Source organism: Rheinheimera sp. (assembly GCF_037442525.1).
GTDB lineage: Bacteria > Pseudomonadota > Gammaproteobacteria > Enterobacterales > Alteromonadaceae > Pararheinheimera.
In genome coordinates this window covers 1-230,686 of sequence record NZ_JBBIQD010000002.1, presented here as the reverse complement: position 1 = coordinate 230,686, position 230,686 = coordinate 1, and the positions used below count along the sequence as shown (strand labels likewise).

Below are 230,686 nucleotides of genomic sequence, written 5' to 3'. Positions count from 1 at the left end.
CCTACAGAGCAGGCATCAGAACAAGTTCAAAAATACAGTGACAAAGCCACATTTGGGCGGATGGGGTTGTATAAAAGCGCAGGGAAAGCACCAGAGTCCGACCCTCGAATACATATTAGTTATATGTATAAACTGATGAAACTGATTGCAGGGTGTGAGGGGCGACCGTCGGCAGCAAGAATCACTACACTACCAGATGAGTATCCCTCCTGTTTAATTTTTGGTATTGGCCTTGGTTACCACTTACCTATTCTTTTGAACCGATGCCGTTTTGATTATGTATTTGTTTGTGAGCCGGACTTTGAACTGTTTTATGCCAGCCTGTTTTGTATTGATTGGTCGTCTTTGCTTGAAAATATTGACTCACAAAATGCAGCGTTCATTCTTCATGTTGGTATTCCGTATAAAAAATTTTTTAACGAAATTCAGTCGTCTGCTTCGCAAATCGGCGCATTCTCTATTATTAACAGTTTCTGTTATCAGCATTACCCCTCCAAAGAAATTAACCAGCAAATAAAAACCTTTTTTGAACAGTTTTACCGTTTTCAAAACGGGTTTGGCTTTTTTGATGACGCACTGAACGGATTTGCGCATATGGCGTTAAATCTGGAAAGTAAGGCCCAATTTCTGCGAGCCAACGTAAAAAATAGTATTCAGTCAATGCCAGTTTTTATTGTTGCCAACGGGCCATCGCTTGATGAGTCGTTAGACTTTATCAAAGAAAACCAGCATAAAGCGGTAATTATCGCTGCAGGTACAGGCTTGCAAACCCTGTTAAAAGTCGGGGTAGTGCCGGATTTTCATGTCTTAGTAGAACGACCTCGTTCTGTGTATGAAATTCTGCGTCAAACTACCACGGCGGAACAACTGAGCCAGTTAAATCTATTGTCTGTAGAAGTCGTTTATCCAGATACCGTTGATTGCTATAAATGGGTCGGGTTGGGGCTAAAAGGACCTGAGGCATCAACCTATTTTCTGAAAATTCTGGCTCTGCGCCACGGCATCAATCTACAAGTGCTTCGAAATGCAGGGCCATTAGTAACGAATACCGCACTGGCATTTGCCACCACATTTGGTTTTAAAGAAATTTACCTGTTTGGCGTCGATAATGGCACTCCAGAGTCTCTAAGTTCGACACATTCGAAGCTCAGTATCTACAACGATAGTCGTTATGCCGGCAAGTATAAGCCTAATGTCGGTTCCAATATGTCATTGCCTGGCAACCTTGGCGGAAATGTAAAGACGTCGTCCTTGCTGGCTATCTCTAAACTTGGCGCAGATGACTTAGTGTCCAACTATCAAAAGCATGGGCAAGTCTACAATGTGGGTCATGGTGCTAAAATTGACAATGCGATCCCTGTGCGGGAGGAGGATCTGCTCGTTGTGAGCTCTCCCGGTGCGGACAAACAGAAGATTATCGAAGCCATAAAAGCTAAATTTTTTACTTCGCTCGATTTTAAAATTGATGAGCAGATGATTGCTGTCAACGAGTTTGAGAGTTTAGTTGATTACCTTATTGAGATTAATGATCGTCCTATTGAGAGTCGCCGCGATGCCTCTGAAATCCTGAAAAGTCAGTCCAGAGTGGTGTTTGCTTATCAACAGACAGCAAATATTCACCTCTTTCATATGCTGAAAGGGGCTTTATTATATTTTCATTGCCCGTTGATCACCTTACTGTACACCTATGAAGACGAGCTCTTTACATTGGACGTCTTTAAGCAAGCTTTGGGGGTATGGAAAGAATATCTAACCGAGATGAAGTCGATGTACAAGCATGATTGGAAAACTAAATGTGCATTGATGCCTAACTCGTAGGAATTGTCCTTAACATCGCTAGGTAATCACCTCGGAAATTAACTGACGCTAAAAGTAGAATTTTCTCGTACCATAAACGCAGGAGATTCTGCATGAAAACATCAAAATTTAGTGACAGCCAAATCCTGGCAATTTTAAAACAAGCGGAAGCTGGAGCTCCGGTTCCCGAACTCTGCCGTGAGCACGGTATGAGTTCGGCCACCTTTTACAAATGGCGCGCCAAATTTGGCGGCATGGATGCATCCATGATGGCCCGGCTTAAAGAGCTGGAGGCGGAAAATGCCCGGCTGAAAAAGATGTACGCCGAAGAACGGCTCAAAGCCGAAATCCTCAAAGAGGCCATCGAAAAAAAGTGGTAAAGCCGTCGCGCCGACGGGAATTGGCGCAAAAGGCGGTGCGCGAGAAATCCATTTCGGTCACATTGGCCTGTGTGGTGTTTAGCATCAGTGAAACCTGCTACCGCTATCAGGCCCGTCTGAGTGATGAGAACGCGGAAATTGCGGACTGGCTGCTGCGCTTAACCTCCACTTACCGGAGTTGGGGCTTTGGCATGTGTTTCTATTACCTGCGTAATGTGAAACGCTTTGGCTGGAACCATAAACGTGTGCTGCGGATTTACCGCGAGCTGGAGCTGAACTTAAGGATAAAACCCAAGAAACGGCTCACCCGTGAAAAGCCTGAGCCGCTGGCGGTGCCAGAGATGAAGAACCAATGCTGGTCGATGGATTTTATGCATGACCAGCTCGAGGATGGCCGCAGTTTCCGGCTGCTGAATATCATTGATGACTTTAACCGGGAAGGATTGGCGATTGAGGTCGACTTCTCGCTACCGGCAGAACGGGTAGTCAGAGTGCTCAATCAAGTCATTGAGTGGAGAGGCAAACCCAAGGAAATCCGTAGCGACAACGGTCCTGAATACATTGGTTCTGTCCTCAAAAACTGGGCAGAATCAAACTGAGGCTGCAAACTGTCTAATAAACTCTGGTCGATTCAGCGTGCATCAGATTGGCCCTGACGGTACCCACTGCTTGAAAAACGCCGGAACCATTAGATAATGGATCTTATCAGCATAAAAGCCTCAGCCAGCGGTAAGCCTACAGAGTTTCCTCTTAATTTTGCCAGATTTAATACATTTTGAATTGACCTGCTGTGCGGTTCGTCACGCATTTCTGTTTGATAACACAACAATGCCGATTCTTTGACTGACCATAGATCTGAAATATCTACAAAAGCCGTTGGAATAAATGGCAGATAACCCGGTGTTTGCCATTCGGTGCTGGAAAGCACCTCAAAACTATAAATTTGTTTGATGCTGCCGCCAGGCAAGGGCCGGCATGCTGTCACCACGGCCTGATGGGTGATTCTGTGATCAATATTCAGATCGCCGATATGATGGGTGTACACTATCTCGGGCTGGATTTTTATAAGTATATTTTCAATAGCTTGTACTATGCTGAGTAACGGAAGACTGTCGAGTTGATTATCACAAAAACCAAGGTAAAAGGCCTGTATGATACCAAGCTCTTGCCCGGCTTTGTCGGCGGCAGCCTGGCGGCTGGCCAGCTCTGCTGCCGTAGCGCCAGGTCTGGACGTTACCCCATCAGCCAGAAATATGGCATAAACACTGTCACCATTTTGACTGTGTCTGGCGAGAGTGCCACCACAACCTAAGGCTTCATCATCAGTATGGGCGCAGATGACTACTACTGTTTTTGCCGCCATCTTATGATTCCCAATCTGCAGGTTTCAGAATTTCACCTTGCCACCCCAGGCTGGTGATATGTGCCACAATCTCTTTATAAAAGGATGAAGCAATAATTATCGTAGGAGCCTTGCCAGACATTTCTGCCGGGTACGCCCTGATGACATCAGAACCATATTCAATCTGCCATGGATAACCCACCATCATTTTTCCTGTTTTATTACTGTTACCATCTAATATTTTTTCAGGTGTCAGTTCATAAAAAGACAACATCTTAGCGCCATAACTGCCTGCGCCCCAAAGCCAATACTTCTTCCCCTGCAGGCTGTGCATCAGTTTATTTTTTATTTGCGCCAAAGTTTCATTCAGAGAGCTGTTTAATTCGGGGGCTTTAGTTTGAATAGATCTAGAGTTGTCTTTGCTAAAACAGCAGATCAGGTTATTACTGTCGGTTGCAGTGTATGAACGTAAAAACCAGCCATAAGATTTTGCGACATGTGCCAGAGAATTGACTGAAAATACATGTAGATGTTCGATATGAAAGGGGTCAAGACTATGTTTGTAGAGCACGCTGTCTAAACTTGGTGTTTCTAATACCAATACTGTGTGATCATAAGCGGATTGATTAATTGACAACCAAAAATCATGTTGATCATCAATATGCTCAATGACATGTCGGCTAAAGATGATGTCGAATTTATTAGTATTCTGAATTGTTTTGGTCGAGAAGAAGTCTTTAATCGTTGTTATGTTTTTACTGATAGCAAGATCTGCTGAGTTATGGCTGGGTTCATAACCAAGAACGTTCAGCTGTGGCCAGGTTTCACGGCTTGCTATCAGCAGTTCACCACTAGAAGAACCTACTTCAAGCAATTGTTGTGCTTTGTTCATTTCCGGCACATTTGTTTTTACAAATGCCATAAAGTCATCGCGGAACTGTCTTCCTATCCCATCCTGTGCCGGGGTGTAATAGTGATTTGAATAAATGGAATTCAGTAAGTCGGTATTATAGTTGTGTTGATAAGCATGACCACAAGCAGGGCAGAAGTAAAAATCAATATCTATTTTATAGGGCTGAGGGATCACCGCATCTTTTGGCACAGGGTGTTGGTAAATGTTTGTGTGCTTCAGGTTGAGCAATGAAATCGTGTTATCACTGGCACAGATTGAACATTGATTATTCATGACCTTCTCCATTTTCAATCAAATCCCAGGATAAGCGTGTTCCCCTGCTAATGTCAGATGTGGCGTTTTTGCCAAGCACCTGGTCAAAAAACTCCGGCGCCATGCCAAAACCTGGCCTAATGACCCTGATGTTATGCGCAGTGAGTGGCTGGCCCTTTTTGATATCCTGCACAGCGTAAATGGAACGACGGTGATTAGAGCCACTTCTGTTTGGATTATTCAGCACCTCACTGGAGCCGATGGCCTGCCATGCTTCCAGTGACAGTTGCACCAGCTGTTTCATTTCATCGGGTTCCAGTGAAAATGCCGCGTCCGGGCCACCGTCAGCTCTGGAAATCGTAAAGTGTTTTTCAATCATCACAGCGCCCATTGCAACAGAAGCAATCGCAGCTAAAGGGCTCAGGCTGTGGTCAGATAAACCTACAGCACAACCAAGTTGTTTCAGCTGATGAATACATTGCAAATTCATATCTTTAGCTGCGGACGGGTAAGCGCTTAGACAATGCAATAATGTTAAAGATGATAAATCTGGGAACTCGGCCAGAAATGCAGCTAACTGCTGATAGGTGGAGACGCCGGTTGACATGATCACTGGCTTACCTGTGGCAATAATACGCCGTCTCAGATGAACATCGTTGGCTTCAAAAGATGCAATTTTATATGCCGGTGCGCCAAGTTGTTCCAACAAATCCACAGATGCTTCATCAAAGGGCGAACTGAAAATGGTTAACTCTTGTTGACGTGCATGCTCAAAGAGTTCTGCCGTCCATTCAAGCGGCATTGCGATTTCTTTGTACAAATCATAATAGGTTTTACCGGCCCACAATTTATCGGTAATAACAAAATCTTCTTTATTACAGTCGATTGTTAAAGAGTCTGGTGTATAGGTTTGTATTTTAATAGCATCTACACCACATGACTTTGCCGCATCAATAATTTTTTTTGCTTTATTAATATCTTTAAGATGGTTGTTCGACATCTCTGCGATGATATAAGGTGGGGTATTTAAACCTATTTCTCTGTCATTGATAATCATTCATCACCTCCGCCATATTGATGTTGTACAAAGTCGATACCACTATTTTTAGCGAATAAACCATCGGTTTCTGCCAGATCGCCAACCATCACCCAGTTACTGCATGGGTATCTTTCTTTCAGATAGATAAATGCGGCAGGATTCGGTTTAAGCGGCATCTCACCCGCTGTTGTGCATATCACCATTTCTTTAAAATAGCGGTTTAACTGCAACTTGTTAATTTTGGTCTGTTGAATACAGTTGATGCCGTTGGTTACCAGCAATAATGTTTTACCCTGTTGTAATAACTCAGTTAAAAGCTGTTGATATTGCAGATGAAGCTGTAGTTTTTCCGGTTGATGTTGCCTGAATAACTGCACCATCAACATCGCTTCTTCGGTTGCTAAATGAAACTCCCGGCAACAACAGCCAAATAAATCATCTTTGTATGGCGGCGGTGCACTGCGGTGTCTCGCCAAAAAACTGAATAACTGCTGTTGGTCGAGCTGATACTTTGCCGCCATATAGTGTGAAATTTCACAAAATGCCGAATGGTCAAATTTTGTTTGCAAAAATATCGTGTTATCAAGGTCAAACAAAATACCTTGGTAGGGCATTAATTGTTGTTTCAGCTCAGTTATTGCATTCAAAAGCAAACTCCTGCCAATACCGGACCACTTTTATTTTTTTAATATCAGCATCCAGAGGAAGTTGGATAGGGGACTGAACAAACTGCTGAATGGCAAGCACAGGCAAATCAAAACCAGCAAAAACACTAAACATCACACTTCCTGCCAGCCTTGGGTTAATTTCAATAAGATGGGCTTTACCTGTATTATCCAGCATGATTTGAATATTAATAGCGTGGATAAACTTTAGTTTTTTTACACATTGTTGTGCCAGCTCGAGCACGGCAGGCTGTTGATCAATTTCACCAATTCTGGAAACGCCAACAGCCTGTAGCCGTTTTCTGGCAACGCCAAAGAGCCAATTGCCATCATAGTCGACCAGCACATCCACGGTATATTCAGTGCCGCCTTGCATCTGCTGAATGACGCCATTTTTTGGCTGATAATAAGGTAACAATGCAGCGTCAGTAATAAACACAACCCCTTTGCCACCTCTTCCAACCGCAGGTTTAAACACGGCGGGTACAGTGTTTGTTCTTTGAACAATGGCAATGTCGTTTTGTTCGCAATAATCCTGCAGTTTTATTTTGTTGCAGCAAATGGCAATGGTGTTTTTATCACACAACATAATTTTGCTCAGCATGTTGTGTTCTAAATTGGCTGCTGATAAAACCAACAACTCTTCGTCAATAAAGGGAATAAAAATATCGGTTTTTTCCAGCAAAGTGGTAATAAAGCCGAGATAAGTGTCAGAGGTCGCAAGGGGGCTGATATAAAAGTCGTCACAGATACTGTGACCAAATTCCAGTGTATCAGGGTTGGCATCTATACCAATGACAAAATGCCCTGCTTTTTTTAAGTGAAGAATAATGCCGGCTGCTGCGGCTGAACCTGCAGCACTGATTAATATGTTCATTTAAAAGTCTCGTTATTGTTTTTTATCGTCAGCCCAATTTTGTCCAGTATATTTTGTCTCTGCTGTTGCCAGCACTGTTTGTTCAGCGAAAAAGCATGGTAACTTTGGGTTTCGGGTGTTTGTACTATGTCAGCAGCTTCCTGTAAAACGAGCGGTTCAAAACCTAATTTAAGATGAAATCTGATGCTTTTTTCATTATCGGTCAGAACTTTGGCATACACAGTTTCCAGCTGCAAAGTGCCAAATGCCATATCAAGGCCATCTAGTCCCAGTTGTGTGCCTGAACCCCGTGCTGCCTCAGGTGCCAGATAAAAACCCCATAGGGTGCTGCGGTCTTGCCAGTTGATATCAGTAAAATAAACCACACCGTCATAAACACCGGCTTTTTCATGTACAAACCATCTGGCATGGTCGTTTTGTTGCAGTCGTAAAAACCAGGCCTGGTGTTCAGCCTCACTGATAATGTTCTGATGAAACATACTTTGCCTGACCTCTGGTGCATTGCGCCATGGCAAAATCATCATCAGCGTTTTTTCAGTCAGTGGAACTAGTGCCATAACTACTGCCATAACGACGGCTTAGATTTTTAACAGTGTTGACCACCTGGTTGATCCCTGTGCCTGTGACTAATATCTGCGCTGCCTGACTCAGTTGCAGGTATAAGTTGCGGTTGTCGGTCAGACTGCAAATCAGCTGTTGCAGCTTTTCAATAGTGACCTCTTCTTTGGGGCCAGCAAATAAAATGTAACCGTCCTGCGCCAGGCTCAGATTAGGCTGGTACTGATTTGCTGCAAGGCTGATGACAATAGCGGGTAAACCGAGGCACATACGTTCCCATGTTGTGGTCCCTCCGGCGCCAATCATTAAATCAGCACGGGCCATTAAACCGGACAAAGTAGGTAAACTGCGGTAAATATTGGTTGCGCCTCTTTGCGCTGCCATGTCCTCAATAGCCTTCATATCCTGATGATTAACACCACAAACTACATCAACCACCAGGTGCTGCAGTTCGGGTTGCATCAAAGCACGCAGCACTTTTAAGGTTTCATTGCTTGGGTCGCTGCCGCCCATAGACACCAGCACGCGGCGGATATAACCATCTTTAGCGGGTAACAATAAACGCAGCTGGCTGAATTCCGGTTTTAATAATGCAAAAGCAGGCCCCAGCATTTTGACACAATCAGCTGGCACTAAGGGGTCGTAACGACTTTGGGTGGAAGCCGAAAACCAGTTTTGATCCAAAAGCAAATTGCAGTTATGTGGCCTGTCTGCCAGATCGTCTATCACCATCAGTTGCTTGCGATAAGGGGTGAGGGCATTTTCCCACTCAATATCAAGAGCGTAATGATCAACAATTAACCAGTCAGGTTTTATTTGCTGCAAAATGGGTGCACATTGGGCTGCGTCTTCTGCCTGAGAGCAACCCAACCAGGCCTGATGCCTGAGTCCTGTGTTTTGTAACGATGACAGGGGCTCAACAGGAGCTGGCAGCGGATAAACCCGGTAACCACGTTGTTCTGTCTGGCTGATAGTGTGACCGGTTAATTGCCTTGAAATAAATTCGGCCTGAACGCCAGAGTCCCGCAAAGCGTCGGCCAGTGCTAAACAACGCATTAAATGACCTATGCCCATCTGAGCGGAAGAATCGACTCTGAACACCGCCTTCATTTTTGCAAGTCCCTGGCTGTCAGCAGTTGAAACATCAATTCTGCGGTTTTCCAGTCTTCTGCGGTATCAATATCCTGTACCCGGTACCTTGGCAATAAAACGGGTGCTGACTGTGCGCCAAAAATGGCAGAACGATGTTTCCAGGCTGCGGCTGTGCCCCAATAAAACTGGCCGGCATCATGAAAAGCAGCAGCGAGTTCTTGCGAACGTGCAGCGGCAAATTCAGGCGAAAACATGCTTAAGCGGCCACCGTCATCTATTTTGAGTGCCCTTTGTATCGGGTAAGGAAAGCTGGTGACTGACAAGGCATAATGCAAATTACCTTGTTGCATCATGGCTAAACCGGCTTGCAAATCAGTGGTCTGCACCATAGGTGCTGTGGGGTACAAACAGCACACCAGAGTGGGTTCGACACCTTGTTTTTCCAGTTCAGACAACACATGTGCTATCACGTCCTGGGTACTGCTGTAATCGTCAGCTAAAGCGGCTGGGCGAAAAAAAGGCACTTCAGCGCCAGCTTTTTGCGCGACTTCTGCAATTTCAGCATCGTCAGTTGAAACGATGATCCGGTCAAAACAACCGCTGTTTATTGCAGTTTGAATAGACCATGCAATCATGGGTTTACCACAAAATAACTTAATGTTTTTACGCGGAATACGTTTACTGCCGCCACGGGCCGGAATAATGGCAATATTCATTTAAGTACTTCTTTTAAGCGTTCTGCCACATAAAGTTGCTGAGTTTCGCTGAAGTCGGCATACATAGGTAAGCTAATGATATTACTGTAAAAAATCTCAGCTTGCGGGAAATCACCCCATTGAAAACCAAGTTGTTGATAATAAGGCTGGGTGTGAATGGGAATATAATGCACATTGACGCCTATTTCTGCCTTGCGCAGTGCTTCAAACACACGCAACCGTAAATCTTCGTTATCTAACCGGATAATGTACAAATGCCATGCTGATTGACCATCTTCTGCTTCGGCGGGCAAAGTGATGGGTAAATCGGCCAATAAAGTCTGGTAGCGCGCTACAACGGCCAGACGCTTGTTGATAAATTCATCCAGCCGCTGAAACTGACTCAGACCAAGGGCTGCCTGCATATCGGTCATGCGGTAATTCAGCCCTAAAGCAATTTGCTGGTAATACCAGGGACCATGGCTGACTTCGGTCATATCATCCGGCTCGCGGGTAATACCGTGGCTGCGCAATAATCGCAATCTGGCCGCAATCGTCATGTCTTTGGTCAGCGCCAAACCACCTTCCGCCGTGGTGATGATTTTTACCGGATGGAAACTAAAAACAGTGATGTCGCTGTATTGGCAGCTGCCCACTTTTTGCTGTTGATACCGTGCGCCAATGGCATGGGAAGCATCTTCAATAATACGGATGTTATAAGGCAGGCAAAGTTGTGCTATTTCCTGCATGGCACAACTGTGACCGGCCAGATGTACCGGAATAAGCACTTTAGGCAAACGATTTTCGGCAGCCGCCAGTTTTAGTTTGGCCGCAAGCGCCTGCACCGACATTAAACCCGTTGTTGCGTCCACATCAACAAAATCGATGCTGGCGCCACAATAAAGGGCACAGTTGGCTGAAGCGACAAAGCTGATAGGGCTGGTCCAGACGATATCACCTTGCTGCACATCCAGTGCCAGACAAGCCAGATGCAAAGCCGAAGTTGCACTGTTGACCGCCACAGCATAAGGCACCTGACAATACTCGGCCAGGGCTTGTTCGAAGGCCGGTACTGCCGGTCCTTGCGTTAAAAAGTCAGACTGTAGTGTATCTGTCACAGCCTGAATATCTTCAGCGCTTATCGACTGGCGGCCGTAAGGGATCATAACATCGCGTCTCTGTTGAAGTTGATGATGTCTTCTGCCTGTAAAAAATGTGGATTTTTGTCCGAGACATATTCAAACCCAGGTTGCACCAGTTTGCCTCTTTCCTGTAATCCATTGACGGTGAAGTCGTTGCTGCGGCTTGAGAACTGAATCGAAGGAGCAATTACATAATGATCGTCATATTCATAAGTGTTGTACGACATATCGCCCGGGCACATCATTTCATGCAGTTTTTCGCCGGGACGAATGCCCACTTCTTTCTGTGGCAAATCAGGCGCAATAGCACTGGCCAAATCGACGATGCGGATTGAAGGTATTTTAGGGACAAAAATTTCACCACCCAACATGCGCTCAAAGTTTTTTAAAACAAAATCAACACCTTGTTGCAGGCTAATCCAGAATCGGGTCATATCAGGATGGGTGATTGGTATATGGCTGGCTCCAGAATCACGCAATTTCTCAAAAAAGGGCACCACAGAACCGCGGGAACCGACCACATTGCCATAACGAACCACCGAAAATCGAGGGCGGTCTCCGCCGGAGATGTTGTTCGCGGCAATAAACAGCTTGTCGGAAGCCAGTTTGGTGGCGCCATACAGATTGATGGGATTTGCGGCTTTGTCCGTAGACAGCGCAATCACTTTTTCGACCTGATTTTCAATAGCGGCATGAATCACATTCTCTGCGCCATTGATATTGGTTTTAATGCATTCCATCGGATTGTATTCGGCGGCGGGCACTTGTTTCAGTGCGGCGGCGTGGATCACATAATCAACCCCACGCATGGCTCTTACCAGGCGTTCCTGATCGCGCACGTCACCAATCATGTAGCGCATACAAGGCGCATTAAACTCCTGCTGCATTTCGAACTGCTTCAGCTCGTCGCGGGAATAAATGATGATTTTTTTCGGCTTATAGCGTTCGAGCAGGGTCTTGGTGTATTTCCGACCGAAGGAGCCGGTGCCTCCGGTAATAAAAATGCTTTTATTATCAAACATAGACACTCCTTCTGTGTCGGAACTTTGACAGTTACAGAGAAAATAGCATATTTCATTCCAACAGTGAAAAGTGCTTATTTATTAAATGTTTGCACTGAGTCATTTTGCACACTGCTTTCCCCTGCCGAGGTTTTGTCAAAACGACAGCGCTGTTGTAGAGTCGGGCGCCTTTAACTACACTTGGCTCTGGTTACTGTCAGAGGTTGTCCGTATGAAAATTACCCCAAATTCAATCGCCGATCATTCACTTCGTACCAGTAGCAACGAAGGCAATGAGTTACTGAAAAAACTGGTCACAGGCAAGCGTGTGAACAGTGCGGCTGATGATGCGGCCGGGTTGCAGATTATTGACCGCCTGACTTCGCAGATTAATGGCTCTGAACAAGGGATACGCAATTTATACGATGGTATTTCACTGGCACAGACGGCTGAAGGTACTCTGGCCGGTGTGTCTGACAGCCTGCAGCAGCTGCAAACGCTGAATGTGCAGGCCGGGAATGGCATCTATACCCAAAGTGATTTGGCGGCTTTGCAGGACCAGGCTACCCAGCTGGGCAAAGGCATTACCGACCAACTCAGCCGCAGCAGCTTTGCAGGTCAAAAGTTGTTTGATGGGGGCAATACACTCAGTTTTGAATCCGGCAGCGGTCAGTTGCAACTGGAAACCGGCGATTTGAGCAGCGAATTCAGTAATGCGGGGCTGGATAACATTGACCTGACCAGCAGTGCCGGACGCAGCAGCCTGCAGGCGTCACTGGAGTCTTTTACTCAACTGGTGAATTCCAATCGTTCCAGCCTGGGGGCGGGGATCAACAGCTTCAGCTCGGCCATTAACAGTCTGGCAGAGCAGGAAGTCAATACCTCAGCGGCACGTAGCCGGATTGAGGATTTGGATTACGCGCAGGCCAGCTCGCAAAAAGCCGCCAACGATGTACTGCAACAAAGTTCTTTGGCCGTCACGGCCCAAAGCCGGATCTCGGCTGAACGCGCTTTGCAACTGCTCAGTTAAGGTCGAACGACCTCGGAACGCTGGATTTTTGACGCGAGTGTCAAAAATCCAGCGTTTTACCTTGCAAGCTGAACACTCCGCTGTACAATGGAATAAAAAAGCGCATCGCATAAAAGACCTTTTTTAAGCCTATGAGTAATAAGCTTTATATTCTTGATCAACACGAGTCCAGAGCCTTACGTCTCGCTGCAGTGCTGGGCTTTATCGGCGAAGAGCCACAGCTGCTGGAGGAATCTCAGCTGTCAGATTTTCTGCAGGATGATCCTAAAGCCGTGGTGTTGTTGGGCGCTTTGAGCTCACAGCAGCATCAGCTGTTGATTGAACAACACCCGCTGTGCGCTTTTTTACTGGTTGGGGATAACCTGAAGCTGCATCTGGCTCAGCCCAATGCAGTGGGGTTGCTGACAGAACCTTTCGCTTATGCCTCCTTTACCCAGCTATTACGGGATTGTCAGGAATACCATCGTTTACTGCCAGGCCAACGCAGTCAGGCAGAACAGCATCGTTTTATTGGTATGGTGGGGCAGACCCCGGCCATGCAACAGGTCCGTTTTCTGATCCAGCAAGTGGCCAAAACCGATGCCAATGTGCTGATCCTGGGCGACTCAGGTACAGGTAAAGAAGTGGTCGCCCGTAATATTCATGCCTTGTCCAACAGAGCCGGCGGACCTTTTGTGCCACTGAACTGTGGCGCTATCCCGGCCGAACTGCTGGAAAGCGAGCTGTTTGGTCATGAAAAAGGCGCTTTTACCGGCGCTATTTCCACCCGCAAAGGCCGCTTTGAGCTGGCCCAGGGCGGCACGCTGTTTCTTGATGAAATTGGTGATATGCCGCTGCCTATGCAGGTGAAATTGCTGCGGGTGCTGCAGGAGCGGGTGTACGAACGGGTAGGCGGCAGTCAGCCGATTAAAGCCGATGTGCGTATTATCGCTGCAACCCACCGGGCATTGGAGCAAATGATCGAAGAGGGCCGGTTTCGGGAAGATTTATTTTACCGCCTGAACGTGTTTCCTATCGAAACCCCGGCACTGCGTGAGCGTGCTGAGGATTTGCCCGCTCTGGTCCAGGAGCTGGTGCACCGGGCCGAACAGCAGGGCCATGCCAGAGTCAAGTTTACTGAGCGGGCTCTGGACAGTCTGAAGCTGCACAGCTGGCCGGGCAATGTCAGGGAACTGGCGAACCTGGTGGAGCGTATGGCTATTATGTTTCCGAACCAGGTGGTGGATGTCGCCGAATTACCGCAAAAATACCGTCATCTGGATGTGGACACTTATGTGCCGCAGTACCCGGATGCGTTGCAGGAGCGCGACGCCATCAACGAACTTTTTCAGTTCGGTGACGAGGATGAAGAGGAACACTTAGTCAATCCGAACCTGAGTAACAGCGTTGGCGATCCGTCTTTGTTGCCGGAACATGGGCTGGATCTGAAAGAGTTTCTGGCGGAGCTGGAGATTTCGCTGATTTCTCAGGCGCTGGAGCGTCATGAATATGTGGTGGCCCGCGCTGCCGACCTGCTGTGTTTACGCCGCACCACCCTGGTAGAGAAAATGCGTAAATACAATCTGATGCGTGACGAAAGCTAAAGCGTCATACCGCACTGCGGGGGCTGGTTATACTCAGCCCCCATGCTGTCAAAAAAATGTTCTGTTAAGGTTCTGATTTAAAACAATAATATTTGTGGCATGTCTTGTGCATTGCTTTGGCGAATGTCAAAGTTTTTGCGGGGTTGCCATGAGCAGAGCCTATGCCTATGTTTCCATTGATGCAGTGCAGTCAGAAGCTAATCACTGTGCGGATGCTATTCGCACGGCCAAACGGCTTGAGCATCTGATCCACAAACTGCCAACCGGCATTGTGGTACTGGATGAGCGTGGTTTTGTCGCTCAGGCCAATCCGGTTGCGCGCTCTATGCTGGGCGAACCTCTGACCGGTCAGCGTTGGCTGGATATTATCAGCCGGGCCTTCCGGCCGCGCAGTGACGATGGTATGGAAGTGTCTTTGCAGGATGGCCGCCGCGTCAAGCTGGAAATCAGCTCGATGGAACCCGAAACTGGGCAGTTGATCGTGTTGACCGATCTGACGGAAACCCGTCAGTTGCAAAGCCGCATGGCACATTTACAACGTTTATCGACGCTTGGGCGCATGATGGCGTCGTTGGCACACCAAATCCGCACCCCGTTATCTTCCGCCCTGTTGTACGCACAGAATCTGGGTAGCCCAAAATTGAACCCTTTATCCCGTGAGCAGTTCCAGCACAAGCTGGTGGCCCGCCTGCAGGATTTAGAACAGCAGGTCAATGACTTGCTGTTATTCGCCCGTGCTGGGCGTGAACAGCAGGTGGTGCCTTTGTCGATGCAGCAGCTGCTCAGCGAAGTCTTTGCCGGTGTGGAGGTGTTGATTGAGCAGCAACAGGGCCGGATCCAGGTGGAGCTGCCGCAACCTGATGTGCAGATTCTTGGCAATGCCCGCAGCCTGGCCGGAGCTATTCAAAACCTGCTGCAAAACAGCATGCAGATCATAGGCCCCGGCGCCTTATTAAAGCTGGAAGCCCGGCTGGCACCAGACAATCCACAACAGGTGCTGATTGCGGTGGAAGACAATGGCCCAGGCGTGCCGCCCCATCTACAGCAACAGATTTTTGAACCCTTTTTTACCACGCGCAGCCAGGGGACAGGCCTTGGGCTGGCGGTGGTGCAGGCTGTGGTGCACTCGCACAATGGTCTGGTGCAGTACCGCACCAGCCAAAGTGGTGGGGCCCGGTTTGAACTGGTTTTCCCTTTGTATCAGGCGGTGATGCAGCCGCAGGAGTTGGATTATGCACACAACTAACATTCTGGTGGTCGAAGACGATTCAGGTTTGCGTGAAGCCTTGGCGGATACCCTGAACCTGGCTAATTATCAGGTACTTCAGGCTGAAAACGCCGAGCAGGCCCTGAATTTATTAAAGCAGCATAAGGTGGCCTTAGTGGTCAGTGACGTGCAGATGGGGGCTGTCTCAGGCCTTGAACTGCTCAAAAGCATTAAGCTGAATTACCCGGCTTTGCCTGTGCTGATGATGACTGCTTACGCCAATGTCAATGACGCTGTGCTGGCCATCCGTCAGGGCGCCGTGGATTACCTGGCCAAACCTTTTGCGCCAGAAGTGCTGGTGAATATGGTGGCCCGTTATGCTTTGGCTGAAACTGTGGATGCGATTGAACCTGTAGTGGCCTCTGAGCAGGGACAGCAGTTGATCCGCCTGGCGGCCAAAGTGGCGCGTTCGGATGCCAATGTGTTGGTGCTGGGCCCCAGTGGTTGTGGTAAAGAAGTGCTGGCCCGCTATATCCACCAGCAAAGCCCGCGTCAGAGTGGCCCATTTGTCGCCATTAACTGCGCTGCCATTCCGGAGAACATGCTGGAAGCCACCTTGTTTGGCTATGAAAAAGGCGCTTTTACCGGTGCCATTCAGTCTTGCCCCGGTAAGTTTGAACAAGCCCAGCAAGGCACCATTTTGCTGGACGAAATCAGTGAAATGGACCTGAACCTGCAGGCCAAGTTATTACGGGTGTTGCAGGAGCGTGAGGTTGAGCGGTTGGGCAGTCGGAAAACCGTCAAACTGGATGTCCGGGTGGTCGCCACCAGTAACAGAGATCTGAAGCAGGCGGTGGCAGAAGGTCTGTTTCGCGAAGACTTGTTCTACCGGCTGAACGTGTTCCCCCTGACCTGGACGGCTCTGGCTGAGCGGCCTGCGGATATTCTGCCCTTGGCGCAGCACTTGCTGGAGCGGCACAGCCGTCAGACAGGCCTGGCGGCGCCGCAACTGTCGTTGGCTGCGCAACAAAAACTGCTGCAACACAGCTGGCCGGGCAATGTGCGGGAGCTGGACAATATTATGCAGCGGTCCTTGATTATTTCGGATGGTGAAGTGATAGACGCGGACGATATTTTGCTGGAAATAGTGCCCGTCAGCAGCGCAGCGGCAGTGCCAGCAGTGCAGGACCCGGATCTGAGTCTGTTTAAATCTGAGCTCTACGAACAGGAGCACCGCATTATTCTGGAAACCATGAAAGCCTGTGCCAACAGCCGCAAGGATGTGGCAGAACGGCTCGGCATCAGCGCCCGGACTTTAAGGTATAAACTGGCCCGGATGCGGGAATCCGGTATTCAGTTACCGGCCTGAGAGCGCTGAACCGACCCGTTTATCAGCAGCCTGACCCGTCAACAGACATCAGGCTGCTGAGAAGCAGTTTCTGCGAATTTTTCACCTTCTCCTCACTAAAAAGCTCCGCAGGCTCGCTCTGATTTTTTTGTTAAATTCATTTTTAATTCAATAGCTTAGTTTTTATTTTTTGTGTTGCTGCTGAGCTTTGCACTGGCCATTGGCCGACTCTGGCATGACTTGTGCTTTACCTCTGTTATCTGAAGCCGACAACAAAGTTTTGACAGGTGCTTACCATGAAAATCCAGGGCCATAGCTTATATCAGGAAATGCAATCCATGATGCTGGAATCCCGTGCCGTATCAACGGATCTGGCGCTGCCAAAACAGCCAGCCATTAATACCAGCCAGTCGGATTTTTCCGCCATGCTCAAAGGTGCTCTGGACAACGTCAATGCGTTGCAAGGGGAAAGCCGGAATTTGAGTACGGCCGTCGAGATGGGCGACCCTCGTGTATCACTGGCCCAGGCTATGATTGCCGGCCAAAAAGCGTCACTGGCTTTTGACGCAACTGTGCAGGTTCGCACCAAGCTGGTGGAAGCCTATAAAGAAATTATGTCGATGCCTGTGTAGTAAGGAGTAGAAGGTGGCTGAAAGTACATCAACAGAATTGGCACTGGCATCCGACGAATTCAGTAAGATGCCAGAGCAGCAGGAGCAGAAATCTGGCTTTCTGGGCTCCGCCGGTGGGATGGATATGGTGCGTCAGATCAGCCTGATTGTGGCGCTGACCATTTGTATAGCCATAGCCGTCCTGATTATTCTCTGGGCCCGCGAGCCGGAAATGCGGCCTTTAGGTACCTTTGAAACCCAGGAGTTAATCACCACACTGGATTACCTCGACGCGCAGAAAATTGATTACAAACTCGAAGGCAGCACCATTTTGGTCAATGGCGACGAGTACCAGAATATCAAGCTGGATATGGTGCGGGCCGGTGTGCAGCAGCAACAAAGTTCGGGTGATGAAATTCTGATGCAGGACAGTGGCTTTGGTGTCAGTCAGCGTCTGGAAACTGAACGGTTAAAACACAGCCGTGAGCAACAGCTGGCGCGCACTATCGAACAGTTGCAAAACGTCGCCTCGGCCCGGGTGCTGCTGGCTATTCCGAAAGAAAACATTTTTGCCCGCCGTGAAAAACAACCCTCCGCCACAGTGATGATCAGCGTCAAAGGCAATAAAAGCCTGAAAGAAAGCGAAGTTGACGCCATTGTGGACTTGGTGGCGTCTGCGGTTCAGGGGCTGGAGCCCAGCCGTGTCACTGTGACCGACCAGAACGGCCGCTTGCTGAACAGCGGCTCGCAGGACGCCAGTTCAGCCCGGGTGCGTAAAGAATATGAAATGGAGCGGGCCAGGGAAGAAGAGTATCGTCAGAAAATTGACTCTATTCTGATCCCGGTGCTGGGCGTGGATAATTACACAGCTCAAGTCGACCTGTTAATGGATTTTACGGCGGTGGAGCAAACCCAAAAACGCTTTAACCCGGATTTGCCGGCTGTGCGCAGTGAAATGAGTATTGAGCAAAACAGCATTGGCGGCGGTGTGGGGGGGATCCCCGGCGCTTTATCCAACCAGCCACCACTGAACAGTAATATTCCGGAACAGGTTGGCGGGGAAGGCGCCCAACCGGTGATCCCTGGTCGTAACAGCAAAGAAGTGACCAAAAACTATGAGCTGGACACCACCATCAGCCATTCGACCCAACAATCAGGTGTGATCCGCCGCATTAGCGTGTCAGTGGCGGTGGACTATAAACCTGGTGATGCGGCCGCCGAAGGCGAAGCGGCTGCACCGCAGCCACGGACCCAGGCGGAGCTGGCGAATATCCGCCGGCTGCTGCAAGGGGGCATTGGTTTTGACGTGCAGCGCGGCGATACCATTGAAGTGGTGTCTGTGCCATTTGCCCGTGAAGCACTGGTGACTGCAGAAGAGCCGCCAATTTACGAGCAGGAATGGTTTATGCGGATGACGAAACTGCTGGTCGGCACCCTGATTATTATTGTGTTGATCCTGGCCGTCATTCGTCCGATGCTGAAACGTCTGATTTACCCAGAAGACACCACAGAGGTGTATGATGAAGCCTCACTGAGCAGTGGTCTGGATCTGGGTGATGAAACCATGGATATGCTGACCAAAGAATTTGATGCGAAGTCGGTTGGTTTTGCGGCCGATGGCACCCTGATGCTACCGGATCTGCATGGTGACGAAGACTTATTAAAAGCGGTGCGGGCTCTGGTAGCCAACGAACCTGAACTGTCCTCTCTGGTCGTGAAAAACTGGTTAAGCGAAGATGAGTAATGTAGATACGATCAAACCCACCTTTGATGTGGGCAAACTGGATGGCGTGGAGAAAGCCGCCATCCTGTTGCTGAGTCTGTCCGAAGAGGATGCGGCGCAAATCCTGAAGCACCTGGAACCCAAGCAGGTGCAGAAGGTGGGGATGGCGATGGCACAGATTGAAGATCTGAATCAGTCCAAAATTGCCGCCGTGCACAAGCTGTTTATCGAACAGATCCAGAACTTCAGCACCATCGGCTTCCAGAGCGAAGAATTTATCCGCCGAGCCTTAACGGCCGCCTTGGGTGAAGAAAAAGCCTCGAATCTGATTGACCAGATTATTCTGGGCGGTGGCGCCAAAGGTCTGGACTCGCTGAAGTGGATGGATTCGAAGCAGGTGGCCAACATCATCCGCAACGAACACCCGCAGATCCAGACCATTGTGCTGTCTTATCTGGAACCGGAGCAGTCGGCGGAAATTCTGTCGCAGTTCCCGGAAAAGGTGCGGCTGGATTTAACCATGCGTATTGCCAACCTGGAAGAAGTTCAGCCCGCGGCGTTGCAGGAACTGAACGAAATTATGGAAAAACAATTTGCCGGCCAGGCCGGTGCGCAGGCGGCGAAAATGGGCGGCCTGAAAGCAGCCGCCGATATCATGAACTACCTGGACACCAATGTCGAAGGCCAACTGATGGACGCCATCCGCGAGCACGACGAAGAAATGGCGCAACAGATCCAGGATTTAATGTTTGTGTTCGAAAACCTGTTGGATGTCGACGACAGGGCCATTCAGACCATTTTGCGCGAAGTGCAGCAGGATGCGCTGATGAAGGCACTGAAAGGCGCCGACGAAAACTTAAAAGAGAAAATCCTGAAAAATATGTCCAAACGTGCAGCCGAGCTGCTGATGGACGATTTGGAAGCCATGGGCCCGGTACGGGTCAGCGAAGTCGAAGCGGCGCAAAAAGAAATTCTGTCTGTAGCACGGCGTCTGGCCGATGCGGGCGAAATTATGCTTGGCGGCGGTGGCGGCGAAGATTTCCTCTGACGGAGTAGCAAATGACCGATCATTTCCGCGGTAAGCAGCCCTTTGAACCCGACGAGGAGCTGCTGGAGTTACTGAAGCAATGGCCGGCACCAGAGCTTGAGTCAGACCGTAAAAGGGCTCCGAACCGTACCAACGCCTTATATAAAACCAGGCCTGATCCGAAAGTTGTGCCTGCAGCAGACGAGAGCGCAGAGCTGGAGTTAAAGCCGTTAACGGCTGAGGATATTGAACAAATCCGCCAGGCTGCTTACGACGAGGGTTTCAACGAAGGCAAAGCTGCCGGCTTTGAACAAGGCTACCAGGACGGCCAGAATCAGGGCCTGCAGGATGGCTTAAAACAAGGCCAGGAGGAAGGCAAAAAACTGGGGCTGGAAGATGCAGCAGCGGACGTGGATGCCATCAAACAGCAGCTTTCCCAGTTAGTGGACCAACTGCAGCAACCCCTGGCACAAGTGAATGACCAGGTGAAGCAGCAACTGACCGAGCTGGCGTTGCGGATGGCCGAGGCAGTGATTGGCGTGGAAGCCAAAACCAACCCGGCAGTGATTTTACAGACCGTCAGTGACGCTGTGGCGGTACTGCCGCTGCAAACCGAACAGGTGCTGATTAAACTGCACCCGGACGATTTGGCTGTGCTGCAACAGCACTATACAGAAGCTGAACTCACCCAGCGCCACTGGCAATTGCGCGCCGAACCCAGCCTGGAGCAAGGGGGCTGCCTGATAGAAACGCCATTATCCAGCATAGATCGCAGCCTGAAACAACGTATGGCGACAAGTCTGGAGCACTTTTTGCATAGCCAGTCACAGGATCCTTCTTAACCGGGTACATTCATGGCTGCAACCGACCTTCTGGCCCACCTGAAACAACAGGAACAGTATATTCAGCGGTCGCGGCCCACTCTGGCTGGCCGCTTGGTTCGTGTCGTAGGGCTGACACTGGAGGCCACTGGCTGCACTGCTGGCATAGGCCAGACCTGCAGCGTGGAAACCGCGACTGGCGAGCTGCATGCTGAAGTGGTTGGTTTTGCCAGCGACCGTCTGTTTCTAATGCCAAAAGACGATGTATCCGGCGTGGTACCGGGTGCCCGTGTTACACCATTGCACGATTACAAAGGGGTGCCTCTGACCATGGCGCTGCTGGGCCGGGTCATTGACGGCGCTGGTAAACCTTTGGACGGCAAAGGCCCTGTGCTGAGTCAGGAATTTGGCGGCCGCAAAAAACCTCCGATTAATCCGCTGCAACGTCAGCCTATCCATGCACCGCTGGATGTGGGGGTTCGCGCTATCAACAGCATTATTACAGTCGGCAAGGGGCAGCGTATGGGCCTGTTTGCCGGTTCTGGGGTGGGTAAATCTGTGCTGCTGGGCATGATGACCCGTGGTACCTCGGCCGATGTGATCGTGGTGGGGCTGGTCGGTGAACGGGGTCGCGAGGTCAAAGAGTTTATCGATGAAATTCTGGGCGAAGAAGGCCGGGCCCGTTCAGTCGTAGTGGCTGCCCCCGCCGATGTATCGCCGCTGATGCGGTTAAAAGGCTGCGAAACTGCCGTGCAGGTGGCGGAGTATTTTCGCGAGCAAGGCCTGGATGTGTTGCTGCTGCTCGATTCAGTGACCCGGTATGCCCAGGCGCAACGGGAAATTGCGCTGGCCGTAGGGGAGCCACCTGCGACCAAAGGGTATCCGCCTTCGGTGTTTGCCAAATTACCGGCCTTGGTGGAGCGGGCGGGTAACGGTGCGGCCGGTCAGGGCTCCATTACTGCGTTTTACACTGTGTTGTCGGAAGGCGATGATTTGCAGGACCCCATTGCCGATGCCGCCCGTGCCATTCTGGATGGTCACATAGTGCTGTCGCGGCAACTGGCGGACAGTGGTCACTTTCCCGCTATCGACATCGAAAAATCCATCAGTCGGGTGATGCCTGCGGTCACCAGTATGGAGCACCAGAAACTGGCCCGTGGTGTCAAACAGTTGTATGCCTCCTACCAGCAAAGCAAAGATTTAGTCGCCATTGGTGCGTACGTGCGGGGGTCTGATCCGCAGCTTGATCTGGCCATTGGCCTGATGCCAAAGATCCGCAGTTTTTTACAGCAGGAGATGAAAGAAGTGGTGCCTTACGACGACAGTCTTGCGCTGCTGGAACAACTGTTACCCACGGCAAAAGGAAAATAAAGGATGGCACTGGCGCAATTGCAACTGTTGGTGAAATTCCAGCAGGAAAAAGAAGACAAGCTGCGGGCGCTGTATCAGGGCGCTCTGGCGAACTATCAGAACATGCAACAAAAGTTTGACGGTCTGGCCGCGTACCGGACGGATTATCTGCAACAAACTCACCAGCGTGGTCAGCAGGGGCTGGCGAGCCGTCAATTTAATCAGTACCTGAACTTTATCAGTAAACTGGATAAAGCGCTGAGCCAGCAACAGCAAATGGTGCAGCAAGCCAAAGCGGCTGCAGATCAGCGCATGCGGCAGTATCTGGAAATGCAAAAAAAGCGCAAAGCCCTGGAGCATCTGATTGAAAAAGAGCAGTTGGTACAGCAAGCCAAAGCCGCCCGGCAGGAGCAGAAACTGCTGGATGAAATTGCCACTCAGCAGTTTTTCCGTCGCGTGTCGTAAATTCTGGCGCGGGAATTGAATAGATAAACCAATAACACGATTTTTGTCAGATGAAGAATGGGTGGTTGTGGCAGCCATGATGCTGCAACACTCTGAGGCGGAGTAACCTATGACCGACTTGATGATCACAGCACTGATGGGGCGGGATAACGCATTAAACCCGGCCAAAAGCGCCAAGGCTCTGGTTGCTGATGGCTCAGACAGCCGTTTTTCCGACGAGCTGGCACAGCAGGTACAGGCCGCAAACTCTGTGACTGAACAGAAAAGAAAAAGGCAAATTCTTGCCGCCAGTGACCAGGCTAAAGCTAATGCGGAGCAGAGCTCGGCGAAGGCCAAAGCGGGCCTTGTAGGCACTGGAGCTGACGGTACCCATTCGTCACAAGACGCTGAACCTGTTGTTGAGCAAAACAAAGCTTTGTCGTCTGCGCAGCACGCTGCTGGCAATCCTGATGAGGCTGATCCGTTCTTGCAGACCGGTAGTGCGGTACCAGAACTTACAAAACAACCATTGATTCATACTGCAGAGCCGCAGGTGCTGCATGACCAGACGGAGTCCGGAGACAGCGACGGTGAAAAGGTCATGGCTCCACTGACCGAATCAACCGATGAAGAAAGCACTCCTGCCGGGGCCACGGAATTTGAGCTGCTGAAGTACCTTGACCATGCCATTTTACTCGGTAAGAAGCTGCAGCCGGCCGCTCAGCCGTTAGCTGCAGATACGAAAGAAGCTGTGACTGACGCAGAACTATCACTGCAGCAGCTCAGTAAGCAAGACCTGATTGTGGAATCAGACTTGGCAGCGGCACCCGCGACAGAGGCAGAAAATACCAGACTCAATGCAAAAGAGCGTTGGGCACCAGATGCTACGCCAACTCAGGCTGACGAGCGGACAATGCTGAGTAGCGATCTGTCGCCGGAGGAAGCGCAGGAGCAGATGGCCACGCAAACCGGGCAGAAACTCCAGACGAAAAAAACCGAAGCGGGTGCTGATAACCTCACACCTGACAAAGATACCCCTGATACCGAGTTACCTGTCATTGAAACTTTGCAATCCGGCTCCTCAGTTGAGTTGGCTCTGATGGAAGGACAAAGCAGCCATGTCGTTGCACCACTGACCGGGCAGCTGGTTTCAGAAAAAGGCTCACAAGAGAATGCTGTCATCTCGGAACCCTCTGATGACAGGCTGCAAGGCAACACCGCTGAACAAACTGAACAGATGAATGCAGACACTGCGCTGAGTTTGTTTGGGCAACAGACCAAGACTGACGTGACTCCACAAGCTGAAGGGAAATCCAATCAGTCGTTACGGGGGCAGGGCACAGAGCAGAAGGTGTCGGCAGAAGAATTGAACAAACAAAACGCTGCGATGGACTTGGCCGGGGATGAGGCTGACGCATCGTCGCAGGAACAGCCTGGTCAGTCGCCACAGCCGCAGGTGCAAACCTTGGCTGACGGCACGGTACGACCTGAGCGGATCGCCCTGCAACAAGGCTTTCATGAAGAACTGAAAGCAGCCACTGCACAGGAAAAAGTGACACAAAACCGTGAATTCACTCATACGCTGAACCCGCAGGCGCAGCGCCAGGCGGATCTGTTGGGGCAAAAACTGAACCTGATCCAGCCGGAAGCGTCTGCCCAGCTGAAGGAGCAGGTGATGCTGATGGTTCGTGACAAAGTTCAAACCGCAGAAATCCGGCTGGACCCGGCTGAGCTGGGCTCAATGCAGGTGAAAATCAGCATGCAGCAAGACCAGATGTCCGTGCAATTTGTCGTACAAAACGGCCAGACCCGTGACCTGATGGAACAACAGATGCCACGTTTACGTGACTTGTTGCAGCAGCAGGGCATTGAATTAAGCCAGGGCTCAGTCCAGCAGGACAGCTCATCAGGTCGTCAGGCCTCGGATGGATCTGGCCAGGGCCAGAATGGCCGCAGCGCAACTACAGGTCATGGTTTGGGTACTGAAGATGACCTGACTGCTGTTCAGGTGCAGGTGGCTGTGTCTGACCGGGTGGTGGACTATTACGCCTGACATGAACTGACAGGCCAGTAAAGCAGCAGCCGGGCACCAACTTATCATTGCCTTTGCCGGAAGCCGAGGTCAATAATACTGGTCATTCAGCCGGAAGAGGACGAGCAATGGCAGCGGGAAAAGGTAAAGACTTAGAAATAGCCGATGGTTCAGGCAAAAAGAAGAAACTGATTATTATAGGCGCCGCAGTGGGCGTGCTGGCCATAGGGGGCGGAGCCTTCCTGATGATGTCGGGGGGCTCGGAGCCGGCCCCGATGGAAGCTGAGGTAGCCGCCGAGGGCGCCGCTCCTGCTGAAGGTGACGCTACCGCTGGTGCCAATAAAGGCTCAGCACTTTATGTCACTATGCCACGGCCTTTTATTTTTAATGTGCCGGGAGCGACCAAAGACCGGCTGGTGCAAATTAAAGTGCAGCTGCTGGTGCGCGGCAGCAACAACGAAGAAACGGCCAAAGTGCATATTCCATTGGTGGAAAGCACTTTGCTCAGAACCTTCAGCACCAGCAATGCAGAGCAGCTGATTACGGTGGAAGGCAAAGAGGAACTGAAGAAAAAAGCCTTGCGTGAAGTGCAGGATGCGTTGACCGGCGTGGCCGGCTCGGAAGTGGTGGAAGACGTATTGTTTACTGGTTTTGTGATGCAATAAGAGAGCAGCAACTTGACTGATTTATTGTCCCAGGACGAAATTGACGCGCTATTACATGGCGTTGATGATGTCGAAGAAGAAGAGGTTGAAGACAGCGGTGACGGCCGGGGCCGTGGCGCCACTGAGTATGACTTTTCTTCACAAGACCGCATTGTGCGTGGCCGGATGCCGACGCTGGAAATGGTCAATGAGCGTTTTGCCCGCCATATGCGGATCAGTCTGTTTAATATGATGCGCCGTACTGCCGAAGTGTCGATTAACGGCGTGCAGATGATTAAGTTCGGTGAATACGTACACACCCTTTTTGTTCCGACCAGTCTGAATATGGTGCGGTTCCGTCCGCTCAAAGGCACAGGTCTGATCACGATGGAAGCCCGCCTGGTATTTATTCTGGTGGACAACTTCTTTGGGGGGGATGGCCGTTACCATGCCAAAATTGAAGGCCGTGAATTTACCCCCACCGAACGCCGTATCATTCAGATGCTGCTCAAGCTCATCTTTGAAGATTACAAGGAAGCCTGGGCACCGGTGATGGATGTGTCCTTTGAATACCTCGACTCGGAAGTGAACCCGGCGATGGCCAACATCGTCAGCCCGACCGAAGTGGTGGTGATCAGCTCTTTCCATATTGAGCTGGATGGTGGCGGTGGCGACTTCCACGTGGCCTTGCCGTATTCGATGCTGGAACCTATCCGTGAGCTGCTGGACGCAGGGGTGCAGAGCGACAAAGAAGATACCGACCTGCGCTGGAGTAAAGCGCTGCGCGACGAAATTATGGATGTGAAGGTGGATCTCACCACCAAAATGATGGATATCGAGCTGACACTCGAACAGGTGATGAATCTCAAAGCCGGTGACATTATTCCGGTGGAAATTCCGGAACATATTACGGTGCTGATTGAAGATTTACCAACCTACAGGGCCAAAGTGGGTCGTTCGCGCGACAACGTGGCACTGAAAATTACTGAGAAAATTAAACGTCCTGAATCAGTCAAATCTGAAATGAACGTCTTTACCAAAGGCGGCCGTCGTCTGGACAGCGACGCAGATATCAGTGAACTGGAAGCAGATTTGAATTTGTCTGAACGTACTGAGGATAGATGGTAATGGCAAACGAACAAGACACCATGGACGAATGGGCCGCCGCGCTGGCTGAAGCTGAAGGTGGCAGTGGCGCCGAAGCGGTCGAACTGGATGAACTGAAAGAAGAGCGTGCGCCGCTGACCGTGGATGAAAAACGCAAACTGGACACTATTCTGGATATTCCGGTCACCATTTCGATGGAAGTGGGCCGGGCGAAAATCAGTATCCGCAACCTGCTGCAATTAAACCAGGGCTCTGTCGTGGAGCTGGAGCGTCTGGCTGGTGAACCGCTGGATGTGCTGGTGAACGGCACCCTGATTGCGCATGGGGAAGTGGTCGTAGTAAACGACAAGTTTGGGATCCGTCTGACCGACGTGATCAGCCAGATTGAGCGGATTAAGAAGTTACGTTAATGGTTAAACACCTGATGCCACTGCTGTTGTCAGTACCGGCTGTTGCTGAAGAAGCGGTTCAGGCCGCCCCTGTGGGGTCGGGGGCCGATCTCTTGAATGTATTTGGCTCATTAGTCATAGTGCTTGGCCTGTTGTTTGCGCTCGCCTGGTTTTACAAAAAAATGGCGCAGAAACTGCCGGGCTCCGGCCAAATCAAAGTGGTCAGCTCAATGATGTTGGGGCCACGTGAGCGTATCCTCGTAATTGAAATTCAGGGCAAACAGCGGGTGCTTGGCGTGACAGGGCAGCAAATTAATTTTTTATTTGAACTGGAGCAGCCTTTATCTGCGGATCAGCCGCCGCTGGACTGGCGCAGGCAGTGGCAGCAGCTGTTGCAGGGGAAAAAGGAAACCAACTGATGTGGCGATTATTGGCTCTGTTGTTGCTGGTGCTGAGCCCCGAATTGCTGGCTCAGCAGTCAGGTGCCATGTCAGCACTGACAGTGACCACCAACCCGGACGGATCGCAGGATTACAGTGTGACCCTGCAAGTACTGGCGGTGATGACTGCGCTGAGTTTTATTCCGGCCATTGTCATTATGATGACCAGCTTCACCCGCATTATTGTGGTGCTGGCCATTTTACGTCAGGCGATCGGCCTGCAGTCGTCGCCATCCAACCAGATCCTGATAGGCATTACCTTATTCCTGACCTTTTTTATTATGGCGCCGGTCTTTGATGAAATTAATCAAAAAGCGTTGCAGCCTTATCTGAGCGAACAGATGACGTCCATTCAGGCCTTTGACGAAGCCATCAAGCCGATGAAGGCGTTTATGCTGCATCAGACCCGCTTAAAAGATCTGGAAACCTTCGCCGATATTGCTGGTACGCCGAAAGTTGATAACGTGGCAGATTTGCCTATCACAGTGATTATTCCGGCTTTTATTACCAGTGAACTGAAAACGGCCTTTCAGATTGGGTTTATGATCTTTATTCCGTTTTTAATTATCGACCTGGTGGTAGCCAGCATTCTGATGGCGATGGGGATGATGATGTTGTCGCCTATGATCGTGTCCCTGCCATTTAAACTGATGATGTTTGTGCTGGTGGATGGTTGGTTATTGGTGATGGGCACACTCGCAACCAGTTATGGGGTGGGAACATGAGTCCGGAAACCTTTGTTGATATCTTAAGCGACGCGCTGTGGTTGATCATTCTGATTGTGTCTGTGGTCATAGTGCCATCCTTGCTGGTCGGTCTGATTGTCTCCATTTTTCAGGCGGCCACCTCCATTAACGAACAAACTTTAAGCTTTTTGCCACGTTTAATTGTGACCTTGCTGGCGCTGGTGTTTGGTGGGCATTGGCTGACCCAGACGCTGATGGAGTACACCGAAAAACTCTATCTGAGCATTCCGTCGGTACTGGGCTGATGGACTACCCGCTGCAGCAGTTACTTCAGGTTATTGCTGACTTTATGCTGCCCTTTACCCGTGTGGCTGCCATGGTGTTTATTATGGCGGCTTTTGGCGCAAAAAATATCCCAACCCGGGTTAAAACGGCCTATTGCGCCGCCTTTATCCTGATGATTATGCCTGTGGTGCCGCCGGTGCGAGACCTGGACCTGATGTCACTGAATCTGGTGGTACAGGTGATCCAACAGATTATTATCGGTCTGGCCATTGGGTTTATGTCGCAAATTTTTATTCAGGCCTTTGTCACGGCAGGCCAGGTGTTGGCCACTCAAACCGGCTTGGGGTTTGCCGCGCTGGCCGATCCGGTCAATGGGGTGTCGGTGCCCGCCATAGGTCAGTTTTACCTGATCCTCGCGACTTTGTTGTTTCTGGTCTACGACGGGCATCTGGCGATGTTTCAGCTGGTGATGTTCAGTTTTGAATCGCTGCCGATTAACGGTCAGTGGCTGGATGTGAACAAATACTGGCAGATTGCTGAGTTTGGCGGCTGGATTATTGTGACTGCTTTGGCCATCACCATGGCCCCTGTGACCGCTATGCTGGTGGTGAATATTGCCTTTGGTGTGTTGACCCGTACGGCGCCACAACTGAATATTTTTTCCATTGGTATGCCCATCAGCATGATCGCCGGTTTGTTGATCATGTATCTGACGCTGGATACCTTTTTGTATCACTTTAATCTGAACTGGCAGTACAGCATTGACTATACCTGCCGGTTGATTGGCTGCTGACCATGACGGCTGCTAAGTACGGGAGGCGCTAATGGCGGAATCCGGACAGGAAAAGACCGAACAGCCCACCAGTAAAAAACTGGCAGACACCCGTAAAAAAGGTCAGGTGGCAAGGTCCAGGGATCTGGCAACTTTTGCGGTGCTGCTTGGCAGCAGTGCAGGTATTCTGATGTTTGGCTCTCAAATTGCGGCTTCAGTGCTGGAGGTGTGCCGTCGGCTGTTGTCGCTGGACGAAAAAGATATTTTTAACCCTTATTCCATGTTTACCGCCTGGGGCGATTCTATCTGGGAATTGTTACCGCCGCTGCTGAAGTTTTTTTTGCTGATTATGCTGGCCGCTTATGTCGGTAGCATTTTAGTGGGGGGCTACAACTTTACCTGGCAGGCCGTTGGCTTTAAGTGGAGCAAACTGAATCCTGCCAGCGGCCTTAAACGCATGTTTGGTATGCAGGCTATGGTGGAGTTGCTGAAAAGTGTGGGCAAAGTGCTGGTGATAGGGGGCTTGACTTACGCGCTACTCAGCACTTTTTTCGACGACATTATGGCGCTGTCGATGATGAGCACGCCGGACGACATCTATGGCGCTGTGGAAATTCTGGCCTGGGTGTTTTTTGGCATCTGTTGCAGCGTGATCGTCATTGCAATGATTGACGCGCCTTATCAGGCCTGGCAGCACCATAAGAACCTGAAAATGACACTGCAGGAAGTCAAAGACGAATTTAAAAATCAGGAAGGGGACCCCAGAGTCAAGGGACGGATCCGTACCCTGCAGTATCAGGCTGCCAAGCGCCGCATGATGTCTGCCGTACCAACGGCCGATGTGGTGGTGACCAACCCGACGCACTTTGCCGTGGCACTGAAGTACGATCAGGCCAAGTTCCGCGCCCCTGTGGTCATTGCCAAAGGGGCTGACGAAGTGGCACTGATGATCCGTAAAATTGCCGAAGAAAATAAAGTGCCGGTGCTGGAATCTCCCGCACTGGCCCGTTCTGTCTTCTACACCACAGAACTGGACCAGCCCATACCTGAGCAGCTGTTTGCCGCGGTGGCGCAGGTACTGGCTTATGTCTATCAGCTGAATATGTTCCGAAAAGGCAAAGGCAAACGACCCAAAGCCCTTGCCAGAGAATTGCCCATACCGGATGATTTCCGTCACTAATCCAGCAATCACGTTATCGACCTTTCAAACTGGAACAGTTTTTGCCTTAGCCTGCTGAATGTCAGTAATTTGTCAGGTTCGAGCATGCAACAAGCCAAGCAGTTATTCTCCCGCATTGACCCGGAGCTATTGTCTTATGCCAAGGGGATAGGTACACCGTTGCTCATTATGGCGGCGCTGGCAATGGTGGTGTTGCCTTTGCCGCCACTGCTGCTGGATGTTTTGTTTACCTTCAATATTTCTTTAGGGCTGGTGGTGTTGCTGGTGACTGTGTACACCCGCAAACCACTGGACTTCGCCATTTTTCCAACCGTGATCCTGGTCGCCACCATTTTGCGGCTGACCCTGAATATCGCCAGCACCCGTGTCATTCTGTTGGAAGGCCATACAGGTTCGGATGCTGCAGGCAAAGTGGTCGAAGCTTTTGGCGAGGTGGTGATTGGTGGTAACTACGCTGTGGGTCTGGTGGTGTTTGCCATTCTGGTGATTATCAACCTGATGGTGGTGACCTCAGGTGCGGCCCGTATTTCAGAAGTGACAGCCCGCTTTACCCTGGATGCCATGCCAGGTAAACAAATGGCTATTGATGCCGACTTAAACGCTGGTTTTATTGATCAGGACCAGGCCCGCAAACGCCGTCAGGAAATTGGCGACGAGGCCGACTTTTACGGCTCAATGGACGGTGCCAATAAGTTCGTGAAAGGTGATGCCATGGCAGGCCTGGTGATTATTGCCATCAATATCATTGGTGGTTTGATTATCGGCATTTTGCAGCACGATCTGCCTTTTATGGAGGCGGTTGAGATCTACACCATGCTGACCATAGGCGATGGCCTGGTGGCACAAATTCCTGGTCTGCTGCTGTCCATTGGGACCGCCATTATCGTGACCCGCCAGAACAAAGATTCGGATATGGGCGGGCAAATCGCCGAGCAGTTCAGCAATTTCAAAGTATTGGTGGTCGCCAGCGCCATTATGCTGATTATGGGCATAGTACCTGGCATGCCACACCTGGCATTTTTAACTCTGGCGGCTTTATTGGGCGGCGCGGCTTATTACCTGTATCGACAAGCCAATCCGAAAGGTGGCGCCGTGGTGGAACCCCGTAAAACCGATGTGGTGCCGGGCAACGAAGTGGCTCCGGTCAAAGAAATCAGCTGGGACGACGTGCATCCGGTGGACACCATTGGCCTGGAAGTGGGTTACCGCCTAATTCCATTGGTCGATAAGAGTCAAGGCGGTGAATTGCTCAACCGGATCAAAGGGGTGCGTAAGAAACTGTCACAGGAACTGGGTTTTCTGATCCCGGCCGTGCATATTCGCGATAACCTGGATTTAGAACCCAATACCTATCGCGTCACCATGATGGGGGTGACGACGGGCGAGTCGGAATTGCGTCATGACAATGAGCTGGCTATTAACCCGGGCCAGGTCTTTGGTACCGTCAAAGGCATAGCCACTAAAGACCCGGCCTTTGGCCTGGAAGCGGTGTGGATAGCCAAAGGCCAGCGTGAACATGCACAGACATTGGGTTATACAGTGGTGGATGCCGCCACTGTAGTGGCGACCCATTTAAGCCAGATCCTGACCAACAATGCGGCGCAGCTGCTGGGGCATGAAGAGGTGCAGAATCTGCTGGATATGCTGGCGAAAAGTTCACCCAAACTGGTGGATGCACTGGTGCCAGAAACCATGCAACTGACGGTGGTGGTCAAAGTGCTGCAGAACCTGCTGCATGAAGGCGTGCCCATCCGCGATATGCGTACCATAGTGCAGACTCTGGTGGACTATGGTGGCAAGAGTCAGGATGTTGACGTGTTAACGGCAGCCTGTCGGGTGGCGTTAAAACGGCTGATTATTCAAGAAGTCGCCGGCAGTGCCGCCGAAGTTCCGGTGATCACCTTTGCGCCTGAGTTGGAGCAGATGCTGCACCAGTCCATGCAATCCGGCGGCAGCGATGGTTCCGGCATTGAACCTGGTCTGGCGGAACGTATCCAGCAGTCGTTGGCAAGTGCGGCACAGAATCAGGAATTGGCGGGTGAGCCTGCCGTTTTACTGACCTCAGGTATTTTACGATCAGTAATGGCACGATTCGTGAAATACAGTATTCCAGGACTACGGGTATTGTCCTATCAGGAAATCCCGGATAACAAACAAATCCGCATTGTCAGTGTGGTCGGTCAGTCGAATTAGGAGTTGAGCCATGAAAATTAAACGCTTTGTTGCCAAAGATATGCGTACTGCGCTGACGGAAGTGAAAGAGTTTTTAGGGCCTGATGCCATTATCCTGTCGAATAAAAAGGTGGCAGGAGGCGTTGAAATTGTTGCTGCAATTGACCCGGATGCCGCGCCAGCCAAGGCATTGCAGGAAACGCAGCCAGAGCAGGCAACCAAATCCTCAACGGGCTCCCGCCTGAATATTAAAGTGGATGACGAGGAAGAGGTGGCACCAGCCGATTCCTTGCAAGCCTTGTTGGCCCGTCAAATCAGCAAACAACCAGCAGGTACAGCCGCTGCCAATAAACTGACGCAATCTAAGGCGGTGGTGACAAACAATCCATTGTTTTCGGCTAAAAATCAACCAGTTGCATCAGGGGAGCGTCAAAGTTCCGCCATGGCTGGTTTTAACATGTCGGAATTGACCAAATACCAGGAACAACAAGCGCGGCTGATGCAGCAACAAATGGATGCACTACGCAATGAAATGTTGTCGATGAAGCAGCTGCTGACGCATCAGGTTTCAGGTCTGATGTGGCAGGACCTGGCCCGACGTGAACCTATGCGGGCTCTGGTGATTGAGAAGTTGCGTGAAATGGGCCTGTCTGAAGCTGCCGCCGATCAAATTGCCTGTTTTATGCCGGAAGACATCAGTGATGCTGAGGCCTGGGACAGTGCGCTGGAATTGTTAACAGGCCAGTTGATTACCACCAATGATGACATTATGCGTCGTGGCGGTATCGTCGCGTTGGTGGGGCCCACTGGCGTTGGCAAAACCACCACAGTGGCCAAGCTGGCGGCACAGTTTGCCAAACGCCATGGCGCGGATCAGGTGGCGCTGATCACCACAGACAGCTTCCGTATTGGCGCTTTTGAGCAGTTGGCGACTTTTGGCCGTATTATCGGCTGTCCGGTGAAACAGGCCAAAGACAGCGACGAACTGGCCATGCTGCTGTCGCAGTTGCAACAGCGTAAACTGGTGTTAATAGACACCGCAGGAATGAGCCAGCGTGATGTGCGACTGGCTGAAAAACTTGCATCTTTAGTGCATAATTCACGTGCCAAAATAAAGAGTTATCTGGTATTGTCTGCGACATCACAGGCCCGCGTGATGCAGGAGACCGTGGAACACTTCAAACGGATCCCGCTGTCGGGTTGTATTTTCACCAAACTTGATGAATGCTTAAGTTTGGGGGAAATTATTAATGTCGCGATCCAGAATGCCCTGCCAGTCAGCTACCTGACCAATGGTCAGCGGGTACCGGAAGACATCGAAATGGCGGATGCCAAAGCGCTGGTCGCGCAAGCAGAACAATTGCGGATCTCCAACAGTAGTGCGGGTTATCAGTGGTATAACGAGACAACCCGGATGGACGGAACCTATGCCTAATCTTCAGATAAATGACGATCAAGCCAGTGGTCTGAGACGAATGAAACAACAAATAATTAAAGTCATCGCAATAACAGGCGGCAAAGGGGGCGTGGGCAAAACCAACGTTTCGCTGAACCTGGCGATGGCGATGTCGCAATTGGGCAAAAAGGTGCTGGTGCTGGATGCTGACCTGGGCTTGGCCAATTGTGACGTCATGTTGGGGTTGCGGGTCGAAAAAAACCTGTCCCACGTATTGTCCGGCGAAGCGGAGCTGGATGACATTCTGATTGAGGGCCCTTTTGGTATCAAGATTGTGCCTGCTACGTCTGGGACTCAGTCAATGACCGAACTGAAACCCGCCGAACATGCCGGCCTTATCCGTGCCTTCAGTGAAATGCGCACCCGCTTTGATGTGTTGCTGGTCGATACCGCTGCCGGTATTTCTGATATGGTGCTGAGCTTTTCCCGGGCCTCGCAGGATGTGTTGGTGGTGGTCTGTGATGAACCTTCATCTATTACGGACGCTTATGCGCTGATGAAAATTTTAAGTCGCGAACATGGTGTGCAGCGCTTTAAAATTGTCGCCAATATGGTGCGCTCATTAAAAGAAGGGCAGGAGCTGTTTGCCAAATTAAGCAGAGTGACAGACCGCTTTTTGGATGTGACACTGGAACTGGTGGCGACCATACCTTTTGATGAAAATGTACGTAAGGCGGCGCGTAAGCAAAAAGCTTTTGTGGAAGCATTTCCAAAAACCCCGGCCTCTTTGGCCATTCGAACCTTGGCTACCCGTGCAGTGCAATGGCCAATTCCTCCCGTAGCCTCAGGTCATCTCGAGTTTTTCTTAGAACAATTGGTGCAGCAGCCTGAAGCACGAGGTCTGGTTTGAACAGTAAACTCGCGGCCTACGGTGCCGCTGATCAGCTGAATCAACTGGTGGAGCGCCATGCTCCGCTGGTTAAACGAATTGCCTACCATTTACTTGCCCGATTGCCTGCCAGTGTGCTGGTTGATGACTTAGTCCAGGCCGGTATGATTGGGCTGATTGAAGCCGCGAAAAATTTTGATGGCAGCAAAGGTGCCAGCTTTGAAACCTTCGCCGGTATCCGTATCCGCGGTGCCATGCTCGATGAAATCCGTCGTGGCGACTGGACCCCCCGTTCTGTGCACCGAAACTCCCGAATGATTGCCGAAGCCATAGCTGAACTGGAAGGCCAGTTGGGCCGGGACGTCAAAGATATTGAAGTTGCTGAAAAGCTTGATATATCTTTAGAGGAGTATCATCATATGCTCAGTGACGCCAGCAGTGGCCGGATCATCGGAATTGAGGATCTGGGCATCTCGGAAGATGTGCTGGTGACGGCAGATGACACAGATGATGATCATTTGTACGAACAACAGGCAAACGATGCGTTTCAGCAGGCACTGGTCAAAAATATCAGTAGCCTGCCGGAGCGGGAAGCGATAGTGTTGTCACTGTATTATAATGACGAGCTCAATTTGAAAGAGATTGGCGCCGTATTGGATGTCAGCGAGTCACGGGTTAGTCAGATTCATAGTCAGGCCTTGGTGCGGCTTCGCTCCAGGATGCAGGATTGGTTGTAATAGTTTGGGAGCCTTAGATTGGGCGCTCATCGGAGGGGACTTTGGATAAGAATATGAAGATTCTTGTGGTTGATGACTTTTCAACTATGAGACGGATCATCAAAAACCTGTTAAGAGATCTGGGTTTCACCAATGTGCAGGAAGCCGATGACGGCAGTACTGCCTTGCCTATGTTACAAAATGGCGATTTTGATTTTGTGGTGACCGACTGGAACATGCCTGGGATGCAGGGCATTGACCTGCTGCGTGCTATTCGCGCCGATGGGAAACTGAAACATATCCCTGTGCTGATGGTGACTGCCGAAGCGAAAAAAGAACAAATTATTGCGGCCGCTCAGGCCGGGGTTAACGGCTATATTGTCAAACCATTCACTGCGGCGACATTACAGGAAAAGCTGGCCAAAATCTTCGAACGTCTGGGTTAGTCGGTAACTGACAAAGGAGTACACCATGTCTGTACCTACGGCACCTCTGATTTCGCTGGATCAGGCACGTGAGCTGGTCCAGTTGCTGGAGATGGGCGAAACCGATGCTGCAAACCAGATGGTACAGCAACTGGCGGTGCCAGGCTCTTCTGAACTATTTGCCGAGGTCGGTAAGCTGACCCGGCAGTTACACAATTCGCTGACCAGCTTTCAGGTCGACCCCTCTTTAAATTCTCTGCTGGAAGAAGACATTCCAGATGCCAAAATGCGGCTTAATCACGTCATAGATATGACGGAGCAGGCCGCAAACAAAACGATGGATGCGGTTGAAAACTGTCTGCCCATTGCTGATGAATTAAATAACAAACTTCAGGCTATTATTCCTGTCTGGCAACGCTTGATGAGCCGGGATATGAAGGTGGGTGAATTCAAAAGCCTCTGTCATGACCTGGATGGCTTTTTACATCAGGCAACAGGTAACTCCGCTACGTTACACAGCTTGTTGACCGAAGTGCTGATGGCGCAGGATTACCAGGATTTAACCGGGCAGATATTGCGACGAGTGATCGAGCTGGTCCGCGAAGTCGAAACCAGCCTGATTGGGCTGCTGACCGCTTTTGGGCAGACGAATTTACCTGTAGAAGAGCGCCCTGCGGCTGCGAAGAAGCAAAAAGCCGGGCATGAGGCTGAAGGTCCGATCATTGATAAGGAAGGCCGTGATGATGTGGTCTCCGGCCAGGATGATGTGGACGATTTATTATCAAGTTTAGGTTTCTAAGAAGAGGTGCTGTGGCATGGGCTTTGATTTAGATGAGGATATTTTACAGGATTTCCTAGTCGAAGCCGGCGAGATCCTCGAACAGTTGCAGGAGCAGCTGGTTGAGCTGGAAAACAACCCGGATGACGCCAACTTATTGAACGCAATTTTCCGGGGGTTCCACACTGTTAAGGGTGGTGCAGGTTTTCTTTCGCTGACTGAATTGGTTGACGCCTGTCATGGCGCCGAAAACGTCTTCGATATTTTGCGGACCGGCAAGCGCCGGGTGACGGCTGAATTGATGGATGTCATTCTGCAGGCACTGGATGCCGTGAATGCAATGTTTGTTAATGTGCAGAACCGTGAACCCTTGGTCCCTGCAGACCCTGCCATTATTGACGCCTTGCACCGACTGAGCCTGCCAGAAGGCGAAGAAGACTCCCATCACGCCGCCGCACCTGCAGCCGCGCCAGAGTCTGAACCTGAAATCAGTATGGAAGAGTTTGATGCTGTGGTTGGTTTTGCTGATGGGGCAGCAGAAAGCAGTTCAGGTTCCATCGACGATATCAGTGAAGATGAATTTGAATCCCTGTTAAATGAATTGCATGGCAGTGATGGCGCACCAGGCCGAGAGAAAAAGTTACCGCCTCCGGCCACATTTGAACTGGCCAGCGACGACATTACCGACGATGAGTTTGAGGCCATACTCGACCAGTTGCACGGCAAAGGTTCTTTTGTTCCTGGCGAATCTGCTGCTGAGACAGCTGCGGCCAAAGTGCCTGACACAAAAACGCCTGCGACGGCGGCCTCAGGCGATGATATTTCTGAGGATGAGTTTGAAAGCCTGCTCGATCAACTGCACGGCAAAGGCAAAGCCCCAGCAGCTGTGGCTGCCAAAGCTGAAGCTGTAAAAGCCGAGCCGGTAAAAACACCAGTGCCAGCGAAAGCCGAACCAGCCAAAGCTGAAGCGGCTAAAGCGGAACCTGCTGCAGCCAAACCTGTGCTGGGTGCCGTTAAAGAAGGGGATGCCGAGCGCAAAGAAGCGGCTCAGGCGGAAACCACAGTGCGGGTGGATACCAAACGTCTGGATCAGATCATGAATATGGTCGGCGAGCTGGTCTTGGTGCGTAATCGTCTGGTTAGTCTGTCTGCATCGGCGCAAAATGAAGAAATGAGTAAAGCCATTTCCAATCTGGACGTGGTGACTGCGGACCTGCAAGGGGCCGTGATGAAGACCCGGATGCAGCCGATCAAAAAAGTGTTTGGCCGTTTCCCCCGTGTTGTCCGCGATTTAGCCCGTTCCCTGCAAAAAGAAATTAATCTTGAGCTTGAAGGTGAAGAGACAGATTTAGACAAAAACCTGGTGGAAGCTTTGGCTGACCCGCTGGTCCACCTGGTGCGTAATTCAGTTGACCACGGCATTGAAATGCCGGACGTCCGGGTCAAGTCAGGTAAACCTCGTATGGGTCAGGTGAAGCTGGCAGCTGCGCAGGCGGGTGACCATATTCTGTTGACCATTCAGGATGACGGTGCCGGTATGGACCCGGAAAAACTGAAGTCTATTGCGATCAAGCGGGGGGTGCTGGATCCGGACGCTGCCACTCGTATGTCGGATCAGGAAGCCTTTAACCTGATTTTCGCGCCAGGTTTTTCGACCAAAGAGCAGATATCTGATATCTCTGGTCGAGGTGTGGGTATGGATGTGGTGAAGACCAAAATTACCCAGCTGAACGGCACAGTGACTATCCACTCCAAACTGGGGCAGGGCACGCTGCTGGAAATTAAAGTGCCGCTGACGCTGGCAATTTTGCCAACCCTGATGGTCGTGGTCGGTCAACAGACCTTTGCCTTGCCACTGGCAACTGTCAGTGAGATTTTCCACCTCGACTTGTCGAAAACCAACAATGTGGATGGTCAACTGACCATAGTGGTGCGGAATAAAGCCATTCCGTTGTTCTACCTTGAGCACTGGCTGGTGAAGAAATCCAACAAAAAGCTGCGGCGTGACCAGGGCCATGTGGTCATTTTACAACTGGGCACCCAGCAGGTTGGTTTTGTGGTGGACTCACTGATTGGTCAGGAAGAAGTGGTGATCAAGCCGCTGGATAACCTGCTTCAGGGAACCCCTGGCATGGCTGGTGCCACTATTACCTCAGATGGTGGTATTGCACTGATTCTGGATGTACCGAATCTGCTGAAGCATTATGCGAAACGTTCGAAAATTAAGTTTGATCGTTTTGACAAGTTTTCAGCCTAAGAGGGGTCTGTATGGCCATTCGGGTTTTGATTGTTGATGATTCCAGTTTTTTCCGCCGGCGTCTGAGCGAGATTATCGGTCAGGATCCGGAGCTGGAAGTCATTGCGACCGCCAATAATGGTAAAGAAGCCGTGGAAAAGGCCGCTACGCTACGACCTGATGTCATCACCATGGATATTGAAATGCCGGTGATGGATGGCATTCAGGCGGTGAGGGAAATTCTCAAAACCCAGCGCACGCCTATTCTGATGTTTTCCTCATTAACGCATGAAGGGGCCAAAGCCACACTGGATGCACTGGAAGCGGGAGCCATCGATTTCTTGCCGAAGAAGTTTGAGGACATTGCCCGGGATAAAGCTGAAGCCATCGAATTGCTGCGCCAGCGTGTGAAAGCTGTGGCCAGGCGGCGAGCTATCAGCAGACCTTCCAGTACAGCGGCCAACACAACCTCTGTTTTTTCTGCCCGCGCAGCCACTGCGCCTGATAGCAGCCGTCAGGGCATGAGCCAGTCCCTGGCTGCCAGGGCTTTGGCTGAACGTGCTGAGTTGGCGCAAAAAGCCCAGGAAAAAGCCGAAAGTCGTGGCAGTTTCAGTGCCAGTGGCAAGAGTTATAAGCTGGTCGCTATTGGCACTTCTACAGGCGGCCCAGTTGCCTTGCAACAAATTATCACCGCTTTGCCGGCAAACTTTCCTTTGCCTATAGTGCTGGTGCAGCATATGCCTGCTGCGTTTACCGGGGCTTTTGCCAACAGATTAAATGCACTGTCCAAAATCGAAGTGCGGGAAGCACAGGATAATGATCTGTTAAAGCCGGGGGTCGCTTATTTGGCGCCTGGTGGTAAACAAATGCTGGTAGATGGCACCGAAGGTCAGGGGAAGTTGCGGATCCGTGAAGACGATTCGCCACGTATTACCTTTAAACCCAGTGTGGATATTACCTTTGGCAGTGCGGCGAAAGTGTTCAGTGATAAAGTGCTGGCTATTGTGTTGACAGGCATGGGCTCCGACGGACGTGAAGGGTGCCGGTTGCTGAAGCAGCTGGGATCCAGAGTGTGGGCGCAGGACGAAGCCAGCTGCGTGGTCTATGGCATGCCGCAGGCGGTGACGGCTGCAGGACTGACCGATCTGGAAGTGGCCCTGTCGGATGTCGCAGGGCGCATCCTGACTGAAACAGGTCATGGATAAACTTAGCTTTGCTGGCATAGTGCTGGCCTGTGTGGCAATTTTAGGCGGCTTTAGTCTGGAAGGCGGTGAGGTGCTGCAGCTGTGGCATGCTCCCGCTTTTTTTATTGTGGTGGGCGGCACTTTGGGCGCCGTGATGCTGCAAAGTCCGTGGCCGCAGTTCAGGCAAGGGATGCAGCTTCTGCTTTGGGTGGTTCGGCCGCCGAAAATGGATTTTACCGACAGCATTTACCGCATTTCTGAATGGGGTCATGCTGCCAGGCTGCACGGTTTTCTGGCGCTGGAGCAGGTGGCTTTTGATGAAGAACAACCGCTGCTCAAACGTGGCTTAAACTTGTTGGTGGATGGCACTGAAGCCGATTTATTACGGGATATTCTGGATACAGAGCTGCATCTGGAGAATGACAGATTACAAAGGGCGAGCCGCGTCTATGACGCCATGGGGGGGTACAGCCCGACCATAGGCATTGTGGGGGCCGTGCTTGGGTTAATACTGGCGCTGGCGGATATCTCTGATCCGGCTGCTTTGGGTCAGGGCATTTCTACCGCTTTTGTGGCCACTATTTATGGTGTGGGTCTGGCGAATCTGCTGTTTATCCCTGTGGCCAATAAAATTCGCGCTATTCTGGAAGAGCAGCTGTTATACCAGGCCATGCTGATTGAAGGACTCTGTTCCATAGCCCGTGGTGAAAATCCGCGCACAGTGGAGCTGAAGCTGCTGGCATACAAGGCGGACTGAGATGTACAGGCCGCGTCAAAGCACAGTGCAACACAATGATAAAACCGGGGCAGAACGCTGGCTGATTTCCTACGCGGATTACATGACTTTGTTGTTTGCGCTTTTTGTGGTGCTGTTTTCATTGTCCAGTATGAAAAAAGAACAGTTTGATGCGATCAGCCAGACCATTGCCGGACTGTTTGCGGCGCAGCAGCAGGCCAGTGCCCGGCCCCTGGGGGACCAGCTGCTGCCAGCTGAATCTGAAACTACAGTGATGGAGCTGGAATCCACTGGGGTTGAGGCTCAAGCCAAAGGCCCGACATTGTTGACCGAACACACTGAGCTGGTTCCTTTTGATGAAAGCAAATTAGGCAGCCCTCTGGCGGAATTGGACGCAGAATTCAGGCAAAGCCTGACCGATTTAACTGAAAAGGGCTTGGCGAAAATACAGCGGGACGACGAGTGGCTCACTATTGAACTGAGCAGTTCGATGTTGTTCAGCAGTGGCAGTGCAACGCCCAACAACTCAGCAAAAGCGGTCATGCAGGCGTTGACTGAATTGTTGCAGCGTCACCAGAATTACCTGCGAGTGCGAGGTTACACAGATTCTGAACCGATCCACAACGAGCTTTTTCCATCTAATTGGGAATTGTCGGTGGCCCGGGCCACCGCCATACTAAGGTTATTGCAGGATTTTGGTATCACGCCTGGTCGGCTGGCCGCAGAGGGTTATGGTCAGTATTCACCTTTTGCCGAAAACAGCAGTGAAGCAGGCAGGGCAGAAAACCGTAAGGTGGTGATTGCCGTTTCCCGTTTTGCGTATCAGGCTCCGGCACCAGTGGCCGCAGCAGCGGAAAACACCCTAACAGTCCCTGATGCTGGGGCTGTTACGCAGCAGTCTGACGAGGTGCGGATCCGGGTGATCCGACTGCCTCACGGCGGAATTCGAATCAGCACCCGGCCACCGGCGCCGGGCGAGGCAGAAGTGTCTCCAACACAGCAGGAACAGTAAATTGGTAGTCTGGACTATAGCGAATCAAAAAGGTGGGGTAGGTAAAACCACCACCACAGTGACTTTAGGTGCTTTATTGGCGGAACGGGGCTACCGGGTATTGTTGGTCGACACCGATCCGCACGGCTCCCTGACTTATTATTTTGGTATTGATGCCGAAGAGCTTGAGGTTAGCGTCTATGACATTTTCCTGCGTGGTAAGGACATCAGTAAAGAAGAAATTTTGCAGTCACTGTGCCCAAGCAAAGTAAAAAATCTGGATATTCTGCCCACATCCATGGCGCTTGCCACCCTGGACCGCTCCCATGGCCAGCAGGGAGGCATGGGGTTGGTGCTGAAAAAAGCACTGCAAAAAATTGAAGATGAATACGATTACGTGTTGATTGACTGTCCGCCAGTGATAGGGGTGTTGATGGTCAATGCGATGGCTGCCTGTGACCGCATTTTGATACCTGTACAGTGTGAGTTTCTGGCATTAAAAGGCCTGGATCGCATGATTGCGACCATGCAGCTGATGCACAGCTCCAGCCCACATGAGTATGCGTTCAGCATAGTGCCCACTATGTACGACAAACGCACTAAAGCCGCACTGGAGGCCTACAAAGCCTTAAAAGCACAATACGGCGAACGCGTCTGGTCGGCAGTGATCCCCATTGATACCAAATTCCGCGATGCCAGCGTGGCGCAGACGCCACCGCCTGTATTTGCACCCAAGTCACGTGGGGTGTTTGCTTACAACACTTTACTGACCTATTTATTGCAGCTGACACCGGAGGACTGAGATGAGCGATTTGCAAGCCAGCTCCAAGGTGATGAAACACTATCTGAAAGCGTTGTTGACTGAAGACGAGGTAAAAGCGGCTCCGGTATTACAGGAAGAAAAAAAGCAACAGCTGAATGAATTGCTGGCGCCTGTTTCTGCACCTGTGGTAGCCAAAACGGCGCCTGCACCGCAGGTCACAAAAGTGGCCACTGTGGTAGCTGCACCTGTTGTCGCTCCGGCAGCGCCTGTTATTGCCAAACCACAAGTCAAAACTGTGGTGGAAAAGGCCTACCGCAAAGGACGTTTTCAGGCGTTGTTTTTCTCCGTTGCAGGCTTAAAGATTGCGTTGCCATTAAAAGAGCTGGGCGGTATCCACAAAATTGTACCGCTGAAGTCCTTACCTGGTCAGCCGAGCTGGTTGCAAGGGGTGATGTTGTACCGCGAGCAGAAGATCAATGTGGTGGATACAGCACAATGGGTGATGCCGGAAAAATACGACAGCCAGTTGCAGGAACAACTAAACTATCAATACGTTATTATGCTTGGCAATAGCCATTGGGGTTTGGCTTGTGATACCTTGGTCAACACAATAGCGCTGGAGCAGGATGACGTAAAATGGCGCGAAACCGAAGGAAAAAGACCCTGGTTGGCGGGGCTGATTAAACAACATATGTGTGCATTGCTGGATGTCGATGCGATGATCGAATTACTGGCAAAAGGCTTAAACAGTCAGTAGTCTGACAACAATTTTGAATGAATCTTGGGTAGGAGCTCGGCATGAGTAATTTAACGGCAACCGCAAAAGCCAAAGAAGTCTCTGACATTGTGTTGCAGTGGGTCACTTTTAAACTGCAGGAAGAAACCTACGGCATTAATGTGATGCAGGTGCAGGAAGTATTACGTTATACCGATATTGCTCCAGTGCCGGGGTCGCCAGACTATGTATTGGGTATTATTAACCTGCGCGGTAATGTGGTCACAGTCATTGATACCCGTGCCCGTTTTGGCCTGGTCGGTGCAGAAGTGACGGACAACAGCCGTATTGTGATTATTGAAGCTGAACGTCAGGTCATTGGTATTCTGGTCGACAGTGTGGCGGAAGTGGTGTACCTGAAACAATCTGAAATTGATACTGCTCCTAATGTAGGTACGGATGAAAGCGCCAAGTTTATTCAGGGTGTATCAAACCGCGATGGTGAACTGTTAATCCTGGTCGATCTGAACAAACTGCTGTCCGATGACGAGTGGGAAGAGATTAGTTCGATCTGATGTTGGACTCTTTACCTTTATCAGCCTGGTATGGATTGGCGGCTGTGGCCGTCATTCTGCTGTTTGCTGTGGTGCTTGCTTTTGCTGCTGCGCGGCAGAACCGCAAATTACTGGCCATTATCAATGAAAATGCTGCGGCCAGCTGGCAGCAGCAACAGTTGTTGGAGCAACTTCAGGTTCAGCAACAAAAACAACAGCAACAAACTCAGGCTGAAATTGAAGAGCTGCGCACTACGGTGATTGGGGTAGGGCAGCGGGTTCTTTCGCTGGAAAGTCTGCTCCGGCAAAGCCAGCAGCAACTGGAACAAGTTGCTGAGCAGCAACAATCCATCCAGCTGTTTGATCCTGAATCCAAAATTTACAGCCGCGCGATGAAGATGGTTCAGCTGGGAGCCAGCCTGGATGAAATTATGCGTGAATGTGAATTGCCACAAGCCGAAGCCGAGTTGTTGTTTAACTTGCATAAGCAGTCGCAATAAATCCAGCAAACTAACAGATGTTTCCATAAGTGCCGGCATTCTGAGCAAAGTCGCTTCAGTTTCAATTCAGCCTGAGGTTTTTATGCTGCGGCGCAGACAGACTTTCTGCTACCATCAGCAGCAGTTCGACCTGAACTACATCAACTAAACGGATCCTTGCATGATTAAAGTACTGAGTGTATTTGGCACCCGCCCTGAAGCTATTAAAATGGCTCCGCTGGTAAACCTGTTAAAAGACAGTGATGGTATCGAAAGCAAAGTCTGTGTCACAGGGCAGCACCGGGAGATGCTGGATCAGGTTCTGAAGCTGTTTGATATTCAGCCTGATTATGATCTGGCCATTATGAAAGCTGGCCAGGATTTGTATGATGTTACCACCAGTATTTTGCTTAACATTAAACCGGTGTTACGTGAATTTAAACCCGATATTGTGTTAGTACATGGGGATACCAGTACCACTTTTGCTGCGGCACTGGCTTGTTACTACGAAAAAATAGCTGTGGGTCATGTGGAAGCCGGACTACGCACCGGTAATATTTATAGCCCCTGGCCTGAGGAAGCAAACCGTAAGCTGACCGGGGCTCTGACCAAACTGCATTTTGCGCCCACCGAAACTTCAAAACAAAACTTGCTGAATGAACAAATCCATCCAGCCGGTATTGTGGTGACTGGCAACACAGTGATCGATGCCTTGCATCAGGTCGTCGCGAAAATTGATGCAGACGCTGCTTTGGTTCAGAAATATCAGCAGCAGTTTCCTTATGGTCTGAATGGTCGCCGGTTAATTCTGGTGACCGGCCATCGTCGCGAGAGTTTTGGTTCTGGTTTTGAAAATATCTGCGCAGCTCTGAAACAGATTGCAGAACAGTTCCCTGATGCAGACGTGCTCTACCCAGTGCATTTAAACCCGAATGTACGTGAGCCGGTATTCCGTCTGCTCAGTGACACGCCCAATGTGCATCTGATAGAACCTCAGGATTACTTACCTTTTGTCTATCTGATGAGCCGCAGTTATCTGGTACTGACCGACTCAGGCGGTATTCAGGAAGAAGCGCCGTCGTTGGGCAAACCTGTGCTGGTGATGCGGGACACCACGGAGCGGCCTGAAGCTGTTGCTGCGGGCACTGTAAAACTGGTGGGGACAGATACAGAGGTTATTGTGGCTGAAGTCCGTAAACTGATGACTGACCAGAGTTACTACGAGCAGATGAGTTTTGCACATAATCCTTATGGCGATGGCCAGGCTTGTGCCCGTATCGTCGAGGCAATAAAACGGCAGTTTTGACGGGTTGAACTGAGGGGGATTCTTCGGTTTGATCAAAGCGAAATCGCCTCAGGCTCTAGGGCTTCACAAGTTTTTACTCGCTCTGTCACTGTGAACAGGGTAAACTTTGCAGCCTTCTTTTACAGAAAAGTAATATGCGGGTCAGGATATAAAACCCGTGGTAATGCCAAGTATTTATGGAGCAGGTAGTGTTAAAAAAGTTGCTGAAAATCGCCGTCAGTGGTGTGTTGGTCTTGTGTTTTGCAGCACAGGCGGCAGTTACTCCTTCCCCTGCCATGATGGCGCAATTCAAGAATTTACCTAAATCTGAACAACAGCGCCTGATGAGGCAAATGGGGATCAGTGCATCGGATTTAAGCGGACAACGGCAGAACGCTTCAACAACCAGCTCGCAGGATGGCTCTGGATTCGACCCGGCTCAATTAAATGCTCAGCAAGAGGTCGCCCCGTATCAGCCTGCTGTGACAAACAAAGCTGAACGTTTTGGCTTGAGTCTGTTTAAAACAAAAAACTACCTTGAACAAGGCAGTACTAACAATGTACCAGTGCCAGATTCTTACCTGCTTGGCGCTGGAGATGAACTCTTGGTGCAAGTATTCGGTAAGCAGAGTTTCACGGAAGTGCTGGTGGTGGAGCGGGACGGGACTGTCAGTATTCCCGAATTAGGTCAGCTGGTCGTTGCCGGCCTGACATTTCCGAAAGCCCGGCAATTAGTGACTGAGCGCATCAAAAGCCAACTGATAGGGGTCGATGTTGCGGTCAGTATGGGCGAATTACGCACCATCACGGTCTTTGTGGCCGGTGAAGCTGGCAAACCCGGTAGCTATAACATCCCCGCCTTGTCCAGTGTGACGCAGGCGTTGACGGCGGCAGGCGGCGTGTCTGACATAGGTTCATTGAGAAAGATCCTGGTCAAACGAGGCGCCACGACTGTGACAGAGTTTGACTTGTATAACTTGTTGCTCAAAGGGGACGCCTCTGCAGATGTATTGTTGCAACATGGCGATGTGGTGTTTGTGGCACCTGTGCAGGCGATTGCCGAAGTTACAGGTGAAGTTCAACGTCCTGCCTTGTATGAGGTGAAGTCGGGAGAGACCATAGCTCAGTTACTGGCCATGTCTGGCGGGGCTAAAGCCGGTGCTTACACTCAAAGTGCGGTACTTGAGCGGATTAACAGCGAAAATTTACGAACCTTACAGAACCTTGACCTGACCAAAGAGAATACAAAGCAGGAACCTGTCAGATCTGGGGATGTATTACGCATAGGTTCGACGTCACCACGTTTTGAAAATGTCGTGACTGTGGCGGGCGCCGTGGCTCGGCCTGGTCAGTATGCCTGGCGTGATGGCTTGCGGGTGACCGACTTACTGGGTTCATTCTGGTCTGATTTACACCTGACTGCGGACCTTGACTATGCCCTGATTGTGCGTGAAACCAGCCCTTTGGGCGATTTAAAAGTGATTCAGTTTAATCTGGGCAATGCGGTGAATCAGAAAGGTTCTGCTCAGGACCCTGAACTGCAGGCCAGGGACACTCTTTTGGTGTTCCACTATGAAAACAACAGCTATCAACGAGCTGAACTGAATGCTTATTTCAAGGCAAAGGCTGAAAGAGCGAATATTATTCGTGATGATCTGGCGCAACCATCCGCTAAAGAAGCAACCTCTGCAGGCTATGGCAACAGAACTGAAGTGACAGAGCAAGATGCACTGGAAAACGAATCGTTGATGGAGCAAGGGTTTGAGTTACTGAATGAACAAAACAAGCAACGCCTGAACAGCTTACAACAGCCGCCAGCGCAACTGAGCAAAAATCATCAATGGCTGCTGGCTGAGATCAATACGTTTTTTGCGGAAGTGCTGACAGACCCTGAACTGCTGAAAAAAACACCTCACCTGAACCGGACCGAGTTGTTGTATCCGGTATTGCAGAAATTAAAAGCCCGTAACAGCTACAGCAGTGGTTCTCGTATTGTCTCTGTCGCGGGTGAAGTGAAAGTGCCAGGCGAGTATCCGCTGGCAGAGCAGGCAACAGTCAAGGATTTGCTGGCGGCAGCCAGTGGGCTGAAAGAAAGTGCGTATCTGGACAGGGCTGAACTGACTCAGGCCTACACTGACGCATCCACAGGCGACCTGCAGGTAAAACATCAGAATGTGAATTTGCTGCAGGAGCTCCAGGCATCACAGGGGGTCGGGCTGAATCCTAGGGATCGTCTGACAGTTTTTGCCATTCCCAACTGGAACATTGAACGGCAGGTGATGCTGTCTGGCTTTGTCCGTTTTCCGGGTATGTATACCATCCAACAAGGTGAGAAGCTGTCCAGTGTGCTGGCCAGGGCAGGTGGGCTGAAATCAGAAGCCTTTGCTGAAGGGGCCGTCTTTACCCGCAAGCAAAGTCGTGATCGTGAAAGTGAGCAGGTACAGAAACTGGCACAGCAGTTGCGCACCGATATTGCCGCCCGCTCACTGACGCCTGAAGGCACAGGCGTAGCGCCACAAGAAGCGCTGATGATGATCAATGAAATTGAAAAAGTGAAGCCGGTCGGCCGGGTGGTGATCGATTTGAATGGCATCCTGAGTGCTGATGCTGAGTTTGATCTTACGGCGGAGGATGGGGATGAGCTCTATGTGCCGTCCAGGAACAGTTCTGTCGCCGTGGTCGGTGAAGTTCAGCATGCTTCAAGCCACAGATTTAAGCCAGGCCAGTCCATCCAAGATTATCTGTCACTTGCCGGCGGTTTCCGTAAGCGGGCGGATGAAGAACGCGTCTATGTGATTCGTGCCGATGGCTCGGTGTTTATTCCGGATCAGTCTGGCTGGTTTGCAGTACAAAAAACAGAACTGAAAGCTGGTGACACCATAGTGGTACCACTGGATACCGAATACAAAGACACCATGTCACTGTGGACACAAATAACTCAGATTTTCTATCAGAGTGCTGTTGCCCTGGCTGCTGTGAACAGTTTCTGACGGGGGAGTTTCAGATGAATCAAGTGATGACGTCAACGCAAACCCCGGACGAAATCAGCCTGCCTGAGTTATTGGCTGATCTGTGGCGCTTAAAATTCTGGTTTGTGGGCTTGGGTATTGTCTTCTCCGCGCTCGCCGTTTTTTATTCGCTGCAACTGCCCAATCAATACAAATCCGAAACTGTACTTTACCCTGTGCAGCAACAAGGTGGCGCCGGTCTGGCGGCATCCCTGGGGGGGCAGCTGGGTGGGTTGGCCTCTATGGCGGGTCTGAATCTTGGCAGCAAAGAAAATAAAACAGCGCTGGCGTTGCAAATTCTTAACTCCAGGATCTTCTTTGAAAAACTCTGTCGGAAGTATGAAATGTTGATCCCGCTAATGGCTGCAGAAGGCTGGGACAGAGACAGCAATACCTTGTTAATTAACCCCGATCTTTATGACAGCTCAGGCAACAAATGGGTCAGGCAGGTCGCCGCGCCGCTGACCGCAGAACCCTCCATGGAAGAGGCTTTTGTCCGTTTTAAAGAAATTCTGACGGTTGACCAGGATAAAGCCACCTCCATGGTGCGGATTGGCATCGAGTTTGTCTCGCCAGAACTGGCTCAGCAGTGGGTGAAAGCTATTGTAACCGAGTTAAATGCCGACATGCGTCAGCGCGAGTTGTCTGAAGCTGAACGAGCTATCCATTATCTGAATCAGCAGCTTGAAAAAACCTCATTGCAAGAGGTTCGTAGTGTGATGTACGACCTGATTGAAGAGCAGACTAAAACCCTGATGCTGGCCAATGTCCGCGAAGAGTATATGTTTCAGGTGGTTGACCCTGCCCCTTATCCACAATTAAAAAGTGGGCCTAAACGCGCCTTTATTGTGATTTTTGCCGGGCTTGGCAGTGTGGTCATGATTGTATTGTTTTCCATATTTCGTCTTGTGATGCGCAAGAGCTGAGTATTGGTATAGGAAATCCGACGTTGAAGAAAATTTTAGTGACAGGCGGAGCTGGCTTTATCGGCTCTGCATTGTGCCGTTATATTGTCAACCAGACACAAGATACAGTGCTTAATCTGGATAAACTGACTTATGCTGGCAATCTGCAATCGCTGAACAGCATAGCCAGTTCGGACCGTTATCAGTTTGTCCAGGCAGACATTTGCGATGCGCAAGCTGTGACCAAAGCGCTGACTGAATTTCAGCCGGATGTCGTCATGCATTTAGCAGCAGAAAGCCATGTGGATCGCTCTATTGATGGCCCGGCGGCATTTATCCAAACCAATATAGTGGGCACCTATACGCTGCTGGACGCTTGCCGGGCTTATTGGTTGCAACTTGATACCGAAAAAAAACAGGCGTTTCGTTTCCATCATATTTCGACTGACGAAGTCTATGGCGATTTGCATGGTACCGCTGATTTATTCACCGAAACCACGCCTTATGAACCCAGTAGTCCGTATTCAGCCAGTAAAGCCAGCTCTGACCATTTAGTCCGGGCCTGGCACCGTACCTACGGTTTGCCGGTGCTGGTGACGAACTGCTCCAATAATTACGGGCCTTATCATTTCCCTGAAAAATTAATTCCGCTGATGATTCTCAATGCGCTGACAGGCAAGCCGCTGCCTGTCTATGGCAAAGGTGAACAGATCCGCGACTGGCTTTATGTTGAGGATCATGCCCGTGCACTCTATACAGTGGTCACACAGGGCGTAGTCGGCGAGACCTATAACATTGGTGGTCATAACGAAAAGAGAAACATCGATGTGGTTCGCAGCATTTGCGCCTTGCTGGAAGAGCTGGTGCCAGAAAAGCCGGCAGGGGTAAAGCAGTACAGCGACCTTATTACCTATGTGACTGACAGGCCTGGCCATGATTTCCGTTATGCGATTGATGCAAGCAAAATAGAGCGCGAGCTTGGCTGGACGCCGCAAGAAAGTTTTGACACTGGCCTGCGCAAAACCGTGCAGTGGTACCTGCAAAACAAGGATTGGTGGCAAGCCGTATTGAATGGTTCTTATCAGCTGGAACGCTTGGGACAAGGAATGACAAACAAATGAAAGGGATTATTTTAGCCGGAGGTTCCGGTACCAGGCTTTATCCTATCACCAGAGGGGTGTCGAAGCAGCTGTTGCCTGTGTACGACAAACCGATGATTTATTACCCGCTCTCAGTACTGATGCTGGCTGGCATTCGCGATATCCTGATCATTACAACGCCAGAAGATCAGGCTTCATTCCAACGCTTACTGGGCGATGGCAGCGCTTTTGGCATCCAGTTAAGCTATGCAGTTCAGCCTTCACCAGACGGTCTGGCTCAGGCATTTGTAATTGGTGAATCTTTTATTGGCAATGACTCTGTTGCTTTGGTTTTAGGTGACAACATTTTTTATGGTCAGGGTTTCAGTCCGAAGCTGAAGCAGGCTGCGAATCGTACGGGGGCGACTGTTTTTGGTTATCAGGTTCGTGACCCTGAGCGCTTCGGTGTCGTGGAGTTTGACGCCCAGCAAAAAGCGATTTCGATTGAAGAGAAACCTGCGCAACCAAAATCCAACTATGCGGTTACAGGTTTGTATTTTTATGACAATACAGTGATCGAGATTGCCAAAGGCATTCAGCCTTCTGCGCGTGGTGAACTTGAAATTACCTGTGTGAACAGGGAATATCTGAACCAAGGAAAGCTGCATGTTGAGATGTTAGGGCGCGGGTTTGCCTGGTTGGATACAGGGACTTTTGACAGCCTGCTCGAGGCGTCCTCTTTTGTTCAGACCATTGAACACCGTCAGGGGTTTAAAGTTGCTGTGCTGGAAGAAATTGCCTATTTGAATGGCTGGCTAACGGCAGGAGAAATCTTACAGCGTGCAGCCGGAATGGCAAAAAATTCTTACGGCCAGTATTTGAAAGAGCTAATTAAAACAAAATGATCCAACTGAATAAACCTTATTTACCCACCTTTACAAGTTACAGTCGTTATCTTGACAAGGTCTATTCGAAAGGTTGGTTGACCAACAACGGACCTATGGCACAAGAGTTGAAAGTTCGTCTGGAAGACTATCTTGGAGTCAAGAATTTACTGCCCGTAGCTAACGGTACGTTGGCGATGCAGTTGGCTTATAAGGTGTTTGATTTAAAAGGCGAAGCTGTTACAACCCCCTTCACCTTTATAGCCACTAGCAGCAGTCTGGCCTGGGAAGGGATACGGCCGCGATTTGCCGATGTCGACCCCAAAAGTTACAACCTGAATGCAGTGCAATGCGAGCCTTTTATCCATCAAGGTTGCAATGCTGTGGTGCCTGTGCATGTGTATGGTAACCCATGTGATGTTCATGCGTTTGAAACCTTGAGAGAGCGAAACAAGGTCCGGGTGATCTATGATGCTGCTCATGCTTTTGGCATCAAAGTATCAGACAACAGTGTGTTGAACTATGGTGATGCTTCTACCTTGAGTTTCCATGCCACCAAAGTTTTTCATACAGTTGAAGGCGGAGCCGTTATTTTCCGCAGTAGCGACGATTATGAACGAGCTTTGATGATGACAAATTTCGGTATTGATGTAACAACTGGACAAATACCGGAACAAGGAATTAACACCAAGATCAGTGAAGTTCATGCGGCCATGGGGCTGGCTGTGCTGGATGATATTGAAAAAATTATGGGACGTCGGCAGGCGCTTTACCAGCAGTACCGACATCAGCTGCATGGCATAGTGCAGCAGCAAGGCTGGCACCCCGATGCAACGGAAAATGGTGCCTACATGCCAGTGTCTTTTGAAAACGCCACTCTCTCTGAGTTTGTAATGCAGCAGTTGCAGGATAAAGGCATTATGAGCAGACGATATTTTTCCCCTTCGATCAACAAACTGGAGCAATACAGTGAGGTCAATGCCGACCATTGCCCTGTTTCGGAATCGTTGGCGACGCGCACCTTATGTTTACCATTGTATTACGATTTAACGGAGCAGGAGTTGAATCAGGTGACCGCGGCGGTCAAGCAGGCTGTGTATGCCTTTGCTGACTGAAGAGCAACTGCGGGCTGTTGGCTTCAAGTCTATCGGCTCCAACGTAAAAATCTCCGACAAAGCCAGTATCTACAATGCTGGCAATATACGTATTGGAAACAATGTTCGCATTGATGATTTTGTTGTGCTTTCTGCTGGAGCAGAAGGCATCGAGATTGGAAGTTATATTCATATTGCCGTCTATAGTTGTCTAATCGGTGCCAGCCGGATAGAGCTACAGGATTTTGCCAATATTTCATCGCGCGTTTCTATTTACAGCTCCAGCGATGATTATTCAGGTGAGACCATGACCAACCCTATGGTGCCTGCTGAACTAAAGGCTGTTCACCATGCACCTGTGCATATTGGTAAACACGTCATAATAGGCTCAGGTTCCGTAGTGCTTCCTGGTGTGAGTGTACAGGAAGGTGCTGCTGTAGGGGCCCTCAGTCTGATTAATAAAGATTGTGAAGCGTTTTTTATTTATGCCGGGGTGCCTGCAAAAAAAATAAAACCACGCAGCACTCATTTGTTACAGCTTGAAGCTCGGATGCAACAATCGCAGCAGGCGGGGACCGAGAGGTCCGACTGACTATGCAGGTATTGAAGAACATCAGCTGGAATTGGATAAGCCAGTTATATCTGGCTTTTGCCGGCATACTTGTGATCCCTGTTTATATGCATTATCTCGGTGCAGAAGCTTATGGCTTGGTAGCGTTTATGTTGACCCTCCAGGCATTAATGTCGTTACTGGACATTGGGTTATCGTCGTCATTGTCACGTGAGGCAAGTCGTTTTCACGCTGGAGTCTCTGAAAGCCGCTTTTTTTATTCTTTTGTGATGATAATCCGGCAGCTCTTTATATTAAGTGGCCTGTTGCTCGCGTTCAGCATGATACTGGCTGCTGACCACCTTAGTGTACACTGGCTGAAACTTGAATATTTAGATCCGGCTTATGTCAGCTACTTGCTCAAAGTAGTGGGATTGGTGGTATTTTTAAAGTGGCTGTCTGTTTACCTGCGTGCCATTCTGTTTGGCTTAGATGACATTGTCTGGGTAGCCAAATTAACCCTGGTTGTTGCGACTTTGCGCTACTTGGCGGTCATTCCTTTTTTTGTGTTGTGCAATGCCACTGTGGAATTTTACATCTGGTTTCAGTTAGGGGTTCAGCTTGTTGAGACCGCTAGTTTAGCTTACCGAAAACAACACAAGCTGCCATCTATAGCGCTGACTGAACGCTATAAACTGACCGATCCTGTGTTTCACACGCCAATCAAATTTGCCTTATCTGCTGGTATCGCGACCATTTTGTGGGTCATGGTGTCACAGGCAGATCGGTTCATTGGTTCTACCCTGCTGAGTTTATCGGACTATGGCTTGTTTCATGTGGCAGTGATGGCAGCTGGTGTGGTGACCATTGTCACTGGGCCAATAGTGCAAACTTTACAGCCCAAGGTCACGAGTTTGGTCGCCTCTGGTCAACATGCACAAGCCTACAGACTGGTGACGATGCTGTTCGATTTTATGGTCTGTATGGCGCTGGCGACTGTAGTTTGTGTCTATTTTTTTGGCTTCGAAATACTTAAAGCCTGGCAGGGGCAAGCTGAATTTGCGAACTCAATCAGTGATACCTTTATTATCTATTGTGCGGCGAACGCTATTCTGGCGGTTAACTCCTGCTCGTACATCCTGGACTATGCAACAGGCAGGATTCGGTTACGTATTGTCTCGACCATAGTTATGCTTCTTTTTTTGTTATTTTTGTTGCCGCTTGGTTTCCTGTCGATGGGAATGAAGGGCGCCGCCTGGGTTTGGTTTGGCGTCAATCTGGCCTATCTGTTTGTTTGTCAGCCGCTGCTGTTGCGTCAGTATGATACAAAGATGTATCGGAAGTTATTGCTGGGCACTCTTTGCCCTGTTCTGATCATAGCGCTGCTGATAGCGCTGACAGCCGAGTTTCTTCAGTTAAAAGCGTTCGCTGCAACCCTTATCAATCCGGCTCTGCTGGTGATGGTTGGTGCAGCATTTTGGGTTGTCAGCTTGATGATCTTTTGTATCAGCAAAGAATCATTGAGGGTTGTGATCCTCTCCAAATTAAGCGGGTTTTATGAGCGTACCTAAAATAAGTATTTGTGTCGTCACTTACAATCAAGTGAACTACATTCGGAAATGTCTGGAAAGTCTGTTAAACCAGAACGTGGATTGTGACTTCGAATTAATTGTCGGTGATGACTGTTCATCGGACGGAACCCGTGACGTATTGTTGGCGATGGAAAAAGAGTATCCAGGTAAGCTGAAACTGGTAATGCATACCACCAATCAAGGCCCTATCGGCAATTACTTCTCAGTGCACAATCTGGCTCAAGGGGAGTTCGTCTGTCATCTGGATGGCGATGACTATGCTTTACCTGGCAAATTACAGGCACAAATTGATTTTATGCGCCAGCACCCAGATTGCCGAATCGTCTGGCACAGGATGGTCATTCTGAATGAACAAGGGCAAACGGCTGTTGGCATGCCGGTGTGTCCATTGGACCAGTTATTGGGTAAGAATAAATTTTATCTGGCCGATTTGGCTGTCTTGTACGGAACTACTGGCTGTCACTCAGGCAGTATGTATCGTCGCTCAGCAAAAAAGATGAGTGCTTACCCGTTCCCAACCATTGATTACTATATCACTATGACATTTGTCTCTGATGGAGGCTATGCCGCCTACATTAATGAACCTTACGGGGTGTATCGATTTTTTAAACAAGATAAAACCTTAACCCGCCAAAAAGGCGGGATGTATGTCGGGCTGGCTCAGTTAGACCTGATTCCACAATTATTGAAAACACATCCGGAAATCAGACGTCAGTTAGCCGCCCAAACCTTATTTGAGTTATTCACCCGCTGCTACTTACGTTATCCATTGAAATGGCGGTTCTTAAAACTGTTTTTTAGTTGTCGTGCACTGCCCCGGTTAAGTGATTTACGGCAAATTTGGAAGGTTTTTAATGCCAGTCGTTATCAGAACCTGGCTGCAGCTTTTAAAACTGGTTATCAAGGAAAGATTTAGGGGAAAGGAAATGTGTGGATTAGCAGGCGTCCTCGCCTCTGCGCAGTTGTTGGCAAGCCAGTCTGAAATACTAAGGGCTATGGGGCAGCAGATCCAGCATCGCGGTCCGGACGATGAAGGCTTATACAGCTCAGACTGTGGCAGTTTTGGCCTGGTGCACAGGCGGTTGGCTATTGTGGATTTATCGGCTGCTGGTCACCAGCCGATGTTCAGCCCGGACCAACGTTTTATGCTGGCCTTTAATGGTGAAATTTATAACCATCAGGCGCTAAGGGCCGAACTTGATAAAGTGGTTCCTCAGGTCTGGCGTGGTCACTCGGACACCGAAACCTTACTGGCAGGTATTCTGCATTGGGGGCTGGAAGACACCATCCGCCGTGCAGTGGGCATGTTCGCGTTGGTACTGTGGGACAATAAGCAGAAAACACTGACGTTGGTGCGTGACAGAGCTGGCGAAAAACCGCTTTATTATGGGTTCAGCCAAGGGGCTTTTTTATTTGGCTCTGAATTGAAAGCGCTCAAAGCACACCCGTTGTTTCAGGGCGAAGTTGACATTGAAGCCTTGGCCTTAATGCTGCGGCACAAGTATGTGCCAGCGCCGCGTACTATCTACCGGCAGTTTTGCAAACTGGAACCGGGGTGTATGCTCACCTTATCGCTCGATGAACTGTCACTTGGCCATTCAGCAGTTCAAATCCGTCGCTACTGGTCTTTTGCGCAGGTAGCAAAAAACGCTGCTGGCCAGCCTTTTTCCGGCACGGACCAGGAAGGGCTGCAGCAACTGGAAGCTCAGTTATCCCAGTCTGTGTCGGAGCAAATGCTGGCCGATGTGCCGGTAGGCGCGTTTTTATCTGGTGGGACGGATTCATCGCTGATTGCCGCCTTAATGCAAAAGCAGGCCAGCCAGCCAATCCGTACCTTTACTGTTGGCTTCCATGTCCCGGACTACAATGAAGCCGAACATGCCAAGGCGGTGGCCCGGCATTTAGGTACAGACCATACAGAAATTTATGTGACTGAGCAGGATGCGCTGAATGTGGTGCCGTCGTTGCCGCAGCTGTTTGATGAGCCTTTTGGCGACAGCTCGCAGATCCCCACCTACCTGATTGCCAAAGAGGCGCGCCGCCATGTCACAGTGGCCCTGTCCGGTGACGCAGGCGATGAGCTTTTTGCCGGCTACAGCCGCTATGAACACAGCCTGGCACTGCATCATAAGCTGTCGTCTGTGCCCGGTGCTTTGCTAAGCGCCCTGGCCTGGTGCAAGCCTGTGTTGCATGCGGATGTCTGGCGACAACTGGATAAGCTGACAGGTCAGGCCGATTATGGTCCCCTATCTAATGGTTTCGCCAGAGTGGCGGAAGTTGGGCTTTGTCATTCTTTTGCAGGCCTGTACACCCAGGTGGTGTCTGATGCCAAAGACCCGCAGCGGCTGATTCGCCGGGAACCAGAGGCCTCGCTGTTTACTGAACCTGCTGCCCAGCACAGCGATGAGCAACGTCTGGCCTGGATGATGCTGACGGACAGCCAGACCTATTTACCCGATGACGTGCTGGTGAAAGTAGACCGCGCGGCTATGGCGGTTTCGCTGGAAGGGCGGGTGCCTATGCTGGATCACAGGTTTATTGAGCTGGCTGCCAGCATGCCGATGCACTTTAAGCGCAGGGACGGTGTTGGCAAATGGGCACTGAAACAAATACTGTACCGTCACGTGCCCAAGGCGCTGCTGGACAGACCAAAAACAGGTTTTGGTGTGCCGACCGATCACTGGTTACGTGGGCCGCTGCGCGACTGGGCTGAAGCTCTGCTGGATACCGAAAAACTTAAGCAGCAGGGCTTGCTGAATACAGCGCTGGTGCGCAAATACTGGCAGGAACATCTGTCTGGTCAGCGGAACTGGCAATATATGTTGTGGAACCTGCTGATGTTCCAAAGCTGGTTGGAGGCTCAGGGGTAATGGCAGAACAGCAGGCGCTTACGGATCACACCGTATTTTTGATTAGCTCTCTGGCTGGCGGCGGCGCCGAAGGTGTCTGTGCCAATCTGGCTTCGGGGCTGGCGGAGCAGGGCATGCCCCTGGAGCTGGTGGTGCTGCATATGCATAATTCGGTGTACCACCAGAATCTGTCAGACAAAGTCTGCCTGAGTGTGCTTGGTGTGGACCAGGCCCGTTATGCCTTTGGCCCTTTGATCCGGCATTTAAATCGGGCCAGACCAGCCAGGCTGGTGGTATTTAACTATGAACTGGCCCACCTGATGGTGTTGATCCGGCCCTTTTTGCGTTTTCAATTTCGGTTAATGGCCCGCAATATCAATACCTTTTCAGCCAATGCTTTGACGTCGGGGTCCTGGCTGCAACGCTGGGTGGTGAACCCTTTGCAACGCTTTCTCTATAGCCGGCTCGACCATGTGGTCAATCAGTGCCAGGCCATGCGTGCCGATTTATTAGCCCATGTGCCTATTGCCGCAGAGCGTACCAGCGTGATCTACAACCCGGTAAATCAACGTATTGAAGCGGCAGCAGCGTTAACTGAACCTGCAGCGCAGCAGCCTGGTTATGTATTGTGTGTTGGGCGTTTTGAACGACAAAAAGCCTTTCATCGCGCTATTGAAGCTTTTTCACTGGTTCACGCGCAGTACCCCGAACTGCGTTTACGCTTTATCGGCCAGGGCAGTCAGGAGACCATGCTGCGGGCACAGGCCCATCAGTTAGGCCTGGGCGGCAAGGTGGACTTTATGGGCTTTGCCGCCGACACCACAGTGCATTACCTGGAAGCCCGTTGTGTGTTGCTCACCTCGTTGTACGAAGGTTTTCCCAATGTACTGGTCGAAGCCATTACGTTGGGGGTTCCGGTGGTTTCAGTGGATTGTGCCAGTGGTCCGGCCGAAATTGTCCGGCCGGAGCAAAATGGTGTTCTGCTGTCGGGGCATTCATCCGACGCCATCGCTCATGGCCTGATACAGTGCCTGAGCCGGACATGGCCTGGGCACCAGGTGAAACAAAGCGCTGAGCCCTATTCCAATAACCGGATCCTGGCTGACTGGGCCGCTTTACTGGCGGATAATGGCCTGGATTTGCGGCAAGCAACAGAACAGACACAAGGATAAATGCACAGATGAGTGCTGATCAAAAGATTAAAATCGCCGTTGCCGGCACCGGGTATGTCGGTTTGGCAAACGCCATGCTGTTGTCTCAGCACAACAAAGTGGTTGCGCTGGATTTAAATGAGCACAAGGTGCAACTGTTAAATCAGCGTCAGTCACCTATTGATGACAAAGACATTCAAAGCTTTTTGTTACGGGATGATTTGGACTTTACCGCCACGACAGACAAAAGCCTGGCGTATTCAGATGCGCAGTTTGTGGTGGTTGCCACACCGACCGATTATGACCCGGATACCAATTATTTTAATACCAGTTCGGTGGAATCAGTGATCCAGGATGTGCTGCAGCTGAACCCACAAGCCACCATTGTGATTAAATCCACAATTCCTGTGGGTTTTACCAAAGCACTGCGTGAACGCTTAGGGATAAATTCCATCATTTTTTCGCCGGAGTTTCTGCGCGAAGGCAAAGCCTTACACGACAACCTGTACCCGTCCCGCATTATTGTGGGGGATCACGGTGAGCAGGCTCAGCTGTTTGCCCGTTTATTGGCACAGGGTTGTCGTAAACCTGATGTGGTGACCCTGTTTACTGACAGTACCGAAGCTGAGGCTATCAAGCTGTTTTCCAATACCTATCTGGCAATGCGGGTGGCGTATTTTAACGAGCTGGACAGTTATGCCGAAAGTCATCAGCTCAACAGCAGGCAGATTATTGAAGGGGTAGGACTGGACCCGCGTATTGGCAACCACTACAACAACCCCAGTTTCGGTTATGGTGGTTATTGTCTGCCCAAAGACACCAAACAACTGCTGGCTAATTACAAAGAGGTGCCGAATAACATTATTGGGGCCATAGTAGAAGCCAATAAAACCCGCAAGGACTTTATTGCCGACTCCATTATCAGCCGCCAGCCAAATGTGGTAGGTGTGTTTCGCCTGGTGATGAAAGCGGGCTCTGATAATTTCCGATCTTCCGCTATTCAGGGGGTGATCAAACGCATCAAAGCCAAAGGCATTGAAGTGGTGATTTATGAGCCGGAGCTGAAAGAAGAGCTGTTTTTCCGTTCCAGAGTGATCAGCAATTTGAGTGAATTTAAAGCGATGTCTGACGTGATTATTGCCAATCGCCACAATGAGGCGCTGGCGGATGTTCAGGACAAAGTGTATACCCGCGACTTGTTTGGGAGTGATTAAGTGAAGTTGTTAGTGACCGGTGCGGCCGGTTTTATTGGGGCTCATGTCTGTCAGCGCCTGTTGCAGATGGGGATGGAGGTCACAGGGGTCGACAATCTGAACAGCTATTACGATCCTCAGCTAAAGCGGGACCGGTTGGCGCTGTTCAGCGCACATACCCGGTTTAAGTTTGTCGAGCTGGATATAGCTGACAGGGCTGGGATGGCCGCCTTGTTTGCCCAAGGCCAGTTTGAGCGGGTGATCCATCTGGCGGCTCAGGCTGGAGTGCGCTACTCGCTGGAAAACCCGATGGCTTATGCCGACAGCAACCTGATTGGGCACTTAAATGTGCTGGAAGGCTGCCGTCAGCACCGGGTTCAGCATCTGGTTTATGCTTCCTCCAGCTCGGTCTATGGCCTGAATAAAAAGATGCCGTTCTCACCAGAGGATGGGGTGGACCATCCGGTATCCCTCTATGCGGCCACAAAAAAAGCCAATGAACTGATGTCACACAGTTACAGCCATTTGTACGGCATCCCTACGACAGGTCTGCGCTTTTTTACCGTGTATGGCCCTTGGGGCCGGCCTGATATGGCTCTGTTTTTATTTACCAAAGCCATTTTAAATGGCGAGCCTATTAAGGTATTTAACTATGGAAAAATGAAGCGGGACTTTACTTATATTGACGATATAGTCGAAGGCATTATCCGGATCCAGGCCAAGGCACCACAAACAAAGCCGGACTGGTCTGACACCGCAGGTGCCCGCAGTGAAAGTTCTGCCCCTTATAAGTTATTTAATATAGGTAACAGTCAGCCTGTGGAGCTGGAGCGTTTAATTTGTGCTATTGAGACTGCGACGGGTAAAAAAGCAATCAGGGATTACCAGCCCATTCAACCGGGGGATGTGGAAGCGACTTTTGCCGATGTGGAAGACTTTGAGCGGCATATCGACTTTGTACCGGCCACTCCGATTGAACAAGGAGTGCAAAGTTTCGTGGATTGGTACCGGGCTTACTATCAGAACGAATAGAGCGGTCCCGCCTGAATCAGGCGGGATTTTTAAACAAGCTCTGCCATATATCGCGGTCAGTATTTAAATCAAAGTACTTGCTGGCATGCTGGGCCTGTTTGCTAAAGTAGGGCAGTTTATTCAGGAAATAACTGAAGTTTTCCTGCAACGCCATGGCGTCGTTTGGTGTCACCATACCATTCTGGTAGCGCACTAACTCACTGCATCCCCCGACATCGCTTAAAAACAATGGCAAACCACAGGCCGCGGCTTCAATGGCAGACATGGGCAAGCCTTCGCTGTCTGACAGCAAGATCAAACCATCGTAGGCACTGAAGTTACCGAAGTTTTTTACTTCTCCGCATAACCGGATATTGCTTGCAGGCAGAATTTGCGTGGCCAGACTGCCTTGGCCTATCACGTCAATCTGGACAGAAAAGTGATTCAGAAGATTCAGCAGATCAGGTCTTTTCGGTGCTTCCAGCCGGGCAAGATACAATAAATTCGGAGAGTTCGGGCGTCTGTCTAAAGGCGGCTCCAGGCCTGAAGCTTGTGGCTGGAAGACTTTATTGGGGATCAGCAGCAGCTTGTCCTGTTCAATTTTCAGCGTTTCCTGCGCTATCTGATAATCCGCACCTGATATGCAGATAATTTTATCGGTCAGTGCCGCCAGCCATTGTTCAATTTTGCGAAAGGCAAAACGCAGCAAACCGCCGTTGTAGTTAAACGACCAGCCGTGCGAAACATAATAAACCTGAACAGGGGTTAGCAATTTGACCAGCCGGGCCATCACGCCGGCATGTGCAGAGCTGGCCACCAACAAACCAATATTGTGCTTACGGATGAAGTGTTTTAAACGGAATAAATCCCGCAAAAAAAACAGTTTGCCCATGGAGGGAAGGGTGAGGCTCTGCTCGTCAGCGAAGAAGCTGTTCAGCCAGCCATGCTCAGATGAAATAAGGAAACGTCTGGAGTTTTCGCAAAAGCCTGAGACATTTTTGACCCAAGCCTGAGCACCACCAACTTCCGATTTGGTGATGATAAAACCAACATTCATACCTTAGCGTCCCATGCCAAAGATCACTACTTTTAAGGTAGCGAACAAGATCCTGATATCCAGCCAAAACGAGTGGTGTTTGATATAAAAAATATCATATTTATGCTTCCAGACCGCGTCCTCAACCGATGCCCCATAAGGGTAACGCACCTGCGCCAGACCGGTGATACCCGGTTTAACGGCGTGACGGAAGCGGTAATACACGATGGACTTTTCCAGCTCTTCAATAAAGACCTCGCGCTCAGGCCGGGGGCCGATCAGCGACATGTCACCTAAAAACACATTGAGCAGCTGGGGTAACTCATCAATACGGGTTTTGCGGATAAAATTGCCTACTTTGGTGATACGGCTGTCATTTTCACTGGCCCATTGGGCGCCGTTACTCTCAGCATCGTTGCGCATCGAGCGGAACTTGTAGACATAATATTCACGGTTGTACTGGCCTGTGCGCAGTTGCTTATAAATCACCGGACCTTTACTTTCCAGTTTGATCAGAATGGCGGTGAGCAGACAGATGGGCAACGTCAGCAACGCAATAACGCTGGCCAGTACTAAATCAAACATCCGTTTATTGAACTGGCTGCGGCCGTTGGACAGAATCGAAAAAGCTTTCTGGTGTAAAAAGTAACTGCTTTGCAGCAAACGCACCTCTGTATAGCCCAAGCGCGAGTCCAGATAACTGACCAGCGGCTCCACCCAGGCGCCAAACTCCATGGCCCGCACCAAAAACTCCCGGTGCTCTTTGTCCAGCTTGTTACTTTCAAAATGACAAATCACTTTGGAGCTGAAGTCTGTCAGGGAGTAATCGTTGATCACCATATCAAAGGTGTAGTCCTCAACAATCAAACCTATATCCAACTCCCGCTCCGGAGGGCAATAGACGTAAATCACCTGCTGCTTCAGCGTGTCACGCCTGGACATAAAGGGTTTGGGATGCAATTCGCCGACATCCGTCAGCCCAGCGTCTTCAGCGCTAATTTTATTAACGATTTCTTGCATAGGTCACTGTACTTAATGCCATTTCAAAGAGTGAACTTTTAAAGGACACAATTATGTCACTGAATAAGCTGAACGGCTACTTAAGGAACACTTTTTTACCACTGATAAACAGCTTTAACCAGTCAGATGGTGGAATAGTGAGCAATGAGCTTCCGCAAATCAGCTGAGGAGCTGAATTTTGATCACTTGGTCTGTTACAGAGGCTTGGCAGTCTTGTCTGGCTATGAATTACCTGGGGGTTCAGATAGAATTCGGGGGTGATTAGTGTGAGCCGGCTTGAGCAGTAAAGGTAACCCAAAGGCGGATAACGGATGATATACAGTGAAAATCGATATTGGGAAGGGCGCTTGGTTTGAAGCCCTGGCAGTTTAGTTCTTCTCCGTTGGAATTTTATCTTTCAGACCAAAGTAGTCATGTAAAGTTTGGACTGATGTTGATTGCGCTCTGCTATGGAGCCTTTCTGGCTGCGTTGCCTGTTGATATTTTTGCCGATAGGGATAATTACTTCGAGTTTATTCAATTTTCCCCTGTCATACTGTTGCGCCACTTGAGTGGCGGTATTCATAAACTTTTTACCAATGAACCTATTTGGTTAGTGTTGAATTCGCTTATTGGTTTATTGATTGAGCCCCGGGCCGCTGTGCGATTGATCATTTTTTTCAGCGCCAGTGTCACCGCCTATTACCTGTTGCGCACAAACCCTAAAAATATCTGGTGGTTGCTGCTGTTTTTGTTTTTTCCGCAAATAATCAAAAATTTTGTGATCCATCTGCGCCAAGGGCTGGCTATCGCCATTTTTCTGATGGGGTGGTTCAGTGATAACCATCGAAGAAAATTAATTCTGATTGGGTTGACCCCTTTTATTCACGCCAGTTTTTTCTTTGTGTTGATGTTGCTGGCGATGGTATTTATTTACCAGAGAATTCGGTTTGCTGCTGACCTGCGGAATCTGCTTACGATCCTTAGTGCGTCTGCGTTGGGAGCGGTATTGTTGGTGTTGGCCCGATTTGTAGGGGCAAGGCAGGGGGTCAGCCAGGAAACTTTTACAGAGAAAGCATCTGGCGCCGGATTTTTACTCTGGGGGCTGCTGGTTTGCTTAATGGTGTTGCAGGGACAAACTTATCTGCGCCGTTATAGTTTTGCTGTGACTGCTATCTTGTTTTATCTCTGCATTTATTTTACGTCGCCAGTCGCAGGCCGGGCATTTGAAAGTACGATCCCTCTGGTTGTCCTGGCCGGACTGGCATTAACCGGCTGGCGGCGTATGGCGTTTCTGGGGTTATTTGTTGGCTTTAATTTGTTGGTCATGGCGCTTAATTCGCAAAAACCTTTGATGGGTTTTGCACCCGGAATGTGATAACCCAGATAGGGAGTTCTGATTTGAAAGTTGTACATATCAGCACAGGCCTGGATATAGGCGGTGCCGAAATTATGCTGGAGCGGTTGCTGACCAGCCATCCGGAACGAAAAGATGAGCTGGTTATTATCTCTTTGCAGGACGAAGGGCCGATAGGCGCGCGGCTGCGCAACCAAGGCTACCAGGTGATTGCTCTGAATATGGCCGGAAAGTTAGCCTTTCCTGTGGCTTTATGGCAACTGACTAAATTGCTTAAGCAGATCAAACCTGATTTGGTTCAGACCTGGATGTACCACGCCGATTTATTGGGGGGGATTGCTGCCCGCCTGGCTGGTGTCCGGCATTTAGTTTGGGGCATCCACTGTTCTAACCTGCCTATAGGGCGGCCTTTAACCAAACTGGTGATGAAAGCTGGCGCGGCAATGTCTGGCTGGTTGCCTGATGCCATAGTGGCCGTGGCCGAAGTGGCTCGCCAGAATCATATTGGATACGGTTATAACGCCAATAAATTTATTGTGATCCCCAACGGTTTTTCACCGCTGTCTTCTATACCTGCTGCACAAAAAGAGGCAACCAGACGGGAATTGGGTTTAAAAGAGGGTCAGTTGATCATTGGCTCTGTCGGACGGAATCACCCGGACAAAGGACAGGACATTCTGATTGAAGCACTGGCGTTGTTGCCTGCTGAACTGAATTGGCGTTGTATTCTGGTTGGTCGTGACAACGAACCAGGCAATGTCGGCTTAACGAAACAGCTGGAACGCCACAATTTGTCTGACAAAGTTCTGCTATTGGGGTTACGAGACGATATTCCGGTGCTGTTAAACTGTTTTGATGTATTTTGTCTGCCTTCGCGCAGTGAGGCCTTCCCCATGGCATTGGGCGAAGCCATGAGTGTTGGTTTGCCTTGTGTTGCCACCGATGTAGGGGATTGTAAAGAACTGATTGGCGAGACGGGACTGATTGCCCCTCCTCAGAATCCTTCACTTCTTGCCACAGCTTTAACAACGATGCTCTGTTTCAGTGCTGATGAGCGAAATCAGCTTGGGCAAAAAGCCCGCGAGAGAGTACTTGGCTCTTTTTCACTGAATGTTGTGTCTCAGCAGTATGAGCAGCTGTATAGCCGCATCGCAAAGCAGAAGGAGCCGGCTGATGTATAGTGCCGAGCCTCTCATGTTACAGAATCAATTACTGCAAAAGGCAGAAAGTCGCGTTGAGACAGAAACTGGAGCCAGTCAGGCGGTAGTGCCAGCCCCGTTGGTGACTGTGTATATTCCAACCCGGAATCGTCCTGAACTGTTGGACAGGGCCGTGCAAAGTTGCCTCAGTCAAAGTTATAAACTGTTTGAGTTGATCATCGTCGATGACTGTTCAGACGAGCACTATAGAGCACAAATTGAAGCCATTGCCTGCAGTGACCCGCGTATTCGTCTGTTGACCACGGACAGTGCTTCCGGCGCCTGTGTAGCGAGAAATCTGGCAATTCAGTCGGCTAAAGGGGTCTTTATTACCGGGCTGGATGATGACGATGAATTTTTACCCGGCCGCTTGCAGCACTTTGTGCAGGAGTGGCAAAAACACCCTGAAGCTGCCTTTTTGTGTACAGGTTATCAGGTGGTGACTCCAACACTGACTTTCAGTTACGGACGCAGGGAAGAAAAATTAACGGCGTCCGATTTGTTGTGGCGTAATGCGGTCGGTAATCAGCTTTTTACCCGTACGGATTATTTACGGCAGATCACAGGTTTTGATCCGGCATTTTTGTCTTGCCAGGATTATGACTGTTGGATTCGGCTAAGTCAGAGGTTTGGTAAAGGGCGGCGACTCACTGGCTGCAGTTACCGCATATGGCAGGATCATTCGTCAGACCGGATCTCAGTGTCAAAACATCGCGAACAAGGCTATCAGCTGTTGCTTGAACGACATGGTCATGTGATGAACCGCGCTCAGCGCAGAGCGCAAAAGTTTTATTGGTATCTGAATACGCAGCACTGGCAGTCACTGCGGTTGGTGCTGTTGTCAGGCCGCTATACGTTCAGTGTGGCACTGAAGAATATTCTCATGCGTCATCTGCCTGTATTGGTATTCCTTGCCGGAGGGCACAGACGATGAAAACACTGTGTTTTATTCATTCCGGCAGGGCGGATTTGCCAGAGCTTAATGCATACCGCTCGTATTTTTCTGAACGTTATCAGATGGATATAAAAACTGAGCCTGTGGATTTACAGCAGTACGATATAGTCTGGTTTTTTATGGGCTTTTATCGTTACAAACCGTTGGCTCACCAGTTTATGGTACATGAATTTGCCTCCTTATCACTGCCTCCTCTGGCTGGTTGCAAAGATTGGTTAAAAAAGCAGGCGCTGCCTTTACCTCATCTGCGAATTTTTCAAAATGAAAACCAACGTAGCCTGATGAGTTTTCGTGACCAGGTGCCAACGCTGACCCGGGATATGGGCATCAGCCGGGAGTTTTTGCAACTGCAGGAAAAAACCAAAGACTTTGATCTCATTTACATTGGTTCCATGGATAAAACCCGACAACTGACGGCAATTCTGCTTCGATTACTCAGCATCAAACCTGATATACGGGTGGCCATGGTCGGTGATGCTCCTGCTGCACTGAAGCAGCAATTTGCAGATAAACCGCAAATTTTGTTTGCTGGCCGGGTCCATCACCAAGATATTCCAGGCTGGCTGGAGCGTTCTGCCGTTGGCTTGAATGCAGTACCAAACTTGAGGCCGTATAAATTTCAGACCTCGACCAAGCTGATGGAATATGCAGCAGCAGGCCTGCCTGTATTGGGTTATCTGAATGACTGGACAAAGAACTTTCTCAGCCGTTATTCAGTCCAATATGCCGATTTAGACCAATTGCAAAGTTGGCCACCTCAGTTCGAAAACAGCACTATTCTGCCAAAAATTAATGATGAGCTGCTGTGGGAGCGGGTGATTGCACGCAGTGGTGTAGAACATTATTTACCTGAATAATAAATAGTGCCTGAAGGGGCTGAACCGTAACTTGTTCGTGTTCCGCTGCATGAGTTAAGATGCCGCGTCTCGTTAAATACAAGAGTGATGGGAATTCTGATGAAATTAGGTCGTGTGCGTGGTTTTACACTGATTGAGCTTTTAATTGTAATTGTAATTCTGGGATTGCTGATGTCGTTGGTTGCTCCACAAATGTTCTCCAAAGTGGGCTCGAATAAAACCAAAGTAGCTGCGGTTCAGATGGAAATGCTGGCTACAGCACTCAACACTTATCGTCTGGATATTGGCAGTTATCCTGCTGCTCTGGCCGAATTACGTCAATCCAGTCAGCCAAACTGGGATGGTCCTTACCTGCCTAAAGATATTCCGAATGATCCTTGGGACAATCCCTACATTTATGCAGTACCAGGTCAGAATAATGAACCTTTTTCACTGATGTCTTATGGCCGCGATGGAAAAGTCGGCGGTGAAGGTGAAGACGCAGACGTCGTATTCAAATGACAGAACTGATCTCGCTGCTACAGCAGCAATTTGGAGTGTCCGGCTCTGACATAGATAAAGCGATGACGTTCCAGAAAAAGTATGGTGGCAGGCTGGAGCAGTTATTGGTGAATATGGGTGCCTTGTCTGAAGACAATCTGCCTGAGTTTTATGCTGCTTTACTACAAATCCCTTTGTTATCTGAACAAACTCTGAGTGGGATTCAGGCGGAACAGTTACAGGCTATAGCGCTGAACCAGGTTCTGAGTCCGTTCGACTGGTTTGTGTTGTCCGCAAAAGAACAGCAGCTGACCCTGGCTATAGCAGACCCATTGTCTGTGCAGGGCAATCAGATTGTGGCCGAAACCGGATCTCGGCTGGATTGTTTCATTGCGACGCCACAACAGATGCAGATGTTGCATCAGCTGTATCAACGAACATCCGCTTCAGTGGCCAGTTTTGATGAATTGACCGATGTAGAAGAAGACAGGCTGCGAGAGCTTGCCGGAGAGGCCCCTACAGTAAACCTATTGAATTCTCTGATATCCCGCGCACTTCGTGCCCGCTCCTCCGATATGCACCTTGAACCCATAGGGAACAGGTATCGGGTGCGCTTTCGCATTGATGGCGTATTACAGGAAGCGGATTGGATCCCCCCGCGAATGAGATTACCCGTAGCTTCCAGGCTTAAAATTCTTTCAGGCATGGACATTGCGGAGAAGCGTCGCCCGCAGGATGGCAAAATTTCAATGCGGATAGCGAATGAAGATCTGGACATTCGTGTTTCTTCATTACCGTTGCATGACGGTGAAAGCATTGTAATGCGGTTTTTACGGCAGGACGCGATCAACTACAGCATGGAAGTGCTTGGCCTTTCTGCTGATATTGAGCAGGCGATCCGGGAAGACATTCGTAAGACCTCAGGTGTGATTTTGCTGACAGGGCCAACTGGCTCAGGGAAAACCACCAGTCTGTATACCTTTTTGAATGCAATTAACGAACCTGGCGTGAAAATTATTACGCTGGAAGACCCGGTTGAATACCAGCTGGAAGGGGTAAACCAAGTGCAGGTTCAGCCTGCTATAGGTTTTGACTTTGCTGCAGGTTTACGCAGTATAGTGCGTCAGGACCCTGACATTATTATGCTTGGTGAGATCCGTGATAAAGAAACGGCCCAAATTGCCATGCAGTCAGCCCTGACAGGCCATCTGGTGTTTTCCACAGTACACACCAACGACGCGCCAAGTGCGTACACCCGATTGCTGGATTTGGGCGCGGAGGAGTATTTGCTCAACGCCGCTATAGTGTCCATTATTGCGCAGCGCCTGGTTCGAAAGTTGTGTCCACATTGTGCAGTCCCTCATTCTGATGCCATCGCCCTAATGGCTCAGTATGATTTGCAGCCGCTGGCGACACGTCATGGTCTTGTTGCAGAATTAAAACAGGCAGTAGGTTGTGAGCATTGTTCGCATACGGGCTACAGAGGCCGGGTGGCTATTATCGAGTATCTGCGCTGTGATGAAGCGGTAAAATCCTTACCCAAAGACGAGCACTTCCCTTTGACAGCACGTAAGCTGAATCAGCAGCGCGGCGGGCGCACGTTAATGGCAGACGGTTTGTTGAAAGTCTTGCAGGGAATAACAACCATTGAAGAAGTTATCCGGGTAGCTGGCTGATGGCATGGTTTGACTATAAAGCTTATGACCAGGCTGGACACTTGATCAGCAGTGAAATTGAAGGCGAGTCTGTTCAGGCGGTTCACCAGCTCTTGCAGCAACAAGGGTTATTTCCTTTGTCTGTGAAAGAGCGAAAAAACCAGCAACGCCTGTCTTTGTTTCAATCCAGTCAGTTATCCCTGAATGAGCTTGAATTTATTACGTCTGAATTGGCCTTGTTGTTGCGCAGTGGTGTAAAAATTGATCGCAGTTTGGCAATGCTGGCGAAGGGGAAGTCGGACAGTCTTGCCGGAAAACTGCTGACGGAACTATCAAACTCAGTAAAGCGTGGAGAGTCACTCGCAGAGGCATTATCCCACCACAAGCACTTTGATAACCTCTATGTTAGCCTCGTCAGGATGGGCGAGGCCAGTGGTGAGCTGGCAGAAGTATTTGCTGGTTTAGCGCGTGATCTGAAATTCAGGAAGGAGTTGCAGGCTAAAATCACTCAGGCCATGGTTTACCCTGCCGTAATTTTTTCTGTTTGCGTGCTGGCTATTGTCTTTGTATTTAATTACATAGTTCCTCAAATGTCTGGCTTGTTTGAAGGAAATGCCAACCTGCCCTGGTATACCCAAATGCTGATCAGCGCCAGTAAATGGATGCAGAGTTATCAATGGTATTTGGCATTAATACTTGTGGCACTGGCCGGCGGCGCAAAGTGGGCTGCTGACCGTGGCCTGTTATCGCAATGGCTGGACGAATACCTCATTCGTGTTCCGGTGTTTAAAACAGCCATTATGCAGATTGAACGTATCCGCTTTAACACCAGTATGGCGTTGATGCTTGACGCCGGTGTACGGTTGGACCAGGCGATAGAATTGGCCGCAAATACCATCAAGAATGCTCTGTTACGTCAGTCTGTAATGCTGGCCAAAGCCAAAATCAAACGGGGTAATAATTTGACTGAAACCCTGGCTGCCACATCGCTTTATCCGGACTTTTATCTTTCCCTGCTAGAGGTTGGCGAAGAAAGCGGTCAGTTGGGGGTAGTATTTGACGAAATAGCCAGCCGCAGTCGCAACGATTTTACCGGCTGGACCACAAAAATGACCAGTTTGCTGGAACCACTGATGATCCTGGTGATGGGGGGCATAGTGGGCTCTGTGGTGGTGGTGATGCTGCTCAGTATCATGTCGGTTAACGATGGCATCTGATGATGAGTGTCAAGGGCAGCCGGGGCTTTACACTGATTGAACTGATGATAGTGATCATGCTGCTGGGGCTGGTGATGAGTCTGGTTGGGCCTTTAACCATGCAGCAGGTCGACAGTGCCAGAGCCCGCAGCGAGCAGGACAGCCTGCAGCGCTGGCTGAGACAACAAAGCTTTGAAGCCTACACCCGGCAACAAGCTGTACAATTGAGTTTTGATGGTAAAGGTGTGTATGCCTATGACGCTGACGGGCGGCGTATCCTTCTAAAACAATTCAGCTATCTATTTTTTACTCCACAACATGTTGAACTGAACGTCAATGGTTTTCCGGAGCCCGTCAGATTGCAACTCACTCGTTTAGAACAACAGCAGGATCTGGACCTGCTTGCCATGTTAACCAGCAGTTATGCGCCGCAGTAAACCTAAAGGTTTTACCCTGATAGAAGTACTGATTGCGGCCACCATTTTGTTTATGGTGATTGCTGCGGTCAGTCAGGTATACAGAGCCGCTTCGGTATCAAGTGAGAAAGCCAGTGCTGCAGTGGATGCGTCTGCTTTAGTTGATTTATTAACAGAGACTATTTCATTCCGATTGAAGAGTGCGGATGTGAACAAAGTTCTGGAACAGGAAGGGGTTCTGAACGGTTACCGTTTTTCCTGGCGGGCCAGTGTCAGCAAAAGAGCCGCGCCAGCTCCGCGTTATGAATTGGAAAGTGATAGTTTTATTCGGCAGAACGAACGATTCTATTTATGGCAGGTAGAGCTGACTTTAATCAAAAATGAAAAACAGCAGCGCTATCAGTTTAATGCGCTCAGTTGGGGCTTGCCATGAATAACCGCGGTTTTACCCTGATCGAAATACTGATAGCAACTTTATTGCTCGGGTTTGTCATGTTGGTGGGAAGCCTGAGCTTTTCCGTATTCAGTGAACGCTGGCGTAACGATTTCGGCAGTTTTCAGCAGGATGTCAATCAGGCCAGGAAGCTACAACTATTGCATCAGGTCCTTATGGGAGCCTCAAACTATCTGGTGAGGGATACGAGTGGTTCTGCCGCCTATTTTTTTCATGGCAACAACCATGAGCTGGTGTTTATCAGCCATCAGCCGATCTTCAGTTCGTCTGGGCCTGCTTTGATCCGGCTGGTTGTTCAGGAGGGCTCTTCAGGCCTGCAGCAATTGTCTTATCAGGAAAGCAGCCTGAAACAGAACCCCTTATTGAAATCAGCACCTTTGCCGGCAGCGGACAAATCCATGGTACTGTTTGAAGCGGAAAATATTCGTTTTAATTACTATGGCTGGAAAGATTTTGCTGCTTATGACCATTTTTTGGGCTTTCGTGAAGGCTCTCCGGTCTGGCAGACCGCTTATCAGGCTCAAGTGACCGGTATGTTACCTGAAGCAGTGAATATCATATGGGCAAATAATGAACCTGTGATTATTCCGCTGCTTCAGGACGGGCGAACCCGGATCCGTTTTGTGCAGGATGAAAAAAATGAAGCCTGAACGTGGTGTAGCGCTCATTCAGGTGCTGTTTATCTGCACCATTCTTGCGTTACTGGCATTGCACTTTACGCTGACAGGTCGGCAGCAAGTACAAGTAGCCAGTCTGATGCAAGACAGGACTGCGGCTCAGCTTAAGCTGAATCACTGGCAGAACGAAATACTGTTTGCTTTGCTGACGCAGCCCTCAGGCGAGCTGGGGGCGGCTCTGGTGGAAGCAAACCCTCTGACATCGGTATGGAATTTTTATGGCAAATCGTTTACGCCTGAACCTGGTGTCACCATAAAATTACAGGACCTGGAAGGCCTGGTTGCGTTGACTGCTACAGACCCAGCATTACTCAGGTTATTGGATTACCTTCAGCTTACCCCTGTGCAACGTAGTCATTTGTTGTCATTTATCGAGCAGCAACAAGGTGGCAGCGCACAGATTTATCGGCAAAGTGCACAGCCTGGGCGGTCGATGTTTTTGCAAAGCTTGTCGGAGTTGGAACAGGTCAGGGAACTGTCCCCCCAACAACTCAAGTCGTTACAGGAGATGGTCACCGCATTTCCAAAAAGCAGTTTTAATCCGCTACATGCCCCAGACGAAGTGCTTAAAGCCACGTTACCTGCCGAAGTGGCGGATGAGGCAATCCGCCTGCGCGACGCTGGAAGTCTAACCGCGGACCGTTACCTCAATCTGGTGAAAGTCGAAGACAGTGAAACGGTATCTTTTATCAGGGGGGAGCGCATCCGGCTGGAAATCCGGGTCGAGCATGGAGGGGCTGTAGCGAAACGGCGGCTGATCTGTTACATTCGCCCGGGCGATTTAGAACCCTTACTCTGGTTAGAATAACAAAGAAATAGTGATGTCAAATAAAACCTTAGGGATAATTTCAGCGCTAAAACAATGGCTGAGAAAACAGATTGGTTATCTGGACCAGAAGCTGTTGAGCTTTGGAGCCGAAGGTGAGCTTTTGGCTCATGGTCTGGCGGTCCCTCCCAAAGTGCTTATTTTAAGCCGGCACCATTACAGTGAGAAAGTGCAGTGGTTACCTGTAGAAAAACGCTCAGCGGCGCGCACCCTTATCCGTGCCCAACAAAGCGCCTCGAACGTTGTTCAGCTTTACTGGATTGGTGAACCTGTAAACGGTAAAACGCCGGTGCTTTGGTTCACACCAACGGCAGAGTTACCAGCGTCCGCCTGGTTGGTTGTACCTGAAACGCTGTTGTTGGCGTATTCGTTCAGTAAAGGAACAGTTATCAGTTACCAAAGCCCTTCCAAAGATGTAACTGTGTATTTAACGAACAGTCTGGCTGGACCTGTTTCCGCGGTGCAAGGCGGATTGTTGGTTTCTGCCGAACAGTTTATGTTGTCTCAAGGCGTAGCCATAGAGCAACGGATTGAACTCGATTCTTCCAGCCATAGCCGGACTCTCTTTCTGGCATTATCAAGATGGCATCAGTTCCAGCTGGGTGGCTTTCTTCGTCTTAATCAACATGGTGCCCGCTCGTTTTTTCAACCTTTGTTTAGTGTGATCTGGCCTGTTGCGGCAGCGGTAACCCTCTATTTATTGATCATTGTGCAATGGACGGCAGTGCGAGTGGAGCAGACTCAGGCTGAACTCGAACAGGTCAATTCCGATGCTGCTGCTGTTTTGACACAACGTGAACAGGTGCAAAAACAAATCGATCGTTTTAGCCAGCTGCAGCAGGTGTTACCGGCTGATCATTCTATGGTGGCTCTCTGGCAGGTACTGGTACCGCTTTATAAAAAAAATGTCTTGATCACTGCGGTTAACCAACAACAGCAACAAGTGAGTGTCACTATAGAAGCTCCGTCAGCCACCGAAGCTTTGCAATTGTTATTGCAGCAACCCGATGTCAGTAACGCTGAACTGGAAGGAAATGTGCGGCGCCAGGGCGATAGAGAACAGGCAACAGTGCGTTTTGACTTAAAAGGAGCGGGCTGATGCAAGCACTGCAACCTTACAAAGCTTATTTACCCTGGCTGGTCGTCTTATTAGTCGCCCGTTTTGTCTGGCAGCCTTTGTGGGAAACACGCCAGGAGAATTGGCAGCAACTGGCGTTTAATCAAAATACTCTGGCGAAAACCCAAGCTTTGCTGACTCTGTCTGCAGAAATGAGTGAAGCTCAACAGCATATGGGTATGCTGGTCAAAGCGGCGGAACTGAAGCTGACACCGGCAGAAAACCTGACCCGTGTCAAGCTGGATACCCAGCAGCAGTTGGAACAAATGTTCAACCAGCACAATCTGCAAATTAGTTTGTCTGCCTGGCGTGATGGCGTCATGCAACAGGACGTGCAGACGCTGGTGTTAGATTTAAGCTTCAGCGGTAAGTTACAGGACTACCTGAAGTTGCAGCAACAGATGCAACAGCAAGTTAGCTTGCCATCACTGTTGTTGCTGAACCAACGTCTGAACATTCGTGGACAAAACGCGCAACAACTTGGTGATGTGACAGGTGATGTTTCTCTGCGTGTGGCTATCAGGTTGAAGGATGCATCATGAACCAATCTAAGCTTCAAAGCTGGTTAAAACTGCTCAGGCCTTACCTGACGCCTGTATTTGGTGGAGCTTTAGCGCTGGTGCTGATGGATCTCTGGCTGAGCCGGCCAGAGTTACGGGATCCCCGTTCAGACTTATTGCCTGTCTTACCAATAAATAAAGTCGCGCCGGTACCGGGTAGCCATGATGTGGTGCAACAGTTGATTAGTCAGTTAGAGCAGTCAGACATCACAGAAGTTGAAGCTGAAGACAACAAGGACAAAGGGATGAGTCTGGAACAGCAGCAACAACAGCAAGGGTTACTGAAAGAGTTATACATTGGTGACAAAGTTTACCGTTTAACCGCTATTGTGCGGCAAGCCGGACGCTATAAAGCCGTATTAAGCGTTGGAGACAATAAAGCAGCGACTGCAGCTCGTCCGAGTCGTCTTACATTGCAACAGGGTGACATGCTGGATGGCTATCAGGTGATTGAACTTGGCGGCAAGCGTCTGACTCTGGCCTTGCAGCAACGTACCCTATGGCTTGAGTTATTTGCCCCGGCCGTCGCGTTGACTGAAGCAACTGAAACAGCAGGCAATATCGAACCGAATGAACAGCAACCGAATTAATAGTGAATCAACCGGATTAGTTATGAAACAGTCTTTTTATTTATCCTTGCTGGCTTCGGCGGTATTGACCGGATGTGCCACTGTGCCAGCACCGCAGAAATTTGAACTGCAAGATTCTTACTTACGAAGTACCGGTGCTGATGTTGTTGTAGAACGGCCTGTTATTGAAAGCGACACAGCAACCAGAGCACAGCAGGGGTTACTGCGGGTGCCTGTATTACGTGGCCCTGTAGTAGGTTTTACTTCCGACGTGACTATAGCCGACCAGTTTTCTTCCGGCAGCAGCCTGCAAATTGCCGCCGATAATATGCCATTACCTGACTTTTTACATCATGTATTCGGCGATTTGTTAAAAGCCAATTATATTCTGGGAGAAGGGCTGAGTAATGATTCAGGCACTATTTCATTGAATGTGCAGGAGGCACTGAGCCAACGCAAGCTTTACAACCTGACCGAGCAGCTGTTGTTGCAGCGGGGCATCGTGGTCAAACGTCAGAACGATGTGCTTTACATCCAGAAACAGCCAAAAGATGGCCCAGATGTAACGTCAGTGGGGTATGGCCGCACACCAGATTCAGTACCAAGCTCAATTAATGTTCAGCAGATAGTTCCTCTTCGTTATGTCTTTAATGGCAACATTGTGAAGACCTTAAAGGAAGTTGCCAACGTCAAAACCACAGTTGATATGGATCAGGGTGTCGTTTTTATCAGTGGGGATCGTGAACAGGTGATTCGTGCCCTTGAATTGATGCAACTGTTAGATGCTCCAGGAAGTCGCAGTCGTCATGTTGGCTTTTTAAAGTTGGCTTATATACCGCCAAAAGAATTTATTGAATCCTTAACTCAAATTTTAATCAATGAAGGCATTATGCGTGGCCCGAACGTGGCTGATAACCGAGTGTCTTTTGTGCCTGTTGCCCAGTTAGGAGCCGTGGCGGTCTTTGCGTCAGAGCAGGATTTTTTAAACCGTATCGAATTTTGGGCAGGCCAGTTGGATAAACCCAGCAAAGGAACTGAAAAACAGTATTTTATTTACGCTCCCCGGTACGCCCGCGCTTCTGACTTGGGGCAAAGCGTTTCAGTTTTAATTACCGGCCAGTCAGGGGCAGTGCAAAGCCGGGCGCAAAGCTCGACAGAGCAACGCACTGCAGAGGTGGAAAACCGTAACGCTCAAACCACCACCGGTGCCAGCGGCGATAATGTAAAAATGGTGGTCGATGAGCGCTCCAATACCTTAATTTTCTATACATCTGGCAGTGATTATCAGGCGCTGCTGCCATTGATTGAGCGTCTGGACGTGATGCCCAAACAAGTCATGTTGGAACTGACCATTGCCGAAGTGACGTTAACCGACGAATTTAAATATGGTGTGGATGCCGCCTTTAATTCGGGCCGTTTTTCCGGCAGCACCAGTTTTGGAGCTGCTGATATAGGTGGGGCTGTATTAGGCTGGGCATCCGGCAGTAAAACCATTAACGCCCAGGCCTTTGAAACCAACAGCTTGGTAAATGTATTGTCTAAGCCCACTATTTTGGTGCGAGATGGTGTTGCTGCCACTATTAATGTGGGCACCGATATTCCGATTGTCGGTAAAACCACTACAGACCCGACCAATGGCACCACCCGTTCGGTGGATTACCGCAAAACAGGTATAGATGTCAGTGTCACTCCAACCATTAATGCGCAGGGGGTGGTCATTATGAGCATTGATCAATCCAACAGCAATCAGGTGGCGGGCGGTGCTACCCTGGAAGGCAACCCGCAGATTTTTGAGCGTAGCTTAAAAACCGAAGTGGTAGCCGAAAGTGGCCAGACCATAGTGTTGGGTGGATTGATTAGTGAAGATAAAAGTAATAACGATGATGGTGTGCCGTTTTTGCACAGGTTGCCCCTGGTCGGCGCTTTATTTGGCACTAAAACCCGTACCACCAATAAAACCGAGTTGGTAATTTTGGTGACTCCTCGAGTGATCCACCAAGCTGATGAATGGACCGAGCTAAAAGAACAGTTGAACGAAAGCATGCAATTTATTCGGCTTGATCAATAAAGTGCGTTACTTAGGCTTGCTTTTTTATCGCTGACCAGATACTGTCATAAAGTGTTTTACTCTGTTAAAACATATGCTTAGGGGCATAAGGCTGTAAAGGTCCATAACCCGGTAGTTAGCAGAAACTGCAGTTAAGCTGCGAAAAGCAGTATTTCATTGAGAAATGCAGTACTGTGCAGTGAAATCAGCAGGCCAGACCTGGGTTACTTAAACGGTAACAGCGGCTTTTTTTAGCTAACAGGCAAGTTGCAGTTGACATATTGCAGCCGTTACATAAACTAGGCCGTGAAAGTTGAAGTAAAGGCGCGCGCTAGGGGTTACTAGTGCTCCTGGTTTAACTTTACAGTTTAGCTTTCAATAAGAAAGTTGTATAAAAACACGGAACAATGGTAGTGAAAATTGCTTCTTGTTCCAATTTCATGAAATTGGAGAATTGGATATATGAAAAAGGTATTTAAGGCCTCTTTAGTAGCAGCTTCTTTAGCTGGTGCTTTTGCCGCTAACGCTGCATCAATCAGCTCGACACCAGTTCAGCTGTCAACAGAAGGCTTAGCTGTAGGCTTGGATTCAACTGCTGCATTCTCTTTTGATGTGGTTGTTGACAAGCTGCACCCAGCTGCTTCTGAAATTACTCTGACTTTAAGCGATGATGTTGACCTGACTGGTTTAACTGGTGGTGCTTGTACTAACAACCCTGGCACTGGTCTGGGTGATTGTGGTGACATTCTGTTCAACTACGGTACCGGTTCTTTCACTTTCGATTCAGTAGCTATTGACACTGATGACAATACCATCACGTTCAATGTAAACCTGGGTAACCCGCTGACTGCAAGTTCTGCATTCCGTGTAACTGTTGGTGATACTAACCTGCCAACTATCGCTGGCGCATCTACTGTAGCTTACTCTTCAGAAACTTCTTCTGGCACAGCTATTGAAACTGGTTCAGGTGTAATCGCTGAAGAAGTAACTCAGTATACTTTAGCTGTTGATACTGAACTGGACGGCGTAATTGAGCGTGAAGAACGTACAGAGTTCGTACGTAATTTCGTAACTGGTAGTAACGGACTGGACGACACTTTAGTTCTGGAGTTCGGTGATAAAGCTGCTGACGTAGTTAACCCAGCGTTCGCTAACGGTACAGTAGTAACTATCAAAGGTGACTTCTCTGACGCAGTAGTTCACGCAGCTGCAAACTGGGTTTCTGCTGAAGGTGCGACCGTTGTTCGTGTGAATGCAACAACTCTGACTGCTACTTACACTGAAGCTCAGTGGGATGCTGCTGCTGCTGCTGGTGAAGATACAATCACTTTCAGTTCAGTTGCTACTTTGGCTAACCCAATTGATCCTTCTTCTTTCACAGTTTCTGCTACTCAGTCTTACAGCTCGTTGACTGCTGGTGCCGGTACAGTGATTGCTACTCCAGCTTCTCTGCTGTCTAATGCAGACGCTGGTGAGTGGGAGCTGGATGCAGCTGTAATCAATGTTCCATACCTGCCAGTAGGTTATGCTCAGTTCTCTTCAAACGTTGAAGTGTCAAACCTGGGTACTACAGATGCAGATATCATCGTTGAAGCAGTAGGTAAAACTGGCGTGAAATACGGCCCAGTAACTCTGTCAAAAGTTGCGAAGAAAGGCGCTGTAACTACAGTGTTCGAAGGCGACCTGATGACTGCTTTCGGTCTGAGCAAAGGTTCTGACGAGAAGTTATCTGTTACTTTCATCATCGATGCCGATGCTGATAAAGTGACTCTGGCTCCTTACTACCGTGAAGGTACTGCCCGTGTTAACGTAGTTTCTGATCAGTACAAAGCTGACGATATTCGTTAATAGTTGGTTGTTAAAAAAAACGCGCCTTATGGCGCGTTTTTTTATGCTTATTGGTAAGCAGCTGGTGTAATTTGGTGTGCTGAGTATACTGGTTCTTTCTGCTTTTGTGTGGTGGCTGTGGCTTTTGTGTTCTTACCTTCCTGGTTAAAACGCCTGTCTGTATTAGTCAGCGCAACTGTGCTGGTGCAGTTAATTAATTTTGCGTTATTACCTGTGTTACTCAGGCTGTTTGGCCCTGAAGCTTATGGTGAATATGGGGCTTTCCAGGCTTTACTGCTGGTGTTGTTACCGCTCTCAGCGTTAGGCTTGCCACAGGCCTTGGTGCAGGCTAAAGGGAGGCTGCAGAAATACAGCCTGGTTCAGCTGTCGTTATTTATTTCTGTGGCGCTGGCGTTGTTGGTTTTTGTGGTCAGTCTGCTGTTTGCCGGCCCTATTGCACAGGTGTTGTCACTGTCAAATCTCACACTCTGGTTATACGCCATTCCTGTTGCCATGCTGGGCTCCACACTGCTGCAGTTACGTCAGCAGCAGTTGATTGGGCTGCAACAGGTGCGGACACTGGCGCGTGCCGAGGTAGTACAAAACCTGTTGGTGCAGTTAAGTCGGCTGGGTGGAGGGGGGATGCACAGCGGGGCATCGGTTCTTGTGGCTATTGCCCTGTTGGCTCCTTGGGCTCATTGTTGTTTTTTAACACAAAGCGCACCCCGTGCCCCCCGCGCAATAGTCCGATACGGGCGCCTGCTGAAACTTGGCGCAACAAAGCGCCGGAAACGGCTGCTCAGGGTGATGCGTCAGTTTCAGGCCTTTATCTGGTTTCAAACCCCGCAACAGTTGCTGAATACTGCCGCCCAAAGTGCCCCTGTGTTACTGCTGGCTGGTTATTTTGGCCCCAGTGCTGCTGGTTTTTATACCCTCGCCAAAACGGTATTAGCGCTACCTGCTCTGGTGCTTGGTAAAGCGGTAGGTGACGTGTTTTACCCACATTTTGTCCATTGTGCAGAACAGCGGCAGCCGCTGGTTTTGGTGTTGCTGAAGGCCATGGCAGGCCTGGCCCTGCTTGGTCTGTTGCCTTTTGCGCTGCTTGCTTTTTACGGGCATGAAATTTTTGGCTGGGTGTTTGGTGACCAGTGGCAAAGCTCCGGGGATTACGCCCGCTGGATGGCCCTGTGGTTATATGTTGCCTTTGTGAATACCCCCTGTGTAAAAGCGGTGATGGTGCTGCGAATTCAACACTGGGCTACGTTACTGAATTTATTTACTTTTATTGGGCGAGTGCTGGCGTTTGTCTGGGTTGCAAGCGACAACGGACAGCCAGTATCTGCTATTGCTGCATTTGCGTTGGTTGGCCTGCTGCATGTGCTGTTGTTTTCATCTATGACCCTTTATTTTTGCGGTAAAAAGGAGAGTGCTGTTGCTGGCAAGGTTTGAAGGTGCAACCTGGAATTTATCGGGCGCTTATGGCAAAACCGAGGTGTTGCCTGAGTTATGGTTATGTGGCCAGGTATTTTCTTGTGAGCAGGCTCTGGCCGCGGCCGATTTGTTGCCGCTGTTGAAGCTGGCCTGCCAGCAAAACCAACTGGCAGAGTACTTGCGGTCGCTAAACGGCTTTTTCTCTGGAGTTTTGTTGCTTGACGGGCAGCTGTGCTGTTTTACCGACCGAACCCGCAGCCGGCCTTTATTCTACGCCATGGACGGAGCCGATCTGCTGATCAGCGATGACACCGGATGGTTGCTTGAGCGGTTACCAGCGGCAGAACCTGAACCGGACAGCGTTGCTGAATTCAGCTTCACCGGTTTTATTACCGGCAACGCAACTCTGCACCCAAAGATTTATCAGCTGCAGGCGGCGGAATTGCTGCACTGGTCTTTGGGGCAACAACCACAACGCATAATTTATGACTGGTACCTGCATTTGAATAGCCAGCATACATCCGAGTCTATGCAGCCCTGGCTTGAGCAGTTGGACCTTGTAACAGAAAAAGTGGTACAACGGTTAATCCGTTATGCAAATGGAAGGCAAATCGTATTACCGCTCAGTGGCGGTTATGATTCACGTGCCCTGGCCATGCATCTTCGCCGTGCCGGTTACCCTGATGTCGTCTGCTTTACCTTTGGCCGGCCTGGCAGTGCCGAGGTCGCGCTGAGCCGCAAAGTCGCCAGTCTTGCAGGTTACCCATGGGTTTGTGTGACTTATTCCCGGAAAATGTGGCGCGAGCTGTTTCAGCAGCCGGAGTTTCAGCGTTTTCTCGATTTTGTTCATGGCCTGGTGTCTGTGCCCACGGTTCAGGTTTTTCCGGCCATACAGCAATTGGTGAAAAACCGGCAGATAGATGCCAATGCGGTGGTTGCGCCGGGCCATACCGGTGCTTTTTTTTCTGGGGCACTGGATGACTCTGGTTGGTGCGAAAGTCATCAGGTGCCAAAAGCTTTGAACGCTGTGCTGAAGAAACATTATGAACACAGCAGGGAGGCGTTGCCTGAGGCGGTCAGAGAAAAAATCATCCTGCAGCTTGAGACCATAGCTGACGAAGCGCGGCGCCGGCAGCGGCTGAATGTCAATAGCCTGGCTGAATGCTGGAATTACCGCGAACGGCAGGCCAAATTCATTATCAACTCAAATCGCTATTATGATTTTTTTGCGTTGGATTGGTGGATGCCGCTTTGGGACGGAGACTTTATGACATTCTGGCAACAAGTGCCGTATTCACTGAGGCGCTCCAAACTGTTGTGGAAAACTTATGTGAACCAACTGGTGTCCCAGCAAAGTGGCAATGCAGAGCCATTGGGCCACGCCAATGTAAAACGATACCCATGGCTGACCCGCTTGTATTCCTGGTTTAATTATTTCCTCGAAGATAATCATCTGTACGCCATAGTGCCATTCAAACGATGGCTGGCGTTCAAATTGCGCTTGAGTCAAGAGCGGGGGACAGTGTTTGGCACATTAGCTGGTTATATGGTTTTTCGTGACAAACTACGCTTTGATATAAAAAATACGAAATCACGCAAAAATATGTCTAAAAATGCAGCAATGTGAGGCGTGCCGTTCAGATATACTGCGGCGGTCCGTCAACAATTTTCATGAATTATTGCCAACCCAATACTGAGGTTGGCTTTTTTTTACCTTCAGCTTTATAGTTGCCCTCCTGACTTTTTGCTCGCAAAGCTGTTTTCCTGAAAAAACCACAGGTTGTTATGAATGTACTGAAACGTCTTTTGCCCGCATCGTTCAAACAATGGTTAAAACTGCGTATTGAACATGTGAGTTTGTTTTGGGCTGGTCTTTTGGCCCGGAGTGCGTTTTCTGCCTCGTTATTCTATTGGTTCAGTCCGGCTTTCAGACGCGAACAGCATTCTGTACTGGCTGGACGTCTCGCCTACCAACAGCAGTTGCATCAGCTGGGAAAAAGCAGCGCCTTGTTGCGCCGTAATATTCACCGGCTGGAAAAAGGCCTGATTATGCAGCCGCGTCGGGCCAGTTTTGCCTCCGACTATATTATGGAAACTGTGGTGATCTTCGAGCGGGCTGTGCAGCAGAAAAGTATCTGTTCTGCAGAGCTCAAATGGGCCGCTGATGTGCTGAACCGTTATTTTGAAGTTGTCACAGACACTGCAGAAATTGCGAAAGCCAGGAGTCTGTTTGGTCAAGTGTGGCAACAGCTTAGCCGGGAGCTAACTGAACAGGTTGGAGACGCAACCCAAACAGGCTCGAGCTCGGTTCCTTATCCCGCCAGTGCATTGCCTGATTGCCCTATAGTGTTTGCTGATCTGTACACTTTGTACCAGCGCCGCCGGTCGGTGCGTTGGTTTACCCAACAGCAGGTGGACCCAACGTTGATCCGTCAGGCGGTGAATGCGGCCAGCCTGGCACCTTCTGCCTGCAACCGTCAGCCGTACCGGTTTGATTTATTGTCCCGGCCTGAGGATGCCGCTAAAGTGGCCGATTTGGCGATGGGCACCACGGGTTTTGCCGGACAAATTCCCAGTCTGATAGCGGTGATTGGCGATTTAAGCTGTTATCCGGCCGAACGGGACCGTCACGTGATTTACATCGATGCGTCGCTGGCGACTATGCAATTAATGCTGGCGCTGGAAACGCTAGGCCTCTCCACCTGCCCAATCAACTGGCCCGATATTGAAAGCCGGGAAAAAGCCATTGCCCAGACCTTGGGGTTGGAGCCTTATCAGCGTGTGGTGATGCTGCTGGCGATAGGCTATGCCGATCCGCAAGGTGGTGTTCCGTTTTCCCAGAAGAAGACCGATGCACTGTTGGTGCGTGAGGTGAAGTTATAAACAGCCGGTGGGTTCAGCCAGTTAACAAGGACTAATGTGACTTTTATAGAAATTCGTGGCGTGCAATTTGTGAACAAGGGGGCAGAGCTGATGTTGCATGCCGTGTTGCAGCAACTACAGCAATGCTGGCCACAAGCCCAGGTGGTGCTGCAAACCGGAGCAAACTCGCCTTATCAGGCAAGGGCTGTGTTAGGCGCTTATCAAAAAGCAGGGTTGCGGTTGTTTGGCATTGAAATGAATGCCTACAGTGATTATCTGCCTAAGAAGTTGCGGCAATGGCTGATCCGCCAATTCGGTATTGTCACGGAAGCGGATATTGACGTCGTGCTGGATGCCAGTGGTTTTGCCTATGGCGACCAATGGCCGGAAGCGCATGGTTTGCACCTGGCCGATGAATTAAAACGTTTTGCCAGACGCGGCAAGGCCTATGTGTTTTTGCCTCAGGCCTTTGGGCCCTTTAGCCGGGAAAAAGAACGGCGTGCGCTGACAGAGGCGCTGCCTTTGGCACGGCTGGTGCTCGCCAGAGACCCACAAAGCCTGCAGCATGTGCGTGCGCTTTGCCCGCAAGGCAAGGTTCAGCAAGCGCCGGATTTTACCAACTTGGTGCAAGGAGCGCTGCTGGCGTGCACTTTGCCTGCCAATACCCTGACGATGATCCCGAATTATCAGATGCTGAGCCCACGCAATGCCGATCGTCGTTGGCGGGACAGTTATTTGCCTGTGCTCACCCATCTGATGTTCAGGGCGCTGGAGCAGGGCATGCAGGTGCTGGTGCTGAACCACGAAGGCAAAAAAGACCAAGAGTTGTGTGAGGCTTTAGTGGCGGCCAGTCAGGGCCGGGCGACCCTGCGTCAGGAAGCCGATCCTTTAGTGGTGAAAGCGCTGATTGGTCAAAGCAAGGCGGTGATTTGTTCGCGTTTTCATGGCTGTGTCAGTGCTTTGTCACAAGGGGTTCCTTGTCTTGGCACCAGTTGGAGCCATAAGTACCAGGCCTTATTTGCCGATTATAAGCAACAGCAGTTTTTGCTGGAGCCCGACTTCACGGATCTGCAGTTGACGGAGTTGTTGGATGAACTGCTCGTCCAAAACCCAGAAACTGTGTTGCAGGCATCCGCTGGGTTGAAGCAGCAATCTGAGCAAATGTGGAACCTGGTGACGCATTCCTTGTCAGAGCAACGGGGGCTTGGTGCGGTGAATGGCTGAAGCCTTTGATTTCACCGCATTTACTGAAACCAGCTCTTGCCGCGAGGGTGTTTTTTCTCTATCCTGTGGGAGCTTTTTAAAAAGGGATGATAGTCATGACTAAATTAAATGCGTTATTAGCTGCCGCTCTGCTGGTTGCTGGTACTGCTTCTGCTCAGGAAGAAGCTGCTGCCGGTTCAGGTGCGTTCGGCGGTACTATCGGTGGTATTTCCACTGGTACTGTGGTTGCTGGTGCTGTTGCCGCTGGTGTGCTGGCTGCCGTTATCAGCAATTCAGACAGCGATACTACACCACCACCACCGCCACCACCGGTTCCAACCTGTAACGGTTCAGACCCGCTGGTCAATGGTTCTTGTGTAGGCACTGCTGTGACTGTAACTGGCACCGGCACCGGTACTGCTACGACCACAGTAGCTGTTACTTTCACTTACGCACCAACACTGCAGTAATTGAACTGGTAATGAGAAAGCCGCCTTCTGGCGGCTTTTTATTCGCTGCGATCCCAAGAGTGACTGCTTATGATAATTTTCAGGTTAGGTCTGCTTGCACTGACGCTCAGCACTTTACTTTCCTGTTCTGCTACTTACTACAACTATGCCTACACCCTTGAACAAGCCTTCAGCCCAGACGTTGGTGTGACTTTATCCAAAGAAGACATTGTGGCGCAAAAATACGATGTGCTTTATGTCACGCCAGGCGGCAGATCCCGAGCCTTGGTGGTGCTTGCTTATGTTGAGCATGACGAACGCAAATGGGTGTCGCAGGACCACGCCATGCTGAACACCCGCAATGGCCGTTTGGTGAAAACTTCAGGATTTGGCACAGATTTACTGTTTAGCCAGGCAGACACGCCAGATCCGCTGCAAAACCAGGCTCAGGAAATCCGGCAGGGATTAAGCTGGAGCAGTCTGACGGACTGGTCGAATAACGAAAGTTCAGTGCAAACCCAGTACCGCATCAGCGCCGTGCAAAACGAACAAATTGATATTGCCGGTATGACATTGCTTGCCCGCAAAGTGACGGAGCAGGTTACATTTGGCAATGGCCAGACGGCGGAGAACCTGTTCTGGCTGGACCCGGCTTCAGGTCAGGTGTTGAAAAGCCTGCAACATATTGCTCCGTTTTTCCCACCGCTATTAATTGAACATGTGACTGCAGCAGCCCGCTTAAGCGGGCTGATCACCAAAGGAGCTGTCTGATGAGGTTATGGGCCAGCCTGCTTGGCTTGTGTTGTTTGCCGCTTTGGGCGGCAGAACCTGTTGTGCTGGTGGAATGGCAGGGCCAGTACCGGGGTTATTTTGAGCCGCCCCGGCTGGATGCTGTGCTGCAGCAGGCCAGCCAGCCAGATACGTATTGGCCGGCAGTACGGCTATACAAAACAGATGCGGACTCGTTAATGCAGGCGGAGCAACAAAAAATCCGGGTTCTGCAGTTATTGGCGCAGGCCCGTCAGCACTACCTGAAACAACAGGATGAGGCCGAAGCTCAGGCCATCGCCCGTTTAGCTGCCGAGATTCAGCAATGGCGAGTGGCAATGCCTGTGCCAGGCACCATGGACCTTGACAAGGTCAGAACCAAAGCGGTGCTGAACCCTAAACTGCAGGCAGGGCATTACAAGCTGTTGGCCGGGAAAAGGCCACAAACCTTACCTCTGGCAGGCCTGACATCCGCTACCAGTTGGCCCCTGACACAGGGCCTGACCGCCAGCCAGTTGCAGCCTGAGGTCACTGCGGCAGCAGACAGGGATTATTTGTATCTGGTTACACAGGCCGAGGTACGTCAGGTTGGGGTTCGCTTCTGGAATGCCGAAACAGTGCCTGTGGCTCCGTGGATGACTGCGCTGGTAGGTCTGGACACGGATGAACTGCCGGACGAGCTGGCAGAAATTAATACAGAGCTGGTGGCCTTGGTACGTTACAGGATAATGGAATGAAGAAGTTGAATTACTTGACGCTGAGCCTGTTGGCCTGTTCGGTTCAGCAGGCGCTGGCCGCTGATTATTTCTGGCAGTCGCCGGCAGGCTCTTCGCAAATGGCCCAAGGTGGCACTGGTCTGATCCAGATGCCGACCGCCCGGCACAGCACCGAAGGTGATTTTTATCTGAATTACAGCGACAGCCAGGAATACAGGTTCTGGTCAGCGTCTTTGCAGCTTTACCCCTGGCTTGAGACCACCATTCGTTACACCGATGTCCGTACCCAGCTCTACAGCGAAGACCCAAGTTTCAGTGGTAACCAGACCTACAAGGATAAAGGCATCGATGTAAAGCTGCGGTTGTGGCAGGAATCTTTGTATGTACCGGAGCTGTCCGTTGGGGTGCGAGACTTTGGTGGCACCGGCCTGTTTGAAAGTGAATTTATTGCCGCCAGTAAACGTTTTGGTCCTGTCGATTTACACCTGGGTTTAGGCTGGGGCTATTTGGGCCGACGTGACAATATCTCCAACCCCTTTTGTGATCTGAACGATCGTTTCTGTGATCGGCCTGGCGGCGTGTCGGGTTCAGGTGGCAAGGTAGAATATAAAAAATTCTTCCGGGGCCCGACGTCTTTGTATGCCGGTATTGAATACCAAACGCCCTGGGCACCGCTGCGGTTAAAAGCGGAATACGATGGTAATACCTATCTGCAGGACTTTGCCGGGGCCCTGGCGCAGGACTCAGATTTTAACTTCGCCGCCGTCTATGCACTCAATGACGCCTTTGATCTGACCGTCAATTACCAGCGCGGCAATACCTTTGGTTTTGGTGTCAGCTACAAGCTGAATTTTAACAGTATCAGCCAGGTCAAGCTGGACCTGCCTCCTCCGGAAGTTTCAGAGAAACGTGCCGTTGACCGCATTGAGCTGATTGATAAGGCGGCTTTAGCCAGCGATCTCTATCACCATGCCGGTTTTGTGGTGAACAATTACAAGCTGACAGACGACGAGCTGGTACTGACAGGTCGTCAGGTGGCGTATCGTCATGAAGATGTGGCGATGGAGCGGGTTGGCCGGGTGCTGGCCAAGTACCTGCCGGGATCGGTAAAAAGCTATCGGATTGTGATTGAATCGGCGCGCTTACCTGTTGTTGAAACGCATATTGACGCCGAACAGTTTATTGCGGCAAGCACTGCACAACAGCCTGGATTGAAGGTCACAGACTCATTTACACGTGAGAACCCGCAGCCGCACCAGTGGCAGACCGAGCAGGATTACACCGGATTAGGGCTTGGCAGCAACTTCTTCTGGATCCAGTCCTTTGGTAACCCAGAATCGTTTTATATGTATCAGGCCGGGCTGCTGGCCAATGCCTCCTATAAATTAACACCAAATTTTGGTGTGTTCGGCACGGCCAAAATTAACCTGCTGACCAACTTTGATCACTTCAACTACAAAGTGGATTCTTTTGACACCGGAGTTCCCAGGGTTCGTACTTATGTTCGAGAGTATGTGACCCGCAGTGATGTGACCATGGAAAACTTGTTTACCCAATGGGCAGATGAATTGAGCCCCGATTGGTATGGTCAGCTGTATGCCGGTTATCTGGAAACCATGTTTGGTGGTGTGGGTGGCGAAGTGTTGTACCGGCCTGTGGATTCAAGCCTGGCTTTTGGTCTGGACCTGAACTACGTCAAACAACGTTCGTATGAGAAAGAACTGGCATTTTTTGACTACAAAACCGTGACCGGGCATTTATCGGCTTATTGGCAACCGCAATACAGCTGGCTGAAGGATTCTTTGGTGACGGTCAGTGTGGGCCAGTATCTGGCGAAAGACAAAGGGGTCACCCTGGAGTTCGCCCGTCGTTTTGACAGCGGTATTATTGTTGGGGCCTATGGCGCTTTTACCGATATGTCTGCTGAGCAGTATGGCGAAGGCAGCTTTACCAAAGGGTTTTATGTGTCCATCCCGTTTGACCTGTTCTCATTAAAATCATCCACAGGGCGTGGCCGTTTGCCTTGGGTTCCGATTTCACGTGATGGGGGGCAGGCCTTACACAGACCAGTGCGGTTAATGGACATCACAGAAGCGCGGGCTCCTTTTTATCGTTAGGTCCATACGGCATGAAAATTAGTGCGTTACAAGGTTCAGAGCTGTTGTTATGTGAACCTGAATTACTCACAGACCCGCGAGGCTTGTTTGCAGAAGCCTGGCGGGAGTCTTTATTAAACGACGCAGTCGGCCATTCTGTGCATTTTGTGCAGGAATCGTTTTCCGTCTCCAGGCAGTATGTGATCCGGGGGCTGCACTATCAGCTGAACCCGCCACAGGCCAAGTTGATCCGCGTCATCAGCGGCGAAATTTTTGATGTGGCGGTCGATTTGCGGCCGGATTCAACTCATTTTGGCCGCAGTTATGCTGTGCCTTTGCAGGCCAAAGACCGGCAATTGCTGTTTATTCCAGCCGGTTTTGCCCATGGTTTTCAGGTACTTTCGGCTGAAGCTGAAGTGCAGTACAAAGTCTCGGCTTATTATGACGCGCCATCGGATCGGGCCTTGCTGTGGAACGATCCGCAACTGGCGATTGCCTGGCCTTATCCGGCACAGGCTATTTTGTCGGATAAAGACAAAAATGCGCCCACTCTGGTGCAGGCTGAACTGTTTGGCACTGGCTTATGAAGGTGCTGGTGCTGGGTGAACATGGTCAACTGGCGCAGGCGCTGGCCTATAGCCAGCCTGCACAGCTGAAGGTGACTTACCTGGGGCGTTCAGGCCTGGTTCCTCTGAGCCAGGCCCAGCTGAACGCTCAGCTGGATGCAGCGGCGCCGGACCTGATTATCAATGCAGCGGCCTGGACAGATGTTGATCAGGCCGAACTGGACCCTGAGCACTGCTCGTTGCTGAATACGGAGCTGGTGTGCTGGCTGGTGCAATGGGCTTCTGCTTTGGGCACCCCCCTGATCCATATTTCCACCGATTACGTCTTTAATGGTCTGTCGTCCGAGCCCTATACAGAAGAAGCCGCAGTGTCGCCTCTGAACCAGTATGGTGCCAGTAAACTGGAGGCAGAACAGCACTTGCTGTTTAGCTATGCACAGCGTTCATTGATCTTGCGGACCTCATGGCTTTATTCTGGCTTTGGCAGTAATTTTCTGGTAAAACTGCTGGCTATTTTGCAGAAGACGCCGCAGCAAAAAGTCTCGATGGTGACGGACCAGTGGGGCAGTCCGACCTCGGCTTTGGATTTCGCTGAGCGGATCTGGCAACTGGTGGTGCAGCCTTTTCGGCCTGGTTTGTATCACTATGCCGGGCCACAGTGTGTCAGCAGGTTTGAATTTGCGACATTCATAGTGCAACGGGCTCTGCATGCCGGGTTACTGGCCGGTAAGGTGGAGTTCAGTCCTGTCCGGTTGAATTCTTTTGCTGCGACTGCTGAGCGGCCATTGTATTCCTGTCTCGACTCGTCGTTGTTGTTGGGAATTCAGGGCTGGTCTCAACTGGGGTTATCCGCAGATATTGATCGTGAATTGCAATTGCTTTGCAGGCCAGAGTAACAGTTCATGCTGGCTTCAGCCAGAATGCGCTTTACTCCCTGGCTGGATAGACAAAAGCCTGTAAACAGGTTTTGTGTTGGAATACGACCTGAACGGATTCAACTAAAGAGGTCTTCGGCAAAAATAGAGCCTGTGTGGCAGCGTCGTCTGTTCGCCGATGTAGAAAGATGGGATGAATAAATGAAGAAAGTATTAGTGACAGGTGGTGCCGGCTATATTGGCAGCCACACTATTCTGGCGTTATTAAAAGCAGGTTATCAGGTGGTCAGTCTTGATAACTACTGCAATTCAAGCCCGGAAGCCTTGCTGCGGGTTAAAACCTTAGCCGGGGTGGATGACAGCAACCTGGCCATAGAACAAGGTGACATTCTCGATGCCCACAGGTTAAAGGAGGTCTTCTTTGCACACCGGCCTGCCGTGGTTATCCATTTCGCCGGTTTAAAGGCGGTAGGGGAATCAGTGCGTTTACCGCTGAATTATTACCAGACCAATGTGGCCGGTACTCTGACTCTGTGTCAGGTGATGCAGGAGTTTAACTGCACAGATTTAGTGTTCAGCTCGTCGGCGACAGTGTACAGGCCTGAGCAGCAAATGCCGTTGTCAGAAGAAAAAGATCGCTTCGCTGTGAACCCTTATGGCCAGTCCAAACTGATGGTGGAGTACATTCTGGAGGATTTTTCGAAAGCCAACCCAGACTGGAATATTGCACTTTTGCGTTACTTTAACCCGGTAGGCGCAGACAGCAGTGGTCAGATTGGTGAAGATCCGAACGGGCTGCCGAATAATCTGATGCCATTTATCTCGCAGGTGGCCGTGGGCAAGTTAGCGCAGCTGAGTATTTTTGGCGATGATTACCCGACACCGGACGGCACCGGCGTGCGTGATTATATTCATGTCAGCGATTTGGCGGAAGGCCATCTGGCCGCCATGCGCTATCTGGAACGCAAGCCTGGCCTGGAAGCCTTTAATCTCGGCTCGGGTTTCGGCCATTCTGTGCTGGAAATTGTGAAAACTTTTGAGCAGGTGAATCAGGTTGCTGTGCCTTATCAGATTGTGGAGCGCCGCCCTGGGGATGCCCCCGTCAGTTATGCCTGCCCTGAAAAATCACAGCGGTTGTTGGGCTGGAAAACAGAGAAAACGCTGACCGATATGGTGCGTGACAGCTGGAACTGGCAAAAACAGAACCCGGACGGTTATCCGTCATAGTTTTGTCTCTGCGGCCACAGGCACTTCAACTGAAGTGCCTTTTTTATATCATCTGTTCAATTTGTTTGCGGATGTACTGGTAACGCTTGCGCTGATCTTTGGGCAGCTCCGCTTCCTGCTCAATCACATTCATGCATTTATGGGCCAGGAACAATAAGTCTTCGTTCAGGCGGCCACGCTGACTGATGGCCTGCAGCAGGTTCAAGGCAATATTGACATTGGCCGGCATGGCTTTTTGCGCTTCGATAAAATACTGAATGGCCTCTGAATACTGGCCCTGGCTGTAGGCTTCAATACCAGCGTTATGGCTCGACAGCATGGTACTGCGCTTTTGCGAGTATTTCTGTTGTTCGGACAACAGCATGGTGCTGATGGCTTTGTGATATAAATCAGCGCTTTGCGATTGCGAGTTCAAAGCTTCCATATAATGGTCGCTCATCGCCAGATTGCCGCTTTCAAAATAAGCTCGGGCTCTGTCCAGCAACCCTGATGCACTGGGGGCTTTCAGCTGACTTAAATCTTCACTTTTTTTCAGATACTGTCGGGCTTGATCTGCTTTGCCTTCCAGGGCCGCCACCCGGGCATCCAGCACCAGTTTATCGGCTTCATAGGTGCTGGGATGAAAGCGCTTTTTGATGTCTTTCAGAAAATGTTCGACCCGCTGCAGCGTCTGGCGGCGCTCGCCGGGCTTTTGCTGTTGTGCCTGCTGCACCAGGGCCCGCGCGTAGTTCAGCATATTGTCGGCCGTATCATGAATGGAATAGCGGGCTGCTTCGAGTAAACGGCGGTGAATTTGCACGGCCAGTTCAGGCTGATTATTGACGACAGCCAGATTGGCCAGCACATGCTGGCGCAGGTAGTTTTTTGGTGAGGCATCGGCGACGGTGCGCACTGTCTCAAAAGCCTGCTCCAGTTTATGTTGGCTCAGGTACAGACGGGTCAGCCAGTCCAGCGCTTCAATCCGGGTTTCATTCTGTTCGGCCAAATCGAGCAGCATCTCTTCGGCCTCTTCGCTTTTATCCAGGTAACCTTTGGCCACCGCCAGGCCCAGTTTGGCCCACGCCAGCTCCCGATCGTCCAGTTTATGCTGGTACAGCTGTTCAGCCTCACTGAAACGGCCGAGTTTGACCAGCAACTCGCCTTTGAGCCGGATGATGTAATTGCTGTGTTCGGGGTGGGCCAGCTCTGCTTCATCACAGCGTTGTAATGCGGGTTCAAACTGTTCATCGGCAATGGCCTGGTACGCCTCTTTCAGGCTCTGTTTTATATGAAAGGCGCGGTCAATGCGGCGTTGCAGTTCGGCATAACTGAAAGGTTTCAGCAGGTAATCGTCAGGCAAAAACTCGATCATGCCGTACACGGCCTGACGCTGACGTTCGCCGCTGATCACAATAAAGCAGCAGGATGGCAGCAAACACCGCTCGGCTTTCATCGCTTCAAACAGCTGATAACCGTCGCGGCCTTCCCCCAGATTGTAATCACACAACACAAAATCGAAGTCGTGACGCCGACAGGCCGCAATGGCCGTTTCCGCATTGCGGGCAAAGATCATCTGCTCAAAGCCTATCAGCGTCAGCATGCTGCGCATATAAGCGATGACCTGTTCATAATCTTCAATGACCAGCACTTTTTTGCTGCGGTAAAAGCTTTGTTTCGATGCCACGCTGCAGTCCCTGTTTAACCGGAACCAGACTATCACAAAGTTGCAGTTTGTTTGCAGCCGAAATATGTCACAAGGTTAGTTTTAACCTGTTGTTTACCACCAGCTTTTTGGGTCGAGCGAACTGGCATCAGCCCCTTGGGCTATCCAGGAGGCGAGTCGCTTTGCCACGTTCGGGTATTGCACCTGCTGATAGAGGACATCACTGTGCAGCCAGCGGCCAATCTGCTGGCTGTCCAGTTGTGGCAAGGCACTGCCAAGGGCCAGTTGCGTCAGCGCCAGCGCATTGGATTCCTGTTCCATCTGGCGCCGCAGAGGTTTCACCAGAATACGCTTTTTCAGCTGCAAAGCTTCACTGACCAGCTCAAAACCGGCGTTGCAAAGGACAAAAGTACAGCGGTGTAAGTCCTGTTTAAAGTCAGCCAGGCAAGGCGGGGAGGTTGAAATGTGACCCAGCTCTGTTTTGACCAGACCGGGGCCATAGAGCCGGAATCTGAAACCGGTCAGGGGACGAAGCCAGTTCAACACCTGTTCTGGCGCTTCAAAGGGCAGATACACCAGCACCAAATCGGCTTCAGGCGACGGAGTATGGGCATCGAGATCCACAATAGGCGGCAGAATGGGTTGATCGAAATGGTGCCAGTGCAGGCCTATTTGTTGCTCAGCCGGCGCATAGTGCCGGAATACACTGCGACTGATCCAGTTGTCATGTGTCATCGGAATTTGATGTAAAAAGGCATACTGGTGACCCAAGGCAACAGCGCGGACTTGTTGACGACGCGCAGCCAGCGCTGTGACAGGCTCAAAATCGGTCAGCACCAGATCATAGCGGCGACAGTCCAGTTGACGCACATCCTGCCACAGCTGGAAAGGGTGAGATTGCAGTGCTGTTTTCAGGTAATTAACCTGGCCTTGTTCAGTGACAAAACTCAAACCAGTACGGGTTTGATAGCGGCCGAATTGCTCCATATCAAACAGCTGGTCCGCTGGCCGGCCGGAAAACAGGTAATCCACCTGAACACCCTGCTGTTGCAGGTATTTACCCATAGCCCTGGCTCTGCTGATATGACCGTTTCCTGTGGCCTGAACTCCATACAACACCCGCATTCATGCTCCGTTAGTCCCGCCAGACCAACTCCTTAAAATGGGCCCGGCACATCGAGACGTATTGATTGTTCCCACCTATCTGCACCTGGCTGCCGGTCGTCGCCGGCTGGCCATCCTGGTCCAGCCGCACCACAAAGTTGGCTTTACGGCCACAGTGACAGACTGTTTTTAATTCAATCAGTTTGTCGGCCCAGGCCAACAAGGCCTGACTGCCGGCAAAGGTTTCGCCAAGAAAGTCGGTGCGCAGGCCAAAAGCCAGCACAGGCACTTTCAGTCCGTCCACCACATCGGTCAGCTGACGGACCTGGTTTTTACTCAGAAACTGGGCCTCATCAATCAGCACACAATCCAATGGCCCTTCGGCAAGCAGAGCCTGGCAGTGGCTGACAAAATCAAAACCGGCATCGAAAATCTGCGCGTCCATCGACAAGCCGATACGTGAGCTGATTTTGCCCACACCGAACCTGTCATCAATGGCTGCGGTAAACAGCGCTACCTGCATGCCACGTTCCTGGTAGTTGTAGGCGCTTTGCAGCAGGGCCGTCGATTTACCGGCATTCATCGCCGAATAATAAAAATACAGTTGCGCCATCGCGTCATTCCTTCTGAAAGTCCGGCGCACTATAACAAAAACCAATCTAGCGGGGGAACATGACAGAATCACGACAAGCACGTACACTGCGGGCGACATCAACAGGTTATGGCGTGGAGTAATAAAAAGATGGATAAGTGGCTGTTTGGTTCTGTACTGGTGCAGGTGCTGCTGACGCTGGCTGTGATGGTGCTGATGGGGCGACGCCGTTTTGCCGCGGCGCGTAATAAAGAATTTCCGCTGCAGGCCTTTCGTACCATGAATTTGACGGGGGCCAACGAAGGGGTGATCACCGCCAGCCGCAACTTTGACAACCAGTTTCAGTTACCGGTACTGTATTTCGCCGCTGTGGCTTTGACTTTGCCTGCCGGGCTGGCGGAATGGCCGCTGGTGCTGTTGGGCTGGAGTTTTGTGTTAAGCCGGCTGGCTCATTGCCTGGTTCATACCGGCAGCAATAACGTCAGGTTAAGATTCAGCCTGTATTTGCTGGGGGCTGTGTTTTTACTGCTGTATTGGCTGAGGCTCAGTGTACTGGTGTTGTTTGCTTAATCCAGTCTGCCGGCAGGCGGTATAGCGCTGATGGGGTCTGAACTGCTGGCGTACGCCAGTCTGGCGCTGAGCGCTCTGGTATCGGCCACTCTGTTGCCGTTGGGTTCTGAGTTGGTGCTGGCAGGCCTGTTGCAGCAAGGCTATGCGCCACTGCTGCTCTGGTGGGTGGCCACAGTGTTTAACACTTTGGGGTCGGCGCTGAATTGGTATCTTGGCCTTAAGCTTGGTCTGTTTCAGCATAAAAGCTGGTTTCCTTTTAGCCCCGCACAACTGCAGAACGCCAGCACTCAGTTTCAGCGGTATGGCCTTTGGAGCTTGTTATTTGCCTGGTTACCTGTGGTTGGCGACCCATTGACATTGATAGCCGGGGTACTCAGAACGCGTTTCCTTTGGTTTTTCCTGCTGGTTGCGACAGGCAAAGGCCTGCGGTACGCTGCAGTGATTTGGTTCTTCCCTTTGGAGATGACATGAAAAAATGGATACCACTGGCGTTGCTGGCTGCAGGTCTGACGCTTGGGGCGGCCTCTGCGCAGGCACAAAATAAACCCACCAGCTGGCAGACGCTGCCGCAGCAGGATTTATTGTATCTGGACACCGATCAGGGCACGCTGGTGATCCTGCTGGCCAGCCAGTTTGCACCGCGCCATGTGGAGCGGGTGAAACAACTGACCAAGGCTGGTTTTTACGATGGCGTCAGCTTTTACCGGGTGATTGAAGGTTTTGTCGCTCAGTTTGGTGTACCTGAGCACGAATGGGGCAAACGGGCCCAACTTGAACCGATGAAAGCCGAATTCAGCTGGCCGGTGCGGCCCGGTGATGACTACCTGCTGGTGCAGAAGCCGGATTTGCTGGCCGAAGAAACCGGCTTTAATCAGGGCTTTGCGGTGGCACGGGAAAAAGGCCAGGAATGGCTGGTGCATTGTGCCGGTGTGGTGAATCTGGCGCGTGCCAATGAGCCAGACACAGGGGTGGCTGATTTAGCCATTATGATGGGGCAGGCGCCGCGTCATCTGGATAAAAATATGTCGGCTTTGGGCAAAGTGGTGTGGGGCCAGGCGGTGCTGAACCGCATCCGGCGCGGTGACACTCAACAAGGTGGTGTAATTTCCAATGCGGCGCAGCGCACCCAGATTAAAAGCGCCCGGCTGGGGTCGGATTTGGCCGCAGACAAGCAGCTGCCACTGGAGTGGATGAACACCTCGGGGGCCGAATTCACTCAGGGACTGGCGGAGCGACGTTCGCGCACCCATGTATTTTATCAGCACAAAGGCAATGGCAATATTGACGTCTGTTATCCGCAGGTACCAGTGCGTCTTGCGGTCACCACAGCACCATAAAATTCGCTGGCGGGGCAGGCCACTTTCAGTCATGATACGCGCCTTTTCTGGCGCCTGAGGGGACAACCGATGAACTATGAATTAACAGCAGACGATCTGAACAAACTGGCTGAACTGGATGCAGAGCAGCGTTACGACTATTTCGTCAACGCCGTGGCTGATACAGAGCAAATCTGGATCCTGGTGGATGAAGAAGGTTTTGTGCTGGTGGACGCCGACGATGAGCGTTGTATTCCGGTCTGGCCTCATGCCGAGCTGGCAGAGCAGTGGATTAACGGCGACTGGGCTCAGTGTCAGGCGCAGGCGGTGGACGTGGCCGTATGGCTGGACAAATGGACTGCGGGTCTGAACGGTGACGAGCTGGCTATTGCCGTATTCCCACACGCACAACAACCAGGTGTGGTGATTGGCCCTGAAGAGTTTGCTGAAACCCTGATTGAAGCGACAGAAGACAACAACTAACGTTGAGTTGCCGATAAAAAAACCGCCGTTTCGGCGGTTTTTTTATCGGTGGCTCCACTATTGCCGGGTCAGGCGGAACTGCGGCACCTCGGCCCGGCCTGAGCTTCGGAACGGATTAATATCCAGTCCCCCCCGTCTGGTGTAACGGGCGTACACAGTTAAAAATTCCGGGCCTGCCAGTTTCCACAGATCTGAAAAAATCCGCTCGACACATTGCTCATGAAATTCATTGTGACCACGGAAGCTGATCAGGTACTTCAGCAGGCTGGCATGATCCAGCGCCGGGCCTTTGTAGTGAATATACAGGCTGGCCCAATCGGGCTGGCTGGTGATCAGGCAATTGGATTTCAGCAAATGCGAATGCAGTTTTTCTTCCACCAGTTCAGCATTGGGTTTGAGTTGTAACAGGGCTGCATTGTAATCGTACTCGTCGATCTCAATGTCCAGCTCGTCGATACAGCGGCCAGGCAACCAGGTTGGCTGAAAGGCGGACAGTTCATTAACATTATGCAAAGTGACCTGCACAGATCCACCGGCGCAGCGACTTAAGTCATCACGCAAGGTACGGTAGAGCTGGCTGATATCGGCAAATTTGCTCTGATTTAAACTGTTCAGATACAGCTTAAATGACTTGGATTCAATCAGGTTGGGTGTATCAAAAGGCACCACAAAAGTGGCCAGCGCCACCATAGGCTTGCCTTTGGGGTTCAGCCAGGATAGTTCATAACCATGCCAGATGTCCTGGCCGGTAAAAGGCAAATCAGCCGTTAAACCAATGGCCTGACGGCCCAAACTGCGTGGCACGCCCTGCAGTAGCGTTGGGCAATACTGGTCGATATAGGTGGTGCTCTGGCCCAGGGTTAAACCGGCCAGCGCTTCGGTCTGGATTTTTGTCATCTGTGCGGGAACCAAGTTAGAATGGCGGCAATTTTAGCACAGAAGTGAGTCGTGATGCCGAGCGCCTTCCTTGTTCAATACCAGCAGTTTATCGAATCTTACCTGCAGAAACACCCCAGCCTCTGGACCTGGGCTGACCCGGTGCAGAAGTCACCCTGTCAGATTGGCGAGGTGGTTGATGAGCAGGTGCGTTGGCTGCCGGTGGCGCAGCAGCCCTTACTGGAGTTTGCTGCGCTGGAGCAGGCGCTGGCGCTGTCTTTCCCGCAGCAGTTGAAAGAGTATTATGGCAGTTGGCTGGGCGCTGGCCTGTCGGTGCAGCACGAACGTGGTGGCGTGGAGCTGCTGATGGCCTGGCATCAGGCCGACTTTGAACGGCTGCAGCAGAATATTGTGGCTCACGTGCTGATGAAAAGGCGGCTGAAACAGCGGGAAACGGTGTTTATTGCGGCCACTGACGATGACAATTATCTGATTTCCATGCTGCTGAGCAGCGGTGAAATTTACCTGGAACAGGTTGGCAGGGAAGTCAGTGATTGTCTGGCAGCGGATCTCAGCCAGTTTTTACAGCAACTTGCATTCTAGAGAGAGTGATTGCAGTCAAAGGCGATGTTCGACACCAGTTGGCAACGCTCACAGCGAAAATCAAACAGCTGGTGCCAGGGCTGCTCCAGCCGCCATGGACCACCGCAGCCGGGGCAGGTTTTTTCGCCTTCCAGTGCACAGTTGTGGCTGCTGCCACTGTAGAGGTAGTAATACACCGGCTTGTTCAGCTCAGTACTCAAGGACCGGGCGTGCTGATAGCCCATCTTATTTAACGCACTGCCAAACTGCTGCAGGCAAAGCTCTGCCTGACGCGGCAGCACGCGCTCTTGCTGCATCTGAATTTCATCCAATGCCTGGTACTGCAGTTGCCAGCGGATCAGTGCTTCAAAGTCAGCACCACCGCGGCGCAGCCGGTACAAAGGCACAGGGGCAAAATGTTCGGCGCAGTAGAGTACGGAATTCATCGCACTGAAGCTGCAAAACTGGATCAGGGCGGCAGGCACGGCGCAGGGATCAGTATGGTTGGCCATCAGATCCTGACCCAGCAGTTTGAGTTGAGGGTAACCAAGCCCTGCTGTGGCCAACTGTTGCAGTGCATCAAGGCCACGTTGGCTGTGCCACTGCTGCTGCAGTGCTTCAGGTTCGGGCAACAACAACCGACTGATAAAGCCGTCTTCAGTCTGGTAGGTAGGAAACTCCCTGCCCAACATTTGTCCCTGAAAAATCAGGCTTTCCAGATACTGGCGGATCGCTTGTTCTACGCGGCTCAGGCTGGTATCTGCAATCAATGTAAAGCGAAGTTCAGCCACCCACATCAGAGAGCCAGTTTCTGCAGCAGCAGATCCAGTTTGGCTTCAATCCGGTTCAGTTGGTGTTGCAAATCGCCGGTTTCTGCCGGAGCTGTTGGCGGGGCAACAGGGAGCTCGCCCGGTGTGACCACGACCAGGCCATTACGCCAGGCCTGATACGCCTGCAGCAGTGCAGGGCTCATCGCGACATGACCCAGTCGGCCTTTAATCAGCGCCAGGCTGGGTTCCTTACCTTCCTGCTGCAGGGCTTGGGCCGCTGCGGCCACTTGTTGTGCTAATTGACTCATAACATAATAATCCGGCTAATTTATGGTGAAATTTACCATCTGGCAGAATGTACTTACCAGTGTTGTTGTGTAGGTTATTGATTTTTAATAGTTTAAAATTTTGGCCTGTTGCTTGCTAAACAAAAGTAACTTTTTAAAAACGACAAGGGAAAGCCCAATGAACTACTTAAAAGTAATTACTGTTGCCAGCGCCATGATGGCCTTATCTGGTTGTGTAGTGGCTGTCGGCGGTCATGACGATGACGACAGCTCAAAGTCAGCCTGGCGCAAAACTCAGAAACACAACAATCAGGTGATCAGTAATTTGCAAACCGGCACCTCACTGGACAGCGTACGTGGTCAGTTAGGAACGCCTGATTTCAGTGAATCCTTCTCCGCCAACGGTGCAGACACTGTGGTGTTGTTCTACCGCACCCAGCATGAGCACAGCGATGGTGAAACCAGCAAAGATGAATGCACACCGCTGATTTTCCGCAATGGCCTGTTAACAGGTTGGGGTGACAAGGCGTACCGCCAGCTGTAATTCAACGGACTCAGTGTGCTGCTAACGCAGCAGCACACTGAGTTCATCGATGATCTCGCTCCAGTCGGCATCGGCTTTGAGTTGTTCGGCCAGAAACGCGGCCTGGGATTGATCCCAGAATGGCGCCCGTTCTATCGCCAGGTCTGGGGCCAACTTGTGGTGTTCAATAAAGTTACGCATGCTTTGTTCTGAATTATCCAGCCCCAGCTGAGCAAATAAACTGGGTAAATCGTGATTAATCTGGTGCATAAATCGGCTCCTCTGCGCAGACGTCTGATGTACTCTAACTATAGTCAATTCAACTCTGGCCTATAAAAAACCTTGGCATTGGCAAGAATCTGCTTCACTGCTATGGTGTATAAAAACCAGAGGATAGTTCCATGACAAGTCCCGTTCCTTTAGATCTCAATAGCTTAAAAGCCCGTTTATTAGAGGGCGACGAGTTAAAGCTGGCCGCTTCCCTGTTGTATCAGGCCTATCACGATGATCCGGTGTTTATGGACATCTTCAATGCCGAAAAAGCCGATTACGAGCAGCGTCTGCGAGCCACCATTCGCGAAGAACTGAATTTATTCTGGCAGGAACAGCAGCCGGTGATTGGCCTGTTTCAGCAGGAGCAGTTACTGGGCGTCGCCTGTGTGGTGGAACCGGATTCCCCGCTGAGTGGTGACAGGTTCTGGCACTGGCGGCTGAAAATGCTGCTGACGGCCGGTTATGTGTCGATGAAGCAGTTGCTGGACAAAGAACAACGAATTCACGCCGCTATGCCGGTGCAGCACTACCATATGCTGGCCTTTATTGCGGTAGCACCGGCTTATCAGCATTCGGGCTTGGGGCATTATTTGCGCCATGCCGTCGATTCGGTGGTGGAGCAGGACCCGAATTCGCTGGGGGTCGGGGTCTTTGTCACGCTGGAGAAAAACCTGAAGTTTTTCAGTGACGATCATTACCAGAAAATCACCAAACTGAGTTTTTCCAAAGTGTCTGGTACCCTGATGTTCAGACCACGGCAAACATCGCCGTTAAAAGTGGTGGATTAGATGAGTCAGTTTAAAAGTTTTGCTGAATTTTACCCTTATTACCTGTCGGAACACCGCGACCCGCGTTGTCGTCAACTGCACTACGCCGGGTCGACTCTGGTGCTGTTGCTGCTGGTGGGTATTGCCTGGAGCGGCGCCTGGGCTTACTGGTGGCTGCTGTTACTGGCGGGTTATGGCTTTGCCTGGGTTGGGCATTTTAAATTTGAGCGCAATAAACCGGCCACCTTCAAATACCCTTTTTACAGCCTGCTGGCAGACTGGGTGATGTACAAAGATTTCCTGACCGGACAGCTGAACCGCAAACTGCGCCAGCTGAATTAAATCCGGTGAGGTGGCAGCTGAAAACTCAGGTAACGCAGACCGGATAAACGCAGCTCACCCTGATAACGGCTTTCACCGTCACTGGAAAAATCGACTTTGTAGCGGGTGAACCAGCGGAATCTGTTGTCGATTCGGCTGAACTGATGCCCGTCACGGGCACATTCCAGAAATTGCAGTTGTTGCTGCTTGCATAGCTGGCGCGCCAGTTTTTCGGCCACCTCGTCTTGCTTGCGTTGTAATAAAAAGGTGTAAGCCAGTGCCATCACCGCCAATAATAACCAGACAAAATCCATCAGTTTCTCCTTTTATGCCGGGGAATAATGGCGACAGCTGCGCCCCTTTGCAAGGGGCCATTGCAGCTGTGGTAAACTGGCGCCTTTCGGAGGAACGATGAATTCACAGGTCATTTTACTGCTGGACCAGATAGAAGCAGAGCTGAAAGCCCTGCAGCTCTGGAGTCCAAACCCACCTGATGCCGCAGCTCTGCAAAGTACGCTGCCCTTTTGTTACGACACCATGCCGTTGCAGCAATGGCTGCAGTATGTGTTTTTGCCACGTATGCGGGCGCTGCTCGAAGGCGGTTTGCCATTGCCCAGCCAAATCAGTGTCTGCCCTATAGCTGAAGAAGCCTTTCAACCTATTGATGATGCCAAACTGGCGCTGATTAACCGTATCGGGGATTTGGATGAACTGCTCAGCGGACAACGCCAGCAACAAAGCCGCCGTGACTGAGCCGCTCCACATTTTATACCGGGATGACGCGCTGATCGCCATCGACAAACCCTCTGGTTTGTTGATGCACCGCTCTTTCCTGGATAAACATGAGACTGAATTTGCCGTGCAGAAGCTGCGCGACCAGATAGGCCAGCATGTGTTTCCACTGCACCGGCTGGACAGGCCAACCTCTGGTGTGTTGTTGTTTGCCTTGTCGTCCGAAATTGCCAGACTGATGACCACACAACTGACCGCCAGACACTGGAATAAATATTACCTGACTCTGTGCCGGGGCTTTTTCCGGGCACCAGGTTTACTGGATTACCCGCTCAAAGAAGAGCTGGATGCCATTGCTGATAAAAAAGCGGACCAAGACAAAGACAAACAACAGGCACAGACAGCCTTCTGGCCCCTGGCGCGGGTGGAATTGCCCATTGCAGTGGGGAAATACCAGGCGGCCCGTTATTCACTGGTATTGGCACAGCCGCTGACCGGGCGTAAGCATCAGATCCGCCGGCATCTGGCGCATTTACGCCATCCGGTGGTGGGCTGTGTGAACCACGGCGAAGGCCGGCACAACCGGCTGTTCCGCGAGCATTTTGACTGCCACCGGCTGGTGTTGCATGCCGCCAGGCTGGAACTGACGCATCCGCTGACCGGTTTACCGCTGCAGATTGATGCGCCCTTAACGGATCTGGCACCTTTGTTTTCCCGATTGGGATTTGAGACGGACTGGCCTTGGTATCAGCAGCACATGCTGAACTGCCAGCCTGGGTTAGCGCAGCTATCTGCATTAGGAGAGAACGGATGAAGAAAATCGCCATCATGGTCGGCACTGTGTACGGCGGCGCTCAGTTTGTCGCCGAAGAAGCCGAAAAAATTCTGCAGCAAAAGGGGTACCAGACCTGGTTGTCGGTCGAACCCAAACTGAATGACGTGCTGGCCTTTGCACCGGATATCTGGCTGGTGATCACCTCCACCACAGGGCAGGGCGATATTCCGGACAACCTGCTGCCGTTTTTTATCGACGTGAAAGACCGCTTCCCGTTACTGACCGGCAAAAGTTATCAGGTGATTGCGCTGGGTGACCGTGGTTATGGCGACACCTTTTGCGGTGCAGGTCAGCAATGGGCGGAACTGCTCGCTGAATTGCAGGGCAGGGCAGTAGCCCCCACACTGGAAATTGATGCGGGTGAAACCTTGCAGCCGGAAGATCTGGCTTTACCCTTTATCACTGAAAAGTTCTGATGTCCTGCTTTTGGCTATTGATAACCATTCTTGATTAGATTAAGATGCGCTCACTGAATCAAAGTGAGTGCATTATGTACGTTTGCCTGTGTAAAGCTGTCACCGACAAAGCCATTCGCCAGCAAGTTGCTGAAGGCGCCACCAGTATGCGTGAAATTCGCAAGCAACTGGGCTTAGGCAGCCAATGTGGTCAATGTGTCTGTGAGGCCAACCAGGTATTCAGTGAAGCCTTAAGCAAATACGCCGCGTTACAAATTCCCTGCCAGGTGCTGAGCGAAACCCGTCCTGCCGCCTGAGTTGAATTTTTATATTCATTTTTTGCATTTTTATTAAATAAGCTGCAATTTCATCTGTTTAGCGGCATACTAGGGCCATTCTGTTTGCGTTGAGGACTGCATTTTATGACCCCTATCCGCACTGTCGCCATTGTTGGTGGTGTACACGGCAATGAATTTTCCGGTATCTACGCCATTCGCCGCTATCAGCAGCAACCAGAGCTGATCCAAAGGCCCAGTTTTTCGGTCAGCACACTTTTTGCCAACCCGGAAGCGCACCGCGCCAATAAACGTTATTTACACAGTGATTTAAACCGGCAGTTTAAAACGGCGGATCTGAATAACCCGGCGCTTGGCAACTACGAGCAAAGCCGGGCCAAAGTGATTAACCAACTGCTCGGTCCAAAAGAAAACCCAAAAACCGATTTTGTCATCGATCTGCACAACACCACCAGCAATATGGGCGCCTGCCTTATCATGACACAGGCCGGGCCTTTTTATAATCAGCTGGCCGCTTATGTCAAAATGCAGATGCCGGAGGCTATTATCTCGCGCGATGAAGACCATTTTGCCCGAGAGGATCATGCACTGTTGTGTACTTTAGGCACCTATGGGGTCATTGTGGAAGTGGGGCCGCAATCGCAGTCGGTGCTGCGTCAGGACGTGCTGGAGCAGATGCACGAGATGACCAGGCATATTCTGGATTTTGTGGAACTGTTCAACACGGGCGCTTTACCACAACTGCCTAAACGCACTGAAGCTTATCTGTATCTGCACAGCATTAAGCTGCCGATGAATGAACAAGGCGAGCGGCTGGGCATGGTGCATAAAAATGTGCAGGACAAGGACTATCAGCCAATTTATCCGGGCGACCCGATTTTCACGCTGTTTGATGGCACCGAAGTACCTTATAACGGCGACAAAGTGGTGTACCCCACCTTTATCAACGAAGCGGCGTATTACGATAACAACCTGGCGATGTCGCTGAATGACAAAGTCTGGATTGAGCTGGAGTAAAGTGATTGGGGTCAGAGTAGTACTCTGACCCCAGCTGTTACAGCTGATCGTAGCTGGCTTTTTTCTGAATAAGCTCAATGGCGTAGTTGTCCGGATCGCGTACAAAGGCGATTTCTGTGGTACCACCTTTCACCGGGCCAGGTTCACGGCTGATCACCCCACCTTTGCTGCGGATAAGTTCGCAAGCCGCATAAATATCATCCACTTCCAGTGCAATATGGCCATAGGCATTGCCCAAGTCGTAACTTTCGACGCCCCAGTTGTAGGTCAGCTCCAGCACCGCACCTTCACTTTCCGGCTGAAAGCCAACAAAAGCCAGGGTGTATTTGTATTCGGTATTTTCTGAGGTGCGCAACAGCTTCATGCCCAGCACCTCAGTGTAAAACTCGATGGAACGCTGCAGGTTGCCCACCCGCAGCATGGTATGCAGCATACGCATTGCTTAACTCCTTGGTTCTGCTGTCGCCGGTTAACGGCTTATTCAGTTTTGTCGGCAAACTCGCACAGATCTTCAATCAGGCAGCTGCCACATTTGGGTTTTCGGGCCACACAGGTGTAACGGCCGTGCAAAATCAGCCAGTGGTGGACGTCCAGCTTAAATTCGGCGGGCACCACTTTCAGCAGTTTTTGTTCTACCTCGTCGACGTTTTTGCCGGGGGCAAATTTGGTTCTGTTGCTGACGCGGAAGATGTGGGTGTCCACCGCTATGGTCGGCCAGCCAAAGGCTGTGTTTAAAACCACATTGGCGGTTTTGCGGCCAACACCGGGCAGGGCTTCTAAGGCTTCGCGGTTTTCCGGTACCTCACCCTTGTGTTTATCCAGCAAGATACGGCAGGTTTTAATCAGGTTTTCGGCTTTGGAGTTAAAGAGCCCTATGGTTTTGATGTACTCTTTCAGGCCGTCCACGCCAAGGTCCCAGATCTGTTGGGGCGTATTGGCCACCGGGAACAGCTTGCGGGTGGCTTTATTCACGCCGACATCAGTGGCCTGGGCCGACAACAATACAGCGGCCAGCAATTCGAACGGTGTGCTGTATTCGAGCTCAGTGGTGGGTTTGGGATTGTTGTCCCGCAGCCGTACCAATATTTCGCGTCTTTTATCTTTGTTCATCAGTTGCTTACGTGAGTAACCCGGGCGCGGGATATTTTTTGTTCAGCCGGTTTGGCGCGGGCTTTGGCACGGAGATCCAGCTGGTTTTTTCCGGCGATCAGCAGGCCCATCACCAAAAAAGCACCGGGTGGCAAAATGGCCAGCAGCATGGGGTTTTCCGGCGAAAATAGCTGAATAGTCAAGACTTTGGCCCAGTCACCCAGCAACAGATCGGCGCCTGCAAACAAGGAGCCTGAACCCACCAGTTCACGTACCGCCCCCAAAGTACAGAGCACCAGCGCAAAGCCTGTGCCCATCATCAGGCCGTCAAAGGCGGCAGGCCCCACCGAATTTTTGGAGGCATAGGCTTCAGCCCGGCCAATCACAATGCAGTTGGTCACAATCAGTGGAATAAAAATGCCCAGCGCCTGGTACAGGTTGTACATCCAGGCATGCATCAACAGCTCAATGACTGTCACCACCGAGGCGATGACCATCACAAAAATAGGAATGCGGATTTCATTGGGAACAAAGTTTCGGACCAGTGACACCACGGTATTGGTGCTGAGCAGCACCAGCATAGTGGCAAGGCCAAGGCCTAAAGCGCTGGTCAGACTGGTGGTCACCGCCAGCAAAGGGCAGAGGCCCAATAACTGCACCAGGCCAGGGTTATTTTGCCACAAGCCCTGACGGACTATGTCTTTGTAGACGCTCATTTGGCTGCTCCGCAGTTGGCTGGCAGTTGCGCCAGTTCCGGGTGTTGCTGAATGTAAATAGCCGCATTTTTTACAGCCTTGACCACAGCCCGGGGCGTAATGGTGGCCCCGGCAAACTGATCAAACTGGCCGCCATCTTTTTTCACCGCAAAGCTTTTATCGTCGGCAGAAGCCAGCACCTTGCCAGCGAAACTCAAAATCCAGGGGTGACGTTTCAGTTCAATTTTATCACCCAGGCCAGGCGTTTCTTTGTGCGCCAGCACCCGCACCCCAAGCACTGTCAGCTCAGGGCTGATAGCGGCCAGCACTTCGATATTGCCGCTGTAGCCATCGGGCGCCGTGGTTTCCACCAGGTAAGCTTTGACTGCCCCTTGCTGCTGATAGCGGTAAATGCGCTGTGCCGCAGCTTTGCCCAGCAACACTGTGTCTTCTGCCAGCACGCAGCTTTGCAGAATATCGCTGTTGCCTTTGAGCTCAGGTAATACTTCCACCAGGGTGTTGAGCTTATTCTGCTCCTGTTGCCTGGCTATTTCCTGATAGGTTATTTGATTCACCACAGCCACAGCTAATACGCAGCTGATAGCCGCCACGCCAAGGATCAGCGCATTTTTACCGATGAACTTCAGCATTAACGGCCTCCTTTGGCCTGATGGCCATAAGTACGGGGTCGGCTGTAATAGTCAATCAGCGGCACTGTCATATTGGCCAACATTACGGCAAAAGCCACGCCGTCGGGGTAACCACCAAAACTGCGGATCACAAACACCAGCAGACCAATCAGGGCGCCAAACACCAGGCGGCCTTTGTCTGTGGTGGACGCCGAGACCGGATCGGTGGCGATAAAAAAAGCGCCCAGCATAGCGGCACCGGAAAACAGCTGAAACAGCGGGCTGGCGTGGGTATCGGGCGAAATCATCCAGGCGAGCAGGCTGCAGCCAAACAGGGTGCCCAGCATGGCAACCGGAATACGCCATTGAATCACTTTTTGCTGCAGCAAAACCAAACCACCCACTAAATAAGCCAGGTTCACCCAAAACCAGCCTTCTCCGGCGCCATAGGCAAACACAGATTTTTGCTGGCTTTCGCTGGTGGTGAGGCCTTTGCTTAAATCAGTACGTAAGGTATCCAGCGGGGTGGCCATACTCAGGCCATCGGCGTCCTGCCGTAACTGGCTGGTGCTGTAGCCAGCGCAGCTGTAATTGGTGAAAATGGCGCAAACCGCATCCGCCGGGTTTAAGGCTGTGGATTGCAGTGGCGCGGCTGGTAACCAGCTGGTCATCGGCTGGGGGAAGGACACCAGCAACATCACATAGGCGGCCATGGCCGGGTTAAACAGATTATGGCCCAGACCCCCATACAGTTGTTTCACCACCACTATGGCGAATACAGTGCCAATCACCACCAGCCACCAGGGGGCGTAAGACGGAACAGACACTGCCAACAGGACGGCGGTGACCAATGCACTGTAATCATTCAGCCTGAGCTGAACCGGTTTGTTGCGAAGCACAAGCACCGCAGCTTCCGCCGCCAGAGCGGTCACACTGGCCAGCAACAGCTGCACCAGCACGCCATAACCAAACAACCAGGCCTGCACCGCAATACCCGGCAGTGCGGCTAAAACCACCCAACGCATCAGGCTGCTGGTTTTTTTCTGGCTGTGATGATGTGGGGAGCTGGCTACTCTGAAACTCATGATGGTTCGTTATCCTGTGCTTTTTTGGCTTTGGCCCTGGCAATAGCGGCGGCTATTGCCGCTTTTTTCGCCGCCGCCGGATCCGTGGTGGCCGAGGTTGTTTCAGCCACAGTTTCAGGCATTGCTGGCGCTGGCTGTTTGTCTGCTGGTGTTCCTGAATCCTCCGCCGCAGCCTCTGCATTCACACTGTCATCAGACTGCTGTGCTTTTTTTGCTTTGGCACGGGCTATAGCGGCAGCCACCGCGGCTTTTCGCGGATCCTCCGCCTCTGCGGCTGATTCAGCGTCCTTGTCTGCTGGGGCTGGTGCAGGCGCTACGTCATCAGACTGCTGTGCTTTTTTTGCTTTGGCACGGGCTAACGCGGCAGCAATAGCAGCTTTGCGTGGGTCTTCCGCTGTCGGGGCCTCAGGTGCTGCTGTGGGTGGCTGTGCGGCTGCCTCTTGGGTCGCGGCTTGTTCTGCGGCGCGTTTTTGTTGCTGATAGGCCAGCGCCTCGGCTTTACGCCGTTCCCGTTCGGCCTGCACCGCGGCTTTGTCCAGTTCAGGCTGTGGCTGTTGCTGCACCCGCTCCAGCGCCTGTTGCACTTTAGCGGCTGCGCTGTCGGCTTCACCTTTGGCCTGTTGCGCCGCCAGGCGCTGGGCCGCCAGTTGCTGGTTTTTCTCCAGCCGTTCTTGTTTTTCCCGTTCCAGTCGTTCGGTGCGGGCATCAAAGCGTGCTTTGGCCTGTTCGGCTTTCAGCTCCTCACGCTGCGTTTCGCGGATCTCGGCTTTGGCAACGCGGTAGTACTGCACCAGCGGAATTTCACTGGGGCAAACATAAGCACAGGCGCCACATTCAATACAATCCGACAGGTTGTATTCTTTCAGTTTGTCCTGGTCTTTGGCTTTGCTGTACCACAACAACTGCTGTGGCAACAGGCTGGCCGGGCAGGCGTCGGCACAGGCGCTGCACCGGATACAATCCATTTCATGCTGGGCGGCTGGCAGTTCGGCTTCGGTCGGGGCCAGAATGCAGTTGGTGGTTTTCACCACAGGAATACGCCAGTCGGCCAGGGTAAAGCCCATCATAGGCCCGCCCATAATAACCCGCTGTTGTTCCCCGGCCTGAAAGCCACAGGCACTGAGCAAATCACTGACTGGGGTGCCAATTAAGGTCAGCATATTCTGTTGGTGAGTCAGGGTGTCGCCTGCGACCGTCACCACCCGGTGGATCAACGGAATATCGTCCAGCACCGCCTGAGCTATCGCAAAAGCAGTGCCGACGTTTTGCATCACAATGCCAATATCGACAGGGCGGCGGCCTGCCGGCACTTCCTTGCTGGTCAGCAGCCGGATCAGCTGCTTTTCACCGCCGGACGGGTATTTGGTTGGCACTTCGCGCACGAAGATATGTTCTTTCTGGCCAATGGCCGCTTTTAACGACGCCGCGGCAATAGGTTTGTCGTCTTCAATACCAATCAAGACCGCTTTGGGGTTCAGCAGCTTCATCAGAATTTCAATGCCGGCCAGAATATCGCTGGCACGCTCCTGCATCAGCAGGTCGTCTGCGGTAATGTAAGGCTCACATTCCACCGCGTTAATAATCAGGTAGTCGACCGGCTGTTTGGCGCCGAGCTTCAGATGGCTGGGGAAACCTGCGCCGCCCATACCGGCGATACCGGCATCCTGAATGCGCTCCAGTAAGGTAAAGGCATCAGAGTGATCCGGGTCCAGAGGCTGGCGGGGCCGCCATTCATCCAGACCATCCGGTTCCAGCACCAATGTGGGCTCCGGCAGTGCCGAAGGGTGCGCACTGGGGTGCAGTTCAATAGCTTTGACCAGTCCCGAGGTGGGGGCATGCACAGGCACCGCCATGGCATTGCTGGCTTTGGTTAAAGCCTGGCCTTTTAACACCCGCTCTCCCACTTTCACCTGCAACTGGCCCGCCACCCCAATGTGCTGGCGCAACGGAATATACAACTGCGCCGGTATATCCATCAGCGCAACGGGTTTATGGTTGGTCCTTTCTTTGCGGCTGGGCGGGTGAATACCGCCGTGAAAATCCCAGAGTTCACCGGCTTGAATTTGCTGAAATAAGGTACCCAAATCAGGACTCCACCACTTTGACCGGTATGGCCTGTAAATCCCATTTCCACCGCTCCAGGCTGGGGGCAAGCGGACGCATTTCTATGCAATCGACAGGGCAGGGTTCGACACAGAGATCGCAGCCTGTGCATTCGTCCACAATAACGGTATGCATTTGCTTCGACGCGCCGACAATAGCATCCACCGGGCAGGCCTGGATGCATTTGGTGCAGCCAATGCATTCCTCTTCGCGGATAAAAGCAACCCGTTTTACCGCCGGTGTTTGGGCTTCGTTCAACGGTTTGGCATCCACCCCCATTAAATCGGCCAGTTTTTTAATGGTGGCTTCGCCGCCCGGTGGGCATTTATTAATGTCGTCGCCATTGGCAATGGCTTCGGCGTAAGGACGGCAGCCCGGGTAACCACATTGACCGCACTGGGTTTGTGGCAGAATCTCATCAATTTGATCGACCAGTGGGTCGGCTTCCACTTTAAAACGAATGGCCGCATAGCCCAATAAAGCACCGAAGATCAGCGCCAGTATCCCCAAGGCCCATAAGGCAGTCAGAATGGTCATACCGCTTTCACCAAGCCGGTAAAGCCCATAAAAGCCAAGGACATCAGGCCTGCAGTCACCATCGCAATGGCGGCCCCTTTAAAGCTGACCGGCACATCTGCAGCCGCCAGTCGCTCACGCATGGAGGCAAATAGAATCAGCACCAGAGAGAAACCGACCGCTGCACCAAAGCCATACACCACAGACGACAGAAAATCGTGCCGGGCCTGAACGTTCAGCAGGGCGACACCCAACACCGCACAGTTGGTGGTAATGAGTGGCAGGAATATCCCCAACAAGCGGTACAGGGTCGGGCTGCTTTTATGCACCACCATTTCAGTAAACTGCACCACAACAGCAATCACCAGAATAAAAGCCAGTGTGCGCAGGTACAGTAAATCCAGCGGTTGCAGCAGCCAGGTGTCGACCAGATAGCTGCATAAAGACGCCAGCGTCAGCACAAAAGTGGTCGCCATCGCCATACCTATGGCGGTTTCCAGCTTTTTGGACACCCCCATCACAGGGCAGAGGCCCAAAAATTTAACCAACACGAAGTTGTTCACCAGGACGGTACTGACCAACAACATCAGAAATTCGGACATAAGAGTTTCCCAGAAAAAACTGGCGGTATTATGCGGTCTTGCACTGCGACAGACAACAGTTCAGCGTTGAATCGCCTGTTATTCCAGCGCAGCAGGTTTACTCAGATAGTAGCCTTGCAGGCCATCCACCAGCAGGGATTCCAGCATTTGTTTTTCTGCTGCGGTTTCCACATTTTCGGCCAGCACAGCAATACCGATGCGGTGGGCCAGGTCCACCATCAGCCGGATAAAGTACTGGTTATTTTTGTCGTCTTCAATTTGCCGGGTATAGCTGCCATCCAGTTTAACAAAGTCCGGTTTCAGCTCACGGAAAAACTTAAAGGAAGTAATACCCATGCCAAACCTTTCTACTGTGACCCTGGCCCCTTGCTGATGCAATAAATCCAGCAGGCGTTTGGACAGTCGCAGGTTGTGTTGCAAGCCTTGTTCGCTGATTTCAAATACCAGCCGGCTGCACAGCTCTGGCTCCCGGCTCAGGCGTCGGTCCAGCCAGGCCACAAACTGTTCATCCTGCACTGCACCGGCAGACAGGTTGATCCCCAAGGTCTGAGTGGGCAAACGGCCGGCCAGCGCCATGGCCTGTTCGACAATCAGTTTTTCCAGTTCGAGCAGCCGGTCCAGTTTGCCGGCCATCTCCAGCACCTGGGCTGTGGGCAGCAACTGCTCGTCTTTACTGCGAAAGCGCACCAACAATTCGGTGTAACTGCGGCTGCCTTTGTTCAGCGGCTGGACCATTTGACCCAGCAGGGTCAGCAACTGCTGCTCGATAATATCATCGAGCAACTGCCGCCAGTTCTGCGGGGAAAAACTGGTTTGATGGGCACTGTGTTCCTGATCATTGTATAAATAAAGCCGGACCGAACCTTTGCCATGCTGCTGGCGGGCCAGACCAATGGCGGTGTCGGCCAGCGCCAACAGTTCGCCCAGAGCTTTGCCCTGATGGGTCAGCACCAGACCCAGCAGCACAGGATGTGACAGGTTTTTTTGCTGCAAATAAAGCTGGCACTGTTGCAATACCAGGTCTGCCAGCTGCTGCGCCTGCTCAGGGCTGGCGTCAGCCTGCAACAGGCAAAAGTCGGTGTGGTTCAGGCGGAACAGGCTGGGTTGTGGTGTCAGGGCCAATTGTCGCAGCTGATCCGCCATCTCTTTAATATAGAGATCACCTGCCAGGTAACCTTGCTGCTGATTAATGTCATTCAGGTTTTCACAGCGGATCACCACAAACAGGCTATGGTGCACTGCATTGGCATTTTTGAGTAAGGTCTCGTAACTGCGCACAAATTGCTGGCGGTTCGGCAACCCGGTCAGTTGGTCGACCAAAGCCAGCTCCAGCAGATAATCTGCTGCTGTGGTACCGCTGGTGGACGTCTGAGTCTGACTGACTGCTTGCCCTGTGGCCTGTTGGGCTACTTTTTCAAGCGGATGCAAGGCGTGGCTGGGTTTGCGTGCCGGCTGATTTTTCAGCCGGTAAAAAGGCAACAGCACCAATAAAGCAGAAGCAAAACTCAGCAACAGGCTTTGCCATTGCAACTGACGTAAAAGCTGTTGCAAAGCAGGCGAAAAGCTGACGGTCAGCCCATGCAGTTCATCCCGGATCTCCATTGGGTCCAACGACACGGCAAAAAGCGCCAGTGCATAACGGGCCAGTTCAATACCGCTTTCTGCATTATCATGCTCGTGCAGCACGGCACCGTCCAGTTGGCTGAGCTTTAAATAAGGCAGTTGAAAACTACTGCTCAGTTGCCGGGTCAGTATTTTGGTATCGCCGGTCAGATGATTAGCCAGCAATTGCTGGATAGCAGCCTGATGGGTCTGTTGTAACTGACTGATTTGCAGAGATGCCGCCTGCCAGAATAACCAAAAACTCAATACTGCAGAGAGCAGGGCACAACCCCAGGACAGCAGACTCAGACGCGTAGCTATGTTCATAAATAATTTCTGATCAGGATGCATCACTTCGGACTCTAAGATCCTAAGAGTAAGATATTTCAGAGGAAAAACGAAAGAATTTATCAGGAGTATGGCTCCCCAGGTTGGACTCGAACCAACGACCTACGGATTAACAGTCCGCCGCTCTAACCGGCTGAGCTACTAGGGAGTGGTATAACGCGTTGCTACAGTGCTGTTTGGCTCCCCAGGTTGGACTCGAACCAACGACCTACGGATTAACAGTCCGCCGCTCTAACCGACTGAGCTACTAGGGAACAGCTTCACAACGGGGCGCAATACTAATGCCAGCCCCTACCCCTGTCAACACTTTCACCCGCGCTTTTTCAGCAAATAGATTCAGTTGCTGTTTGTTTCGCCAGGGCGCTTAAAAAATGGCAGATTCTGCAATTTCAGCAGCTATGCATTGCTTATTCATGGCCGCAACGAAAGAAGTTCAGGCGACGCAAGGCCTGGCTAAGGTTGTCCACAGATTCTGTGGATAAGTCTGTGAATTTGGGAGGGCTCAACAAGCAAACCCCTGAATCAACGCGGGGTAGCGCCAGATCAATAGCTTTGCGGTGAAATTTTTACCATATAAAAATCAATGACTTATAAAAACAATACAATTGATAATTTATGCAGAAGAGCGCATAACTGCAAAAACTTTCGTTGCCCTTATGCTGTGAACACTTTTTACTAAATTTGCACAAATTTGCTGCGTTTTTGCCCAATTAAAAGCCTGCCGGGCGCTGGAGTCCAGGTCTGGTTTTGACTACAATGGCGGCCTCTTCGCCCTGAAGTAATAGTAATGACTGATTCTTCCTCCGCTAAGCCCGATTTGTTGCAAGGTGATATTCGCCAAACGCTGACACAAATGACAGTGCCGGTCCTGTTTGGCATGATCACCCTGATGTCGTTTAACCTGGTCGATACCTTTTTTATCAGTATGCTGGGCACGGCTGAACTGGCCGCCGTCAGCTTCACCTTTCCGGTCACCTTTACCGTGATCAGTCTGGCCATTGGACTGAGCATCGGCACCTCGGCCGTGATAGCCCGGGCTTTGGGAGCTGGGCAACAGCAGGACGCCAAAGCCGATGGTCTGGCAGCACTCTGGTTATCGGCTTATCTGGTAGCGGTCTTGTCCGTGATCGGCTATTTCAGCATTGACCCTTTATTCCGGTTGTTAGGGGCCAAAGCCGATACCCTGCCTTTTATCCATCAGTACATGGAAATCTGGTTTCTTGGCGCTGTGTTTCTGATCACCCCTATGATTGGCAATGCGGTACTGCGGGCCGCAGGGGACACCAAAACGCCCAGTGTTCTGATGGCCTGTGCCGGTTTATTAAATGCGGTGCTGGACCCCATCTTTATTTTTGGCTGGGGGCCGGTGCCCGCTATGGGGGTGGCTGGAGCTTCCCTGGCGAGTGTGGTGTCCTGGCTGCTTGGTTTTGGCTTGATCCTGCATTTATTGGTGTTCAAGCGAAAGCTGGTGGACCCCGGTCATCAGAACTGGCAGGAGTTTTGCCGCATCAGCCGGAAAATTCTGCATATAGGTTTACCGGCTGCGGGGGCCAATATGCTGACGCCGCTGGCGATGGCCGTACTGACTGCAGTAATGGCCAGTTATGGTGCAGAGGCGGTCGCGGCTTTTGGTGTAGGCGCGCGGCTGGAAAGCATAGCCTCTTTAGTGATCCTGGCCTTGTCGATGACCCTGCCGCCTTTTATCAGTCAGAACCTGGGGGCCTGTGCCTACCAGCGCATTGAGCAGGCCTACCACACCTGCATCCGCTTTATTCTGCAGTGGCAACTGGTGGTGTATCTGTTGCTGTGTGTCAGCGCCCCCTGGATAGCGGCGGCTTTTACGTCCGACGAACAGGTCGCCGTCTATATCCGCTACTTTATCTGGATCCTGCCTTTAGGTTATGGCCTGCAGGGCCTGATTATTCTGACCAATTCTTCTTTTAATGCGCTGCATCTGCCGCTCAGTGCCTTGCAGTTGTCCGTGGTGCGGCTTTTTGTATTTTATGTGCCTTTTGCCTGGGTTGGCGGACAGGTCGGCGGTGTGCTGGGCGTCTTTGCCGGCTGCTTGCTGGCCAATTGCTGCACCTCTGTTCTGGCGCGTTTTTGGTTTAAACATAAAGTGGCACAGCTGCAAGGTCAGGAGGCCCCGGTATGAGCCGAGATTTTGAACTGGTATCGAATTATCAGCCTGCGGGCGACCAGCCTGCTGCAATCCGCCAGCTGGTCGATGGGCTGGACGCTGGTCTGGCGCATCAAACTCTGCTTGGGGTTACAGGCTCAGGTAAAACCTTCACCATGGCCAATGTGATAGCCCAGGTGAACAGACCCACGCTGATTATGGCGCACAATAAAACGCTGGCCGCACAGCTCTATGGCGAGATGAAGGAATTTTTTCCACATAATGCGGTGGAGTACTTTGTGTCCTATTACGACTACTACCAGCCAGAAGCTTATGTACCGGCCAGCGACACCTTTATTGAAAAAGACGCTTCTATTAATGAGCATATCGAGCAAATGCGGCTGTCGGCCACCAAAGCGCTGATGGAGCGGCGTGACGTGGTCATTATTGCATCGGTGTCGGCCATTTATGGTCTGGGCGACCCTGAGTCTTATATGAAAATGCTGTTGCATCTGAAAGTGGGAGACATTGTTGACCAGCGCAGCATTTTACGTCGTCTGGCGGAGCTGCAATACAACCGCAACGACGTCGCCTTTGAGCGCGCCACCTACAGGGTACGTGGGGACGTGATTGATATTTTTCCGGCCGAATCAGATGAAATTGCCGTCCGGGTGGAACTCTTTGACGAAGAAATTGAACGCATCAGCCTGTTCGACCCCTTAAGCGGTGCGGTAGAAAAGGTCGTCAACCGTCACACCATTTATCCGAAAACTCACTATGTGACGCCCAGGGAAAAAATTCTGGAAGCGGTTGACAGGATCAAACTGGAGCTCAAGGACAGACGCGCTCAGCTGCTGGCGGAAAACCGCTTGATTGAAGAACAGCGTATTGGTCAGCGTACCTTGTTTGATCTGGAAATGATGGTGGAGCTGGGGTATTGCTCCGGTATCGAAAACTACTCGCGCTATTTGTCTGGCCGGGCCGAAGGTGAACCACCGCCAACCTTGCTGGATTATTTCCCGGCCGATGGCCTGATGTTTATCGACGAATCCCATGTGACCATTTCGCAAATAGGCGCCATGTATAAAGGTGACCGATCACGCAAAGAAAACCTGGTGAACTACGGATTCCGGCTGCCATCGGCGTTGGACAACAGGCCACTGCGTTTTGAGGAGTTTGAAGCCATAGCGCCGCAGCGTATTTACGTGTCAGCCACACCAGCCGACTACGAGCTGAAGCATTCAGCTGGCGAAGTGGTGGAGCAGGTGGTACGCCCTACCGGCCTGGTGGACCCGCAAATTGACATCCGCCCTGTGGCGACCCAGGTGGACGATTTGTTATCCGAAGCTTATCAGGCGGCGCAGCGGCAGGAGCGGGTGCTGGTGACTACCCTGACCAAAAAGATGGCCGAAGATCTGACTGATTACCTGGCTGAACATGGTGTGAAAGTGCGTTACCTGCACTCAGACATTGATACGGTCGAGCGGATGGAGATTATCCGCGATTTACGTCTGGGAGTCTTTGATGTGTTGGTGGGCATTAACCTGTTGCGGGAAGGTCTGGATATTCCGGAAGTGTCGCTGGTGGCGATACTGGATGCCGACAAAGAAGGCTTTTTACGCTCAGAGCGGTCACTGATCCAGACCATAGGCCGTGCTGCCCGTCACCTGAACGGGAAAGCCATTTTGTATGCCGACCGCATCACAGGCTCCATGCACAGAGCCATCAGCGAAACCGAACGTCGCCGCGCCAAACAGATAGCCTTCAACGAACAGCATGGGATTCAGCCGCAGGCCATTCGCAAAAAAGTGGCCGATGTGATGGACCTGGGCCAAGACAATGCTGAACCTAAAGTGGCAGAAAAACTGAAGCTGGCCAAAGGCAAAACCCCCTATCAGTTGCAGGCCGAAATTAAACAACTGGAGCAGAAAATGCTGGCGCACGCCAAAAACCTGGAGTTTGAACAGGCGGCTGCCGTGCGCGACCAAATTCATCAATTGCGTGAAGCCCTGCTTGAAATCTAGCCTTGTCTCCCACCAGCGGGGTTGTAACTGATCCCGCTGGTTGTTTTTTATCCATTTGAAATGTTTACATATTTTCACAATGTTATTCAGAAATCATTAAGTTAACCCTTGGTACAGTGCCTGCGTTTTCTAACATAAAAGGAATGTTTGTATGAAAGGTTCTTTACTGGCATTAATGATTGCAGCTGTGTCTACCGGTGTGGCTGCCAACACGTATCAGAACGAAACAACCCTGAACTATGGCTGGGGCGATATCGCCAATACAGAGTCAGACCTGGATGCCTGGCAGTTAAGCCACCGTTTTTATCTGTCCCCTGTAGACACTTCAGGCAACGCGCCTCTGGCTGAAAGTGCATTTATCAATAAAAACGCCAGCGTCTTTGCTACCTTAGGCCGTTTCTCTGTTGATGGCGACGATCAGAACAACTGGTCAGTGGGCGGTGAGTTCATGTCGTCCCAGCATAATTTCTACGGTTCACTGGAATGGACACATTTCAGCAACACCAATGATCAGCAGGTCGATGCCAGCCTGGGTTACTTTATTACCAATGACTGGCTGGTTGGCGCTATTGCTGAGCACAGCAGCCCGGATGAAGGTGGCAGCACCACCAACTACGGCGTGATGACCAAGAAACTGTGGGACCTGGGCACAGGCGACATGATGAATCTGGAAGCCACTGTTCTTGATTACCGTAATTGGTCCACAACCCGCTACGGCGTTGGCGCCGATTATTACTTCGGTAAAAATTTCTCTGCCGGTGTGGGGTATCAGTGGTTATCGGATGGCGTGTTCAGCGAAAGCGAAGACAGCCTGAGCCTGCGTGCCCGTTGGTTTGCCATGCAAAACCTGTCGGTGCAGGCTGAAGTGGCCTTTGACACCCTGGAAACGGCAGATGATCTGTATTCAGTGGGGGTCAGCTACCGCTTCTGAGTGTAGCGCCCGACCGTTGATGTCCGAAGAAAAGGCCCGTGAGGGCCTTTTCTGTTGGTATTTACGACAAAAAGCCGCGGCTTGCTTAGCATCAAGAGTGCATTGTGGTAGCTTACAGCAAACTCTGTTAAGAGCCCTGTCAGGCTGAAGGATAGTTATGATTTTCCCTGTAATAATGGCCGGAGGAACCGGCAGCCGTTTATGGCCTTTGTCACGTGATTTAATGCCAAAACAGTTTCTGCAACTGAGTGGCCATCACAGCATGTTGCAGGCCACAGTGGACCGCTTAGGTGGGCTGGACTGCAGTGCGCCGCTGCTGATTTGCAATGAAGAGCACAGGTTTGTCGCGGCGGAACAACTCAGGCAAATAGACCAGCTGAACCAGAACATTATTCTTGAACCGGCCGGGCGCAATACGGCGCCAGCCATCGCACTGGCCGCTTTTACTGCGGTGAACAAAGCGCAGGATCCTTTGTTACTGGTGCTGGCCGCCGATCATGTGATTGCACAGAACGACAAGTTTCAGCAGGCAGTGCGCCAGGCGGAAAAACTGGCGGAACAAGGTTTGCTGGTGACTTTTGGCATTGTGCCTACCGCGGCGGAAACAGGCTACGGCTATATCCGGCGGGGCATGGCTCTGGCCGGAGATGTTGCTGCGTACCGCGTCGGGCAGTTTGTCGAAAAACCCAAACAGCAAGTGGCTGAACAGTACCTGGCCAGTGGTGATTACTACTGGAACAGCGGTATGTTTCTGTTCCGTGCCAGCGTTTATTTGCAGCAGCTGAAACAATTTCGCCCTGACATTTATGCCGCCTGTGAGCAGGCCATGGCTGAAGTGACCCCCGATTTGGATTTTATTCGCGTCAATTCAGAGGCTTTTCTGGCCTGCCCGGACGACTCAGTCGATTATGCCGTGATGGAAAAAACCGACGCCGCTGTGGTCGTCCCATTGGATGCGGGCTGGAGTGATGTGGGTTCCTGGTCGTCGTTGTGGGACATCAGTCCGAAAGACGCCAATAGCAACGTGCACCAGGGCGATGTGCTGGCGGTTCAGAGCTCCAATAACTTTGTGATGGCCCAAACCTGTCTGGTGGCGACTGTCGGGCTGGACAATATGGTGGTGGTACAAACCAAAGACGCCGTGCTGGTGGCTGCCAAAGACAAAGTGCAGGACGTCAAAACCATAGTTCAGCAGTTAAAAGCGGCTGGCCGCACTGAGCACAGGATCCACCGCGAGGTTTACCGTCCCTGGGGGCATTACGATTCCATCGACAGCGGTGCCCGTTATCAGGTGAAACGTATTTGTGTGAAACCGGGCGAAAAATTATCCTTGCAAATGCATCACCACCGCGCCGAACACTGGATTGTGGTCTGTGGCACGGCCAAGGTCACAGTGGACGGCAAAGAAAGCTTATTGTCAGAGAATCAGTCAGTCTACATTCCGTTGGGGGCCGTGCATGCACTGGAAAACCCCGGCAAAATTCCGCTGGAATTGATTGAAGTGCAATCGGGGTCTTATTTGGGGGAAGACGACATAGTGCGTTTTTCTGACCGTTACGGCAGGGTGTAACTATGGCCTTGATGGTTTCGCAGCTTCTCAGCCAGAGTGGTATCGCTTTTGGTACCAGCGGTGCCAGGGGGCTGGTCAGTGATTTTAGCAACAACAACTGTGCCGCCTTTACTCAGGCATTTATTGAGGTCATGCGGCAAGGTTTTGTGTTTGACCGTATTGCACTGGGCATCGACAACAGACCCAGCAGCCCGCAGCTGGCCGCTGCCTGCGCTGGCATGGCCAGGGCCTGCGGTGTGCAGGTGGATTATTATGGCGTAGTGCCCACTCCGGCCCTGGCCTTTAAAGCCATGCAGGACAAGATCCCCGCTGTGATGGTGACAGGCAGCCATATTCCATTTGACCGCAATGGCCTGAAGTTCTATCGGCCCGATGGTGAAATCAGCAAAGCCGATGAGCAGGCGATCGGGTCAGTCTGCTCCCGGCTGGCTGACTATGAACCTGAATTGCCGCCATGCAGTGATGCGGCGGCGACTGCTTATATGACGCGTTATCTGCAGGCTTTTCCTGCGCGTTGCCTGCAGGGAAAACATATTGGGGTCTACGAGCATTCCAGTGCCGGCCGCGATATCTACCGTCCCTTGTTTGAACAGTTAGGCGCCCGTGTGACTCCGCTGGAGCGCACCGACACCTTTGTGCCTGTGGACACCGAAGCCGTGTCTGAACAGGACCAGCAGAAAGCCAGAGCCTGGTCGGCCCGCTTTGGTTTTGACGCCATTTTTTCCACCGACGGTGACGGCGACAGGCCATTGATTGCCGATGAACAAGGCCAATGGTTGCGTGGCGATATTGTCGGGCTCTTGTGTGCCAAAGCTTTGGGAATTGGCCGTTTGGCGGTGCCGGTCAGCTGCAATACGGCAATAGAAACTTGTGGTGCTTTCAGCCAGGTGGTGCGCACCCGGATAGGTTCGCCTTACGTGATAGCGGCTTTTGATGCCTGGCAGGGCGCTGCAGAGTCTTATGCGGGCTTTGAAGCCAATGGGGGTTTTATTCTGGGCAGCCCGCTGCAACTGGCATCGGGAGCGCTGGCCGCCTTGCCAACCAGAGATGCGTTGCTGCCGGTACTTGCATTGCTGCTGGCTGCAGGTTCGCAGCCGTTGTCTGCACTTTCGGCGCAGTTGCCTCAGCGTTTTACCGCCAGTGATCGATTGCAACAGGTGCCTGTCACACGCAGTAAAGCATTGTTGGCGCAGGCGCAGGCGGCACCACAGCAGCTGTTAAGCACCCTGGGGCTGTCTGGTATGCAGGTGGTCAGGCTTGATAACACAGATGGATTACGGCTGACATTAAGCAACGGTGACATTCTGCATCTGCGCCCTTCAGGCAATGCCCCCGAGCTGCGCTGTTATGTGGAATCTGGTCATCCGCAGCGGGCTGCTGCTCTGGTGTCTGAGGTTCTCAGCCGATTAAAGGCAGAGCTGGTGCAGGCCTAAGTCCCTGTGGCCAGTTGCTGCCAGATGGAATCGGCCACCGGGCCGGGCAATACATGCCTGTGCCGCACCAGGTGCACTTCACCGCCGATAAAACGCGGAAACTCAGTGGGGTGAAGCTGTACCAGACTGCCCGATTCCAGTTCGGCCTGCACCTGGTACCTGGCGACCATCCCCCAACCCAAATGGGCCAGCAGGGCCTGTTTCATACACTGGCTGTTGTTCACTTTCACCCGGTGAGGCGACTGCAGTGGCAACAAGGCACCTGCATCAAAACTCAGCGTATCGGAATCGGCCACCAGCTGCGGCAAGCTTGCCAATTGGGTGTGTTGCGTTAAAGGGGCGTCCAGGCGGCTCACTAATTCGGGGCTGGCGACACAGACCAGTTCAAAGCGGCCGACGGCCACAGACTCAAAATCACCCAAACCAATAAATACGTCGTACCAGGGGCTGATCGCTAAGTCTGCTTGTTGTGTCTGCAGTTTTTCCAGTGCTTTCAAACGGTAATCACAGCTCAGTTGCAGCTCTGTCTGAGGATAAGCCTGTTGCGCGGCGGCAATAACGGGTAAATACTCAGACAGGTTCACGGCTTCGTCAAAAGCGATGCGTAAACTGGGCTCTGCCCCTGCACTTAAATGCCGGGCCAGGGATTTCAGCTGGTGGCTTTGTTGCAACACCTGTTGGGCCTGCAGGTAAAAGCGCTGGCCTGCAGCAGTGAGCTGCAGCCGGTACTGGCTGCGATCCAGCAGGGCAAAACCGCACTCCTGCTCCAGCTTTTTCAACGCCATGCTTAAAGCGGGCTGGGTTTTATGCAGTTTCTGTGCGGCCTGTTGCAGGCTGTCGCTGTGCACTATGGCATCCAGAATATGCAGTTGTTGTAAGTTCATCGGTTGTTTTCGGTCTGAACCCCAGGGGTTATAAGATTTCTTTATGAAGTAAAGAAATAAATATAAATTTTAACTTCAAAATGGCTTTTGTATAGTGCTGTTTTCTGGAAGGAATAAGGGAGATTTCCATGCGTTTATCATGCTGGCTGCTTGGCCTGACGCTGACCACTCTGGTTGGCTGCTCTAAACCTGAAACTGCGGTCACAGACACCGGCCCCCGGCCTGTGAAGCTGTTTCAGGTCGATGATGGTTCAGCCCGGCTGAAACGTCAGTTTCCCGCTGTGGTGGAACCCACCGAAAATGCCAGGCTGACCTTCAGGGTCAGTGGCAAACTGACTCAGTTTTCCATCCGACCGGGCCAGGAAGTAAAGCAAGGTCAGTTGCTGGGCCAGTTAGACCAGACCGATTTCAAACTGAAAGTTGAGCAGGCCAAAGCGCGTTTTCAGCTGGCGAAAGCTCAGTTTGACCGGGCGGATTCGCTGATTGGCCAAAAACTGGTGTCGCAGGCTGTTTATGATGAAGCCAAAGCCCAGTTGCAGGTGGCGGAAGCCGATTTAAAAACCGCTGAAACCAATTTAAGTTACACCAATCTGGTGGCGCCTTTCAGCGGCATTGTGTCGCGCACTCTGGTGGAGAACCACGAAAATGTAGCCGCGCAGCAGGCCATTTTGGAGCTGCAATTAAAAGGCATGGTCGATGTGGTAATCCAGGTTCCGGAAGATGTGATAGCGCTGGTTAAAAAAGATCAGCAGTATCAGCCGGATGTGGTGTTTGATTCCTACCCGAGCTTAAGCTTCAAGGCCAGCATTAAAGAGTGGGACACCAGAGCCGACAGCGCCACCAATAGCTTTAAAGTGGTGTTTTCCATGCCGCAACCCACCGAATTTAATGTGTTGTCCGGTATGACTGCCAATCTGATCGCCGACTTAAGTGCCCTGATGCAGCTGCCGCAAAATACAGTGCTGGTGCCAGCCAGCGCCGTGTTTTCTGCCAATGACCAGCCTGCGGACACTCAAGAGCAGTTTGTCTGGGTTTATCAACCTGACACAGGTCAGGTCAGTCGCCGTGCCGTCACTGTAGGTCGTCTGACCCAACAGGGAATGGAAATCCGCTCAGGCCTGAATGCAGGGGACCAGGTGGTCACCGCCGGGGTGTACCAACTGCAGGAAGGGCAAAAAGTCCGGCCCTGGCAGCGCGAGCGGGGACTCTGAGCCATGGATGTTGCACAGTATTTTATCCGCAATAAAACCTCCTCCTGGATGGTGACCGCCATTTTGTTGATTGGCGGCATTCTGGCGTATCTGGGGCTGGGGCGGCTGGAAGATCCGCAGTTTACGCTGAAACAGGCGATGGTTCTGACACAGTACCCCGGTGCTTCGCCGCTGCAGGTGGAAGAAGAAGTCAGTTACCCGCTGGAAAGTGCCATTCAGCAACTGCCTTATGTCGATCATGTCACGTCCATTTCCACTGCAGGCAGTTCGCAGATCATGGTGGAAATGAAAGGCATCTACCGCGCCAAAGAGCTGAAACAAATCTGGGACGAGCTGCGCCGCAAGGTCAATGACTTAAAACCCCAGCTGCCTCCCGGTGTGGGCACCCCTGTGGTCAATGATGACTTTGGTGATGTGTATGGCATTTTGTATGCCATCACTGGGGAGGGCTACAGCGACGAAGAAATCCGTGACTATGTCGACTTTTTGCGTCGTGAGCTGGTGCTGGTCGATGGGGTGGGCAAAGTGTCGGTCAGTGGCCGCCAGCAGGAGCAGGTGGTGGTGGAATTTTCCCGCTCCCGCCTCGCTGCCTTAGGTATTCCGCCGGCACAAATTGCCAGTCTGCTGCAAACCCAGAATGTGGTGTCCAACGCCGGCAGCATTAAAGTAGGCGAAGATCGGATCCGTATTCATCCGACCGGCGAGTTTCAGTCTGTCGAGGAGCTGGAACAGCTGATTATCAGCAATCCAGCCGCGAAGGAGCTGATTTATCTGGGCGACGTCGCCAGGGTGTACCGCGATGTGATGGAAGCTCCCAGCCAGATCCTGAAGTTCAATGGCAAAAACACCTTAACGCTGGGTATTTCTTTTGCCAGTGGCGTCAATGTGGTGAATGTCGGGCAGGCGGTGGCAGAGCGGTTGCAGCAACTGGAATACGCCCGGCCTGTGGGCATGGACATTAATACGGTTTACAACCAGCCGGCTGAAGTGGAAGTATCGGTGCAGGGCTTTGTGCTGAACCTGGTGGAATCCGTGGCTATTGTCATAGTGGTGCTGCTGGTCTTTATGGGGCTGAAAAGTGGCGTGCTGATTGGCCTGATTTTGCTGCTGACCGTGCTGGGCACCTTTATCTTTATGCAGCAAATGCAAATTGAGCTGCAGCGGGTGTCCCTGGGGGCGCTGATTATTGCGCTTGGCATGTTGGTGGACAATGCCATAGTGGTCACCGAAGGCATTTTAATTGGTTTGCAGCGGCGTCTGAGCGTGGCGCAGGCCGCGTCTGCCATTGTAAAACAAACGCAGTGGCCGCTGCTTGGCGCCACAGTCATCGCCATCACCGCCTTTGCACCTATAGGTCTGTCCAGTGACTCCACCGGGGAGTTTGCCGGCTCCCTGTTTTGGGTCTTGTTAGTCAGTTTATTGCTGAGCTGGCTGACCGCCATCAGCCTGACCCCATTTTTTGCCAGCCTGTTTTTCAAAAAAGAAATGGCACTGGCGGCTGAGGCCGAGCCAGAACTGTACAAAGGGGTGATTTTTGACGCCTATCGTGCCTTGCTCGGCGCGGCGCTCAGGTACAGAGTGGTCAGCTACAGCCTGATGCTGGTGTTGCTGGTGCTGTCGGTGCTGGGGTTTGCCAAAGTGAAACAGGTGTTTTTCCCGCCATCCACCACCCCTATTTTCCTGGTCGACTTGTGGCAGCCAGCGGGGACGGACGTTCGTCAGTCCGACCTGGATGCGCAGGAGCTGGTGCGTTACCTGCAAGGCCTGGAAGGGGTGGAAGCTGTCACACTGACCAGTGGCCGTGGGGCCGACCGCTTTATGCTGACTTACCAACCGGAAAAATTCTATGCCAGTTACAGCCAGTTGATTGTGCGGGTGCAGGATTTATCCCTGCTGACTGAACGCATGAAAGACGTGCGCCGTTATGTCACTGAACAGCAGCCGCGTTTGCTGCACAAGCTGAAAAGGCTGGAAGTGGGGCCGGCCACCACGGCGAAAATTGAAGCCCGGTTTAGTGGGCCTGAGCCGCAGGTCTTGCGGCAACTGGCTGAGCAGGCCAGACAAATCCTGCAGCAAGACAGCGGTACCACCAATTTGCGGGACGACTGGAGCAACAGAGTGAAGGTGATCCGGCCTCAGTTCAATGAAGCCATAGCGCGCAGGGTCGGCATCAGCAAACAGGATATTGACGATGTACTGCTGACCCATGTCAGCGGCAAAACAGTGGGTATTTACCGCGACGGCACCCATTTGTTGCCCATTATCACCCGCGCACCGCAAGCCGAACGGCACAATGTGGATGCGCTGACAGATATTCAGGTGTACAGCAGCAAACTGAACCGTTATGTGCCCATCAGTCAGGTGGTGTCAGGTTTTCATGTTGAATGGGAAGATCCGCAAATCATGCGGCGCGACCGCAAACGCACTTTAACCCTGATGGCTGACCACAATGTGCTGAGTGACGACACTGCAGCCGCCTTATTAAAACGGGTGCGGCCAGCCATCGAAGCTATCCCGTTGCCACCGGGTTACCAACTGGAGTGGGGCGGCGAACTGGAAGCGCAGACCAAAGCCCAAAAAGCCTTGTTCAGCTCATTGCCTTTGGGTTATTTGGTGATGTTTGTCATTACCGTACTGCTGTTTAACTCCATGCGCGACGCGGCGGTGATCTGGGCCTGCGTGCCCATGGCCATTATTGGCGTCACCTGCGGTTTGCTGCTGCTTGGGGCGCCTTTTGGTTTTATGGCCTTGCTGGGTTTTCTCAGCTTATCCGGTATGTTGGTGAAAAATGGCATTGTGCTGCTGGATCAGATTGAGCTGGAGCTGTCAGAAGGCAAAGAGGCGTTTGCGGCCGTGTTTGACAGCGCCGTCAGCCGGGTCCGGCCTGTGGCCATGGCTGCTATCACGACCATTCTTGGCATGATCCCACTGGTCTCGGACGACTTTTTTGCCAGCATGGCGGTGGTGATTATGTTTGGTCTGGGTTTTGGGACTGTGCTGACGCTGGTGTTCTTACCCCTGATGTACTGCTCCATTTACCGGATTAAAACCCCGGCCTGACCCGCTGAACTCAGGCCGGTTCAGGTCTGAATTCCAGCTTGTGGACATTCATCAGAAAAGTCCGGTTGTTACCGGACTTTTCTGTTGCAGAATATGCTAACCTGAGCTCACTGCAGGCAACAGTTCTGTGCACTGCAGTGCCTTACAGTGGGCTGTGCCTTGATATGCCTTCTTCATCGGCCAGCCGGTTTTCAGGACAAAGGGAGCCAGGCGCTGGTGTCCCGATGGATATGATGCAATGAACAGAATAAAAATTTTAACCTTGTCCGCCTTTTGTTTCTCTGCCTTTGCGGCCGATCACTTGCCGCCTTTACCCAACTGGTCCGGCGCGTCTGCCCAACTGCAAAAAGAAGCGCAGCACCCCTGGGTGACGCCAGCGGAATTGTCCGGTTTAACCAAAACCCCCAGCTACGACGAAACCTTTAAATTTCTTGACCGTCTGGTCGCCAGCAGCCCTATGTTGCGCATGGACATGATTGGCGTCAGCCCGCAGGGTCGTTCCATTTATATGGTCAAAGCCGGCACCGATCCGGAGCAAATCGGCAAAGACGGCAAAGCTGTACTCTTGGTGCAGGCGGGTATTCACAGCGGCGAAATAGACGGCAAAGACGCGGGCCTGATGTTATTACGCGACATAGTGCAAGGTGAAAAAACCGCGCTGCTGAACGACGTGAACCTGTTGTTTATCCCCATTTTGTCGGTGGACGGCCATGAGCGAAGCGGTAAATACCACCGCATGAATCAGCGTGGGCCTGAACAGCAGGGCTGGCGCTCCACCGCACAAAACCTGAACCTGAACCGCGATTATGCCAAAGCCGAAGCCCTGGAAATGCAGGCGCTGCTGAAAGTACTGAACAACTACAAACCCGATCTCTATCTGGATGTGCATGTCACGGACGGAGAGGATTACCAGTACGACATTACCTTTGGTTTTAATGAACCTGTGCATGCCGCCAGCCCCAATGCCGCCAGCTGGCTGGCGTCCGTCTACAGGCCCGAAGTCAACCAGGCCTTGCGGCAAGCCGGGCATTTGCCGGGGCCTCTGGTGTTTGGTCTGGACCCGCTGGATTTCAGCAAAGGCATCAGCGGGGCTCATTTTACGCCGCGGTTGTCCAATGGTTATGGCGATATCCGCCATATCCCGACCGTGCTGATTGAAAACCACAGCTTAAAGCCTTACCGTCAGCGGGTGCTGGGCACCTATGTCTTGCTGGAGCACAGCTTAAAGTTGCTGGCTGAACAAGGCAAAGTGCTGCAACTGGCGAAAAAAGCCGACGAAAATGCCCGTCCAGCCAGCCTGGCACTGGCCTATAAAGCCAGTGACACACCAGAGCTGATCCGTTTTGCTGGCGTGGCCTCTGAAATTCGCACCGACAAAATCACAGGTTTACAGTACCGCGCCTGGACAGGGGAGCCCAGGTTATACGAAGAGTTGCCACAGTACTGGGAAAATGTTCCTGCGGTGGAAGTTGAGGTTCCGGCCGCATACTGGGTGATGCCGGAGCAGCACCAGGTGCTGGCTAAACTGGCTCTGCATGGCATAGAGACCACCCGGCTCAAATCCGCCAAAACCATCCAGCTGCAGCAACTGACCGCCACCCAGTGGAGTTTTGCGCAAAAGCCATACGAAAGCCGTTTTATGGTCGAAGCCCAATTTAAACGGGACTGGAAAAAAATCCGCCTGCCAGCAGGTGCGGTGCGGGTCAGTACCGACCAGCCGCTCGGCCGTCTGGCGGTGGCGTTGCTGGAACCTACAGCACCGGATTCATTGTTTCATTGGGGCTTTATGCCGGGCATGTTTGAACGCACCGAATACTTTGAACCTTACGCTATAGTGCCGCTGATTGAACAAGCCGCTAAACAGGATAAAGCGCTGAAGCAGGAATTTGATGACGCAGTCAAAGCCGACAAGGCGCTGGCAGGCTCTGCAGAAGCCAAAGTGCAGTGGTGGTATCAACGTTTGCCTTATTACGACCAACACTACCTGAAATACCCCATACTGTTGGAGCATTAACAGGCGAGGGGCTCAATGCGTTTGTCCGCCGGGCTCAGCCTAAGCGTCGCTCAGAAACACCGCCTCAGGGCGGTGTTTCTTTTTGGGGTTCGGCATGAGCTTCAGGTTCAATAGTGGGGTGCCAGAAGTAGTACTGGTTTTTGCCCTGACGCTTGGCCTGATACATCGCCAGGTCGGCCTGACGCAGCAGGCAAGCCGCGTCCGCTGCCTGAGCCTGTGGATAAAAGCTTATGCCAATACTGGCGCTGACGCAGACGCTGTGCCCGCCAATCTGAACTGCGTTGCTGGCTGCCGTCAGCAACCGCTCAGCAAAGGGAATGGCATCGTCCGGTGACGCCAGCTCTGTAATCAGTGCAATAAATTCGTCGCCGCCTAAACGGGCCAGCGTATCGTTGTCACGCATGGCCGCACGCATCCGGTTTGCCAGTTCAATCAGCAGGTAGTCACCGGCTTCATGGCCCAGGCTGTCGTTTACCGATTTAAAGCCGTCCAGGTCGATAAAAATCACTGCCATTTTGGTTTTCTTCCGTTTCGCCTGCGACATGCTTTGTTCAATGCGGTCGGTCAGTAACAAACGATTAGGCAAGCCGGTCAGCGAGTCGTAATGGGCAATAAAACGCAGTTTTTCTTCCTGAACTTTGTGCTGGGTAATGTCGGAAAACAGCGCAACAAAATGCTGCACCTTACGTTCTGCGTCACGCACCGCCGACATCGTAATCGACAGCACCATGGCTTCGCCCGACTTCCGGCGGCCCTGCAATTCACCTTCCCAAAAGCCCTCATTCATCAGCTGACGGCGAACCTTCTGCTGATAACTGTCGTCAGCCAGGACTCCGCCCAACATGCTGATGTGCCTGCCCACGGCCTCCGCCTCTGTGTAGCCGGTAATGCGGCAAAACGACGAGTTCAGGTCCAGAATGGTGCCCTGACTGTTGGTGATAAAAATACCTTCCCGCGCTGTGGTAAATACACTGGCGGCCAGCTCCCGTTTCATCTGGCTGAGCTGGTTCTCTGTCACATCAATTTGTGAGCCGGTGATCTCGGTGACTGTGCCATGCTCATCCCGCACGGCACAGAGTTGAGTTTCTACCCATAACTGGGAATAACTGGGGTCGGTATCGTCGCGGTACAGACTGGTTACCGCATGGCCGCGCGCCAGCGGGTAGCTGTATTTAAACAGGCCCGCGTAGTTGCTTGCCACCCAGCTGCGGTATTGCTGTTCTATCCCCTCCCGGTAACTGGCCGGAATGGAGTGTTGCCACCAGTCCGGCGTGCGTAACAGCTCAACAGCGCTTTTCAGATGCAGCGTAAAGCAGTTGGGGCTGATGTAAGTTAACTGCATGGTTTTAGGGTCAAACGCCAGGATCACCGCCGGGCTTTGCTCCAGCAACTGGTCCAGCCGCTGAACACTTTTTTGCAGTTTTTGCTTAATCGCTTTACGACGGCTGACATCAGTGCCAATCATGGCAAAGGTGGGCGTAGTGGAAGCCTCTGCCGGCAACAGCGACAGATCCGCATCCAGATACAGTAACTCGCCCTGCTTCAGTTGCAGGCAAAGCTCCATCGACTCTGTCTGCATCGGGTCGGTCTGCAGTTTATGCAGTGCCAGCAAAAAGGCGGTTTGTTGCTGCGGGTCGTGCAACCAGTCCAGTACCGACCTCTGCTGTTGATGGTCCTTGTCCGGGCTTAACAGCCGCAGTGCGTAATGGTTGCCGCTGAGGATCCGTCCTTGACTGTCAAAGCGGATAAACAGCACCTGTTTACTGCTGTTGAGCGCTGCATGAAGCTGCATTTGCTGTTGCTGCAGCGCATCGCGGTTTCTGGTCAGCTGAAGCATGGTCTGCTGCTGCAGCCTGTTATGCCGCCTGAGCAGCAACAAACACCCTGCTGTCAGCAGAAATACACAGACAGCCGCAAGCAGGTAAAGGGCGTGCAGATGAAGCCAGTAGAAGGCCGAAGGGGGGGGCAGCCTGTGGTAAGGTGCCAGCTGCATCGTTTGCAAGGCATAGTCAGCGCCGCTGTATTCTGCAGGGGCGGAAAAACCATAAGTTAAACCACGTTCAGCGGCGTACAGGTTAAACTGCAGCAGTGCCTCAACTAATTTTTCCTGCCACTGGGCCGGTACGCCGGGCATCACCAGCAGCGGCCATTCCGGGTACAGGCGGGTTGACGCCTCAAATGGAAAAGCAGCCAGTTGCTGGGGGTTTAACACCTGAAGCAGCGCCTGAGTTTCGGCGTCTTGCTGATACATATCTTCCAGGGCACCGCTGCGCACAAACCCCAGGTCCACCACTTTATCCAGCACCAGGTCAATCACTTCCTGAGCTGAACCGGCATGCCGTAATTGCCGGGCTTCAAGCACAATACCCAGTTGCTGCAGTTCCATACGTTGGGCAGCGTACCCCCCCAACGAGTACTCACCGCTGGACGCAATCTGCGCTTTGCTCAGCTGGCTCAGGTCGCAGAGCGGGTTGGCTTTCAGGCAAAAAATGACCCCACTCATCTGAACCGACTGGCCGTCAGCGCTTCGTCTGGTCTGTGACAGCAGCGGCGCAGGCAGATACTGACCAGCTCTCAGCATCAGGTAAATATAAGGGTCCGCCAGCAGGAAATCGGCCTGGTGGCTGAGCTGACGAATGCTGAGCTGCTCAGGAGAGACAAAAACCAGTTCGGTTTTTATCGGCGCCAGCGCCTGTGCCAGATAAGCACCCAGCGGCGCATACTGCATTCTGGTTTTCAGATCCGAGGTGTGAGCCATCACCCCCAAACGCAGGGAGGGCTGGTCAGCCTTGACCTGCATCGCCAGCACGCACAACAACAGCAGCCATCGGCTCATAAGCGTCGCTCCTGAGACCAATGGTACAGTGCTTCGGTATGAAACAGCTTGTCTGTTGCAGGTCTGCCGGGGAGGTAATCCAACAACAGCTGGCAGGCCTGCGACAATGCCGCACCCGGGGACATCAGTCTCATACTCGTCTGAACATCCGGCACGTCAACGGGGCGGAAATAGTCATGGCACTCCTGCAGGCTCAGGTTACGCCACTGCGCAATGCGGCTCAGGCTGTCGGGATAAAACAGCCGCAGCTGCGTCTGACCGGCGAGGCCCATCTGCAGCAGGCTGAACAGCAGCTCTTCATCGGGCAGCCGGTCGGTTCGCACCGCCAGCACCTGATACAGGGTTGGCAGGTCACAGTTGGGTGGGTACAGCGCTCTGGCTCCGGCCCGGCGAATGTAGTTGGAGACCGGTGGGCTGGTGATCACCAGGTCAATCTGCCGGTTCTCCCAGGCCATCAGTTGTTGCAACTGAGGCAGGTAAGCCCGCTGAACCGCATCCCGGCCAAGCTTGTATTTTCGTAAGGTCTGGTCCAGCAGCATTTCAGTGACAGGCCGCTGTTCCAGCGCAACCACTTTGCCTTCGATTTGACGCGGATCCTGCAGCTCAGGGCGGCACAACAGAAAATCAGAGCCGCAAGACTGAGAAAGCACCTGAACAACTGTGAGCGACAGGCCCTGTTCCAGGCAGAGCAACACTTCGTCCAACGCCAGCGTGGCCGCGTCCAGCTGGCCTTCCAGCATGGCACTGACCAGAACTGAGGCCGACTCCGTTTTACGCAGGGCCATGCCCGAAGGCACCAGACCAAAATGCTCGGCCAGATAAAAAGCTTCGTGTCCGGGGTGAGGGTAGGTGCCCACTACAATAGCAGACCTGCTGCCACAACCGGCAATAAGCAAAGGTGCCAGCGGGCTCAACGCCAGCAGCTTCAAAAAATACCGACGGTTAAAGTCAGTGCTATTCCCCATAAAACGCGCAATCCTTGCAACTGATGTTGCTAAATACTTTCCAGCTTTACAACAGACAGCACCTGTTCCTCAGGCATCAGGCTGGGGCGGAACTTGTTGATTTATAATCTTTACGCACGTACACAATACTGCTCATCGATAACAGTGTAATAAACAATAACGCATTGGCCGGAGCCTGCAGGTTAAAGTCCACCACATTATGGATAAGCATATGCACTATGGCCATGGCACAACCAAAGGCCAGCCCCCGGCTGAGCTTATTCTGGCGTTGTCGCATGGTTTGCATATTCAGCCACAGAAGCCAGAGTAACCAGCCACCCAGCAGCAGGGTGACAGGGACACCCAACTCAATAGAAAACTGCAGGTATTCGTTATGCGCATGGTCATAAAAACCGCTGTAATGGCGCGGCTGATAGGCCGGAAATACGGTGTAAAACGACCCACCGCCATGACCAAACCAGGGGGCGTCAGCCACTATCGGCAGGCTGTCGCGCACCACTTCATCGCGGGCTTCCGACGCAAATGAGGTTTCTTCATAACGCTGCTGCAGCTTTTCCAGCCCAAACATCGAGCCAATCACAATGCTGTCGATAATAAAAATACTGATCACCAAAGGTTTAAGCAGGGCAGGCCGGTTTTTATAAAACCAGATGGCATAAAGCGACACCAGCAGCAATGCGGCAAAAAAGGCAGCATTGCCCATACGGGAGCGGCTCAGCACCAGACCTATCACCATAATCACTATGGCCAGACGCAACAGAATTTTGCTGCTGAGTAACGACTCCAGCAAAGCCCGGCTGAGGTTACGCCAGTTCCACTGCATAGCGCGGCTCGACAGCTCCGCCATCAGTAAGCCCAGCCCCAACGACAGCACCATCGCCAGATAATTGGCAAAATGGTTCTGGTAGACAAAAGAGCCCCTGGCTCTGTTGCCTTCGGGGACACCAAAGACAGGGGAAAATTCAGCACCCAATAAATTCAGAATGGAGCCATAACTGGCCTGAAACACGCCACTGCCGATCACGCAGTAACACAGCAACTTCAGTTGCCTGTCATCGTGAAAATAACTGCCAATTAACCAGACAAATAAGGCGTAACAGAGGGTCTTTACCGCCATAATCTGCGTCTGGTTCGGGTCCACTGTACTGAGCCAGGCAAAAGGCGAGAATAATTGCCCCAACAGCGTCAGCAGCACCAGGGCAAAAGGCACTAAGGTCCAGAGTTGCCAGCGCGCCACATACCAGGGTTCGCGGCCACGCAGCACAGAAACTAAATGCAGGGCGAAGGTCAGGGTGATCAGCAATTCCAGAATGGACCAGGCCCAGGGTCTGTTACTTGCCAGCGGAATAGGGGACCAGACCAGAATAAAGCAGCACAAAAACCGGATGAAACCTGTTAACAGCGACGTACTCATTGGATCTTGCTTTCCATGCTCTAAGTTTTTGCTCAGCCAAAAAGGCATTCAATAACGGGACAGGAAAAAGGGCCCGAAGGCCCTTCATCAAACAGTTTGGCTTTAGTTGCCGGAAGATGTACCGCCACCGCCACCGCCGCCGCCGCCGAAGCCGCTGCCACCAGGGGCGCCAACGTTGCCACCGCCACCAGCGCCACCAGCACCTGGGCCAGCCGCAGTCTGACCGCCAGCAGCCGCAGTGACCGCAGCCACGTTCACACCTGGGGTTGCAACTGCAACAGCCACAATGGCGTCAGAGCTCATGCCGCCATTTGCAGCGCCTGCGCTTACCGCAGCCACAATGGCATCACCCATAGTTGCGGCTGCTTCCAGTGCTGCCTGCAATAAGGCTTCTTTGGTCGCATCGTCCGGAGCTGATGCAATCAGCTGCTGAACTTGGGCTTCAATATCAGCTGCAGCGGCCGCTTGAGCTTGCTCGAGGGTCATATTCTGAGTCTGATACTGGGCAACCAAAGAATCGTATTGAGCTACAGCAGCTGTCACAGCAGAGGTATCCTGCGCGAAAGCCGGAGCTGAACTGAAAGCCGCTGCTGCAAATAATGCTGCAGCAATTGTTACTTTCTTCATGTCGATCATCCTTCTTGGTTAAAATTTGGGCGAATGAGCCAAGTCTAGGTTAATGAGGTTTGGTGTCAAGGTAGATTTTTTCACCTGTACACCAGCCTTTTGGGGCGCCAATAACCAATTTCCCTGTACTGCATCCACCCCTGCAGCGAAACAACTGTCCATCATTTGCTCGCATTCAATATGCGGCGCCAGAACTTTAATTCCGAGGCCGTGGCAGATCTGGCACAAGGTCTTAATAAAGAACCTGTTTTCCTGATCTTCAATTGCAGTGCTGTAAGCGCCGTCAATTTTTACATAGTCCACATTCAACCCTTGCAGGTATTTGAAGGTGGTCATACTGGCGCCAAAACGCTCAATACAAATTTTGCATTTATTGCGTTTAATCAGTTCAAAAAGTGCCTTGGTCTCTTCGGGCGCTTTCAGCACTGAATACTCTGACAGCTCAAACACCAGCTTAACTTTTGCCGGCAACTGCTTTAACTCTTTATCCAGCCATTGGGCAAAGGCTTTGGAACCTATAGCGCCCAGCGACAGGTTAATTGCGTACATATGGTCAGGCTTATCTTTTACCTGCGCCAGAATAAAGCTGATCACCTGCTGATCCAGCTGCAGCGCCAGGCCCTGCTGTTCCGCCATAGCGTATGTTTCTGCCGTTGAAAGCGGAGAGTGGCGGTAAATAAAACGCACAAAAGTTTCAATATAGGCAATAGAGTTATTGGCGTTCACCACGGGCTGGGCCCAAAGCTCGAAATCGGCTTTGGCAACCAGCTCCTGGATCAGATGATTCCAGGCCATCCGGCCTTCGGGTTTCACCAGGCTTTCATTGCTGACCACAACAGGTAAATCAGGCTGTTGCTTACGCTGAATATTGGCGTTGTCCAGAGTAGACAGGCAGTGAGACAGCGGGTCTTTGGCGTCCACTTCCATCATCACCACAGCGCCAAAGCCTTCGGTGTAAAAATCACTGTCCATCAGCTTTAAACGGCCGCTCAGCATATTCAGTAGCCGTTCCAGCACCGAGCTGTGCTCCTGACTTAAAAACACAATGTCACTGCCGCTAATGCGAAACAGCTCTATTTCAGCGCCTTTATCCATTAAGTCTTTAAATTCATTCACCGCCCGCAGAATGTACTGGTCGGCCGCTTCGTAGCCATGCAGATGGTTCACTTCGGCCAGCGAATGCAGGCTTAACATACCAATATGCAGGCTGGTTTCATGGTTCTGCATCTGCTTTTGTGCGGCGGCAAAATGCTGCTCCAGCAAACGGCGGTTGCCCAGGCCGGTTAAATGGTCAGTAAAAACTTTTACTTTCAGTTCATCCGCCTGTTTGCTCAGTGACGTAAAACTGCGCTGAATATTGCCGACCATGGCATTCATGGCTTTGACCACAGAGCGCAAGTCGGTGGTAAAGGGCAGTTTGTCCAGCAACATAAAGTTCTTTTTGCCCACTTCAAGCGCCTGGCTTTCAATCTGGCGCAGCGGCCGCAGCACCGCAAAAGCAATCAGCTGAATCACCAAAATGCTGAACAGCGTAATAGCGGCAATGCTGAAAAAGCTTTGTTTGGCCTGATGCCACAGCGTTTTATAGGCAATACCGGGGTTAGATTTTATCGCCAGTTTACCGGCCACCACCCAACCGCTGTTCACTTCCGAGCTTTCCATTGGCGGAGTCAGCGGAAACATCTCCACAAACCAGGGCGGCACTTCGTCATATTCCACCGGGTTTTTCCGGTGAATTTTTACCTCACCAGCCGTATTGGTGAAGGTCAGTTCTTCGTAATAGCCAGAATCAAAAATGGCACTCACCATGGTTTGGGCAATCACTAAATCCGGGTCGTCCATATAAGCAGAAATTGACAACCCCAGGCTGGTGGCGGCGTCCTGCGCATGAGATTTCATTTGAGTGTTCAGATACTGCTGGGTGCTTTGCACAGACAGGTACAGGCTGGAGGCAAAGGTAAAAAGAGCCACCAGCACTATCAGTAAATGCAGTTGAAGCCTGAGTGAAATGCCTGGGAATTTTCCCTTCAACGCTAACGCCATAACAGTTACATTCCCTTTTCTATTCTGCTAAGCAAATCCTGCCAGTTCGACCCGCCGGTTTTACCCTCTATTTTGCGGCCGAGCCCTTGCGCCTTAGCCAGCCATAACCCTTCAGCGTTAAAACCGTAAACTGGTTTTAAATCGGGCCGGCGGGTAGCGGGCTGTACTTTTTTAATCAGGTTGTCGAGTACCAGAGGTATCGAATTTTCGTTCTCTAAATACAGCAACACCATGTGGGGTTCGTTTACCGACATGGCCCGCACATACATAATGCGCAGCTTGCTGTCTGGCACGCCCATGGCCCGCAGCGACACATACTTGGCAATGGCATAGTCTTCGCAATCGCCGGCCGCCGTGCCCAGTGTTTCCACTGGCGTTGCCCAATAATCGGGTTTGCCCCAGTGTTGCTGATCAGTGCGGTAGGCTATCTGATCATTAAAAAACTGGTTTACTTTGTTCACCCGTATCCAGTCGGCCTCATTGCGGCCTTCTTCCAACAGCGCCTGCCATTCATTAACCCGGCTGAGCGCTTCGTTGCCATATTTGTCGCGGATGCTGTTTAACAACTCAGGGGCAAATACGGCACTCAGGTAGCTGGCATTACCTAACAGAGATACAGAGAAAGACAGCAGCAAAATGCCTATGTACCTGACCAGCATAGTTCTCCCATCCATGTATAACGCCAACCGGACTTGCCACCAGGGACCCGCCAATCAACAGAAAAAGACAATCCCAGAGTAACTCATAAATAGCGGTTAATGAAACTGAGGCTCAGGAAGTCAACGGACTATGGCATATGGTGGAAAAATCACCGCTACTTTGCCAGCTCAGCCTGTTTTTGCCAAGCCAAAATGAAAAATTTAATTGTTCGGTCTTAAAAATGCTGCATAATGCAGCGCTTATGCACCAAAAATGAACTTTTGTTGCACTTTTTTGCAGATTTTGGTTCTATATTTATCAAATTTTGATGGCAGAGCCGGATGAACCGGTGTTTTCATGAGCTGGCATGAACTATGCTTCGAAATTCAAAATCAAGCCCAAAGGTAAAAACGGTGCGACAAAATCAGTTGATTGGCTGTCACTTCAGTGTCACAGAAATCGGCTTAGACTGAATAGCATTGTTGCCCCAACGGGCTGGCACGGAACCGCCAAAGCTGAGTTGTTGAGCGTTGTTGAAAGCGTTTCTGATTGTAATCAACCAGCAGGAGATAAATGGAGTTTGTTATGCAGAAAATACCAAGCCAGAAAGTAACCAAAGCCGTTATTCCTGTTGCTGGCTTAGGCACCCGTATGTTGCCCGCCACCAAAGCTATTCCAAAGGAAATGCTGCCAGTGGTGGACAAACCACTGATCCAATACGTGGTAGAAGAAGCCGCCGCTGCCGGTATTACCGAAATAGTGCTGGTGACCCACAGCAGTAAAAATTCCATTGAAAACCACTTCGACACCAGCTTTGAGCTGGAAACCCAGCTGGAGAAACGCGTAAAGCGCTCGCTGCTGGACGAAGTGCGCTCTATTAACCCCAAAAACGTGACTGTTATTTCGGTGCGCCAGCCGGTAGCGCTGGGCCTGGGCCATGCCATTTTGTGTGCCGCCCCTGTTATTGGAAACGAGCCATTTGCCGTGTTGCTGCCCGACGTACTGATCAGCAAATACGAAAGCGATTTAAAGAAAGACAACCTCAAAGCCATGCTGCAGCGCTACGAAGCCACGGGCGCCAGCCAGATCATGGTAGAAGCCGTGCCTCAGGCGGCTGTCAGCTCTTACGGTGTGGTCGACCTGCAAGGCGCCTCGCTGGCCGAAGGCCAGTCTGAAAAACTGTACGCCATGGTGGAAAAACCCAGTGTGGAAGATGCACCGTCCAATATGGCTATTACCGGCCGTTATGTGCTGTCGCCCCATGTTATGGAATTACTGGGTTTTACCGGCCCGGGCGCAGGCAACGAAATTCAGTTAACCGACGCGCTGGCGCAACTGGTACGGGAAGAAGAAGTAGAAGCCTACCGCATTGTGGGCCGCAGCCACGACTGTGGCAGTAAGCAGGGTTACCTGGAAGCCATTGTGACTTATGCCTTAAAAGACCCGAACCTGGGCCAAGAGTTTGCCGAGTTTTTAAAAACCGTGGTTACCGGCAAAAAACTCAGCTTAATTGCCTGATCCAATACACTGTATAGATGGAATGAACTTGGGTAATGGGCAGGGGCGGTGTTTACGCACAACCCAACGTAATAACCAAAGGTCGTAGGGGCGGGGTTTACCCCGCCCAAAACCAGTACAACAAGCAGAGTGACAGGTTAAATGTGTAGGGGCGGTGTTTACGCACAACCCCAACGTAATAACCAAAGGTCGTAGGGGCGGGGTTTACCCCGCCCGTTTAATGCCAAAACAAACGGCAGAAAATTCAATTTGCAGGGGCGGTTTCCCCATGGCGGTATAAAAGAGGTAAAGGGAATGAAGATTAGTATTTTTGGTACAGGTTATGTTGGGCTGGTTACGGGCGCTTGCCTGGCCGATGTAGGGCACGACGTTATTTGTGTCGATATTAATCAGGCCAAAATTGACGGATTAAAACAAGGCATTATTCCTATTTACGAGCCGGGGCTGGAAAGCGTAGTTAAAAGCAACGTGGCTCAGGGCAACCTGCGTTTTACCACCAGTGCCGCCGAAGCAGTGCAGCATGGTGAAGTTATTTTTATTGCCGTAGGCACCCCTCCAGACGAAGACGGCTCTGCCGATTTACAGTATGTAATGGCCGTAGGTAAAACCATTGGCGAGCTGATGCAAAGCTACAAAGTAGTAGTGAACAAAAGCACAGTGCCTGTAGGCACTGCCGACAAAGTGACAGCGGTGATCAGCCAGGCCCTGCAGCAACGTGGTTTTAATGCCGAGTTCGACGTGGTGTCTAACCCCGAGTTTTTAAAAGAAGGCGCCGCAGTGGCCGACTTTATGCGGCCAGACCGCATAGTGATAGGCACCAGTTCAGCCTTTGCCGAAGGCGTAATGCGCGAAGTGTACGCACCTTTTAACCGCAACCACGAAAAAATCATAGTAATGGACGTACGCAGCAGCGAGCTAACCAAATACGCCGCCAACTGCATGCTGGCTACCAAAATCAGCTTTATGAACGAAATGGCCAACATAGCCGAGCGGGTAGGGGCCGACATAGAAAACGTACGTAAAGGCATAGGTTCCGACCCCCGTATTGGTTACCACTTTATTTATGCAGGCTGCGGTTATGGGGGCAGCTGTTTCCCTAAAGACGTTCAGGCTCTGGCGCGCACGGCGGGCCAATATGGCTATGAATCAAAAATTCTGAATGCGGTAGAAGCGGTTAACGACAAGCAAAAAACCAAACTCTTCGAGCTTATTTGCAAACACTATGGCGCTTCTGAAACCGACACTTCGGCTTTAAAGGGCAAAACCTTTGCGTTATGGGGCCTGGCCTTTAAACCCAACACCGACGATATGCGCGAAGCGCCAAGCCGGGTGTTAATGGAAGCCTTATGGGCTGCAGGGGCCACAGTAAAAGCGTACGACCCCGAAGCCATGGACGAAACCCAGCGTATTTACGGCAACAGAGCTGACCTGGTGTTATGTGGTACGAAAGAGGCTGCATTAAATGGTGCGAACGCCTTGATTATTTGCACTGAATGGAAGAATTTTAAAGCTGCAGATTTTTCCCTAATTAAAGAATGTGTGGCAGACGATGTACTTTTTGATGGCAGAAACCTTTTCGACCCAGCTTTGGTGTCTCGCAATGGGTTGATTTATTTTGCTATAGGGCGGGCAGACTCCATCAAATAGATAATTGCGAGGAATAAACGGTTAGATTTCATTTTGTTGTCCGGTTTTATAAATTTAATTTTTATAGTTTATTTGTCCTGCAAAATATTAATCCTGGAATGGTGAGTGTTGAATTAAATTTTCGGTTTTATAGTGTATTTTTTGGATTTAAATGAGTTTTTGTTTTTTCTTAGTTTTGAGCTTGTTTGATTTTATGTGGTTTGCGAGTCGTTGCTTGAAGATGATGGTTTTTATAGCTCGCGGGTGATTGTTTAACGGAGTTTAAAACCATAGGCGATGTGATTGTTATCAATCGAGTAGTGACCGAGCCGGATGAGGTAAAAGAAAAGGTTTATACGCGGAATTTGTTTGGTAGTGATTAAATTTCGTGCCTCATAGGGGCACAATGGTTGCCTGTAACCTTATAAAGAAGTCACTGAGATATGAAGTAACAACAAGCTGTAGATATTTAAATCGCAACTGTTTAAAAATTATGTTGCAAACTGAGGCATGCTAGTCATTCAATGAACTCTCTAAAAAGTCGTTTACTCGGAGGCGCTGGGGCTTATGGATATGCCCAGATTGTCACAATTGGAACCCAGCTTGCAGGCGTTCCTATATTCCTGTCGTTTTGGGATATGGAAACCTACGGTATTTGGCTGATACTTTGTGCTTTTCCAATCTACATCGCTATTGCAGATTTTGGGGTGGCAACGATAGCAGGAAATAAAATGACAATGCTTCGTGCAAGCAATAAAAAAGCCGAGGCTAATGTTATTTTTCAAAGTGCATTGTTGATGTGTGTATTAATTGCTGTAGTTCTTTTTTTAGTAGCTATCCTCGGTGCATTTATTTATCAAAGTCTAGCCGAGACACCTTCCTTGTATATGACTCCATTATTGCTGCTAGTCGCAGCAGCGTTACTGGCGCTGGTTGGTAACCTATTCGATGCGTTGTTTCGAAGTGTTGGCCGATATGCTTTAGGAACTTTACTAGTCACAACGGCAAGATTGATGGAGTGGGTTTTTAGCATCTTCGGTGTATTTCTATTTGGTACGATTCAATCTGCAGCCATTGGTTTTTTTATTGGTAGATTGTTGATGACCTGTGTCAATTTCTTTATTGCCATAAGTACTTTAAAGGATTACCAGTGGACCTTCCGTTATAGTTCGGTAACCACGGTACGCGAACTGCTTAAACCTTCTCTGGCGTTTATGGCATTTCCTATAGGTAATGCGATTAACTTGCAGGGGGTCACAATGTTGGTTGGTTTGATGTTGGGGCCGGCGGCGGTAGTGATATACAACACTTATCGCACGGTAAGCCGTACTTTGGTGCAAGCAGTTGCATTAATAACCAAACCGGCTTGGCCTGAATTATCTGCTGCTTTTGGTGCAAAAGATTCAAATAAAGCAAAATATATTGTTCGACTTATGGGTGTGTATGCAACAGGTACAACCCTATTAGGTTGTTTTGTTTTATACGTATTTGGCGGAAAAATAATTTATTTATGGACCCATGGCCAAGTTATATTTGACAGTCAGGTTTATCTTTATGTGCTTGCAGCCGCTGCCGTGTCAGCGTTTTCGCAGGTGTTTGTTACACTTATTGTGTCCACTAATAACCATAAATATTTTTGCAAGTTTTTCCTTTTTTCATCAGCACTGAATTTTATTTTTTTATATACATTTGCCAGACAACTTGGCTTAGCTGGTATCGCGGCCATGATGCTTATCATTGAAGTTGTTTTGTTACTAAGTGCATATCTTTTTTCCAAAAAAGTTCAAGTAAAGGAGGTGTCGGTGTGATAGTGGATAGTAGCCAACAACCGATACAAATCGAAAAAGGAGCTTATGATGTGGTTATTGCTGGGGCAGGTGCTGTTGGTTTAACAATGGCGGTAACCTTAAGCCGTCGGGGCAAAAAGGTGTTGGTGTTGGAATCTGGCGGTGTAGGCTTTGAAGCAGAGTCGCAGGCGCAAAATATCCATACTTTAACTGGCTTACATCACTTTGGCATTGAAGAAGGTCGTGCGCGCATTGTGGGTGGGACAACAACCTTATGGGGCGGTCAAATAGTGCCGTTTGCCCCTATCGATTTTATCGAGCGTGATTGGGTTCAAAACAGTGGCTGGCCGCTTAGTTATATCGAGATGCAGCAGCACTATGCAGCTATATATCAGTTACTTGGCTTACCTCAGCATTTAAAAGGTGACGCTGATGTATGGCAACACCTCAATATTAAAATTCCACAGAACAATAATTTCGATATCTTTCTTACCCGTTGGTTAAAAGAAACCAATTTAAAGGAGTATTTTAAAAAAGACCTAACACAGTCTGACTTGCTGACTGTAGTAACTCATGCAACCGTGACCAATTTGTTTATGGATGATTCTGGTTGTCGTGTTGGCGAACTTGAGTACAGCTGTCGGGGCGGTGAAAAAAAGAAGTTAGCGTCCGATATTTTTGTATTAGCCAATGGCGCGATTGAAGCTTCTCGCCTCATGTTATGGATCGCATCGCAGAATGAAAATGTACCTTGGGCTTCAAACAAACTTGTTGGTAAGTTTTATCAAGATCACCTGGATATTCGTGCCGCACGAGTGCGCTTGATTGATGCTAAAAAGTTTGCTCGCTATTTTGATAACATTTTGGTAGACGGTTTTAAATTCCAACCAAAAATAAAATTCAATGAGACCGCGCAGCGAAGTCTGCAAGCGCTAAACATAGCAGCGTCATTTATTTTTGAATCATCGCTAAGCGAACAAATCGCAAATGTAAAATTGTTTATCCGCGCCTTGAGGCGCGGAGCGGTGCCACCAACAGGTGTAAGTTTGCTAAAAAATCTTGGTGCAGTCGCTAAGGTCATGTTACCGCTTGCAATCCGATATATTAGGGACCGGCGAATTTTAAATTTGCATGATAAAGGCATATATCTGAATTTGCATTGCGAGCAATTTCCAATTGTCGAATCGCAGATAGGTCTCGACTTCTCAAGACGAGATATAGTCGGGATGCCTGCTACTTTATTGAACTGGCAGGTAAGCGGACAAGAAGTCCGCACAATGCGGCAATTTTGTGAATTGCTGGACCAATGGTTACGTGAAGAGCAGTTTGGCTATTTGGAGATAGACCCAAGAATTTTACAAGAGTCACCCGAGGTGATTGCCGCTTGCACAGATACTAATCACCAATGTGGTGGTTTAAGGATGGCAACAACCAAAGACGCTGGTGTAGTGGATTCAAATTGTAGGGTTTTTGGGGTTGAAAATCTATTTATCGCTGGTGCAGCTGTATTTCCAACATCTAGTTATGCTAACTCGACTTTTCATGCCATGGCACTAGGGAATCGTATTTGTGTAAAGATGTGCGAGGAGCAAATTTAATGACAACGCAGTCCTTATCATCCGATTTTACAAAGCGTATAGGCTTTGGGTGTGGCAGGTTAGTAGGTGGGTCTAGTTTTAAAGATAGCGCTTTTCTAATTGAAGAAGCAGTTAGATTGGGGATATCTTATTTTGATACAGCACCTTCATATGGCCTGGGAACGGCCGATGATGTATTAGGTGAAGTTCTTTGCGGTGATGAAAATTATGAAATCGCTTCTAAAGTGGGTATTTCTCGCCCGAAATCTGCAAGTACATTATCTTTTCTAAGAAAGTTTGTTGGGCCATTGGTCAAACGCTCTGTTTACTTGAAGCGTATGGCTGGTAATTATATAAAAACACAAAGTAGTAGAAATGAATTTGATTCAGGTGTTTTGCTTGAGTCATTTGAGGATACGTTACTTAGGTTGAAAAGGCGAAGTGTTCAAAGACTGTTTCTTCATGAAGGAGTTGATAAAGAATATCAGGGAAATACAATCGATTTCTTTAATCAATTAGTGCAAGGGAATCGTATAAAGCACTTTGGGCAGGCAACATCAGGAACAGTTTTTTCTCCATATTTTGGCGACTTAATTCAATTTTCAATATTAAGTGATTTACATAAGGCGAGATTGAACTACAAGTTCGTATCTGCGCATGGCGTATTTAGGTCTAGCTTAAATGATGCATCCAGAAATATTCTCCATGATAATGTAAATAAAATGATGAATATTGAAAAATCTATACTGCCTCGCGATTGTGAAAATATTGCTAAGTTGCTTCATGCTTTGAGTTTGGAAGGTGTTGATAAATTAATAGTTTCGTTTAAATGTCCTGAACAAATGAAAAGAACACTTTTTGTTGTAAATGAGATTTTTTGTTCACGATGATGTCTGAATGCAAAGAGTGGGGGTAACATTGGAGTCTGTATTACTAATTTTGGCTGTTATATCTCTGTGCTATCCAGTGCTTTTTTACTTGCATAATAGTCATTTTGAATTTGCATTTTCTTTTGCTGGGAATTACTTTATTATATTGCCGCTTTTTTATCTGATTGCTTTCTCTCGCATTCCGATAACCTTTGACTTTTCGGATACAATAATATCCACAATTTATGTTGGTCGAGACTTTTCTAGTATATTGGCTATGCTTTTTTATTGGCTTGTTTTGAACCAAATAATGTTTAACTCCAGAAATTTATCATTTCATAATAAATTGTTTTCAAGGGGTGGGCAATTTGATTTTAATTTGTCATTTAAGTTTTTTTTGATTTTTGAAATATTGGCTTTTTACCTATATACTGCATCAGGCTTGGATGCTGGTGATGCACATTGGGCTCGAAGTAAAGAGTTGTACATTGAAGAAGCAGGGACTTCTGCTGTAATTACATTGTTTTTAGTTGCTGGTTTTAGATACATTACAGTGTGTCTTTTGTTTTTGAATGTATGGAGCAATTACCGAGTCATTCAAAGCTTTGTATGTATTATTTTACTGTGTGTAACTGATACATATACAACAGGTAATAGAATAACTCTTTTGGTGTTCTTGTTTATGTTGTTTGTCTTTCTCCTAAGGTCGAGGCATTATAAAGCTATATTATTTTCGGCGCTTGCGATGATTCCCCTTGGTTTTTTTATGACTATTTTTCGAGTGTTAAGATCGCAGCTTCATTCTGAAGACAGTGCTATAGATGGTTTCATAAAAGGGTGGGATCTAGCAGTTAATAACATTGATTTCAACGAGGATATTGTTTTCGAGTCGATGTCAGGTATTACTGAGTCTATTAACTTTAATGTACTAGTGAATATATTCTCCATTTTCGGCAACGAGCAGAGCCACATGTTAGGACTCAGCTACTTTAAAACATTGGTTTGGTGGATACCGCGCTCCATCTATCCCGATAAGCCCGAATCTATCACGGTTGAGGTCGCTGGTGTTTTCGCGCCATACGCTGATGTCGCGTTGATTACAACTGCCGTAGGAGAATCGTTTATAAATTTTGGATATTTTGGAATGGTGTTGTTGCCTATTTTATTTGTTTTTTTTAAATCTGTAGTTTCATTTTTTATAGAGAATGAAATTCTGAGACAATTGGTTTATATGTGTTTCGGTTTTTTAATGTTTAGGATGGCGTACTCTGATACATTTATTTATTTTATGTTTGGTTGTGCGGCTTATATATTTTTATCTGCTAAATATAAGGTTAAATCATCTTGAATATATATAGTGTTGCTATCATCCAGCCTGTTCTGACTAAGTACAGGGACCCTTTGTTTAGGAATTTATCCAATATTTTTGGCACTCATTTGACAGTCTTTGCAGATACAGCTTCTTCGGACTTTGGGCAAATGGACGGTTATGCTTATGAAGTAAAAAAGGCTGGCTTTTCGCGAGTTATGAGGTATTTTTTAAAGCCAAGAAGTGGTTTTTATAAGGATGTACTTAATAGTAGATTGATTGTGCATTTTGCTGATTTTAAATATATATCTTTATGGTGTTTGATTTTGGTATGTTTTTTCTCAAATAGAAAAATATTCCTTCACGGCCAAGGAGGCTACAAGCGCAAAGGGTTGTTGCATAAGATAACTTATAATATTATTTTAACCTTGAGTGATGGGTATATTTGTTACTCGGAATTTTCGGCGTTTCATTTGAAATCTGTAGCTGCGAATTTTTTGCATCGTAAGATATACGTGGTCGATAACTCACTGTATTTGCAATCAAAAAGGATATTCGGTGGTGATGATGTTTTATATATAGGCCGTCTTCGCACAGGATGTGGCATTGAACTATTACTTGAAGCTGCGTTGACTGTTGATTTGAATGTACGGGTGATAGGCGGTGGTGACCATGGTTTCATCTCTGAACTTAAGAAAAAATATAGCAACTTGATTGATTACGGGACCGTATTTGATGAGGCGCAGCAGTTTGAAATAGCAAATGATTGTTTTGTTGGTGCCTATGGTGGCGATGCAGGATTAAGTGTTGTTCATTATATGTCTTACGGTCTGCCTGTAGTTGTTCACAGTAACTTATATAAGCACATGGGACCAGAGCCAAGTTACATTAAAAATGGTGAGAATGGCCTTACCTTTGAACGTGGCAATGTACATAGCCTTGCCAATGCACTGCTTACTCTTAAAAATGATAAGGATTTGCAGCAGAAATTAGGTTTAGGCGCCTTAGAGACGTTTAAGCAGCTAAATAATCCGCCGATGCATGAAAAATTTGCCAAAATTCTGGGCCTGATATGATTTTGTTTCTGGTAGATATGCCAAAGCCCACGCATGGCATGTCGAGTATTAATCAACAAATGTGGCGTCTTTGCCAACAACAGGCTATTGAGTTGCAGTTGATTAATACAGTGCCATCTTTTGCCGCTGCTCTTTTTCATACACGTTGGTGGTTTGTGATTAAGTGCCTGTATAGCTTGTTAGTCTTCTTTCGCTTGGGCTGGTGTTTATTGTTCAACAAACCCGCTGTGGTATACCGTTCAATTAATGGTGGCGTAGGCCAGTTTTTTGATCTGTTTTTTTTGTTATTACTGCGGCTAAGTCGCAGCCAGGTGGTGTTGCATCATCATTCATTTAGTTATTTAAACCGGCAATCGAGCTTATTTCGCTGCGTGTTAAGCTTGCTTAAACCTACTGACCGACACTTGGTTTTAGGGCTGCCTATGGCTAACCGGCTTGAACAGCTGTATGCGGTACCGGCAAGAAATGTACATGTTCTAAGTAATCTGAGTTTTTTTAGCAAAGCACCTAACACGCAAGCTTCACCTGGTGGGATGCCTCAAGTTGTCACCTTAGGTCATTTAGCTAATCTGTCGTTTGATAAAGGCCTGCGTACTTTTGTCGATGTTGCTGTGTTATTGCAGCAATCAGGGGTGAAGGTGCAGGCTAACCTCGCTGGGCCTTATTCCTCCGCCGATGTTGCCGCTTATGTATCGTTACAAACAAAACAGTATCCCTTTATCCGTTCCATTGGGCCTGTTTACGGCGAGGATAAACAGCAGTTTTTTGCTGCCCTTGATTTGTTTGTGTTCCCAAGCAAGTACGTCAATGAGGCTGAACCTTTAGTGTTGTTTGAAGCGGCTCAGCATGGGGCGCTATTGGCTGGTACGGACCGTGGTTGTATGGCTTCGCAGATCAATATGTTCGGTGGTTTTTGTTTTGCTGAAGATATCGCCGCAGTTGATGTCGCTCAACAGATTAAACAACTGATTTCTAGCGGGTTACTGGCAAGTGAATGCAAAATTTCAAGGCGTAGTAGTTTTGCCGTAGCGCAAGAGCAGGCACAACTAAGGTTGCAACAGATTATTGGTTTTTTCAGAGCGGGTTATGTACCAGAATCTTCAGCAGTTTAAAGTACCGGCCGGTTTTCGCGGCAAAAGTGCGGTGGTCGTGCAATTGTGGTGGCTAGTGCAAGCTACTTTGTTTCGCTGGTCGCCGCAGTTTATGTATGGCTGGCGGCGGTTTTTATTGCGCTGCTTTGGGGCAACCGTCGGCAAGCAGGTCATTATCCGACCTACAGTGACTGTTACTTACCCATGGAAGGTCAGTATTGGCAACTACTCATGGATTGGCGATGACGTGGTGTTATATAGCCTCGGGGAAATTCGTATCGGCAGCAACTCGGTGGTATCGCAAAGAAGTTATTTGTGCACCGGTTCGCATGACTATCAAAAACAGAGCTTTGATATTTACGCCAAGCCCATTGTCATTGCCGACCAGGTGTGGTTAGCAACTGACGTTTTTGTTGCGCCCGGCGTCACTATTGATGAAGGCGCCTTAGTTGGTAGCCGCAGCTCGGTATATCAGGATTTACCTGCCGGTATGATTTGTCTGGGTAGTCCGGCAAAACCGGTAAAAGTCAGGGAAATGACATGAAATTTTTACTTTATAGCATTAATTACGCTCCAGAACTCACGGGCATCGGGAAGTATAATGGTGAACTTGCGCCAATGCTTGCTGACAATAATTTAGCTACTTATGTGCTTACGGCCCCACCTTATTATCCGGAGTGGCAAATCAAGGGAGATTTTCATAATAGTTACTCGCTCTCAGAAGGCGATAATGGCGTCACTATTTACCGCTGCCCTCTTTATGTGCCTGCAAAGGTTACAACGCTCAAGCGTCTTGTTCATTTGTCTTCATTTGCTATTACGTCGGCGTTCCGTTTATTCAGCTTGTGGCGCTTAAAGCCTGATGTGCTTTTTTTGGTGCAACCTACCTTATTTTGTGCGCCTTTTGCACTGTTATTCTGCAAGCTGCGTGGCACTAAAAGCATTTTGCATATTCAGGATTATGAAATAGACGCCATGTTCGGTTTAGGGTTAGGCCAATCAGGTTTTATTAAAAAGACAGTGAAGGGCATCGAAAACTGGTTGATGAGTAAGTTTGATGTGGTGTCGTCTATTTCTTACTCCATGCTGGACAATGCCAGGAAAAAAGGTGTGCCGGAAGAAAAACTGCTGTTTTTTCCTAACTGGGCTGACACTCACTTTGTTCATCCAGACGTGGATGCGTCTTCTCTGCGCTGGGAATGGGGCTTTACAGCAGACGACAAAATAGTGCTGTATTCTGGAAATTTGGGGCAAAAACAAGGGCTTGAAATAGTACTGGATGCTGCTCTTGCCTTTAAAGACCAACCTCATATTAAGTTCGTCATTATAGGATCAGGTGCTTATCGCGATACCTTGGAGCAAATGGCGTCAGAAAAAGGTATCAGTACTATTCAGTTTAAACCGCTGCAGCCCTGGGAGCTGGTACCACAAATTCTGGTGATGGCCGACGTGCATTTAGTGGTACAGAAAAAGGGCGTGGCCGATGCCGTATTACCCTCAAAGTTAACCAATATTCTTGCTGCAGGTGGCCACGCTTTAGTCACTGCTGAAGAAGATACAGAACTTGGCAAAATTTCTGCATTGTACCCCGGTATCTATCAGTTGGTGGAGCCGGAAAACCCTGCTGCCTTTATTCAGGGGTTATCTGCACTGCTGGCACAAGACACCAGGGCTACAAACCAAATTGCGCGCCACTACGCGGTGGAAAACATTAATAAGGATAAAGTGATTAACCGCTTTATTCAGAATTTGGAACAGATCACTAAATCAGGGAGTTTGAAAAATGTCTAAAAAAGTAGCGTTGATTACTGGTGTCACAGGGCAGGATGGTTCCTATCTGGCCGAATTTTTACTGGAAAAAGGTTATGAAGTGCATGGTATTAAACGCCGCGCTTCGTTATTTAATACCCAGCGGGTAGACCATATTTATCAGGCGCCTTATGTCACCAATAAAAACTTTATTTTGCATTATGGTGATTTAACCGACACGTCCAACTTAACACGTATTATTCAGCAGGTTCAGCCAGACGAGGTGTACAACTTAGGTGCCCAGTCACATGTAGCTGTGTCTTTTGAATCACCGGAGTATACGGCAGATGTAGATGCTATCGGTACGCTGCGTTTGCTCGAAGCCATCCGCTTTTTGGGGCTGGAAAAGAAAACCCGTTTTTATCAGGCGTCTACGTCTGAGCTGTATGGTTTAGTGCAGGAAATTCCACAAAAAGAAACTACACCTTTTTACCCGCGTTCCCCTTATGCCGTTGCAAAAATGTACGCCTACTGGATTACTGTCAACTACCGCGAAGCTTACGGTATGTATGCCTGTAACGGCATTCTGTTTAACCACGAGTCACCTCGCCGGGGTGAAACCTTTGTTACCCGTAAAATTACCCGCGCCATTGCCAATATTGCTCATGGTTTAGAGCCATGCCTGTTCCTGGGGAATATGGATGCACTGCGTGACTGGGGCCATGCTAAAGACTACGTGCGCATGCAGTGGATGATGCTGCAACAAGACAAACCGGAAGATTTTGTGATTGCCACAGGCAAACAAATTTCGGTGCGTGAATTTGTGCGTATGTCGGCAAAAATTGCCGGTATCAGCCTGGAATTCAGCGGCGAAGGCGTGAATGAAATTGCCACAGTCACAGCGGTCGATCACAGCTACGCACCGGCCGTTAATGTGGGCGATGTGATTGTTAAAGTCGACCCGCGTTATTTCCGTCCCGCTGAGGTTGAAACCTTATTGGGCGACCCGTCTAAAGCCAAGCAAAAGCTGGGTTGGGAACCGGAAATTACCGTTGAAGACATGTGTGCCGAAATGGTGGCGGCCGATCTGAGCAAAGCCAAACAACATGCTTTGCTGAAGAAACATGGTTACGACGTTTCTGTCTCAGTGGAGTAAGGCATGAAAAGGGTATTTATTGCAGGCCATAATGGCATGGTCGGGTCGGCGCTGGTGCGGCAGTTAAGCGCCAGGTCAGATATTGAGCTGGTTACCCGCTCAAGGCAGCAACTGAACCTGCTCTGTCAGGCTGACGTGCAGGCTTTTTTTCAGGCGGAACACATTGATGAAGTGTATCTGGCTGCCGCCAAGGTAGGGGGCATTGTTGCCAACAACAGCTACCCGGCCGAATTCATCTACGAAAACCTGATGATCGAAAGCAATATTATCCATTCTGCCCATATGGCCGGAGTTCAAAAGTTGCTGTTTTTGGGGTCCAGCTGTATTTACCCTAAACATGCAGAGCAGCCAATGACAGAGCAGGCGCTGTTAACCGGCGTACTGGAGCCGACCAACGAGCCTTACGCCATTGCCAAAATTGCCGGTATTAAGTTATGTGAAAGCTATAACCGTCAGTATGGCCGTGACTATCGTTCTGTGATGCCCACGAATCTGTATGGCATCAATGACAATTTCCACCCACAAAACAGCCATGTTATACCGGCGCTGTTAAGGCGATTCCACGAGGCAAAGCTGGCGGGCTCTGCTGAGGTGGTTGCCTGGGGAACGGGCAAGCCTATGCGCGAATTTTTATACGTTGACGAAATGGCTGCTGCCAGTGTTTATGTGATGGAGCTGGCCCCGGCTATTTACCAACAGCATACAGAGCCTATGCTCAGCCACATTAATGTAGGTACAGGCATCGACTGTACTATTCGGGAGCTGGTGGAAACGGTTGCAAAGGTAGTGGGTTTTCAGGGCGCTATTGTGTTTGACAGCAGCAAGCCCGACGGCACGCCACGCAAGCTGATGGATGTCAGCCGTTTAAAGGCATTGGGTTGGCAGGCCAGTGTCAGTCTGGAACAAGGGTTAGCAACTACCTATCAGTGGTTTTTGGCAAACCAGCATAATTTCAGGGGCTGATGGTGTTTCTTGAAAAAGAGCAGTTTCTGCAGGTTGTGGCCGCGACACCACTGGTGTCGGTGGACCTGATAGTCCGTAACCCTGCCGGCCAGGTATTGTTGGGGCAGCGGCTGAACCGGCCTGCACAAGGGTATTGGTTTGTTCCCGGTGGCCGCATTTGCAAAGGTGAGGCGCTGGCAGACGCATTCAAACGCCTGACCCTGGCAGAACTGGGGCAACAGCTCGATTATACAAAGGCCCGCTTAATCGGCGCTTTTGATCATTTTTATGCTGACAGTGTATTTGGCAACAGCCCTTCTACCCACTATGTCGCCTTGGGGCATGAAGTTTATGTGGAGCAACTTGGCCAGCTACCGCAGGAGCAACATGATGCCTATCAATGGGTTAGCGTAGAAGAATTATTAAACCGGCCCGATGTGCATCGGCATACTAAATTGTATTTTCTGTCAGGAGCTGACGGGGCGTTGTAATAGTTGACGCTACTCTGAGCAAGAAAAGGAGAGTTAAGATGTTTATTCCAGTCATCATGGCCGGTGGCTCCGGTACGCGTTTATGGCCTTTATCAAGGGGAAATTACCCTAAACAGTTTATTCCGCTTTGTGGCGAGCACAGCATGCTGCAGCAAACCTTGTTGCGTCTGAATGGATTAAAGCATCACCCAGCTTTGGTGATCTGTAATGACGACACGCGTTTTCTTGCCGCTGAGCAGCTTCGGCAGTTGGCTCAGCCAAGCCAGGTGATGCTGGAACCGGTAGGGCGCAACACAGCACCAGCCATAGCACTGGCTGCATTGGAAGCCGTTGCTCAGTATGGCGAAGACACAGTGCTGCTGGTGCTGGCGGCGGACCATGTCATTAAAAACACCGGGGCCTTTCATCAGGTAATAGCAACTGGTGAGCAACTGGCATTGCAAGGCAAGCTGGTTACCTTTGGCATAGTGCCTGACCATGCGGAAACTGGTTATGGCTATATTCGCCGTGGTGAACCGGTAAACAGCAACCTTGCATACCAGGTTCAGGCTTTTGTTGAAAAACCCAATGCAGCGACTGCGCAGGCCTACCTGGATTCAGGCCAGTATTACTGGAACAGCGGTATGTTTATGTTTACTGCAGGGCGTTACCTGAAAGAACTGGCGCAGCACAGGCCCGATATTCTGGCGGCCTGCCAGGCGGCTATGGCTGAAAAAACCAAAGACCTGGACTTTATTCGTGTTGGTAAAGCTGCCTTCACAAGCTGCCCGGATGATTCCATTGATTACGCCGTGATGGAAAAGATCGCTGACGCTGTGGTATTGCCGTTGGATGCTGGCTGGAATGACGTAGGCGGTTTTTCTGCCTTATGGGACGTGGCCGAAAAAAATGAACAGGGCAATGTGCTGAAAGGGGACGTTCTGGTGCACCAGTCGTCCAATATTTATGCCCATACCGAAGACAAGCTGATTACTGTGGTAGGGGTGTCTGATCTGGTGGTGGTGAATACCAAAGACGCGGTGTTGGTGGCTCATAAAGATAAAACCCAGGACGTAAAAAAAATTGTCGACCAGCTTAAACAGGCCAACCGCTCTGAAGTTACCTTTCACCGTGAGGTGTATCGGCCCTGGGGTAAATACGATTCTGTCGATAACGGCCAGCGTTTTCAGGTGAAGCGTATTACCGTCAAACCGGGGGCGAAACTTTCAGTACAAATGCACCATCACCGCGCCGAGCACTGGATTGTGGTGTCGGGTACGGCACGGGTCACTATTGATGGTAGAGACCAGTTAGTGACTGAAAATCAGTCTGTGTATATTCCGGTTACCGCAGTACATGCACTGGAAAACCCGGGCAAAGTGCCGCTGGAGTTAATAGAGGTGCAGTCGGGCAGTTATCTGGGAGAAGACGACATAGTGCGGTTTGAAGACAGGTATGGCCGCAGTTAAAGGAATAGCAGCATGACAACTCTGGTTAGCAATAAAGTAATTGGCGGCAGTGGTATTCAGTTTGGCACCAGTGGTGCCCGTGGCCTGGTGGTGGATTTTACGCCTGAAGTTTGTGCAGCTTTTAGCCTGGCATTTTTGCGCGTAGTGCAACAAAGTTCTTCTGTTGAGCGTATGGCGCTGGCCATAGACAACAGGCCCAGCAGCCCCGAAATGGCTGCGCATTGCGCCGCTTTATTGCAACAGCAGGGCATAGCTGTCGACTATTATGGCGTGGTGCCTACCCCGGCTTTGGCTTATGCCGCTATGCAGCAAAAAGTCCCAGCCATTATGGTTACCGGCAGTCATATTCCTTTTGATCGCAATGGCTTGAAGTTTTACCGCCCTGAGGGCGAAATAACCAAGCAGGACGAGCTGGCCATGTTAAGCCAAGCCGCCGAATTCAGCTGGCCGTTGCCGCCTGTTTCACTGGCTGTATCTGGCTATGCGGCCAGCGCCTATCAGCAACGTTATCTGCAGTGGTTTGCTGCCGATCTTGCTAAAAATCTGCGGGTTGGTGTGTACGAACATTCCAGTGCCGGGCGGGACATTTACGCCCCTCTGCTGCAGCAATTCGGTGCCACCGTCATAGCTTTAGGGCGGTCAGACTCTTTTGTACCTATCGATACTGAAGCCGTGTCGGCTGAAGACGAAGCCAGAGCAAGGCAATGGGCAAAACAGCATCAGCTGGATATGATTTTTTCGACCGATGGGGACGGCGACAGGCCGCTGGTTGCCGACGAAAAGGGCCAATGGTTTCGTGGCGATATATTGTGTTTACTGGCGGCAAAAGCGCTGGGGGTGGAAGCTCTGGCCGTTCCGGTCAGTTGCAATACAGCTATTGAAGGCTGTGGCGCTTTTAGTCAGGTGACACGCACTAAAATTGGTTCGCCTTATGTGATTGCAGGTTTTGAGCAGCTGACAAACTACCGCAAAGTGGCTGGTTTTGAGGCCAATGGCGGCTTTTTGCTCGCGTCCGACCTGCAGGCCGCAGAACGTTTGTTAAAAGCCTTACCCACCCGCGACGCCTTATTGCCTTTCCTCGCTATAGTGCAGCTGGCACAAGGTAAGCCTTTGTCGTTGTTGCTAAATGAGCTACCGCAGCGTTTTACTGCCAGTGACCGTATTACCAATTTTGCTACTGAAAAAAGCAAAGCTTTGCTTGTTGATGCACAAGCCAATATTGATGGCTTTGCCGCCCGGTTACAGTTGAATTCTCCAGTTGTTTCAGTCGATACCACGGATGGTTTACGACTGATCCTTGAGAATGCGGACATTGTGCATTTACGGCCTTCGGGGAATGCGCCGGAGCTGAGGTGTTACGCGGAATCTGATTCCAACGAAAAAGCCCGCTCCTTGGTACAACACGTTCTTTGCTGTGTCTCCAGCCTGGCTTAACGCTTCGGCTGGCGACAAAAACTGTTGTGTACCAACTGCTGTTGTTGCTGATTAAATTCAGCTTTACTGGCTTGCAGGTAGTTGCAGGCCAGGTTTGTCAGTCCTGAACTCTTGGTAATAGTGACCACCTCGCGAAACCCACGGTAATTACTGGTCACCGAACGTTTTAACGCTTCCAGCGTGCTGGTTTTTTGCCGGATATTCAAATGGCGCCAATTGGCGAAACCCACGGCAAGTTGGCGTAAAAAAGTTTCGGGTATAAAGCGGCCAAATTTTTCGGCGTTCTCAAGTTGGGCAAAAGCGTCCGTGACCCTGAATTGGGTGACACCTAAATAGTAGGCATAGTCAGCATAAGCATTAGGCCAGGTTGGGCGCAGGGCTATGGCTTGTCGGTAATAGCTTTCGGTTTGTTCCAGCTGTTTGCTGGTCATTAAGCCGCCATACCAGCCCCATTCGTTTATTTTGGCTTTTATTAATAAATAGTGGGGGTGAGTGGGGTGCAGTTGTACGGCCTTATCTATGGCGGTTGACGCCTCTTGCCAGCTTTGTTCGGTAAAGAGTTGTTCGTTTTTAACCCACAGGTCCAGGTAATGGTTGGCTTTAAAATACCAGGCGCTGGCCAGGCCCATATTCACCATATGCCAGCACAGCAGGCCAGCCAACGCTAATGCAGGCAGCGCCAGTATACGGCTGCCTCTGTTGCCGTATTCGGTGTTCTGGGGTTGTGCTGTGCTGCTTCTGCGGCGCCTGGGGGTGAGTCTGAAGTCAGCGGCTGGCATGTTGGGTCCTTTAACTGAAGTGAAAACGGCTGATTTGCGCAGGTTTGTCCTGGGTTAACAACCCGGCATAGTCGTCACCACAGAGTTGTGAAATAGCAGCTCTGGCTTCGGCCAGCTTGGGTGGCCTGCGTTGCAGGCTGTGGCTGTCGGTGGCCACAATGTCAAAGGCTCGCTCTTCCAGTAATTGCAGTGCTGTGTGCTGGCTGGCTTCGCCCATGTCACCCAATACAGAGCTGGCTGTCAGTTGTAACAGGCAACCAAAGCGGCGAAAAGGCAGCAGTTTTTTAATGTCTTGCTGAATATCACGGTTACGTTCCGGGTGAGCAATCATCGGCAAAATTTGTTTGGTCAGCAGCCATTTTACTAAACGGTCAGCACCGGCTGGCACATGGCTGTGCGGAAACTCCAGCAGCAACACTTTATAGCCCTGGTATTCACCTAAAAAGGGCAACAGGCCACTTTCGGCCCAATAGGGCAGCTCGGCACACAGCCGCACTTCGGCGGCGGCGGCCAGTTGTATGCCAAGGCCTGCAGCTTTGGCCTGTTGCTTCAGCTCACTCAGGCCCTGCTGAATAATGGCCTGAGTGTTGTCGAAATAACCGGGGTTAATATGCGGCGTGGTCACTACATGGCTGATGCCATTTTGCTCCGCCAGCCGCAGCAGCTGCAGTGCCTCTTCCATGCTGCGGGCACCGTCGTCAATGCCCGGAATAAAATGGCAGTGCAGGTCGTACATCAGCTTTGCTCGCTGCTGTAATAGTGGTAATAGCCATAGTGGCTGTAATCGCCGTAACTTTGTGCCACTTTTTTCATATTCACTTTATTCAGTATTACGCCATACAGGTTGTTTTCGGTTTGCAGCAGTTTGTGAATGCCGCTTTTAATCGCGCCTCCTCGGGTCTGGTCGGCTGCAACAACATAGAGTACGGCGTCTGCTGTTTTGGCAATGACCAAAGCGTCGCTTACCGCCTGCACTGGAGGCGTGTCAATTATAACTCTGTCGTAGCGCTGGGCCAGTTGCTGCAATAATTCGGCAAAACGTGGTGAGCTTAATAACTCCAGCGGGTTAGGTGGCACATTGCCGGCTGGCAACAAGGTAATGCCAGATTTCTCGTCCACCACCAGGCAGTCGTCCAGCTGTTCTCGGCCGGCTATTAAGTTGGCCAGGCCCGGCTGGTACGCCGGTAAACCAAAACGTTTGGCCAGGGTAGGGCGGCGCATATCGGCGTCAATAATCAGCACTTTTTCCATTTGGCCAAAGGCAAAAGCCAGGTTTACTGCGCAGGTAGACTTGCCCTCAGAAGGCACAGAAGACGTTAGCTCAATCAGCTTCAGCTGTTTGTCCAGTGCCAGTAAGGTCAGGCTGGTTCTTATACTGCGCACCGATTCGGCATATTGTTTATGCCCGTCGTCGAAAAAGCTGTACAGCGGTAAGTCGGTATTCTTTTTGTGCGGTAAATCGGGCATAAAACCTAAAGTGCGCTGGCCCAGCAGGTTTTCCACTTCGTTGGGCGATTTTATAGTGTCGTTTAAGGCGTCCAGCACAAAGGCCAGCATCATGCCCAGGCCCAATGTTGCCACAAAGGCCAGCACCACAATCAGTTTACGTTTGGGGGCCACTGGCTCTGTGCCCGGTACGGCGCGGTCGGTAAAACGGGCAATGGCCGAGTTAAAGTCGCTGGTTACTTCGGTTTCTTTTTGCCGCGCTAAAAAGGTTTCAAATAACTGACGGTTGGTGGCTACTTCACGCTCCAGCCGTTGGTAGGTGGTTTCTTTAATACTGGTGTCCTGGTACTGGGTTTTGGCTTTGGCCAGTTCAGCTTCCAGTACCAGTACGTTTTCCTGCACCGAGCGGGCTTCGTTTTCTATGCCCGACACCAGCTTTTTAATCTGGCCGCGCAGGTTGTCGGTCACGGCGGTCAGCTCGCTTTTGGCGGCTATCAGTTTAGGGTGCCTGGGGCCGTAAATTTTGGAAAGTTCAGACACTTTCTGCTCTGTGGCTGCCTGCAGGGTTTTAATGTCCTGCACGCCTTTATGGGCAGTAATTTCCGGCAGGCTTTCCAGCTGCTCCATATTGTCAATGCCGTACTGGCGTATTACCCGGATAAAACCGTCCACCTGGGCTTTGCGCGAACGGGCTTCGGTGAGCTCGTCAGACAACCTTTCCAGCTCTTTGGCACCTAAACCGCGCACACCTTCTACGTCAATTAAACCTTCTTTTTCCCGGTAAGCCTGCAGGCGGGCTTCCGAGTCGTCCAGTTGCTGGCGCAGCTCGCCCAAGCGGCCACCTAACCAGTTGGCGGCCTGTTGGGTAATGCCCAGTTTGGCTTCCAGCTGGCTGTTAATGTATTCATCACCCACTGCATTGGCTACCTGGGCAGCTAATTCCGGGCTGTAAGTGGTAAAGCTTATTTGCACCAACTGGGTTTTACGAATGGGGTTAATGCTGAGCCGTTCGAGAAACTCATTCACCAAGCTTTCGCGCTGCTTAAAGGCAATTTGCTCAGGGGTTAATTCGGCTTCCGGGTTTGGAATAAAGGGCACTAAATCGCGCAGCCGCTGCATTAAGCCGGGTTTTACTTCAAAATCCGGGTGGTCTTTTAAGCTCAGTTTGTCCACCACTTTTTCGGCAATGGAGCGCGATTTTAAAATTTCAAACTGGGTGAGGTAGTATTCCTGCTGGCCAGAGTTAATGCCGTACACCTCTTCAATAGACACCGCCTTGGCCTGCTGGCTTTCAATCAGCAGGGTAGCGGTAGAGGCATATTTGCTTTGAATATTCAGCACCACCAGCACGGTCAGCACTGTCACCAGCACCGCCAGAGTCAGAATGCGCCATTTGTGAATATTGATAATGCTGATGTACTTGCGCAGATCAATCACGTCCTGCTGTTGCGGTACCGCTGCTGTGTCCATTACTGCCATAGTTAGAAGAATCTCTGCTCAATTGTCACTGTGTCGCCGGGGTTTACTTTGGTGTTCAGGTTGGCGTTTTCCTGCCGGCTTTTACTGGCTTCGCGGGTGATAAATATTTTTTCACGCGACGCCCGCTCGGTCATGCCGCCTGCCAACGCCACGGCCTGGTTCACTGTCATGCCGGGTTTGTAAGGGTAACCGCCGGGTTGTTTTACTTCGCCATGAATAAAAAATGGCCGGTATTCCACAATACCAACAAACACATTGGGTTCAACAAAATAGTCACCCTTCAGGCCGTTATACACCAGGCCTTCCAGCTTTTTAATGGTTAAGCCTTTGGCGGTAATTTCGCCTAAAAAGGGGTAGTTAATTTTGCCGCTGTCGGTTAGCTGGGTTTCGATGGTTAATTCAGGTTCGCCAATGACCTGAATGATAATTTTGTCGCCGGGCCCTAATAAATAACTGGCGTCTTCCTGGGCCACAACCCAGGAAGACCAGCTAAAACACAGGGCAACAATAAGTACTACGAGTTGTTGCATAAAACGTTGATGTCCTTTTGTTTCGCCACAAATTACAGTGAGAAATCAAAGTTAAGGCCTATAACATTGCGGTCGAACTTAATGCCTTCTACGGACGAGGTTTTGTCGGTGACTGTGCCGTACAGGCTGACATCCATAAAACGACGGAACGCATATTTCACACTGGCGGTGTAGGAATCGTTTTCGTCTTTCCGCACTAAGCCAACGTAATCTTCTTCCATCCGGTTGTAAGACAGGTTGGTTTGAACCGATTCGCTCCAGTTATGCGACCAGCCCACAACATAGGTGGTTTCTTTAATGTAATCGCCGCCTTGCAGTGGGTCTTTGGCTTTACGGCCTGTGCCCACATTAAAGCTGGTGTACGACAGTGGCGACCAGTTGGCGTTAACTGTCCAGGCCACACCGCTGAAGTCTTCGCGCTCTTCATCGTCAAAGTCTTTTTTCTGGTAACCAATTTTGGCTTCGCCAGAGGTCAGCGCACTAATTTGCCACTCGGCACCCAGTTTAACATTGGTGTCTTTGCTGTCGCGTGGGGCGTCCGGGTCGACAAAGTCGTAGCTGATGTCGTCTACGCTGGTTTCCAGTACGGCCGTGGTGCCTGACTGGGTGTCGTAGTAAAAGTTCACACCACCTAACAGCGAGTCGTAATCGCGGAACTGCGTCACTTCACGCTGGTTCATGTATTCCTTGTTGAAATACTTTGCGCCTACCCGTATACGCGCTGGGGCGGCTTTGGCGCCATATTCGTAATAACCGGAAACCGTCTGGCTGTTTAACCTGGTAGGTTCGTCCTGGTCGTTATTTAAGCCTTCGGTAATACCTGTACCCCGGTCTTCATGGCCCCACACCAGGTCAGCTTTTAAGTTGAGTTTGCCTTGCTCTGACAGGCGGGTGTCAAACAGGCCACCAAGAGAGGTGTCAATAAAGTTGTCGTCGCTGCTGTCGAAGTAGGTGCCACTATAGACGCCAGCGCTGAACTCATACACTGTCACGCCATCGTCGGCGCGGGCTGTGAGCGACGGCACCACTGTTAATACCCAACTGTCAATTTCGTTGGCGTTGGCACTGGTGACGTTGTCGTCATACTTCAGGCCTGTAGTTAATAAAGGCGTGATGTCGAAGCCAGATTCAGTTTGAATAGATTGAGGGTCAACCGCCAGTACCTGACTGCTGGCACAGGCCAGGGCAACCATAATCGCCAACTTGGATTTCATAGAGAGTCCTTTTTTAGTAAACATTTTTTCCGGTAAAGCCGCGGAAAAAGGTTAAAAACACAATTTTTGCATCCCACCACAGCGACCAGTTTTTGATGTAAGCCAGGTCGTACTCCACCCGCTTTTCCATCTTTTCCAGTGAGTCGGTTTCACCGCGCCAGCCGTTGATCTGTGCCCAGCCGGTAATGCCGGGTTTTACTTTGTGGCGCAGCATATAAAACGCCACCAGCTTGCGGTATTCCTCGTTGTGGGCAACAGCGTGGGGACGGGGCCCAACCACCGACATGTCGCCAATCAGCACGTTGATAAACTGCGGCAGTTCGTCCAGCGAGGTGCGCCGTAAAAAGCCACCCAAGGGGGTAATGCGGCTGTCGCCTTTGGTGGCCTGAACCACTTTATGGCCGTTTTCCTGCACTGTCATACTGCGGAATTTATAGACCTTGATTGGTTTGCCGTCCAACCCGTACCTGTCTTGTTTAAATAACACAGGGCCACGGCTTGTTGCTTTAATTGCTATAGAAATCAATAACATAGGAGCGGCAAGCAACAGCAGGGCAATGGAGCTGACCACAATGTCGAAGCTGCGCTTCAGCCAGTCGCGGGCGCCAAAGTAAGGCGATTCGAATACGCTCAGGGTTTCAACATTGCCGACGCTGCCAAAGCGGGCGTGCATGAGGTTGTACAGCAGGAAGTCGGGCACTAAATGCACGTCGACCGTGGTGTCGCCCAGCCGTTGAATAATGTCGGCAATGCGTTTGTCAGCAGACATGGGCAGGGTTAAATACAGCTTGTCGATGGTGCCACGGCGGGCCGCGTCAACACAGTCTTCCACTTTGCCAAGCATGCGCTCTGAGCAGCTGTAGACACGCTCTGGCGTTCTGTCGTCATAGATGCCACAAAACACCAGGCCAAGCTCAGGGCGTTGGTTAATTTCATTGATCAGGCGATCTGCATTTTCGGTGCAGCCCACAATGGCAACCCGGCGGGTGCTGATGCCTTTTTTATGCAAGGCGTTTTTAATCATTCGCCCGCAAATGCGCCAGATGGCCAGCTGGCAAAAGGCAATGCAGCCCCAGCCACCCACCACCAAACGCGAAAAATCAGATGTAATTTTAAAGGCCCAGGTGACAACCAGCATGGCGCTGAATGCCACAAACAAACAGGTAGCGACCAGCCAGATGCTGGTGCTCAGACGGTTAACACGCCATGACCGGTACAACTGAAGAGATTCAGCCGTATAGAGGTAGGCCACCAACACCATCAGCAACAACACAACATAGTTGGTTGTGGTGATTTGGTCTTGCAGCTTCAGACTGATATACAACGCAACGCTGATGGAAGCGATGTCAAAAAATCTGTTTATAAAGCAGGAACCGCTATCTTCTGCCTTGAAACCGGGTTGAGTGTTCATAGTTACGTCCTATTAACTACAGGTCTGCGCCTTTTTGGTGCGCAGAGGAGTTAGAGTTTACACTGTGAAAAATTTAATACAATTAGTAATTCGATTAAATTTTACCCGTGCCTTATAACGGTAACTGGTAAATATGACACCGTCTTTACGCAGGTTTGATTAAAAACTCTTAAAAATCAAACAGGTGAAAAATTTTAACTTGTTGCAGTTTTTATCATATTTCTAGGGCGATTTTGGGGGTGGCGTTATAATGGTTGATTTTTATACTGTTTTTATCCCGTAATTTTTCTAATTTGAGAACAGCTGTCCTTATCAGAACCGCTTCAGATGAAAAAATACACTCTATAGACCTTTTGGCAGGTTGAGTTCGTTTGGGGCTGGGGGCCAGCCCTCAAGGAAGGTATTAGTTCAGCAATGCTGCAAAGTGCTGGCGGAATTTAGCCAGTTTAGGCGCGATTAAAATGCTGCAGTAAGGTTGCTGCGGGTTTTGTTCAAAATAGCCCTGATGGTAGTCTTCCGCCGGGTAAAAGGTACTGGCGGGGCTGAGCTCCGTGACTATGGGGGCCTGCCACAGCAATTGCTGGGCAGCTTTGGATTGCTGTGCCTGCTGCAGTTGCAGGTCGTTATGGTAAAACACCACAGAGCGGTACTGAGTGCCCAGGTCGTTGCCTTGCCGGTTTAGTGTGGTTGGGTCATGTAAAAACCAGAAGATCTGCAGTAAGTCGTGATAGCTGACCAGCGCCGGGTCAAATTGCAATTGCACCACCTCGGCGTGGCCTGTGGTGCCGCTGCAGACAGAGCGGTAGTTGGGGGATGGCGTATGGCCACCCATATAGCCACTGAGCGCGCTGACGCCCTGAACCTGATTAAAGGCTGATTCTATACACCAGAAGCAGCCGGCACCAAAGGTAGCAAGTTCCATTGTTATCCCTTATTCAGACCCATGTGTGGGGTCAGTCTAGCGGAATTCTGCTGGCAACACGACGCCTGCCTTGCCAGCACCGGCTTTTGTGTTTTAGGCTTGGGCCTTCAAAGGAGGTGATTATGGGTTTGTTAGGTGCGTTATTGGGCAATGCCGGGGCCGCAGATTTAGCGGAAGTGGAACAGGATTTACAACAGATCCTGCTGGCGGATGAAAAAGTGCAGCAGGCGTATAAAGTGATCCGCGACCTGATGGTGTTTACCGACCGTCGCCTGATCCTGGTGGATAAACAGGGGTTAACCGGTTCCAAACGCGAAATTATGTCGGTGCCTTACCGCTCCATTGTGCGTTTTGCGGCGGAAACCAAAGGCCATTTTGATTTGGAGTCTGACCTGAAAATCTGGCTTGGCAGCACCGACAGCCCTATTGTCAAAACCTTCAGCAAGGACAGCTCCATTCTGGATGTTCAAAAAGCGCTGGTGCAGTATTGTTGCGCTTAATTCGCCCGCCTTTATCTGCGGCGTTGCTGGGTCTGCTGTCGTCCTGTGTGCCGACTCCGGCGGCGGAGACCGGCCAGACGGAACAGCTGTTGCCTGTGGCACTGAATGAATCTTCAGCCTTAAGTTGTGCCTATGGCAGCTTGTGGAGCCTGAATGATTCAGGCAATAAAGCCGAGGTTTTTCAGCTCAGTGACAGCGGGCAGTTGTTGCGCCAGCAAAAACTCAGGCTGACCAATGTGGACTGGGAGGCGCTGGAATGGGCGCAAGACCAGCTCTGGCTGGCGGATACCGGCAATAACGATGGCAAACGCTCTGAATTGCAGTTGTATGGACTGAACCGGCAATTGCAGCCGGAAAAAACCATTCGCTTACGGCTGCCGGACGAAGAACGGCAGATTTACCACCATGATCTGGACTTTGAGGCCATGGTGTTCTGGCAGCAGCAACTCTGGCTGGTCAGTAAAAGCTGGAAGACGGGCATAGCCCGGATTTACCCGGTCAACCGCGCTGAAGCCGAGCAGCCGCTGCCAGCGGCCCGCTATGAGGTGCAGCTGCCATTTCTGGTCACTGCCGCTGCTGCGGTGCCGGGCTCTGACCAGTTGCTGCTGGTGGGGTATGTGCCGCCTCAGCAGCGGTTCTGGCAAACGATTGTTGGTAAGTTTGAAGTCTGGCTGGCGCTGTTGGATGCAGAAGGCAAGCTGATAAAGCAACAACAGCTGCCTGTGGACACGCAGGTGGAGGGGGCCTGTGTGGATCCAGCCGGGCAGCTGTGGCTGAGCAGTGAAGTGGGGTATAAGCCGGCCAGTCTGTACCGGCTCCTTCACTGGTAATACTTACATCTTGGTCAGTTCGTCTTTGGTGTTCGCGGCAACGTCAGCTGCCAGTTCTTCGTCCTTGTTGGGATTCAGAATAGATTCGCGGAAGCGGGCAAAACCGTCCTGGATCAGGCCATAGGTTTTGTCGATATCATCTGCCACTTTGCCGCCTAATACGCCAAGGCCATCCAGAATTTCACGGGCGTCGGCAAAGCCGGTATCAACGCCGCCACCGACTATGGATAAAAACTTATCCAGCCGTTCTTCTTCGGTCATGTCTGGGGTTTGTTCTTTGTATTTCTGATAAAAAGCCGTTGCAAAGCTGACAATACGCTCGGCCGTGGCTTCAGGCGACGTATCCACTTCGCTTTGTTTGATCTTTTCTGCAGCGTTGGGGCCAAATTCTTCTTCCAGCTCTCTGTTGATGCCTTCGAGCGCTGTTTTGTACAGCAGTTTTAACGAGTTGTTGTCCTGGCCTGTGGTCAGGTTCAGCTGGCTTTCCATAATGGAGGCATTCAGCTGTTGTTTGTTCAGGCGGGACTGCTCATAACCTGTCAGCTTTTTCTCTTTGCTTTCTTCGGTGGCACTGCTGCTTGCGGCCTGCGAACTGCTGCTGGTCAGGCTGTTAATGGATGACATAAGGCTCTCCTGCGCTATGGCTGTGACTGCGGCTGCGGTCAGTATAGCCAGACCATCAGCGGGTTGTATGTCTGTTTCGGCCCCCAGCGGCAAAACTTTAGCTCAAAGCGGCAAAAAATTGCCGGGAGCAATTTTTGACGTTGCGAAGCAACGGCCCGCAGGGTGATGGCCAGGGAAGGTGGCGCTAAAAAGCCGGGAGCAATTTTTCATTGCGCGAAGCGCAACCCGCAGGGGCGCCGCCAGGGAAGGTGGCGCTAAAAAGCCGGGAGCTGCTTTTCTGGAGTGGTCATTGCGCGAGTTTTTGATAAAACAACCTTGCCTTATCTATATCCTGACAAAGCCGTTCAACGCCCTGCAGCATCCGGGTGGTGGTGCGATGCAATAAATCAGAATCCGGTTGGCTGAACTGCTGGTATTTGACAGCAGGCAGCTCTGTCCAACGCGACCAGTCAAACAAGGCGCGTTTTTCCTGCTCAGAGTTGGGCTGAATAATCAGCAGCGGCTGGCTGACCAGCACCTGCTCCAGGCCCACAGTGGGGTAATCGCCTGTGGCGCTGGCAAAAGGGTTTTCTGCACCGCAGAGCGCCAGCTGCTGCTGGGGCCAGGCTTGATTGGCAACTGTGGACAAGGGGTCGGCCCACAGCTCGTAAAAGACCCGCACTTTGTTTTGCTGCTGGTAACGTTGTTTTAAGGCAGAGAGTTGCTGTTCAAACAGGCTGGCCTGCTGCTCCGCCTGGGCCTGTTGGCCAGTCAGCTGACCCAATAATCTGAGCTCTGCCGCTATGTCCTGCAACTGTCTGGGGTTGGATTCGACCAGGTTCAGTCCCAGCGCCCGCAACCGGCTGACATCCGCTGGTGGATTGCCGTCTGTCCAGGCCAGTACCAAATCAGGTTTGAGCAGCAGGATCTGTTCAATATTCAGCTGCATATAATTGCCCACCCTGGGCAGTTGTCTTGCATCTGCGGGGTAGTCTGCATGTTCTGTGGCGGCCACCAGCCGGTCACCTGCACCAATGCTGTACAGCTGCTCGACCAAATGGGGGGACAAAGCAATAATCCGCTGTGCGTGTTGTTGTGCCTGAGCCTGCACCTGGCAGGCTAACAGGGCGGCAAGCCAGAGCAGGGTTTTCACCAGTCCACTCCTTTTTGTACCTGAATACCAGCGTCAAAGGCGTGTTTGATATTTTGTATTTCGCTGACGGTGTCGGCCATTTCAATTAAACGGCGATGGCAGTTGCGGCCTGTGATCACCAGATGCTGACTGGCCGGGCGCTGTTCGATTGCACGCACCACCCGGTCCAGGTCCAGGTAGTGGTAACTGAGCATATAGGTCAGTTCGTCCAGCAACACCAGTTGCAGGCTGTCGTCTTGCAGGAAGCGTTCAGCCTCGGCCCAGACCAGCTCGGCGGCAGCTATATCAGCGTCCCGGTTTTGTGTCTCCCAGGTAAAACCTGTCGCCATGACCGCAAATTCGACGCCATGTTGCTGCAACAGATTACGTTCGCCGCAGTCCCAGCTGCCTTTGATAAACTGCACCACGGCGGCGTTCAGGCCATGGCCGACAGCCCGGGCTACGGTGCCAAAACCTGCGGTGGATTTGCCTTTGCCATCACCGGTCAGCACCAGCAACAGGGCTTTGTCCTGAGTGGCGGCGCTGATTTTTTTATCCACTTCGGTCTTCAGCTGTTGCTGGCGCTCTTTGTGGCGTTGTTGTTTGTAATTTTGATCCATGTTGTCTGGCTCTCAGATTGAAGGGGGAAGTGGCGCTGCCATACAAAGCAGTTGCCAGGGCGCCCCGGCGTGGGGGCGCTGAATACGGCTGATGCTGCCATAGCCGACCGACAGTTGTTGCCACCAGGGCAGATGGTCTGGTGGGATCTGCAATACAGCGCCCAGTATCACCCGGATCACCCCGCCATGCAGCAGCCAGAGCTGGTTGCCGCTTTGCCATTGGCTGTGCCGGTTAAACCCCGACACTACCCGCTGAATAAAATCCGGCAGGGATTCACCTTCGGGTGGTGTCTGGGCCAGCGGGTTTTGCCAGAACTGACAAAGACCGGGCCAGTCCGGGTGCTGTTCGGAATAATGCATGCCGTCCCAGCGGCCAAAATTCATTTCCATCAGCAAAGGTTCGGTTTCGGCCTGCAGTTGCAACCGGGCCGCATGCAGCTGCGCTGTAGTGCGGCACCGTTGCAGCGGAGAGCTGAGCACCCGCTGATAGGTCTGCTCTGCCAACCAATGCAGGCACGCAGGCTCGGCCTCGGCCAGCGCAATATCGGTGTGACCAAATAAACCTGCTGGCCCCTGCACAGGGCCATGGCGTACCAAATCAATCTGCTGCATTGGCCTGACCTTTTAAATACAGCGGCAGACCGGCACAGACCAGCACGACCTGATGGCAGCAGGCCGCCAGTTGCTGATTCAGCCAGCCCTGTTCGTCAACAAAACGCCTGTTGACTGGCCCCAGCGGCACCACCCCGGCGCCCACTTCGTTGCTGACCAGCACCAGGCGGCCATCAAAATTGGCGACTATGTCGGCAAGTTGCTGGCGCAGTTGTTGAAAGTTTTGCTCGGGAAACCGGTACAACTGATTATTCAGCCAGAGTGTCAGGCAATCGACCAGTACTGTGGCTCCCCGGCCAGATAACGAGTTCAGGGTTTCAGTCAGCAGCAATGGCACTTCCAGCACAGTCCAGTGGCCGGGTCTCTGCTGCTGGTGCCGTAAAATACGCTGGGCCATTTCGTCGTCTATGGCGGTGGCAGTGGCGAGATAAAACACCTCGTCGGCTTTTGCCAGCAACTGTTCAGCAAAGCTGGATTTGCCGCTGCGGGCACCGCCGAGGATCAGGGTTGTTGTGTGCGTCATCAGTTGTGAGTCCATACCAGTAACCAAATGATATAAAGCGCGACCTCTGTGACCTGCTGCGCCGCACCGAGCAGATCCCCTGTGTAGCCGCCCAGTTGCGATTTGAAGTAATGGCGGCACAGGCCAAAACCCAGCAGCAGGGTGGTACAGAGGCTGAGGCTCAACGACCAGGGCAGCCAGTACAGAGGCAGCAAGGCCACCAGCAGGTTGAGCCCCAGGTTCAGACTGCCGCTTTGGCTAACCAGAGGTTTGCTTTTACTGACCGCGTCGGCCTGCTGATAGTTCAGGCTGCTGATCAGCAGTACCGGCATCAGGCGGGACAGGGCTGCAACCACCAGCACAGCCCAAACCGCCTGACTGTTAAGCTCCTGCAGGCTTTGCCATTTCAGCAGCATCACCAGCACAAAAGCGGCGGTGCCGTAACTGCCGATGCGGCTGTCTTTTAAGATCCGGAGTTTGTCTGACAGCTGCTGACCACCGCCCAGACCGTCGGCCGTGTCAGCCAGCCCGTCTTCGTGGAACACGCCGGTCAGGACCAGGCCGGCTATCAGCATCAGCAGTACCGCCAGGGCCGGGCTGAATAGCTGCAGCAAGCCATACAACAACAGAGCCTGTAAAGCGCCCAGTACCCAGCCCACCAGACAGATATAGCGGCCGGACTGATTCAGCCGCTCCGGGCTGTACGGCAGGCTGGCCGGTACCGGCAGGCGGCTGAAAAAACTCAGCGCCAGTAAAAACAGCTGCCATTGTCTGAGCAGGAAGCTCAAGGCTGCACCACATTGGTGACGGCGGCACTCTGAAAGCTGGCCATGTCGTTAAAAAAACTCTGGGCGGCCTGCAGCAGCGGCCAGGCCAGCACAGCCCCTGTCCCTTCGCCCAGGCGTAATGATAAATCCAGCAGCGGTGAAGCCTGCAGCTGGGTCAAAGCGGCCCTGTGCCCGGTTTCCGCGCCCTGGTGGGCAAAAATCAGATAATCGCGGCAGGCCGGGTTGAGCTGGCAGGCCAGAATAGCGGCCACTGTCACGATAAAACCGTCGATAAGCACTGGGCTGCGCTGACTGGCGCCGCCCAAGATGGCACCTGTCAGCTGGGCAATTTCAAAACCGCCAAACTCCGCGAGCAACGAGACAGGATCTTTGGCATAAGGGCGCGACAAGGCTAACTGAATCAGACTGACTTTGCGCTGGTATTGCTCCGGGCTGATGCCGGTGCCAAAGCCGACACAGCTGTACAGCGGAATGTCGGTGGCGGCGCAGAGCAGGGCGGCGGCACTGCTGGTGTTGGCAATGCCCATTTCGCCGAGCAGCAATACATCATAACCAGACTGCAGCTGCTGGCGCGCCAGCTGGTAACCCAGCTCCAGGCCTTGTTGCGCCTGCTGCGGGCTCATGGCGCGTTGCAGGCTGAAATCGTCGGTGCCAGCGCCCAGGCGCTGTTTAATCAGGCCCGGCTGTTCCGGCAGGTCGGTCAGAATGCCGCAATCCACCACCTTCAGCGCCACACCGGCGCTGCGGCAAAAACAGTTGGCGGCGGCACCACCGGCCAGGAAATTGCGCACCATTTCGGTGGTGACCTGGCTGGGGGCAATGCTGAGCTGATGACGGTTAATGCCGTGGTCACCGGCAAAAATAAGCAGCAAGGGGGACTGCAGTTTCAGCGGCAGCGATTGCTGGATCAGTGCCAGCTGCAAGGCCAGGTTTTCCAGCTTGCCCAGGGCGCCAAGTGGTTTGGTTTTCTGGTCTATCACTTGTTGTAGTGTGTTTGTTTTGCTGTGGTCCAGCACGCTTATCTCAAACTTCATAGCCTCTCCTCAGCGCTGCTGTCTGAGCACTAAGCTGAAAAAAAACACACTGCCTATGGCTGAGGTCAGCACCCCAACAGGCAGCTCCTGGCTTGGAAATACCGAACGCGACAAGGTGTCTACGCCAAGTAAAAACACGGCGCCAAGACCGACAGAACCCAGTACCAGCGCGACGCTGGACAAGCCAAACAGCCGCCGTACCAGATGCGGCACCATCAGGCCGATAAAGGCGATACCACCGCAACAGGCCACTATGACAGCCGTGAGGGCGGCGCAGCCAAGTAAAAACATCAGCCGCAGAGCGGCCACGGGTACCCCCAGGCTGCGGGCACTTTCGTCGGTCAGCAACAAGGCATCCAACTGGCGGCGAAACAGCAGGCTCAGTGCGGTCAGCAACAGCAGCAAGGGCAGGCTGAGCTGTAAATCGGCGTAACTGGCCTGCGCCAGGCTGCCAAGCAACCAGAACATCACCCGGTTGGCGGCAAAAGGTTCGGAAACATAGAGCAAGGCGCTGGACAGGGCGCTGAATAAAAAACTAATGGCGACACCACAAAGCAGCAGGGTTTCCAGGCGCTGGCCTGAGCCCAGCCTGCTGATCAGCAATACCAGCAGCACCGCCAGGGTGGAGCCGGCAAAGGCTGAAAATGCCAGAGCTCCGGGCCAGGACGGTAGCAGTAACTGCTGCAAGGTGGCGCCCAAAGCGGCCCCTGACACCACTCCGAATAAGTAGGGGTCGGCCAGCGAATTGCGGCAGCAGTTTTGCAGCAGAGCACCAGACAGCGCCAGACTGCTGCCTGCGATCATGGCCAGCAAAATACGTGGCAGACGGATTTGCCAGAGCACGGTTTGGGTCATGCCGTCCTGTACTTGCCATACCTCAGCCCAGCTCAGTGCCAGTGGCCCTGTCAGTAATGACCAGAGCGGCAGCAGTATCAGAGCGCCCAGCAGCAGGGCCCAGCGCAGCGCTCTATTCATTGCCACTCCGGATGGCCGAAGTTAACCCTGGGTCTGGCGACAAAGGGGTTTTGATCGACCAGACAATGGCTGCGAAACACCTGTTGCAGCAAAGGTTCTGTCAGTACCTGTCCGACGGGGCCGTCCGCGAGCAAATGCCCCTGGTCCAGCAATAACAGGCGGTCGCAATAACAGGCGGCCAGGTTGAGATCATGAATGCTGGCTAACACGGCAATGCCCAGTGTTTTGCACAGGTGCATCATCTGGTGCTGGTAATAAGGGTCGAGGTGATTGGTCGGTTCGTCCAGCAGCAACAGCCGGGGGCGTTGCACCAGCGCTCTGGCCAGCAACGCCCGTTGTTGTTCGCCGCCGGATAAGCTGGCAAAAGGCTGCTGCTGCCTGGACAGCAAGCCAACCTGCTCCAGTTGCTGTAGCACCAGCAACTGATCGTCCGCAGTGGTGGTTTGCCAGAGTTTTTTATGGGGCAGTAACCCCATAGTGACCACATCCAATACGGAGAGGTCGAATAAATGGCCGGGCAACTGACTGACCACCGCCAGCTGTCTGGCTAATTGGGGTCTGCTGTAGTGGTTTAACGGGATCTGGTCCAGCTCAATCTGACCGCTGCTGGGCTGATACTCCGCCTGCAGCAGGCGTTGTAAGGAGGTTTTACCGGCGCCATTCGGGCCTATCAGCCCAACAAACTGCTGTTCCTGCAGTTCAAAACTTAATGAATGCAGAACAGGCTGTTGCTGAAGTTCAAGCCGGACTTGTTTAAATCGTACCAGAGCCACTGTTGTCCTTGATTGAGAAACACCAGCCGCTGACAGAATGGATCTGCTGAATGACGGCACAGTGTAGACCCGCACTGTGTACTGCTTGCGCAGCGCTTTTACTGGACAGGTCAGGCCATCTGGCTTACGGCGCAGTTTGGTTCTGCAGCCGTTTACAGTTGCGGGTACAGCAGAGGATTTTCACCCCTTTCCCTGTGAAGTCAGGCCTGGCCTGACACCCATGTTCAGCTGCGGGCCAGTCTAGCAGCTGACCGGTAGCGGGTCACTGAAAATATCTGAGCATAAACAGTTTTTTCCGCTGCCGGATCTCTGGCGCTTTGCCGCGACCACTGTCATATTGTCTTTGGGACCTATAAGGAGAGAGTCTGGTTGTGCGTATTCTCTGGTTGTTGGCAGGAGTGTTGCTGGTTGCGAAAGCGACTCCGGCCTGTGAGCTGGCTTTTGCTGTAGAGGCTGAGTTTCCGCCCCACTTGATGCAACAAGGTGAGGGGTGGACAGGCCAAAGTGTGGTGCTGCTGAAGCGACTGGCCGAAAAAACCGGCTGTCGGCTGCGTTATGTGAATAGTCCCTGGCTGCGCTCTTTGCAGCAACTGAAAACCGGTGAGCTGGCGGTGGTCAGTCAGTTGACGAAAACCCCAAGCCGGGAACAGGATTTTGTGTTTATCGGCCCCCATCACACAGAGCGGATCTGGCTGATTGGCGATCCCACACTGCTGCCGCCTGTTCAGTCGCTGCAACAGCTCGCCGGGCAACTGGATTATGGCCGCATTGCAGAATTAAACGGGGCTTATTATGGCGAGCAGTTTATTCAGCTGAAGCAACACCCTGAGTTCGCCCGCCAATTGGTCTCGATCAGTGGTATTCAGGATAAACTGGCGCTGCTCAAGGCTAAAAGAGTCAACGCCATTCTGGAAGATGAAACTGTGCTGCAGTACTGGCAGGACAAAGGGTATCAGGATGCGGCCCGTTACCAGAAGTTGCTGCTGATCTACCAAAGCCCGGTGTATTTTGGCTTTAGTAAAAAGGCATTAAACCCGGCGCAGCTGCAAAAGTTGCAACAAGCCTGGCAGCAGATGGAACAAAGCGGCGAAGTGAGCCGCATTCAGGCGATGCGCTGGTAAGGCTCAGTAAAAAGCCGTCGTCTGACGGCTTTTTACTTAGGCTGCTGTTAATCCAGTTTTTCCGGCCCGGCCTGTTGCTCCAGCAGTGCCAGTTCACGGCTGAGCTGCTCCGGTGAACCGGTGTTTTTGGCCAGCACCAGATAAGCCACAGGCACTACATAAATGGTCAGCAGGGTGGCAATGCCGACACCGGCAAAAATGACCATCCCTATCACCATCCGGCTTTCGGAACCCGGCCCAGTGGTGATAATCAGCGGAATGGCACTCATGACGGTGGTGAAGGCGGTCATCACGATAGGGCGCAGGCGCAGTGCTGAAGCGCGCTTGATGGCTTCTTCAAAGGCAACTCCGGCGTCGCGCAACTGGTTGGCAAACTCGACAATCAGAATGCCATTTTTCGCCACCAGACCAATCAGCATCACCAGACCTATCTGGCTGTAAATATTCAGTGTCATGCCCGCCAGATACAGACCGGCCAGCGCGCCTACCAGCCCCAGCGGGACTGTCAGCATAATGACCAGCGGGTGAATAAAGCTTTCAAACTGGGCGGCCAGTACCAGGTAGGTCACTAACAACGCCAGCATAAAAATAAGGGCTGTGGATTCACCACTTTCTTTGTACAGCAGCGACTCGTTTTTATAGTCGATGCCCACTGTGCCTTCGATATTTTCTTTGACCACAGTTTCCAGAAACTCCAGCGCTTCACCCAGGCTGTAACCCGGCGCCAGGCCTGCGGTAATAGTGACGGCCCGCATTCTGTTGTAGCGGTTCAGTGCCGAGGTGGTGGCTTCTTCTTTTAAGGTGACCAGGTTGTCCAGCGGGATCAGCTGGCCTGATTCAGTGGCGCGCACATACACATTGCTGATGGCGCCGGGGCGGGCAAAGTCTTTGTCTTCACCTTCCAGCAGCACATCGTATTCTTTGCCACGGTCGAGGAAGGTGGTCACCCGGCGGCCACCAAGCATGGCTTCCAGCGCCCGGCCCACAGCACCGACCGAGATGCCTAAGTCGGCGGCCCGCTCGCTGTTAATTTCCACCAGTACCTGCGGCACTGTCTCTTTGTAGTCGTGGTCCAGCATTTGCAGGTTTGGGTTGGCGGCGGCTTTTTCCAGCACTATGTCACGCCAGCGCGACAACTCTTCATAGGTATTGCCCTGAATCACGAACTGCACAGGCCGGCCACCGCCGCGGCCGCCGCCCAGGCCACTGCGCATAAAGGTAAAGGCTTTAATGTCGGGCAGCTGGTTCAGCTTGCCTGCCACTTCCTGCATCAGCTCGGCCGTACGGCGCTGGCCATTGTTCCAGTTTTCGGTGCCGACAATGGCCACACCACCGCTGTTGCCCCAGCCTGGCACCCGGATCAGCAGCCGGTTAAATTCGCCTTTCTGGTAGTACGGCAGCAACACATCTTCAATCAGCCGCATGTTTTTGCTGTTGTTCTGATAACTGGCCCCTTCAGCGCCATTCATATTGACAAAAAAGGTGCCTCTGTCTTCCTGCGGTGCCAGCTCACCGGGCAGCATTTTCAACAGCATGACGCTGGCCACCAGACTGAGCAGCAACACAGCAAAAGTCGGCCAGCGATTTTGCATCACCATATTCAGCTGATTGCGGTAGCCGGTTTCCAGTCTGTCAAAGGCCTTGTGCATGGCGGCACTGAAGCGGGATTCACGTTTTTGATGCTTCAGCAGTTTGCTGGCCAGCATCGGCGACAGGGTGAGGGCGGTCAGCGCGGAAAAGGCCACGGCCGCCGCCACGGCCAGCGCAAACTCGGTAAAAAGTTTCCCCAGTTCGCCCTGCATAAAGACCAGCGGTACAAACACAGAGATCAGCACTAAGGTGGTGGCAATAACGGCAAAGCCCACTTCACGGGTGCCGCGGTAGGCGGCCAGCAGAGGCGCTTCGCCCTGTTCAATGCGCCGGTAAATGTTTTCCAAAACCACGATGGAGTCGTCCACCACCAGGCCTATGGCCAGCACCATCGCCAGCAGCGTCAGCAGGTTGATGGAAAAATCCAGCGCAAAGAGCACAGTGACAGCCGCCACCAGGGCGACAGGGACAGTAATGGCTGGAATAAAGGTGGCGCGCAGGTTACCGAGGAACAGAAAGATGACTAACACCACCATCAGCATGGCGATGGCGAGGGTGTTGTACACCTCGTGAATGGATTCGGCGATAAAGAGCGAAGAGTCATAGCCTGGTTCTATCGTGGTGCCAACCGGCAGACTTTGTTTGATTTTCTCCATTTCGGCGCGGGCGTTTCGCACCACATCCAGCGTATTGGCTTTTGACTGTTTGATAATGCCGATCCCCAGCAGGTTTTTGCCGTCGCCACGGAACTCACTTTCTTCGTCTTCTGAACTTAAAATAACATTGGCGACTTCACCGAGGCGCACTATGTAATTGTCGGCGCCACGTTTAATGGCCAGGCGGCGGAAATCCTGCTGGGTTTTGTAAGTGCGGACCACCCGCACTGTGAAATCACGTTCTGCAGACTTAATTTCGCCGGCTGGCAGCTCAACGTTTTCATTACGCAGCACAGTTTCAATGTCCTGCACTGTGACACCACGGGCGGCCATGGCGTCTTTATCCAGCCAGATCCGCATAGCATAACGGCGCTCACCACCAATCTGGATACGGGCCACCCCGTCTACTACGGAAAAACGTTCGACGATATAACGGTCTGCGTAGTCGGACAGCTCCAGACTGGTCATGGTTTCGCTGTTCAGCACAAACCAGGCAATGGTGTCGTCATCCCCGTCTGCTTTAAAGACTTCCGGCGGGTAGGCCTGATCCGGCAGGTTATCCAGAATACGGGACACCCGTTCCCGCACGTCATTGGCGGCGGCGTCTATGTCGCGGTTGATATTAAATTCAATGGTGACATTGGAGCGGCCATCACGGCTGTTCGACGTGATGTTTTTAATGCCTTCGACACCGGAGATCCGATCTTCAATCGGCTGGGTAATTTTGGTTTCGACAATTTCTGCGGACGCGCCCGGGTAATCGGTGCTGACAGTGACTATAGGCGAGTCAATATCCGGAAACTCGCGCAGCGGCAGCATGGTAAAGCAGACAATACCGAAGATCAGCAATAACAGGTTCATCACTGTCGCAAAGACAGGACGTTTGACAGAGACATCAGATAACCACATAACTTACTCCACCACAGTCACAGACGTACCTGTCTGGAGTTTTTGTGTGCCTTCAATGACCACCTGCTGGCCCGGCTGCAGGCCCCGGCTGATTTCGACCCTTCCCGGCAGGCGCTGGCCAATTTCCACTTCGGTCTGAACCACTCTGTTGTCCGGCTGGATCACAAAGACATACTGTTTGTTTTTCAGCGGCACCAGGGCTTTTTCTGAGATTTGGATCGCAGCTTGCTGATCTAAGGTGACTTTGACGGTGAGCAGCATACCGGGGCGAAGTTTTTGTTCTGGGTTGGGGAGGATGGCGTGAACCCGCACTGAGCGGCTGACCGGGTCCAGGCGGGTGTCTATGGCTTTGATGGTGCCGTCAAATTCTTCACCTGGGTAGGCGACACTGCTGCTGCTGACTATCATGCCTGGTTGCAGCTGGGCCAGATACTGTTCGGCCACACTGAATTCAATGCGGATTTGGCTTAAATCATCGAGCGTGGTCAGTATGGTGCCAGCACTGACATAAGCCCCCTGGCTGACCCGGCGTAAACCCAGTACACCGCTAAACGGTGCTTTGATGGCCAAATCATTCAGCCGGGCCTTTACCCCGTCCAGCTGCGCCAGAGTGGTATTGACCTTGGCTTGTTGTTCATCCAGCAAGGACTGCGCTGAGGCCTGGGTACGGGTCAGGTTTTTTAATCTGTCCAGCTGACGTTTTTGTTCGGTCAGTTGGGCTGTCAGCTCTGCGACTCTGGCGCGCTCTTCGACGTCGTGCAGCTGGGCCAGTAAGGCGCCTTTTTCAACGGTACGGCCTTCGTTAATATTCAGCACTGTGATGTAATCGCTGGCGTTGCTGACAATTTGGATGGATTCGTTGGCCAGAGCTGTGCCCAGGCTTTGTACCTGACGCTTTAAATTGCTGAGCTCTGTGACCTCTGTTTTCACCTGAACTGCTGAGCTGTTGGCTGCGGCTTTAGGCGCCACCTGTTGATTTTTAAAGGCTAAGAAACCAATAAATGCAACCAATCCAACCAGTAGTAACCAAATCAGCCGAGAGTTTTTTTGCACCACTTGTACTCCGTTTTTGTATAGTTCTGTTGGTTTTTATTAAGCAGGGCTATTGTAGGGAAGAATAGCCACTGCGTATGACCTGTTATCGCAGTGTCTCAGGTATTGGTCGTATTGGAGAGAGAATGTCAGATAAACCCTGTCAGTTTTGCCTGAATATGCGCTTTCTTGTGTTGTGGACTGTTGCGATGTTGTTATTTTATTGGTGGTATACCGCATGACTCCGCTGCAGTTTCAGGCAAAAACCGCCAAAGGTGGCGCCAGTTTGCTGCTCTGGTCCTCTGGCCTGTTATTGCTCTGGTTGCTGGCGCTGGCTGCATTTCGTGAGCTGTTGCCTGCCACCGCCTGGGCTATGTTGCTGCTGGTCTGTCTGATTGCCCTGGTTTTGGCTTATGCCCGTCTGACGGAGCCATGGCTGGTGCTGGAAGCGACAGAACAGGGGCTGACGTTTTTTCATCGCAAAGGCAACTGGGTGTTGCCCTGGCAGGAATGTGGGCTGGTGACAGTGCCCGAACTCAATGGTCAGGAGCTGGCTTATATTGGCATCCGCCTAAAGCAACAAAGTCCGTTTTTATCACGCCTGAGCCCACGTCTGGCGGTGGCGCTGTTGATGGAACAACGCAACCTGCTGCTCAGTGCCGTCGGGCAGAATTGCCCGACCGGGCAATGCCCGTCGGCCTTTTTTATGGAAACCAACCCTTGTCATGTTGAAGGGAAGGTGTATAAAGGGGTCATTGGTATGTTTGGTCAGCGTATGCAAACGCTCAGACAACTGATTGGTTTTGAACTCTATATTCCTCTGAATGCATTGAGTGAAAACCCGCAGATTTTTTGCCGGACAATCAATCAGCTTCGGCTACAATATTCAGAGAATACAGTCACCTAGACACCAGCATCCTGCTGTATCATAATGGCGGTGGAAAAAATAAGTGAGTACAGGGTAAGTTGTTATGAATAATTACGAAAAGCCTTTTCTGGTTAGTGGTCGCAACACATTAATCCATAAGCAAAAAAAAGTGGATTTAGTGATTGTGAATGACACAAATGACCCTGTTATTGTGGCCACCCGTCATGGGGTGAAAATTTTTAATGAAGAGTTACCAGCCAATAAAGCTGAAGCAAAATCCCGCTATCTTGAACTGGTGGATATTTCCAGCAGTGAAGTGTTCAGCGAATGCAAAACCCTGCTGTTTGTGCAGGCACTGAATAATAAAGAATATAAAGTTGATTACAGCAAAGTAGGCACAGATTTGTTTATCCGTATTCACCAGGAAAACTACATTTAATCCTCTGCTGAGTCCGGTTGTTAAACACAGAACTGCCTGTCAGCGCAGGTGGTTTTTCTGGTTGTAGGACCTTTATGCTAGAAGCCATTGCGTGTCAGTTTAGCTTGAAAGACGATTTGGTATTTGTCGAAATACCAGTCTCCATGACTGACATCAGTGATGCCACCATCAAAGAGCAACTGGAGCAGGCCGGTTATGGCCGTTGTCTGCTGCTGCTTGATCAACTGACGAATCTGGTCACTGAATACAAACAAATCCAGCAAAAAATCAAGCAACAGCTGCAAAGCGAAGGCTATATCTTGAAATACAAGGTGGCCCAGCGCAAACCGGCCATTCTGACCATCATGGTGTCAGACGATACCATGTCGGCTGTCGCCGAAATTATTGCTGCTTTTGGGGGCCAACACGTTTCTGCCAACGACGTGGTCAAAGCCGGACAGGAAGCCGGTATTGTTTACGGTTTTCAAAAAGAACAGATACTGCAGTTGGTTGCACATGCCAGTCGCGCTGAATCTGGCAGCAAAGTGCGGGCCACTATTGCCCTGGGCCGCGAGGCTGAACCAGGTAAAGACTCGGTATTTGAACCTCTGATCAGTGACATGGGAAACAGGATCCGTAAACCTGTGGCCCAAAGTGAGGGGAAAGTCGATTTACGCGATTTTGGTGTGATAGCTTCGGTTAAAACCGGTGATGTGCTGATGCGGCGTTTACCGCCGACCAAAGGCAAACCAGGCATGACGGTCACCGGCAAAGCGCTGCAGGCGCTGGATGGTCAGGAAAAATCCTGGGGAGCCGGTGACGGTGCTGAAGTCAGCCCACAGGACCCCAGCCTGCTGCTGGCCAGCCGGGATGGCATGCCCCGTTTGCTGGAAGCCGCTGTTACTGTTGATGAAGTCTTTGTGATTAATAAAGTGGACGCCAGCACCGGCCATATTATTTTCAAAGGTGCAGTGGTGATCAACGGCGATGTGGCCGAATCGATGAAGGTGGTGGCTGGCGGCAATGTCTTTGTGAAAGGGGTGTTTGAAGGGACTTTGCTCGAATCGGGCGGCGACGTCAGCATTGGCGGCGCTGTGATAGGCCACCAAATCAATGATGAAACCGGCTCTTCACTCAGCACAGTGATCCGGGCCAAAGGCAATATTCAGTGCACGCTGGCGCAATATACTGAGTTTGAATGCGAAGGACTGCTCAATGCCACCAAACAACTGCTGCACTGTGATGTGCAGGCCGCCGAAGTGTTGGCCGGTATGCCGGACAAAATCAATGGCAAAATTGTCGGTGGAAATTATTACCTCGGCAGTCATCTGAAGTGTGGTGAATTGGGCGCTTTGTCAGGCAGTCAGCTGAAAATCCGCCTGAACCGGCTGATGGACCCGATCCTCGAAAAGCAGGCGGTGCTGAAAAATACCCTGCTTGAACTGAAAGCGGAAATGGAAGAGATCAGGCAGCATGTTGAGCAAATGAAACAGATGGAACGCTCGCCGGCTGTCATGGAACAACTGACTGCCATGGTCAAAGATTACGAAGAACAGCGGCGTATTGCTGCCGCTTTTATTGCCGACATCAAGCAATTGGAAGAAAATCGCCGTCAGTTATTATTGGCTGTGGCGGTGGAAGCCCGTCAAAAACTCTTCACTGGTGTGGAATGCCAGATAGGTCAGGAACTGACCCGTACCCGCCGTGAGTACGGCCCGTCCCGCATCCGCCTGACTGATCAGGGCGTGGTGGTTGAAGCCTTTCTCTGACACCCGCAACTCTTCTGACAGATTGAATTCTGGTCTGATTATTGCTTCGTTCGTGGTCAGAATCTAAGGTGTCAATGGGCTGACGCTTCGACGTTGGCCGGAGCAAAGGATTAGAACTGAATGAAGCTGAAAACCCTGGTATTAGTGCTGAGCCTGAGTGCTCTGTTGCCGGCCTGTGGCGGTGGTGGAGGGGACGATGGCACGACCACGCCTCTGGCCAGTGTCAATGCGGGTGCTGATCAAAGTGTGAATGAACGCAACAGTTTTACCCTGACTGCGGTGGCTGATCCGACAGGGGGCAGCTTTAGCTGGCGCCAACTGACTGGCACGACGCTCAGTGGTATGCCTGCCTCAACGGCCAGTGTGACGCTGACCGCGCCTGTGACTAAAACCGACCTGCTGCTGGCCTTTCAGGTCAGTTACACCAGCCCTACCGGACTGGTCCGGACCGACGAAGTGCAGGTGACCATTAAACCCGTGAATACCTTGCCTGTTGCTGTGGCACAACTGAGCAAACCTTCTATTGTTCCTGTCGCTCTCGGTCAGCAGGTGGAACTGTCTGCTGCCTCTTCTTATGATCCGGATGCTGATGGCAGCATCAGCAGCTACAGCTGGCAACAGTTATCCGGCCCCACTGTGGCCCTGACCGGTGTCAGCAGTCAACAGCTCAGTTTTATCGCCCCTTTGGTCACCGAAGCGACGGACCTTGGTTTTAAACTGACAGTGACAGACGATGAAAACGGCAGCCACAGTACAGAAATTAAAGTACCGGTGCGGGCCAGCAGCAGCACTGTGTATGCCAATGCCGGGGCCGATCAGCAGGTCAGGGAGTTTTCGCTGGTGCAACTGGATGGCCGGGCGTCGCAAAGCAGCTCTGCCAGCTACAGCTGCAGCTGGAGCCAGGTGAGGGGACAGACGGTGGTGTTGCAAAATGCCAGCCAGTGCCAGGCGAGCTTTATAGCACCTGACGTGGCGGGCAGTGCTGAGGTTGAACTGCGCCTGACGGTCACAGACAGTGCGCTGCGTCAGGCCGCTGATACTGTGGTGGTATCGATAGTGAACGCCGTGCTGGGCAGCCTGCCGGATACAGGGATGACCCGCTGTTACGATCAGAGTGCTGAAATTCCCTGCGGTAATGCGGCATTGCCGCGTCAGGATGCAGAGCATGGCCGGGATTCGGTGATCCCTTACCTGCGCAAAATTGGCCGGGGTGAACATGCCTTTGACTTTACCAAACTCGATGAAAATGGTGACGAGGTGTCGGACGACGCTTCGGAGTTTTCCTGCGTCCGCGACAACGTGACGGGCCTGATCTGGGAGCTGAAGGAGCCTGTGCTGGCGGCTGCACCCAATACCACCTTAAGAGCAGCGAATAACAGGTACAGTTATGTCAATGCGGCGCCGGGCAACGGCGGAGAAGCTGGGGAGGCTGCCGCAGCGAACAGCAGTTGTCCCAGTGACACCGACTGCGGTACCCAGACTTACATTGATGAAGTCAACGACGCTGTGTATTGCGGGGGATCCAACTGGCGTATGCCGACGCTGGTGGAACTGATGTCGCTGGCGGATTTCAGCCGTCGGGGTCAGGCCCATTTGCTCGATCCGGCTTTGTTTCGTTATGAACCCGCGCTGAGCCTGCAAAACAATTTGTATTACTGGACCAGTGAAACCAGCGCTGAAGGCGGTGGCGGCATCTCCACCTGGGTGTTTAATAACCAGAATGGCAATGACAACAGCCTGCCGAAACAAGCGTCACAACTGGCTTATATTCGCCTGGTCAGAACCCCTTAGGAGTGCGGTATGAAATTGATACTGGTGGCTTTGAGCCTGAGTTTCTCTGTGCAGGCCGCACAGATTTGTTATGACAATATTGAAGTTGGCGTGGATTTCAGCCATCTGACGCTGAACAGCGACGGTACAGTACTGGACAGCAAAACCCGGCTGCTCTGGTCTGCCTGTCTGGTTGGACAGACCTGGGACAGCAGCAGTAAAAGCTGTACCGGCAACCCGCAACAATTGACCTGGGCCGATGCGCTGCTCGAAAGTGCCCGTCAGGATTTAGGCGGCTACACCAGCTGGCGGTTGCCCAATGCCAAAGAAGTACAAAGCATCATCAACAGAGGCTGTGTTGACCCGGCGCTGCGACTGAGTCTGTTTCCTGGGGCGAACAGTGAGAATATCTGGACCGGGACCACGGCAGCGAATGAAGCCAATCAGGCGTTTGCTATTGCCATGTACAGTGGCAAAAATAACCTGAAAACCAAAAACACCCCTTTGTATGTACGGCTGGTGCGCTTCAGTGACGAGTGACAGGCGATAAATACCTGCTGCTGTGCGCTGAGGCTGGCTGCTTTTCAGGCCCGCTTCCGTTAAGCTCGGAGGCTGCAATGAAGAGGAGTAAAACCAGTGCGTTGGTGTGTGATGTTCTGTCTGATCCTGAGCTGCCCGGGCTGGGCCGATGAATGTGCCATGGCCTTTCGGCACGGTATTTTGATTTCGCCTGAGCAAATCCGGGTGCAAAGCAGTAACCGCACTGTGTTTCAGATCAACCATGACAGGCAGTTGTTTATCCGGGGCGAATGGATCACCTTAACCCCGGCCGAGCAGGAGTTGCTGCAGCGCTATTCACACCTGCTGCGTAAATTTGTGCCTGAAGTGGTCAGCATTGCGGTGGACAGTGTGGAGCTGGGACTGAGTGCCATTGAAAGTATGTTGTCCGGCATTGGCGACAGTTCGCAGCAGGAAGAATGGCAACAGCTGATCCGGGAATCGACCTACCAGTTAACCTCCCGTTTTGTCCGCAGTGGCGACCATTTTTATCTGGCCCCACAAAGCCTGCATGAGCTGGATTCTTTTTTACACGGCGAGCTGAAACATCAGCTGAAAACCTTAGCCAAACAGACGGTCGGGGCTGTCTGGGAAGCATTGCAGGATGCGTTGCGTCAGACGGATGACAATTTCGAACGCACCGAAAGCCCGAGCTGGCAGCCGCTGGCGGAATTGGTCACTAAGATCAATGCCGGTCTGGACCAGAAAGCCGGCGAACTGGAAGAAAAATCAGCGTTGTTTTGCCAGCGTCTGACCGAACTGGATCAGATTGAAAGCCAGCTGCAACAACGGGTACCGCAGCTGATGCAATACGATGTAATTATTGCCAAACCTTAAAAAAACAGCAGGGTCAGCCAGCCTGTTGGCTGGATTTGCGCCTAGCCAGACGGTAACCCAGCCAGGCCATAGGCAGATAAGCCACAAGTAAATCGGCAGCAATAAACCAGAAGGGAGCCGGGATGAGCCGTGCTGCCATCACACCGCCACAGAAAAATAACAGACCAATAGCTGCGGCAGCCCAAGCTTTATACTGGCTTGCCAACCAGGCAGCGCAGAACGCCCCCACCAGTGTGCCGAGTGCGTGGGCTAAAAAGGGCAATAGAAAATGTACAGGTTGCAGTAAAGGTAAAGCGGCCCTGATGCCTTCTGCTGTGGTCATATCGACCCCGGCGGGCAAAGCAATCAGCAGCCCATTGAGTTTAATCAGTGCCATATTCACCAGACTGCCCAGCACCAGACCAGTCACCATAGCCGCTATCCATTTTAACCAAGTCATTGGTTGGACTCCGTTGCTCTTTGATAACAATAAAATCAATGAAGCGGCCGGTTTTGTCCAGCCCTGCCTGAGGTTTTCTGTGTGGGGGATGGGCGGCGACGGGCCGCCCCGGACTGACTTACATATACGCCTTGCTGAACGCGTCTTTGGACTGGCGGATATAGCTGCGGGCTTTTTGCGCATGGGCTTCCCACGCCGCTTTGTCTTTGGCGTCGGTGAAGGGGTTTTTATCTGCGGCGACCGAGCTTTCAAACTTGTCGTAGAAGGTAATAGCCGCTGAGGTGATCTGGTTAAAACGCTCTTTAAATTCCTGCATGCCTTCCAGCTGGGCTGAGGTTTTCAGCATGTACTGGATCAGTTCAGTCGAATCGTTGCTGTTCAGCAGCGCCACAGCTCTGTTGCTGACGGCACTGCTGACTTCTTCGGCAATCTTGCCACGCACCGGCTCCTCTTTGCTCATCACCCTGCTGTAGTTTTCCTGGGTGCGGGCCAGGCCTGCATGCTGCACATAGTCGCGCAGGTGTTTGTCCAAATCTTTGCGGAAGCTGTCCACCAGCCGCTGCATGGCTTGCAGGTCACTTTCCAGTTGCTGCACCTGCAGCAACTCTTTTTCCAACTCAGTTAAAAACTGCTCGGCTTTTTCATACACTTTCAGGCCGTTTTCTTCGGCAAATTTGCGGTCTTTGCGGCTTAAATCGGCATTGTCATAGTTGGACCGATCAAAAGCCGTTGCTAAAAAGGATTTAAAAGGTTCGGCAAAAGCCGCATACAAACCGCCGCTGACCACTGTTAATGTGGCGGTGCCCAAATCACTGAAGGGTTTCACCATCGAATTCAGCCGCGCTTGCTGCAACGGCGAGCTGACCCGTTTGGCGTCGGCCAGAATGGTACGGAAGGAACTGTAGGCCATAGGGTTGGACATTTTATTACGCTCGGAGCCAGCCAGCACAAAGGTAATGCCGGAATAAATGCCGTTGGCGTACTCCAGGTACTGGCGCTGGGTTTCCAGCTGAGCGGCGTAGTTTTTGCCCAGACCCTGCAGTGCTTCTTTTTTCAGCTCGTAATTCTGATTGGTCTGCAGCTTATCCAGAATGCCGCTGATAATACGTTGTTCGTTTTTCTGCAGTGCGGTGTCGAGCAAAATGCGCTGAATGCTGAGTTGATCCAGCAGCACTGTGCCGTGTTGGGTTTCGATATCCAGCCGGATGTATTTGCGACCCGGGTCGTCAATTGACAGCCGGTGCGCTGTATAGCCCTCCTGGCCGGGGTTCACTTCAATCAGACCAATTTGTTGCCACTGAGCACCCAGGCTGACGGAAGCTGAGCTCAGCACATTAATTTTGTAACTGGTAAAGGCGGTTTCAGGTTTGACCCAAAACTCCATTAAACCGGCTTCGGCCACCGGCTGACGGCTGACCAGCGCACTGCTGCCATTTTGACAGAGCAGGGCGGATTGGCCGGTTTTGGGGCTGGACTGATCGATCTGGCAACCCGCTAACACAGTCAGTGGCTGATTGTCTTGATCAAAATCGGCCACAAACACCAGTTCAGCCGCCTGGCTGATGAAGGAACCCACAGCTAAAGCCACAGAGCACAAGGCAACACGCATAACCAATTTCGCATCCTGATAAGGTCTTTGACCGCCATCGTCAGTCTGGTCAAATTAAACTGTACCCTGGCTGAATCAGGGCCATTTGTGTTCAATAAGCAGCTGTTTTACACTGCGTTTTTCATTTTACCCGAGAACAACAGATGTCTCACAGTGCAGGTTTGCAGTTTTATCATCCGGTGGCTTTTTGGTTGGGCTGCCTGGCTATTACCCTGGGTGTGCTTGGCCATGTGCCCATGTTTATGCACTCGGTGCATATGAATTACCAGATGGTGGGCATGCCGATGGACACCAACATGCTGATTGGCATGGGGCTTATTCCTTTTGGTTTGTTGCTGGCGACTTATGGCCTGATGCCCCGTCTGGCGCAATTGCGCCAGCAAGGAAGCAGTACGCTGCAGTTTCATGTGGCCGATCAGTTACCGCTGAACAAAGAGCACTGGACTCTGGTGCTGGTGCTGCTGCTGGCTGTGGTGGTGGATGTGATGAAACCCGCCACCCTGGGTTTTGTGATGCCCGGTATGAAAACTGAGTATGAAATTGACAGTAAAACGGCAGGCACTCTGGCACTGGTGGCTTTAACAGGCACTACTGTGGGGTCAGTGCTTTGGGGCATAGCGGCGGATAAATTTGGCCGTCGGGCTGCTATTTTGTTGTCGGCGCTGATGTTTATCGGCACGGCCATCTGTGGCGCCATGCCCAGTTTTGAATGGAACCTGGTGATGTGTTTCCTGATGGGCATGTCGGCGGGGGGGTTATTACCTATCACCTTTACCCTGATGGCCGAGACCATACCGGCAGCACACAGAGGCTGGTTACTGGTGGCTTTGGGCGGTATTGGCACCGCGGGTGGTTATCTGGTGGCGGCAGGTTCTGCCGCTGTACTGGAGCCGATGTTCAGCTGGCGGGTGTTGTGGCTGCTGGGGTTGCCAACAGGTCTGCTGCTGATTTTTCTGAATCGTTATATGCCAGAATCGCCGCGTTATCTGGCGAGCCAGGGGCTGGAGTTGCAGGCGAGGGCGGTGCTGGCCAGGTTTGGCAGTGACGGTCAGGGCCACAGCCATGTGGTGGCCGAAGTGCAGGCCGACAGCAAAAAAGCCGGTTTTCAGGATTTATGGCAAGGGCCTTATGCCGGTCTGAGCATAGGCCTGGTGCTGGCCGGTGTGGCCTGGGGCCTGGTGAACTTTGGTTTTTTGCTCTGGTTGCCGGTGAACCTGGGCGAGCTGGGGCTGGCCAAAGAGGCCAGCGCTATTATTGCTAAATCAGCGATGATGGCAGTGCCTGCTGTTTTCGTGGTGATTTGGCTGTACCACAGCTGGAGCAGCATCAAAACCCTGTTGCTGTTTTTACTGCTGACGGCTTTTTCACTGATGGCTTTTGTTGCCTTTGATTTCTGGCAGCTGTATCAACCGACCGCCTTGTCTGTCGCCATCGCGCTGCTGCTGGTCAGTGCCAGTGGGGTGATCGCCATGCTGATCCCTTATGCTGCCGAAATTTACCCCGTGGAGCTGCGTGGTGCCGGTTCTGGCCTGATCGCCGCCAGTTCAAAATTTGGTGGTATTCTGGGGGCCGGTGTCGGGGTGCTGGGCTGGTTTGAACAACTGGGGTATTCCGCTTTGGCCATTGCAATAGCCCTGGTGTGGGCTGCGCTGGAACTGAAACGCCATGGTATTGAAACCCGTGGCAAAAGCCTGGAGCAGCTGCAGCAGGAAGTCAGCAGTCGTTAGTGGGGGCACAATAAAAACAAAAGGCCAGGCGGATACCTGGCCTTCTTAGTGTTCTGGTGCTTACAGAGCGGCTTTCAACTCTGCCGCCGTCTGGTACTTCTGTGCTATGGCTTTGTCCAGTAACAACTGACCTGCGGCTTTATCCCCTTCCAAGATCTGCCGTACCCCAGACCAGGTTTGCACCTGCGGGTCGTTTTGCTGCAGCAGGTAGTTTTCCCACTGCCCGGAGAAAGCCGCTAATCGACGTTGTGCGTCCAGATTGCCGTTTTTGGCGGCCATGCCCCACCAATAACTGGGGCTGTGTAGTTGCGACAAGGTCATAACAGGCTGCACCCGTGCATCTTTGCCCTGTTCTGCCCATAGATGGTAATTCCCCTGAGTGGCTTTGTTGCCCAGTGATTTTCCCACCAGCTGTTGTGATACCTCTGCCAGGTCCTGGTTGGCCGCGCTCAGCACCTTGGTAATGATGCCATCGGCATTGGCGCTGACTTTAGCATTGCCAGCAAAACCAGGCAGTTCAGCTTTGAAATACAGACTTCGTTTGGTGTTATAGAGTTCAGAAGGGAGCCCCTGATTTGGATTCAGCGGCAGCTGCTTGTCGATTTCTATAGAGTAATACGAACTGGTGGTCACCAGGTCGAGCAATGAACCCAGCGCATATTGGTGGGTCGGAGAACCGGCGATCGCGTAATCCAGCAGCTTATGTTCCTTGATGATCTTATTCACCTTCGATTCGGAGACCGGCCCCAGGCTATAGGTCAGCAGCACCTGTGCCTGGTGCTTTTTACCTGTGGCGGCGTATTGCCACTGCCTTAATGCACGGACCGAGTTGCGGTCGAAGACTTTATCCGGGTAAGAGCCCAGAACTTCTGCGACCGGTACTTTGCCTTCTTCATCGACGATAAACCTCATTACGACATAGCCAAACTGCCCCCTTTTGGCCGCCTCTTCGGGGTATTGAGGTTCCTGACGCTTAATCGCCTCCGGAAATTCGGTTTTACTGGATTCCTTCGGATCCAGCTCCCGGATCTGCACTTGTGTCAGCAATTGGCTGGCCAGAGTGGCGGCTTGCTGCTGCTGTCCGGCAGACAGCCTGGCCGATAATTTGCTGACAATAGCTGCCGCTCTGTTGTCACCCAATTGGTCCGCCAGTTGAAAATAGGCCAGCGCTTTCACCGGATCGGCGGCCATGCCTTCGCCATTATGGTGCATGGCGGCCAGGTTAAAGGCGGCCAGTTCGTTGCCCAGCGGCAACAAAGCACTGAACTCAGCCTGCGCTTTGGCATAGTCTTTGAGTTCATAGTGTTTCAGGGCATCCAACAGATCGGCCTGAACCAGAGTGCTGCACAGCAGGCTGGCGGCGAGGAATGAATAACGCATTTTATGTCCTTATAAAAAATCCAAATGAAAAGATGATGTTAACACTGATTCTTTTACAGGGACAACTCCAAAAGTTTCTCTGACAGCCATAAAAAATGGCCCGCAGCGGGGCCATTTTTACGAGTAGCAGTGCCGGTAGTTAAACCGATTTAACGCTGTCTACCCAGTTTTGCACCCGCTTTTCCAACACATCCAGTGGCAGGGCACCACCGCCCAGCACTGTGTCGTGGAAGCCACGGATATCAAACTTGTCTCCTAACTGCTCTTTCGCTTTGGCGCGCAGTTCCTGAATTTTCAGCATACCAATTTTGTAGGCCGTGGCCTGGCCAGGCCATACCAGATAACGGCGTACTTCAGAGACCACAGCCCCTTCGGCCACCGGGGTTTTGGCTTTGAAGTAGTCGATGGCCTGCTGTTCAGTCCAGCCTTTGGCGTGCATGCCTGTATCCACCACCAAACGCACGGCGCGCCACATTTCGGTGATCAGACGGCCAAAATCTGTGTAGGGGCTTTGGTAAGCGCCCATCTCTTTGGCCAGCACTTCAGAATACAAAGCCCAGCCTTCGACATAGGCGGTGAAACCGGCCTGAGTACGGAAGGTTGGCACTGATTTCAGCTCCTGCGCTATGGAGATCTGCATATGGTGGCCAGGGCTGCCTTCGTGATAGGCAATGGCTTCCATTTCATTTTTTGGCATCTGTTTCATATCAGACAGGTGCGCATAATAAATGCCAGGGCGTTTGCCATCCGGTGTGCCTGGGAAATAATGCTGGGCAGCACCCGGTTGTTCACGGAACGCTTCCACCCGTTTTACCACCAGCGGTGCTTTGGGCAGAATGCCAAAGTACTCGGGCAGTTTTTTCTCAATAAAGGCCAGGTACGCTTCGGAGTCTTTCAGGTAGCTGTTGCGGCCTTCGTCTGTGTCCGGGTAGAAAAATTGCGAGTCGGTTTTAATAAACTTAAAGAACTCCTGCAGGTCGCCTTTAAAGCCCACCTGGTCTTTGATCGCAATCATTTCTTTGGTGATACGGTCCACTTCATTCAGGCCAATCTGGTGAATTTCTTCCGCCGTTAATGAGGTGGTGGTGGAGTTTTTCAGCCGGTGGTTGTAATAAGCCACCCCATTGGGCTGAGTGGAAACACCAGTCGGGTTGACCGTGGTTTTATCCAGCTCGCTGGTTAAAAACGCAGACAGTGCCTGGTAGGACGGCTGGAACTGAGTGGTCAGGGCCGATTTCACATCGGCCAGCAGTTGTTCGGCTTTTTTGTCATCCAGTTTGTCGGCCTTTTTCAGGCTGTCGATTTTGCTTTTGGCGTCTGCCCAGAGTGGGGCGTCTTTGTCGCTGTCTGTAAATGGCGCGCCGGTCAGCAGATTATTCACCTGCTCAATGACTCCCTCATAGGCAAAACGCGGCGGGCGCACACCGGCTTCTGCGTATTTGGCCGCCCGTTGCTGCAGTTCGGCAATGGCTTTGGCAATGCCACCCAGACGCTTGATATAAGCCTCCATGTCGGCCACTTCATCAACTTTGTGGAAGTTGATCATAATTTGTGGCAACAAGGCATGAACACCCTGCATCTGGTTAAACACATAAGTGTTCACACGAAACGCCGCCGCGTCGCGGGCCTGTTCGTACTGGTAAATCCACAGGTCATACGAGGTTTTGGCTTCCATATCCAGTTTGCTGTAGTCAAACTGGCTTTTCAGCTCTTCCACTGTGGCGGCATGCCAGGCCAGTTGCTGGTCTTCCGCCGCTTCGGTCACTTCATCAATCTGGTCGTTTTTATCTTTACGGCCCAAAAAGGTCATTTGCAGCGGGCTCATTTGCAGCTGCTCTTCGTATTTGGTTTCAAACCACTGGTTCAGGCGTTCAGATTCTGACTGGGCCGCAGCCGTTGTGCTTTCTGCCGCGGCTGTGCTGGCGGCTGGCGTGGTTTCGGTGGCTTTTTCCTGGGCTGGGTTGCAGCCACTGACCAGTGCGGTAACGGCCAGGGCAATAAGGGTTTTACGCACGTGTGCATTCCTTCTTTTAGTTGTACTTTTGATTTACTTCGGCTCAGGTTCAGCCTACCGGTTTTTACCCGGCAGGTGAACCCGATTTTGTAACACTCTGTTGCACGCCCGCTCAGGTTTTCGGCATCAGCTCCAGCATGGCGACCACAGTGGCTTCCACACCAGAACGGATAGCTGGCTCCGGGCTGATTTTAAACAATGGGCTGTGATGGCTGGGCACTGCAGCGCCGCCAGTACGTTCGGCTTCAAAGTCGGCCTTGGGGGTGCCGCCTATCTGGAAGTACACAGACGGAATGGTAGGGTTTTGAATTAAAAACGGATAGTCTTCGGCTCCCATGCCAAGGCGCTTGAATTTTTGATCAAAAATATCGGCACCAAAATGAGCGGTCCAGCGGGTTTTCAGGCGCTGGGTCAGCGGAATATCGTTGATGGTCGGTGGGGTCGGTTGCGGATCTACCGTGACTTTCGGCAGTTTATCGTCCGGCAGACCTGCGACCCGGCCCATATTCACTGCAACACGTTCGATAGCGGCGAGCAATTGCTCTCGGGTTTCCAGCGTGTCGCTGCGCACTGTCAGCTGCAGGTGGGCCGAATCCGGAATAATGTTGTGTTTGGAGCCGCCATGAAAAGAGCCGACAGTGATCACGCTGGGCTCTTTGGGCGCGATTTCGCGGCTGACGATGGTTTGCAGTGCCAGCACAATTTGTGACCCCAATACGATCGGGTCTTTGCCCCGGTGCGGGCTGGCACCGTGGGCGCCAATGCCCGGAATTTCAATATCGACAGAATCGACGCCGGAAAAAGGCGAACCTTCCACCGCCACTATTTTACCGGCTTCAATTTCACTGGACACATGCAGCGCCATCGCATAGTCCGGTGTGCCAAAGCGCTGGTAAATCTTGTCATTGCGCATACCAATGGCACCGCCAGTGTACTCTTCCGCAGGCTGGCCTATCAGCATCAGGGTGCCTGACCATTGGTCTTTTAAGCGCACCATTTGGCGGGCCGTGCCGACCAGGCTGGTGACATGCATGTCATGGCCACAGGCGTGCATCACCGACACTTCTTTGCCAAACCAGTCTTTGCTTTTGGCTGTGGAGGCATAAGGCAAACCGGATTTTTCTTCGACCGGCAAGGCGTCCATATCAGCGCGCATCATTACCATAGGGCCCGGGCCGTTTTTCAAAAGGGCGACCAGTCCGGTTTTGCCGACTCCGGCCGTGACTTCATACCCCAAAGCGGTCAGCTCTTCGGCCAGCCGCTTCGAGGTTTTAAACTCCATAAAAGACAGCTCGGGGTTTTGGTGCAGGTGTTCAAACAACCCCTTCAGGTTCTGCCGGTAGTCGGCTGCTATGGCTTCATTGAGATTCTGGGCCTGCAGTGCGGTACTGCAAAAAAGTGCCGGAAGGAGCGCAGAAAGCCGAAAGATTGAGGTGTGCAGTTTCATCCGTTGTCCTTATGTTTATTTTCTTGTCGGTCTACCTTAACTGAATTCCGCCGGAATTGGCATGACATCCACCTCAACCTCCAGTTGATGGTCGCCATGGCCGAGCACCAGACCTTTGAGCGGCACCACATCGCTGTAGTCCCGGCCCCGTGCCAGCACCAGATGACGGCCATTGGGCTGCAGATTGTTGGTTGGGTCGAAACCGACCCAACCGCTGTCCGGGCACCAGACTTCAAACCAGGCATGGGAGGCGTCAGCCCCGGTCAGTTTTGGCTGACCGGGGGGGGCTTCGGTTTCCAGATAGCCGCTGACATAACGGGCAGACAACCCCAGACTGCGCAGACAGGCAATCGCCAGATGGGCGAAATCCTGACAGACGCCTTTTTTATGATGCAGTACTTCGGTTAACGGCGTGGCGACACTGCTGAAGCCGGGATCATAGTCAAATTGCCGGTAGATTTTTTCACTTAAGGCCGCGGCCAGTTGCACCACGGATAAATCGGGCGCAGCCAGTGGCTGAATAAAGGCCCGGCATCCGGCAAGCTGAGGCAACATGGGGCTGGTTTTGCTGCACAGGCAGGCCTGCAGATCTACGGTTGCCGCAGGCGCTGAGCCCACCAGAGCTTCGGACCAGGGGCGCTCAGAATACTGTCGTTCAGCGTCAGGGCTGACCTGCAACACGGAGCTGGCGACCACACAAAGTCCCTGATGGCTTTGTGGCAGATGCAGCAGCTGTTTATGGTTACCAAACCAATCCTGCTGTTCATACAGTGGTGCGGTTTGCGGGTCTATCGCCAGACTGAACTGACGCAGCTGTTGCCTGTGGTCGGACAGGGGCTGCAGGCATAACAGGTTGTAACTGTTGGCCACCGCATGCTGGTAACTGTATCGGGTCAGGTGGCGGATCTGATAACTTTTCATCGGCTCTCTCACCATTGCTGCCAGCGCCAGCTGGGTTCAGCATGACTGAAATAACTGTGAGTGATTTGCTCCGACAGCTGGCGCAGCAGCTGTTGCAGCTCGAATAGCATGGATTTAAGCCCGGGGCTGGCCTGTTGCTCTGCCGTTAACAGCACGTCGGCCTCCAGGCCGAATAAGGATTTGAGCTGTTGCAATAAGGCCAGGCTATGGCTGTTTTGTCCGTCATTGCTGGGCAACAGGCTGAGCAAGCCTTCCAGTTGGTTGACGCCAAAACAGACGGAGCGGGGCGTGCTGTCGTCCAGCAGCAATAAATCCAGCACAGCGAGCGGATGCAGTTCTGAGCCATAACGGCGTCTGTAGGTCACCTGAGTATCGCTCAGCCGCAACAAGGCCTCTTGCAGGCTGGCGCTGATGCTCTGGGGCTGGCAAAAACAACTCTGCAATAAATGACTCATTTGCAGCGCCCGTTCCAGATGTTGGCCAGCCTGCAGGAAATTCAGGCCTGGTGTGCGGGTCATGGTTTCATTGTTCATGCCATAGATAGCGGTCTGCAACAGCAACAGTTGGTCCAACTGACGAACCAGTGCGGCAGGTTGCCATTGGGTTTCGGCTGACCAGCTCTGGCGCTGTAACTGCTCCAGCACGTACCAGCTGTCCTCACTGATGTATTCCCGCACCGACATTGTGTTGTAGAGGACAGCGCTGAGCGCCTTTGGCAGGCTGCCCGGTGCCGTTGGGCTGCATAGCTGCGCCAGACCATGCTGCAGCCAATTGGCGGCCTGCTTATGTGCTGTCAAGGCTGTGGCTCCATTGGCAAACAGACAAAATTGCAGCAGGGCCCGGCTGTCTGCTGCGGCCAGACTTTGCTCCAGCACGGCCATCTGGATCAGCTGACGCAATACTCTGCTCATCAGGTTCAGCCGCTCGTTGTAGCGGCCAAGCCAGAATAAATGATCGGCGATCCGGCTGGGTAACACCCCTGAACTGCGGTTCAGCCGGACATGCTGCCGCCCCGGTCGCCACAGGCTTTGTTGATCGGCCGATTGGCCGGCAAACCAGACATCGAGGTACAGCGGGCTGTCAGCCTGGCCCTGTTGTTGAGCCAGGGCTCCGGGCAGCACTGAAATATGCCCCTGCTGATCCAGACTGAATAACTGCAGACTGAGCGGGGCATCTCCCTCAGTGCCTGGCTGCGGCTGAAACAACACAAAATCGGCGTTCTGCAGCTGCAGCTGTTCACGCCAGACCTGCTGGGCGGCAGTGTCGAGCCCGGACCAGTGCAGCAAAAGGTGGCTGCTGATTTGGTATAGCCGACAGCCAGGCTCAAGCCTGGACTGCAACTCGTGCTGCCCACCCCAGTAACAGGGCAGGGTGGGCAGCAGCAGCTCTTCGCCCAATAAATGCCGGCAAAGTTGCGGCAGAAATACCTGCAGTAAGGGGTGCTGCACCAGACTGGCTCCGGGCGGGTTGATCATCTGGAGCTGCTGTTGCCGGATACTTTGCAGCAAGCCAGCGGGGCCGAGGCCGGTGTGATTCAGTTCCAGTGCATCCCGGTCTGCATCGGGCAGTGCGCACAGCAGGGCGTGCAGCGGCTTCAGGCCTGTCACGGTTTTTAAATGCAGTGCGCCCTCTTTAAACATCAGATCGGCGCTTTGCAGCAAAGGCAAATCCAGATAACCGGCCAAAAAATTCAACTCGGCATAAAAGGGGTCGGCTTTGCCTGCGCAGAGCAACCCGCCTTGCGCCTGATGGTTCTCTCCGTGATGCAGTAATTGCTTTAAATCGCGGAAAAACTGCGCCAGATGCAGCCGTTTGGGCAATTGCTTACCGGGCAGCTGCAGCTGGTTCATGGCCAGCCGGTGCTGAACCACCCGACCTAGTCCGGCTGGGCTGCTGTGATGTTGCCTGACAAAATAGCGGCCGTCAGATGCAGCGCATAATTCAACGGAAAATAAACTCAGCCAGGGCTTGTTGCTTTGCAGCAGCCGATGACAAGGCAGCAGAAATAGCGGGCTGGACAACAGCTCTGCAGCGGGCAGCAGGCCCTGGTGCAGCAGTTGTTGCCCGCCATAAAGGTCGGAAAGAATCAGATTGAGCAGCCGATGGCGTTGTGCCAGGCCGCGTTGCAGCGGGTGCCACTGATCAGGGCTTAACAGCAAAGGCCGGGCCGACAGCTGTCCGAGTGGCGGTGCGGCAGGGCTGAGTTCCTGCAACTGGCGGTTCAGCTCCTGCTGCAGCAAAGCCTGCTCAGTTTCAGAGCGCGAGCCCCACCATTGGTCCAGTGCATTGATTGCTGACTTCATGCCGTCAGCTGGTCCAGGTTATGCGCCAGTTCGACGGAGCCGGCTGCCAGGATCACCTGATGCAGCAGGATCAGGCCTGACTGAATTTGATCAATCAACTGGTGCAGCTGTGCCGTGGATAACTCACCCAGCTGTTCGGTCTGGATCAGGTCCTGCAACAGCCAGACCTGCTGCAAAATGGCGGTGCTGTGCGGCATGGTTTTGGCCGACGCCGCCACCCGGTTCAGGCAATAACGGATCGAACGCGGGAAATCAGCATACCCAAGCAGGTAATCCACCGCGTCGGCGTCGCCGCCATGTTGTGCCTGATAGTACTGGTAGGATTCAACGCCGCCGAGCGCATTGAGTACCGACAGCCAGCGAAAGCGTGGCCTTTTGATATCGGTGGGTTGCAGCTGTTGCAGCACCATCACGTCCATAATGCGGGTGGTCATATCGGCGCGTTCCAGATGCCGCCCAAGATTAAAGGCATCAAAGGCGTCCGAGCGCAGCATGGTGCCATCCAGCACGCCAACCACCATCTGGCAACGCCGGGTTATTTCGGTCATCAGCCGGTAACGCTGCTGGCGGCTGGGCAGGGTTTCGCATTCGGCCTGAATAAATAAATCCAGAGTGTTCAGCTCTTCCCACATATCCCGTGGTAACAAAGGCCGGATGGTGCGGGCATTGCGTTTGAGCGCACTGCTGACAGAACGCAGCGACAGCGCACTGTCGGCGCTGGTTAATAACAGCTGCATGACCTGCTGCTCTGTGGTAATGCCCTGGTCTGGTGCTGCGCCGCTCAGCAGTTGCTGGCTGTCTTCGCCCAGCACTTCAATCAGCAAAGGCCAGCTGACCTGACTGTCTTTATGACTGTCGATCAGCAACTGACTGGTGGCATTGATCAGGCGGGCCGTATCATCCAGCCGTTCCAGGTAACGGCCTAACCAAAACACATGGTCGAGTGATTTCAGTAACATAATTCAGACCTCGTCGTTGATGATCCAGGTGTCCTTACTGCCGCCACCCTGAGATGAATTGACAACCAATGAGCCGCGCTTTAATGCCACCCGGCTTAAGCCGCCTGTGGTGCAATACAGCTCTGCGCCTTGCAGGATAAAAGGCCGCAAATCCAGATGGCGGGGCTCCAGCACGCCGTCGCATAACGTCGGTGCGGTAGACAAAGCCAGCGTTGGTTGGGCAATAAAATTGCGGGGGTTGGCCTTAATCTGTTCCGCCATCTGCCGGCGCTCCTGCACTGTGGCGCGGGGCCCGATTAAAATGCCGTAGCCGCCGGATTCATTGGCTGGTTTTACCACCAGTTTGTCCAGATTGGCTAATACGTACTGGCGCTGTTTGTCATCCAGGCAAAGGTAAGTTGGCACATTGTCTATTTTGGGCTGCTCACCCAAATAGTACTGAATGATCTGCGGTACATAGGCATAAATCACTTTGTCGTCCGCTACACCTGAGCCAGGCGCATTGGCAATAGCCACCTGACCTTTGGCCCAGGCACGGATCAGGCCTGGTACTCCGAGCGCCGAATCGGGCCTGAATACTGTCGGGTCAATAAACACATCGTCCACCCGGCGGTAAATCACATCGACCTGCTGCAGCCCCCGCAGGGTTTTCATATAGACTTTGTCGTCCTGCACCAGCAGGTCGGTGTTTTCCACCAGCGGCACGCCCATTTGCTGGGCCAGAAAACTGTGTTCAAAATATGCCGAATTAAACACACCAGGGGTCAGCACCACTATGGTTGGCACCTCGCCCTGACGCGGGGATAATGAGGCCAGCATGCGCCACAGCTGGTGCGGATAGTCATCGACAGGATAAATAAAGGAATCGGCAAACAGCTCTGGAAACACCCGTTTCATCACAGTGCGGTTTTCCAGCATATAGGACACGCCAGAAGGCACCCTTAAGTTGTCTTCCAGCACCAGAAAGCGGCCATCGCTATCGCGAACCAGATCGGTGCCGCAAATGTGCGCCCAGACGCCATAACGGGGCGAAATGCCCCGGCATGGTGCAAGGTAGTTGCGTGACTCCAGCACCAAATCGGCCGGCACTATGCCGTCGTTCAGGATTTTTTGCTCGTGGTATAAATCGTCGATAAACAGATTCAGTGCACGCAGACGTTGGGTCAGGCCTTCGCTGGCCTGGCGCCACTCGCTGTAAGGAATAGTGCGGGGCACTACGTCCAGTGGCCAGGCCCTGTCGATATTCTGGCCTTCTGAATACAAAGTGAAACAGACACCCATTGAGCTAATTGTTTGATTTAAAAGCTCTTGTCTTTGGCACAGCTCATCGGGTCCGTGGCGGTGAATAAAGCGGCTGATGCCACTGGCCTGAGGGCGAGCCTGGCCACTGTGGTCCACCAGCTCGTCAAAACACCCAGCTGTGCCCTGGTAATCCCTGAATGCAGACTCACTCATGTGCTCTCCCGTCCCCTGAAGCGGCAAAGGTGTAACCCCTGCGCTGCTGTTGTTCTGACAAGGAGAAGAGCAAAGCCTGTGCCAACAGCAAAAAGGAAGAGGGGCGGGCTCCTTACTGTGCACTATGCAACCTTGGCTCGCTTTATTTCTCGCTTTGCTATGACAGCAAAGTCTAACGACCTGAAACTACATAAGTGATCGGTATTCGCTGGCTGGATAACAGGCGTGCGGAGCGGGGTAACGCGCATGCGCGTGATCCCACAAACAAAGGCTGGACAAAGGTTAGGAAATGGTTGATTTTAGGGAATTATTAATTGCAACTGCGCACTGGTCTAACAAGCTAAAGGCGCATGTATGCGTGATATACAAATAATTATATTTAAGGAGATATTGTGCAAATCAAATTACCAGAAGATTCAAACACACAATTCAATTTGTCTCAATTAATAAGACACCTTATTGAAGTAAGGCGTACTTACATCGTTATTGGTCAGCAACATGTAGCGTTGGCAAATCACACCAAAGATCTGTCGCTCGATTTCTGGTTGCGTAGCACAATTGCTAATAAGCAAGACACAGCCCAAGCCACAAATGAATTAATAAATCAAATTATTGCCACAGGCCTATTTAGGCAGAACCCGAGCGTAAGTTGCCCAAATACGGGGATTCTTTGTAATGGAATTGAGCTTGTATAAATATAACAAGCGCCTTAAACATAGCGGCCTTCGGCCGCCCGACTCGCAACAAGTTGCTCGCCGTTTAGGTGAGTGTTAGGAGCCAAGGATGTGGCAGCCGATACCCCTGTATGAACTGAAGGCGCTGATCGCGCAGCAAGTCGCTGAGTGCTCTCCAGAAACTCGCGCGCTGTTTGAGGCAAACGCTATCACTCCTCAAAAGTGGGCGCTTTCCCCGTGGGGAGACGATGGTGGCGGCTTCTGGGTAATTGCCATAATTGGCAAGTTTGTCCTCTGGTATAACGACATTGAGGAAGGCTTCAATACATCATCGTTTACCCAAGAGAGAACTATCGAGCAGTATTGGTGCAATCACGACTCAGTACATGTAGCGCTGCTTGGCTTAAGCTCAAAATCACCAAAGCTAGGAGCACCCCATGCTCCTGCTTAAGCTCCCAACCAGTGGTTCAAGCCGTTCGCTCCGCTCACTAAGCGTTAGCTGGGATTGCCTTACTTACAAAGTGATACTATAGTGCCACTCTGGGTTTAGGACAGGGGGAAATTATGAAAGTTGAGCTAGTGACGAATCTAAAGCGCCAGGCTACAAAGATTCTGGCCGATCTGCACTTGTCGAAAGAGCCCGTATTGATTACGGAGCATGGCCAGCCTTCTGCATACCTTGTTGATGTGCAGGATTATGAATTTATGCAGCGCCGGCTTGAGCTGCTTGAGGGGCTCTCTCGGGGAGAGCGTGCTGTACTTGAAGGAAGAACCTTTAGCCAAAGTGAGGCCAAAGAGAAAATGAGTAAATGGCTGAAGTGATCTGGACAGAGCCAGCCCTGCAAGAACTGGATGCCGTTGCGGAGTATATTGCTCTGGACAATCCTGCTGCTGCCAGAGGTCTCGTCAAGGAAGTGTTTGATAAGACACAACGTTTGGAACACTTCCCTCAATCCGGACGCATTCCTCCTGAGCTCCCTGATTCGGTCTACCGGGAGCTGCTGGTTCCACCTTGTCGCATTTTTTATCGTGAGGATGAGCAGCGGGTTTTGGTTCTCTTTGTCATGCGAGAGGAGCGACAGCTTCGTGTATTCATGCTTGGACACAGCTAAGAATCCGCGTCATTCGTGGCCTGCGGCCCCAGCGACGCTCACAGGTTCGCGCGCAAGCGCGCGGCGTTAGGTAGCAATAAATGCTGACAGAAGACCAAGTAGTTGATATCACGTGCTTGTGGCTTGAGCGCCAGGGGTGGAAAATTAAATCCAGGTGTTATGGCACCGCCAAAGGCGATGATATCCTGGCCACATCGATAAATGATGAGACTCTTGCCGTCGAGTGCAAGGGGGCCATGAGTCCAAATACAATGCAGTCTTTCCATAGCAACTATTTATGGAAGTCAATTTCTGGAGCTTTATTCAATACTGTCAGAAATGTAGAGAACAAGGCATTAGTAAGAATGGAGGCAATTGCCTTGCCAGACACCAACGAATTCCGTGCGCTAACTTCCACCCTTCAAGGCTTTATTGAGCGGAATCATATTTTTCTTTTCTGGGTTGGGCCAACAGGCATTGTTGAAGTCTGGCAACCTTACAAATTATTTAAGGCTGACGTTTGAATTGCCTTGGTAATCCCCCTCCAAGGATAAGAAATAACAGCTTGGAAACCCCTTTGTGCTGTATGCAGCCTGAGCTTTAACAAGTTGCAAAGGGAAGTTGTGTCGTGCTGTTAAAGGCTATGGCGTTGATGCTGCCTGAATTGGGGCGCTAGACCAAACTAATTTCAGTGCCCAATACCGGCGGCATGGCGGCGTCCACTTCGTCCACTATGGCATCCAGGGTTTTTTCGGCTTCGTCCAGTTCACTCACTTCGGCAATATGAAACAGTGCTTCGCCTTCGTTGACCAGCGGCAGGTTATTGCGGCCTATTACAATGCCGCTGAAGCTGGCGGTGACGGCCACCTCAAAGTCGGAGTAGGGGCTGTAGATATGCGCCAGCACATCGCCTTGTTGCACGGCCTGGCCTAATGTCACGTAATAACGGGCGATGCCGTCATGTTCAGCGCGGATCCAGCTGCTTTTTTTGGTGAAGAGGGATTGGGTTCGTGGCGCGGTTTTGCGGCCGGTCAGCATGCCCAGATGCTGCATCACATTGAGAATGCCACGCACGCCTATATTGATGGACTGCTCGTCAAAACGCAGCGCTTCACCGGCTTCGTACAGAATAATAGGAATACCCAGACTGTTGGCGGTGCCGCGCATGGTGCCGTCGCGGCTGGCGGCTTTGACAATAATGGGGGCGTTAAAGACCTCCGCCATTTGCAGCGCCATTTTGTCTTTGGCACTGGCCCGCACCTGGGACAGGTTGCTGCGGTGAATGGCGCCTGTGTGCAGGTCGATGACAAATTGGCTTTTCTTCAGAATATGTTCGGTAAACTGCCAGGCCATCCGGCTGCCCAGAGAGCCTTTTTCACTGCCGGGAAAGCTGCGGTTTAAATCGCGCCGGTCGGGTAAATAACGGCTTTGCTGCACAAAACCGTAGGTGTTGACGATAGGCACCACCACTAAGGTGCCTTTGAGCTGATTCAGCTTGGGGATTTTCAGCAGGCGGCGGCAAATCTCCACCCCATTGATTTCATCGCCATGCAAAGCGGCGGTCACCAGCAACACAGGGCCAGGCCGCTTACCATGCACCACATGCGCACCTATATTAAGCTCGGTGTGGGTGTAGAGTTTGCCAAAAGGGATATCGACCACAGCACGGCTGCCGGCTTTGATCCGGCTGCCAGCCAGCTCAAAGTCGGTCACTGAAGGGCTGCTTAGCATCAGACTTTCCTCTTTTTTATGCGTTTTTGCTGTTTTTCCACCTGGTGTTCCAGGTAGTCAATGATCAGGCCTGCCACATCAATGGCGGTGGCTCCTTCAATGCCCTCGAGGCCTGGTGAGGCATTCACTTCCATTACCACAGGGCCGCTGTGGGAGCGCAAAATATCTACCCCGGCCACTTCCAGCCCTATGCTTTTAGCCGCCGCCAGCGCGGTGCGTTTTTCGGCAGCACTGAGTTTGACCAGACTGGCGGTGCCCCCCCTGTGCAGGTTGGAGCGAAATTCTCCGGCTTTGGCCTGGCGTTTCATCGCCGCGACAATTTTATTGCCCACCACAAAACAGCGGATATCGGCGCCATTGGCTTCTTTGATGTACTGCTGCACCAGAATATTGGCGTTGAGCCCCATAAAAGCCTCAATGACGCTTTCGGCGGCGGTGCGGGTTTCGGCCAGCACCACCCCAATGCCCTGAGTGCCTTCGAGCAGTTTGATCACCAGCGGCGCGCCGCCGACCATGTCAATTAAATCCGGAATATCGCCGGGTTTATCGGCAAAACCTGTAATGGGCAACCCGATGCCGTCCCGCGCCAGCAATTGCAAAGAACAGAGTTTGTCGCGGGCACGGCTGATGGCCGCTGATTCGTTCAGCGCATAGACACCCATCATTTCAAACTGGCGCAGCACCGCTGTGCCGTAAAAGGTAATAGAGGAGCCAACACGGGGGATCACCGCATCAAAGCCATCCAGGCTGCGGCCTTTGTAGTGAATGGCTGAACGGGTCTGGTTAATGTTCATGTAACACATCAGCGGGTCTATCACTTCTATCTGATGACCACGGGCTTCGGCGGCTTCGACCAGCCGTTGGGTGGAATAGAGTTCACGGTTTCGCGACAACACAGCAATTTTCATACAGCACTCACGCCTGTTCACTGAGGCCTATTGTAGTGGGGTCAGGGGGATTTATCAGCAAGTGCCTGAAAAATTACAGTAAAAATAGCGAGCCTAATCCAAGAAAGGCGAAGAAACCAATGACGTCTGTGACAGTGGTTAAAATGACAGAGCCCGACAAGGCCGGGTCAATTTTGGCTTTTTCCAGCCAGACCGGGATCACCACCCCAGACAAGGCCGCCACGGATATATTAATCACAATGGCCATGGCTATGACGGCAGCAATGATCCAGTCGCCAAACCAGAGGTAAGTGGTACCGGCTATCACCAGAGCCCAGAGCACTCCATTCATTGCGCCGACACTCAATTCTTTGCGGAACAAAGTCCAGTAGGTTTGTGGGGTGATTTGCCCAAGTGCCAGGCCGCGGATAATCAGGGTGAGGGTCTGGCTGCCGGCAATACCGCCCATAGAGGCCACTATCGGCATCAGTACCGCCAGCGCGACCACCTGCTGCAAGGTGGCTTCAAACAGGCCTATGGTCCAGGCCGCGAGGAAGGCCGTCAGCAGGTTAATGCCCAGCCATAAGGCCCGGCGTTTGGCGCTTTGGATCACCGGAGCAAACAAATCTTCTTCTTCGCCCAAACCTGCGGTATGCATAAACTGGCTTTCCAGGCTACGCCGCACGTTTTCCAGCGCTTCCCCAATGGACAGACGGCCGAGTAACTTGTCTTCATCGTCGAGGACCGCCAGTGCACTGTAGCCAGACCTGGCTACTATGTCGGAGCCTTCGTCCAGATCCATAGCGCCCCGTACCACAGGCGCGTCGTCGTCAATAAATTCGACCACAGGCAAGTGATTGGGTTTGCCCAATAAACGAATACCATGCAGCAAACCGACGTAACGGCCGGTGCGGTCCACCACAAACAACGCTTCCTGGTACTCGGCGTCGGCTTCCAGTTTGGTGAAGAGCCGCACCGCGTCACGCACTTTGGCGTTTTTGGACAGGATCAGCACGTCATGGTCAGCGTAACGGCCACACTGTTCTTCGTCGTAGGTCAGTGCCTGATCCAGCCATTGCTTTTCCTGCAAATCCAATCTGGAGCAGGCGTACTGGTAAATATGGTCCGGCAGTTCGTCCAGCAGCTCAATCAGATCATCGACATCAATTTCCGCGACCAGTGCCCGCAGCTGGTCGGTATCGAGTTGCTTAAAAATATTGACCCTGGCGTCGACCCGCATATAGGTCAGGGATTCAATTTGTTGCTCGTTCGATAAGGTCAGCCAGGTGGCCAGACGCTGCTCCAGCGGCATGGCTTCCAGGGCAAAGGCAATTTCTTCCGGCTCCAGCTCTTCCAGCCGTTCGGCTAACTGCTCTGTTTCGTTTTCATCAAAACTGTCGCGGACAATTTCCTGAATATCCAGCGGTGTATTTTCGACCATTTGCAACTCCTTGGCTTGTTACCACCACCGGCGAACTTTAAACCAGACCAATAACCCTATAGCGACCCCCAGCATCACGGCCAGCGTCAGATGATAACCCCACTGTGTTTCAAGTTCTGGCATGTACTTAAAATTCATGCCATAGACACCGGCAATAAAAGTCAGGGGAACAAAGACCGCCGTTAAAATGGTCAGCACTTTCATTTTTTCGTTGATTTGGTGCGACGAGGTCGACATATAACCGTCGACTAAATCGGACAACTGGTCATAGTACATTTGCACCATGCTGTGCAGCCGTTCGAACTTTTCATAAAAATCGCGCAGTTCCACCCCTTCAAACAACAGCCGGAACGGGTGGCTGTCGTCCTCTTCGTACAGCAAGTCGGCAAAAATTTCTTTCTGATAAGCCAGGTTACGGTCTATTTTGCGAAAGACGGAGCGGAACTTCATAATCTGCGCCATACGCTGATCATTGCCGTTGCTTTGCATCGCATCTTCCAGCTCGCCTAAATCTTCTTCAAACTGGATCAGCTTGTGCAGGTAAGAAGCCGCCACCGCATGAATATACTGCTTGGCCCAGCCTTTGGTTTCCAGACCTTTCAGGGCACTGAATGGCAACAGAATGTGCGGCGCAGGCTGCGGGCTGTAAAACTTCATCAGCATCACCTGCTCATTAAACAACAGATTCAGTTGGCAGTGACCGGGATAATCTGAGAAATCTGTGGCAGCAAAACCACGCAAAATCAGTAACTGAAACGAATTACTGGTGTCCAGTTTGGGGGGATGGCGGTCCCGTAAAAAATCTTCGGCAATCACCGGATGAATACGGAACAGCTCCAGCACCTGTTGCTGTTCCAGCGCTGTGGCATCAGTCAGATTGATCCAGAATCGGCTGCCTTGCAGCAAAGGCAAACGCACAGTGGCAAAATCACCGATTTGCCATTGCTGTTGTTCGGGGCAGTACTGATGCAGTTCAATCATAGGAGCTTCCGACTGCTGGCCGTCTGAGACGGCGAAAACTGTCCTCAGCATAAGAAAAACAGGGGCTTAATGCAAATGCACAGCCCCTGTCACAGAACGGTTTGCTGGTATTTTCAGCAGTTTAGCTTTGGTTGGTTCTAATATATTGATCGATCATCAGCTCCAGTGTATCCAAAGGCAAAGCCCCGTTTTTCAGCACCACATCGTGGAATTGGCGGATATCGAATTTTTCGCCCAAAGCGGTTTTGGCTTTTTCCCGCAGTTCCAGCAGTTTCAGCATGCCGACTGTGTACGCCGTGGCCTGGCCGGGCATCACAATGTAACGCTCAATGGCATTAATAGCTTCGCCTTCCGAGTTGGGGGTATTGTCTTTTAAGTACGCAATAGCTTGCTCGCGGCTCCACTTTTTGTCATGCAGGCCTGTATCCACCACCAGACGGCAGGCGCGCCACAGCTCCATGGCTAAACGGCCAAAGTCGGAGTAGGGGTCCTGATACAGGCCAATCTCTTTAGGCAGCAGCTCAGTGTACAGACCCCAGCCTTCAATATAGGCGGTGTAACGGCCAAAACGGCGGAACTTGGGCACATTTTCCAGCTCTTGGGCGATCGCAATTTGCATATGGTGGCCAGGAATACCTTCATGGTAAGCCAACGCTTCCAGCTGGTATTTGGGCATGCCATTCATCCGGTACAGATTGGCGTAATAGGTACCAGGGCGGCTGCCATCGGCGGCTGGTGGCTGATAAAAGGCTTTACCTGCCGATTGTTCACGGAAGGCCTCGACGGCTTTGACCACCAGATCGGCTTTGGGCTTCACCAGAAACAGCTGGTCCAGCCGGCCTTTCATGTCATCAATGACCCGGGTGGCTTCGGCCAGATAGGCCGCTTTGCCTTCGGCCGTATCCAGGTAATAAAATTGCGGATCGTCCCGCATAAAGGCAAAGAATTGCTGCAAATCCCCCTTAAAGCCGGTTTTTTGCATAATGCCTTTCATTTCACCATGAATACGGGCGACTTCAGACAAACCCAGCTGATGAATTTTTTCGGCGCTGTAATCTGTGGTGGTGATGTTCTTCAGCCGGTAAGTGTAAAACTCGTTGCCATCTTTAAAGCGCCAGACGCCATCATCAGTGCCGGCCACTTTTTCAAGCTCGGTCAGATAGGCTATCAGGTTCTGATAAGCCGGGGCCACACTGCCGGTCAGTGCCAGCCCGGCTTCTTTCACCAGCAAGTCTTTCGCGCTTTGTTCCATGTCCAGCTTCTGCACTTTACTGCGAAAGTCGGCCAGTAAGGTGCTGTCGGCACCCCCATCAAAAGGGGCTCCCGTAATAATATTGCGGCTGGCACCAATGACATGAGCGAAGACAAACTTTGGTGGCAAAATGCCGGCGTCAGCTCTGACCTGCAATTGCTGTTGCAGTTGTTTGAAATAAGGCAACACGTTTTTCAACCGGCCAATATAGGCTTTGGCGTCGGCTTCGTTATCAATGCGGTGCTGGTTGATCAGTAAATCCGGCACATTGGAATGCACACCGTACATCTGATTGACCGGGTAGCTGTACAAATGCCAGCGGTCGGCGTCCAGCTGCTGCTGCAACTGGCTTTGCAGCAGCTGTAAACTCAGCTGACGCTGGCTGTCCAGGCTTTCCACATTCAGCGCAGAGAGGCGCAGCAGCTGCTGTTTGGTCATCTCCAAATCAGCCAGTCGGCGTGTATCAGACAAATCATCCCATTGGTCGTAATTGGTTTTCTGACCCAGTGAAGTTTGGGTTTCCGGACTGGTGGCCACCTGTTCATCAAAAATAGCGTCAAACAAGGCGTCGGCTTTTTCGTTTTCGGATTTTAAAGCCACACTCTGTTCTGCCGCTGTTGGCTGTTCAATCTTGGGGGGAGTGGTTGGGTTGCAGGCACTGAGTAGCGCGACAGCGATAGCTGCCGCAAGCGCATGATGTTTCATTGGAGCATCCTGATTGTTGTCATTCTGCCGTTACTACACCATCTGCAGCGCTTTGTTTCAAGCCTTGTCTGTTCAGAGCTGGCCAGGCTGCGGTAAGCTAAAGGCTCGTATGATTGGAGGTAATCAATGCAACAGAATTATGACCACACCAATATTTTCGCCCGTATTTTGCGTGGTGAAATTCCGGCCTTTAAAGTGTATGAAGATGAGCAGACTTTGGCCTTTATGGACATCATGCCGCAAATTCGTGGCCATGTGCTGGTGATCCCAAAAGAAGCGGCGGTGACTGTGTTTGAATTGTCTGCAGAGGCCAGCCTTGCCTGTATGCACACAGTGCAAAAAGTGGGGAAGGCGATCATCCAGGCGCTGGATGCCCCAGGTATTACGCTGTTTCAGCAAAATGGCGCCGGCATTGGTCAGACAGTCCCGCATGCGCATTTTCATTTACTGCCGGGCTCGGTGTTTGCGCTCAAAGGCCACCAGGCGGAAATGGGCAATATGGATGAGCTCAAAGCGCTGGCGGCCCAAATAGCCGCCGCACTTTAACTCAGAGAAAAAGCTCCAGCAAATCATTCAGGTAGCGCACTCCTTTGGGGGTGATCTGCCAGTGCAGCTCTGTCAGTTCCAGCAAACCTAAAGTGGCCGCTTTTGCCAAAGCGGGCTCGACGTTGCTTAAAGGCAAGCCGGTCAGGGCGGGGAAGTCAGCCTTGGGGCAGGCTTCGAGCAGACGAAAGCGGTTCATAAAAAACTCAAAAGGCCGGTCTTCAGGCGCTACGCTGCTGCAGCTGTCCAGGTAGCCCTTGCTTAAATCCATATAGCCTTTGGGGTGTTTGATTTTTACCGTCCTGACAATATCGTTTTGTTCAGGCAGGGTAATTTTGCCGTGGGCACCACAGCCAATTCCCAGGTAATCCCCAAAACGCCAGTAATTCAGGTTATGCCGGCACTGATAACCAGCTTTGGCATAGGCCGAAGTTTCGTATTGTTGGTAACCCTGGGCGGTCAGCAGCGCGTGGCCTTGCTCCTGGATATCCCACAGGGCTTCGTCTTCCGGCAGTTTGGGCGGCCGGGATGCGAAGGCGGTATTGGGCTCTATGGTGAGTTGGTACCAGGACAGATGCGGTGGTTGCAGCGCAATCGCCTGCTGCAAATCCGCGAGGGCTCCGCCGACGTCCTGCTGTGGCAAGCCGTGCATTAAATCCAGATTAAAACTTTGCAGCGGCAGTTGATGAGCCAGTCTGGCTGCTGCTATGGCTTCATCACTGTTATGGATGCGGCCAAGGGCTTTGAGCTGATCGGCCTGAAAGCTCTGCACACCAATGGAAAAACGGCTGACCCCAGCCTGCACATAAGCGGCAAAACGGGCGGCTTCGACGGTGCCGGGGTTGGCTTCCATGGTGATTTCGCAGTCGCTTTCCAGCGTCAGCCTTGCACGCACCCCGTCCAGTAAGGCCTGGATAGCTTCGCCGCTGAAGGTGCTGGGGGTGCCGCCGCCGATAAAAATGCTATGAATGGCCCGGCCCTGGACATAAGGTAAATCCTGCTCCAGATCGGCCAGCACATGCGCCAGATATTCCTGTTCCGGAATGCCTTGTTTGACCGCATGAGAGTTAAAGTCACAGTAGGGGCACTTCTGTACACACCAGGGGATGTGGATGTACAGCGACAGCGGGGGCAGTTGCAGGCTCATGCGCCAGCCTGTAACTGTGCCAGCAGTAGTTTCAGTGCTTTGGCCCTGTGGCTGAGCTGTTTTTTCTCCGCAGGGGAGAGTTCAGCGGCTGTGCCTTGGGCGTCATCCGGCAAAAACACTGGGTCGTAACCAAAGCCATGGCTGCCTTGTGGTTCAAAGGCAATCTGACCACGCCAGATGCCATGAGCAATGACCGGCACCGGGTCGTCGGCATGGCGGACAAAAGCCAAAACACAATGAAACTGAGCCTGACGCTGGCCTGACGGAACCTGACTTAAATCGGCCAGCAGTTTGGTCAGATTGGCCAGGTCGTTGCCATGCGCTCCGGCATAACGGGCGGAATAAATGCCCGGAGCACCGCCCAGCGCATCCACGGCCAGGCCAGAATCGTCGGCCAGGGCTGGCAAACCGGATAGGCGGCTGGCATGACGCGCTTTTAAGATGGCGTTTTCAATAAAACTCAGGCCGTCTTCCACTGCATCCTCGATGGCAAAGGCCGATTGAGGTTGCACGGTAAATTGTAGTGGGGCCAGTAAGTCGGACAATTCGGCCAGCTTGCCTTTATTGCTGGTGGCCAGTACAAGTGTTTGCATCAAAAATCCTGGATTGAGGCTTATTCGGTGTAAAAAGTCTGGCTGAATTGCAGTTGCTGTTGCGTCGTGCCCTGACGGATATCAATGACAAACGTCAGATGCTGTTCGTTACGCACAGGTAACTGGGCCAGGTAGTAGACTGCCTTGCCTTCTGTCACTTGTTTAAAACTAAGTACAGTGGTTTTACCAAACAAGTCTTTTACGTTGCCTTGTATTTCAACCTGTTGCGGCTGTTGATCCACGCTGTTGAGCACTGAAATATTCAGCAAGGCATTCAAGTGGCTGCGTTCAATACCATAGGTTTTGGCTATGGCCGGATCCAACATAGTGCTGTCCAATGCCATGTAATGGACATCCCAATTTCCTAAGGTTTTTTTCTGCTCAGCCGTTACGCCAGTGCTGAATAAGGACAAAGCCAATAGCATAGTAAACAGATAAGTTTTCATAACGCCTCCAGATATGGGCCGAATTCAGGCGGAACCTGACAAGGTGCTGCAATACGCCAGGTTTTTTGCCGGTTGAGTTCGCCTCGAACCAGCTGCAACTGATTTTTACGCACACCAAACCAGTCCGCCAATAATTGTTGCAAATAGGCATTGGCCTTGCCATCGACAGGCGGCGCCTTGATGGCAATTTTAATGGCACCATCATGCAGGCCAACAAGCTGATCCCGGCTGGCCCCAGGCTGAATATAAAGCCGCAGCTCAAAACCGCCGCCGGGCAGTGGTTTCAGCACCCTTTAGAACCCACGCAACAGGCTTTGCAGCAGAATTTGCACAAACTGCAGGCCCAGTAATACCACCAGCACGGATAAATCCAGGCCTCCTAAGCTTGGGATCACACGGCGCACCGGGCGCAGCAGCGGTTCAGTCAGTTGCATCAATACCAGTTCCATCGGGTTACGGCCCTGGCTGAACCAGGACAACAGGGCCCGGATCACCAGTACCCAAAACACCAGCTGAAGTATTTCAGTGACCAGTAGCACCAAAGCCCCCAGAGGCAGGTAGATGACATAGAGCTGTCCCATCTGGAATAACTGTGTCAGTGACACATGCAGCAAACAGATCACAAAAGCCAGCAGCCAGGTTCCGGTGTCAAAACCCCCCAGGCTGGGTAAAAAGCGTCGCAGAGGAATGACGGCCGGGTTGGTGGCTTTGACAATAAACTGGCTGAACGGGTTATAGAAATCGGCGCGGGCGGCCTGTAACCACAGCCGTAACACCACCACCATCAGATAAAGTTTGATAATTGTGCTTACCAGAAAAAACAATGCGTCTGTCATAACTTGCCTTATAAAGTTTTGGCCATTTGTTCGGCTCTGTTGATGGCAGCCATCATGGCGGCTTTTACGGTGGTTTCAAGGTTGTGTTGTTTAAAAGTTTCAATGGCTTCGTGGGTGGTACCACCTTTGGAGGTGACCTGCGCCCGCAGCTCTTCAAAGCTAAGTTCAGACTGGCTGGCCATAGTGGCAGCCCCCAGCGCGGTTTGCGCCACCATGGCTTTGGCTTGCTCTGCAGTAAAACCAAGCTCTTCGCCGACCTGTTGCATCGCCTGCATCAGGTAGAAAAAATAAGCCGGTGCGCTGCCAGACACCGCTATCACCGCATTGATTTGCGCTTCGTTATCCAGCCAGACGCTCTGGCCTGTGCCGGCAAACATGTCCTGGGTGAATGCCTGCTCGTACACAGAGCAGCGGCTGGGATACAGACCTGTGACGCCAAGCCCGACCAACGCTGGTGTATTCGGCATGGCCCGCACCAGCCGCACCGGTCCCAGCCATTCTTCGTAGCGACTGACCGGTAAACCGGCCGCCACTGTGATAAACAATTTCTCTTTGCACTCTGGTGCCTGTGTCGCCAGTTGCTGGCAGACCTCCGCCATCATTTGTGGCTTCACCGACAGCACAATGACATCCGCTTTTTGTGCCGCTATCAGATTGTCTGTGGTGATTTGAATGCCGTACTGCTGCTGCAACTTTTCCAGCTTTTCCGGGCTGCGGTTGGCCGCAATAATATTGTCGGCCGGATAGCCCTGACGGACCATGCCGCCAATAATGCACTGGGCCATATTGCCGGCGCCAATAAAGGCAACTGTGTTATCTCTCATCTGTTGTGGTAATCCCTGGCACCAAAAATAGCTGTGCCTAATCGTATCATAGTTGCGCCGCAAGCCAGAGCGTCTGGCCAGTCATCAGACATTCCCATTGACAATTCGGTCGCCTGAGGGTGCTGTTGCTGCAGCAATGCTGACAGCTCCGCCATGCGGGCAAAGGTGACTTTTCCTGAACCCGGTTCCGGGATTGCCATCAGTCCCTTCAGTTCCAGCCCCGGCAGTTTAGCAACAGCTTGTGCCAGCGCAGGCATGTCGTGCGGGCTGACCCCCGCCTTGCTGTTTTCGGCACTGATATTGATTTGCAGCAGCACCTGCAGAGGCGGCAAATCCGCCGGGCGCTGCGCTGATAAACGTTCAGCAACTTTTAACCGGTCAACACTGTGCACCCAGTGTGCATACCGGGCTATATCGCGGGTTTTATTCGACTGAATGGGGCCGATAAAATGCCATTCCAGTTCCGGCAGCGCCTGCAATTCAGTGGCTTTGCTTACCAGTTCCTGTACATAGTTTTCGCCATAGGCGCGTTGCCCGGCCTGATAGGCCCGGACTATGGCATCTGCCGGCTTGGTTTTGCTGACGGCGATCAGCCTGACGCGATGAGGCAAGCTGTATTGCCGCTGAATTTGTTGAATTGCCTGTTGGGTCCGCTGCAGGGCTTCTGCTATGTTGTCTGTCATATCCTGTCTAAGGTGTGGAGTAAGCAAATGGATATTACCGAATTACTGGCCTTTAGTGTGCAACATAAAGCCTCGGATTTACATCTGTCAGCTGGTGTACCGCCGCTGATCCGGGTGGACGGCGATGTGCGTAAACTGAATATTCCGGCGCTGGATCACAAAGCTGTGCACTCGCTGGTGTACGACATTATGAACGACAAGCAGCGCAAAGAATACGAAGAAAAGCTTGAAAGTGATTTTTCCTTTGAGGTGCCCGGGCTGGCCCGCTTCCGCGTGAATGCTTTTGTGCAGAACCGTGGCGCTGCCGCCGTGTTTCGGACTATCCCAAGCACAGTCTTGAGCCTGGAAGACTTAAATGCCCCGGATGTGTTTCGCAGCATAGCGGAGAACCCACGTGGCCTGGTGCTGGTGACAGGGCCGACGGGGTCCGGCAAGTCGACCACACTGGCGGCAATGATTGACTACATCAATGCAACCAAACATCACCATATTCTGACCATTGAAGACCCGATTGAATTTGTGCATCAGAACAAACAAAGCCTGATCAACCAGCGCGAAGTGCACCGCGATACCTACAGCTTCAGCAATGCACTGCGCTCGGCACTACGGGAAGACCCCGATGTGATACTGGTGGGCGAAATGCGCGATTTGGAAACTATACGTCTGGCGATGACGGCGGCGGAAACCGGCCATTTGGTGTTTGGTACTTTGCACACCACCTCGGCCCCCAAAACCATTGACCGTATTATTGACGTCTTTCCCGGTGAAGAAAAAGCCATGGTGCGCTCCATGTTGTCGGAGTCGTTGCGGGCCGTGATATCCCAGACGTTGCTGAAAAAAAACGGTGGTGGCCGGGTGGCCGCCCACGAAATTATGCTTGGCGTGCCAGCCATCCGTAACCTGATCCGGGAAGATAAAATTGCCCAGATGTATTCGGTGATCCAGACTGGCGCCGCGCATGGCATGCAGACCATGGATCAGTGTCTGCAGAATCTGGTCAGCCGAGGTCTGGTCAGTCATCAGGATGCGTTGGCCAAAGCGCAGGATAAAAACAGCTTTGGCTCAGCCGGTGGTATGGGGGCCAGCACAGGCAGCGGTTTTGGTGGCTTTACGAGGTAAGTTATGCAACTGATGGACGCTTTGCACCAGATGGTGAGCCTGGGGGCTTCCGATATGTTTGTCACCGCCGGGTTACCGGTGTCAGCAAAAATTAACGGTGAAATGCAGCCGATTGACGCTGTGGTTCTGACTGCGGATGCGTCGCTTGCACTGGTGAAAGCAGCGATGACAGAGAAACAACAGCAGCAGTTTGCGCGTGACAAGGAATGCAATTTTGCGATAGCCAATGAAGCTGGCCGTTTTCGGGTGTCGGCATTCTGGCAGCGTGATCAGGCGGGTATGGTGGTGCGGCGTATTGTGACTACGATCCCCAAGGCCGATGATTTAGGCCTGCCAGCCGTGCTTAAAGACATTATTATGGCAAAACGTGGCCTGGTGCTTTTTGTCGGTGGCACGGGAGCGGGCAAGTCCACCTCGCTGGCGGCGCTGCTTGGGCATCGCAATCAAAACGCCCGTGGCCATATTCTGACCATTGAAGACCCCATTGAATTTGTGCATGAGCATGGCCTTAGCCTGGTGACCCAACGCGAAGTCGGCATTGATACCGAATCCTTTGATGCTGCTCTGAAAAGCTCATTACGCCAGGCCCCGGACGTGATCCTGATAGGGGAAATTCGCAGCCAGGACACCATGGAATACGCCTTGTCTTTTGCTGAAACCGGCCATCTGTGTATTGCCACTTTACATGCCAACAACGCCAATCAGGCCATTGATCGCATTATGCATCTGGTGCCCAAAGAAAAACACGGCAAGCTGTTGTTTGATTTGTCGCTGAATCTGCGGGCCATTGTTGCCCAGCAACTGGTGCCGACCATGGATGGGAAAAAAAGAGTGGCCGCTATTGAGGTTCTGCTGAATTCACCTCTGGTCGCTGAGCTGATCAAGCGGGGCGATATTGGCGAGGTGAAAGCGGTGATGGCGAAGTCGCGTGAATTGGGAATGCAGACTTTTGATCAGGCGTTGTACGATTTGTACAAGGCTGGCCACATCAGCCAGAACGACGCGCTGCATTATGCCGATTCGCCGAATGACTTACGGCTGATGATGAAGCTGCAGGGCGGCCAGACCGGGGCTGGTGGCCTGTCAGGGGTTACTATTGCCGGATTAACGGATCAGCAGTAGCGCGTCAGCTGGATGGCTGACACAGCGCTGAAGGAATATCGGCAGAAACAAAAGCAAAACGCGGTTTGGTGCCTGTATCGGTTGGCACCTGTTCCGTAAACATTGTCAGGGGCCTTACCCACAACCCAAAGTCGCCATACAAAGCCCGATACAGCACCAGCACTTCATCGGTTTCGCTATGGCGCACTGTGTCTGTCACCTGGTAGTAGCGGCCTTTATAATGTTGGTACAAGCCTGCAGCTAGCAGCGCTGGAGCCTTACTCATCAGCGCCCCCGTTTTCAAACCAGCTTTCTAAAATCAGCTTGGCGGACTGACTGTCGACCGCATCTTTGCTGAGTTTGCGATACCCCCCTTCAGCAAACAGCTGGCTGCGCGACTCCACTGTCGTCAGCCGTTCATCCTGGGTCTTCACCTGCACACCAAAACGGCCATGCAGCCGGTTGACAAACTTATGCACCCGGGCCGTTAACTGTTGTTCGGTGCCATCCATATTGAGGGGCAGGCCGACCACCAGATAGTCGGGTTGCCACTCTTTGAGCAGGGCTTCAATCTGTTCCCAGTTTGGTATGCCATCATTGGCTTTCAGCGCTTTCAGTGGCGAGGCGGTGCCGGTCAGGCTCTGACCAACAGCCACACCGATACTTTTGGTGCCATAGTCAAAGGCAAGTACAGTCTGGCTCATCAGGCATGCCCCGCCTGAGGTGAAATTTGCCAGACATCAATGCCCAGTTTATGAGTGGCCCCCTGCCATTTTTCAGCATGTGACAGTTCAAAAATAATCCTGTTGTCGGCCGGGATCACCAGCCAGCTGTTATCCGCAATTTCCTGCTCCAGCTGGCCGGCACTCCAGCCTGCATAACCCAGCGCCAAAATAAACTGGGCCGGGCCTTCGGCGGTGGTCAGGTTTTGCAGTATGTCCTTGGACGTAGTCACCATCAGGCCGTTATTCAGTTGCATGCTGCTGACGTAACCTGCCTGTGGCGAATGCAGTACAAAACCTCTGTCGTTTTGTACCGGGCCTCCGGCACAGACCTGAGCTTTGGCCGCCTTACTCTGTGGGTCAAACTCAATTTGCAGTTGTGATAATAAATCGGCCACTGTCACCGACATCGGATGGTTGATCACTATGCCCATCGCGCCTTCGGCGTTGTGCTCACAGATGTAGGTGACACTGCGCCGGAAGTTGGGGTCTTCCAGTGTTGGCATTGCGATCAATAAATGATTTTGCAGAGTGTCCATACCACCTCTCTGGACTTAATGTTGAACTTGCTGGCTTAACAGTAGCTCAATCTGGTCAAATAGCATGCCAGTGATACTGACCGGGAACGCCGCTTCAATTTCGCGGATACAAGTGGGGCTGGTGACATTAATTTCGGTCAGTTTGTCACCGATAATATCCAGCCCGACAAAAATCAGCCCTTTGGCTTTGAGTGTTGGACCAACGGCCCGCGCTATGGCCCAATCTGATTCTGACAAGGGCCTGGCTTCACCACGACCTCCAGCGGCCAGATTACCGCGGGTTTCGCCACTGGCCGGAATACGGGCCAGGCAATAGGGCACAGGCTCACCATTGACCACTAACACCCGTTTATCGCCTTGGGTAATTTCGGGAATATAACGCTGCGCCATTGCATAGCGGCTGCCGTGCTCGGTCAGGGTTTCAATAATCACACTGACATTGGCGTCATTGGGTTTCAAGCGGAAAATCGAGGCGCCACCCATACCATCCAACGGCTTTAAAATCACATCCTGCTCTTGCTGGTAAAAGGCTTTTAAGCGCGCCGCATCACGAGTGACCAGAGTTTTGGGCGTAAACTGTGAAAACCAGCTGGTGTACAGTTTTTCGTTGGCGTCCCGCAGGCTTTGTGGTTTGTTCACAATGAGGGTGCCTTCGTCTTCGGCTCGCTCCAGAATATAAGTCGCGTAAATAAATTCGGTGTCAAAGGGCGGGTCTTTGCGCATCAGGATCAGATCCAGGTCACTTAAGGCGATATCCTGACTGCCGCCAAAATCGTACCAGTGTTCGCTGTTTTGTTGCACCGATAACAGCCGGGTGCGGGCACGGGCCTGGCCTTCGAGTAAATACAAATCGGCCATTTCCATATAATGCAGCTGATAACCACGGCTTTGCGCCTGCAGCAACATGGCGAAGCTGGAGTCTTTTTTAATATTGATGGCGCTGATGGGGTCCATCACAATACCGAGTTTTATCATTCTTTGTTCCTTGTTCTCTGGGGCCCGAAGTCAGGCCAGATCACCAAATTGCAATTGCAGCGCGCTAATGGCGGTTAGGGCGGCCGTTTCGGTACGTAATACTCTGGGACCTAAGCGCACAGGCAGAAAGCCCGCTTGTTGGGTTTGTATAACTTCAGGTTCACTAAAACCGCCTTCGGGGCCAATGACCAGCCGGATTTGCGCGCTGCCACTGATGGTTTTAATGGTGGCGTCGGTCCAGGGATCCAAGGTCAGCTTTAAATCTTTTGTGCTTTGTGCCAGCCAGTCTTTGAGGTGCAGCGCGCGATGGATTACCGGCACCACACTGCGGCCACTTTGCTCACAGGCAGAAATAGCGATTTTTTGCCACTGCTCAGTGCGTTTATCCAGCCGCTCGCCATCCAGCTTGACGCCGCAACGTTCGGTAAACAATGGGGTAATTTCGGTGACGCCCAGCTCAACGGCTTTTTGAATAACGAAATCCATCCGATCGCCTCTGGATATGCCCTGACCTAAATGCAACGACAAGGGGGACTCCACCGGATTGGCTCTGTGGGCCGTACAGCGCACATACACAGCTTTTTTTTCAACACGGCTGATGATGCAGTCGTAGTTTTGGCCATCGCCGTTGAACAACTGCAATGCTTGTTCTGCGCTCATTCGCAGTACCCGGCCTATATGGTTGCTGCCATCTTCAGATAAGGCGAACTCAGTCTCTGACGGAATTGGGTGTGGGTGATAAATTCGGGGTGTACGCATAAGGGTTCCGGCCTACAACGGGAATGTCTTATGGTAACAGCGTGTCGGGCAATTGAACACGCCAGCAGCATCAGCTGCTGGCGAATTAGCCATTAAAGTGCAGGGTAGAGATAGCTGGAACCAATACCTAAAGGCAGGCCTAAGCTCCAGTACAGAATTAAGAAGGCGGTCCAGCAAACCAGAAAGGTGACTGAATAAGGCAGCATCAAGGCCACCAGGGTGCCAATGCCGGTGGATTTGACGTACTTCTGACAAAACACCACGATCAGCGGAAAATACGGCATCAGTGGGGTGATGATATTGGTGGAAGAATCACCCACCCTGTACGCGGCCTGAGTCAGGTCGGGCGACACACCCAGCTGCATCAGCATCGGCACTAACACTGCGCCAATCAGCGCCCATTTGGCGGAGGACGAACCAATCAACAGGTTGACTATGGCGGTAAGCAGCACCAGACCTATCAGATTGACCGCCATAGGGAAGGCCATTTGCTGCAGGAAATTGGCTCCTTTAATTGCCATTAACGCGCCCAGGTTCGACTGACCAAAGGCATAAATAAACTGCGCACAGAAAAACGCCATCACGATGTAATAGCCCATACCGCTCATGGCTTTGGTCATGCCCTGTACCACGTCTCTGTGACTGCGGACTTTTCCGGACACATAACCATACACAATGCCAGGCAGCAAAAAGAACACAAAAATAAGCCCAACTATGGATTGCATTAAGGGGGCTGAGGCGGCGGTCAGATCGCCATTGGCACCACGCCAGGCTGAATCGGCGGGCAGTGCTGTCAGTACCAGTGCGGCTATTGCCAGCAGCATCGACAACAGCGCAAAACGCAGACCTTTGCGTTCCTGCGCCGTTAAAGGGTCCATGGTCGGTAACTGCTCTTTGTCACCATCCACCTGTGTTGTCTGCAGACGGGGTTCGACCACTTTATCTGTTAAAAACCAACCCAGCAGTACAATCACCAGCACAGAGGCAGTGGTGAAGTAGTAGTTATTCAACGGGTTAATGACCAGACTCGCTGCGGCCGGATCGGCAGATAAGCGGGCGGAGGCCTGTGTCAGACCTGCCAGCAGCGGATCCAGACTGGAAGGCACAAATAAGGTGGCGGCAAAACCTCCGGACACACCGGCAAAAGCGGCGGCAATACCCGCCAATGGGTGTCGGCCAGCGGCATAAAAAATCACCGCACCTAAAGGGATCACCAAGACATAACCTGCATCCACGGCCACATGGCTTAATATGCCGACCGCAATCAGCACCGGGGTCAGTAAATGGCGGGAGGTGATGGCCAGAATGCCGCGCAGGGCCGCATTGATAAAGCCGGTGTATTCAGCCACGCCTAAACCCAGCATGGCGACCAGCACCACACCCAAAGGCGGAAAATTGACAAAGGTGGCCACCATTTTGGCCATAAATTCGGTCAGCGAACTGGCGGCCAGCAGATTATTGATTTGAAAGGCCTGGCCTGTGCGAGGGTCAATATCACTGAACTCCACACCGGACAAAGCCCAGGATAAACACCAGACCAGCGCCATTAAAAGCGCAAACAAGATAGCCGGGTCGGGTAGTTTGTTGCCAATTCGCTCTATTGCATTCAGGCTTCGGTTTAGCCAATTGCTGCTGGCTGTTGTGGATTCTGTGGTCACTGGGGATCTCCATTTGTTATTGCTTCAAGCAACTTGTTGTTATCAATATCGATATCACCTTAACCAGTTGTTGAGCACAGGTAAATAGCTCAGCAAGGGCGGCACTTGGTTTTCTCTGAAACAGCGAAAATAACAAAGGGAGCCGAAGCTCCCTTTAGGTGGATGCTGGTGCTATTACAGACCGGCGTCGGCGCGTAATGCGTCCGCTTTATTGGTTTGCTCCCACGGGAACTCGTTACGGCCAAAGTGACCGTAAGCTGCGGTGCCTTTGTAGATGGGGCGCTCCAGGTCCAGCATTTCGATCAGGCCATAAGGGCGCAGGTCAAAGTGACGGCGCACTAATGCAATCAGCTGCTCTTCACTCAGTTGGCTGGTGCCAAAGGTTTCCACACTGATGGAGGTTGGGTCAGCCACACCAATGGCATAAGACACCTGAATTTCACAGCGGTCTGCCAGGCCTGCGGCCACAATGTTTTTCGCCACATAACGGGCGGCGTAAGCCGCAGAGCGGTCCACTTTTGACGGGTCTTTACCAGAAAACGCACCGCCACCGTGACGGGCCATACCACCGTAAGTGTCGACGATGATTTTACGGCCGGTCAGACCACAGTCGCCCATAGGGCCACCAATCACAAAACGGCCAGTCGGGTTAATAAAATACTTGGTGTTGCTGGTCAGCCATTCAGCAGGCAGTACCGGCTTGATAACGTGTTCCATCACTGCTTCACGCAGATCGGCCGTTGAGATGGTGTCGCAGTGCTGAGTGGACAGGACCACCGCATCAATACCGACTGGCTTGCCATCTTCGTAGACAAAGCTCAGCTGTGATTTCGCGTCCGGACGTAACCAGGGCAGGGTGCCGTCTTTACGCACTTTGGCCTGTTGCTGCACCAGACGGTGAGAATAGGTAATAGGAGCCGGCATTAACACGTCCGTTTCGTTACTGGCGTAACCGAACATCAGTCCCTGGTCGCCAGCACCTTGTTCACGTGGGTCTTTTTTATCGACACCCTGGTTAATGTCCGGAGACTGTTTGCCGATGGCGCTTAATACGGCGCAGGAGTTGGCGTCAAAACCCATATCGGAGTGAACATAGCCGATGTCACGAATGGTGCTGCGGGTCAGTTCTTCAATATCAACCCAGGCGGATGTGGTGATTTCACCACCCACTAACACCATGCCTGTCTTGACGAAAGATTCGCAGGCAACACGGGCTTTTGGATCTTGTTCCAGAATTGCATCCAGTACCGCGTCAGAAATTTGATCGGCAATTTTATCCGGATGTCCTTCAGAAACAGATTCAGAGGTAAAAATGTGTTGTGCCATTTACGTTTTCCACATGTTGGTTGTTAATGCGCCAGGGCGCTGTATTTTGGGGCGGCTATTCTAGAGAAAGCTCAGGCTGAATTCTAGCTTTTTTTGCCACCCGGACGTCTTTCATGCTAAATGTCTCTTTATATCGCCTTCAGGCTGGAAAACTCCAGTTGTGCGGGGATTTATATTTGCGCTTTGGAAGTGGCTCTGTGAAAATACCGCCAGCTTTGGGCTTCCATGTAAAAAAACAGAAGTCATATAAAAAAACAGAAATGAACCCATCAAACTGCCAGTGCACACTCAGATCGCTTTTACAGAGCAGTACAATTTTTATATGAATTTCAGCCCCCTTGGATCAAAGTGAACACAGATAAGATAGCAGGAGAGAAGATGCCGTCTCGCAAACAACTGGCCAATGCCATTCGTGCTTTGAGTATGGACGCAGTACAAAAAGCGAAATCAGGTCACCCGGGCGCCCCTATGGGCATGGCCGACATTGCCGAAGTGTTATGGCGGGATTATCTGGTGCATAACCCACAAGACCCCAGCTGGCCAAACCGTGACCGCTTTGTTTTGTCCAATGGCCATGGTTCCATGTTGTTGTATTCCCTGCTGCATTTATCAGGTTACGACCTGTCAATTGATGATTTAAAACAATTCCGTCAGTTGCACTCCAGAACACCGGGTCACCCGGAATATGGGTATGCACCAGGTGTGGAAACGACGACAGGTCCGTTAGGGCAGGGTATTACCAATGCGGTGGGCATGGCGATCGCTGAAAAAGCGCTGGCCGCTCAGTTTAACCGCGACGGTCATGCCATTGTTGACCACTACACCTATGCCTTTTTGGGTGACGGCTGTCTGATGGAAGGGGTGTCGCATGAAGCCTGCTCCTTAGCCGGCACCTTAGGACTGGGTAAGCTGATCGCCTTTTGGGACGACAATGGTATTTCCATTGACGGTCATGTTGAAGGCTGGTTTACCGACAACACGCCAGCTCGGTTTGAAGCCTATGGCTGGCATGTGATCCCGGCTGTCGATGGCCACAACGCCGATGCTGTGGCTGCTGCCATTGAACAAGCCCGTCAGGTCACAGACAAACCGACGCTGATCTGCTGCAAAACCGTGATTGGTTATGGCTCGCCAAACAAATCCGGTTCCCATGACTGCCATGGTGCGCCGCTGGGGGATGCCGAAATTGCCGCGTCGCGCGAGTTTTTGAAGTGGCCATACGCGCCCTTTGAAATCCCGGCTGAGATTTATGCGCACTGGGATGGCAAAACCAAAGGTGCGGCAGCCCAGCAAAGCTGGAATGCCAGATTTGCCGCTTATGCCGACGCCTACCCAGAGCTGGCGGCTGAACTGAAGCGCCGTACTGCGGGTGAGTTGCCAGTTGATTGGGCTGAAAAGTCTCAGGCTTATATTGAACAGTTGCAGGCGAACCCTCAGACCATTGCCAGCCGTAAAGCATCCCAAAATGCATTAAATGCCTTTGGCCCTTTATTACCGGAATTTATGGGCGGCTCGGCTGACCTGGCGGGCTCCAACCTGACGATTTGGTCAGGCTCCAAAGGTTTAACCAAAGACGATGCCAGTGGCAACTACGTATTCTACGGCGTACGCGAATTTGGTATGTCGGCCATTATGAACGGTATTGCCCTGCACGGTGGTTTTATCCCGTACGGTGCAACCTTCCTGATGTTTATGGAATATGCCCGCAACGCGGTGCGCATGGCAGCGCTGATGAAACAGCGGGTTATTTTTGTTTACACCCACGACTCCATTGGTCTGGGAGAAGATGGTCCGACCCACCAGCCGGTTGAACAGCTTGCATCACTGCGGGTGACCCCGAACCTGATGAACTGGCGTCCCTGTGATGCGGTGGAATCCGCCGTGGCCTGGCAGGCCGCCATTGAGCGCACTGAAGGACCAAGCACTCTGATCTTCACCCGGCAGAATCTGGTGCAGCAGCCTCGCACTGCGGAGCAGCTGGCGGCTGTGCGAAAAGGTGGCTATGTGCTGGTGGACTGCGATAAAGCGCCAGAGCTGGTGCTGATTGCGACAGGTTCAGAAGTGGAACTGGCAGTGCAGGCGCAAAAACAACTGGCGGCCAAAGGCCACCAGGTGCGGGTGGTGTCTATGCCCTCGACGGATGTGTTTGAAGCACAGGATGCTGCGTACCGTGAAGCTGTGTTACCTGCAGCCGTCACGAAACGTGTGGCGGTGGAAGCGGGTATCAAAGACAGCTGGTACAAGTATGTGGGACTGACAGGCAAAGTCATTGGCATGGACAGTTTTGGTGAATCCGCACCGGCTGAACAGTTGTTTGAATACTTTGGTATCACCACTGCAGCTGTGGTGGCCGCTGCTGAAGAGCTTCTGGCCTGAGGGCTGGTGTAAGGGGCATTCGTGCCCCTTTTGTATAGTTGAGGAGCCGGTTTTTCCAGCATGACAATTCGGGTTGCTATTAATGGCTTTGGCCGTATAGGTCGTAATATTCTGCGCGCACTTTATGAAAGTGGTCAGCAGCAGTGGGTGCAGGTGGTTGCCGTGAATGAACTGGCCGATGCCAGAGGCATAGCGCATTTACTGAAATACGATACCTCACATGGCCGTTTTGCTCACAAGGTGGAACTGGACGGGACCAGCCTGAAAGTGGATGGCCACAGCATCCGGCTTTTTGCCGAGGCCGATCCTGCTCAACTGCCCTGGGCTGAGCTTAATATTGATGTGGTACTGGAATGCACGGGTGTTTTTCACAGCCGTGATGACGCCTTGTTGCATCTGGCGGCAGGCGCTAAAAAGGTGCTGTTTTCGAACCCGGCCACAGCCGATATCGACGCCACTGTCATTTATGGGATCAATCAACATCTGCTGAATGACAGCATGACGGTTGTCTCTGCAGGCAGCTGCACCACCAATTGTATTGTGCCTGTGCTGCAAGTGCTGGATGATGCCTTTGGGGTGGAAAGTGGCACCATCACCACTATTCATGCGTCAATGCATGACCAACAGGTGATTGACGCTTATCACAGCGATTTACGCCGCACCCGTGCCGCCAGTCAGTCTATTATCCCGGTCGATACCAAATTGGCGCGTGGTATTGAACGCATACTGCCGCATCTGGCCGGACGTTTTGAAGCCATTGCCGTCCGGGTGCCGACGGTGAACGTGACCGCGATGGACTTAAGTGTGACCTTGCATAAGGATGTGGATATACATCAGGTAAATCAGGTGCTCCAACAAGCCAGTCTCGGCAGTCTGCAGGGGATCCTGGATTACACCGAAGAGCCTTTAGTTTCGGTTGATTTTAACCACGACCCACATTCCTGCATTGTCGATGGCTCGCAGACCCGGGTCAGTCATAAAAAATTAGTCAAATGTCTGGTCTGGTGTGACAACGAGTGGGGCTTTGCCAACCGGATGATCGACACCGCCAGAGCCATGATGAACAGTTAACTACAACAGAGTTCAAATCACAGGAGTTCGTCTATGTCCGTAATTAAAATGGCCGATTTGGATTTACAGGGAAAACGGGTGCTGATCCGTGAAGATCTGAATGTGCCGGTTAAAAATGGCAAAGTCAGTTCAGATGCTCGTCTGAAGGCCGCCATCCCCAGCATTGAACTGGCCTTGCAAAAAGGTGCCAGGGTGATGGTGTGCTCGCACCTGGGACGGCCGGATGAAGGTGTGTACGCTGAGGAATTTTCCATGGCGCCTGTGGTGGACTATCTGAATCAGGCGCTTTCTGTGCCAGTCCGCCTGGTGAAGGATTATCTCAACGGCGTTGAGGTCAAGGCTGGTGAAGTGGTGGTGTTTGAAAATGTGCGTTTTAACAAAGGTGAAGGCAAAAACGACGAAACACTGTCAAAACAACTGGCTGCTTTGTGTGATGTTTTTGTGATGGATGCCTTTGGTACCGCGCACCGGGCTCAGGCGACCACTCATGGTGTGGCTAAGTTTGCGCCTGTCGCTTGTGCAGGTCCGTTGCTGGCTGCTGAGCTTGATGCATTGGCGGCGGCGCTGAAAAACCCAAAACGTCCATTGGTGGCTATTGTTGGTGGTTCTAAGGTATCGACTAAACTGACGGTATTGGATTCCTTGTCAGGTATTGTTGATCAGCTGATTGTTGGCGGGGGTATCGCCAATACTTTTATTGCTGCTCAAGGTCATAATGTAGGGAAGTCACTGGTTGAAGTGGACTTAATTCCAGAAGCCAAACGTTTAATGGCACAGGCCGAAGCGCGTGGTGGTTTTATCCCGGTGCCAACCGATGTGGTGACAGGCAAAGCTTTTGCAGAAGACACGCCAGCGACCACCAAAGCAGTATCAGCCATTGACGCGGACGATATGGTGTTTGATATAGGCCCTGACAGCACCAGAGCGCTGGTCGATATCTTAAAAAATGCAGGTACCATTGTGTGGAATGGTCCAGTCGGTGTGTTTGAGTTTGCCAGCTTTGAAGCAGGCACCAAGGCGTTGTCCGAAGCTATTGCACAAAGTGATGCGTTTTCCATTGCCGGTGGTGGTGACACGCTGGCGGCAATTGATAAATATGAAGTAGCTGAAAAAATTTCATATATCTCTACAGGGGGAGGGGCCTTCCTTGAATTCCTTGAAGGGAAGACACTACCAGCGGTAGAGATACTGGAACAACGAGCAAAACAATAATTAACATTATCGGCAGCCAGGTCCGGGTATAACTTGATCATCTGAAGATGACGCCGGACTCTGCCATACCTTAACCCTTACCCTACAAAACAAGAGAGGATTTATGGCTCTGATCTCCATGCGTCAAATGCTGGACCATGCGGCCGAATATGGTTACGCGGTGCCGGCTTTTAACGTGAACAATCTCGAGCAGATGCGCGCCATTATGCTGGCCGCCGACGCGACAGACAGTCCGGTCATAGTGCAGGCATCGGCCGGCGCCCGTAAATATGCCGGAGCGCCATTTTTGCGTCATCTGATCCTGGCTGCAGTGGAGGAGTTCCCACATATCCCGGTGGTGATGCACCAGGATCACGGAACCTCGCCAGCAGTCTGTCAACGCGCGATGCAACTCGGCTTTTCCTCAGTGATGATGGACGGCTCGCTGCGGGAAGATGGCAAAACGCCAGCTGATTATGCCTACAACGTGGATGTAACCCGCCGTGTTGTAGAAATGGCGCACGCCTGTGGTGTGTCTGTGGAAGGCGAATTAGGCTGTCTTGGGTCACTGGAAACCGGTGCTGCCGGTGAAGAAGATGGTATTGGTGCTGACTGCGTGCTAAGCCATGACCAAATGCTGACCGATCCGGAAGAAGCGGCGCAGTTTGTGAAGGCAACGGGAGTGGATGCCTTAGCTATTGCTTGTGGTACATCACACGGCGCTTATAAGTTCAGCCGGCCACCGACAGGGGATATTCTGGCCATTGACCGGATCAAAGCGATCCACGCCCGTATTCCTAATACACATTTGGTGATGCACGGTTCGTCTTCGGTGCCACAGGACTGGCTGGCCATCATCAATGAATATGGTGGTGCTATTCCGGAAACTTACGGGGTTCCGGTGGAGCAAATTCAGGAAGGGATCAAACACGGTGTCCGTAAAATTAACATCGATACGGACTTGCGTTTAGCGTCGACTGGGGCGATTCGCCGTTTTATGGCGCAACACCCGGCAGAGTTTGACCCGCGTAAATATTTGCAGGAATCAGTCAAAGCAATGGCTGATATTTGTAAAGACCGTTATCAGGCGTTTGGTACCGCCGGTCACGCGTCAAAAATTAAAGCCATTTCTTTGGAAAAAATGGTCAGTATGTATGAGTCGGGTCAGCTGGCTCAGAACATAAAATAAGCAAAATGGTTAGTATGCCGTTAATGGAATAATTGCAACATTTTGCCAAGTCCGAACAAAGGGGAAAACAGCCTTTTTGTTGCAACAAAACTGTCACTGGGGATTGCCTTGGTTATATTGACAATCCGCGGTTTTGCTGCAATGATGCGGGCGGTTTACCCTTTAACCAGGTCATATTTTGTAACAAAAATGACCTTCCTAAAACAGGTTACGTTAATCAGCAATTATTGGTTGGGAACTATGTCTAACAATAACATTCGTAAGAGTCTGGTTGCCTCTGCTCTGTTCGGAGCATTCGCAATGGCCAGCACTTCAGTCGCCGCAGATCCACTGGTGGAATTGCACAAAGCCGGTCAGCAAAACATCCGTGCTGCAGTTCAGTCTCAAGAAAAAATCAACAACATTTTTGACCAAAGCCAGGAATTACTGGCCGAGTACCGTCAATTAGTTGAACAAACTGAAAACCTGAAAGTGTACAACGACCACGTTGCCCGTCTGGTTGCTGACCAGGATGCTTCTCTGGCATCTCTGGACAAACAAATTGGTACTATCGAAGGCACCAAACAAGGTATCGTTCCTCTGATGTACCGTATGATCGATACATTGGAAGCCTTTATCAAAGCGGATATGCCAATCGATCTGAACAAACGTTTAGAGCGCATTGAGCGTCTGCGTGCGGTGATGGCAAACTCATCAGTCAACACTTCTGAGCAATACCGTCTGGTATTGGAAGCTTACCAAATCGAAAAAGACCTGGGCACAGCTCTGGTTACTTACACTGACAAGCTGAATGCTGGCGGTCAGGAAATCACTGCAAACTACGTTTATGTTGGCCGTGTTGCGCTGTTAGCCATGTCTCTGGACGAAAAACACGCCTGGATGTGGAACAAAACATCTGGTCAGTGGGAAGAGTTAGGTCCTGAGTACCTGGATTCCACTAAAAAGGCAATTCGTGTAGCGGGTAAACAAGCTGCCCCAGAACTGTTAAAACTTCCAGTGATTGCAGCGGAGTAAGAATAAATGAAGAAAGTGTTTAAAGGTTTAATCGTTGCTGCTGCAGTAACCTTGTCTGCTGGCGTGTGCTTAACTGCCGCTGCTGACACCGCAAAACTGGATCAGCTGCTGGAACAAGTGAAAAAAGATCGTACTGCTGAAGGCCGTATCAATCAGCAACGCGAACAAGAGTTCCTGTCTGACCGTGCTGACAAGCAAGCTCTGCTGAATAAAGCAAAAGCTGAATTCTCTGCAGAAGAAGCCCGTGGCCGTAACCTGACCAAAGCTTTTGCTGACAACGAAACCAAGCTGGCTGCCAAAGAGCAGGAACTGGTAAACGCTCAGGGTACGCTGGGTGAAATGTTCGGTATCGTTCGTGGTGCAGCTACTGAAACTATCGGTGGTATCGCTACATCTAACATCAGCGCTCAGTACAAAGGCCGTGAAGACCTGCTGAAGAAACTGGCTGATGCGAAAGAACTGCCAACTATTGCTGAACTGGAAGAACTGTGGATCGCTCTGCAGACTGAAATGACTGAGTCAGCGAAAGTTGCTAAGTTCGAAGGCAGCGTAACTGCTCTGGACGGCAATGCAGCTCCAGCTCAAGTGACTCGTGTTGGTGCATTTAACCTGATCTCTGATATCGGTTACCTGGTATACAACGCAGATACCAAAGAAATGCAGCCTCTGGTGAAACAACCTGAGTCTTACATTGTTGCTGATGCACTGAACTTTAAAAATGCTTCTGCAGGCACTATTGCTCCGGTATATATCGACCCAACTGGCGGTAACTTGCTGCGTCTGAAAACTCAGGAAGCAACTCTGGAAGAGCAGTTCCACCAAGGTGGTACTCCAGGTTATGTCATCACAGTATTGCTGATTATCGGTCTGTTAATTGGTGCTGTCCGTTGGGCATCTCTGACTGCTGCTGGTGCGAAAATCAAATCTCAGCTGAAAAACGTTAACAACCCAACTGCGGATAACGCTTTGGGCCGTATCCTGAAAGTTTACCATGACAACAAAAACGTTGACGTGGAAAACCTGGAGCTGAAACTGGACGAAGCCATTATGCGCGAAACTCCGGCTATCGAAAAAGGCATTGGTATGCTGAAACTGATTGCTGCAGTCGGTCCTCTGCTGGGTCTGTTGGGTACAGTAGTTGGTATGATCGGTGCGTTCCAGGTGATTACGCTGCACGGTACTGGTGACCCGAAAATCATGGCTGGTCAGATTTCAATGGCGCTGGTAACTACAGTTCAGGGTCTGGTCTGTGCGCTGCCGCTGCTGTTTATCCACGCTCTGTTACAGAGCAAATCAAACTCAATCCTGCACATTCTGGATGAGCAAAGCGCTGGTATCATCGCTGCTCATGCGGAGAAGGAGAAAGCTTAATGCATGGCCTGATAGAGCTTTGGGAATCTGTCAGGGATTTTATCGCAACCGGCGGTGACGTACTTTATGTGGTTGCCGCAGTCCTCTTCATCATGTGGGTATTGATGATAGAGCGCTGGTGGTTTATCGCACGAGAGTATCCGGCCATGCGTGACAAGATCATTGCTGACTGGAACGCCCGTGAGGACACCACCTCTTGGTATGCGCACAAAATCCGTGACGCTTGGGTATCAGAAGCCAAAGTCCAACTGAATACACGTATGAATGTGATCAAAACTCTGGTAGCCGTCTGTCCTATGGTGGGGCTGCTGGGTACGGTCACAGGTATGATTGCTGTATTCGAAATTATGGCGATGGTTGGTACTGGTAACCCACGTTTGATGGCAGCTGGTATATCAATGGCAACAATTCCGACAATGGCCGGTATGGTTGCAGCATTATCAGGTGTGTTCGTAACGTCTAAATTGGAAGGTAAGGTGCGCACGGCCGTTCACGAGCTGGCGGACAGCATGCCTCATCATTGATAGAGAGTAATTTATGGCACGTAAAACTAGACGTGAAGCCGAAGAAGCAGCGATTGACTTAACGCCCATGCTGGACGTTGTATTTATCATGCTGATCTTCTTTATCGTAACCACTTCTTTCGTGAAAGAAGCAGGTATTGACGTAAACCGTCCAAAAGCCGCTCAGGCCACCAAAAAGCCATCAGCAACCATTTTCGTTGCGATCCGTGCTAACGGTGAGATCTGGTTGGATAAACGTGCGGTGGACGTTGAACGTGTAGGCGCAACAATTGAAAAGCTGTTAGCTGAGTCACCAACTGATACTGTAATAGTTCAGGCCGACAAAGAAGCGAAACACGGTGTAGTGGTTTCTGTAATGGACCAGATTAAACTGGCTGGTATCGATAAGATCTCTATTGCAGCATCGGAGAACTGATATGGTACGGTTATTACTATCACTGGTGCTTGGTGCGGTAATAACGTTTTTCCTGTACGTATTGATGGCATTCCTGATCGGCGGGGATGATATGTTCACCAATGCAAAGAAGGAACAAATCGTTATTGAGATCAACACGACGCCACCTGAGTCAAAAGCTCAGACCCGGCAGCGTGTTCCGCCACCACCACCACCACCACCGCCGCAGCCACCTAAGGCTCCGGTAGCGGAACCTAACCAGTCAAATACTGGTGGTGCTATTGCCTTCAACATGCCTTCAGTGGATGTTGGTGGTGCCAGCACTGGTTTAGGTGACCCTTCATCAGCAATGATGCGGGATGGTGATGCGACTCCGATTGTTCGTATCGAACCTAAGTACCCTGTGCAGGCTGCACGTGACGGTATTCAGGGCTGGGTAAAAATGCGTTTTACCATTCTTGAGGATGGTAGCGTCGGTGAAGTTGAAGTCGTTGATGCTGACCCGAAACGTGTATTTGACCGTGAAGCGATCCGCGCACTGAAACGCTGGAAGTACACTCCGAAAGTGGTGAACGGTAAAGCGGTTCAACAGCCTGGTATCGTTGTGCAGTTGGACTTCTCTTTAGATCAGAGTGGAGGTTAATCGGATGAAAAAATTAACATCTATTGCTTCAGCTCTTGTGGTGATGACAGCTTTTGGCATCACCACCTTTGGAAGTTATGCTGTTGCAGCTCCGGATTTTGCCAAAATTGAAGCCCGGAAGAACCAAAAGTCTCAGGCTGTTGGTGAAAAAGTAGGTAAGGCTATAGGTAAAGCCTATGAGCTTTATGGCCAGGAAAAACTGAATGAAGCTATCGCCGCCTTAAACGGTGTTGAGAGCAGCAATACCTTTGATCAGGCTTATCTGAATCGTTTCCTTGGTAACATGTGGGCGACCAAAGATGAGAAAAAAGCGATTGGCTACTTACAGAAAGCCGTCGCACCTGACGTACTGGGTTTTACTGATCATGCGGCTGCATTACGCCTGTTGGCGGACTTGCAGTTAAGCGACAAGCAGTTTAATCAGGCTATCAAAACTTATAACCAGTGGTTAGATTTTACTGGTGAAAAAGATGGCAACGTCTACTTACGTATTGCCAGCGCTTATATGGAAACCAAGCAGTATGCCAAAGTGATTGAGCCAGCTGATCTGGCGATTGCTGCGCAAGATCCTGCGAAGCCAAATGCCGGTCCATATACATTGAAGTTCTCAGCTTATTATGAGTTGAAGAACAACAAAAAAGCGATTGAAGTGCTGGAAACTACCGTCAAGTTGTTCCCAAGCGAAAAACGCTGGTGGACATATCTGGCTCAGTTTTACAGCCTGGAAGAGCAGTACGAAAAAGCATTGGTAACGTTGGAAGTGGCTAACAAGCAAGGCATGTTAGAAACTGAAAACGAATACAAGCTGTTAGCTCAGTTGTATGCCAATGCAAACGTTCCATACAAAGCGGCCAGTATTCTGGAAAAGCATGTGAAGTCAGGCCTGATCAAAAAGGAAAAGAATATCCTGAACAGCATGGCCAGTTCATTCCAGAACTCACGCGATATGGTAAAAGCGGCACAGTACTATGGTGAATCAGCCAAACTGGACAACGATGGGGATGCTTATCGTCGTCAGGGCTCTTCATTAATCCTGGCAGAAAAATACTCTGAAGCAGTGACGGCGTTAAATAACGCCATCAATGCCGGAGTGAAAAACCAGGGTCAAGTGTACTTAAGTCTGGTTGAAGCTTATTTCTATCAGAATAAGTTCCGCGAAGCTTATCAGGCTGTACAAAAAGTTAAGTCTGATAGCAAGCTGGGCCGTCAGGCAGCTGCTTGGGAGTCTTACATTAAAGAGCGTGCCTCGAAAAAAGGCATCAACCTGTAAGTCCTTCTCACTAAAAAGCCCCGCTAAGCGGGGTTTTTTTATGGCTGTAAGCAGCTGTTCTTACCAAATAGGCATGCAGGCACATCTGTGTTTTTCATGAGAATTGGCCAACAAATTTGCAGTTAGTTTAAAAAACATCCGAACGATCAAGGTGTTCTAAAAAACTGTTGACACTACTGGCACCTCCCCCTAGAATTCGCAGCGTCTTGTGGGGGATTGCAGTAACGCAGAAGCCACGACTGGTGTGGGGCTATAGCTCAGCTGGGAGAGCGCTTGCATGGCATGCAAGAGGTCAGCG

At 51.4% G+C, this 230,686-nt stretch carries 221 protein-coding genes, 2 tRNA genes, 1 pseudogene and 1 riboswitch (1 of these 225 cut by a window edge); of the genes and pseudogenes, 140 read left to right on the top strand and 84 right to left on the bottom strand.

The genetic code is table 11. The annotated features are described in order from the left end of the window. Positions 1 to 1,818, top strand: the 3' portion of a protein-coding gene (locus WKJ03_RS05260) for a 6-hydroxymethylpterin diphosphokinase MptE-like protein (protein WP_337841118.1). Its footprint begins 273 nt before the window's first position; only the last 1,818 of its 2,091 coding nucleotides appear in the window; its start codon lies beyond the left edge, outside the window; the stop codon is at positions 1,816 to 1,818. A 92-nt stretch (positions 1,819 to 1,910) separates the two neighbouring features. After that, a pseudogene (locus tag WKJ03_RS05255) lies at positions 1,911 to 2,767 on the top strand (IS3 family transposase); the annotation flags it as partial. A gap of 98 nt (positions 2,768 to 2,865) precedes the next feature. Here the strand turns inward: WKJ03_RS05255 and WKJ03_RS05250 are convergent. The 10 genes from WKJ03_RS05250 to pseB all read right to left on the bottom strand — a co-directional run bounded on the left by WKJ03_RS05250 (position 2,866) and on the right by pseB (position 11,774). After that, positions 2,866 to 3,540, bottom strand: a complete 675-nt coding sequence (locus tag WKJ03_RS05250) for a PIG-L deacetylase family protein (protein ID WP_337841117.1) — start codon at positions 3,538 to 3,540, stop codon at positions 2,866 to 2,868. A 1-nt stretch (position 3,541) separates the two neighbouring features. Beyond that, a complete protein-coding gene (locus tag WKJ03_RS05245; protein WP_337841116.1) occupies positions 3,542 to 4,705 on the bottom strand; it encodes a class I SAM-dependent methyltransferase in 1,164 nt (387 codons plus the stop codon). Further along, complete coding sequence (gene pseI / locus WKJ03_RS05240) at positions 4,698 to 5,741, bottom strand: pseudaminic acid synthase (protein ID WP_337841115.1); 1,044 nt, start codon at positions 5,739 to 5,741, stop codon at positions 4,698 to 4,700. Before pseI ends, WKJ03_RS05245 begins: the two co-directional genes overlap by 8 nt. Continuing rightward, complete coding sequence (locus WKJ03_RS05235) at positions 5,738 to 6,370, bottom strand: HAD family hydrolase (RefSeq protein WP_337841114.1); 633 nt, start codon at positions 6,368 to 6,370, stop codon at positions 5,738 to 5,740. Before WKJ03_RS05235 ends, pseI begins: the two co-directional genes overlap by 4 nt. Next, complete coding sequence (locus WKJ03_RS05230; RefSeq protein ID WP_337841113.1) at positions 6,354 to 7,073, bottom strand: ATP-grasp domain-containing protein; 720 nt, start codon at positions 7,071 to 7,073, stop codon at positions 6,354 to 6,356. Before WKJ03_RS05230 ends, WKJ03_RS05235 begins: the two co-directional genes overlap by 17 nt. A gap of 188 nt (positions 7,074 to 7,261) precedes the next feature. After that, positions 7,262 to 7,822: a UDP-4-amino-4,6-dideoxy-N-acetyl-beta-L-altrosamine N-acetyltransferase gene (gene pseH, locus WKJ03_RS05225; protein ID WP_337841112.1), complete on the bottom strand. Its 561-nt coding sequence runs from the start codon at positions 7,820 to 7,822 to the stop codon at positions 7,262 to 7,264. After that, positions 7,800 to 8,933 (bottom strand): UDP-2,4-diacetamido-2,4,6-trideoxy-beta-L-altropyranose hydrolase, encoded by a 1,134-nt coding sequence (gene pseG, locus WKJ03_RS05220; RefSeq protein ID WP_337841111.1) that lies wholly within the window; start codon positions 8,931 to 8,933, stop codon positions 7,800 to 7,802. The genes pseH and pseG overlap by 23 nt, the downstream gene beginning before the upstream one ends. Then, positions 8,930 to 9,631 carry a pseudaminic acid cytidylyltransferase gene (gene pseF / locus WKJ03_RS05215; RefSeq protein WP_337841110.1) on the bottom strand — a complete coding sequence of 234 codons (702 nt, stop codon included), beginning with the start codon at positions 9,629 to 9,631 and terminating at the stop codon, positions 8,930 to 8,932. Before pseF ends, pseG begins: the two co-directional genes overlap by 4 nt. Continuing rightward, the gene (gene pseC / locus WKJ03_RS05210) at positions 9,628 to 10,776 is read right to left on the bottom strand and encodes a UDP-4-amino-4,6-dideoxy-N-acetyl-beta-L-altrosamine transaminase (RefSeq protein WP_337841109.1); all 1,149 of its coding nucleotides are present in this window, start codon (positions 10,774 to 10,776) and stop codon (positions 9,628 to 9,630) included. Before pseC ends, pseF begins: the two co-directional genes overlap by 4 nt. Then, positions 10,773 to 11,774: a UDP-N-acetylglucosamine 4,6-dehydratase (inverting) gene (gene pseB / locus WKJ03_RS05205; RefSeq protein WP_337841108.1), complete on the bottom strand. Its 1,002-nt coding sequence runs from the start codon at positions 11,772 to 11,774 to the stop codon at positions 10,773 to 10,775. Before pseB ends, pseC begins: the two co-directional genes overlap by 4 nt. A gap of 211 nt (positions 11,775 to 11,985) precedes the next feature. Here pseB and WKJ03_RS05200 point away from each other — a divergent pair, with 211 nt between their 5' ends. From WKJ03_RS05200 to WKJ03_RS04975, 46 genes are all read left to right on the top strand, one after another. Continuing rightward, the gene (locus tag WKJ03_RS05200; protein WP_337841107.1) at positions 11,986 to 12,783 is read left to right on the top strand and encodes a flagellin; all 798 of its coding nucleotides are present in this window, start codon (positions 11,986 to 11,988) and stop codon (positions 12,781 to 12,783) included. Positions 12,784 to 12,914: 131 nt separating this feature from the next. Continuing rightward, a complete protein-coding gene (locus WKJ03_RS05195) occupies positions 12,915 to 14,366 on the top strand; it encodes a sigma-54-dependent Fis family transcriptional regulator (protein WP_337841106.1) in 1,452 nt (483 codons plus the stop codon). 148 nt (positions 14,367 to 14,514) lie between these two features. Next, on the top strand, positions 14,515 to 15,612 hold the full coding sequence (locus WKJ03_RS05190; RefSeq protein ID WP_337841105.1) for an ATP-binding protein: 1,098 nt from the start codon (positions 14,515 to 14,517) through the stop codon (positions 15,610 to 15,612). Next, a complete protein-coding gene (locus tag WKJ03_RS05185; RefSeq protein ID WP_337841104.1) occupies positions 15,599 to 16,942 on the top strand; it encodes a sigma-54 dependent transcriptional regulator in 1,344 nt (447 codons plus the stop codon). Before WKJ03_RS05190 ends, WKJ03_RS05185 begins: the two co-directional genes overlap by 14 nt. A 275-nt stretch (positions 16,943 to 17,217) precedes the next feature. Beyond that, positions 17,218 to 17,553, top strand: a complete 336-nt coding sequence (fliE, locus tag WKJ03_RS05180; protein WP_337841103.1) for a flagellar hook-basal body complex protein FliE — start codon at positions 17,218 to 17,220, stop codon at positions 17,551 to 17,553. A 13-nt stretch (positions 17,554 to 17,566) separates the two neighbouring features. Continuing rightward, entirely contained in the window at positions 17,567 to 19,276 is a 1,710-nt protein-coding gene (fliF, locus tag WKJ03_RS05175) for a flagellar basal-body MS-ring/collar protein FliF (RefSeq protein WP_337841102.1), read from the top strand. After that, positions 19,269 to 20,303, top strand: coding sequence for a flagellar motor switch protein FliG (gene fliG, locus WKJ03_RS05170; RefSeq protein WP_337841101.1), 1,035 nt, complete (start codon positions 19,269 to 19,271; stop codon positions 20,301 to 20,303). Before fliF ends, fliG begins: the two co-directional genes overlap by 8 nt. An 11-nt stretch (positions 20,304 to 20,314) precedes the next feature. Beyond that, positions 20,315 to 21,124, top strand: coding sequence for a flagellar assembly protein FliH (gene fliH / locus WKJ03_RS05165; protein ID WP_337841100.1), 810 nt, complete (start codon positions 20,315 to 20,317; stop codon positions 21,122 to 21,124). A gap of 12 nt (positions 21,125 to 21,136) precedes the next feature. Further along, entirely contained in the window at positions 21,137 to 22,474 is a 1,338-nt protein-coding gene (gene fliI, locus WKJ03_RS05160) for a flagellar protein export ATPase FliI (protein WP_337841099.1), read from the top strand. Between the two features lie 3 nt (positions 22,475 to 22,477). After that, a complete protein-coding gene (fliJ, locus tag WKJ03_RS05155) occupies positions 22,478 to 22,918 on the top strand; it encodes a flagellar export protein FliJ (RefSeq protein WP_337841098.1) in 441 nt (146 codons plus the stop codon). A gap of 109 nt (positions 22,919 to 23,027) precedes the next feature. Continuing rightward, positions 23,028 to 24,950 (top strand): flagellar hook-length control protein FliK, encoded by a 1,923-nt coding sequence (locus tag WKJ03_RS05150; RefSeq protein WP_337841097.1) that lies wholly within the window; start codon positions 23,028 to 23,030, stop codon positions 24,948 to 24,950. Between the two features lie 107 nt (positions 24,951 to 25,057). Next, positions 25,058 to 25,594, top strand: coding sequence for a flagellar basal body-associated protein FliL (fliL, locus tag WKJ03_RS05145; protein WP_337841096.1), 537 nt, complete (start codon positions 25,058 to 25,060; stop codon positions 25,592 to 25,594). A gap of 12 nt (positions 25,595 to 25,606) precedes the next feature. Beyond that, positions 25,607 to 26,701 carry a flagellar motor switch protein FliM gene (gene fliM / locus WKJ03_RS05140; protein WP_337841095.1) on the top strand — a complete coding sequence of 365 codons (1,095 nt, stop codon included), beginning with the start codon at positions 25,607 to 25,609 and terminating at the stop codon, positions 26,699 to 26,701. Then, the gene (fliN, locus tag WKJ03_RS05135; protein ID WP_337841094.1) at positions 26,701 to 27,090 is read left to right on the top strand and encodes a flagellar motor switch protein FliN; all 390 of its coding nucleotides are present in this window, start codon (positions 26,701 to 26,703) and stop codon (positions 27,088 to 27,090) included. Before fliM ends, fliN begins: the two co-directional genes overlap by 1 nt. After that, entirely contained in the window at positions 27,090 to 27,488 is a 399-nt protein-coding gene (gene fliO / locus WKJ03_RS05130; RefSeq protein ID WP_337841093.1) for a flagellar biosynthetic protein FliO, read from the top strand. Before fliN ends, fliO begins: the two co-directional genes overlap by 1 nt. Continuing rightward, positions 27,488 to 28,234 (top strand): flagellar type III secretion system pore protein FliP, encoded by a 747-nt coding sequence (fliP, locus tag WKJ03_RS05125; RefSeq protein ID WP_337841092.1) that lies wholly within the window; start codon positions 27,488 to 27,490, stop codon positions 28,232 to 28,234. The genes fliO and fliP overlap by 1 nt, the downstream gene beginning before the upstream one ends. Continuing rightward, positions 28,231 to 28,500 carry a flagellar biosynthesis protein FliQ gene (gene fliQ / locus WKJ03_RS05120; RefSeq protein WP_337841091.1) on the top strand — a complete coding sequence of 90 codons (270 nt, stop codon included), beginning with the start codon at positions 28,231 to 28,233 and terminating at the stop codon, positions 28,498 to 28,500. The genes fliP and fliQ overlap by 4 nt, the downstream gene beginning before the upstream one ends. Continuing rightward, entirely contained in the window at positions 28,500 to 29,273 is a 774-nt protein-coding gene (gene fliR / locus WKJ03_RS05115) for a flagellar biosynthetic protein FliR (RefSeq protein ID WP_337841090.1), read from the top strand. Before fliQ ends, fliR begins: the two co-directional genes overlap by 1 nt. A gap of 31 nt (positions 29,274 to 29,304) precedes the next feature. After that, on the top strand, positions 29,305 to 30,432 hold the full coding sequence (flhB, locus tag WKJ03_RS05110) for a flagellar biosynthesis protein FlhB (protein ID WP_337841089.1): 1,128 nt from the start codon (positions 29,305 to 29,307) through the stop codon (positions 30,430 to 30,432). Between the two features lie 84 nt (positions 30,433 to 30,516). After that, a complete protein-coding gene (flhA, locus tag WKJ03_RS05105) occupies positions 30,517 to 32,625 on the top strand; it encodes a flagellar biosynthesis protein FlhA (RefSeq protein WP_337841088.1) in 2,109 nt (702 codons plus the stop codon). 10 nt (positions 32,626 to 32,635) lie between these two features. Continuing rightward, positions 32,636 to 34,039: a flagellar biosynthesis protein FlhF gene (flhF, locus tag WKJ03_RS05100; RefSeq protein WP_337841087.1), complete on the top strand. Its 1,404-nt coding sequence runs from the start codon at positions 32,636 to 32,638 to the stop codon at positions 34,037 to 34,039. 40 nt (positions 34,040 to 34,079) lie between these two features. Further along, a complete protein-coding gene (locus WKJ03_RS05095; protein WP_337841086.1) occupies positions 34,080 to 34,910 on the top strand; it encodes a MinD/ParA family protein in 831 nt (276 codons plus the stop codon). Further along, on the top strand, positions 34,907 to 35,626 hold the full coding sequence (locus tag WKJ03_RS05090; RefSeq protein WP_337841085.1) for an RNA polymerase sigma factor FliA: 720 nt from the start codon (positions 34,907 to 34,909) through the stop codon (positions 35,624 to 35,626). Before WKJ03_RS05095 ends, WKJ03_RS05090 begins: the two co-directional genes overlap by 4 nt. A 41-nt stretch (positions 35,627 to 35,667) precedes the next feature. Beyond that, positions 35,668 to 36,051, top strand: coding sequence for a chemotaxis response regulator CheY (cheY, locus tag WKJ03_RS05085; protein WP_337841084.1), 384 nt, complete (start codon positions 35,668 to 35,670; stop codon positions 36,049 to 36,051). A gap of 25 nt (positions 36,052 to 36,076) precedes the next feature. Next, complete coding sequence (locus WKJ03_RS05080) at positions 36,077 to 36,829, top strand: protein phosphatase CheZ (RefSeq protein WP_337841083.1); 753 nt, start codon at positions 36,077 to 36,079, stop codon at positions 36,827 to 36,829. 16 nt (positions 36,830 to 36,845) lie between these two features. Continuing rightward, on the top strand, positions 36,846 to 39,065 hold the full coding sequence (locus tag WKJ03_RS05075) for a chemotaxis protein CheA (RefSeq protein WP_337841082.1): 2,220 nt from the start codon (positions 36,846 to 36,848) through the stop codon (positions 39,063 to 39,065). 11 nt (positions 39,066 to 39,076) lie between these two features. Next, entirely contained in the window at positions 39,077 to 40,249 is a 1,173-nt protein-coding gene (locus tag WKJ03_RS05070) for a chemotaxis response regulator protein-glutamate methylesterase (protein ID WP_337841081.1), read from the top strand. Then, positions 40,242 to 40,985 carry a flagellar motor protein gene (locus WKJ03_RS05065; RefSeq protein ID WP_337841080.1) on the top strand — a complete coding sequence of 248 codons (744 nt, stop codon included), beginning with the start codon at positions 40,242 to 40,244 and terminating at the stop codon, positions 40,983 to 40,985. Before WKJ03_RS05070 ends, WKJ03_RS05065 begins: the two co-directional genes overlap by 8 nt. Position 40,986: 1 nt before the next feature. Further along, positions 40,987 to 41,976, top strand: a complete 990-nt coding sequence (locus tag WKJ03_RS05060) for an OmpA family protein (RefSeq protein WP_337841079.1) — start codon at positions 40,987 to 40,989, stop codon at positions 41,974 to 41,976. 1 nt (position 41,977) lies between these two features. Continuing rightward, positions 41,978 to 42,757 carry a ParA family protein gene (locus WKJ03_RS05055; protein WP_337841078.1) on the top strand — a complete coding sequence of 260 codons (780 nt, stop codon included), beginning with the start codon at positions 41,978 to 41,980 and terminating at the stop codon, positions 42,755 to 42,757. Position 42,758: 1 nt separating this feature from the next. Then, complete coding sequence (locus tag WKJ03_RS05050) at positions 42,759 to 43,475, top strand: chemotaxis protein CheW (protein WP_337841077.1); 717 nt, start codon at positions 42,759 to 42,761, stop codon at positions 43,473 to 43,475. Positions 43,476 to 43,516: 41 nt separating this feature from the next. After that, on the top strand, positions 43,517 to 44,008 hold the full coding sequence (locus tag WKJ03_RS05045; protein WP_337841076.1) for a chemotaxis protein CheW: 492 nt from the start codon (positions 43,517 to 43,519) through the stop codon (positions 44,006 to 44,008). Beyond that, positions 44,008 to 44,487 (top strand): DUF2802 domain-containing protein, encoded by a 480-nt coding sequence (locus tag WKJ03_RS05040; RefSeq protein ID WP_337841075.1) that lies wholly within the window; start codon positions 44,008 to 44,010, stop codon positions 44,485 to 44,487. Before WKJ03_RS05045 ends, WKJ03_RS05040 begins: the two co-directional genes overlap by 1 nt. A 160-nt stretch (positions 44,488 to 44,647) precedes the next feature. After that, a complete protein-coding gene (gene wecB / locus WKJ03_RS05035) occupies positions 44,648 to 45,772 on the top strand; it encodes a UDP-N-acetylglucosamine 2-epimerase (non-hydrolyzing) (RefSeq protein WP_337841074.1) in 1,125 nt (374 codons plus the stop codon). Between the two features lie 188 nt (positions 45,773 to 45,960). After that, complete coding sequence (locus WKJ03_RS05030) at positions 45,961 to 48,741, top strand: SLBB domain-containing protein (protein ID WP_337841073.1); 2,781 nt, start codon at positions 45,961 to 45,963, stop codon at positions 48,739 to 48,741. A gap of 14 nt (positions 48,742 to 48,755) precedes the next feature. Continuing rightward, positions 48,756 to 49,685, top strand: a complete 930-nt coding sequence (locus WKJ03_RS05025) for a Wzz/FepE/Etk N-terminal domain-containing protein (protein ID WP_337841072.1) — start codon at positions 48,756 to 48,758, stop codon at positions 49,683 to 49,685. Between the two features lie 23 nt (positions 49,686 to 49,708). Continuing rightward, positions 49,709 to 50,785 carry a dTDP-glucose 4,6-dehydratase gene (rfbB, locus tag WKJ03_RS05020; RefSeq protein ID WP_337841071.1) on the top strand — a complete coding sequence of 359 codons (1,077 nt, stop codon included), beginning with the start codon at positions 49,709 to 49,711 and terminating at the stop codon, positions 50,783 to 50,785. Then, complete coding sequence (rfbA, locus tag WKJ03_RS05015; RefSeq protein WP_337841070.1) at positions 50,782 to 51,648, top strand: glucose-1-phosphate thymidylyltransferase RfbA; 867 nt, start codon at positions 50,782 to 50,784, stop codon at positions 51,646 to 51,648. The genes rfbB and rfbA overlap by 4 nt, the downstream gene beginning before the upstream one ends. Next, on the top strand, positions 51,645 to 52,742 hold the full coding sequence (locus tag WKJ03_RS05010; protein WP_337841069.1) for a DegT/DnrJ/EryC1/StrS family aminotransferase: 1,098 nt from the start codon (positions 51,645 to 51,647) through the stop codon (positions 52,740 to 52,742). Before rfbA ends, WKJ03_RS05010 begins: the two co-directional genes overlap by 4 nt. Beyond that, positions 52,726 to 53,313, top strand: a complete 588-nt coding sequence (locus WKJ03_RS05005) for an acyltransferase (protein WP_337841068.1) — start codon at positions 52,726 to 52,728, stop codon at positions 53,311 to 53,313. The genes WKJ03_RS05010 and WKJ03_RS05005 overlap by 17 nt, the downstream gene beginning before the upstream one ends. A gap of 2 nt (positions 53,314 to 53,315) precedes the next feature. After that, complete coding sequence (locus tag WKJ03_RS05000; protein ID WP_337841067.1) at positions 53,316 to 54,842, top strand: oligosaccharide flippase family protein; 1,527 nt, start codon at positions 53,316 to 53,318, stop codon at positions 54,840 to 54,842. After that, positions 54,829 to 55,779: a glycosyltransferase gene (locus WKJ03_RS04995; protein ID WP_337841066.1), complete on the top strand. Its 951-nt coding sequence runs from the start codon at positions 54,829 to 54,831 to the stop codon at positions 55,777 to 55,779. Before WKJ03_RS05000 ends, WKJ03_RS04995 begins: the two co-directional genes overlap by 14 nt. A gap of 10 nt (positions 55,780 to 55,789) precedes the next feature. Further along, positions 55,790 to 57,733: an asparagine synthase (glutamine-hydrolyzing) gene (gene asnB / locus WKJ03_RS04990; protein ID WP_337841065.1), complete on the top strand. Its 1,944-nt coding sequence runs from the start codon at positions 55,790 to 55,792 to the stop codon at positions 57,731 to 57,733. Beyond that, positions 57,733 to 58,884, top strand: coding sequence for a glycosyltransferase (locus WKJ03_RS04985; protein ID WP_337841064.1), 1,152 nt, complete (start codon positions 57,733 to 57,735; stop codon positions 58,882 to 58,884). The genes asnB and WKJ03_RS04985 overlap by 1 nt, the downstream gene beginning before the upstream one ends. A 26-nt stretch (positions 58,885 to 58,910) precedes the next feature. Next, positions 58,911 to 60,077 (top strand): nucleotide sugar dehydrogenase, encoded by a 1,167-nt coding sequence (locus WKJ03_RS04980; RefSeq protein ID WP_337841334.1) that lies wholly within the window; start codon positions 58,911 to 58,913, stop codon positions 60,075 to 60,077. Then, positions 60,078 to 61,088, top strand: a complete 1,011-nt coding sequence (locus tag WKJ03_RS04975; protein WP_337841063.1) for an NAD-dependent epimerase — start codon at positions 60,078 to 60,080, stop codon at positions 61,086 to 61,088. 16 nt (positions 61,089 to 61,104) lie between these two features. Here the strand turns inward: WKJ03_RS04975 and WKJ03_RS04970 are convergent, their stop codons facing one another. Both WKJ03_RS04970 and WKJ03_RS04965 read right to left on the bottom strand, forming a co-directional pair. Next, positions 61,105 to 62,124 carry a glycosyltransferase gene (locus WKJ03_RS04970; RefSeq protein ID WP_337841062.1) on the bottom strand — a complete coding sequence of 340 codons (1,020 nt, stop codon included), beginning with the start codon at positions 62,122 to 62,124 and terminating at the stop codon, positions 61,105 to 61,107. A 3-nt stretch (positions 62,125 to 62,127) separates the two neighbouring features. Further along, positions 62,128 to 63,123, bottom strand: coding sequence for an exopolysaccharide biosynthesis polyprenyl glycosylphosphotransferase (locus tag WKJ03_RS04965; RefSeq protein ID WP_337841061.1), 996 nt, complete (start codon positions 63,121 to 63,123; stop codon positions 62,128 to 62,130). Between the two features lie 430 nt (positions 63,124 to 63,553). On the opposite strand from WKJ03_RS04965, the gene WKJ03_RS04960 reads away from it, so the two are divergent. The 27 genes from WKJ03_RS04960 to galE all read left to right on the top strand — a co-directional run bounded on the left by WKJ03_RS04960 (position 63,554) and on the right by galE (position 91,487). Further along, entirely contained in the window at positions 63,554 to 64,480 is a 927-nt protein-coding gene (locus tag WKJ03_RS04960; protein ID WP_337841060.1) for an EpsG family protein, read from the top strand. A 23-nt stretch (positions 64,481 to 64,503) separates the two neighbouring features. Next, complete coding sequence (locus WKJ03_RS04955) at positions 64,504 to 65,640, top strand: glycosyltransferase (protein ID WP_337841059.1); 1,137 nt, start codon at positions 64,504 to 64,506, stop codon at positions 65,638 to 65,640. After that, positions 65,633 to 66,592: a glycosyltransferase gene (locus WKJ03_RS04950; protein ID WP_337841058.1), complete on the top strand. Its 960-nt coding sequence runs from the start codon at positions 65,633 to 65,635 to the stop codon at positions 66,590 to 66,592. The genes WKJ03_RS04955 and WKJ03_RS04950 overlap by 8 nt, the downstream gene beginning before the upstream one ends. Beyond that, positions 66,589 to 67,470, top strand: a complete 882-nt coding sequence (locus WKJ03_RS04945) for a glycosyltransferase (RefSeq protein ID WP_337841057.1) — start codon at positions 66,589 to 66,591, stop codon at positions 67,468 to 67,470. The genes WKJ03_RS04950 and WKJ03_RS04945 overlap by 4 nt, the downstream gene beginning before the upstream one ends. A gap of 99 nt (positions 67,471 to 67,569) precedes the next feature. Next, positions 67,570 to 67,971 carry a type II secretion system major pseudopilin GspG gene (gene gspG, locus WKJ03_RS04940; protein ID WP_337841056.1) on the top strand — a complete coding sequence of 134 codons (402 nt, stop codon included), beginning with the start codon at positions 67,570 to 67,572 and terminating at the stop codon, positions 67,969 to 67,971. Then, positions 67,968 to 69,626 (top strand): GspE/PulE family protein, encoded by a 1,659-nt coding sequence (locus WKJ03_RS04935; RefSeq protein ID WP_337841055.1) that lies wholly within the window; start codon positions 67,968 to 67,970, stop codon positions 69,624 to 69,626. Before gspG ends, WKJ03_RS04935 begins: the two co-directional genes overlap by 4 nt. Next, a complete protein-coding gene (locus WKJ03_RS04930) occupies positions 69,626 to 70,822 on the top strand; it encodes a type II secretion system F family protein (protein ID WP_337841054.1) in 1,197 nt (398 codons plus the stop codon). Before WKJ03_RS04935 ends, WKJ03_RS04930 begins: the two co-directional genes overlap by 1 nt. After that, positions 70,822 to 71,238 (top strand): prepilin-type N-terminal cleavage/methylation domain-containing protein, encoded by a 417-nt coding sequence (locus WKJ03_RS04925; protein WP_337841053.1) that lies wholly within the window; start codon positions 70,822 to 70,824, stop codon positions 71,236 to 71,238. Before WKJ03_RS04930 ends, WKJ03_RS04925 begins: the two co-directional genes overlap by 1 nt. Then, on the top strand, positions 71,225 to 71,650 hold the full coding sequence (locus WKJ03_RS04920) for a type II secretion system protein (protein WP_337841052.1): 426 nt from the start codon (positions 71,225 to 71,227) through the stop codon (positions 71,648 to 71,650). The genes WKJ03_RS04925 and WKJ03_RS04920 overlap by 14 nt, the downstream gene beginning before the upstream one ends. Next, positions 71,647 to 72,321 carry a prepilin-type N-terminal cleavage/methylation domain-containing protein gene (locus WKJ03_RS04915; protein ID WP_337841051.1) on the top strand — a complete coding sequence of 225 codons (675 nt, stop codon included), beginning with the start codon at positions 71,647 to 71,649 and terminating at the stop codon, positions 72,319 to 72,321. Before WKJ03_RS04920 ends, WKJ03_RS04915 begins: the two co-directional genes overlap by 4 nt. Further along, complete coding sequence (locus WKJ03_RS04910) at positions 72,311 to 73,156, top strand: hypothetical protein (protein ID WP_337841050.1); 846 nt, start codon at positions 72,311 to 72,313, stop codon at positions 73,154 to 73,156. Before WKJ03_RS04915 ends, WKJ03_RS04910 begins: the two co-directional genes overlap by 11 nt. Before the next feature lie 13 nt (positions 73,157 to 73,169). Beyond that, complete coding sequence (locus WKJ03_RS04905; protein WP_337841049.1) at positions 73,170 to 74,273, top strand: hypothetical protein; 1,104 nt, start codon at positions 73,170 to 73,172, stop codon at positions 74,271 to 74,273. Further along, positions 74,273 to 74,833, top strand: a complete 561-nt coding sequence (locus tag WKJ03_RS04900) for a hypothetical protein (protein WP_337841048.1) — start codon at positions 74,273 to 74,275, stop codon at positions 74,831 to 74,833. Before WKJ03_RS04905 ends, WKJ03_RS04900 begins: the two co-directional genes overlap by 1 nt. Continuing rightward, a complete protein-coding gene (locus WKJ03_RS04895; protein ID WP_337841047.1) occupies positions 74,830 to 75,441 on the top strand; it encodes a hypothetical protein in 612 nt (203 codons plus the stop codon). Before WKJ03_RS04900 ends, WKJ03_RS04895 begins: the two co-directional genes overlap by 4 nt. Positions 75,442 to 75,463: 22 nt before the next feature. Then, positions 75,464 to 77,488, top strand: coding sequence for a secretin N-terminal domain-containing protein (locus tag WKJ03_RS04890; RefSeq protein WP_337841046.1), 2,025 nt, complete (start codon positions 75,464 to 75,466; stop codon positions 77,486 to 77,488). Positions 77,489 to 77,929: 441 nt separating this feature from the next. Further along, on the top strand, positions 77,930 to 79,315 hold the full coding sequence (locus WKJ03_RS04885; RefSeq protein ID WP_337841045.1) for a hypothetical protein: 1,386 nt from the start codon (positions 77,930 to 77,932) through the stop codon (positions 79,313 to 79,315). 126 nt (positions 79,316 to 79,441) lie between these two features. Beyond that, complete coding sequence (locus WKJ03_RS04880; RefSeq protein ID WP_337841044.1) at positions 79,442 to 80,743, top strand: oligosaccharide flippase family protein; 1,302 nt, start codon at positions 79,442 to 79,444, stop codon at positions 80,741 to 80,743. After that, on the top strand, positions 80,727 to 82,352 hold the full coding sequence (locus WKJ03_RS04875; protein WP_337841043.1) for a hypothetical protein: 1,626 nt from the start codon (positions 80,727 to 80,729) through the stop codon (positions 82,350 to 82,352). Before WKJ03_RS04880 ends, WKJ03_RS04875 begins: the two co-directional genes overlap by 17 nt. 158 nt (positions 82,353 to 82,510) lie before the next feature. Further along, positions 82,511 to 83,608 carry a nitroreductase family protein gene (locus tag WKJ03_RS04870; RefSeq protein ID WP_337841042.1) on the top strand — a complete coding sequence of 366 codons (1,098 nt, stop codon included), beginning with the start codon at positions 82,511 to 82,513 and terminating at the stop codon, positions 83,606 to 83,608. A gap of 36 nt (positions 83,609 to 83,644) precedes the next feature. Then, positions 83,645 to 84,811: a polysaccharide pyruvyl transferase family protein gene (locus tag WKJ03_RS04865; RefSeq protein WP_337841041.1), complete on the top strand. Its 1,167-nt coding sequence runs from the start codon at positions 83,645 to 83,647 to the stop codon at positions 84,809 to 84,811. A gap of 95 nt (positions 84,812 to 84,906) precedes the next feature. Continuing rightward, a complete protein-coding gene (locus tag WKJ03_RS04860) occupies positions 84,907 to 85,260 on the top strand; it encodes a hypothetical protein (RefSeq protein ID WP_337841040.1) in 354 nt (117 codons plus the stop codon). Between the two features lie 69 nt (positions 85,261 to 85,329). After that, positions 85,330 to 86,010: a YjbF family lipoprotein gene (locus WKJ03_RS04855; RefSeq protein WP_337841039.1), complete on the top strand. Its 681-nt coding sequence runs from the start codon at positions 85,330 to 85,332 to the stop codon at positions 86,008 to 86,010. Then, positions 86,010 to 86,744, top strand: a complete 735-nt coding sequence (locus tag WKJ03_RS04850) for a capsule biosynthesis GfcC D2 domain-containing protein (protein ID WP_337841038.1) — start codon at positions 86,010 to 86,012, stop codon at positions 86,742 to 86,744. The genes WKJ03_RS04855 and WKJ03_RS04850 overlap by 1 nt, the downstream gene beginning before the upstream one ends. Beyond that, a complete protein-coding gene (locus WKJ03_RS04845; protein ID WP_337841037.1) occupies positions 86,741 to 88,840 on the top strand; it encodes a YjbH domain-containing protein in 2,100 nt (699 codons plus the stop codon). Before WKJ03_RS04850 ends, WKJ03_RS04845 begins: the two co-directional genes overlap by 4 nt. A gap of 11 nt (positions 88,841 to 88,851) precedes the next feature. After that, positions 88,852 to 89,406 carry a dTDP-4-dehydrorhamnose 3,5-epimerase gene (gene rfbC, locus WKJ03_RS04840; RefSeq protein WP_337841036.1) on the top strand — a complete coding sequence of 185 codons (555 nt, stop codon included), beginning with the start codon at positions 88,852 to 88,854 and terminating at the stop codon, positions 89,404 to 89,406. Next, positions 89,403 to 90,281, top strand: a complete 879-nt coding sequence (gene rfbD / locus WKJ03_RS04835) for a dTDP-4-dehydrorhamnose reductase (protein WP_337841035.1) — start codon at positions 89,403 to 89,405, stop codon at positions 90,279 to 90,281. The genes rfbC and rfbD overlap by 4 nt, the downstream gene beginning before the upstream one ends. 180 nt (positions 90,282 to 90,461) lie before the next feature. After that, a complete protein-coding gene (gene galE, locus WKJ03_RS04830; RefSeq protein WP_337841034.1) occupies positions 90,462 to 91,487 on the top strand; it encodes a UDP-glucose 4-epimerase GalE in 1,026 nt (341 codons plus the stop codon). Positions 91,488 to 91,530: 43 nt separating this feature from the next. Here the strand turns inward: galE and WKJ03_RS04825 are convergent, their stop codons facing one another. The 3 genes from WKJ03_RS04825 to WKJ03_RS04815 all read right to left on the bottom strand — a co-directional run bounded on the left by WKJ03_RS04825 (position 91,531) and on the right by WKJ03_RS04815 (position 94,846). After that, complete coding sequence (locus tag WKJ03_RS04825; RefSeq protein ID WP_337841033.1) at positions 91,531 to 93,150, bottom strand: response regulator; 1,620 nt, start codon at positions 93,148 to 93,150, stop codon at positions 91,531 to 91,533. 93 nt (positions 93,151 to 93,243) lie between these two features. Next, positions 93,244 to 94,254 carry an MJ1255/VC2487 family glycosyltransferase gene (locus tag WKJ03_RS04820; RefSeq protein ID WP_337841032.1) on the bottom strand — a complete coding sequence of 337 codons (1,011 nt, stop codon included), beginning with the start codon at positions 94,252 to 94,254 and terminating at the stop codon, positions 93,244 to 93,246. 10 nt (positions 94,255 to 94,264) lie between these two features. Continuing rightward, positions 94,265 to 94,846 carry a thymidine kinase gene (locus WKJ03_RS04815; RefSeq protein ID WP_337841031.1) on the bottom strand — a complete coding sequence of 194 codons (582 nt, stop codon included), beginning with the start codon at positions 94,844 to 94,846 and terminating at the stop codon, positions 94,265 to 94,267. A 129-nt stretch (positions 94,847 to 94,975) separates the two neighbouring features. Here WKJ03_RS04815 and WKJ03_RS04810 point away from each other — a divergent pair, with 129 nt between their 5' ends. The 4 genes from WKJ03_RS04810 (at position 94,976) to WKJ03_RS04795 (ending at position 97,194) form a co-directional block, all read left to right on the top strand. After that, positions 94,976 to 95,395, top strand: a complete 420-nt coding sequence (locus tag WKJ03_RS04810) for an MAPEG family protein (protein ID WP_337841030.1) — start codon at positions 94,976 to 94,978, stop codon at positions 95,393 to 95,395. A 42-nt stretch (positions 95,396 to 95,437) separates the two neighbouring features. Then, entirely contained in the window at positions 95,438 to 95,866 is a 429-nt protein-coding gene (locus tag WKJ03_RS04805) for a YqaA family protein (protein WP_337841333.1), read from the top strand. After that, positions 95,863 to 96,732, top strand: coding sequence for a peptidylprolyl isomerase (locus WKJ03_RS04800; protein WP_337841029.1), 870 nt, complete (start codon positions 95,863 to 95,865; stop codon positions 96,730 to 96,732). The genes WKJ03_RS04805 and WKJ03_RS04800 overlap by 4 nt, the downstream gene beginning before the upstream one ends. A 69-nt stretch (positions 96,733 to 96,801) precedes the next feature. Further along, positions 96,802 to 97,194, top strand: coding sequence for a DUF2750 domain-containing protein (locus WKJ03_RS04795; RefSeq protein ID WP_337841028.1), 393 nt, complete (start codon positions 96,802 to 96,804; stop codon positions 97,192 to 97,194). A gap of 57 nt (positions 97,195 to 97,251) precedes the next feature. Here the strand turns inward: WKJ03_RS04795 and queF are convergent, their stop codons facing one another. After that, complete coding sequence (queF, locus tag WKJ03_RS04790) at positions 97,252 to 98,091, bottom strand: NADPH-dependent 7-cyano-7-deazaguanine reductase QueF (protein WP_337841027.1); 840 nt, start codon at positions 98,089 to 98,091, stop codon at positions 97,252 to 97,254. Positions 98,092 to 98,145: 54 nt separating this feature from the next. Here queF and syd point away from each other — a divergent pair, with 54 nt between their 5' ends. Continuing rightward, the gene (gene syd, locus WKJ03_RS04785) at positions 98,146 to 98,673 is read left to right on the top strand and encodes a SecY-interacting protein (protein WP_337841026.1); all 528 of its coding nucleotides are present in this window, start codon (positions 98,146 to 98,148) and stop codon (positions 98,671 to 98,673) included. Here the strand turns inward: syd and WKJ03_RS04780 are convergent. Together WKJ03_RS04780 and WKJ03_RS04775 are read right to left on the bottom strand one after the other, a co-directional pair. Then, positions 98,670 to 99,449 (bottom strand): DUF2310 family Zn-ribbon-containing protein, encoded by a 780-nt coding sequence (locus WKJ03_RS04780; RefSeq protein WP_337841025.1) that lies wholly within the window; start codon positions 99,447 to 99,449, stop codon positions 98,670 to 98,672. The genes syd and WKJ03_RS04780 overlap by 4 nt on opposite strands. Further along, on the bottom strand, positions 99,449 to 99,730 hold the full coding sequence (locus WKJ03_RS04775) for a hypothetical protein (RefSeq protein WP_337841024.1): 282 nt from the start codon (positions 99,728 to 99,730) through the stop codon (positions 99,449 to 99,451). Before WKJ03_RS04775 ends, WKJ03_RS04780 begins: the two co-directional genes overlap by 1 nt. A gap of 157 nt (positions 99,731 to 99,887) precedes the next feature. On the opposite strand from WKJ03_RS04775, the gene WKJ03_RS04770 reads away from it, so the two are divergent. Next, positions 99,888 to 100,253, top strand: coding sequence for a DUF3192 domain-containing protein (locus WKJ03_RS04770; protein ID WP_337841023.1), 366 nt, complete (start codon positions 99,888 to 99,890; stop codon positions 100,251 to 100,253). A gap of 21 nt (positions 100,254 to 100,274) precedes the next feature. On the opposite strand, the gene WKJ03_RS04765 is transcribed toward WKJ03_RS04770, so the two are convergent. Further along, positions 100,275 to 100,502 (bottom strand): DUF2789 domain-containing protein, encoded by a 228-nt coding sequence (locus WKJ03_RS04765; protein WP_337841022.1) that lies wholly within the window; start codon positions 100,500 to 100,502, stop codon positions 100,275 to 100,277. A 131-nt stretch (positions 100,503 to 100,633) separates the two neighbouring features. Between WKJ03_RS04765 and WKJ03_RS04760 the strand changes: the two genes are divergently transcribed. Both WKJ03_RS04760 and WKJ03_RS04755 read left to right on the top strand, forming a co-directional pair. Next, entirely contained in the window at positions 100,634 to 101,293 is a 660-nt protein-coding gene (locus WKJ03_RS04760; protein ID WP_337841021.1) for a GNAT family N-acetyltransferase, read from the top strand. Further along, a complete protein-coding gene (locus WKJ03_RS04755; protein WP_337841020.1) occupies positions 101,294 to 101,614 on the top strand; it encodes a DUF962 domain-containing protein in 321 nt (106 codons plus the stop codon). It abuts the gene before it with no gap. Here WKJ03_RS04755 and WKJ03_RS04750 read toward each other — a convergent pair. Beyond that, complete coding sequence (locus WKJ03_RS04750; RefSeq protein ID WP_337841019.1) at positions 101,611 to 101,907, bottom strand: DUF3301 domain-containing protein; 297 nt, start codon at positions 101,905 to 101,907, stop codon at positions 101,611 to 101,613. The two genes, WKJ03_RS04755 and WKJ03_RS04750, sit on opposite strands and share 4 nt — an antisense overlap. 97 nt (positions 101,908 to 102,004) lie before the next feature. Here WKJ03_RS04750 and WKJ03_RS04745 point away from each other — a divergent pair, with 97 nt between their 5' ends. The 5 genes from WKJ03_RS04745 to WKJ03_RS04725 all read left to right on the top strand — a co-directional run bounded on the left by WKJ03_RS04745 (position 102,005) and on the right by WKJ03_RS04725 (position 104,868). Then, the gene (locus tag WKJ03_RS04745) at positions 102,005 to 102,346 is read left to right on the top strand and encodes a YqcC family protein (RefSeq protein WP_337841018.1); all 342 of its coding nucleotides are present in this window, start codon (positions 102,005 to 102,007) and stop codon (positions 102,344 to 102,346) included. Next, complete coding sequence (gene truC, locus WKJ03_RS04740; RefSeq protein WP_337841017.1) at positions 102,300 to 103,139, top strand: tRNA pseudouridine(65) synthase TruC; 840 nt, start codon at positions 102,300 to 102,302, stop codon at positions 103,137 to 103,139. The genes WKJ03_RS04745 and truC overlap by 47 nt, the downstream gene beginning before the upstream one ends. After that, the gene (locus WKJ03_RS04735; RefSeq protein WP_337841016.1) at positions 103,136 to 103,576 is read left to right on the top strand and encodes a flavodoxin; all 441 of its coding nucleotides are present in this window, start codon (positions 103,136 to 103,138) and stop codon (positions 103,574 to 103,576) included. Before truC ends, WKJ03_RS04735 begins: the two co-directional genes overlap by 4 nt. Positions 103,577 to 103,650: 74 nt before the next feature. Continuing rightward, positions 103,651 to 103,872, top strand: coding sequence for a bacterioferritin-associated ferredoxin (locus WKJ03_RS04730; protein ID WP_337841015.1), 222 nt, complete (start codon positions 103,651 to 103,653; stop codon positions 103,870 to 103,872). Positions 103,873 to 103,977: 105 nt separating this feature from the next. Next, positions 103,978 to 104,868 (top strand): aspartoacylase, encoded by an 891-nt coding sequence (locus tag WKJ03_RS04725; protein WP_337841014.1) that lies wholly within the window; start codon positions 103,978 to 103,980, stop codon positions 104,866 to 104,868. A 37-nt stretch (positions 104,869 to 104,905) separates the two neighbouring features. Here the strand turns inward: WKJ03_RS04725 and gloA are convergent, their stop codons facing one another. The 11 genes from gloA to WKJ03_RS04670 all read right to left on the bottom strand — a co-directional run bounded on the left by gloA (position 104,906) and on the right by WKJ03_RS04670 (position 113,791). Then, positions 104,906 to 105,307: a lactoylglutathione lyase gene (gene gloA, locus WKJ03_RS04720; protein WP_337841013.1), complete on the bottom strand. Its 402-nt coding sequence runs from the start codon at positions 105,305 to 105,307 to the stop codon at positions 104,906 to 104,908. A gap of 38 nt (positions 105,308 to 105,345) precedes the next feature. Continuing rightward, complete coding sequence (gene nth, locus WKJ03_RS04715; protein ID WP_337841012.1) at positions 105,346 to 105,978, bottom strand: endonuclease III; 633 nt, start codon at positions 105,976 to 105,978, stop codon at positions 105,346 to 105,348. After that, positions 105,978 to 106,673, bottom strand: coding sequence for an electron transport complex subunit E (locus WKJ03_RS04710; protein ID WP_337841011.1), 696 nt, complete (start codon positions 106,671 to 106,673; stop codon positions 105,978 to 105,980). The genes nth and WKJ03_RS04710 overlap by 1 nt, the downstream gene beginning before the upstream one ends. Beyond that, positions 106,670 to 107,302: an electron transport complex subunit RsxG gene (gene rsxG, locus WKJ03_RS04705; RefSeq protein WP_337841010.1), complete on the bottom strand. Its 633-nt coding sequence runs from the start codon at positions 107,300 to 107,302 to the stop codon at positions 106,670 to 106,672. The genes WKJ03_RS04710 and rsxG overlap by 4 nt, the downstream gene beginning before the upstream one ends. Then, positions 107,302 to 108,366 carry an electron transport complex subunit RsxD gene (gene rsxD, locus WKJ03_RS04700; RefSeq protein WP_337841009.1) on the bottom strand — a complete coding sequence of 355 codons (1,065 nt, stop codon included), beginning with the start codon at positions 108,364 to 108,366 and terminating at the stop codon, positions 107,302 to 107,304. The genes rsxG and rsxD overlap by 1 nt, the downstream gene beginning before the upstream one ends. Further along, positions 108,363 to 110,450, bottom strand: coding sequence for an electron transport complex subunit RsxC (gene rsxC / locus WKJ03_RS04695; RefSeq protein ID WP_337841008.1), 2,088 nt, complete (start codon positions 110,448 to 110,450; stop codon positions 108,363 to 108,365). Before rsxC ends, rsxD begins: the two co-directional genes overlap by 4 nt. 1 nt (position 110,451) lies before the next feature. After that, positions 110,452 to 111,006: an electron transport complex subunit RsxB gene (rsxB, locus tag WKJ03_RS04690; RefSeq protein ID WP_337841007.1), complete on the bottom strand. Its 555-nt coding sequence runs from the start codon at positions 111,004 to 111,006 to the stop codon at positions 110,452 to 110,454. After that, positions 111,003 to 111,587, bottom strand: a complete 585-nt coding sequence (gene rsxA / locus WKJ03_RS04685) for an electron transport complex subunit RsxA (protein ID WP_337841006.1) — start codon at positions 111,585 to 111,587, stop codon at positions 111,003 to 111,005. The genes rsxB and rsxA overlap by 4 nt, the downstream gene beginning before the upstream one ends. Before the next feature lie 78 nt (positions 111,588 to 111,665). Further along, on the bottom strand, positions 111,666 to 113,516 hold the full coding sequence (locus WKJ03_RS04680; protein ID WP_337841005.1) for a GGDEF domain-containing protein: 1,851 nt from the start codon (positions 113,514 to 113,516) through the stop codon (positions 111,666 to 111,668). A 92-nt stretch (positions 113,517 to 113,608) separates the two neighbouring features. Continuing rightward, positions 113,609 to 113,685, bottom strand: a tRNA-Asn gene (locus WKJ03_RS04675). Between the two features lie 29 nt (positions 113,686 to 113,714). After that, positions 113,715 to 113,791 (bottom strand) — tRNA-Asn (locus tag WKJ03_RS04670). 533 nt (positions 113,792 to 114,324) lie between these two features. On the opposite strand from WKJ03_RS04670, the gene WKJ03_RS04665 reads away from it, so the two are divergent. From WKJ03_RS04665 to WKJ03_RS04645, 5 genes are all read left to right on the top strand, one after another. Further along, positions 114,325 to 115,692: an MATE family efflux transporter gene (locus WKJ03_RS04665; RefSeq protein ID WP_337841004.1), complete on the top strand. Its 1,368-nt coding sequence runs from the start codon at positions 114,325 to 114,327 to the stop codon at positions 115,690 to 115,692. Further along, positions 115,689 to 117,680, top strand: coding sequence for an excinuclease ABC subunit UvrB (uvrB, locus tag WKJ03_RS04660; protein WP_337841003.1), 1,992 nt, complete (start codon positions 115,689 to 115,691; stop codon positions 117,678 to 117,680). Before WKJ03_RS04665 ends, uvrB begins: the two co-directional genes overlap by 4 nt. A gap of 151 nt (positions 117,681 to 117,831) precedes the next feature. Beyond that, a complete protein-coding gene (locus WKJ03_RS04655; RefSeq protein ID WP_337841002.1) occupies positions 117,832 to 118,611 on the top strand; it encodes a putative porin in 780 nt (259 codons plus the stop codon). Between the two features lie 157 nt (positions 118,612 to 118,768). Then, a complete protein-coding gene (locus tag WKJ03_RS04650; protein ID WP_337841001.1) occupies positions 118,769 to 120,181 on the top strand; it encodes a mannose-1-phosphate guanylyltransferase/mannose-6-phosphate isomerase in 1,413 nt (470 codons plus the stop codon). A gap of 2 nt (positions 120,182 to 120,183) precedes the next feature. Next, a complete protein-coding gene (locus WKJ03_RS04645) occupies positions 120,184 to 121,614 on the top strand; it encodes a phosphomannomutase (RefSeq protein ID WP_337841000.1) in 1,431 nt (476 codons plus the stop codon). Here the strand turns inward: WKJ03_RS04645 and WKJ03_RS04640 are convergent. Beyond that, positions 121,611 to 122,498 (bottom strand): LysR family transcriptional regulator, encoded by an 888-nt coding sequence (locus WKJ03_RS04640; protein ID WP_337840999.1) that lies wholly within the window; start codon positions 122,496 to 122,498, stop codon positions 121,611 to 121,613. The two genes, WKJ03_RS04645 and WKJ03_RS04640, sit on opposite strands and share 4 nt — an antisense overlap. 128 nt (positions 122,499 to 122,626) lie before the next feature. On the opposite strand from WKJ03_RS04640, the gene WKJ03_RS04635 reads away from it, so the two are divergent. The 3 genes from WKJ03_RS04635 to WKJ03_RS04625 all read left to right on the top strand — a co-directional run bounded on the left by WKJ03_RS04635 (position 122,627) and on the right by WKJ03_RS04625 (position 128,783). Next, entirely contained in the window at positions 122,627 to 123,709 is a 1,083-nt protein-coding gene (locus tag WKJ03_RS04635; protein ID WP_337840998.1) for an efflux RND transporter periplasmic adaptor subunit, read from the top strand. A 3-nt stretch (positions 123,710 to 123,712) separates the two neighbouring features. Continuing rightward, on the top strand, positions 123,713 to 126,769 hold the full coding sequence (locus WKJ03_RS04630; protein ID WP_337840997.1) for an efflux RND transporter permease subunit: 3,057 nt from the start codon (positions 123,713 to 123,715) through the stop codon (positions 126,767 to 126,769). A 238-nt stretch (positions 126,770 to 127,007) separates the two neighbouring features. After that, positions 127,008 to 128,783, top strand: coding sequence for a M14 family metallopeptidase (locus WKJ03_RS04625; RefSeq protein WP_337840996.1), 1,776 nt, complete (start codon positions 127,008 to 127,010; stop codon positions 128,781 to 128,783). 64 nt (positions 128,784 to 128,847) lie between these two features. Here WKJ03_RS04625 and WKJ03_RS04620 read toward each other — a convergent pair whose 3' ends face one another. The 6 genes from WKJ03_RS04620 to WKJ03_RS04595 form a co-directional block, all read right to left on the bottom strand. Continuing rightward, the gene (locus WKJ03_RS04620) at positions 128,848 to 131,619 is read right to left on the bottom strand and encodes a diguanylate cyclase (RefSeq protein WP_337840995.1); all 2,772 of its coding nucleotides are present in this window, start codon (positions 131,617 to 131,619) and stop codon (positions 128,848 to 128,850) included. Next, the gene (locus WKJ03_RS04615; RefSeq protein WP_337840994.1) at positions 131,616 to 132,584 is read right to left on the bottom strand and encodes an ABC transporter substrate-binding protein; all 969 of its coding nucleotides are present in this window, start codon (positions 132,582 to 132,584) and stop codon (positions 131,616 to 131,618) included. The genes WKJ03_RS04620 and WKJ03_RS04615 overlap by 4 nt, the downstream gene beginning before the upstream one ends. 76 nt (positions 132,585 to 132,660) lie before the next feature. After that, the gene (locus WKJ03_RS04610) at positions 132,661 to 133,998 is read right to left on the bottom strand and encodes an O-antigen ligase family protein (RefSeq protein ID WP_337840993.1); all 1,338 of its coding nucleotides are present in this window, start codon (positions 133,996 to 133,998) and stop codon (positions 132,661 to 132,663) included. Between the two features lie 102 nt (positions 133,999 to 134,100). Then, complete coding sequence (locus WKJ03_RS04605; protein WP_337840992.1) at positions 134,101 to 134,625, bottom strand: hypothetical protein; 525 nt, start codon at positions 134,623 to 134,625, stop codon at positions 134,101 to 134,103. Positions 134,626 to 134,643: 18 nt separating this feature from the next. After that, on the bottom strand, positions 134,644 to 136,668 hold the full coding sequence (locus tag WKJ03_RS04600; RefSeq protein WP_337840991.1) for an EAL domain-containing protein: 2,025 nt from the start codon (positions 136,666 to 136,668) through the stop codon (positions 134,644 to 134,646). Between the two features lie 5 nt (positions 136,669 to 136,673). After that, a complete protein-coding gene (locus WKJ03_RS04595) occupies positions 136,674 to 137,327 on the bottom strand; it encodes a transglutaminase-like cysteine peptidase (protein WP_337840990.1) in 654 nt (217 codons plus the stop codon). A gap of 347 nt (positions 137,328 to 137,674) precedes the next feature. Between WKJ03_RS04595 and WKJ03_RS04590 the strand changes: the two genes are divergently transcribed. From WKJ03_RS04590 to WKJ03_RS04515, 16 genes are all read left to right on the top strand, one after another. Continuing rightward, positions 137,675 to 137,920 carry a hypothetical protein gene (locus WKJ03_RS04590; protein WP_337840989.1) on the top strand — a complete coding sequence of 82 codons (246 nt, stop codon included), beginning with the start codon at positions 137,675 to 137,677 and terminating at the stop codon, positions 137,918 to 137,920. Further along, complete coding sequence (galU, locus tag WKJ03_RS04585) at positions 137,893 to 138,825, top strand: UTP--glucose-1-phosphate uridylyltransferase GalU (protein ID WP_337840988.1); 933 nt, start codon at positions 137,893 to 137,895, stop codon at positions 138,823 to 138,825. The genes WKJ03_RS04590 and galU overlap by 28 nt, the downstream gene beginning before the upstream one ends. Positions 138,826 to 139,119: 294 nt before the next feature. Further along, positions 139,120 to 140,472, top strand: coding sequence for a UDP-glucose/GDP-mannose dehydrogenase family protein (locus tag WKJ03_RS04580; RefSeq protein WP_337840987.1), 1,353 nt, complete (start codon positions 139,120 to 139,122; stop codon positions 140,470 to 140,472). A 503-nt stretch (positions 140,473 to 140,975) separates the two neighbouring features. Then, complete coding sequence (locus WKJ03_RS04575) at positions 140,976 to 142,259, top strand: oligosaccharide flippase family protein (protein ID WP_337840986.1); 1,284 nt, start codon at positions 140,976 to 140,978, stop codon at positions 142,257 to 142,259. Next, positions 142,256 to 143,836, top strand: coding sequence for a GMC family oxidoreductase (locus WKJ03_RS04570; RefSeq protein WP_337840985.1), 1,581 nt, complete (start codon positions 142,256 to 142,258; stop codon positions 143,834 to 143,836). Before WKJ03_RS04575 ends, WKJ03_RS04570 begins: the two co-directional genes overlap by 4 nt. After that, positions 143,836 to 144,705, top strand: coding sequence for an aldo/keto reductase (locus WKJ03_RS04565; RefSeq protein ID WP_337840984.1), 870 nt, complete (start codon positions 143,836 to 143,838; stop codon positions 144,703 to 144,705). The genes WKJ03_RS04570 and WKJ03_RS04565 overlap by 1 nt, the downstream gene beginning before the upstream one ends. 7 nt (positions 144,706 to 144,712) lie before the next feature. Next, a complete protein-coding gene (locus WKJ03_RS04560; RefSeq protein ID WP_337840983.1) occupies positions 144,713 to 146,032 on the top strand; it encodes an O-antigen polymerase in 1,320 nt (439 codons plus the stop codon). Next, positions 146,029 to 147,069 carry a glycosyltransferase gene (locus tag WKJ03_RS04555; RefSeq protein ID WP_337840982.1) on the top strand — a complete coding sequence of 347 codons (1,041 nt, stop codon included), beginning with the start codon at positions 146,029 to 146,031 and terminating at the stop codon, positions 147,067 to 147,069. The genes WKJ03_RS04560 and WKJ03_RS04555 overlap by 4 nt, the downstream gene beginning before the upstream one ends. Then, positions 147,066 to 148,181 (top strand): glycosyltransferase family 4 protein, encoded by a 1,116-nt coding sequence (locus tag WKJ03_RS04550; protein ID WP_337840981.1) that lies wholly within the window; start codon positions 147,066 to 147,068, stop codon positions 148,179 to 148,181. The genes WKJ03_RS04555 and WKJ03_RS04550 overlap by 4 nt, the downstream gene beginning before the upstream one ends. Continuing rightward, on the top strand, positions 148,156 to 148,704 hold the full coding sequence (locus tag WKJ03_RS04545; RefSeq protein ID WP_337840980.1) for a putative colanic acid biosynthesis acetyltransferase: 549 nt from the start codon (positions 148,156 to 148,158) through the stop codon (positions 148,702 to 148,704). The genes WKJ03_RS04550 and WKJ03_RS04545 overlap by 26 nt, the downstream gene beginning before the upstream one ends. Continuing rightward, the gene (locus tag WKJ03_RS04540) at positions 148,701 to 149,951 is read left to right on the top strand and encodes a WcaI family glycosyltransferase (protein ID WP_337840979.1); all 1,251 of its coding nucleotides are present in this window, start codon (positions 148,701 to 148,703) and stop codon (positions 149,949 to 149,951) included. Before WKJ03_RS04545 ends, WKJ03_RS04540 begins: the two co-directional genes overlap by 4 nt. Then, entirely contained in the window at positions 149,944 to 151,065 is a 1,122-nt protein-coding gene (gmd, locus tag WKJ03_RS04535) for a GDP-mannose 4,6-dehydratase (RefSeq protein ID WP_337840978.1), read from the top strand. Before WKJ03_RS04540 ends, gmd begins: the two co-directional genes overlap by 8 nt. Positions 151,066 to 151,068: 3 nt before the next feature. After that, positions 151,069 to 152,028, top strand: a complete 960-nt coding sequence (locus WKJ03_RS04530) for a GDP-L-fucose synthase (protein WP_337840977.1) — start codon at positions 151,069 to 151,071, stop codon at positions 152,026 to 152,028. Further along, positions 152,028 to 152,498, top strand: coding sequence for a GDP-mannose mannosyl hydrolase (locus WKJ03_RS04525; protein WP_337840976.1), 471 nt, complete (start codon positions 152,028 to 152,030; stop codon positions 152,496 to 152,498). Before WKJ03_RS04530 ends, WKJ03_RS04525 begins: the two co-directional genes overlap by 1 nt. A gap of 38 nt (positions 152,499 to 152,536) precedes the next feature. Next, the gene (locus WKJ03_RS04520) at positions 152,537 to 153,946 is read left to right on the top strand and encodes a mannose-1-phosphate guanylyltransferase/mannose-6-phosphate isomerase (protein ID WP_337840975.1); all 1,410 of its coding nucleotides are present in this window, start codon (positions 152,537 to 152,539) and stop codon (positions 153,944 to 153,946) included. A 12-nt stretch (positions 153,947 to 153,958) separates the two neighbouring features. Next, entirely contained in the window at positions 153,959 to 155,380 is a 1,422-nt protein-coding gene (locus tag WKJ03_RS04515; protein WP_337840974.1) for a phosphomannomutase, read from the top strand. Here WKJ03_RS04515 and WKJ03_RS04510 read toward each other — a convergent pair. The 7 genes from WKJ03_RS04510 to msrA all read right to left on the bottom strand — a co-directional run bounded on the left by WKJ03_RS04510 (position 155,377) and on the right by msrA (position 163,161). Then, positions 155,377 to 156,159, bottom strand: a complete 783-nt coding sequence (locus WKJ03_RS04510) for a hypothetical protein (RefSeq protein ID WP_337840973.1) — start codon at positions 156,157 to 156,159, stop codon at positions 155,377 to 155,379. The genes WKJ03_RS04515 and WKJ03_RS04510 overlap by 4 nt on opposite strands. Before the next feature lie 10 nt (positions 156,160 to 156,169). Further along, a complete protein-coding gene (locus WKJ03_RS04505) occupies positions 156,170 to 156,895 on the bottom strand; it encodes a CpsB/CapC family capsule biosynthesis tyrosine phosphatase (protein WP_337840972.1) in 726 nt (241 codons plus the stop codon). Beyond that, positions 156,895 to 159,084 (bottom strand): polysaccharide biosynthesis tyrosine autokinase, encoded by a 2,190-nt coding sequence (locus WKJ03_RS04500; protein ID WP_337840971.1) that lies wholly within the window; start codon positions 159,082 to 159,084, stop codon positions 156,895 to 156,897. Before WKJ03_RS04500 ends, WKJ03_RS04505 begins: the two co-directional genes overlap by 1 nt. Before the next feature lie 2 nt (positions 159,085 to 159,086). Then, entirely contained in the window at positions 159,087 to 159,614 is a 528-nt protein-coding gene (locus WKJ03_RS04495) for a polysaccharide biosynthesis/export family protein (RefSeq protein WP_337840970.1), read from the bottom strand. Positions 159,615 to 159,646: 32 nt separating this feature from the next. Further along, the gene (locus tag WKJ03_RS04490) at positions 159,647 to 160,828 is read right to left on the bottom strand and encodes an outer membrane beta-barrel protein (RefSeq protein ID WP_337840969.1); all 1,182 of its coding nucleotides are present in this window, start codon (positions 160,826 to 160,828) and stop codon (positions 159,647 to 159,649) included. Between the two features lie 13 nt (positions 160,829 to 160,841). After that, the gene (locus WKJ03_RS04485) at positions 160,842 to 162,239 is read right to left on the bottom strand and encodes an undecaprenyl-phosphate glucose phosphotransferase (RefSeq protein ID WP_337840968.1); all 1,398 of its coding nucleotides are present in this window, start codon (positions 162,237 to 162,239) and stop codon (positions 160,842 to 160,844) included. A gap of 403 nt (positions 162,240 to 162,642) precedes the next feature. Then, a complete protein-coding gene (gene msrA / locus WKJ03_RS04480) occupies positions 162,643 to 163,161 on the bottom strand; it encodes a peptide-methionine (S)-S-oxide reductase MsrA (protein WP_337840967.1) in 519 nt (172 codons plus the stop codon). A gap of 122 nt (positions 163,162 to 163,283) precedes the next feature. On the opposite strand from msrA, the gene WKJ03_RS04475 reads away from it, so the two are divergent. After that, on the top strand, positions 163,284 to 163,661 hold the full coding sequence (locus tag WKJ03_RS04475) for a PH domain-containing protein (RefSeq protein WP_337840966.1): 378 nt from the start codon (positions 163,284 to 163,286) through the stop codon (positions 163,659 to 163,661). Then, positions 163,652 to 164,491 (top strand): hypothetical protein, encoded by an 840-nt coding sequence (locus WKJ03_RS04470; protein WP_337840965.1) that lies wholly within the window; start codon positions 163,652 to 163,654, stop codon positions 164,489 to 164,491. The genes WKJ03_RS04475 and WKJ03_RS04470 overlap by 10 nt, the downstream gene beginning before the upstream one ends. Before the next feature lie 3 nt (positions 164,492 to 164,494). Here the strand turns inward: WKJ03_RS04470 and WKJ03_RS04465 are convergent, their stop codons facing one another. The 9 genes from WKJ03_RS04465 to WKJ03_RS04425 form a co-directional block, all read right to left on the bottom strand. Beyond that, complete coding sequence (locus WKJ03_RS04465; protein ID WP_337840964.1) at positions 164,495 to 165,115, bottom strand: DUF5610 domain-containing protein; 621 nt, start codon at positions 165,113 to 165,115, stop codon at positions 164,495 to 164,497. Between the two features lie 286 nt (positions 165,116 to 165,401). Next, positions 165,402 to 166,247 (bottom strand): cobalamin-binding protein, encoded by an 846-nt coding sequence (locus WKJ03_RS04460; RefSeq protein WP_337840963.1) that lies wholly within the window; start codon positions 166,245 to 166,247, stop codon positions 165,402 to 165,404. After that, a complete protein-coding gene (cobO, locus tag WKJ03_RS04455) occupies positions 166,244 to 166,846 on the bottom strand; it encodes a cob(I)yrinic acid a,c-diamide adenosyltransferase (protein ID WP_337840962.1) in 603 nt (200 codons plus the stop codon). The genes WKJ03_RS04460 and cobO overlap by 4 nt, the downstream gene beginning before the upstream one ends. A 12-nt stretch (positions 166,847 to 166,858) precedes the next feature. Next, on the bottom strand, positions 166,859 to 167,458 hold the full coding sequence (locus WKJ03_RS04450; RefSeq protein ID WP_337840961.1) for a histidine phosphatase family protein: 600 nt from the start codon (positions 167,456 to 167,458) through the stop codon (positions 166,859 to 166,861). Next, on the bottom strand, positions 167,445 to 167,981 hold the full coding sequence (gene cobU / locus WKJ03_RS04445) for a bifunctional adenosylcobinamide kinase/adenosylcobinamide-phosphate guanylyltransferase (RefSeq protein WP_337840960.1): 537 nt from the start codon (positions 167,979 to 167,981) through the stop codon (positions 167,445 to 167,447). Before cobU ends, WKJ03_RS04450 begins: the two co-directional genes overlap by 14 nt. Further along, positions 167,981 to 168,748, bottom strand: a complete 768-nt coding sequence (locus WKJ03_RS04440) for an adenosylcobinamide-GDP ribazoletransferase (protein WP_337840959.1) — start codon at positions 168,746 to 168,748, stop codon at positions 167,981 to 167,983. Before WKJ03_RS04440 ends, cobU begins: the two co-directional genes overlap by 1 nt. Beyond that, on the bottom strand, positions 168,745 to 169,782 hold the full coding sequence (cobT, locus tag WKJ03_RS04435) for a nicotinate-nucleotide--dimethylbenzimidazole phosphoribosyltransferase (protein WP_337840958.1): 1,038 nt from the start codon (positions 169,780 to 169,782) through the stop codon (positions 168,745 to 168,747). The genes WKJ03_RS04440 and cobT overlap by 4 nt, the downstream gene beginning before the upstream one ends. Before the next feature lie 9 nt (positions 169,783 to 169,791). After that, on the bottom strand, positions 169,792 to 170,757 hold the full coding sequence (locus tag WKJ03_RS04430) for an iron ABC transporter permease (protein WP_337840957.1): 966 nt from the start codon (positions 170,755 to 170,757) through the stop codon (positions 169,792 to 169,794). Further along, a complete protein-coding gene (locus WKJ03_RS04425) occupies positions 170,754 to 171,530 on the bottom strand; it encodes an ABC transporter ATP-binding protein (protein ID WP_337840956.1) in 777 nt (258 codons plus the stop codon). Before WKJ03_RS04425 ends, WKJ03_RS04430 begins: the two co-directional genes overlap by 4 nt. Positions 171,531 to 171,621: 91 nt before the next feature. Beyond that, positions 171,622 to 171,759: riboswitch (cobalamin riboswitch) on the bottom strand. Positions 171,760 to 171,901: 142 nt separating this feature from the next. Between WKJ03_RS04425 and WKJ03_RS04420 the strand changes: the two genes are divergently transcribed. Further along, positions 171,902 to 172,651: a transporter substrate-binding domain-containing protein gene (locus WKJ03_RS04420; RefSeq protein WP_337840955.1), complete on the top strand. Its 750-nt coding sequence runs from the start codon at positions 171,902 to 171,904 to the stop codon at positions 172,649 to 172,651. A gap of 47 nt (positions 172,652 to 172,698) precedes the next feature. On the opposite strand, the gene WKJ03_RS04415 is transcribed toward WKJ03_RS04420, so the two are convergent. Both WKJ03_RS04415 and WKJ03_RS04410 read right to left on the bottom strand, forming a co-directional pair. Beyond that, positions 172,699 to 175,806, bottom strand: a complete 3,108-nt coding sequence (locus WKJ03_RS04415) for an efflux RND transporter permease subunit (protein ID WP_337840954.1) — start codon at positions 175,804 to 175,806, stop codon at positions 172,699 to 172,701. Positions 175,807 to 175,809: 3 nt separating this feature from the next. Continuing rightward, positions 175,810 to 176,859: an efflux RND transporter periplasmic adaptor subunit gene (locus WKJ03_RS04410; protein ID WP_337840953.1), complete on the bottom strand. Its 1,050-nt coding sequence runs from the start codon at positions 176,857 to 176,859 to the stop codon at positions 175,810 to 175,812. 217 nt (positions 176,860 to 177,076) lie between these two features. Between WKJ03_RS04410 and WKJ03_RS04405 the strand changes: the two genes are divergently transcribed. The 6 genes from WKJ03_RS04405 (at position 177,077) to WKJ03_RS04380 (ending at position 183,058) form a co-directional block, all read left to right on the top strand. Next, positions 177,077 to 177,745, top strand: a complete 669-nt coding sequence (locus WKJ03_RS04405) for a DUF2982 domain-containing protein (RefSeq protein WP_337840952.1) — start codon at positions 177,077 to 177,079, stop codon at positions 177,743 to 177,745. 64 nt (positions 177,746 to 177,809) lie between these two features. Next, positions 177,810 to 178,145, top strand: coding sequence for a hypothetical protein (locus WKJ03_RS04400; RefSeq protein ID WP_337840951.1), 336 nt, complete (start codon positions 177,810 to 177,812; stop codon positions 178,143 to 178,145). Positions 178,146 to 178,219: 74 nt separating this feature from the next. After that, on the top strand, positions 178,220 to 179,893 hold the full coding sequence (locus tag WKJ03_RS04395) for a FapA family protein (protein WP_337840950.1): 1,674 nt from the start codon (positions 178,220 to 178,222) through the stop codon (positions 179,891 to 179,893). Between the two features lie 120 nt (positions 179,894 to 180,013). Continuing rightward, a complete protein-coding gene (locus tag WKJ03_RS04390; protein WP_337840949.1) occupies positions 180,014 to 181,684 on the top strand; it encodes a DUF1566 domain-containing protein in 1,671 nt (556 codons plus the stop codon). Between the two features lie 9 nt (positions 181,685 to 181,693). Beyond that, on the top strand, positions 181,694 to 182,203 hold the full coding sequence (locus tag WKJ03_RS04385; protein ID WP_337840948.1) for a DUF1566 domain-containing protein: 510 nt from the start codon (positions 181,694 to 181,696) through the stop codon (positions 182,201 to 182,203). 96 nt (positions 182,204 to 182,299) lie between these two features. After that, complete coding sequence (locus WKJ03_RS04380) at positions 182,300 to 183,058, top strand: DUF2884 family protein (RefSeq protein ID WP_337840947.1); 759 nt, start codon at positions 182,300 to 182,302, stop codon at positions 183,056 to 183,058. Between the two features lie 13 nt (positions 183,059 to 183,071). On the opposite strand, the gene WKJ03_RS04375 is transcribed toward WKJ03_RS04380, so the two are convergent. Both WKJ03_RS04375 and WKJ03_RS04370 read right to left on the bottom strand, forming a co-directional pair. Beyond that, a complete protein-coding gene (locus tag WKJ03_RS04375; RefSeq protein WP_337840946.1) occupies positions 183,072 to 183,497 on the bottom strand; it encodes a hypothetical protein in 426 nt (141 codons plus the stop codon). Between the two features lie 118 nt (positions 183,498 to 183,615). Further along, positions 183,616 to 185,106, bottom strand: coding sequence for a hypothetical protein (locus WKJ03_RS04370; RefSeq protein ID WP_337840945.1), 1,491 nt, complete (start codon positions 185,104 to 185,106; stop codon positions 183,616 to 183,618). Positions 185,107 to 185,249: 143 nt separating this feature from the next. Here WKJ03_RS04370 and WKJ03_RS04365 point away from each other — a divergent pair, with 143 nt between their 5' ends. After that, entirely contained in the window at positions 185,250 to 186,833 is a 1,584-nt protein-coding gene (locus WKJ03_RS04365) for an MFS transporter (protein ID WP_337840944.1), read from the top strand. 60 nt (positions 186,834 to 186,893) lie between these two features. Here WKJ03_RS04365 and WKJ03_RS04360 read toward each other — a convergent pair whose 3' ends face one another. The 7 genes from WKJ03_RS04360 to WKJ03_RS04330 form a co-directional block, all read right to left on the bottom strand. Then, entirely contained in the window at positions 186,894 to 188,213 is a 1,320-nt protein-coding gene (locus WKJ03_RS04360) for a TonB family protein (RefSeq protein ID WP_337840943.1), read from the bottom strand. Between the two features lie 139 nt (positions 188,214 to 188,352). Further along, a complete protein-coding gene (locus tag WKJ03_RS04355) occupies positions 188,353 to 190,227 on the bottom strand; it encodes a DUF885 domain-containing protein (RefSeq protein WP_337840942.1) in 1,875 nt (624 codons plus the stop codon). Positions 190,228 to 190,339: 112 nt separating this feature from the next. Further along, positions 190,340 to 191,674 carry an amidohydrolase gene (locus tag WKJ03_RS04350; RefSeq protein WP_337840941.1) on the bottom strand — a complete coding sequence of 445 codons (1,335 nt, stop codon included), beginning with the start codon at positions 191,672 to 191,674 and terminating at the stop codon, positions 190,340 to 190,342. A gap of 36 nt (positions 191,675 to 191,710) precedes the next feature. Next, positions 191,711 to 192,595 carry a transglutaminase family protein gene (locus WKJ03_RS04345; RefSeq protein WP_337840940.1) on the bottom strand — a complete coding sequence of 295 codons (885 nt, stop codon included), beginning with the start codon at positions 192,593 to 192,595 and terminating at the stop codon, positions 191,711 to 191,713. A gap of 8 nt (positions 192,596 to 192,603) precedes the next feature. Beyond that, the gene (locus WKJ03_RS04340) at positions 192,604 to 194,898 is read right to left on the bottom strand and encodes a circularly permuted type 2 ATP-grasp protein (protein ID WP_337840939.1); all 2,295 of its coding nucleotides are present in this window, start codon (positions 194,896 to 194,898) and stop codon (positions 192,604 to 192,606) included. Beyond that, the gene (locus WKJ03_RS04335; RefSeq protein WP_337840938.1) at positions 194,895 to 195,857 is read right to left on the bottom strand and encodes an alpha-E domain-containing protein; all 963 of its coding nucleotides are present in this window, start codon (positions 195,855 to 195,857) and stop codon (positions 194,895 to 194,897) included. Before WKJ03_RS04335 ends, WKJ03_RS04340 begins: the two co-directional genes overlap by 4 nt. Positions 195,858 to 195,860: 3 nt before the next feature. After that, positions 195,861 to 197,312 (bottom strand): circularly permuted type 2 ATP-grasp protein, encoded by a 1,452-nt coding sequence (locus tag WKJ03_RS04330; protein WP_337840937.1) that lies wholly within the window; start codon positions 197,310 to 197,312, stop codon positions 195,861 to 195,863. Between the two features lie 392 nt (positions 197,313 to 197,704). Here WKJ03_RS04330 and WKJ03_RS04325 point away from each other — a divergent pair, with 392 nt between their 5' ends. The 5 genes from WKJ03_RS04325 to WKJ03_RS04305 all read left to right on the top strand — a co-directional run bounded on the left by WKJ03_RS04325 (position 197,705) and on the right by WKJ03_RS04305 (position 199,601). Continuing rightward, the gene (locus WKJ03_RS04325) at positions 197,705 to 198,007 is read left to right on the top strand and encodes a hypothetical protein (RefSeq protein ID WP_337840936.1); all 303 of its coding nucleotides are present in this window, start codon (positions 197,705 to 197,707) and stop codon (positions 198,005 to 198,007) included. Positions 198,008 to 198,095: 88 nt separating this feature from the next. Continuing rightward, positions 198,096 to 198,437, top strand: a complete 342-nt coding sequence (locus WKJ03_RS04320; RefSeq protein ID WP_337840935.1) for a hypothetical protein — start codon at positions 198,096 to 198,098, stop codon at positions 198,435 to 198,437. A 113-nt stretch (positions 198,438 to 198,550) separates the two neighbouring features. Further along, complete coding sequence (locus tag WKJ03_RS04315) at positions 198,551 to 198,808, top strand: type II toxin-antitoxin system Phd/YefM family antitoxin (RefSeq protein ID WP_337840934.1); 258 nt, start codon at positions 198,551 to 198,553, stop codon at positions 198,806 to 198,808. Then, a complete protein-coding gene (locus tag WKJ03_RS04310) occupies positions 198,796 to 199,098 on the top strand; it encodes a type II toxin-antitoxin system RelE/ParE family toxin (RefSeq protein WP_337840933.1) in 303 nt (100 codons plus the stop codon). Before WKJ03_RS04315 ends, WKJ03_RS04310 begins: the two co-directional genes overlap by 13 nt. An 80-nt stretch (positions 199,099 to 199,178) precedes the next feature. Then, positions 199,179 to 199,601 carry a hypothetical protein gene (locus tag WKJ03_RS04305; protein ID WP_337840932.1) on the top strand — a complete coding sequence of 141 codons (423 nt, stop codon included), beginning with the start codon at positions 199,179 to 199,181 and terminating at the stop codon, positions 199,599 to 199,601. 148 nt (positions 199,602 to 199,749) lie between these two features. Here WKJ03_RS04305 and WKJ03_RS04300 read toward each other — a convergent pair whose 3' ends face one another. From WKJ03_RS04300 to WKJ03_RS04280, 5 genes are all read right to left on the bottom strand, one after another. Beyond that, positions 199,750 to 200,808, bottom strand: coding sequence for a succinylglutamate desuccinylase/aspartoacylase family protein (locus WKJ03_RS04300; RefSeq protein WP_337840931.1), 1,059 nt, complete (start codon positions 200,806 to 200,808; stop codon positions 199,750 to 199,752). Further along, positions 200,808 to 201,716 (bottom strand): 30S ribosomal protein S6--L-glutamate ligase, encoded by a 909-nt coding sequence (rimK, locus tag WKJ03_RS04295; RefSeq protein WP_337840930.1) that lies wholly within the window; start codon positions 201,714 to 201,716, stop codon positions 200,808 to 200,810. Before rimK ends, WKJ03_RS04300 begins: the two co-directional genes overlap by 1 nt. A 73-nt stretch (positions 201,717 to 201,789) precedes the next feature. Beyond that, a complete protein-coding gene (locus WKJ03_RS04290) occupies positions 201,790 to 203,136 on the bottom strand; it encodes a magnesium transporter (protein WP_337840929.1) in 1,347 nt (448 codons plus the stop codon). Between the two features lie 18 nt (positions 203,137 to 203,154). After that, complete coding sequence (locus tag WKJ03_RS04285; RefSeq protein ID WP_337840928.1) at positions 203,155 to 204,168, bottom strand: magnesium transporter CorA family protein; 1,014 nt, start codon at positions 204,166 to 204,168, stop codon at positions 203,155 to 203,157. 70 nt (positions 204,169 to 204,238) lie between these two features. Continuing rightward, on the bottom strand, positions 204,239 to 206,074 hold the full coding sequence (locus WKJ03_RS04280; RefSeq protein ID WP_337840927.1) for a DUF885 domain-containing protein: 1,836 nt from the start codon (positions 206,072 to 206,074) through the stop codon (positions 204,239 to 204,241). Positions 206,075 to 206,200: 126 nt separating this feature from the next. Here WKJ03_RS04280 and WKJ03_RS04275 point away from each other — a divergent pair, with 126 nt between their 5' ends. Further along, on the top strand, positions 206,201 to 206,620 hold the full coding sequence (locus tag WKJ03_RS04275) for an HIT domain-containing protein (protein ID WP_337840926.1): 420 nt from the start codon (positions 206,201 to 206,203) through the stop codon (positions 206,618 to 206,620). A 1-nt stretch (position 206,621) separates the two neighbouring features. Here the strand turns inward: WKJ03_RS04275 and hemW are convergent, their stop codons facing one another. Genes hemW through WKJ03_RS04240 form a run of 7 tightly spaced genes read right to left on the bottom strand, consistent with a single transcriptional unit; the run spans position 206,622 to position 211,146 of the window. Continuing rightward, the gene (gene hemW / locus WKJ03_RS04270; RefSeq protein ID WP_337840925.1) at positions 206,622 to 207,764 is read right to left on the bottom strand and encodes a radical SAM family heme chaperone HemW; all 1,143 of its coding nucleotides are present in this window, start codon (positions 207,762 to 207,764) and stop codon (positions 206,622 to 206,624) included. Further along, complete coding sequence (gene rdgB / locus WKJ03_RS04265; protein ID WP_337840924.1) at positions 207,761 to 208,357, bottom strand: RdgB/HAM1 family non-canonical purine NTP pyrophosphatase; 597 nt, start codon at positions 208,355 to 208,357, stop codon at positions 207,761 to 207,763. Before rdgB ends, hemW begins: the two co-directional genes overlap by 4 nt. Positions 208,358 to 208,377: 20 nt before the next feature. Continuing rightward, on the bottom strand, positions 208,378 to 208,803 hold the full coding sequence (locus tag WKJ03_RS04260; RefSeq protein ID WP_337840923.1) for a DUF4426 domain-containing protein: 426 nt from the start codon (positions 208,801 to 208,803) through the stop codon (positions 208,378 to 208,380). Beyond that, the gene (locus WKJ03_RS04255) at positions 208,800 to 209,093 is read right to left on the bottom strand and encodes a DUF167 family protein (protein WP_337840922.1); all 294 of its coding nucleotides are present in this window, start codon (positions 209,091 to 209,093) and stop codon (positions 208,800 to 208,802) included. The genes WKJ03_RS04260 and WKJ03_RS04255 overlap by 4 nt, the downstream gene beginning before the upstream one ends. A 3-nt stretch (positions 209,094 to 209,096) precedes the next feature. Then, positions 209,097 to 209,639, bottom strand: coding sequence for a YggT family protein (locus WKJ03_RS04250; RefSeq protein WP_337840921.1), 543 nt, complete (start codon positions 209,637 to 209,639; stop codon positions 209,097 to 209,099). A gap of 8 nt (positions 209,640 to 209,647) precedes the next feature. Continuing rightward, the gene (gene proC / locus WKJ03_RS04245) at positions 209,648 to 210,463 is read right to left on the bottom strand and encodes a pyrroline-5-carboxylate reductase (protein WP_337840920.1); all 816 of its coding nucleotides are present in this window, start codon (positions 210,461 to 210,463) and stop codon (positions 209,648 to 209,650) included. Next, positions 210,460 to 211,146: a YggS family pyridoxal phosphate-dependent enzyme gene (locus WKJ03_RS04240; RefSeq protein WP_337840919.1), complete on the bottom strand. Its 687-nt coding sequence runs from the start codon at positions 211,144 to 211,146 to the stop codon at positions 210,460 to 210,462. The genes proC and WKJ03_RS04240 overlap by 4 nt, the downstream gene beginning before the upstream one ends. 27 nt (positions 211,147 to 211,173) lie before the next feature. Here WKJ03_RS04240 and WKJ03_RS04235 point away from each other — a divergent pair, with 27 nt between their 5' ends. Together WKJ03_RS04235 and WKJ03_RS04230 are read left to right on the top strand one after the other, a co-directional pair. Further along, complete coding sequence (locus WKJ03_RS04235) at positions 211,174 to 212,265, top strand: type IV pilus twitching motility protein PilT (RefSeq protein WP_337840918.1); 1,092 nt, start codon at positions 211,174 to 211,176, stop codon at positions 212,263 to 212,265. 3 nt (positions 212,266 to 212,268) lie between these two features. After that, positions 212,269 to 213,387: a PilT/PilU family type 4a pilus ATPase gene (locus tag WKJ03_RS04230; protein ID WP_337840917.1), complete on the top strand. Its 1,119-nt coding sequence runs from the start codon at positions 212,269 to 212,271 to the stop codon at positions 213,385 to 213,387. A gap of 4 nt (positions 213,388 to 213,391) precedes the next feature. Here the strand turns inward: WKJ03_RS04230 and WKJ03_RS04225 are convergent, their stop codons facing one another. From WKJ03_RS04225 to metK, 7 genes are all read right to left on the bottom strand, one after another. Next, on the bottom strand, positions 213,392 to 213,652 hold the full coding sequence (locus tag WKJ03_RS04225; RefSeq protein ID WP_337840916.1) for a DUF1653 domain-containing protein: 261 nt from the start codon (positions 213,650 to 213,652) through the stop codon (positions 213,392 to 213,394). Then, positions 213,645 to 214,070, bottom strand: coding sequence for a Holliday junction resolvase RuvX (gene ruvX, locus WKJ03_RS04220; RefSeq protein ID WP_337840915.1), 426 nt, complete (start codon positions 214,068 to 214,070; stop codon positions 213,645 to 213,647). The genes WKJ03_RS04225 and ruvX overlap by 8 nt, the downstream gene beginning before the upstream one ends. Beyond that, a complete protein-coding gene (locus tag WKJ03_RS04215) occupies positions 214,070 to 214,627 on the bottom strand; it encodes a YqgE/AlgH family protein (protein ID WP_337840914.1) in 558 nt (185 codons plus the stop codon). The genes ruvX and WKJ03_RS04215 overlap by 1 nt, the downstream gene beginning before the upstream one ends. A gap of 15 nt (positions 214,628 to 214,642) precedes the next feature. Then, positions 214,643 to 215,602: a glutathione synthase gene (gene gshB, locus WKJ03_RS04210; protein ID WP_337840913.1), complete on the bottom strand. Its 960-nt coding sequence runs from the start codon at positions 215,600 to 215,602 to the stop codon at positions 214,643 to 214,645. A gap of 30 nt (positions 215,603 to 215,632) precedes the next feature. Beyond that, positions 215,633 to 216,361: a 16S rRNA (uracil(1498)-N(3))-methyltransferase gene (gene rsmE / locus WKJ03_RS04205; RefSeq protein ID WP_337840912.1), complete on the bottom strand. Its 729-nt coding sequence runs from the start codon at positions 216,359 to 216,361 to the stop codon at positions 215,633 to 215,635. A 92-nt stretch (positions 216,362 to 216,453) separates the two neighbouring features. Beyond that, on the bottom strand, positions 216,454 to 218,019 hold the full coding sequence (locus tag WKJ03_RS04200) for an AbgT family transporter (protein ID WP_337840911.1): 1,566 nt from the start codon (positions 218,017 to 218,019) through the stop codon (positions 216,454 to 216,456). Positions 218,020 to 218,193: 174 nt separating this feature from the next. Beyond that, a complete protein-coding gene (gene metK / locus WKJ03_RS04195; RefSeq protein WP_337840910.1) occupies positions 218,194 to 219,345 on the bottom strand; it encodes a methionine adenosyltransferase in 1,152 nt (383 codons plus the stop codon). Positions 219,346 to 219,723: 378 nt separating this feature from the next. Here metK and tkt point away from each other — a divergent pair, with 378 nt between their 5' ends. The 10 genes from tkt (at position 219,724) to WKJ03_RS04145 (ending at position 230,388) form a co-directional block, all read left to right on the top strand. After that, positions 219,724 to 221,721, top strand: a complete 1,998-nt coding sequence (tkt, locus tag WKJ03_RS04190) for a transketolase (protein ID WP_337840909.1) — start codon at positions 219,724 to 219,726, stop codon at positions 221,719 to 221,721. 60 nt (positions 221,722 to 221,781) lie between these two features. Further along, positions 221,782 to 222,792, top strand: coding sequence for an erythrose-4-phosphate dehydrogenase (gene epd / locus WKJ03_RS04185; protein WP_337840908.1), 1,011 nt, complete (start codon positions 221,782 to 221,784; stop codon positions 222,790 to 222,792). Positions 222,793 to 222,825: 33 nt separating this feature from the next. Then, positions 222,826 to 224,004 (top strand): phosphoglycerate kinase, encoded by a 1,179-nt coding sequence (locus WKJ03_RS04180; protein WP_337840907.1) that lies wholly within the window; start codon positions 222,826 to 222,828, stop codon positions 224,002 to 224,004. Positions 224,005 to 224,107: 103 nt separating this feature from the next. Beyond that, positions 224,108 to 225,172: a class II fructose-bisphosphate aldolase gene (gene fba, locus WKJ03_RS04175; protein WP_337840906.1), complete on the top strand. Its 1,065-nt coding sequence runs from the start codon at positions 224,108 to 224,110 to the stop codon at positions 225,170 to 225,172. A gap of 42 nt (positions 225,173 to 225,214) precedes the next feature. Next, positions 225,215 to 226,186, top strand: coding sequence for a DUF3450 domain-containing protein (locus WKJ03_RS04170; protein ID WP_337840905.1), 972 nt, complete (start codon positions 225,215 to 225,217; stop codon positions 226,184 to 226,186). A gap of 6 nt (positions 226,187 to 226,192) precedes the next feature. Then, a complete protein-coding gene (locus WKJ03_RS04165; protein ID WP_337840904.1) occupies positions 226,193 to 227,557 on the top strand; it encodes a MotA/TolQ/ExbB proton channel family protein in 1,365 nt (454 codons plus the stop codon). Continuing rightward, a complete protein-coding gene (locus tag WKJ03_RS04160; RefSeq protein WP_337840903.1) occupies positions 227,557 to 228,081 on the top strand; it encodes a MotA/TolQ/ExbB proton channel family protein in 525 nt (174 codons plus the stop codon). The genes WKJ03_RS04165 and WKJ03_RS04160 overlap by 1 nt, the downstream gene beginning before the upstream one ends. Before the next feature lie 13 nt (positions 228,082 to 228,094). Further along, complete coding sequence (locus WKJ03_RS04155; protein ID WP_337840902.1) at positions 228,095 to 228,496, top strand: biopolymer transporter ExbD; 402 nt, start codon at positions 228,095 to 228,097, stop codon at positions 228,494 to 228,496. Position 228,497: 1 nt separating this feature from the next. Then, positions 228,498 to 229,118: an energy transducer TonB gene (locus WKJ03_RS04150; RefSeq protein WP_337840901.1), complete on the top strand. Its 621-nt coding sequence runs from the start codon at positions 228,498 to 228,500 to the stop codon at positions 229,116 to 229,118. Between the two features lie 4 nt (positions 229,119 to 229,122). Beyond that, positions 229,123 to 230,388 (top strand): tetratricopeptide repeat protein, encoded by a 1,266-nt coding sequence (locus WKJ03_RS04145; protein WP_337840900.1) that lies wholly within the window; start codon positions 229,123 to 229,125, stop codon positions 230,386 to 230,388. Positions 230,389 to 230,686 lie beyond the last annotated feature (298 nt).

Coding starts and splice junctions, on each gene's coding strand:
- WKJ03_RS05250 (WP_337841117.1), bottom strand. CDS start 3,540: ATGGCGGCAAAAACAGTAGTAGTCATCTGCGCCCATACTGATGATGAA.
- WKJ03_RS05245 (WP_337841116.1), bottom strand. CDS start 4,705: ATGAATAATCAATGTTCAATCTGTGCCAGTGATAACACGATTTCATTG.
- pseI (WP_337841115.1), bottom strand. CDS start 5,741: ATGATTATCAATGACAGAGAAATAGGTTTAAATACCCCACCTTATATC.
- pseH (WP_337841112.1), bottom strand. CDS start 7,822: ATGGCACTAGTTCCACTGACTGAAAAAACGCTGATGATGATTTTGCCA.
- pseG (WP_337841111.1), bottom strand. CDS start 8,933: ATGAAGGCGGTGTTCAGAGTCGATTCTTCCGCTCAGATGGGCATAGGT.
- pseF (WP_337841110.1), bottom strand. CDS start 9,631: ATGAATATTGCCATTATTCCGGCCCGTGGCGGCAGTAAACGTATTCCG.
- pseC (WP_337841109.1), bottom strand. CDS start 10,776: ATGATCCCTTACGGCCGCCAGTCGATAAGCGCTGAAGATATTCAGGCT.
- pseB (WP_337841108.1), bottom strand. CDS start 11,774: ATGTTTGATAATAAAAGCATTTTTATTACCGGAGGCACCGGCTCCTTC.
- WKJ03_RS05200 (WP_337841107.1), top strand. CDS start 11,986: ATGAAAATTACCCCAAATTCAATCGCCGATCATTCACTTCGTACCAGT.
- WKJ03_RS05195 (WP_337841106.1), top strand. CDS start 12,915: ATGAGTAATAAGCTTTATATTCTTGATCAACACGAGTCCAGAGCCTTA.
- WKJ03_RS05190 (WP_337841105.1), top strand. CDS start 14,515: ATGAGCAGAGCCTATGCCTATGTTTCCATTGATGCAGTGCAGTCAGAA.
- WKJ03_RS05185 (WP_337841104.1), top strand. CDS start 15,599: ATGCACACAACTAACATTCTGGTGGTCGAAGACGATTCAGGTTTGCGT.
- fliE (WP_337841103.1), top strand. CDS start 17,218: ATGAAAATCCAGGGCCATAGCTTATATCAGGAAATGCAATCCATGATG.
- fliG (WP_337841101.1), top strand. CDS start 19,269: ATGAGTAATGTAGATACGATCAAACCCACCTTTGATGTGGGCAAACTG.
- fliH (WP_337841100.1), top strand. CDS start 20,315: ATGACCGATCATTTCCGCGGTAAGCAGCCCTTTGAACCCGACGAGGAG.
- fliI (WP_337841099.1), top strand. CDS start 21,137: ATGGCTGCAACCGACCTTCTGGCCCACCTGAAACAACAGGAACAGTAT.
- fliJ (WP_337841098.1), top strand. CDS start 22,478: ATGGCACTGGCGCAATTGCAACTGTTGGTGAAATTCCAGCAGGAAAAA.
- WKJ03_RS05150 (WP_337841097.1), top strand. CDS start 23,028: ATGACCGACTTGATGATCACAGCACTGATGGGGCGGGATAACGCATTA.
- fliL (WP_337841096.1), top strand. CDS start 25,058: ATGGCAGCGGGAAAAGGTAAAGACTTAGAAATAGCCGATGGTTCAGGC.
- fliN (WP_337841094.1), top strand. CDS start 26,701: ATGGCAAACGAACAAGACACCATGGACGAATGGGCCGCCGCGCTGGCT.
- fliO (WP_337841093.1), top strand. CDS start 27,090: ATGGTTAAACACCTGATGCCACTGCTGTTGTCAGTACCGGCTGTTGCT.
- fliP (WP_337841092.1), top strand. CDS start 27,488: ATGTGGCGATTATTGGCTCTGTTGTTGCTGGTGCTGAGCCCCGAATTG.
- fliQ (WP_337841091.1), top strand. CDS start 28,231: ATGAGTCCGGAAACCTTTGTTGATATCTTAAGCGACGCGCTGTGGTTG.
- fliR (WP_337841090.1), top strand. CDS start 28,500: ATGGACTACCCGCTGCAGCAGTTACTTCAGGTTATTGCTGACTTTATG.
- flhB (WP_337841089.1), top strand. CDS start 29,305: ATGGCGGAATCCGGACAGGAAAAGACCGAACAGCCCACCAGTAAAAAA.
- flhA (WP_337841088.1), top strand. CDS start 30,517: ATGCAACAAGCCAAGCAGTTATTCTCCCGCATTGACCCGGAGCTATTG.
- flhF (WP_337841087.1), top strand. CDS start 32,636: ATGAAAATTAAACGCTTTGTTGCCAAAGATATGCGTACTGCGCTGACG.
- WKJ03_RS05095 (WP_337841086.1), top strand. CDS start 34,080: ATGAAACAACAAATAATTAAAGTCATCGCAATAACAGGCGGCAAAGGG.
- WKJ03_RS05080 (WP_337841083.1), top strand. CDS start 36,077: ATGTCTGTACCTACGGCACCTCTGATTTCGCTGGATCAGGCACGTGAG.
- WKJ03_RS05075 (WP_337841082.1), top strand. CDS start 36,846: ATGGGCTTTGATTTAGATGAGGATATTTTACAGGATTTCCTAGTCGAA.
- WKJ03_RS05070 (WP_337841081.1), top strand. CDS start 39,077: ATGGCCATTCGGGTTTTGATTGTTGATGATTCCAGTTTTTTCCGCCGG.
- WKJ03_RS05065 (WP_337841080.1), top strand. CDS start 40,242: ATGGATAAACTTAGCTTTGCTGGCATAGTGCTGGCCTGTGTGGCAATT.
- WKJ03_RS05060 (WP_337841079.1), top strand. CDS start 40,987: ATGTACAGGCCGCGTCAAAGCACAGTGCAACACAATGATAAAACCGGG.
- WKJ03_RS05050 (WP_337841077.1), top strand. CDS start 42,759: ATGAGCGATTTGCAAGCCAGCTCCAAGGTGATGAAACACTATCTGAAA.
- WKJ03_RS05045 (WP_337841076.1), top strand. CDS start 43,517: ATGAGTAATTTAACGGCAACCGCAAAAGCCAAAGAAGTCTCTGACATT.
- WKJ03_RS05040 (WP_337841075.1), top strand. CDS start 44,008: ATGTTGGACTCTTTACCTTTATCAGCCTGGTATGGATTGGCGGCTGTG.
- wecB (WP_337841074.1), top strand. CDS start 44,648: ATGATTAAAGTACTGAGTGTATTTGGCACCCGCCCTGAAGCTATTAAA.
- WKJ03_RS05025 (WP_337841072.1), top strand. CDS start 48,756: ATGAATCAAGTGATGACGTCAACGCAAACCCCGGACGAAATCAGCCTG.
- rfbA (WP_337841070.1), top strand. CDS start 50,782: ATGAAAGGGATTATTTTAGCCGGAGGTTCCGGTACCAGGCTTTATCCT.
- WKJ03_RS05010 (WP_337841069.1), top strand. CDS start 51,645: ATGATCCAACTGAATAAACCTTATTTACCCACCTTTACAAGTTACAGT.
- WKJ03_RS05005 (WP_337841068.1), top strand. CDS start 52,726: ATGCCTTTGCTGACTGAAGAGCAACTGCGGGCTGTTGGCTTCAAGTCT.
- WKJ03_RS05000 (WP_337841067.1), top strand. CDS start 53,316: ATGCAGGTATTGAAGAACATCAGCTGGAATTGGATAAGCCAGTTATAT.
- WKJ03_RS04995 (WP_337841066.1), top strand. CDS start 54,829: ATGAGCGTACCTAAAATAAGTATTTGTGTCGTCACTTACAATCAAGTG.
- asnB (WP_337841065.1), top strand. CDS start 55,790: ATGTGTGGATTAGCAGGCGTCCTCGCCTCTGCGCAGTTGTTGGCAAGC.
- WKJ03_RS04985 (WP_337841064.1), top strand. CDS start 57,733: ATGGCAGAACAGCAGGCGCTTACGGATCACACCGTATTTTTGATTAGC.
- WKJ03_RS04970 (WP_337841062.1), bottom strand. CDS start 62,124: ATGAATGTTGGTTTTATCATCACCAAATCGGAAGTTGGTGGTGCTCAG.
- WKJ03_RS04965 (WP_337841061.1), bottom strand. CDS start 63,123: ATGCAAGAAATCGTTAATAAAATTAGCGCTGAAGACGCTGGGCTGACG.
- WKJ03_RS04960 (WP_337841060.1), top strand. CDS start 63,554: ATGTTGATTGCGCTCTGCTATGGAGCCTTTCTGGCTGCGTTGCCTGTT.
- WKJ03_RS04950 (WP_337841058.1), top strand. CDS start 65,633: ATGTATAGTGCCGAGCCTCTCATGTTACAGAATCAATTACTGCAAAAG.
- WKJ03_RS04945 (WP_337841057.1), top strand. CDS start 66,589: ATGAAAACACTGTGTTTTATTCATTCCGGCAGGGCGGATTTGCCAGAG.
- gspG (WP_337841056.1), top strand. CDS start 67,570: ATGAAATTAGGTCGTGTGCGTGGTTTTACACTGATTGAGCTTTTAATT.
- WKJ03_RS04935 (WP_337841055.1), top strand. CDS start 67,968: ATGACAGAACTGATCTCGCTGCTACAGCAGCAATTTGGAGTGTCCGGC.
- WKJ03_RS04930 (WP_337841054.1), top strand. CDS start 69,626: ATGGCATGGTTTGACTATAAAGCTTATGACCAGGCTGGACACTTGATC.
- WKJ03_RS04925 (WP_337841053.1), top strand. CDS start 70,822: ATGATGAGTGTCAAGGGCAGCCGGGGCTTTACACTGATTGAACTGATG.
- WKJ03_RS04920 (WP_337841052.1), top strand. CDS start 71,225: ATGCGCCGCAGTAAACCTAAAGGTTTTACCCTGATAGAAGTACTGATT.
- WKJ03_RS04915 (WP_337841051.1), top strand. CDS start 71,647: ATGAATAACCGCGGTTTTACCCTGATCGAAATACTGATAGCAACTTTA.
- WKJ03_RS04910 (WP_337841050.1), top strand. CDS start 72,311: ATGAAGCCTGAACGTGGTGTAGCGCTCATTCAGGTGCTGTTTATCTGC.
- WKJ03_RS04905 (WP_337841049.1), top strand. CDS start 73,170: ATGTCAAATAAAACCTTAGGGATAATTTCAGCGCTAAAACAATGGCTG.
- WKJ03_RS04900 (WP_337841048.1), top strand. CDS start 74,273: ATGCAAGCACTGCAACCTTACAAAGCTTATTTACCCTGGCTGGTCGTC.
- WKJ03_RS04895 (WP_337841047.1), top strand. CDS start 74,830: ATGAACCAATCTAAGCTTCAAAGCTGGTTAAAACTGCTCAGGCCTTAC.
- WKJ03_RS04890 (WP_337841046.1), top strand. CDS start 75,464: ATGAAACAGTCTTTTTATTTATCCTTGCTGGCTTCGGCGGTATTGACC.
- WKJ03_RS04885 (WP_337841045.1), top strand. CDS start 77,930: ATGAAAAAGGTATTTAAGGCCTCTTTAGTAGCAGCTTCTTTAGCTGGT.
- WKJ03_RS04870 (WP_337841042.1), top strand. CDS start 82,511: ATGAATGTACTGAAACGTCTTTTGCCCGCATCGTTCAAACAATGGTTA.
- WKJ03_RS04860 (WP_337841040.1), top strand. CDS start 84,907: ATGACTAAATTAAATGCGTTATTAGCTGCCGCTCTGCTGGTTGCTGGT.
- WKJ03_RS04855 (WP_337841039.1), top strand. CDS start 85,330: ATGATAATTTTCAGGTTAGGTCTGCTTGCACTGACGCTCAGCACTTTA.
- WKJ03_RS04850 (WP_337841038.1), top strand. CDS start 86,010: ATGAGGTTATGGGCCAGCCTGCTTGGCTTGTGTTGTTTGCCGCTTTGG.
- WKJ03_RS04845 (WP_337841037.1), top strand. CDS start 86,741: ATGAAGAAGTTGAATTACTTGACGCTGAGCCTGTTGGCCTGTTCGGTT.
- rfbC (WP_337841036.1), top strand. CDS start 88,852: ATGAAAATTAGTGCGTTACAAGGTTCAGAGCTGTTGTTATGTGAACCT.
- rfbD (WP_337841035.1), top strand. CDS start 89,403: ATGAAGGTGCTGGTGCTGGGTGAACATGGTCAACTGGCGCAGGCGCTG.
- galE (WP_337841034.1), top strand. CDS start 90,462: ATGAAGAAAGTATTAGTGACAGGTGGTGCCGGCTATATTGGCAGCCAC.
- WKJ03_RS04820 (WP_337841032.1), bottom strand. CDS start 94,254: ATGCGGGTGTTGTATGGAGTTCAGGCCACAGGAAACGGTCATATCAGC.
- WKJ03_RS04815 (WP_337841031.1), bottom strand. CDS start 94,846: ATGGCGCAACTGTATTTTTATTATTCGGCGATGAATGCCGGTAAATCG.
- WKJ03_RS04810 (WP_337841030.1), top strand. CDS start 94,976: ATGGATAAGTGGCTGTTTGGTTCTGTACTGGTGCAGGTGCTGCTGACG.
- WKJ03_RS04800 (WP_337841029.1), top strand. CDS start 95,863: ATGAAAAAATGGATACCACTGGCGTTGCTGGCTGCAGGTCTGACGCTT.
- WKJ03_RS04795 (WP_337841028.1), top strand. CDS start 96,802: ATGAACTATGAATTAACAGCAGACGATCTGAACAAACTGGCTGAACTG.
- queF (WP_337841027.1), bottom strand. CDS start 98,091: ATGACAAAAATCCAGACCGAAGCGCTGGCCGGTTTAACCCTGGGCCAG.
- syd (WP_337841026.1), top strand. CDS start 98,146: ATGCCGAGCGCCTTCCTTGTTCAATACCAGCAGTTTATCGAATCTTAC.
- WKJ03_RS04780 (WP_337841025.1), bottom strand. CDS start 99,449: ATGTGGGTGGCTGAACTTCGCTTTACATTGATTGCAGATACCAGCCTG.
- WKJ03_RS04775 (WP_337841024.1), bottom strand. CDS start 99,730: ATGAGTCAATTAGCACAACAAGTGGCCGCAGCGGCCCAAGCCCTGCAG.
- WKJ03_RS04770 (WP_337841023.1), top strand. CDS start 99,888: ATGAACTACTTAAAAGTAATTACTGTTGCCAGCGCCATGATGGCCTTA.
- WKJ03_RS04765 (WP_337841022.1), bottom strand. CDS start 100,502: ATGCACCAGATTAATCACGATTTACCCAGTTTATTTGCTCAGCTGGGG.
- WKJ03_RS04760 (WP_337841021.1), top strand. CDS start 100,634: ATGACAAGTCCCGTTCCTTTAGATCTCAATAGCTTAAAAGCCCGTTTA.
- WKJ03_RS04755 (WP_337841020.1), top strand. CDS start 101,294: ATGAGTCAGTTTAAAAGTTTTGCTGAATTTTACCCTTATTACCTGTCG.
- WKJ03_RS04750 (WP_337841019.1), bottom strand. CDS start 101,907: ATGGATTTTGTCTGGTTATTATTGGCGGTGATGGCACTGGCTTACACC.
- WKJ03_RS04745 (WP_337841018.1), top strand. CDS start 102,005: ATGAATTCACAGGTCATTTTACTGCTGGACCAGATAGAAGCAGAGCTG.
- truC (WP_337841017.1), top strand. CDS start 102,300: ATGAACTGCTCAGCGGACAACGCCAGCAACAAAGCCGCCGTGACTGAG.
- WKJ03_RS04735 (WP_337841016.1), top strand. CDS start 103,136: ATGAAGAAAATCGCCATCATGGTCGGCACTGTGTACGGCGGCGCTCAG.
- WKJ03_RS04730 (WP_337841015.1), top strand. CDS start 103,651: ATGTACGTTTGCCTGTGTAAAGCTGTCACCGACAAAGCCATTCGCCAG.
- WKJ03_RS04725 (WP_337841014.1), top strand. CDS start 103,978: ATGACCCCTATCCGCACTGTCGCCATTGTTGGTGGTGTACACGGCAAT.
- gloA (WP_337841013.1), bottom strand. CDS start 105,307: ATGCGTATGCTGCATACCATGCTGCGGGTGGGCAACCTGCAGCGTTCC.
- nth (WP_337841012.1), bottom strand. CDS start 105,978: ATGAACAAAGATAAAAGACGCGAAATATTGGTACGGCTGCGGGACAAC.
- WKJ03_RS04710 (WP_337841011.1), bottom strand. CDS start 106,673: ATGAGCGTCTACAAAGACATAGTCCGTCAGGGCTTGTGGCAAAATAAC.
- rsxG (WP_337841010.1), bottom strand. CDS start 107,302: ATGCTGAAGTTCATCGGTAAAAATGCGCTGATCCTTGGCGTGGCGGCT.
- rsxD (WP_337841009.1), bottom strand. CDS start 108,366: ATGAGTTTCAGAGTAGCCAGCTCCCCACATCATCACAGCCAGAAAAAA.
- rsxB (WP_337841007.1), bottom strand. CDS start 111,006: ATGACCATTCTGACTGCCTTATGGGCCTTGGGGATACTGGCGCTGATC.
- rsxA (WP_337841006.1), bottom strand. CDS start 111,587: ATGTCCGAATTTCTGATGTTGTTGGTCAGTACCGTCCTGGTGAACAAC.
- WKJ03_RS04680 (WP_337841005.1), bottom strand. CDS start 113,516: ATGAACATAGCTACGCGTCTGAGTCTGCTGTCCTGGGGTTGTGCCCTG.
- WKJ03_RS04665 (WP_337841004.1), top strand. CDS start 114,325: ATGACTGATTCTTCCTCCGCTAAGCCCGATTTGTTGCAAGGTGATATT.
- uvrB (WP_337841003.1), top strand. CDS start 115,689: ATGAGCCGAGATTTTGAACTGGTATCGAATTATCAGCCTGCGGGCGAC.
- WKJ03_RS04655 (WP_337841002.1), top strand. CDS start 117,832: ATGAAAGGTTCTTTACTGGCATTAATGATTGCAGCTGTGTCTACCGGT.
- WKJ03_RS04650 (WP_337841001.1), top strand. CDS start 118,769: ATGATTTTCCCTGTAATAATGGCCGGAGGAACCGGCAGCCGTTTATGG.
- WKJ03_RS04645 (WP_337841000.1), top strand. CDS start 120,184: ATGGCCTTGATGGTTTCGCAGCTTCTCAGCCAGAGTGGTATCGCTTTT.
- WKJ03_RS04640 (WP_337840999.1), bottom strand. CDS start 122,498: ATGAACTTACAACAACTGCATATTCTGGATGCCATAGTGCACAGCGAC.
- WKJ03_RS04635 (WP_337840998.1), top strand. CDS start 122,627: ATGCGTTTATCATGCTGGCTGCTTGGCCTGACGCTGACCACTCTGGTT.
- WKJ03_RS04630 (WP_337840997.1), top strand. CDS start 123,713: ATGGATGTTGCACAGTATTTTATCCGCAATAAAACCTCCTCCTGGATG.
- WKJ03_RS04625 (WP_337840996.1), top strand. CDS start 127,008: ATGAACAGAATAAAAATTTTAACCTTGTCCGCCTTTTGTTTCTCTGCC.
- WKJ03_RS04620 (WP_337840995.1), bottom strand. CDS start 131,619: ATGAGCCGATGGCTGCTGTTGTTGTGCGTGCTGGCGATGCAGGTCAAG.
- WKJ03_RS04615 (WP_337840994.1), bottom strand. CDS start 132,584: ATGGGGAATAGCACTGACTTTAACCGTCGGTATTTTTTGAAGCTGCTG.
- WKJ03_RS04610 (WP_337840993.1), bottom strand. CDS start 133,998: ATGAGTACGTCGCTGTTAACAGGTTTCATCCGGTTTTTGTGCTGCTTT.
- WKJ03_RS04605 (WP_337840992.1), bottom strand. CDS start 134,625: ATGAAGAAAGTAACAATTGCTGCAGCATTATTTGCAGCAGCGGCTTTC.
- WKJ03_RS04600 (WP_337840991.1), bottom strand. CDS start 136,668: ATGGCGTTAGCGTTGAAGGGAAAATTCCCAGGCATTTCACTCAGGCTT.
- WKJ03_RS04595 (WP_337840990.1), bottom strand. CDS start 137,327: ATGCTGGTCAGGTACATAGGCATTTTGCTGCTGTCTTTCTCTGTATCT.
- WKJ03_RS04590 (WP_337840989.1), top strand. CDS start 137,675: ATGAACTATGCTTCGAAATTCAAAATCAAGCCCAAAGGTAAAAACGGT.
- galU (WP_337840988.1), top strand. CDS start 137,893: ATGCAGAAAATACCAAGCCAGAAAGTAACCAAAGCCGTTATTCCTGTT.
- WKJ03_RS04580 (WP_337840987.1), top strand. CDS start 139,120: ATGAAGATTAGTATTTTTGGTACAGGTTATGTTGGGCTGGTTACGGGC.
- WKJ03_RS04575 (WP_337840986.1), top strand. CDS start 140,976: ATGAACTCTCTAAAAAGTCGTTTACTCGGAGGCGCTGGGGCTTATGGA.
- WKJ03_RS04565 (WP_337840984.1), top strand. CDS start 143,836: ATGACAACGCAGTCCTTATCATCCGATTTTACAAAGCGTATAGGCTTT.
- WKJ03_RS04560 (WP_337840983.1), top strand. CDS start 144,713: ATGCAAAGAGTGGGGGTAACATTGGAGTCTGTATTACTAATTTTGGCT.
- WKJ03_RS04550 (WP_337840981.1), top strand. CDS start 147,066: ATGATTTTGTTTCTGGTAGATATGCCAAAGCCCACGCATGGCATGTCG.
- WKJ03_RS04545 (WP_337840980.1), top strand. CDS start 148,156: ATGTACCAGAATCTTCAGCAGTTTAAAGTACCGGCCGGTTTTCGCGGC.
- WKJ03_RS04540 (WP_337840979.1), top strand. CDS start 148,701: ATGAAATTTTTACTTTATAGCATTAATTACGCTCCAGAACTCACGGGC.
- gmd (WP_337840978.1), top strand. CDS start 149,944: ATGTCTAAAAAAGTAGCGTTGATTACTGGTGTCACAGGGCAGGATGGT.
- WKJ03_RS04530 (WP_337840977.1), top strand. CDS start 151,069: ATGAAAAGGGTATTTATTGCAGGCCATAATGGCATGGTCGGGTCGGCG.
- WKJ03_RS04525 (WP_337840976.1), top strand. CDS start 152,028: ATGGTGTTTCTTGAAAAAGAGCAGTTTCTGCAGGTTGTGGCCGCGACA.
- WKJ03_RS04520 (WP_337840975.1), top strand. CDS start 152,537: ATGTTTATTCCAGTCATCATGGCCGGTGGCTCCGGTACGCGTTTATGG.
- WKJ03_RS04515 (WP_337840974.1), top strand. CDS start 153,959: ATGACAACTCTGGTTAGCAATAAAGTAATTGGCGGCAGTGGTATTCAG.
- WKJ03_RS04510 (WP_337840973.1), bottom strand. CDS start 156,159: ATGCCAGCCGCTGACTTCAGACTCACCCCCAGGCGCCGCAGAAGCAGC.
- WKJ03_RS04505 (WP_337840972.1), bottom strand. CDS start 156,895: ATGTACGACCTGCACTGCCATTTTATTCCGGGCATTGACGACGGTGCC.
- WKJ03_RS04500 (WP_337840971.1), bottom strand. CDS start 159,084: ATGGCAGTAATGGACACAGCAGCGGTACCGCAACAGCAGGACGTGATT.
- WKJ03_RS04495 (WP_337840970.1), bottom strand. CDS start 159,614: ATGCAACAACTCGTAGTACTTATTGTTGCCCTGTGTTTTAGCTGGTCT.
- WKJ03_RS04490 (WP_337840969.1), bottom strand. CDS start 160,828: ATGAAATCCAAGTTGGCGATTATGGTTGCCCTGGCCTGTGCCAGCAGT.
- WKJ03_RS04485 (WP_337840968.1), bottom strand. CDS start 162,239: ATGAACACTCAACCCGGTTTCAAGGCAGAAGATAGCGGTTCCTGCTTT.
- msrA (WP_337840967.1), bottom strand. CDS start 163,161: ATGGAACTTGCTACCTTTGGTGCCGGCTGCTTCTGGTGTATAGAATCA.
- WKJ03_RS04475 (WP_337840966.1), top strand. CDS start 163,284: ATGGGTTTGTTAGGTGCGTTATTGGGCAATGCCGGGGCCGCAGATTTA.
- WKJ03_RS04465 (WP_337840964.1), bottom strand. CDS start 165,115: ATGTCATCCATTAACAGCCTGACCAGCAGCAGTTCGCAGGCCGCAAGC.
- cobO (WP_337840962.1), bottom strand. CDS start 166,846: ATGGATCAAAATTACAAACAACAACGCCACAAAGAGCGCCAGCAACAG.
- WKJ03_RS04450 (WP_337840961.1), bottom strand. CDS start 167,458: ATGCAGCAGATTGATTTGGTACGCCATGGCCCTGTGCAGGGGCCAGCA.
- cobU (WP_337840960.1), bottom strand. CDS start 167,981: ATGACGCACACAACAACCCTGATCCTCGGCGGTGCCCGCAGCGGCAAA.
- cobT (WP_337840958.1), bottom strand. CDS start 169,782: ATGAAGTTTGAGATAAGCGTGCTGGACCACAGCAAAACAAACACACTA.
- WKJ03_RS04430 (WP_337840957.1), bottom strand. CDS start 170,757: ATGAATAGAGCGCTGCGCTGGGCCCTGCTGCTGGGCGCTCTGATACTG.
- WKJ03_RS04415 (WP_337840954.1), bottom strand. CDS start 175,806: ATGTGGTTATCTGATGTCTCTGTCAAACGTCCTGTCTTTGCGACAGTG.
- WKJ03_RS04405 (WP_337840952.1), top strand. CDS start 177,077: ATGACTCCGCTGCAGTTTCAGGCAAAAACCGCCAAAGGTGGCGCCAGT.
- WKJ03_RS04400 (WP_337840951.1), top strand. CDS start 177,810: ATGAATAATTACGAAAAGCCTTTTCTGGTTAGTGGTCGCAACACATTA.
- WKJ03_RS04395 (WP_337840950.1), top strand. CDS start 178,220: ATGCTAGAAGCCATTGCGTGTCAGTTTAGCTTGAAAGACGATTTGGTA.
- WKJ03_RS04390 (WP_337840949.1), top strand. CDS start 180,014: ATGAAGCTGAAAACCCTGGTATTAGTGCTGAGCCTGAGTGCTCTGTTG.
- WKJ03_RS04385 (WP_337840948.1), top strand. CDS start 181,694: ATGAAATTGATACTGGTGGCTTTGAGCCTGAGTTTCTCTGTGCAGGCC.
- WKJ03_RS04375 (WP_337840946.1), bottom strand. CDS start 183,497: ATGACTTGGTTAAAATGGATAGCGGCTATGGTGACTGGTCTGGTGCTG.
- WKJ03_RS04370 (WP_337840945.1), bottom strand. CDS start 185,106: ATGCGTGTTGCCTTGTGCTCTGTGGCTTTAGCTGTGGGTTCCTTCATC.
- WKJ03_RS04365 (WP_337840944.1), top strand. CDS start 185,250: ATGTCTCACAGTGCAGGTTTGCAGTTTTATCATCCGGTGGCTTTTTGG.
- WKJ03_RS04360 (WP_337840943.1), bottom strand. CDS start 188,213: ATGCGTTATTCATTCCTCGCCGCCAGCCTGCTGTGCAGCACTCTGGTT.
- WKJ03_RS04350 (WP_337840941.1), bottom strand. CDS start 191,674: ATGAAACTGCACACCTCAATCTTTCGGCTTTCTGCGCTCCTTCCGGCA.
- WKJ03_RS04345 (WP_337840940.1), bottom strand. CDS start 192,595: ATGAAAAGTTATCAGATCCGCCACCTGACCCGATACAGTTACCAGCAT.
- WKJ03_RS04340 (WP_337840939.1), bottom strand. CDS start 194,898: ATGAAGTCAGCAATCAATGCACTGGACCAATGGTGGGGCTCGCGCTCT.
- WKJ03_RS04335 (WP_337840938.1), bottom strand. CDS start 195,857: ATGTTACTGAAATCACTCGACCATGTGTTTTGGTTAGGCCGTTACCTG.
- WKJ03_RS04330 (WP_337840937.1), bottom strand. CDS start 197,312: ATGAGTGAGTCTGCATTCAGGGATTACCAGGGCACAGCTGGGTGTTTT.
- WKJ03_RS04320 (WP_337840935.1), top strand. CDS start 198,096: ATGTGGCAGCCGATACCCCTGTATGAACTGAAGGCGCTGATCGCGCAG.
- WKJ03_RS04315 (WP_337840934.1), top strand. CDS start 198,551: ATGAAAGTTGAGCTAGTGACGAATCTAAAGCGCCAGGCTACAAAGATT.
- WKJ03_RS04310 (WP_337840933.1), top strand. CDS start 198,796: ATGGCTGAAGTGATCTGGACAGAGCCAGCCCTGCAAGAACTGGATGCC.
- WKJ03_RS04305 (WP_337840932.1), top strand. CDS start 199,179: ATGCTGACAGAAGACCAAGTAGTTGATATCACGTGCTTGTGGCTTGAG.
- WKJ03_RS04300 (WP_337840931.1), bottom strand. CDS start 200,808: ATGCTAAGCAGCCCTTCAGTGACCGACTTTGAGCTGGCTGGCAGCCGG.
- rimK (WP_337840930.1), bottom strand. CDS start 201,716: ATGAAAATTGCTGTGTTGTCGCGAAACCGTGAACTCTATTCCACCCAA.
- WKJ03_RS04290 (WP_337840929.1), bottom strand. CDS start 203,136: ATGGTCGAAAATACACCGCTGGATATTCAGGAAATTGTCCGCGACAGT.
- WKJ03_RS04285 (WP_337840928.1), bottom strand. CDS start 204,168: ATGCTGAGGACAGTTTTCGCCGTCTCAGACGGCCAGCAGTCGGAAGCT.
- WKJ03_RS04280 (WP_337840927.1), bottom strand. CDS start 206,074: ATGAAACATCATGCGCTTGCGGCAGCTATCGCTGTCGCGCTACTCAGT.
- WKJ03_RS04275 (WP_337840926.1), top strand. CDS start 206,201: ATGCAACAGAATTATGACCACACCAATATTTTCGCCCGTATTTTGCGT.
- hemW (WP_337840925.1), bottom strand. CDS start 207,764: ATGAGCCTGCAACTGCCCCCGCTGTCGCTGTACATCCACATCCCCTGG.
- rdgB (WP_337840924.1), bottom strand. CDS start 208,357: ATGCAAACACTTGTACTGGCCACCAGCAATAAAGGCAAGCTGGCCGAA.
- WKJ03_RS04260 (WP_337840923.1), bottom strand. CDS start 208,803: ATGAAAACTTATCTGTTTACTATGCTATTGGCTTTGTCCTTATTCAGC.
- WKJ03_RS04250 (WP_337840921.1), bottom strand. CDS start 209,639: ATGACAGACGCATTGTTTTTTCTGGTAAGCACAATTATCAAACTTTAT.
- proC (WP_337840920.1), bottom strand. CDS start 210,463: ATGAGAGATAACACAGTTGCCTTTATTGGCGCCGGCAATATGGCCCAG.
- WKJ03_RS04240 (WP_337840919.1), bottom strand. CDS start 211,146: ATGACAGACAACATAGCAGAAGCCCTGCAGCGGACCCAACAGGCAATT.
- WKJ03_RS04235 (WP_337840918.1), top strand. CDS start 211,174: ATGGATATTACCGAATTACTGGCCTTTAGTGTGCAACATAAAGCCTCG.
- WKJ03_RS04230 (WP_337840917.1), top strand. CDS start 212,269: ATGCAACTGATGGACGCTTTGCACCAGATGGTGAGCCTGGGGGCTTCC.
- WKJ03_RS04225 (WP_337840916.1), bottom strand. CDS start 213,652: ATGAGTAAGGCTCCAGCGCTGCTAGCTGCAGGCTTGTACCAACATTAT.
- ruvX (WP_337840915.1), bottom strand. CDS start 214,070: ATGAGCCAGACTGTACTTGCCTTTGACTATGGCACCAAAAGTATCGGT.
- WKJ03_RS04215 (WP_337840914.1), bottom strand. CDS start 214,627: ATGGACACTCTGCAAAATCATTTATTGATCGCAATGCCAACACTGGAA.
- gshB (WP_337840913.1), bottom strand. CDS start 215,602: ATGATAAAACTCGGTATTGTGATGGACCCCATCAGCGCCATCAATATT.
- rsmE (WP_337840912.1), bottom strand. CDS start 216,361: ATGCGTACACCCCGAATTTATCACCCACACCCAATTCCGTCAGAGACT.
- metK (WP_337840910.1), bottom strand. CDS start 219,345: ATGGCACAACACATTTTTACCTCTGAATCTGTTTCTGAAGGACATCCG.
- tkt (WP_337840909.1), top strand. CDS start 219,724: ATGCCGTCTCGCAAACAACTGGCCAATGCCATTCGTGCTTTGAGTATG.
- epd (WP_337840908.1), top strand. CDS start 221,782: ATGACAATTCGGGTTGCTATTAATGGCTTTGGCCGTATAGGTCGTAAT.
- WKJ03_RS04180 (WP_337840907.1), top strand. CDS start 222,826: ATGTCCGTAATTAAAATGGCCGATTTGGATTTACAGGGAAAACGGGTG.
- fba (WP_337840906.1), top strand. CDS start 224,108: ATGGCTCTGATCTCCATGCGTCAAATGCTGGACCATGCGGCCGAATAT.
- WKJ03_RS04165 (WP_337840904.1), top strand. CDS start 226,193: ATGAAGAAAGTGTTTAAAGGTTTAATCGTTGCTGCTGCAGTAACCTTG.
- WKJ03_RS04160 (WP_337840903.1), top strand. CDS start 227,557: ATGCATGGCCTGATAGAGCTTTGGGAATCTGTCAGGGATTTTATCGCA.
- WKJ03_RS04155 (WP_337840902.1), top strand. CDS start 228,095: ATGGCACGTAAAACTAGACGTGAAGCCGAAGAAGCAGCGATTGACTTA.
- WKJ03_RS04150 (WP_337840901.1), top strand. CDS start 228,498: ATGGTACGGTTATTACTATCACTGGTGCTTGGTGCGGTAATAACGTTT.
- WKJ03_RS04145 (WP_337840900.1), top strand. CDS start 229,123: ATGAAAAAATTAACATCTATTGCTTCAGCTCTTGTGGTGATGACAGCT.